This is a genomic window from Nocardia sp. NPDC059236, assembly GCF_042754085.1.
Lineage (GTDB): Bacteria > Actinomycetota > Actinomycetes > Mycobacteriales > Mycobacteriaceae > Nocardia.
The window spans coordinates 1-229,575 of the sequence record NZ_JBHZAF010000006.1 but is presented as its reverse complement, the minus strand read 5'-3'; the positions used below and the strand labels follow the sequence as shown (position 1 = coordinate 229,575).

Genomic DNA, 229,575 nt, shown 5'->3' with positions numbered 1-229,575 from the left:
CTCCGTGGCCCGGGCGGCCGGGGTCAGCCGGCCGGTCGTCTACGGCCTGTTCGAGGATTCGGACGCACTGCTGCGCGCCTCACTGGACCGCGAGGAGACCGCGGCACTCGCGGAGCTGGCGACCGCGGTGCCTCTGGCCTCCACCGGGGATCCGGGCCGCGCCGCCACCGAGAGCCTCGAACGCTTCCTCACCGCGGTGCAGGCCGCGCCGGATCGGTGGCGGGCGGTCTTCCAGCTCGTCGATTCGAGCACTCCGACCTTCCGGCGCCGGCTGGCGCGCGGGCGGCAGGCGTTCATCGCGGCGCTGGAAACCTTCGTGCGCGAGGCGGTTCCGGCCGAGCGGCGGGGGGCGGTGGATGTGGAGCTCACCGCGCGCACCTTGTTCGCGTTGTTCTGGGAGGCGGGGCGGCTGGTGCTGGCCGCGCCCGAAGCCTTTCCGCCACAGCGTATCCGCGATTTCGCGGCGAATCTGATCCCGGCGCTCCCCGCCTTCCAGCGGCCGGGCGACTGAGCGCGGCAACATCTGGGGGAATACCCGGATGGCCATTGATTAGGACATTCGGGACACTGGTGGCTGTGAATCCCCTATTGCCCGAACAGGTCCGCGCCGCCGGTGAGGTGCAGTGGTGACGGCGCTCGCCCGCGGGGAGAATCGGCCCGCGCCCGCCGACCGGATGACGGTCACCGTAACCTGTTCCGCCGCAGTCGATGTGTCGGCGCTGCTCCTGGGCGCGAACAGGCGGGTGCGGTCGGACGGGGACTTCATCTTCTTCAACCAACCGGTCGGCCCCGGCGTGGTCTACCGGCACGGCCGCGGCGCCGGGGACATGGTGGACGTCCAGACCTCCGCCCTGCCCGCCGACGTGGATCGGGTCGCCATCGCCGCGAGCCTCGACGGCAGCGGGCCCGCCACCTTCGCCGCCGCCGGGACGCTCACCGCCGCCATCGGATCCCCCGCGGGCACACTGACTTTCCCGATGAACGGCCTGACCAGCGAGGCAGCCGTCGTCTGCGTGGAGATCTACCGCCGCGGCGACGCCTGGAAGGTGCGCGCGGTCGGCCAGGGCTACGACAACGGCCTGGCCGGACTGGCCGAAGCCTTCGGCGTGACCATCGACGACGACCCCGAACCGCTGGTGCAGGCCCCACCCGCCCCGACGCTTCCGGCGCAGGCCCTCCCGCCGCAACCGGCCGCGCCACCTCGGCAGCAGCCGCAACCCGCGCAATACCTGCCGACACAACCCAATCCCGCCGCGCAGCCGATGCCGTTGCCGCCCACCCTGCCGGCCCAGCAATTCCAGCCGCCGGCCGCGCCGCAGCAGATGCCCATGGCCCCGCAGTCTTTCGCGCCGCCGCCCTATCCGCCCGCGGCCCCCGTCCCGAATCATTCCGCGCCACAAGGAGTTCCGTCCGTGCAGAGCGAGCTGTTCCATCCGAATCATGCCGAGGTCAGCGGTTACGGCATTCAGAAGCAGGGCGGCAAGATGATCCGGGTGGCCGTCGACGGGGAGACCCTGGCGCGGGCCGGATCGATGGTGGCCTATCAGGGCGAGCTGCACTTCAAGGCGCTCGGGTCGGGTGGGATCGGGCGGGCGATCCAGCAGCGGCTCACCGGGGAGGGCGTGCCGCTCATGCAGGTGTCGGGGCGCGGGGATCTGTTCCTGGCCAATGCCGCCTCCGATGTGCACATCGTGGACCTGGACGGCACCGACGGCCTGACCATCAATGGCGCGAATGTGCTGGCCTTCGACTCCACGCTGTCCTACAACATCCAAAGGGTCCACGGCGCGGCCGGTTACGCCAGCAATGCGGGCTTCTTCAACTGCGTCTTCACCGGTCGCGGCCGGATCGCCATCACCACCCACGGCTCCCCCGTGGTCCTGAATGTCGACCAGCCGACCTATGCCGATCCGCAGGCCGCGGTGGCCTGGTCGTCCAGCTTGCAGACCGGCATCAAGCGCAATGACTCCTTCGGTTTCAGCCGCCTGATCGGCCGCAGCACCGGCGAGGGCCTGACCCTGTCGTTCTCGGGCCGCGGCTTCGTCATCGTGCAGCCCTCGGAGCTGCCGCCGGGCGGTTTCATCGGTGGCACCGGCGGCGGTCAGGAGGCCGGGCAGTCGGGCGGCATGTTCGGCGGGCTGCTCGGCTGACCTCGCCGTTCGTGGATCAGAGTGTGGCTCAGCGCTTGACGGCCGTCACGAATTGCACTGCGCCGGAGGAATTCCGGCCGGTCACCTCGCAGCCCGCGGCGGTGAGGACGTCCGGCACGACGTGGTAGCCGAGGCTGCGCGCGCCTCCGATGCCGGCCACGCCGCGGAAGAGCGGGAAGTCGAGCACCGGCGGGTGGGCCAGCGCGGTCACCGCGATCCGCCCGCCCGGCCTGGCCACCCGGGCTATCTCCGCCAGCGCGCCCTCCGCGTCGGGAAAGAAGTGCAGCGCGAAGAAGCAGGCCACGGCGTCGAAGGCGCCGTCGGCAAAGGGCAGGTGGCCCGCATCGCCGCGCACGAAACCAACCGGTCCAACCGCATTGGTGCGCGCCGCCTCCGCCAGCATCGACTCCGAGGCATCGAGCCCGACGGCCAGGCCCGAATCCCCCGCCGCCCGGCCGAAAGCCCTGGTGAACAGCCCCGGCCCGCAACCGACATCGAGTACCAGCGCGCCCTCGGTGATCCCGAGCGAGTCCACCGCACGCTGCTTCTCCCGGCGCACACCGACCGCATTGCGTCCCATGGCGAGCCGGAAGAACTCGCGCCAGATGGGTTCGTAGATGCGGGAGATCAGCGGCACCCGCATGGCCGCCTGCCCGATGCCCTTGGCCGGAGGCGTCTGGGCCCCGAGCACATCGAGATAGCCGTGGACGACGGTAGATTCGGGGAGGAGCAGTTCCACGATGCGCTGCTGCGGCGACTGGGTCGCGATCATGCCGCGCAGCTTACGCAGGTATTCGGCGCAGCGAAAGGATTGTCTGGGACAGGAATCGGCTGTTAGGTTCGATCTGCACGTCTCGTTCCGATGGAGGGGTTTTGCGCACAGTCACCCGAACACTACTGATGCTGGTCACGTTGGTCTCCGCGCTGGCCCTGCTGCCCTCCCAGGCCATGGCTGCCCCCGCGCTCGACGAGGCCACCTCGCAGCAGCTGGACGAACTGCTCGCCGTGCGCAACTCGACCACGGGCACCCGGACCGACGCCATCGCCCAGCTCTCCAGCCGCTTCCTCGGCACCCCCTACGGCGCGAACATGCTCATCGGCTCCGCCACCCAGCCCGAGCAGCTGGTCATCGACTTCCGCCGCGTCGACTGCTTCACCTACCTCGACTACGTGGAGGCCCTGAGCCGCTCCACCACCCGCGCCGACTTCATCCAGAACCTGGTGGCCACCCGCTACGCCGACGGCCAGGTCGAATTCACCCGCCGCAAGCACTTCTTCACCGACTGGGCCGCCGTCGACCGCATCGCCGCCACCGACATCACCCCCACCCTCACCCCCGGCGCGGTCACCGTCACCAAACACCTCAACGCGAAAGCCGATGGCGGTAACTACCTTCCGGGCATCCCCGTGGTGGACCGCAACATCACCTACATCCCCAGCGGCTCCTTCGACAACGCCGTCATCACCGCCCTCCGCACCGGCGACTACCTCGGCGCCTACACCCCCGACGCCGGCCTCGACGTCTCCCACGTGGGCATCTTCATCAGCACCCCGAACGGCCCGATGTTCCGCAACGCCTCCTCCCTGACCGCCAACAACCAGGTGGTCGACACCCCCCTGACCCAATACCTCACCACGGTCCCGGGCCTGGTCGTACTGCGCCCGAACTAGTCCCGGTCGGTCTCGACCGCTACCTCGGCCAAGGTTTCCGCGCTGTACGGCATTCCCTGTCCGAGCGCCCAGTTCTCCGCGATCCGTCCGTTGTCGAGGCGAAAGATCTCGATCATCATCGGTTCCGGACCATCGACCGGGACCGGGATTCCTTCGATGGACGAGCGAACGGCCACGCGGTCGCCGTCGACCAGTACATCCTCGGCAACGACACGGATGTCGGGGAATTGGGCAACAAGACTGCGCCAGGCGCTCTTTCCCGCCTCGAAACCGGTGGTGCCGAGCGGATGACTGAAGCAGTCCGCCGTGTGCAGGTCAGCCGCTCGGTCGAACTGCCGGGTGTTGAAGCACTCCTGCATCTGCCGCACGACGGCACCGGCGTCCTGTGTGGTCATGATTCCACCCTCCCAGGGCAGTAGATCGGAACACGATGAGCGGCAACACATTCGAATAAACGGTGCGCCGCCCCGCTTATTCGCTCAGCATACGGGGCGGCGACCCGGTTATGCTAGAACCGATATGTCACGCCGACCGCCCCAACGCATTCCGTCCGATGCATCGGCCACTCGAGGTAGCGACCGCGAGCTACGTGCCGATGCGCGCCGCAATCGGGAACGCGTACTGCGGACCGCGCAGCAGCTGTTCGCGCAGGAAGGGCTCGGCATCTCGCTCGATGAAATCGCCCGGCAAGCGGGGGTGGGCCCCGGTACGGTCCATCGGCACTTTCCCACCAAAGAGGCGCTGTACCTGGCTGTCTCGATCGATCAGATCGAGCAACTGGTGGCCGAGGCGGCGGTGCTGGCGACATCGGACGACCCCGCAGCGCTATTCACGCTGTTGTCGCTGATGATGGCCAACGGCGTCGAGAATGCGACGGTCAAGAGCGCACTCGCCGCCGCCGAATTCGACCTGCGGATGGCCGCACCGGAGGTGGCGGCCGATCTCACCCGCCATGTCGGCGATCTGCTCGACCGGGCGCGCACCGCGGGCGCGGTGCGGCAGGACGTCACAGTCGACGAGGTGATGGCATTGGTCGCGGGCGCCTTCGCCGCGATCCAGCATGCCGGCGCTCAGTCCAGCTCGGCGCGCATCGCCGGGATCATCCTCGACGGGCTACGACCCCGATCCCGCTGAGCGCCTATGCCGCTCAGACCAGGTGCACCTCGACGCCCGCGTCGCGGATGGGGGTGAGGGCGGTGGGGTCGGCTTCGCGGTCTATGACCAGGACGTGGATGGCGTCGATGGGGCAGATGCGGGCGAGGGCGGTGCGGTTCAGTTTGTCGGCGGTGGCGACCGCGATGACGCGGTGGGCGCGGCGGACCATTTCGGCATTGATGCCCGCCTCGTCGAGGTGGCGGCATTGGGCGCCGCCCTCTGCGGAGATCGCGCCGACGCCGAGAATTACGGTGTCCAGGCGTAATTCGGCCAGAGCCAGGGCGGCCAGGGGGCCGTGGAGTTCGTAGGACTCGCGGCGGGCCAGGCCGCCGAGGCAGATGGTGCGCAGGTGGGGGCGCAGGACCAGTTCGGCGGCGATGTTGAGGGCGTTGGTGACGATGGTGAGTTCGTGGTCGGTGGAGGTGGGGAGGTCGGGGCGGGCGGCCAGGGCGCGGGCCACGGCCGTGGTGGTGGTGCCGCCGTTGAGGGCCACCATCTCGGCCGGATCGATCAGGGCCGCAGCGTGTTCGGCGACGCGCTGTTTGGGCTCGTCGGCGCTGCCGCGGTAGCGGGCGGGGAGGTCGTAGGCGACGGCGGTGGCGACGATGCCGCCGTGGGTACGGGTGGCCAGGCCCTGGTCGGCGAGGGCGGTGAAGTCGCGCCGGATGGTGGCGGGGGATGCGCCGAGGCGGGCGGCGGCTTCCTCGACCGAGAGGCGGCCGGCGTCGGCGAGCAGTTCCAGCAGGCGATTCCAGCGCCGGGAACGGTCTGCGGGAGCGGTCATTTGACGCTGCCGGCGGTGAGGCCGGCGACCAGGCGCTTCTCGATGAGCGCGAACAGAATCACGACGGGCACGATGCCGACGGTAGAGATGGCGAAGACATATTGCCAAGCCACGTCGTACTGCCCGACGAACTTGGTGAGCGCCACCGACAGCGGCTGATTCTCCGGCGTGCTGAGAATGACCAGGCTGGCGGCGAATTCGTTCCAGCACGAGACGAAGGCGAACACGGTGGCGGTGACGATGCCGGGCCACACCAGCGGCAGGCTCACCCGGGTCAGGATCTGCCAGCGGTTCAGCCCGTCCAGCTGGGCGGCCTCCTCCACCTCGACCGGCACCCCGGCGAAGAAGCTGTGCAGGATCCACACCGCGAACGACAGATTGAACGCGCCGTTCACCAGGATCATGGCGAGCCAGGTGTCGTTGATGCCGAGGGTGAAGAACTCGCGCAGCAGGCCGGTCACCAGCACGGTCGGTTGCAGCATCTGGGTGACCAGTACCAGACCCAGGAACAGCGTCTTGCCCGGAAACCGCCGCCGCGCGGTGTAATACGCGGCTGGAATGGCCACCACCAGCACCAGCAGCGTCCCGAACACCGAGATCACCAGGGTGCTCACCAGATTGAACGGCAGCGGCGTCTCCGGCGTGTGCCACATGGTGGCGTAGTTGTCCGGCCGCCACTGCCGCGGCAGGTAGGTCGGCGGGATCCGCAGGATCTCCGAACGCGGCTTGAGCGACCCGAGCACCATCACCAGATACGGCAGCAGGAACACCGCCGCCAGCACCGCGCCGGCGGCCGTGAGCCCCCACCGCCGCCGGGTCATCGCGCCTCCTCACCGGCGGGCCGGATCAGCTTCACGTAGATCGCGATGATCACCAGGATCAGCACGAAGTTCAGCACACTCATGGCGGCCGCCGTCGCGATCTGCTGATTCTGCCGAATCAGCTTGAAGGTCAACGTGGTCGTGGTGTCCGCCGAGAAGCCCGCGATGCTGCCGGTCAGAACCTGCAGGATCGGCAGCGAGTTGAACGAGTTGATGATGTTGATGACTGTCGCCACCGTCATGGCCGGACGCAGTTGCGGCAGTGTCAGATACAGGTACCGTTGCCAGGAGCTCGCCCCATCGGCCCGCCCCGCCTCGTCGATATCGGCCGGAATCGATTGCAGCCCCGCCAGAATCGTGTAGGTCGTGAACGGCACGGACACGAACACCGCCACCCCGATGGCCACCAGGAACGCCGGCCCCGGCTCCTTGGTGAATCCGAAACCCCGGTCCAGCACCCCGATATCGACCAGGAACCGGTTGGCGATCCCCACATCCGGATCCAGCATGTAGTCGAAGATGGTGGTCGTCATGACCACCGACGCCGCCCACGGCACCAGGATGGCCAGCCGCACCGCCGTCCGCCCCGGGAAATCCTTGTTCAGGAACTGCGCCAGCCCCGCCGAGAGCACCAGCGTGATCACCACGACCGCCACCACCCACACCAGGGTGTGCGCCAGGATCGCGGTCAGCTCGTCGATGGCGAACAGCCTGCGGAAATTGGCGAATCCGGCCGGGCCGCGGTCGGTCCCGTAGGCGCTCAGGTCGCGGGTCGAGGTCCAGATCATGTACCCGGCCGGGTAGGCCACCACCGCCGCGATCAGGACCAGCACAGGGCCGATCCACGGCAACGCACGCAGCGTGGCCGTGGATCGATGGGAGGCGACGCCCCTCAACTCGCCGCCTGCTGAATCTTCTGCAGCACCGAGGCCGGGTCGCTGCCCTGCGCGATCGTGCCCATCTGCTGCCGGATGGCGCCCTGTGCGGCACCCCATTTCGGGTTGTTGCTCGGGTAGAACTTGGCGACCGGCAGAGTGGCGGCGAACGCCTTCGTGACGGGATCGTCGGTGAGCGCGGCCGCACCGCTGGTGGTGATGGGGATGAAGTGCTCGCCGCTGACGAACTTGGCGTAGACGGCCGCGGAGTAGAAGTAGCTGAGGAACTTCTTGATGGCCGCGGCCTTGGTGCCGTCCTTCTTGAAGGCCATCAGGTGGTCGGCCACACCGAGGGTGGACGGGTCGCCGGTCTTGGTCGGCGAGGGCGCGGTGGCGTACTTCAGGCTCGGATTCTTGGCGGCGATCTGGCTGATGGTCGGCGGCAGCCCCTCGATCATGCCGATCTTGCCCTGGATGAACGCATTGATGACGTCGAGCCGGTTGGTGGCGCCCGGATTCGGTTCGGTCGCACCGGCGTCCGCGATGGCCTTCATGGCCCGCACGCCCTCGAGGTTCTGCGGGGTGTCGACGGTGACCTTGTCGCCGTCGGACCAGGTGCCGCCCGCGCCGAAGGTCCAGATGGAGGTCTCGCCCTGGGCTTCCTCGCTGCCCAGCGGCAGCCCGTACCCGGAGACGCCGCCGAGAGCCTGGATCTTCTTGGCGTCGTCGGTGAGCTCCGTCCACGTCCGGGGCGGTGCGCCGATGCCCGCCTTGGCGAACAGCTCGGTGTTGTAGAACAGCGTGCGGGTGGAGGCGAAAAGCGGTAGCGCCCACTGGGTTCCGTCGATGGACGCGTTCTTCGCGAAGCCCGGCTGGATGTCGGCGATCACCGCCGGGTCGGCGATATCGGTGGCCGGGTACAGCTGGCCGTCGGTGGCGTAGGTCGAATAGGCGTCGATGTTCAGGATGTCGGGTGTGGTGCCCTTGGACTGCAGTTTGGTGCGCACCACGTCATTGATCGAATCCCAGGACTCCATCGAGAGTTTGACCTTGACATCCGGATTGGCCTGCTGGAAATCCGCGATGATGGCGTCCCACTCGGCCTTGGTCCCGTCGCTGTAGGTCGGCGCGAGGAAGGTGAGCGTATTGGGGTCCGAGTCGTCGGATTTGCTCCCGCCGAAACCGCAGGAGGACACCGTCAGCACCAGGCCGGTCAGCAGCGCCACCGAGGAAAGTGCGCCGCGCAGTGGACGTTTCACGACAAGGGCTCCTCAATCTGCACACCCTGCGACTCGAATCGCGGATGATGAATGAAGCGAACGATTCGGTATGTCTGAATCTAACGCGAAGTCTGCTCGAATGTGATCGTTTGACCGGGAAAATTGACAGGAACGATCACCGGGTTGATCCTGGGTAGGTGCTGCCCGAGGCGAATCGAATCTCCATCCCCGCAAGCCATCTGGCCGCCGGATCCCATCTCGCCCGCGAGGTGGCCACCCAGCCCGACGACTGGGCCCGCGCCGCAGCCACCGCCGCCGCGCACCGCCACCTGCTGCCCGTCTCGGGCGAACGGGTGGCCGTACTCGGCTGCGGCACCTCGCTGTTCATGGCCCGCGCCTTCGCGGCACTGCGCGAATCCGCCGGGCAGGGGCTCACCGACGCCTGGCCGGCGGGCGATCCGCGGCTGCGCGATCTCGCGGGGATCGGCCGCGGCTACGACCGCTATCTGGTGATCTGCCGCTCCGGCACCACCACCGAGGTGCTGGACGCCATCTCCGCACTGCCCGAGGAGATTCCGCGCACGGTCATCAGCTCCAGCCCCGCCACGCCGGTGCTGGAGCTGGCCGACCCCATCCTCCTCGACGAGGTGGACGAGCGGTCGGTGGTCCAAACCCGGTTCGCCACAACCACGCTGGCGCTGCTGCGCTGGCATCTCGGCGAGGATCTGCGCCCGGTGATCGCGCAGGCCCGGGCCGTGCTGGCCGACCACGACCCCGATGCGCTGAACGTTATCCGCCATGCCGAGCAGATCACCTTCGTGGGAATGGATTTCGCCGCCGCACTCGCCGACGAGGCCGCGCTGAAACTGCGCGAATCCTGCCGCTCCTGGACCGAGTCCTACCTGTCCACCGAGTACCGCCACGGCCCCATCAGCATTGCCGGACCCGGCCGCGCGGTGTGGGCGCTGGGCCCGCAGCCGCCCGGGCTCACCGACGACATCCGCGCCACCGGAGCGCATGTCGAGCAGCGCGACATCGACCCCATGGCCGAGCTGGTGCGGGTGCACCGGCTGTGCCTGCTGCGGGCCGCCGACCTGGGTTTGGACCCCGATCAGCCGCGCAACCTGACGCGATCGGTCATCCTGAGCTGATGGGTGTGCCGTGATGGCTGACGCAGCAACGGATCTGGTGCTCGCCGTGGACGTCGGGGGCGGCACCACCAAGGCCGAGATCACCGATGCGGGCGGCGCCGTCCGCTGCGCGGCAACCGTCGGGACACCGCACGGCCAGGCCGCCTTCGACGCCATCGAACGGCTCGGCCGCGAGCTGCTGGCGGCCCTGCCGCCGGGCGACCAGCAGCGGGTGGCGCGGGCGGCGGTGGTCCTGCCCGGGCTGGTCGACTCCGACCGCGGCATCGCGGTGTTCAGTAGCAATCTCGGCTGGCGGAACGTGAAGGTGGGCAATCGTTTCGCCGACGGCTGGGGCCTGCCGGTGCTCATCGACCACGACGTGACCGTGGCGGGCTGGGCCGAATGGCGCTTCGGCGCGGGCCGCGGCCTCGACGATGTGTGCGTGCTGATCCTCGGCACCGGCATCAGCGGCACGCTGTCGGTGGGCGGCCGCCTGGTGCGCGCCTCCACCGGGCAGCTCGGCCTCGCGCAGGCAGGGGAATATGGGCACATCCCCGTGCGCTACCGCGACGGGCTACCCTGCCCGTGCGGCAATACCGGCTGCGTCGAGACCGTCGCGTCGGGACCGGCCATCGCCCGCGCCTACGCCGCGAACACCGGCCGCGAAATCACTGGCGCGGAAACCGTTTTCGCCGCCGCCGATACCGATCCGGCGGCCCGGGCGGTGATAGACGATGCCATCGACGCGCTGGCCGCGGGCCTGCTGGGTGTCGTGCACGCGAGCTGCCCCGAGCTGATCGTGCTCGGCGGCGGCCTGGCCCGTGCGGGCGCGGTCCTCACCGACGGCCTGCACGCCCGGCTCACAGCCCTGCTGCGGGTGGCGCCCGTTCCCCAGGTCACACAGGGCGAGTTCGGTATTCGGGCCGGTCTGATCGGCGCGGCCCATCTGGCGCGGACGGGTGCACTGCGATGAGCGGCCGGCGCGGACTCGAATTGCGCGGCCGGGTGGTGACCCGGGCGGGGGTGCTGGAGGACGGTGTCGTCTCGATCCGGGGCGAGCGGGTGGCCACGGTGCGACCGGCCACCGAATGGGCCACGACCCACCGCGAACTACCGCCCGAATACGCGGGCACGATCGTCCCCGGCCTGGTGGACATCCACACCCACGGCGGTTTCGGCCATCGTTTCGACACCGAGGATCCGGCCGAGGCGCGCGCGGCCGCGGCCTTCCATCACCGGCACGGCTCGACCAGCGTGCTGGCCAGCCTGGTGACCGCGGCGCCGGACACCATGGTGGCCCAGGCCTCCGCGCTGCGGACGCTGGCCGCCGACGGGGCCATCGCCGGCATCCACATCGAGGGCCCGTTCCTGTCCCGGACCCGCTGCGGGGCACACGATCTCGGCTGTCTCATCGATCCGGATCCCGCGCTGATCGACCGTCTGCTGCGGGCCGCCGAGGGCAGCCTGCGGGTCATGACCCTGGCCCCGGAGCGTGCCGGATTCGACACCGCCGCCAAACAATTGGCCGACAGCGGCGTGGTGGTCGCCGTCGGCCACAGCGATTCGACCTTCGCCCGCTTCCGGGCGGCGCTGAGCCCGGAGGGGTCCGCCACCCTGGTCACCCATCTCGCCAACGGCATGCCGCCGTTGCATCATCGGGCGGCCGGGCCGGTGGCGGCGGGCCTGGTCGCGGCGGCCCAGCGGCAAGCCTTCGTGGAGGTCATCGGGGACGGCGTGCACGTCGATTCCGGTTTCGGCGCACTGGTTTTCGCCACCGCCCCCGACCGCGTGGTGCTGGTCACCGACGCCATGCAGGCCGCGGGCATGCCGGACGGACAGTACCGGCTGGGACCGCGACCCGTCACCGTGACCGACGGTGTGGCCCGGGTGCCGGGCGGCTCGCTGGCGGGCGGCACCGCGACGCTGCTGCACTGCCTGCGCTGGGCGGTGCGCGAGTGCGGCGTCCCGCTGTACGACGCCGTCGCGGCCGTCACCTCCACCCCCGCCGACGCCACCGGGCTGGATCAGGTCGGCGACCTGCGGCCGGGCCTGTACGCCGACGCCGTGGTGATCGACGACGACCTGAACCTGCGGCGGGTGCTACGGCGGGGACGGTGGCTGGCGTGATCCTCACCGTCACCATGAATCCCGCCTACGACCTGACCTACCGGCTCGAACGCCTGGAACGCGGGCGCGCGCAGCGGGTGCTGTCGGTCGAGCAGCGCCTGGGCGGCAAGGGCATCAATGTCACCCGCATCCTGTGCCAGCTCGGCAGCTGCGTGCGGGCAACGGGATTCGCCGACCACACCTTCGCCGCAGCGGCCGCCGCCGAATTCCCCGCCGACTTCGTGCCCGCCCTGCCGTGGGTCCGGCGCACCCTGGTGGTCAGCGAATCCCGCGACGGCACCGCCACCGGCCTGTGGGAGCCGGGCGCGTACGTGCACGAGCCGCACGCCGTGGACCGGCTGCTGGATCGCGTCGCGTTCCTGCTGCCCGAGCTGCGCGGGCTGGTGATCTCCGGATCGCTGCCCGGCGGGGTCGACGACGCGGTGCCCGCCGAGCTGGTGCGCACGGCCGTCGCGGCGGGCGTGCCGGCCGTATGCGATGTCGACGGTCCGGCGCTGAAGCTCGCGGCCACCGTCCCCGGTGTCGTGCTCACCCCCAATCAGGATGAGCTGGAACGTCTCACCGGCGTGGTCGCCGAGACCCCGCGGGCCGTGGCGGCCGCCGCCGGTCCACTGCTGGCGGCCGGTGTCCGCGCCGTGGTCGCCACCCGCGGCCCGGCAGGCGTGGTCGCGGTGACGCCGTCCGGGGCCTGGTCCGCGACGCTGCCGGAACCGGTGGCGGGCAATCCGACCGGCGCGGGCGATGCCGCCGCGGCCGCGGTGATCCGCGCGCTGACCGCCCCGGGCGAGCCGGACTGGCCCGCCCTGCTCACCGATGCCGTCGCGACCTCCGCGGCGGCCGTGGTGATCCCGGTGGCGGGCGAGATCGACCTGACGCTCCGCGACCGCCTCGCCCCCGCCGTCCAGGTCACCGCTCTGATCCCGGAGTCCCACCCGTGACGCTGGTCCCGCTCCCCGAGCTGCTCGCCGCCGCCCGTCCCGGCGGGCTGGGCGCGTTCAATGTCATCACCCTGGAACACGCGCAGGCCATCGCCGCCGCCGCCGAGTCCGCGAATCGTCCTGCGGTGCTGCAGATTTCGGAGAACACCGTCCACTACCACCGGGGCCTGAAGCCGCTCGCGCATGCCTGTCTGCACCTGGCCGCCGACAGCACCGCCGCCCTCGCGGTCCATCTGGACCACGCCACCTCCCGCGAATTGATCACGCAGGCGGTGGAACTCGGCATCACCTCGGTCATGTACGACGGCTCCGCCCTCGACTACACCGCCAATGTCGAAGCCACCGTGGCCATCACCGCCTGGTGCCACGACCGGGGCGTGCACGTGGAGGCCGAGCTGGGCGCGATCGGCGGCAAGGACGGTGCCCACACCCCCGGTGTGCGCACCGATCCCGACGAGGCCGTCGCCTTCGTCTCGTCGACCGGGGTGGACGCCCTGGCCGTGGCGGTCGGCTCCGCCCACGCCATGCGCACCCGCGATGCCGTGCTGGACACCGAGTTGATCGCTGCCCTGGCCGCGAAACTGCCGGTCCCCCTGGTACTGCACGGATCGTCGGGCGTCTCCGACGCCGGCCTGGGCGCGGCCGTCCGGCACGGCATGGCGAAGATCAATATCGCAACCCGCCTGAATATCGCACTGGCCGAATCGGTCCGGTCGACCCTCGCGACACACCCGGATCTCTCCGACCCGCGCCGATATCTGGGCCCCGGCCGGACCGCGATTCAGCACGAGGTCGAGCACTACCTCCGCGTCCTGTCCCCCGGACGGGGGATGGCGGGTCCCGCGCGCGCGTGACGATCGGCTCGCGGAACTGTCCTACGCTGCCCGGGAATCGCCACTTCGGCAGTAGGAGGCCCCTTGTTCGGCAGACGCGGATTCCTGACGGGAGCAGCGGCATCGGTGACGGCGGCGGTGGCCGCCACGGCGACCGGACCGGCACCCCGGGCGCGGGCCGATGTGGACCCGGGCAAACCGAACATCCTCGTCGTCATCGTCGACGAGATGCGCGCACCCGCCTGGTTCCCCGATCAGCAGACCCTGGATCAGCTGCTGCCCAACCTGGCTCGCATCCGGCACGGCAGCGTCTCGTTCGAGCAGCACTACACCGCCGCCAACGACTGCACCGCCTCCCGCGGCGCGCTGGTCACCGGGCTCTACAGCCACCAGACCGGCTGCATGGTGGTCTCGGAATCCACTCTCTCCCCGCGCTTCCCGACCTGGGGCTCCATGCTGCGCAAGCAGGGCTACGAGACGACCTGGTGGGGCAAGTGGCATCTGGGCCACTACCCGGACCGCACGCCGGGCGCGCTGGACGCCTACGGGTTCGGCGGCGGCACCTATCCGTCGCCGAACGGCGCGCCGGGGCAGGGGTTGCAGGCCGATCCGAAGATCGTCGACGACTTCGTGGACTGGTTCGAGCACGATTCCGGCGGGTCGCCGTGGTGCACCACGGTGTCACTGGTGAATCCGCACGACATCCAGTACTGGCCGCGCTGGACCCGCCGGGACCAGGCCAACCTCGACCTGCCGCGCTGGATGGACCAGCTGCCCGGGAATTTCGAATCGCTGGAACAGCTTTCGGCCAAGCCGCGGCTGCAGATGGCACTGGTGCAGGCGTCGGTGGTGGCCTTCGGGCTCGCACCCTACGGCACGCCCGAGGCCACCCAGGCCTGGATCGATATGCGCAACCTGTACCTATGGCTGCAGCAGCAGGTCGACGGGCAGATCGGCCGGGTGCTCGACACGCTGTACTCGCGACCGGACGTCGCCGCCAATACGGTCATCGTGTTCACCTCCGATCACGGCGATTACGCCGGATCGCACGGGTTGCACGGCAAGGGCGGCGGCGCCTACGACGAGGCGATCCGGGTGCCGCTGTACGTGCACGACCCGCGCGGATACCTCAGCCCCACCGATTCCACCAGCGCCCGCACGCAACTCACCTCCAGCGTGGACCTCGCGCCCCTGCTGCTGACCATCGCCACCGGCGGCGCGGACTGGCGGGCCGGCGACCGCTACGAGCATCTGCGCGGCCGCCTGGACCTGGCCGCCCTGTGCCGCAATGCCTCCGCCGCCGGACGCCCGTGGATCGCGCACACCACCGACGAGTCCACCATCGAGGAGGCGGCGATCCTGTTCGACCACAACGCGCCCGGCCACGTGGCCATGGTGCGCACGGCCGACGCCAAGTTCGCCTCCTACTCGAAATGGCTGGACGGCCGCATCCAGATCGACACGTCGGCCGAGCAGGAGTTCGAGCTCTACGACTACTCCACCGAGAACGGCCGACTGGAGCTCGACAATCAGGCGGCGAGCGGAAATCCGCTGCGGGACACCATGGCACAGCTGCTGGCGCAGGCCATCGACACCGAGATCCAGCAGCCGCTGCCCGGGTACCTGAAGGACGCCCAGGAGCAGGGCATCGACGACTATGTGCAGTCCAACCGCAGCATCGCCGCGCGCGCCGAGCGCCTGGGCAACTTCCTGGAGGACTTCCTCACGCCGAAGTGACGAACTCGCGCAGGGTGATCGGCGGGTGGCCGGTGAACCGTTCGATGGATTCGGTCACGCGGAAGAGCTCGTGACCGGATCCGATGGCCGCGAACATGGTCCACAGGTGGGTCAGGTGCTCGACGGCCACCGGGTCGCGGTAGACGGTCATGGCCCACTCCGACCACTCCGCCGGATCGACGTTCCGGTAAGGGACGCCGAACAATTCGGCGGCCTCGCCGACGGTCATGATTTCGCCCGCCAGCCACAGCACCGGATCCACCGGGCCCTCGGTACGCAGCACGCCCGCACCGACCCCGGCCACATCCGCGCCCGCGATGAGCGGCAGCACGGTGTCGGGCGAGCCGAGCGGCAGCGCCAACTCCCCGCGGTCGCCGATGGCCACCCGCAGGTTCTCGTAGAACACCGCCGCGCGCAGGTGCACCGCGCCGATGCCGGCGGTGTCGAGCACCTGTTCGGCCACCCAGTGCCGCCGCATGTGCGGGGTGCCCGCCTGCGGATCGGAGCCGAGCTGTGAGGTCGCGACCACGCGCTGCAGCCCGGCCTGCCGCCCGACGGCCGCGAGAACCGCGGTGGCGTCGATCATTCCGGCGGTCACCGGATAGGTGAAATAAGCCCGGCGCACGCCCTGCAGGGCGGGTGTCACGGCGGTGATTTCGCGCAGATCGCCGACGACGACCTCCGCGCCGAGATCCTTCAGCTCGGCTGCCCGGCCGTCATCGCTGTGCACGAAAGCACGCACCGGCAGGCCCGCGCGCATCAGGGTTTCGGCGACCAGCCTGCCGGTACCGCCTTGGCTTCCACCGGCCGCGCCGGTGACGAGAATCGGTTCCATTGCTCTGCTCCTCACGCCGTCGCCGGCAACCGCAGTTCGAAGGCCCCGCGCGCGGCGAGGCCGGTCAGGAAGTCCACGGCGTCGAAAGCCTCACCGGGACTGGCGACTCCGCTCTTGGCGCCGCCGTCGGTGAGCCGCACCGCGGCTTCCACCGAAGCCAGCGCGGCCGCCGACCACAGGTCCCGGCCGGTCAGCGTCCCGGCCGCGGAACCGCCGGGCGCGAGAACCTGTGCGGCGATCATGAATTCGCTCGCGGCGCGGGCGGCCGCGTCCACCTGCTCACTGGCGAAGGCCTGCTCCTCCTCGAAGGTGCGCGAGGTCAGCTGTGCCTCCACCGCTCTGGTGCGGGTGTGCCGGGGCACCGTGACCGCTTCCGGGAACGGCACCGGCGCGGTCATGGGCCGCGGCCCGACCGGCGGCGGGAACGCGAAGATCGCCTGTCGCGGTTCCACGAATCCGTACCGCTGTTCGCCGTCCTCGTAGCCGATGCGATCGGTGTCGGCGAACAGCAGCCGCGCGGTCTCCACCGCGCCGTGGGTCATCATCCAGTTGGTGACGTTGTAGGCCACCGTGATCCGGTCGATGTCGGGGATCCCGCGTGCGACGGCACCGGCCAGTAGATCACCCAGTCCCCCATAGAAACTCACGCTCGGCAGCATGGTGATCCCGGCGCGCTGCGCGGGTTCGGTGAAGCTGTCGAACAGCCGCTTGACGTGGTGCACCTCCACCGCGTGATCGACATAGTGGCAACGGCCCTCGACGGCGGCGGTGGCTACCGGCAGTCCGGTGGTGGCGAAGGGCCCCGCGCAGTGGATGATCACGTCGGCGGCCTCGGCCAGCGCTCGCAATGCCCCCGGATCATCCAGCGCGGCGGGCATCACCCGCGAATAACCCAGGGCAGCAAGAGCATCCGGATCCCGCCCGGACACCACCACCTCTTTTCCCCGTGCGGTGAGATCGGCGGCGACCAGGCGACCGGTGTGACCGGTGGCTCCATAGATGGCGAATACGGTCATGAAAGATCAACTCTTTTGACTCGACGGACAATTCGAACGTCAGTTCACGTATATAGACCGCCGCGCCGACGAAAAGTCATCGCTCGTCGCCGGGGAATTTCGATTCCCGGATCTCCGGACCCCGGAGCCAGGTCATGCACGCAGGCACGGCCACCGCAGCTCGGAGTCGTCGACGGCCAGCGTGATGTCCGGAAAGCGTTGCAGCAGTGCGGTGAAGGCCACCCCGCCCTCGAAGCGGGCCAGGGGCGCGCCGACGCAGAGATCGTGTCCCCGCTGGAAGAACAACGCGCCCTCGACGAACTCGCCAGCGGCCCGACCCGCAACACCCTGGCCGGGCTGGTGACCGGCACGGTCGCCGGAGCCCTCGTCGGCGACCGCACACGATGCGGTAGTGCATTTTCCCGATGTGCCCGACACCCGTGTCTCGACTTTCCGGTGGTCTACCAGAAAGTCGAGACAGGCCGTGCTGTGCCGTGGCGGCCGCGGCCCCTGGGCCGCAGCGCCGAGCTGGGCGGAAGAAATTGACGCCCGCTGATGTCCGCTAGTTACTGCTGCCTGAAGAGGAACCGCTGGGCAGCCTCGGGAATCGCAATGGGGAGTCGGGGATTCCGGCGCCGTCGGTGCCCGCGCCGTCCTTGGCGTAACTGCTCTGTCCCGGTGGGGCGCTCAGGGTATTGAGGTAATTCCATCCGCTGTACCCGCCTCCGACCAGTCCGGCCAGGATCGTGCCCGCGAGTCCACCAGCACCGGCGAATACCCCGATAATCGGCAATCCGGTCACCAGGCAGCCCACCGCAAGAACCGCGCACGTCGCCACCGCAAGTACCGCACCGACGATGGCTCCGGCGGCCGCGCCTGCGAGCGGCCCCAGCGCCAACGCCATGCCGAACTGACCCAGACTGTCGTTGGCAGCGAGCTGATTCTCCAGCGGAGATGCGATCGGCTGCGCGCTCGCCAGATCGGGGGCGAGGTCCAGAGTTCGACCGCCCGCGGAGATGTTGTGCCGGATGTCGTATCGGATTCCGTTGAGGGCAAAGGCAAGTGGCACCTGGCCGACGACCTGCCCGGCATCGTCGGAAACGATGATGGATCCGCCATCGGCAGCCGGCGTGAAGGTGCCTGCGTCGATCGTGGTGATGACCTGCTCTTCGGACACCTCGCTTCGGTACCCGACGACGGCTGGTTTCGCCGGGTCGGCCAACGCTGGTTGCATGGCCGCTGTTGACGCCGACAGCAGCGATCCAGCCGTCACAGTGACGATGGCAGCCTTGCGGATCATCACTGTCCGGCCTCCTGCTGCTCCGGGGCAGGCTTTGCCAGCCCCGGTAGCTGAGACGCGTACTGGCTCTGCCCGGGAGCGGCCTGCATCGTGGTGTAGTAGTTCCACATGCCCTGGAGCAGTCCGGGAGCGCCGCCCAACGCCAAACCGACGACTCCGCCCGCCGCGCCCATCATCGTCATCAGCGGCGCCACCGTCAGCACGCAGCCGATGCTGAGAACCAGACACGATGCCCCGGCAACAGCGAGTCCGGCACCGACACCGACCACAGCGCCGACGATCGTCCCGACCAGTGTGCCGGCGGACAAACCGAAGCCGACCGAGTTGATCAGGTCGTTCATCGCCAGCTGGTTTTCCAAGGGCGAGGCGACCGGGCGCACCGCCGGCCCGCCAGTATTCGCCGGCAGCTGCGGAGTCAGCCGCAACGTGTGGCCATCGGCCGAGATCTGCGTGGCGATCGGGTAGCGCTGTCCGTCGAGAACGTAGGCCGTGGGCGTCGAATCAATCGTTGCCCCCGACGAGTTGTGCAGCGAGACGGTCTCGGTGTCCGCGTCCTGCACGAATTCCCCGTCCCCGACGGTCGCGACAACACTGTCGCCGGCGATCGCTCCCTGGTAATGCATCGAATCCGCGGGGGCAGCAGACTCCGGCGACGCGGTGGCGTTACCGCACGCGGCGACTCCGGCCGTTGCCATCACGGCGGCAATCACCACAGGGCTCATTCGCCTGTAGAGCTTCATCTTGATCCTCATCATTCCGATTTGATTAGGCGGTTGAGAAAATGGCGCGACTGCAGACAGAAGAAACTGGTGATGCGCAGTGCCTAATCGGCTGCACGTTCAGGGTCGCGCCGATGACCTAGATTACATAACGGTCGGCGGATTGGGGAGATTTCGGAAAGACCGGGAGAATCATTTTGCTTCGAAAATTAGACACAAACACGAATAAGTGCCGACTGGCACCCATCTGCCAGCCGACACCAATCGTTGAACACGTAATGATTATAAGAAGACCGATTTACCTCCTAGGATTGGTAGCGCCAGACCGCCAATCGAGCCGACGTTGAACAAGCTAATTCACGCTGTGCTCCGCCAGCGCGTCACACCATCGTGAATCGCGACGGGGCACGGTGAAGGGAATTGTGGTGGACCGTGTGCCCAGCGGCGGAACCAGCATGCGCGCCCCGAGCCGGCGCAGGAGTTGTCTAATGCAGTAGCTCGAAATTCGGGGCGGCCTCGTTTGATGCATGGTAGGGATTTCTGCCCCAGACTCCGGGGCCACAAGAACAGATCTGCAACAGCGGGAGCGCGAAAGTGCTTCGTGTCGTGCTGCCGGTGAATCGATTTCGAGTGCCGAGTTCAGTTACCGAGGTCGCTGTGTCAACCCTCACGGTTGCTCACCATGTACTTGGCTGGATCGCGAGGCTGTGTCACCGAGGTGCGCCAAGAGCACCCTGCGCACCGCGTGCCAGTCCGCGAGTCGTTCTTCGAGGGACATGCCGCGAAGAGCTTGGGCCCGAGAGCCTTCGAGGATCAGCCGGACGACCCTGAACAAGTCGTCGGGATCGCTGGACTCATCCGCTACGTACGGTCGAACAGTTTCAACCATTCGGTCGAATCGGTCGGCGAAATACGCGTGCGCGGGGTGAAAAGGATCCTGGGCTTCCGCCTCGAGCGCATCGAAGTTGTTCGACTCCTGCGCGCGCGAGCTGTAGTAGTCGACCCCGGCGTCGAGCAGTCCGAGCAGCCCCTTGCCGCCGGCTTGGTCGGACACAGCGGCCGAATCCGTCCTGTCGCGCTCATCGAGTACTGCGACCAGCAACGCCTGCATGTCGGGGAAGTAGTGCATCAGTCCGGGTGCGGACATGCCACAGCGGCGCGCGAGCTCGCGGATCGACAAGGCCCGAATCCCCTGTTCGGCGATGGTCTGACGGGCAACGGCCAGAATTTCCAGACGCCGAGCTTCCGGTGTCATACGTTTGGCCACAATTGCCCTCCTCGTTGCGATGCGGGCCTCGTCACCCTTATGCTCACGCTATCTTACACGTGTTAGATAGCGAAAGGGAGCAGCTTTGATCATTCCGAAGACATACGAACACCGGCCGGGTACTGGCCGGTTCGTGCTGGAGGACGGCATGACCGTGGCGGTGGATTCGTCCGAACTCCGCGATGTCGCCGAGGGATTCGCGAACGAGCTTCGGGCCGATACCGGTATCCGACTGCGCGTGACGGTGGATCCTTCGCCCTCAGCGGCGCTGCGTGTGCGGCTCGACGACCTTGGACTCGACGATCTGCCCCGGTCCCGGGGAGGCCGCGCCGACGGCGTGGTTTCGGCGGACGAAAGGCACGGGCTTCAAGTCGACGATGACGGCGTGGTGGTCTGGGGCCCCGGCCCAGAAGCTGTTTACCGGGGCTTGACGTCACTTCGCCAACTGGCCGCAGCAACATTGACCGAAGGGGCGGCCCGCATCCCGACGCTGTCGATCCGCGATGTGCCCGACTACTCGTGGAGGGGGCTGACCCTCGACGTGGCCCGGACATTCCATGATGTGGACACGGTGAAACGGGTCATCGACATGCTGGCGCTGTACAAGTTCAACGTGCTGCACCTGCATTTGACCGACGACCAAGGTTGGAGGTTCGACGTTCCCGGGTGGCCACAACTACTCACGGTCGGCGCCGCTGGAGCTGCCGAAGGCCGTCCAGGGGGCTTCTACACGCGCGCGGACATTGCCGAGCTGGTCGAATACGCCGCGGACCGCTTCGTGACCGTGGTGCCGGAGGTCGATATGCCGGGTCACAGCGCAGCCGCGATTCGTTCGTATCCCGAGTTGGGGTCGGCACCGGAAGGTCATAGCGGCGCGGTCTACCTCGACCCGGCGGCCGACCGAACGTGGTTGTTCGTCGAGGACGTGGTGGCGGTGCTGGCCGACCAGTTCAAGACCTCGGCCTTCATTCACATTGGTGGAGACGAAGCGTTCGGCATGCGGGCCGAGGCTCACATCGCGTTTCTCGAGCGGGCTGCAGCGATTGTCAGAGAGCAGGGAAAGGACGTCATCGGATGGCAGGAGATGGCTCGCACCGAAGTCTCCTCCAGAGAAACCGTGCAATATTGGATGAGCCTGACCGAAGTGGACGAGATGCTGGGGTCGCAACGGCTGGAAGAACTCATTCCCCCGGAATTCGTCGATGTGGTGCGAGAAAACTTGGAGCGCGGCCGGACCGATCTTCAGCGAGCACTCGCGTTGGGCGCGAATATCATTGCGTCACCGACGTCCCGTTTCTACCTGGACCGCCCGTTCGCGGATTCGGCCCTCGACCCGAGCCACGAACACGCTCGAAGCCGCCTCGGGATGTCCGCCTATACGCCGACCTCAATCGAGGATGGGGTGAATTGGGAAATCGAAGACGAGCTTCCCGGTGTCGATCTGGACGCCCAGCTGGTTGGGTTCGAGGGCGCCGCATGGTGCGAAACGGTCACTGGGCGTGAGGATTTGGAGCTCCTCCTCCTTCCGCGACTGGCCGGTGTGGGTGAACGATCCTGGCGCGCCCTCGCCAGAGCGGACTGGCCCGATTACCGACAGCGTCTCGCCACTCATTCGAGAGTGTGGAATGCCCGCGGATGGAACTGGTTCACGGCGTCATCGATACCCTGGCTCGACGCACCGGGTAATAGCTGAGAGGCGATATTCGCGACACTGACACGGCCCATAAACACAGCGCTCGGCACGCTCGCCGCATTATGGACTTCGTGTCGCAACCGCCGGTCACCAACGAGTGAGAAAAAGCTCGAATTCACCGATTCCACTCTCCGCGTGTGTCATAATTCACTCACTCAGCTCATCTGGTAGTTGAGTTCGTCGAGACGACATGAGCGCGGTCAATTTCGCCCTTCCGGCGCGACCATCCCATTCGCCGCTCCCGTTGCGTGATGTCACGCGTTTGTCGTCAGTTGAATTCCCGAAAGGGGTTGGTATGTCCACAACTCCCACTGTCGAGCCGGCCGACGGCGCCGATCCGCCGGAAGCACCCGGGGCGAGCAGCCGACCCGCCGGCTTGTCCCGAGCCCGAGTGTTCATCGCATTGGTACTGATCGTGTTGTTCAGCGAGATCGCGCCGATCCAGACGATGATGGCCGCAGCCGCCTTGGACAAGATCGCGGCCGCCTTCCCGGGCAGTGGCACGAATACCGCCTGGACCATCATCGTGTCCGGTCTCATCGGAGCCGCCGCCGCACCGCTGATCGGCAAGATCGGCGATAGCTGGGGCCGAAGGCAGACTTTCGTGACCTGCGGCGCGCTGTTCGCGGCGGGGTGTCTGGTCTGCGCGCTGGCCGGCGGCTGGGCAGTCTTCCTGTTCGGCCGCTGCCTGCAGTCTTTCGCGGTCGCGGGTGGGGTCGTTGCCTACGGGCTGGTCAGGGATCTGCTGCCGCGCACCGACACCGCACTCGGGTTCGGTGCGATCGCCGCCGGATCCGGGTTCGCCACGGCCGTCGCGCCGCTGGCCGTCTGGCTCAATGGCACGCACGGCTGGAGCGCGGCATTTTGGCTGTCGCTGGCGTTCACGCTGGTGATGATCCCGTTGGTCGTGGTGGCCGTCCCGGGTTCGAAACCCGTTGCGCGCCAGCGTCTCGGCCTCACCGGCACGGTCCTGGTCACGGTCGGTGCCGCACTGGTGATGGTCTATGTCGACCGGGGACAGGACTGGGGCTGGACCAGACCCGCGAGCCTGGCCTGGCTGGTCAGCGGGCTGGCAATGCTGGCCCTGTTCGTCCTCGCGCAGCCGCGGCTGAACGCGCCGCTGATCGATCCCCGCGTGTTGCGCCGGCCTCGCTTCGGCCTGCTGCTCGCGGTGGGACTGCTCGCATCGTGCACGATCGGTGTCCAGACCTACGCGATCACCTACATGGCCCGCACGCCCAGCCCGGCCGAGATCGAAAACGGAGTTGTCGCAGGCACGCTCGCGAAGGTCGCACAGGCCAGCGGAATGCTCCTACCGCCCGAAGCCGTCGAGGTGAGCCTCGTCCCAGGATTCAGTTACAGCAGTGGCTTCACCACGCACGAGTACGGCCTGCGTATCGCGCTTCTGCAGGGCATGATCACGATTGCCTTCGGCGTGATCGGCGCCCTCGTGGCGCGTCGGCTCGGCGCCCGGCTCCCGCTGTTGTCCGCCGCGGTGCTGTTCGCTGCGATCGCACTTGTCGAGGCTGCCGGATCGCATACCTGGGACATTCTCACCCTCACCAACGCAGCCTTCGGGTTGGCGCTCGGCTTCTTCTACACGGCCGCACCGGTTCTCGTCGCCGAGACGGTGCCGCGCGAGCAGACCGGTGCCGGCTTCGGCATGTTCACCCTGGTCCAGGGTGTGGGTACGGCGATCGGCGTCGCTATTGTCATCGCCTTCACAGCGGCACACCCGATGGCGGCCAGTGTGCGTGTCCCCGGAATGCCGCCCCTGCTCAGCCCGATTCCCGGGGTGTTCGCTGACCGCGGCTTCGAATTGGGATTCTGGTTCGCTACGGCGACCGCGCTCGCCGCGCTGGTCCTGTCGTTGCTTGTGCGCCCCGCCCGAGCCGCGCTCGGTGAACCGGGTGCGTGAGAACGCCACTCGCTGTTGCGTGGTGGGGCTGCTGCCGGAAGGAGCAGCCCCGCTCGGCACCGGCAGGAACTCCGATTCCGAAAACCAAGACCTCACACCGGAGAAGAGATGAATCACCCCTTGCCCGCCGATTCGCCCGATCTGGAAGCGCATCTGACCGCGCTGCTGGACAAGCTGACGACGCAACAGAAAGTGCGGCTCCTGAGCGGCGAATCGCCCTGGTCGCTGCCCGCCGAGCCCGCCATCGGGTTGCGGTCGATCGTCATGTCGGACGGCCCCTCCGGCGTCCGGGGCGGGTCGATGGATGACCGGGTCCCTTCGGCCAGCCTGCCCTCCGCGACCGCGGTCGCCTCGACCTGGGACCTGGACACCGTGGACCGCCTCGGTGCGCTGATCGCGGCCGAGGCCCGGGCGAAGAACATCGACGTCGTGCTGGGGCCGACGGTGAATCTGCACCGATCACCACGTGGCGGACGCCATTTCGAGGCATTCAGTGAGGATCCGTGGCTCTCGGGCCGAATCGGCGCAGCCTATGTCAAGGCGGTACAGACCCACGGCGTGGCCGCCACCGCCAAACACTATGTCGCCAACGACAGCGAAACCGAGCGGCTCACCGTGGACGCACGGGTCGACGAACGCACCCTGCGCGAGGTGTACCTGGCGCCCTTCGAGCGGATGGTCGGCGAGGGCGGCGCATGGCTGGTCATGTCCTCCTACAACCAGGTCAACGGCGCCACCATGAGCGCGAACCCTTTGCTACGCAAGCCACTCAAGGACGAATGGGGTTTCGACGGCGCGGTCGTCTCGGACTGGACCGCGGTCCGCGACACCGTCGAATCGGCCACCTCCGGCCAGGACCTGGTCATGCCCGGCCCCGACACCATGTGGGGCGACGCTCTGGTCGACGCCGTCCGAGCCGGAAAAATCGACCCGGCCACCATCGACGACAAGACACTGCGGCTACTGCGACTGGCCGCCCGGGTCGGAGCCCTGGATTCCGTTGCACCGGTGGCCACTCCACCCGCGCCGTGGCAACGCGACGACATCCGATCGCTGCTGCGACACGTCGCCGCCGACGCCATGGTGCTCGTGCACAACGACGGCCTCCTGCCGATCGCAGCCGACACCACACCTCGACTCGCCGTCATCGGCCACCACGCTCGCCGGGGCCGCAATCAGGGCGGCGGCTCGGCGTCTGTGTTCCCGGAGACGGTCGTCTCACCACTGGAAGGCCTGCGCCAGCGCTACGGCGCCGACTGCGTCACCTACACCCCCGGTCTGGTGCCCAGCGCTGAACTGGTCCCCTTCGAACGGGGTACGGTCACCGACCCGGTCACCGGCGAACCGGGCATCCGGGTGCGCTATCTGGACCCGCAAGGCGCACCGTTCGCCGAGGAGGTCTTCCCGTCCGGCCGATTCGGCTGGCTCGGAGACGAACAGCTCGCCCGGGCCGCGACTCTGGAGATCACCGCCCATTTCACCCCTGCCCGCACCGGCCACCACCGGCTCGGCTTCGCGGGCCTGGGCCACAACGTGTTCCGGATCGACGACCGCGTGCTGAGCACCGACCCGATCGTGGCGGACAGCGACGATGTCCTGCAAGCGATTCTGAATCCGCCGTCGCGGGCCTTCGATGTCGAACTCGAGGCCGGGCAGCCCGTCGAGATCACCCTCGAGTTCCGACCCGATCTGCCCGGCGGCTTCCCCATCGCCCGGCTCACACTCGGCACAGAAGACGTATTCGACACGCCCGCAGAAGAATTGGCACAGGCCGAGGCACTGGCCGCAGCCGCCGATATCGCGATCGTGGTCCTCGGCACCACCGAGACCATCGAATCCGAGGGCTTCGACCGGCCCACCCTGGCCCTGCCCCAGGGCCAGGACGAACTGGTACGCCGAGTACTCGCCGCCAACCCCCGCACGGTCGTAGTCGTCAACTCCGGTAGCCCGGTGCTGATGCCGTGGCTACATGACGTTCCCGCAACCCTGCTCACCTGGTTCCCGGGCCAGGAATTCGGCGCGGCGCTGGCCGACGTCCTCAGCGGCGCCGGCGAACCCGGCGGCCGCATCCCCACCACCTGGCCCGCCACCGAGACCGACGTGCCGGTCTGGCAGGTGGAGCCGGTCCACGGGCGACTCGAATACACCGAAGGCATCCACATCGGCTACCGAGAATGGCAGCGCCGCGCCGCCCACGGCGGTCCCGCACCCGCCATCCCGTTCGGGCACGGGCTGGGCTACACCACCTGGCAGATCATTGAGCCGGTCGTCGCGACTGCGGGCGACGGCTGGGTCACACTCACCGTCGACGTCACCAATACCGGATTGCGAAGCGGAAAACACGTTGTGCAGGCCTACCTTTCGCGTACCGCACCGTCGTCGATCGATCGCCCCGAATGCTGGCTCGCCGGCTACGCGCTGGTGCACGCAGAACCGGGCGCGACCGTGACCGCCCGGATCGGTATCGAGCCCCGCTCCCTCGAGCACTGGTCGGTCGACGAGCACACCTGGATCCGGGAACCCGGCGCGTTCAGCGTCCGAGTCGGCGCCAGCGTGGCCGACCTCGGGGCAGCAGTCGAAATCCCCGCACCGCGCGTCTGATCCGATCTCGAAGGCCAGCTAGGGACGGCCACCGCCATCCCGGCCGGTCTTCGTTCATCCGTCCCGAAGGAAACACATGACGAGAAGCGAACCCGCCACATCCATCCCTAACCTGGTCACGGGTATCGTCCCCACCCCTTACCTAGTTCGGCGCCTGACCGGTCCGGAAATGGCACTCACCCCCGACACCGCAGTCCTGGCCGACTCCGACTCTGCGATGCCGATCGCCAGACGCTTCGTCAGCGAGTACTTTTCGGACACCTCGGTCCGCCTGAACCTGATCCGCGACGCAACGGAGGCCCGCGGACCGGTGCTCGAATTCCGGCTGGATGCACCGCCCGACGATGCGGTACCGCGGGCAACCGGCATCGATCCCACCGGCGCGGACACCGATGAGCGCCACTCGATTCGGATCGAGGCACGCGGGGCGACGCTCACCGCACCCACCCCGGCCGGGCTCTACCGCGCATCGGCCAGCTTCCGCCAACTCGCTGCCGCACACCGCATTTCCGGCACGGGCATCACCCCCATGATGGTGCTCGACGGCCCACGCTATCGATGGCGCGGACTGTCACTGGACATGGCACGGCACTTCTTCACCGTCGGCGAACTGTCCAGGGTCATCGACCTGCTCGCCTACTACAAGCTCAACGTGCTGCACCTCCATCTAACCGACAACGAGGGCTGGCGACTGCAGGTCCCGGGCCGCCCGAAACTCACCGAGAATTCGGATGACTTCCTGTCGGTCGGCGAATACGCCGCGATCACCGACTACGCGAAGCAGCGATTCATCACCATCGTCCCCGAAATCGACATACCCGGTCACATCGGTGCGGCCGCCGCGGCGTATCCGGAGATCGGGACGACCATTCGGGGCGAGGCGAAGCTACCGGGACTGCCCGCGACCGCGTTCACCCACCTCGATCCCGACAATGAGGACGCGCGGCGTTTCGTCAGCGATGTCCTCGGCGTCGTCGCCGAGCTCACCCGAGGGCCTTTCGTTCACATCGGCGGCGACGAGACCGTGTTCATGCCTGCCGAAAAGTACCGCCGCTTCATCGATTTCGCCGCTACCCAGCTGGCCGAGCGAGGCAAACAGGTGATCGCCTGGCAGCAAACCGTACGGGCCGAGCCGGAACGGATCGCCATGTTCCAGTATTGGAACGACATGCTCGCCCCGGACGACTCCACCGCGATCCCCGACCCGATCCCGAGCGACCACCCACTCGCGGGTATGGCTGCGGCGCTGCAGGATTCGGCGGTTCTCGATGCCATTCACGCGGAATCGGCACGTGCTCGACAAGATCCATACCTTCTTGCGCGGGCCTCGGCACCGGTACTGCTGTCGCCTGCTTCGCACGCGTACCTCGATCGCGCCTACGCCGAACCGCCCCGCGATCCGGGCGCGTCACGTCCGCACCTGGGCCACCCGATCCACGCGGCGTCGACCATCCGTCGCAGCTGGGAATGGGACCCCGCGCGGATTCTCGGCGATCTCGAGGTCGAGATCGCAGGCGTCGAGGCGGCCATCTGGTGCGAGACCGTCGAGGGCTTCGCCGACCTCGGGCGGCTCGTGCTGCCACGCCTGGTCGGCACGGCCGATCGGGCCTGGTCGCTCTCGACCGACCACACGTGGGACGAGTACCGCGACGGCCTGGCCTCGCACGCGCGCTGGTGGCGACAGCGCGGATGGGAGTACTTCGACTCCTCGCTGGTCGAGTGGGCGTGAACGGCGCAGAGAGGTACGCAGCCGACCACTGGGCAGAATGAATTTCAGTTTTGCCTTCCTGTGAGGTCAGAGCGCTGCTAACGTGGAGCCCGTCACTAGAATTAATTTCAGTTCCGTTTCCGGAGGTCCCGTGACTGCCTCAGTCCTCGAAGCTTCACACCCCCAGAGCTCGCAGCTCCCGCCCTCGATGATCGAGAGGATGAGCCTGATCCTCGACACGTTTCCCTACCGCACCAGTCGCCTGACACTCGACGACGTCGCCCGAGCTACCCGGCTGCCCCGCTCCACCGCCCACCGGATCATCGAACAGATGATCAGAGTCCGGTGGCTCGATCGCACCAGCTTGGGCTACAGCCTGGGACCAAGGGCACTGCAGGTCGGCAGCAACGACGACTCCAACGCCCTCAGATCAGCAGCCGCGCCGTTGCTGCACGCATTGATGCTGCGCACGGGGATGACAGTGCACCTGGCAACCCTCGACAAAGGGCAGGTGTATTTCCTCGACAAGATGGGTGGCCACTTCGCCAAAAGCGTGCCGTCACGTGTCGGTGCAACAGCACCCGCGCACGCGACGGCGCTGGGGAAAGCAATGTTGGCCTGGCTCACGCCCGAAGACGTGGACCGACGCGTTGCCGGCGCGATGACCCGGTCGACCGCGAGCACCATCACCGATATCAACCTGCTTCACAAGCAACTCAGCGCCATACGCGACCGAAACGGCATCGCGTTCGCGCGCGGAGAATGCTTCGATGACATCGCCTGCACCGCTGTCGCTATCCGCACCCCCCTCGACAGCACGATCGGTGCAATCTCGTTGACCGGTAAAAGCGACGCGCAGCTCGCGCGAGTCGCGCCGCTGGTGCTCGACGCTGCCCGACAGGTGACCGCCGCGATTTTTCACCGATCTTGATTCGCGAACCTTCCGAACTGCAGCAGTAGTTCGAGCGAGGCAGAAACTCGACACCACCGCCCGTTTCCGCGCCACGCGGGACTTCGAGCGTTTGGTGCGACCCGGCGGTTAGGTCATCCGGCACCCGCCTGCGTGCCGGGCGGTCGAATCAACGACGTCTGCGCCACCGCCGAATACTCCGACGCATTCGGCCGTCCCGTCACACCTGGACGGCGATCGAGAGCTCGACGCCATCGAGCCCAATAGGCGCTGCGGGCCCGGTCGGCACGGAGGCCGACCAGGACCGGCCGCCCAGTCGCCAAATCTGTTCAGGACCCCGCCTCCCCTAGAAATGAGGCCTCACTGATGCCCAGCCAGTTCGGTCGGCGGTTGAACGCCCTATTCGACCAGTGGGCGCAGCAGCACCATGAGCGCTTGACCAATCATCGGTTGGTTGCTGAGCTCGACCGTCGTGGCTTCTCGGTATCCGAACCGTATCTGTCCCAAATCCGCCGCGGTCGCCGCTCTCATCCTTCATCCGCGCTGGCAGCCGCTCTGATCGACTTTTTCGGCGTCGACCCGGACTACTTCGGCGACGGCACCACGCACTGCGATGCAACGAACAACAACACCATCATTGCCGATATCCACGGCGATACGCTGCGGCAGCTATTGAGCACGGCCGCCGAGCTGTCGGCTGACTTCCTCGACTACTTGATCATGCTCGCCGTCCGGTTGCGCCGCGCCGAGAACCTCCCCATCGAGCCCTAGGCTATTTCCCGATAGTGGCCGCATTGGGCCGCGTACGCTGCATGCCGTGGCTGGCAGTGAGGCGGAGCCGGGTCTGCGTGAGCTGCGTTACGAGTATTGTAAAGCCTTCCGCAGCAAGAGCTTTCACTCTTCATGGACCCGGCTCGCAGTGCGCATCATGTCTGTTGCGGCCGAGGTAGTCGGGTCGGCAGGGCTCATCAGCACCGCTCGCTTGCCCTCGTCCGCGGCGCATATCGCGGTGGGTGGCCGACATCGCGTGGTCGATGAAGATTGCGCTGTGCAGGGGTCAGTCGAATGATGTTGGCCAGCGCCGTATCTCGGGTTGGCAGCAGGTGTTGGTGCCCAGATGGCGGGGTCATCGGGTTTTGACTGGAAGGATAGCGAGGGCGCCGAGTCCAGCGACAACTGCAACAACCGGGTACAGCGTGCCGTATCCGTGGGACGCTGTGACGATCGCTGCGGCCGCCATTGGTGCGAAGGTGCTCGGCAGGGTGGATGCGATATTGATGATGCCGAGATCCTTGGCGGCGCTGTCGGCGTCGGGCAGTACTTGGGTGACCAATGCTTGATCGACGGCGAGGAAGGTGCCGAATCCGATCGTCAGCACAACAGTGGATCCGATCAACCCGCCCACGGTCGGAGCCCATATCGGGAGCAGCGCCGAGGCCGCGATGATGATGCCGCCGGCGAGAACGATGGGTTTGCGTCGTCCGATTCTGTCCGAGAGCGGTCCTGCGATGCCGAGGGCCAGGAGAAATCCGGGCAAGCTGACCAGACTGATTATCGGGGTGAGATGCGTGGCTTCCGTGAGCGTCAGGCCTACGTAGTCCTGGGCGATATAGAGCTGGTAGGTCAGCACCATGTAGTAGCCGCCGCAGATCAGGAACCGGCCGAGAAATACCCAGAAGAAATCGGGATGGCGTCTGGGGTTGACCCAGAACATCTGCAGCACAGTGGCGACCGAAAGCAGGGGTCGGCTGCTGTTTCGATTGTCGGCGTCCGGGTTCGCTATCAGGAATCCGAGCGAGAAGACGAGGGTGATGGTGGCGACAACGGTGTATCCCAAGGGGATTCGGGTGGCGAAGCTTGCCCCGATCACCGGACCGAGGATCGCCGCGATCACTGTTCCCAGGCCGGCCAGGGTTGAATAGCGGCCGCGCCGATCCACCGGCACCCGGTCCGGCTGGATCGCGGTGAGGGGGCCACCGAAGGTGTTGAAGCCCAGGTAGGCGATGCTCGCGGTCATCAGCAGCATCGCGACCGACGTGGACGACCCGGCCGCGATCAGACCCAGGAATCCGAGCAGTGCACCGGCCAGCATCCACGGCGATCGTGCTCCGAACCGTGTCCGCGTGCGGTCGGACAAGACGCCCACGACCGGTTGCGTGAGAACCGAAACGGTAGCGACGACCGCGTTGACCAGTGCGAGCTGCTGCACTTTGTGATCGGGGTCCATCGACTGAACCTGCAGCGCAGCAAAGTATCCGACGGACCCGAAGCACAATTGCGGGCAGACATGCGCGAACGGCACGCTGAGGAACAGGCGCCGCAGGGAACGGTCGGCGATCGGGCGCCCCGCGGCCGAGGGAACCTGGGACGGCGGAGGGCTGGCGTCGGTCGAGGTGGCTGGGGCCATCGGATGTCCTTGGGGCGCTCGGCGATAGCGGGTGGGAGGTTGAGGCGATGCGGCCGCTACGCCATGAAGGCGGCGCCGCCGTCCACGCTGATGGTGGTTCCGGTGACGTAGCTCGCGTCCGGTCCGGCCAGGTAGACCACGGCCCGGCCGATGTCGTTCTCGGCATGGCCGAGGCGAGGGATCGACAGGTTGGCGAGGATGTTGTCGAGCTGTCCCGGGTGTTTTTCGAATTCGGCTGCAGCGGCGTCGGACAGGACGAACGGGCAGATGGCGTTCACGGTGATGCCGGATCGGCCCCACTCGCGCGCGGCGGCGCGAGTGATTCCCGCGATCGCGGATTTGGCCGCGATGTAGGTGACGAAGTTGGGAATTGCGGTCACTTCCGAGCCGGATCGGAGGTTGATGATTCTGCCTCCGTCGACAAGATGCGGATAGCAGGCGCGCATGAAGTACAGGGTGGCCATCGGGCCGGTACTCATCGCCAGTTCGATGTCCTTGTCGCTGGTTTCGGTCAGCGGCAGCAGTGCGGATGCCATGGCATTGTTGACGAGAATGTCGACGGTCCCGAACTTGGTGACAACCTCGTCGACGAAGGCGTTGACCTGGGAACTGTCGCGGATGTCGCAAATCTTGGCGAGTGCAGTGTCCTCGCCGAGCTCGGCGACGAGGTCGTCGGCCGGTTTGATATCGGGTATTGCCACGCGGGCTCCGGCATGTGCGAGGGCGAGCGCGATACCGCGACCCACTCCCCCGGCTGCACCGGTGACGATTGCGACTTTGTCTTTCAGTGTTTGCATACCTGTTCTCTCATTTCTCGTTGTCGCCGTGTATTTCCGGAGTTATGTGATGGGTCATGGGCGGATATTGCCGAGGACGAGGCCGCTGGTCGGCACGCCTGTGCCCGCAGTGACCAGGACGCTGGTGAGGTCGGGCGGCTGGTTCACCGCTGTTCCCCGGACCAGGCGCACCGCCTCCGCGATGCCGTTCATTCCATGCAGGTACGCCTCGCCCAGCTGACCGCCGTGAGTGTTCAAGGGCTGTGGGCCGCCGGGATCGAGGTGGCCGTCGGCGAGGAGATGGCGTGCTTCGCCGCGGGCGCAGAAGCCGAGCTCCTCGAGTTGCGGTAGCACCAGCGGCGTGAAGTGGTCGTAGAGGATGACCGCTCCCATGTCGCGCGGCCCGAGCCCGCTTTGATTCCACAGCTGCCGCCCGACCAGTCCCATCTCGGGAATGCCGGAGATCGAGGGCCGGTAGTAGGAGGTCATCATGAGCTGGTCGTCGCCGGCGCCTTGGGCCGCACCGAGCACGTAGGCCGGTGGATGCCGCAGGTCACGTGCTCGTTCCGCGGACACGACAACCACGGCCTGGGCGCCGTCGGTTTCCTGACAGCAATCCAGCAAGTGCAGAGGTTCGGCGATCCACCGGGAGTTCTGGTGTTCCTCGAGCGTGATCGGGCGACCGTGAAACCAGGCCTGCGGGTTCGTTGCCGCGTGCGCGCGATCGATGACCGCGACGCGACCGAAATCCTCACTCGTCGCGCCGTACTCGTGCATGTAGCGGCGAGCGAACATCGCCACCCACTGCGCCGGGGTGGACAGACCATAGGGGGTCATCCACGAGTAACTCGCCCGGTCGGCGCTGATGTCCACGGGTCTGTCGGCCTGGCCCAAACCGTAACGCTCGCCGGAACGTTCGTTGAATGCGCGCCAGCACACGACGACCTCGGCCAGCCCGGCGACGATCGCCGCGACCGCATGGGCGACGGTGCCGCAAGCCGCGCCACCGCCGTGCCCGACTCGGGAAAAGAACGACAGTTCGCCGATACCGACATTGCGTGCGACGTGATTCTCGGCCGAGGATTCGGCGGTGAACGTCACCATGCCGTCGACATCGCCCGGGGTCAGTCCCGCGTCGGCGATGGCGGCCGTGACCGCCTCGCAGGCCAGCTGCAGCTCACTGCGCCCGGATGCCTTGGAGAATTCGGTGGCCCCGATGCCGGCGATCGCCGCCGCACCGGTGATGGATGGGCTCATCGTTCACTGCTTCCGAGGAGTTCGCCGAGTTCCTGCAGGACGGCTTCGGGTCCGCCGAAAGTGGCGGCGAGTTGTTTGCCCCAGAGGAAGTGGCGGTGGACGGGGTAATCGGTGTCGACTCCGATGCCGCCGTGGACATGCTGGACGCGGTGCACGACATCGAGTCCGGCCTGCCCGCACCACCATGCGGCGACCAATGCCGCTCTGTCCGCTTGGTTTTCGTCGGAATCAGAGGTGAGGGCCTGCCACAGGGTCAGGCGCATGGCGTCGACGTCGGTCCAGCAGTCGGCCAGCTGGTGCTGCACGGATTGAAACGAGCCGATGTAGCGGCCGAACTGGCGGCGGTCACGGACATAGTCGGCGGCCAGGCGCAGCGCGCCGTCGGCAACGCCCACCTGCAGTGCGGCCACCGCCAGCCGCGACCAGCGCACAACCTCGGTCGACGCCTGCCTACCACCGACCCGCAGCGCCGGTGTCGACTCGAGCACCAGATCCTGCGCGCGGTCGAGATCGGTCGTCGGCGCGGGTTCCCAGGCCAGATCGTGGTTCGTCACCAGATACAGGCCCGGGCCGTCGTCGGCGACGGCGGAGACGAGCACGAAATCGACGCCCTCGGGTGTCGGGACCGCAGCCTTGATACCCGACAGTCGCCATGTGCCCGAGCCACTTCCGTTCGCGGTGGGGGTGGCTCGGCACGTCGGTGCGGCCGCAGTGGCGCTCCCGTATTCCTCGAGCGCGACCGTCAGTCGGACGGCGCCGTCGGCCACGCCGGTGAGTACGTCGCCGCAGGCGTGGCGGGCCAGCGCCGAGGCGGCGACGATGTGCGGCCAGACCGGGGCGGCCGAGACGGTCCGGCCCTGTTCTTCGAGAAGCACGCACGCAGCGTCCATGCCCAGTCCGGCGCCGCCGTGCTCGTCGGGGAGGGCCAGCCCGAGCAGTCCGGTACGGCCGAGTTCGGTCCACATGGTGTCGGAATCGCCGAGCGCCGAGAACACGCGGGCGGCCAGCGCTTGGACTTCGAGCAGTTCATCGGTGAGTCGGAAGTCCATCAGCGTTCCTCGATAGTGGCCGGTGCGAAGACCGGCAGGCTCAGCTCGGAGTCGGCGTCGAACCAGCCGAGGGTCAATGGCATACCGATTTCGAGGTCGGCGATGGCGACGTCGGTGAGATTGGTGATCAGCCGGGTTCCTTCTTCGAGCTCGACGAGCCCCACGATCAGCGGGTAGTCGAAGGCGGGATGGCGGGGATGGTGTGCCACGACCCAGGAGTAGAGGGTGGCCCGGCCGGTTGCCTGCGCGGCGTCCCAGTCGAAGGACTGACACCGCGGGCATTGGGGACCGGGTGGGTGCCGAAGTGTTCGACACGCCGCACAGCGTTGCACCAGGAGCTGATGCCGGCGTGCAGCTTCGAACCAGAACCGGTTGTCGAGGTTGATCGCCGGCCGCGGGCGGAGCTCGCGGATTTCTGCTGCAGTGGCGTCGGAGGATTCGTGGTTCATCGCGCACCTCGGGGCAGCCCCAGGGCGCCGGTGGCGACCATGTCGCGCAGGACATCGTTGACTCCGCCGCCGAAGGTGTTGACGATGCCCTGTCGGGACAGCTGCTCGACCTGTCCGTGCAACGCGGCCCGGGCCGCCTCGGAGCGGAGCCGTCCGGCGGCGCCGAGCACGAAGCTCATCGACCGCTGCAGGTCGATATGGGCTTCGGTGCCGTAAACCTTTGCGGCGGCGGCCTTCTCGGGGCTCAGGGTTCCGTCACCGACCTCGGCGGCGAGCCGGTGGTTCATCAGCCGCATCGCTTCCAGCCGCGCGTGTGTGCGCGCGAATTCGCGCCGCACCCAAGGTTGTTCGGCCGCGCCGGTGTCCTGGGCCCAGGCGAGCGTTTCCTCCCACAGCTGGATCATCCGGCCGCCGAGGGCGGCCAGCGCCATCCGTTCGTGGTTGAGCTGGGTGGTGATCAGCCGCCAGCCGCCGTTGACCTCACCCACCACGTCGGCCGCGAGGACACGGATGCCGGAGTAATAGGTGGCGGTCACTGTCATGCCGCCGACGGTGGTGATCGGGGTCCAGGAGTAGCCGGGGTCATCGCAGGGCACGATCAGGATCGAAATGCCCTGATGCTTGGGGGCTTCGGGGTCGGTGCGGCAGGCCAGCCACACGTAGTCGGCGGTGTTGCCGCCGGTGGTGAAGATCTTGGCTCCGTCGACGACGAACCCGTCACCGTCAGCGACCGCGCGAGTCCGCAGGGACGCGAGATCGGTTCCCGCCTCGGGTTCGGTGTAGCCGATCGCGAACACGATCTCGCCGCTGAGCATGCCCGGAAGGAACCTGGCCTTCTGTTCCTCGGTGCCGTACTGCATGAGTGCCGGGCCCACGGTATTGATGGTGACCAGGGGGAACGGCACTCCTGCCCGCTGAATTTCGTCGTAGAAGATGAACTGTTCCTCGGCGGTCAACCCGCGGCCTCCGTACTCCGGCGGCCACCCGACGCCGAGCCATCCGTCCCGGCCGAGCATGCGAGTCACCTCGCGGAATCGCGGCCCGCCGGCGCCGGCCTCGGCCACCTCTCGACGTTGCGCCGGGGGCAGGAGTCGGGCGAAGTACTCGCGCAGCTCTCTGCGTAGGGCCCTTTGCTGGGTTGTCTCTCGCAGATCCATGGGTCGTCATTCTGCTGTCGAGGCGAAAACGTGCAACCGGCCCTTCTGCTCACCGGGACAAGCCAATTGGGGCCGGCATTTGCGCGAACAGAGCCGTCGATGGGCGGTCGTGGACCATCAGCGAATACCAGCCAGGGCGGCGTCGTCGATGGTCGATCGACGGCGCCGCCCCAGGCGGTTTGTTGCGAGAATTTGCTGGCAGGGAACCTACCGTGGCGTGTGCGTGGCCAGGGATCTGGCGACGCGGGGGGCGTTGATCAGAACTCCCAGGAGTGGGTCGGTTTCGGTGTGCGGTGCCGAGGCCAGCCATGCGATCACTCGGCCGGACGCATCCGAGGGTGCCCCTGTGAAGCCGCTGGCCTTGATGTCGGCTGTGCCTCCTCGGGCGGCGCCCGATTCGGTGATGACGAATCCGGGCTCTATGTTGAATGCGCGGATCCCGTCGCCGCGGTGTTCGGCGTTGATGGCGCCGGCCAGGCGCCCGAAAGCTGCCTTCGCCGCCGAATAGCCCAGGCCCCAGCCTCCTTCGCCGGGCGGGGCCGGGGGATCGACGACGGCTGAGCCCGAACACAGGTTGACGATCGTGCCGCCGCCGGAGTCGATCATCGCCGGCAGGAGTGCCTGGGTCAGGCGGATCTGCTCGATGAGATTGGCTTCCAGCGATTCGCGCAGGTCATCGAGATCCAGTTCGAGGAACCGTGCGTGCGGCTTGTGCAGGATGGCGTTGTTGACCACCAGGTGCGGGGCTCCCCAGCGGTGCAGCAACTCCGCTGCCGCCGCGGTCACCGAGGCCGAATCTGCCAGGTCCATCCGCAGCGGTAACGCACGCGCTCCCAGTATCTCGATCTCAGCGCGGGTGGTGGCCAGACTGCCCGGCACCCCGAAGCTGATTTCCCCTTCCCGCGTAGTGCGGGCCGGCACGGTACCTTCGCCTTCCACCACGGTGCGCGCGGTGAATGCGACGTCGAATCCGGAGCCTGCCAGCACCAGCGCTGTGGCGCGGCCGATACCTCGGCTGGCGCCGGTCACGAGTGCTGTGGGACGAGACGAAGACATGTGTGAAGCTCCTCGAGACAGATGGTCCCTCGGCGCGGTGGACGGGCCTGCGGACCGCGGATATGACCAGGGAATCGGGGTGGAGACGTCGTTGGGCGGCAGCTGATCACCGGTTCTGCCGCGGCGCAGGTTCGGCGACGCCTATCCTGTCGGGCCTGGTGCTCGCATCGCCGCCACCGGCCGGGACTCGATGAACGCCACATGCAGGCTGCGTCGTGCGAGCAACCAGCCTGCATGGGTGCTGCGGTAGTGGTCGCGGTAGATGATGTGCCAGACCAGGTCGGCGTCGCGGTCGTGGCGTCGGGTGAGGTGATGTGCGGTGCACGAGACCCTCCCGATGGCCGTTGCCGCGGTGGGCCCGGGATCGAAGACGGCGCCCACGATCGCGTGGAATGTCACCGGCACGGCGGCCACGGCGGCCAGTGCTGCGGTCACCGCGTCAATCCCGGTGTGGGAGACGACCGGGTCGAGAGTGGCCGGCGGATTCGGCAGCTCCAGAACCCCGTCACCGGTGAAAAGTGCTGCGGCCCTAGGAAAATCGCGCTCGTCGACCGCTGCTGCGTAGCGGTGGACGAGGTCCTGTAGGGCGATTCGGTCGTGAATGGTCAGCCCGGTCATGACAGGCCCAGCCGTTGCGCGCAGGCCGACAGCTCGTCCATCGCCTGTTGCAGATCCGCTGTCGGGGTCGGGGCCAGCAAGAGCCGATCGGCGCCCTGTTCGGCAAGGCGGCCGGAGCGGTCGAGGTCGATACGGGAGACCAGGTGACCCAGCGACAGCTCCAGCTCCGCAGGGTCGCGGCCTGCTTGGGTCGCTTCTTCGTGCATCAGCTTGACCAGCGCGGCCAACTGGTCGCCAGTGACTCCCAGTGGTTGCAGCCCGGCACCGTATCGTCCCGCGCGGCGCGCCGCGGCCTTGGTGTGGCCGCCTACGTGAATCGGCACACCGCCGGCCCGGACGGGCTTCGGGTAGCACATCGCTGACTGGAAGCCGAAGAATTCACCCTTGTGGTCGACGCCGGTCTCGCCAGTATCGGCCCACAATTTGGCGAGCACTTCCAGTTGCTCGTCGGCCCGTCGCCCGCGGGCATCGAAGGGGGCTCCGCATGCCTCGATCTCTTCCTTCATCCATCCCATGCCGATGCCGACCCGCAGCCGCCCGTTCGACAACCGATCGAGGGTGGCCAGCCGCTTGGCCAGCACCACGGGATGGTGATTGGGCAGCACGAGTACGCCGGTCGCCAAGCCGAGCCGCGTGGTCTGCCCTGCCAGAAAAGCCAGAAGTTCGAGGGGATCGGGAATATCGCAGTCGTCGGGGAGTTCCATTTTCCCCGACGACGCATAGGGATAGACGCTGGCGTAGTGGCTCATCACGACGGCGTGCTCGATGGCGACCAGAGACTCGAAGCCACACGCTTCCACATGCCTGGCGAAGCCGGATATCCAAGCAGGATCGGCGCTGGTGCCCGCGGCAGCAGGGGCGATGATCGCGTATTTCATGGACGGCGATGCTACGGAGCTGTGCGGCACCGCAGGTGGGAGGTTTTCGGTGAGCGAGACATCGCCGGTAGGGCGATAGTCGACACCGGGCCGCCCGTGGCGCGATCATCACGCCAGTTCCTCGATACCGGTGAGCAGCTTCCGGCACGCTACTCGGGTGTCCTCCTCGGCCTGCTCTGTGGTGATGTGGTGGTTCAGCGCCGCATTGAGCACCCCGTACCAGGCCGCCTCGGTGATGCGCACCAGGCGGGCTTGGGCGTCGCTGGCGTGTTCGACCCCCAGCAGCTGGGTGATCAAGTCGCTGAAGCGGTTGGTCACCACACCGCCGGCCTGGGCGACGGCAGTGAGATTCGACTGCAGCATCGCGTGCGCGAGCAACGGTCGCGACAGTAGCTCGCGGCCGCCCTCGACGAGCAGATCGCTGACCGCTTGCACCCGGTCGACGCCGGGGCGAGTCAGTGGGGTTGTCTCGGCGAGATGCTTCACGCGGTCGGACAACAGTGCGTTGAACAGGTGCGTCTTGGACGGGAAATAGCGGTACAGCGTGGCAATCGCCACCCCGGCGTCCTTGGCGACATCGTGCATCTGAACCCGTTCCAAGCCCTTTTCGGCCCCGTGGTGCGCCGCGGCACGCAGGATCCGCTGACGACGCGACTCCTGTTCGGGTGAACTCGGCTGGGCCGGAAGCCGATCCTCGGCGATGCGTGGCACAGCGTCCCTCCGTGTGTGATGTCTGGCTGTCGTTGTCGTCTCCGCCAAAATTACCTGCCGCTGAGCCCGACGGACTGTGGCATCGTGCCCCCTACCTCTCACCTGCCCAGGTGGCGATTCCGGTCAGCGGAAGCGCAGAGAAAACCGCCGGCCGCCTTCCCCTTCGCAGGCCCCGCATCAGCGCCCGCGAAACCCGCCGAGTATTTCCTGCGGGAGGCGCGTGTCGAACCGGAAGCGGTCACCCTTCCGGCGGTACGGGAAGTCAGCGCTTGGCGGCGGCGCGTTCCCGCATGCGGTTGAGGGTCAGCCGCCAGAAGGTGGTGGCCAGGTCGACCGGAAGGCGGGGTGTGGCGGCGCGTTTGGTCATCTCCAGTCGGGCCTTGCGCATGATCTCGGCGGGCGCCTTGTCCGGGTGACCGGTGTCGAACGGCGGGTGCGGGTCGTATTCGATGTAGAGCTGGGTCATCTGCGCGACCTGCTCCCCCGCGATCCGGCCGACCAGCCACAGCCCGAGGTCGATTCCGGCGGAAACCCCGGCGGCGGTGACGATCTTGCCGCTGTGCACGATCCGGTCGTGCGGGCGCGACTCGGCCCCGAACGCGGCCAGCGCGGGCTGGGCGGCCCAGTGCGTGGTGGCGGGATGACCGCGCAGGATGTCGGCGGCGGCCAGGATCAGCGCGCCGGAACAGACCGAGGTGGTCCACTGCGTGTTCGGGTGCACGGCCCGCAGCCAGTCGATGAGCTCGCGGTTGGCCATGGCCTCGGTGGTCGCGGCCTCGGATCCGCCGACCAGCACCAGATCCGGTGCGGGGGTCTCGGCGAAGGTGTGGGTCGCGCCCAGCGCCAGCACCCCGCTGTCGGAGACGATCGGGCCGACTTCATTGGAGACGAACCGCAATTCGCTGTCCGGAATCATCCGCAGCACCTCGTACGGCCCGATCGCGTCCAGCACGGTCATGCCCGGGTAGAGCACGATGGCGATCTGGAATGTCATGGGACACTCCCCCTTTCAGAATGTGGTGAACCGGGCGCGGTACTCGCCCGGCGGTATGCCCAGCTGGCGGTGGAAGATTCGGTACAGGGTCTCGGGGCTCCCGAGCCCGACGGCGGCGGCGATCCGGTCCATGGGCTGGTCGGTGGTCTCCAGCAGGCGCCGGGCCGCGGCCACGCGGACCTGCTCGACATAGCGGGCGGGGGTGGTCCCGGTCTCGCCCGCGAAGACTCGGGAGAAATGCCGGATGCTCATGCCGACCCGCCCGGCCAACGCGGGCAGCGAGAGATCCGCCTCCGGATTCTCCTCCATCCAGACCTGCAGCGCCCGCAGCGAATTCCGCTTGGGCGGGTTGGCCGCGAGCGGCGCGCTGAACTGGCTCTGCCCGCCGGGGCGGTGCAGATACACCACCATCCAGCGCGCTACCTCGCGCGCCAGGTCCGGCCCGTGGTCCGCGGCCACGATGGCCAGCGCCAGGTCGATGCCCGCGGTCACCCCCGCCGAGGTCCACATCGGCCCGTCGCGCACGTAGATGCGGTCGGGTTCGGTGGTGATGGCCGGGAACTGCTCGGCCAGCAGCTCGCCACCCGCCCAGTGCGTGGTGGCGCGACGGCCGTCCAGCAGTCCGGCCCGGGCCAGCAGGAAGGTGCCCGAGCAGACCGAGCCCACCCGATCCGAGCCGGCGGCCAGCCGCCGGATGCCGGTCACCAGCTCGGCGTCCCCGGCCGCGGCCCACACGGTCAGCCCGCCCACCACGAGCAGCGTGTCCAGCGGTCCGTCCCAGGTGTCGAGACCGTGCGCCGCGGTCACCTCGATGCCACACGAGGAACGCACCGGACCGGCCTGCGCGGCGGCCAGTTCGACCCGGTAGCCCGGAGTCGCGCCGAGCGCGGCCGCCCCGGTGAACACGTCGGCGGGTCCGGCGAGATCGGTCAGCTGGAACCCGTCGAAGACCACGATCAGCACCACCCGCATGCCTTCAGCCTGCGGTCTCCGCCCGGATGGCGTCAATGACACGACTCTTGCAGATTCGGCCATCCGGCACCAGCCCGGAGGTTGCCACCCCGAACTGGCATGAGCTGAATCACCCCGGCCCGCTTGATATGAATGCGGGGTGGCCCGACACCTTTTCCTGTGCCCCCTGCGGTGGTCCGACATGGATGCCGACGGGCATGTGCACAATGCGGCGCACCTGCGCTACTTGGAGGAATCCCGTATCGACCTGTTCTGGACGCGGGGTTTCGGCGGCGCCAATGTGGTCGCGCAGATGGACATCGACTACCTGACGCCGCTGCGCTACCGCCAGGAACCGGTACGGGTGGAGACCTGGGTGACCAAGATCGGCACCTCGTCGTTCGCGCTGCAGCAGGAGATCCGGGACGAGGACGTGGTGTACTCCACGGCCGTGTGCACCATGGTCGCCTTCGACCAGGCCACCCAGAGGTCGCGCCTACTGCCCGAGGATCAGCGCCACCTGCTGAAGGACCTGGAAGCCTGATGCACACCTACGACATCCAGCTGCGCCGCACCGACATCGACGCGCAGCAGCACCTCAACAATGTGGTGTTCGCCCAGTACCTGGACGAGGCCCGCTCGGATCTGCTGGGCCGCTACGAGTCTCTCGCGGGTAGCCACGAATCTCTGCCGGGCAGCCACGAATCCGGCGGTGTCCCGTGGCGGGTGGTGGTCGCGGGCCAGCGCCTGTCCTATCGCATGCCGCTGCTCTTCCGTGCGGCGCCGGTCACCGTCACCTCGGTCGTGGAGCGCATCGGCACCACCTCGTTCACCCTGGCACACGAAGTCCGCGACGCCGAATACCTGTATCTCTCCGCCACTTCCACGCTGGTCGCCATCGACGACGGCGCGCCACGCCCGCTGACACGCGGGGAACGCGAATATCTGATGACCTTGGCGGCCCCGCACGCTTAGACTTGTTCGTATCGCCTGGTCAGCGTTGCAAGGGGTACATCATGGCCAAGATGACCATTGTCGAGTTGCTCGACGTTTTCAAGGGTATGACGCTGCTGGAGCTTTCGGAGTTCCTGAAGGCGTTCGAGGAAGAGTTCGGTGTCACCGCCGCGCCGCCCGTGGCCGTGCAGGCCGTGGCGGACGCGCCGCCGGCCGAGGCCGCGGACGAGCAGAGCGAATTCGATCTCGTCCTGGAATCCTTCGGGGACAAGAAGATTCAGGTCATCAAGGCCATGCGGGAGATCATTCCCGGCCTCGGCCTCAAGGAGGCCAAGGACCTGGTCGAGGCGGCCCCCAAGGCGGTCCTGGAGAAGGTCGACAAGGATGCCGCCGAGGCAGCCCGGATCAGACTCGAGGCCGCCGGGGCCCGCGCCGCCCTCCGCTGATCAGTGGGGCACAGCGCTGTTCAGTCCTGTGCGCGGCGGCGGGCGGCCGTTTCCAGGTACGCGCCGAGTTCGGATTGCCGCACCTTGTCGAGGGCTTGATCGAGGCTGTCGCGGATCGATCGGGTCCCGAGTTCGCGGAAATGGTTGATCATCGCGGTGGTTTCGGCGATCTCGGCGTCGGACTCGGGCAGCCAGCCCGGCCCGTGCTGGGCCACGATGTGGTCCTTGGCCGCCACCACCATCAGCCGCGAGATGTCCTCGAGCATGGGGATGACGGTGCCCAGGAACGACTTGGCGGGCTGATGCACCCGCCGATACGGGTGTGGCCCCGGCGGGACACCGGGGCCACACTCGCCGACGCGACTACCCTTGTGCGCCAATGGGTTCGAAGCCGGGCGGCAGGTAGCGTCGCCGCTCCTCCTGCATGCGCTCGACGTCTTCGGCGCTCAATGCGGCGAAGGCGGCCTCGCGGCGCTGGAACAACTCGGCGCGCTGTTCCTCGGTGAGCTCCCGCATGCGGGCCTCGCGCTGCTGGGCGAGCCGGGTGAATTCCTCCAGTGTCATGGGCTGATTCATGGCCACCATCTCCTCGATCAATCGCAGGAACTCCAGTGCCGACGGCTCGGCCATGCGGTCGAGGCCGTCGCACACACCGAGCAGGCGGGCGCGCAGGCGCAGGGCCTGTGCGATCCGGCGGTCGAGCACCTCGAGCTGCTGGCGGACCAGGTCCCGAGGGTCCTGATCCGGCGCGTCGGCGAGCACGCCCGCGATCTCCTCGAGCGTGAACCCGCAGTCCCGCAACGCGATCACGCGATGCAGCCGCCGCACGTCCGCCTCGCCGTAGCACCGGTGCCCGCCACCGGTGCGGGAGGACGCCGTCACCAGCCCGAGCCGGTCGTAGTGATGCAGCGTCCGCACGGTCACCCCGGTCTCCCGGGCCAGCTCGCCGACCCGCCAGGTCCGCTCACCCATCGCGCCTCCCTTTCGATGTGCTCCCGCCACGCTAAAACCTGACGTTACGTTGGTTTCAAGCGTGAGCCCGGTCACAAATTCCCGATCGCGACCTGATACTTTTCGGCTATGACAGTCGATTGGGTGTCGACAGGCGGCACGCCGGGGAGCGCGCGAACCAAACCACCGGCCCGGCTGAGAGCTCCGGTGGCACCCGCCGGCGGCCGGCCGAATAACGAAAACGCCCGCCGCCCCGAATGATTCGGGACGGCGGGCGTCAGCCCTGCGACCTTGCGCAGCCCGGGCTCAGCGGGTGCTGTGGGCGCCCAGCGCGGCGCTGAAGATCGCGGCGCGGGCGCGCGTGGACCGCAGATTGGCCCGCTCCTGAGCGGTCAGCGCCGAGCGGGAACGCTCTGCGAGGACCGAGAGCACGGTCAGCGGGTTACGAGAGAAGTTGATGAAAGCCATGACAGCCCTCCTTCCGGAGTTGCGCCGGCGTAATACCGATTGCACAAACCTCGCGGGTTGCGAGGCACAGATCGGCAATTATGGCCCACCACCGACCTTTTGGTCAAGTTCTGTTCACCTTCTGTTCACCTTAGGAGAACTGTGCCGGATACGAGCTCTATGGGATTGCCGCCCTTGACTCTTGGGGATGGCGAACGGGACGCGCTGCGTGAACTGGCGCGGTTCCCGTTACTGGATGCCATCTACGGGCGGCGCTCCCGGCGCTTTCCGCTGGGCGGGAGTATCCCGGCGGGCCCGCTGGCGTTCACCAGCAAGCACGCGCCGCGCGCGCTGAGCGAGCTGGAGCGGGCGGTGGTGCTCAATACCGTCGCGGGCTGGACCGGCTGGCATTTCGGGATCAGCCACCATCCCGGATACGCGCCCGCGTGGCCGAACTACAGCGGGTCGGCGACGGGACGCACCTTCGCCTCGGCGGCCGGATTCCACACCAGCGAGTTCTTCTTCACCGATGACTCCGGGACCTACTTCCTGCCGACCCGCGACGCCCCGCCGACGGCGACCTACGCCGAGGGCGACGGTGCGGCAGAGGCCCAGCTGAACGCGCTGCTGGCGCGGGTGATCCGGTTGTCGGACAAACGCATTCACATTCCGCGCGAGGAGCCGTACCTGGAGGGCCACAACACCTGGATCGCCAATCACCCCGGCTCGCTGCTGGTGATTCCGGTCGCGGATGTGGCCCAGCAGCTGCTGGCCAATATCGGGTTCTTCGTCCAGAACGGGTTCGCGCTGTACGACGACATCAACAAGCGGGAGATCCCGGGCGTCGAAAAGTACCGGGACCGTTTGCGTTTCACCGATCCGATTCCGCTCAGCTTCGTCGAGCAGTACTCGCTGACCGAGGCCACCGCGGAACTCATGGCGGCGGTGGTGAACGGCCACCTGCTGCTCGGTGCCATGGGTTTGGGCGGGTGGACCTTCGACGGCATCGACCGGCTCACCGTGCTGGGGGCGTCCGGCGACCCGGAAGTCCCCGGCCTCGGGTTCCGCTATGACGCCGATCCGGAGTGGCCGTTCCCCAATCCCACCGGGCTGCCCGGGGTGTTCGAGGCGTTCTGCCGTCCGCACCACGAGTCCATGGCCGCCGCGGTCGAGGCGCTGGCCGAGCGCAAGTTCGGGCCGGGCGGGCCGTACCACCCGGCGACGCCGGGGCCCTTCGCCGACACCCCGGGCGTCCGCGGCGCGGCCGCGCCATGGGACCGGCGCTTCCGCGAATTCGTCGCTCTCCAAGCGACTTACATCGACGAGACGTTCGGGAAGTTCCCGGGCACGGTGCCCACGGTCTGGATCATGAACTACCTCCAGGCCCAGCACATCGACCTGGATTTCTACGACACGCTGCTCACCGACACGGCCTACCTGTCCACCCACCGCGAGCATGACGGCGTCTGGCACGGCTCACGCTGAGGCGCGCTGACCTTCCGCATCGGCGCGCAGTCCTACCGCGTTCGCGAGCCGGCGGTGGGACTCCAGGCGCGCGGTGCGGTCGTAAGTGCTGGTGTGGACCAGGAATTCGTCGGCCCCGGTGCGGCGCACCAGGCGGTCGAGGTCGGCCAGGACCTCGGATTCGGTGCCGTGGATGTGGCCGCGCAGGGCTTCCTCGAACAGCTCGCGCTGGCGATCGGTCATGGGTTGGCGCTCGATGAGCTCGGGCGGGCTCAGGGGCGGGAATTCGCCGCGGGTGCGGGACCAGGCCGCCGACCAGGCCTCGGGCAGGAGCAGGCGGTGGGCCTGCTCGGTGGTGTCGGCGATGACGACCGAGCCGGAGAGGACGACATACGGTTCGTCGCCGCCGGGGCCCGGCCGGAAGCCGGTGCGGTACCGCTCGATCGCCTCGACCATGGCGTCCGCACCGGACACGGGCGCAATGACCAGCGGCAGGCCGAAGCGGGCGGCACGCTCGGCCCCGGAACCGGTGGCGAGCAGGAAGGCGGGCACCCGCAGGCCCTCCGCGGGCCAGGCGTGCACGCCCTGGCGACCACCCGCGAAATAGGCCAGCAGCTCGGACAATTGGGCATCGAAGTCCTCGGCGTCGCGCCGGTCGTGGCCGAGGGCGCGGCGCACACCGCCGGTGAAGCCGACCGAGCGGCCCAGGCCCATATCGATGCGGCCGGGATACAGCGATTCCAGGACACCGAACTGTTCGGCGACGATCAGCGGCTGATGATTGGGCAGCATGACGCCGCCGGTGCCGACGCGGATGCGGGAGGTGGCCGCAGCAATGGCGGCGGCCAGGACCGTCGGCGCGGACCCGGCCACGCCGGGCACGCTGTGGTGTTCGGAGACCCAGAAGCGGTGGTAGCCCCACTCCTCGGCGAGCCGGGCGAACTCGACGGTCTCGCGCAGCGCCTCCGGGCGCGGCTGGTCCTGGCGCACCCGGGAGCGGTCCAGGATGGAGAAGCGGATCGCCCGCAGTGCCGCAGTCATGGTCAGTGCCAACGCAGGCGGCGGGCATTGATTCCGAGCGCGCGATCCGGGTCACAGCGGCGGCGGTGGGAGGAAGCCGGTGGCGACGTAGTAGTCGAGGTAGCGCTTCAGGGTCACCCGGTCGGCGCCGGGACAGGCGGAGTCCGGATCGCTCGGGGCCCCGGTCACCTCGGCCGAATAGTTGACGGTGAGTGCGGCCGCCCGCGCCAGCAGGTCCTCAGCTCCGGGTTGTTCGGCCGCGGTCAGCAGCGCGTTCGCGAATTCCGCCGGGTCGACGAGGTCGATCCGATAGCCCCGGCCCAGGAGTTCGTCACGAATGGATTTGAGGGACAAGGTCCTTCCGGGCAGCAAGCCGACGGTGCCGGGCCCCGAGGGCTCGGCTGCCGCGGCCACAATGGCTGCGGCCGCCTGGTCGACGGGCAGCATGGCGACCTCGGCGTCCGGCAGCTCGGGTGCGAGGCCGAGGACCAGCATGGCGCGCAGCATGGTCCACCAGGCGTCGTCGGTGCCGGCGGCGCCGGTGCGGGAATCGCCGGTGATCAGGCCGGGACGGTAGACACGAGCGGGCAGACCACGGTCGGCGGCGGACCGGACGAGGTGTTCGGCAACCCATTTCGTAGCGACGTAGCCCGGCAGATCGTACGGCTGCCGGGCGTCCGCGACCGAGGCGGTCGAGATGTAGTGGACCGGCTTGCAGCGACCCGTGGTGGCCAGCCGGAGGACCTCGACCGTGCCGCCGACGTTGGCATCGCGCATGCGGGCATACGGCTCGAGGTGGTTGACGAGGGCGGCGTTGTGGTAGATCACGTCGATCCGCAGGGTCAGTTCGGTGAATTCCGCCGGGGTCAGGCCGAGCCAGGGTCGGGCGAGATCGCCGGGGACAGCGGCGATTCGATGGATATCGGCGGAGATGTCGAGGCCGAAGCGGGTGGCGTTCGCGCAGATCCGGTCGCGTGCGGCGAAAGCATCGCGGGCGCGTGTCAGGCAGTAGATGGTGGCGGAGGTTCGGTCGAGCAGCTCCCGCAACAGGAAGACGCCGAGGAATCCTGTTGCGCCGGTGAGCAGAATGGCGGCGGGCTCGCCAGGACGCGGCGCGGGGAGACCCGCGGCGGTGATCTCGGGAGCCAGGGAGATGTCGGCCGACGGGTCGGGTTCCTCGCCGGTCGGGGCCGAGTCCGACCCCAGCGCGGCGGCGAGTTCCCGCACCTGTGGATGGGCGAAGAGGTGAGTGAGCGGCACGGGAAGGCCGAGCCGGTCGGCCAGGGCGGCGCGAACCCGGATGGCGGACAGGGAGTTTCCACCCAGGGCGAAGAAGTCGTCCTCGCGGCCGACTCGATCGATGCCCAGTTCCGCACTGAGCACATCAGCAATGGCCAGTTCTTCGGGTGTCTCGGGCGCACGGTATTCCCGCACCGGGAGTTCGGGATCGGGCAGCGCGGCCCGGTCCAGTTTGCCCGTCGGTCCGAGGGGGAAGGCTTGAACCAAGGTCAGCTGGGCGGGAATCATGTAGCCGGGCAGCCGCTTTCGGGCCGTCGCGAGCACGTCGGAGAGGTCCGGGTCGGCCTCGCCGGTGCGCAGGTACCCCACCAGCCGGTCCCGGCGGATCGCCACAACGGCCTCGGCGACGGCAGGGTGCGCGCGCAGTGCGGCCTCCACCTCACCGGGTTCGATGCGCAGGCCGCGAAGCGCGAGCTGGAAGTCCGTGCGGCCCAGGTATTCCAGGCCACCGCGATGGGTACGCCGGACCAGGTCGCCGGTCCGGTACATGCGCTCCCCTGCGGTGGCGAAGGGATCGGCTACGAAGTGATCCGCCGTAGTGCCGGCCTGTCCGAGGTAACCGCGGGCGAGTTGAGCACCCGCGACGTACAGCTCACCGGGCGTGCCTACCGGCACGGGGTGCAGCCGGGAATCGAGGACGTAGGTGCGTGAATTCCAGTGCGGCGCACCGATGGACACCGGTGCGTCGCCCAAGTGGGTGACCTCGACGCCGGTCACGGAGATGGTGGCCTCGGTGGGCCCGTACAGGTTGTGCAGCCGGGCCGGTCCGGCGGCGGTGAAGCGCGCGATCAGCTCGGCGGGCAGGGCTTCACCACCGGCCCACACCACACGCAGTGCCGCGAAGGCCCCCGCGGGAGCATGGTCCAGCAGCGCGCGCAGCAGAGACGGCACGGCGAGGAAGGCCGACACCCGGTGACGGGCCATGAGATCGGCCAGATGCTCGGGATCGGTGCGGCCCGGACCCGACGGGATCACCAGGTGCGCGCCCACGGCGAGCGGGACCGTGGCACCGATCAGCGAGGCGTCGAAGGTGGCGGGCACCAACTGGAGATAGGTATCGCGTTCGGTCAGCTGGTATTCGGCAGTGAAGAACGCTGTGTAGCCGGTGAGGGCAGCATGCGAGACGCCGACGGCCTTGGGGCGGCCGGTGGACCCGGATGTGAAGATCACATAGGCGAGGTCCTGATCGCGCAGTGGCCGCAACCGGTCGGCGTCGGTCACCGGATCGGCGGAGAACTCGGACAGTTCAGCGGAATTCAGAAGATCGGCGGTCACCGTGCACACCGGCGCGGCCGCGGCCAGCATGGCCTCGGTCCGGTCGGCGGGCTGGCCCGGGTCGATCGGCATGAACGCGCCACCGGCCTGCACGATGGCATAGAGGCACACCACCAGATCGGGGCCGGGATCCAGCATCGCGCCGACCCTGGCGCCGGGACCGACGCCCAGCCCGATCAGCTTGCGTGCCAGGCGATTCGATCGCTCGGCGAGCTCACGGTAGGTCAGTGCCACGCCGTCTCCGGTCACCGCAATCGCGTCGGGTGTTCGGTGGGCCTGGTCCGTGAACGCGTCGAACATGAACCTGCGTGGCACTGCGTGATTCGGCCCAGCCATCGCGAAGGTGGCGAGTTCGGCAGCCTCGATGAGCGGCAGGTCCCCGACCGCCCGCTCCGGGTCGGCGGCGACCGCGGCGAGCAGCCCGGTCAGCCGCCGGCCGAGCCGGGCGATGGTCGGATCGTCGAACAGATCGACGGCATACCGCCACGAACAGTTCAGTCCCGCAGCGCCTTCGGCGTCGCGCTGGGGGACGACGGTCAGTTGCAGATCGACCGGCGAGAAGGTCTCACCGAGATCGGCCGCGGTGACCCTCAGACCGGGCAACCGCAGCACCTGAGCGCCGAATTCCTGGAAGGACAGAGCCACCTGGAACAGCGGGTGATGCGCCCGGCTGCGCGGCGGGTCCAGGTCGGCCACCAGCCGTTCGAAGGGCAGTTCGGCATGGGCGAGGGCGGCCAGGTCGGTGTCGCGCACCCGGTCGAGCAGGCGGGCGAAGCTCTCCGCCGGGTCGATGCGGGTGCGCAGGACCAGGGTGTTGACGAACATGCCGACCACATCGTCGAGTTCGGGTTCGCCGCGGCCCGCGACCGGCGCACCCACCGCCACATCCGTGGTCCCGGCCAGCCGGGCCAGCACGACCGCCAGCGCCGCATGCAGCAGCATGAACACCGAGACGCCGCGCGCACGGGCCAGTTCGTCCAGCTCCCGGTGCAGGGTGGCGTCCACCCGGAAGTGCTGGGCCGCACCGCGATGCGACGCCACCGGCGGGCGCGGGTGATCGGTGGGCAGGTCCAGCAGTGGGTGCAGGCCCGCCAGCGCCTCGCGCCAGTACCGCAGTCGAGTCGCCAGCAGTGAGCCGGGATCCGATGCCACGCCCAGCAATTCACGCTGCCAGATCGCGTAGTCCGCGTATTGCACGCGCAGTGGCGGCCAGTCGGGGGCCGTGCCGCGGGTGCGGGCGGTGTAGGCGGTCATGAGGTCGCGGGTCAGCGGGACCATGGAGAAGCCGTCCGCGGACAGGTGGTGGATCACGACGGCCAGCACATGCTCGTGGTCGGCGATCCGGAACAGCCGCACGCGCACCGGGACCTCGGCGGTGACGTCGAATCCCATGCCCGCCAACGCGATCAGCCGCGGATGTACCTCGGACTCAACGATGTCGACCGGCGCCAGATCCCACTGGACAGCGGTGGCGGGCCGGATGTCCTGATGGCCGGTGCCGTGGTGCTCGGGATAGCTCGTCCGCAGCGCCTCGTGCCGGTCGAGCAGATCACGCACGGCGAGTTCCAGAGCCGCCGTGTCGAGTTTGCCGGACAGGCGCAGTGCGAACGGGATGTTGTAGGTCGCCGATCCCGGGTCCAGACGTGCCAGGAACCACAGGCGCTGCTGGGCCGGCGACAGCGGCGCCCGGCTCGCGCGGTCCGACCGCACCGTCAGCGGTGGCCGGTCGCCGGCGTCGAGCCCGTCGACGGCCGCCGCCAGCTCGGCCACCGTCGAATGCTCGAAGATCAACTGCACGGGCACCCGGGTGCCCCGATCCGCACCCAGGCGTCCGGCCAATCGGATGGCGAGCAGGGAGTTTCCGCCGAGCTCGAAGAAGTCGTCGGCCGCGCCGATCCGGCCCACCCCGAGCAGTTCCGTGCAGGCGGCGGCCACGGCACGCTCGGTGGCGGTCGACGACGGCCGGTACGGGCGAGCGGCGACGGTGGGCTCGGGCAGGGCGGCCCGATCCAGCTTGCCGGACGGAGTCAGTGGAACAGCGTCGATCACGGTGAGAGCGGCGGGGACGGCGTGACGTGGAAGCTGTTGCCGCGCATACTCGGCCAGGCTCGCGGTATCCACGACCGCGTCCGATGCGGGCACCACGTACGACACCACACCATCGGCCCCGCTGCGCAGGCGGCGGACGAGAGTGATTGCGAAGGCCACGGATTCGTGTGCGGACAGGACGGCGTCGATCTCATCGAGCTCCACCCGGATGCCCCGGAGCTGCACCTGCGAATCGTTGCGGCCCAGGTATTGCAGCACCGGGACACCGGCACGGCCGCTGATCCACCGCACCACATCACCGGTCCGATAGAGGCGCTCCCCCTCGCCATTCGGGTGCGCCACGAAGCGGGTGGCGGTCAGCCCGGGACGCTCGTGATACCCGCGTGCCAGGCCCGGCCCGGCCAGGTACAGCTCACCGGCCACCGCCGTCGGCACCGGCCGGAGCCGGGCATCCAGGACGAGAGCGGTCACCCCGGCGATCGGTCCGCCGATATCGACGGTGTCCGCGGTGGTCAGCGCGGTGCTGATGGTCGCGGCGACCGTGGTTTCGGTCGGGCCGTAGAGATTGAAGAAGGACCGTCCAGGCGACCAGCGTGCGACCAGATCCGGCGGGCACTCCTCGCCGCCCGCGATCACCACCGCCAGGTCGGGCAGCCCGCTCGCCTCCAGTCCGGCCAGGGCGGCCGGGGTCAGGAAGGCGTGCGTCACCCGCTCGGCGCGCAGCAGGTCCGCGAGTTCGCCACCGCCGTAGCAGTCCGCGGGCGCGAGCACCATGGTCGCGCCGGCTCCGACGGCCAGCAGCAGTTCGAGCACGGCGGCGTCGAAGCTCGGGGAGGCGAAGTGCAGGGTGCGGGACTCGGCGGTGACGGCGAAGCGGCGGGACTGCTCGGCGCAGAGCCCGGCGAGGCCGGAATGCGTGACGGCCACGCCTTTCGGGACCCCGGTCGAGCCGGAGGTGTAGATGACATACGCGATGTCCCCGCCGTGCAGGCGGCGGGTGCGTTCGGTGAAGTGCAGGGATTCCGCCGAGGCGTCGGCCACGAGCGTGGCGCAGTCGGGCGCGTCGAGTTCGAGCCAGTCGAGGGCAGCGCCGAGCCGGTCGCGGAATGCGATCAGGGTGAGCCCGCAACGCGCGCCCGCGTCGGCGAGCATGTGCGCCACCCGATCCGGCGGATAGCCGGGGTCGACCGGCACGAAGGCCGCCCCCGATTTGGCCACCGCCCAGACCGCGACCACCGCCTCGGGCGAACGCGGCAGCGCCAGCACCACGCGGTCGCCCGGACCGAGCCCCCGAGCCACCAGCACCCGCGCCAGGCGGGTGGATCGCTCGTCGAGCTCGGCATAGGTCAGCGACTGCGCGCCCGCGCGCAGTGCGATCCCGGACGGATTACCCTCCGCCGCCGCGGCCAGCAGCTGGGGCAGCAGTCGGATCCGTGGGTGGCGGCGGCCATGCGTGTTTCTCGCCCGGCCCACCGCAGAAACATCGGCGCGCACCGGTTCCTACTCTCAGCCTCGATTCGCCTTCCCACACGAGCGAACTGAATACCGCGTTCCGGGCCGGTCGGCAACACTTACGGGTGTCGCGGGGCCGACATTCCGGGCACACCGCGGTCAGGCGGACAGTAGGCCGAGGTCACGGCGACCGGAACCGACCACCGGGGTGGGGTCGGTGGCGAGGACCCGGTGCAGCAGTTCGTGATAGACGTCGCGGAAGTCGACGGTCACCTTCAGGTCGCCATTGTCGAGGTCGGTGAGGCTGGGCTCGTCGCCGTGGAAGCCACCCGCCACCGACGCCCCGGCCAGGAAGACGGGTCCGGCGGTGCCGTGATCGGTGCCCTGCGAAGCATTGGCGGCCACCCGGCGGCCGAACTCGCTGTAGGCCATCAGCACCACATCGCGGCCACGCGGATGCGTGGCGAGGTCCTTCAGGAAGGCGGTGACCGCCTCGTCCAGGCGGCCCAGCAATTGTTCCTGGGTGTGCCGTTCGTCGGCGTGGGTGTCGAAGCCGCCCAGGCTGACCGAGTAGACGCGGGTGGGGACACCGGCCTTGACGCACTGGGAGACCAGGTCCAGCTGGGCGGTCAGGGGGTTCGCGGCCGTCTTCCCGGGCGACTTCAGCGACGAAAAGGTCTGCCGGACAGTCTGTTCGGCCTGGTAGCCGGTGCATACCCGGGCCCGCGCCGGGCTGTCGGAGGCGTCGGCGGCGGCCAGGCCGGACAGGGCCGCCGCGAGGTCGTCGGACAGCGGCGCGGACGCTGGATCCAACGCTGCCGCAGTGTGTTTCGCACCCATGGCGAGCTGGGGCAGGACGGGCCCGATATTGACCGCGCGGACCGGATCGTCACCGGTCGCATCCAGCCAGCGGCCGATCCATCCGGTCTGCACCGGCTCGCCGGGTGAGGCCGTCTGCCAGATGTCCATGGAACGGAAGTGGCTGTGGTCGGGTTCGGGATACCCGACCCCGCGCACAATGGCGAGGGTACGGTCGCGCCACAGGCCGGACAGGCCCTTCAAGGCCGGATTGAGGCCCAGTTGGTCATCCAGGTGCAGGACTTCCTCGGGGCGGTAGGACAGCTCGGGGCGGGCGTCGTGATAGGCGTTGTCCGCGTAGGGAATCACGGTGCTGATGCCGTCATTGCCGCCGTAGAGGGTGAGCACCACCAGGATTCCGGAGCCGGCGGCCAGCGGGGTGGTGACGGCGCGCTGCTGCAGCTCGTCCCAGGTGATCACGGAGGCGCCGGCCACGCCGAGCGCGCCCAGCACGCCGGTGCCGACCAGGAACTGTCTGCGACTGAATTGCGACATGGTGGTGTGGCTTTCAGCTGGTGAGGTATTCGGGTGTGTTGATGGCGAGCGCGGCCAGCCGGGGCGGCTGATCGACGGCGGTCGCGAGCACGGCGGCGCTGCGGTCGGACCAGGAGCCGACGCCGAGCAGGTAGGCGGTGGCGTCCAGGCGGTCGCCCCGGCCCGCCTGCGTGATCGGCGACAGGTCGGCCTGCTTCATCAGATCCAGTGCCGCCGTGAGCCGTATCTGCGCGGCGGCACTCGACATCCAGCCCTGCCCGCGCGGCCAGCCGCCGACGGTGGGCGGATAGAAGGGCAGCTGGCCGAGTCTGCGCAGCGTCCCGGCGAGGGCGCGGGCATCGGCGTCCGCGGTCAGCGGGATCCGGAAGGCCCGCACGGCGGCGATCAGCCATTCCACCGGCCCGTGGACGACGGTGTCGCGGGCAGTGGTGAATTCGGGATCGGCGCAAACGGCGGTCACCAGGGCGGACAGGTCCCGGGCGGGGCCGTAGGCGGCGGTGAGGCGGTTCAGGACGGCATCGGAGGGCGGATCGTCGGAGGCCAGCTGCTGCCACAGTCGCCCGGCGACGAAGCGCGGGGACTCCGGGCGGGCGAGCACGGCATCGCAGAACGACCGGGCGTCCAGCGCACCCGTCACGCCCAGCACGGTTTTCGCGCTCGGGTCGTGGCGCTTGGCGTCGAAAGCGGCTGCACCGCCGGTGATGGTCCAGCCCGTCAGCGCCCGAGCCCCCTCTCGGACATCGGTCTCGGTGTACCCGTTGCCGTGGCCGAGCGCGAAGAGCTCCATGAACTCGCGGGACAGGTTCTCGTTGGGCGCCTTCGCGGTATTGGCGACACCGTCCAACCAGCGCAGCATGGCCGGATCGGTGAGCATGGCGTAGGCGAGCGCGGCGAAGTCACCCGCGCCGCCGGCCCGCAGCGTCCGGTTCTGCGCGGCCATCTCGGCGGCATTGCGCACCTTGGTGGCCGAGGTGGCGAAGTGGTTGTGCCACAGCAGGGTCAGCTTCTCCCGGACCGGGACCCGGACGGCCGCCATGCGCCGCAGCCACCACCAGGTCAGCGTGTCCAGCTGACCGGTGATCTGCGCCTGGTACTGCTTGCGGGCCTCGGTCGTCGCGCCCTTGCCGAGCGGGGCGGGCGGAACCAGCTCCGGCACGGGGGTGGCCCGCGCGCCCGGATCGGCCTCGGGGTCGGCGGTCAGCGCGGCGCGCAGGTAGCCCGCCACATCCGGGACCGCGTCGATCTCGGACCCGGTCGCCCCGAACCCGGTCCGGCGCAGCACCCGCGCGGTACGCATCCACTCCGCAGACTTGCCCATGTCCCCGAGTATCGAACGCCCGGGCGCCCGCTCAGCGGGCCCGGCGCGGAGTTTCAGGCAATCTTCAGTCCCCGACCGGCCCGCGAACCGCGTGCAGCAGCGGCGCGCGCCCCCTGCCCGGCGGCAGATCGGCCAGCGGTTCGCCGAGGTACTCCTCGAACAATCCCGACAGCGACCGCAGCTCGACCGTATCGAAACCCGCTGAGCGCAGCAGGTTCTCGATCTCCTCGGGTTCGAAGAAACTCAGCCACGGCTCGTTCAGCGCCGCGATCCGCTCGGCCCGCGCCCGCACCTCCGCGCGCTCCTCGTCCGTATTCCCCCCGCTCAGATAGTCGAGCACGACATGCACCGGCTGCCCCTGACCCGCGATGAACCGCAGGGTCTCCTCGATGGCGGCCCGGGTCAGATACATGACCACACCGAGCCAGACGAACACCGCCGACCGCTCCCGATCGAACCCGGCGGCAGCCAATCCCCCTGCCAGCGTGCCGGTTTCGAAATCCACCGGAACGAACGTGAGCGACTCCGGAGTCTCGATCCCGGCCTGCGCGAGCATCTCACGCTTCCACTCCTGCGTGTCCGGATGGTCGACCTCGAACACCCGCAGACCGGGATACGGATTCCGATACCCGAACGTATCCAGCCCCGCCCCCAGAATCACCACCTGCGTGGTCCCGTCGGCCACCGCCGCGGCCACCACCTCCTCGGCGAACCGAGCCCGCGCCGCCAGGAAATACCGGCGCACCCGCTGCCGCGGATCGTTCCCGCCCGGCCGATCCAGGGTCGCGGTATCCAGATCCCCGATCCGATCCGCCGTCATCCCCAGAATTCGCGCCGCCAGCGGATCGGTGAACACCCGAGGCTCCCCCGAAAGCTGGTGATGGGCCCGCGCATACGCGGTAGCCAACGCCGTCCTACTCGCTCTACCCGTCTCCATGGGCTCAGCCTAGAACCGTCCCCGGCCGTCGGAACTATGACAAACAACTCGCCTAGTCTTCGGCTGTGGACGTATTGAGCCCGAAGGCGCTGTTGTTCGATGTGCAGGGGACCGCTACCGATTTCCATTCGACCATCCGGCGGGCGGCCGAGGCGGCGCTCGGGAGTGAGCGGCCGGGAGAGGGCTGGGGCGCGTTCGTGAACGAGTGGCGGGCCGCGTATTTCGCGGAGACGTCGCAGCGGCCGGAGCAGGGGCCCTGGGTGAGCGTGGCCTCGGTGTACCGGAAGACGCTGGACCCGCTGCTCGAGGCGAGGGGGATCTCGATCGGGGTGCCGGAGCGGGACGAACTGGCCCGGGCCTGGGCTCGGCTCGACCCGTGGCCGGATGCGGTGCCGGGACTGCGGCGGTTGCGGGGGCGGTTCACGCTGGCGACGCTGTCGAATGCGGATGTCAGTGCCGTGGTGGAGATCTCGCGGCACGGGGAACTGCCGTGGCATGCCGTGTTCGCGGCGGAGATGGCCGGGGTGTTCAAGCCGGATCCGCGGACCTACCGGCTCGCGGCGCGATATCTGGGGCTGGAACCCGCCGAGATCATGATGGTGGCCAGCCACAAATACGACATCCGGGCGGCCGGTGAGCTCGGATTCCGGACGGCGTTCATCACGCGTCCCCTGGAGTACGGCGATCCCGAGCGCGGCGATGCGGAGTTCTCGGATGAATTCGATATCAATGCTGTGGATTTCCTCGACCTGGCCGATCAGCTCGGCTGCTGAGGGCACCCCGGTCTCCTACAGTGGCAAGTGGGCGTCTCGATACGGGAGGATCGGCCTTGTCCACAACGCTTGTGAAGGGTCAGAACGGACCGCTCACCGCGCCGGAGGTGGTGGTTTCCGTCCGGGTCGCGGCGGCCGCCGCGCTGTCCGCGCTGCTGGTGACCGAGCATGGAAAGGTGCGCTCGGACGCGGATTTCGTGTTCTACAACCAGCCGGCCGGGCCCGGGGTGCGGCTGCGGAACGGGGAGGCGGGGCAGCCCGCCGAACTGTCGGTGGCGCTGACCCAGGTGCCCGCCGACATCACCCAGATCCGGGCGGTGATCACGCTCGACGAGGCGGGGTCCACCTTCGGCCGCATCGCGCCGCCGATCGCGCTGGTCTCCGATGAGCACGGGAACCCGCTGTACGAGTACAAGATCGAGGATCTGCAGAGCGAATCGATCGTGATCGCGGTGGAGCTGTACCGGCGCTACGGCAACTGGAAGGTGCGCGCGGTCGGCCAGGGCTATGCGGGCGGCTTCGCGGCGCTGGTCACCGACCACGGGGTCACCGTCGAGGAAGCGCCGCCCGCCGAGACCCGCACCGCTCCCCCGCCCCCGCCGCCGTCCCCTACGGCCTACCCGCCGCCGGTCGCGCCGACCTATGTCACGCCGAACTCGCCGTATCCCACTCAGCCGCCGCCGAACTCGCCATATAGCACTCAACCACCACCGACTTCACCGTATCCCGTTCAGCCCCAGCCGAATTCGGCGTATCAAGTCCCACCGCCCCCGAACCCCGCGCCGCCGACCGGTGACGGCGGACTCTCACGCGGGCGACCGGTGAATCTGTCCAAGGGCCAGCGCGTCACCCTGCGCAAGGACGGCGGTGTCGCGCTGACCCGGATTCGGATGGGGCTCGGCTGGGATCCCGCCCGGCAGGGCGGTCTGTTCGGGCGGCGACCGGTGAACATCGACCTGGACGCCTGGGTGGCCATGTTCGCCGACCGGCACCTGGTGGACGTGGCCTACTACGGGCAGCTGACGTCCAAGGACGGCTCCATCCGGCATTCGGGCGACAACCTGACCGGCGAGGGCGCCGCCGGGGACGACGAGGTGATCCTGGTCGACCTGAGCCGGGTGCCACGCCAGGTGAACACGCTGCTGTTTATCGTCACCTCGTATCAGGGCCACACCTTCGAGCAGGTCAGCAATGCCTACTGCCGACTGGTGGACGACACCACGCAGGCCGAGCTGGCCCGGTACGCGCTGGCGGGTGGCATGCCGTTCACGGCGATCGCCATGGCCAAGGTGTTCCGCGCGAACGGCGAGTGGGCCCTGCAGGCCATCGGAGAGGGCTTCCAGGCCAAGCATCCGGGCGAGGCCGTCCCGCAGCTGGGCCGGTTCATCACCGTCTCCTGAGAGCACAACGCCCGCCGGAAAAGGGCGCGCCCGGATTGGACGCGCCCCGCCGCGAACCGAACCGGGAGTCAGGCGCCGTAACGCAGCACTACGAAGTTGTCGCCCTGCACGGAGTCCTTGGTGGTCCCTGCCACCACGATCCCGCCATTCGCCTGCAGCGCCAAGGCATTCCCGTGATCGGCCGCAGTCCCAAGGTCGGTGCTCACCTTCCCGCCCGCGCCGAAGCCGCTGTCGAGTTTGCCGTCGGAGGTGTAGCGGGCCAGCGCGATATTGTCCCCTGTGCCGGTCCCACTGCTGGTGCCGACCGCGATGATCGTGCCGTCGTGGGCCAGCGCGACCGCGGCCGCCACATCGGACTTGCCGCCGAAGTCCGTGGTGGCCTTGCCATTGTCACCGAAACCGCTGTCCAGCTTGCCATCCGGCGTGTACCGCACCACCAGGAAGTTGTCGCCCTGCACCGGATCCTTGGTGCTGCCCACCACCACGATCTTGCCGTCGGCCTGCACCGCCACCGCATTGCCGTGATCCGCCGCGGTGCCAAGATCGGAGCTCACCTGACCGTTGACGCCGAACCCGGGATCCGGCTTGCCGTCGGAGGTGTATCGCGCGACGGCGATATTGTCGCCGGTGGTGGTGCCGCTGCTGGTCCCGGCGACCACGATCTTGCCATCCGATTCCACGACAACGGATTTCGCGATATCGGACCTACCACCGAAATCGGTCGATACCTTGCCGTCGGTGCCGAATCCGCTGTCCAGCTTGCCATCCGGCGTATACCGCAGCACCACGAAGTTGTCGCCCTGGACCTGGTCCCGCGTGCTGCCGGCCACCACGATCTTGCCGTCGGACTGCACCGCCACCGCATTGCCGTGGTCGGCCGCGGTGCCCAGGTCGGCGCTCACCTGGCCGTTGACGCCGAAACCGTTGTCCAGCTTGCCATCCGCGGAATAGCGGGCGATGGCTATATTGTCCCCGGTGGCAGTACCGTGGCTGGTGCCCACCGCGACGATCTTGCCGTCGGTCTGGAGCGCGACCGCGCTCGCCACGTCCGATTTGCCGCCGAAGTCGGTGACGACCTTGCCGCCGTTGCCGAAGGCGCTGTCCAGCTTGCCGTCCGCGGAGTACCGGACCACCGCGAAGTTGTCACCCTGGGCCGGATCCTGGGTGCTGCCGGCGACGACGATCTTGCCATCAGGCTGCACCACAACAGCATTCGCGTGATCGGCTTGCGACCCTAGATCCGTGGTGACCTTGCCGCCGTCACCGAACCCGGTGTCCAGCGTGCCCGCGGCCACCGAACTGCCCTGCGCGCCCGTGCAGGCGGTGATGACGAGCCCGACGATGGCCAGGAAGACCAGTAGCAGCAGGGATTTCGGTGTGACTCCGAACCGTCGTGACGTACGCAACATGTGAGCTACCTCGTTTCAGCAATGGAAGGGGGTAGAGCAGCACAGATTGGAACCACGAAAACTATGACAGTATGGCCGGAATCAGGATCCGGCCGGGCCCGGATGAACCTGTTCACCCTCGGCGCACCGGCGACTCGCCGCAAAACCCGGCCGGGCGAACCGGCCGGGTCCGGAACTCAGAGGAACTTGGTGACCTGTGCGGCCGCCTCGACCGGATGTCCGGCCTGGATCGGGTGACCGAGCGCCTGCACCTTCCAGATGCCGTCCTCGCGGTGCACTTTCGCCACCACCATGCCGGTGTGCGGGCCGCCCGAGCTCAGATTGGACCGGGTGAGCTCGGCGCTGTTGGTGCCGTCGATCAAGCGCCAGAAGGCATTGCGCACCCGCTCGAAGGTGTGCCCCGCGTAGGAGGTGATGACGAAGACGATGGCGGTGACGTGCGAGCCGACCCGGGTCAGGTCGACGGTGATGACCTCGTCGTCGCCCTTGCCCTCACCGGTGAGGTTGTCGCCGGAGTGCCGGATGGCGCCGTCCTTGGTCACCAGCTGGCCGTAGTACGCGGCGTCCACCAGATCGTGCCCGGCGTACACCAGGGCCGAGGCGTCCAGATCGATCTCGACCGGGCGCGAACCCCACTTGTGCTGCACATGGACGGGATCCCAGCCCAGCCCCATCTTGACGAAGCTCAGGTCGGCGCCCTGCCGCCGCAGCGCGACGGTGTCGCCGACCCCCAGCACCGGCGCGATGACGGGCGCGGCCGAGCGTGCCGGCTGCGGCGAGGCGCTGATCGACACGCCGTGATCGGCGAGCAGTGCCGCGAAGCCGCCGGGATGGCCGAAGCCGACCGCCCGGGCGTACCAGCCGTCGGCGCCGCGGTCCAGATCCACCGCCGCCACCGTCGACTCGTTGCCGAGGCCGTCGATCACGTACTCGTACAACGGGATTCCGCGTTCATCGGCAATGCCGATGTGCGGTGCGGGATAGTCGCCCAGGCGGCCGTCGCGGTCGTCCAGGGTGACCACGATGCGAATGTGCGCCACCCCCTGCGGCACCGACGCCAGGCTGACGGCGACGGCGTTCTGCCCGGGCACCAGCTGGATGCCGGGGCCCGCGGGTTGGTTGTAGAAGATCAGGTCGTTGTCGTCGCGGACGGCGCCCCGATCGGTGAGAAGCAGCGCGGCCAGATCGATACCCGCGCTGAAGTGCACCGTCACGGTGATATCCGCGACGCCCAGTTCACCGGTCTGCCCTTGGGTTAGAAGTGCGGCCACGCTCCCACTTTATGGGAACCATGGGTCAGCCGGACGAAACGAAGCGATATCGCTTTTACGCGCGCGAACCTTAGGACATGTCACAGTGTCAGGCCATACCCCGGTGAATCGTTTTATGCCACAACACGAATCGGTCGCATGATCAGTAACTTACGAGTACCCTACTCGACAGTAGCCTGCGGGGCTACCGTTCAGTAGGGGACACGCACGCACCACTGGACACCAGCAGACTGTCCGTCATCGGGGTCGGGCGCCGACGGGCATGAAAATGTAAGGGACTGTTTTGGTTCAGTCGGATGCACCGGTCGTTCGCCGCGCCACCGAAGCCGACATCGAGGACATGGTCCGGGTGCTCGCCCTGGCCTTCGAGTCAGACGATCCGATCGAGGACTACGTCTTCCCCGATCCCGTGGTCCGCCGGCGGCGCGCGCCCGGCATGCTTCGCGTTCTGATCAAACACCGCTACCTGCCCGCGGGCGCCGCGCTGGTGGCGGAGGTGGACGACCGGATCGTCGGCGTGTCGCTGTGGATTCCGGACGGTTACCGCAATCCGGCATGGCGGGAAGCCATTTCGGGCCCCCAGCTGCTGTGGGCCATGGGCGTCGGCGCGACCAAGCGCGGCATCGAGGTGGATGCCGCCATCGCCCGCACCGCGCCCGCCGAACCGCACAACTATCTGGTCTATCTGGGCGCGGAACCCCAGGCGCAGCGGGCGGGTGTGGGCCGCGCGCTACTGGCCCGGCTCACCGCCGAATCCGACGCGCACGGGCGCGCGCTGTGCGGAATCTGCAAGGACGAGAACGTCGCCTACTACGAGACGATCAATTTCGAGCAGGTCGGCCGGACCCGAATCGGGAGTAGTGGTCCGGAGATGAACTTCCTGCTGCGTCCGCCGACGCGCGTCAGCGCCGGCTGACGTCGGCAGCGGACGCCCGGATCGTGGATCACGACCCGGGCGGCTCCGCATTGCCTCGGGGGGGGGATCGCCAGGTTCGTTTCTGTTTTACCGAGGAGACGTAGTGTCTGACATTGCCATTGTCGGAATCGGGTGCCGCTACGCCGGTGGTATCGATTCACCGGAATCGTTCTGGGACTTCATCATCAACAAGGGCGACGGGGTCGTGGAGATCCCGTCCGATCGGTGGGACTACCGCCGCTTCTACGACCCGGACAAGCGCACGCCGGGGCGCATGTACACCAAGCGCGCCGCCTTCATGACCGGCGATCCGTGGGCCTTCGACCCCGAGTTCTTCGGCATCTCACCGCGCGAGGCCGCCGCCATGGACCCCCAGCAGCGGCTGGTGCTCGAGGTCGCCTGGGAGGCACTGGACGACGCGGGCATCGCCGGTCGCGTCTCGGGTGCGCCGATCGGCGTCTACGTCGGGGCCTTCACCCTCGACCAGATGGGCACGTCGCTGACCAATGCGACGCTGCCCTGGGTGGACATGCACACCCCGGCGGGCGCGTCGTACACCATGATCTCCAACCGGATCGCGTACGCGCTCAACATGATCGGCCCCGCCCTGACGGTGGACACCGCGTGCTCGTCGTCGCTGGTGGCCTTCCACCTGGCCTGCCAGGCGCTGGAGAACGGCGACTGCACCGTGGCACTGGCCGGCGGCGTCACCCTGATGCTGCAGCCCGAGACGTTCGTGTCCATGTGCAAGGGCGGCTTCCTGGCCGCCGACGGCCGCAGCAAGCCCTTCGACGCGAGCGCGGACGGCTATGGGCGCGGCGAGGGCTCGGGCATGGTGGTCCTGAAGCGGCTCGAAGACGCCGAGCGCGACGGGGACCGGATCTACGCGGTGGTCAAGGCGACCGGGTCCAATCAGGACGGGCGCACCACCGCCATCACCGTGCCCAATGCCGATCTGCAGGAGGCCCTGGCGAAGTCGGTGACCGAGCGGGCGGGCATCGCGCCGCACCAGGTCACCTACGTGGAGGCGCACGGGACCGGCACGCCGGTCGGCGATCCGCTCGAGCTGCGGGCCATCGGCCGCGCCTACGGACGGGTCGCGGAGCGCACCGGACCGCTGGGCGTGGGCTCGGTGAAGGCGCAGCTCGGGCACACCGAGGCGGCCTCGGGCATCGCCAGTGTCATCAAGTCGGCGCTGGCCATCACCCATCGCACGATCGCCCCGCAGGGCTGGCTCGACGAGCCCAACTCCGACATCCCCTTCGGGGAGCTCGGCCTGGCGCTGCAACTGGAGGCACAGCCGGTCGCGCCGGAGACGCGAATGACCATCGCGGTCAACGGCTTCGGATACGGCGGCACCAACGCGCACGCCATCCTCCAGGAGTACATCCCGGCGGAGACGCCCGCCCATGAGCCCGGACACCATGGCGTACTGCCGATTTCGGCCCGCAACGACACGGCCGCTCGCGCCCTCGCACGCGGCTTCGCCGAGCTCATCGCGGCGGGCGCCGACCCCGCCCGGCTGGCCGAGGCGGCGTGGACGCGCCGCCACCATCACCCGGTGCGCGCCGGCCTGACCTTCGGTGACGACGCCGAGCTGGTGCGGGCCCTGGTGGACTTCGCCAACGGCGAGGGCCGCACCGCCAAGGTGATCACCCGCAAGGTGCCCGAGCCGGTTCTCGTCTTCACCGGCATGGGACCGCAGTGGTGGGCCATGGGCCGCCAACTGCTCACCGCCGGTGGCACTTTCGCCGCCGCGGCCGAGCGGATCGACGCCGTGTTCCGGGAGATCTCGGGCTGGTCCATCGTCGAGGAACTGTTGCGGCCCGAGGAGGAATCGCGGGTCACCTCGACGGCGGTCGCCCAGCCCGCCAACTTCCTGATCCAGGTGGCGCTGGTCGCGCTGCTCGACGAGCTCGGCATCCGGCCCGCCGCCGTGGTCGGCCACAGTGTCGGCGAGGTGTCGGCCGCCTACGTCACCGGGATGCTCTCGCTGCGGGACGCACTGCTGGTCAGCTATCACCGGGCGCGGTTGCAGGCCACCACGGCCGGTTCGGGCGGCATGCTCGCCATCGGCCTGCCGCAGGCCGCGGCCCTGGAGCTGATCGAGGGCGATGAGCTGGTCAGCATCGCGGCGGTCAACAGCCCGAGCGCGGTGACCCTGGCCGGCAATGAGCAGCGGCTCGACGAGATCGCCGAATCCCTCACCGAACAGGGCATTTTCGCGCGCCGACTACAGGTCGAGGTGCCCTACCACAGCTATCTGATGGATCCCATCCTCGACGAGCTGCGCACGGCGCTGGCCGATCTGACGCTCGCCGATCCGCGAATTCCCCTGTGGTCCACCGTGACCGGGACCCGTGTCGGCGCGGGCGACTGGGATGCCGAGTACTGGTGCGCCAATGTGCGGCAGCCGGTGCGCTTCGCCGACGCCGTCACCGAGCTGGTCGGCGCGGGCAGCCGGGTGTTCCTGGAGGTCGGCCCGCATCCGGTGCTGGGAGCCAACATTCGCGAGATCCTCATCGGGGCGGGCGAGACCGGCACCACCGTCGCCACCCTCAATCGCAAGCAGGCCGACGACGAGAGCGTCCGGCAGACCGTCGCGGGCCTCTACACCGCGGGCGTGCTCGATATCGACGCCCTCTTCGGCTCGGTCGTCACCCCGCACGTGGAGCTGCCGCGCTATCCGTGGCAGCGCACCCGGCTGCGCGTCGAACTGCTGGGCGTGCAACAGCTCAAGTACGGCACCCCCGGCGGCTACCGCATGCTCGGCGATCCGACGCTCGAGGACCCGACCACGGCCTGGCGCATCCAGCTCAGCGTGGGCGATCTGCCGTGGCTGGCCGACCATGTGGTGGGCGGCTCCCGGATCCTGCCCGGCGCGGCCTATCTGGACGCGGCGCTGAGCGCGGCAGCGCTGCGCACCGAGTCCACCCGGGTGGCCGTCGAGGATGTCCGCTTCCTCGCGCCGCTGGTGGTGGACGAGGGCATGGCGCCGGTGGTGGAGCTGCACGTGGAGGAATCCACGCGGCGGTTCACGATTCGCTCCCGCGAGCCCGCGAGCATCAACTGGACCATCAATGCCACCGGCCGGCTGGTCGAGGGCGTGTACGAGCCGAGCAAGGCCGACCTGCCGGCGCTCGAGGAGATGCTCGCCATCGACCCGGACGCCTACTACACCGCCTTCGCCGCACGCGGCCTGGACTACGGCCCGGCCTTCCGCCGTGCCACCGAGCTGCGGGTGTCCGGCAATACCGTGGTCGCCACCCTGGACGGCGCCATCGCCCGCGACAGCGGCCACCTCGCCCACCCGGCCGTCGTCGACGCTGCCGTGCAGTGCTTCGGCGCGGTCCTCGCCGCCGCGCCGAATGCCGAACGGGGCGCGCTGGTTCCGGTCGCGGTGGAGGGGGCGCGGGTGTTCGCGCCCATCCCCGACCAGGTGACCGTGGTGGCGCGGCTGCACAGCGGTGACAATCTGACCTGCGACTACGACTTGCTCGACGCCGAGCGGAACGTGGTCATGCGGATCATCGGGCTGCGGCTGGGGGCCATCAACCCGGATCGCGGTGCGCTGCAACGGCTCACGGACTACTTCTACGAAGACCGCTGGGACATGCGGGAACCGGTGGACACCAGCGCGCTGCCGTCCCCCGAAACGGCGTACACCCTGGCCATCGACCTCGCCACCGAGGCCGGTCCGCGCGCCGGTTTCATCGCGGGCACGACGGCACACGGTGAGGTGCTCGCGGTCGGCGATCCGACCAGCGAGGACCTGGAAGCCGTGGTGCGCGAACGGCTTCAGCAGATCGTGGCGCTGAGCGGCGTCGAGCGCACGCACGTCGTCCTGGTGGCGGGTTCGGAATACACCGACCTGGACGCGCTCTGGACGCTGCGCCGGATCGCGGTGACGATCGAGGGCTTCCTCGAGGACTGGCTGCAGCAGCGCGGCGACGAAATCCCCATGACCGGCGACGGTTCCATTCACGTCTCCCTGGTCACCGAGCGCGCCTTCGCGCACCCGGACGAGGATGCCGCGCCCGACCCGGCCCACGCCGCCCTCGCCGGCGCCCGCCGGGTGCTGCTCAACGAGCAGTCCCGGCTGCGCTGGCGGCTGATCGACGTGGATCCCGAGGTGGCCGAGGCGGACCTGGCCGCCGAGCTCGCCATTGCGGGCGCGTTCACCTACGACCACTCCGACGAGGTGGTGCTGCGCAACGGCCTGCGCTGGGTGACCGTGGTCGCGGCCACCCTGCCCGACCGGCTCGAAGCCCTGGACCGAGCCGAACCGCTCACCGATCCGGAGGCGAATTTCCGTCTGGAGCTGCCGAAGTCACGGGTGCTGTCCCGGCTGGCGTGGCGGCGCTGCGACCGGCGCGCCCCGGGGCCGACCGAGGTCGAGGTGCGGATCCTGGCCATCGGCCTGGGCTACAAGGACCCGCTCAAGGTCATCGGCGTGCTCGGCGAGCGCGAGATGGCGGGCACCTTCTACGGCACCGAACCCGGCATGGAGGCCGACGCCGTCGTCGTCCGCGTCGGTGCGGACGTCGACAATGTGACCATCGGCGATCGGGTGTTCCTGACCTCCAAGGCCATGATCTCCCGCTTCCACACCACCGACGCGGACCTGATCACCCGGGTCGCCGGCAGCACCGAGGTCGGCCAGTGCACGAGCACCGTGGCCTTCGCCACCGCCGAGCACTCGCTGCTGGAGCTGGCGCGGGTGCGGGCCGGCGACGTGGTGCTGGTGCACGGCGCGGCGGGCGGCGTCGGCTCGGCGGCGGTGCAGATCGCGAAACTGCACGGGGCCACCGTGATCGGCACCGCGGGCAGTGACGAGCGCCGGGCCTACGTCCTGGCTCAGGGCGCGGACCACGCGCTGGACTCCCGCTCGCTCAACTTCGCCGACGACGTCCTCGGCCTCACCGACGGCCGGGGCGTGGATGTGGTGATCAGCACCGCGCCCGGGGAGATCCTGCGCCGGAACTTCAAGGCGGTGGCCGAGTTCGGGCGCATCGTGGAGATCGGCAAGGCCGACATCTACACCGGCGGCGTGCTCGACCTGGGGTACTTCGACAAGAACCTCTCCTACCACTCCTTCGACCTGGACCGCATGCTCGCGTTCAAGCGCAAGCCCACCGGAGAACTCGTGCAGGGCGTGCACGAGAAGCTGGCCGCCGGGATCTACCGGTATCTGCCCTACGAGCTGTACGACACCGCCGACGTGGCCAAGGCCTTCGAGGACGTGGCCCGGTCGGCGCACTTCGGCCGCATCGCGGTGAGCCTGGAATCCGAAGCGCCGCAGGTGCGCCCGATGATTCCGGCGGTCACCGTGGATCCGGCGGCGCAGTACCTGATCACCGGCGGCTTCGGGGCCTTCGGCCTGGCCATGGGCCGCTGGCTGGTCGGGCTGGGCGCCCGGCGGCTCACCCTGCTCGGGCGCGGCGGCCCGCGGACCGAGGCCGCCCGGACCCAGCTCGCACTCTGGCAGGAACAGGGCGTCGAGGTGGTCGAGGAGCGGGTGGACGTCACCGACGCCTACGCCATGACCGCGGTGATCGCGCGGGCGAACACCGCCGAGCACCCGCTGCGCGGCGTGTTCCACACCGCGGGCAGCCTCGACGACAAGCGCGTACCCGATATGAGCCGGGACAGCCTCGCCACCGTGTACCGGCCCAAGGCCGAGGGCGTGATCGCGCTGCGGCGCGGCATCGAGGCCGCCGGGGCCGAGCTCGACATGTTCGTGCTGTTCTCCTCCGGCAGCGCCATTTTCGGCAGCATCGGCCAATACGCCTACACCGCGGCCAATCTCGCGCTCGATGCCACCGCGGACGTGGTGGCGCGGCAGGGCGGCACCGCGCTGTCGGTCGGCTGGGGCCACATGTCCGGCGGCGGGATGGCCGAGGACGAGTACGTGTCCCGCTACCTGCGCACCGCCGGATTCGATCCGATCAGTATGGAGGAGGGCGCCGAATATCTGGAGAAGGCACTGGAACTCGGCATCCACCACCATGCGTCCATCATTCCCATCGACTGGTCCCGGGTGGCCGCCACGGTGTCCTGGTACGCCATGACCGGGCGCACCGCCGAGCGCGTCGCCACCGCGGTCGAGGACAATTCGGCCGCGTCGCATCTGGTGGCGGCGCTGCGCGAGCTCGACGAGCAGAAGCGCGCCGATGTGGTGGCGCACATGCTGGCCGAACAGCTGGCGGTGGTCATGGGCGTCGACGCCGACTCCATCGATCTGACCGTGCCGGTGCCGGAACTGGGCCTGGACTCGCTGATGGCGGTGGAATTCGGTGCGCTGGTGAGCAAGACGCTCGGCGTGGACCTGATGTCCATGAAGGTCGGCCGGTCCTTCACCCTCCAGCAGGCCGGCGCTCGCGCGGCCGAACTCCTGGTCGGCGGCGACGCGGCGGCGACCGGCCAGGCGGTGCCGGCATGACCGAGTCCGCACGCGATCTGGCCCGGAAACTCCTGGCGGGCAACGGGATCAAGGAGACGACGGCCACCGGAACCGCGGCACCGCACCCGGTATCCACCGGGATCGCACCGCCGGGCCGGACCGCGGCCGCGCGCACCCCGCGCGGTCCCGGCCGTCAGTTCGCCGATCACCCCGACGTCGCCGCGGCCGTGGTGAAGCGGGCCGCCATCGGCGCGCTCTACGGGCAGTCGGGGATGCCGAACCCGGTGTTCCTGCCGCGAACCAGCCCGAACGACACCGTGATCCGGGCCCTGGACACCGACCTGGTGAACTTCAGCGCCTACAACTACCTGGGGCTGTCCAGCCACCCCCGGGTGGTGCGGGCCGCCAAGGACGCGCTCGACCAGTACGGCGCGTCCGCGTCGGCCAGCCGGATCGTCTCCGGCGAGATCCCGCTCTACGGCGAACTCGAACAGCGGCTGGCCGGGATCTACGACGTGGGCGACGCCATGGTGACCACCAGCGGCTATCTCACCAATGCCGGGGTCATCGGCTTCCTGCTGCGCGAGGGCGATGTGGCCTTCTGCGACAGCCTGATTCACGGCAGCGTGGTGTCGGGCACGCAGTGGGCGGGTTGCCGCCGGATCAACTTCCGGCACAATGACCCGGACTCGCTGCGGTCGGTGCTGAAGATGTCACGCTCCGGATTCGACCGGGCGCTGGTGGTCATCGAGGGCCACTACTCCATGGACGGCACCGTCGGCCGCGTCGCCGAACTGGCCGCCGTCGCACGGGAATTCGACTGTGCGGTCATGGTGGACGAGGCCCATTCGCTCGGCGTCCTCGGACCCACCGGGCACGGCATCCGCGAGCACTACGGCATGGCCGGCGCGGACGTGGACATCTGGATGGGCACGCTGTCCAAGGCGCTGGGCAGCGTCGGCGGGTTCATCGCCGCCGACGCCGATCTCATCGGGGCGATGAAGTCGAGCGCGCCCGGCGTGGCCATGCTGACCGGCGGACCCGTGCCCTCGGGCATCGCCGCGGCCCTGGCCGGGCTGGAGGTGCTGGAGGCCGAGCCGGAGCGGGTCACCCGGCTGTGGGAGAACGCGCGCCTGTTCGATGCCGCGCTGCGGGAGCGGGAGCTGAATCTCGGTGACTCCCAGGGCACCCCGATCCTGCCGGTGATCGTGCCGGGCGAGATCCGGGCCGGATTCGTCTCGGCCCATCTGCTCCAGCACGGCGTGTACGCCGGGGCCATTTCGGCCCCGGCGGTCCCGGTGGGCAAGGAGCGGCTCCGCTTCTTCATCACCTCGGAACACACGCGGCAGCAACTGCTCTCGACGGCGGACCTGCTCGCCGAGGCGATTGCCATGTCCGGTCAGCTGCCCGCCGACATGACGGGCTGATGCACCCCCGCGCGCTGTGGGCGGAGTGCGAACGCCGCCCACAGCAGCAGGCCCAGCATGGTTGCGACGACGCCGATCTCGCACACCAGCGCCCAGCCGCCGGCCTCGTAGGCCACCCCGGCGGTCACCGAACCGGCCACACCGCCCAGGAAGTAGGTGACCATGTACGCGGTCGTCAGGCGGCTGCGCGCGGCCGGATCGAGGGTGTAGATGGCGCTCTGATTGGTCAGATGCGCGCCCTGGATGCCGAAGTCGAAGATCACCAGCGCGGCGATCAGCGCGACCACGCTGTGCCCGCCCCAGGCCATCAGCGCCCAGCTCGCCAACAGCACCAGCCAGGTCAGCGTGGTGACGCGGCGCAGGTGCCCGCGATCGGCCATCCGCCCGACCACCGGCGCGCCCAGCGCCCCGACCACACCCGCCAGACCGAACAGGCCGATGGTGAATTCGCCGTAGTGGTAATCACTTCCGTGCGACCCGGACAGCAGGAACGCGATGGCCGTCCACACCGCCGAGAAGCAGGCCATGAGGATGAAGCCCAGCATCATGCGCTGTCGCAGCACCGCGTGCCGGCGGATCAGACCCAGGATCGACGCCAGCACCTGCGGGTAGCTCTCGCCCGTGGCCGCCCGCGGCGTGGCGGGCGCGAGCACGTAGACGCTCACCGCCATCACCACCTGCAGTCCGGCCGCCACCAGCAGCACCGCCCGCCAGCCACCCAGCTGCGCCACCGCCCCGGACAGCACCCGCGACAACAGGATTCCCAGCAGCAGTCCGCTCATCACCGTGCCGACCACCTGCCCGCGCCGGGCCGGATCGGCCAGCGCCGAGGCCCACGGCACCACCACCTGCGCGGCCGAGGCCGCGACACCGGTGGCCACCACCCCCGCGAACAGCACCGCGAAATTGGGCGCGAAGGCCGAAACCAGCAGGGCCGCAACCGAGGCCAGCAGCAGCACCGGGACCATGCGGTGGCGGCGCAGGAAGTCCCCCAGCGGCACCAGCAGGGCCAGGCCGCACAGATAGCCGATCTGCGCGGCGCTGACCAGCAGGGCCGCGGTCGCGGTGGAGATGCTCAGATCCCCGGCGACCTGGTGCAGCAGGGGTTGCAGATAGTAGTTGCCGGCCGCGGAGGAGCCCGCGGTCACCGCGAACACCAGCACTGTCGTCCGGGTCAGCGCCACGCCGGGCGCTGTCGCGGTGTCGGGCGCGGGCCGGGCGGGGGCCACGGTCATCGAATCAGTCACCTGTCCATGTTGGATGCGGCGATCGATCAACAAAAGCGATGGTTTTCGATACTGCCATCTCTGAGGTAGATGGCATCGGTAGGCTCGGAGCATGGAGTTGCGTCAGATCGAATGCTTCCTGGCCTGCTGCGACCATCGGTCCTTCACCGCCGCGGCCCGCGCTCTCAACCTGGTCCAATCGGCGGTCTCCACCAGCGTCGGCAAGCTAGAACACGAACTCGGGGTGCGCCTGTTCGACCGCACGCCGCGCACGCTGGAGCTCACCGAGGCGGGCCGGGCCATGGTCGCTCCCGCCCGGACGCTGCTGCGCGCCCGGCGCGACATCGTGGACGCCATCGACGCCGCCCGCGGCGAGATCCGCGGCGAGGTGGTCGTCGGCAATCTCATGAACATCCACAATTTCGACCTGGCGGGCATCATCGCCCAACTGCACCAGCGGTTTCCGGCGGTGACCCTGCAGATGCGGCAGAGCATCTCCGGCGTCGCGGGCAATGTGGCCGGGCTGCGCGACAATTCGCTCGAGCTGGCGCTGCTGGCCGGCATGAGCAGCGAATTTCCTGGCATCACCACGCATCTCATCGCCGAGGAGACCCTCGTGCTCTGCACCGGGCCGGACCATCCGCTGGCGGGGCGTCCGTTCCGGGCCGCCGACCTGGACGGCGTGCGCTACATCGACTTCCCGCCGGGCTGGGGCATCCGAACCATCGCCGACGAGCTTTTTCCGGGCCGCGTTCCCGTGATCGAGGTGGCCGACCAGGCCTTCGCACTGGAATTGGCCGCCAAGGACTTCGGGATGGTCCTCATCCCGAAGTCCGTCGCGTTGCTCTCCCCCGGCGTGCCCCACTCCGAATTCGCACCCCGGCCGCTGCCCTGGAAACTGTGCGTCGGCCATGCCGTCCAGCGCACGCCGTCCAATGCGGCTCGCACCGTGATCGAGGCCCTCACGGCGAACAACGGGCTCAGGAGCCGGTGATCGCGGGCGGGCCGGTGACGGTCAGCGGCGGGACCGGGCCGGTATGGGGCTCGATCTCCACCAGGGACAGCTGACCGGTGCAGCCCTGGCTCAGGCGGGAGGTGCCCCGATCGTCGGTCAGCGCGTTCGGGTTTCCGTGGCGGCAGCAGGCCGGGTCGGCCGGGTCGGGGTCGTACCAGGCGCCGGTCGACAGCTGTGCGACTCCGGGACGTACCGCGTCGCTGATATCCAGTCCGGCCAGACAGCTGCCGCGGTCATTGAAGATCCGGACGATGTCACCCGCGGCGAGGCCGCGGACGGCCGCGTCGGCGGGATGCAGCCGGACCGGTTCGCGGCCGGAGATTTTCGTGGACTGGCTGTGCGCACCGACATCCAGCTGACTGTGCAGCTTGGTGCGGGGCTGGTTGGCCACCAGCTGCAGCGGGAACCGCGCCGCCAGCGGGCTGCCCAGCCACTCGTCGGGCTCGAGCCAGACCGGATGTCCCGGGCAATCGTCGTAGCCGAAGCCCGCGATGGTCTCGGAGAAGATCTCGATCCGGCCGCTCGGGGTCCGGAGCGGGTGCGCCGACGGGTCGGCCCGGAAGTCCGCGAACGCGATGTGCTCCTCGGCCTCGATCGGCAGGTCTATCGACTCCCCGGCCCAGAACGAGTCGTAGTCCGGCACCTCGTGACCGCGGTCATGCAGCCGCTCGCGCCATTCGTCGTAGAGGTGGCGCAGCCACTCCCGCGTTGTCCGCCCCTCGGTGAATTCCTTTCCGAAGCCCAATCTTTCGGCCAGCTCGCCGAACATCCAGTAGTCGTCACGGGCCTCGCCGTGCGGGCGGGTCAGGGCCGGCATCGGGAACAGGAAGCGGTCGCCCTCGCCGGAGCCGTAGTCGTCGCGTTCGATCGTCATGGTCGACGGGAGCACGATGTCGGCGTGCCGGGCGGTGGCCGTCCAGAACGGATCGTGCACCACCACGGTGTCCGGACGGCCGAACGCGGTGCGCAGCCGGGCCAGGTTCTGGTGGTGATGGAAAGGATTGCCGCCGGCCCAGTAGACCAGCCGGATAGTCGGATACGTCCGGTGCTCGCCGTTGTATTCGTAAGGCGTGCCGGGGTTCAGCAGCATGTCCGCGATGCGCGCGACCGGAATGAAGTCATCGACGCCGTTGACGCCCTGGGGCAGGCGCGGCGGCGACGTGAGCCGCACGGCCAGACCGACATTCGCGGCCGACCCGTAGCCGTGGCCGAATCCGCCGCCGGGCAAACCGATCTGGCCGAGCATGGCGGCGAGGACCACGCCGAGCCACAGCGGTTGCTCGCCGTATCGGGCGCGTTGCAGCGACCAGCTCACTGTGACCAGCGTGCGCGTGCCCGCCATCTCCCGGGCCAGCGTCCGAATCCGTTCCGCGGCAATACCGGTGATCGGCTCGGCCCACTCCGGATCCTTGACGACGCCGTCGACCGCACCGCGCAGATAGCCGGCGAAGCGCTCGTAGCCGACGGTGTAGCGGTCCAGGAAAGCGTTGTCCGCCAAGCCTTCCGCGTCCAGCACCTGGGCGAGGGCGAGCATCAGGGCGGTATCGCTGCCGGGCCGGGCCGCGATCCATTCGGCGTCCGCTTCGGCCGGAATATCGTCGCGCAGCGGCGAGACGGTGACGAACCGGCAGCCGTTCTCCCGCGCCGCCTCGATCCAACCGCGACCGTTGTGCCGCGAGACTCCGCCCGGCGCCACGGCGGTGTTCTTCGGTGAGAGTCCCCCGAACGAGACCACCAGCCTCGAATGCTCCGCCAGCACCGATTTCGTCGTTGCGCGCGACATGATCGTGCCCATATCCGCGAGGATGTGCGGCAGCAACACCGTCGACGCGCCCAGGCTGTAGCTGTTGCGGTGCGAGACATACCCGCCGAGGCAGTTCAGGAAGCGGTGAACCTGGCTCTGCGCGTGGTGGAATCGGCCGGCACTGGCCCAGCCGTAGGAACCTCCGTACACCGCCGTCGGTCCGAATTCGCGGTACACCCTGGACAATTCACCGGCCAGCAGATCCAGCGCGGTGTCCCAGGACACCGGCACGAACTCGTCGGCGCCGCGCGCCGCGGGTCCTGGACCGTTCTCGAGCCAGCCCTTTCGCACGTACGGCTGCGAGATGCGTGCCGGATGATGTTGGGCCGAGGCCACATTCTCGATCAGCGGGGTGGGTTCCGGATCACCTCGCCAGGGTCGCACCGCGGTGAGCCGGTCCCCGTCGCTGCGCGCCTCGAAAACGCCCCAGTGGGTGAGATGCGTGGCCATCCGACCAACATACGCCCGGCAGACCCGGCCGGCTCGTTCGGCGACACCCTGGTCCGGCTCGGGAACAACCGCACTGCCCATGTCGAAAGCACTGTGCGGTAACGGATTACGCGGCCGATGAGCTGTACCGCGACCACCGGCGGGCGGTCCACGCGGATCCGGCGGCCCAGCCGGGTTGCGCAATCGATAACTCAGAGTACGCTCATTTTTGAGTCCACTCAGTTTTCTGATCCGGGTTGGAGGTGTCCGATGGTCGCGCAGGCCAAGCCGGTGCACGTCGGCCGACGCCAGCGCAAGATGCACGACAAGCAGTCACGCATCTTCGAGGCCGCCGCCGCCCTGTTCGCTGAGCACGGATTCGATAGAGTTACCACTCAGCAAATCTCAGATCGGGCGGATATCGCCGCCGGGACACTGTTCCGCTACGCCGCCACCAAAGGTGAGTTGTTGCTGATGGTCTACAACGAGGAATTACGTACCGCGCTGGCGGACGGCGCCGCGGCGGCCCGCACACAAACCGATGCGGTCGAGGCGGTGACGGCTCTGCTGCGCCCGCTCCTGCGCGCGGCCGAGCAGCGGCCCGAGAACACCATCGTCTATCAGCGCGAGCTGCTGTTCGGCTCACCCACCGACACCTACCGCTCCGAGGGCCTGGCCCTGGTGGCCGGGCTGGAGTCCATGATCACCGAGCGGCTCATCGCCGACGCGCGCCGCGACGGAATCGGCACGCCGGCCGGCGACGAAAACGCCTCGGCGCGTTGGGAAGAGCAGGCCAGGCTGGCGGGTCGCAGCATCTTCGCGGTCCTGCACCTGGCGCTGGTGCAACCGTCCACCGGGGCGCATCCCGGCCACGACGCCATGGCGGATCTGCGGGCGCAGATCGCACAGATAATCGCTGGATCCTTCACATCCCTAGGGAGGCAATGACAATGAGCATCGACATCCGCAAGGTCACCGTGCTCGGCACCGGAGTTCTCGGTTCCCAGATCGCGTTCCAGACCGCGTTCCGCGGATTCGACGTCACCGCGTACGACATCACCGACGAGGTGCTGGCCGCGGCGCGCGGCCGCTTCGACAAGCTGGCCGCCACCTACCGCGAGCAGGTGCCGGGCGCGGGCGACGGCAAGGCCGAGACGACCGCGGCGGGCATCGCGCTGAGTTCCGATCTGGCCGCGGCGGTCGCCGACGCCGACCTGGTGATCGAGGCGGTTCCCGAGGTGCTCGCCATCAAGCAGGACACCTACGAGAAGCTGGGCAAGCTCGCGCCCGAGCGCACCATCTTCGCCACCAACTCCTCCACGCTGCTGCCCAGCGCTATGAAGGACTTCACCGGCCGCCCGGACCGGTTCCTGGCGCTGCACTTCGCGAATCAGGTGTGGCACTTCAACACCGCCGAGATCATGGGCACCCCCGACACCGATCCGGCCGTCTTCCAGGCCGTCGTGGACTTCGCCACCGCCATCGGCATGGTGCCCATCGAGCTGCACAAGGAGAAGGCCGGCTATGTCCTGAACTCGCTGCTGGTGCCGCTGCTGGACGCGGCCATGAACCTGGCCGAGGGCGGCTACGCCGAGCCCGAGGCGGTGGACAACACCTGGCGCATCGGCACCGGCGCGCCCGCGGGACCCTTCCAGATCCTCGACATCATCGGCCTGACCACGCCCTACAACATCATGGCCCACGGCGACGAGGACGCCCAGCGAATCGCCAAGTGGCTCAAGGAGAACTACATCGACCAGGGCAAGCTCGGCATCGCCACCGGGGAAGGCTTCTACAAGTACACGGCGTGATTCGAGACGGGAGTTCTCATGTTCTACAGCAGTGGCAATTACGAAGCCTTCGCGCGGCCGCGCAAGCCGGCGGGCGTCGAGGACAAGACGGCCTGGTTCGTGGGGTCGGGTCTGGCCTCGCTCTCCGGGGCGGCCTTCCTCATCCGTGATGGCCAGATGCCCGGTAGCAAGATCACCATTCTGGAAGAGCTGAAGTTGCCGGGCGGCGCGCTCGACGGCATCCGGGAACCGGAGAAGGGCTTCGTCATTCGCGGTGGCCGCGAGATGGAGAACCACTTCGAATGCCTCTGGGACCTCTTCCGGAGCATCCCGTCCATGGAGGTCGAGGACGCGAGCGTGCTCGACGAGTTCTACTGGCTCAACAAGGACGACCCGAACTTCTCCCTCGAGCGCGCCACCGTCAACCGCGGTCAGAGCGCCCAGACCAAGAACCTCTTCACGCTGAACAACAGGGCGCAGCAGGACATCACCAAGATCTTCCTCGCCACCCGTGAGGAGATGGAGGGCAAGCGCATCGACGAGGTGTTCTCGAAGGACTTTCTCGAGAGCAACTTCTGGATGTACTGGCGCACCATGTTCGCCTTCGAGGAGTGGCACAGCGCGCTCGAGATGAAGCTGTACCTACACCGGTTCATCCACCACATCGGCGGGCTGCCGGACTTCTCGGCCCTGAAGTTCACCAAGTACAACCAGTACGAGTCGCTGGTGCTGCCGCTCCGCCGCTGGCTATCGGACCAGGGCGTCACCTTCAAATTCGACACCACGGTCACCGACGTCGACTTCGACCTCACCGCGGATCGCAAGCAGGCCACCAGGATTCACTGGATCTCGGAGGGCGTCGAGGGCGGGGTCGACCTGGGGCCGGACGATCTGCTGCTGATGACCATCGGCTCGCTCACCGAGAACTCCGACGAGGGCGACCACCACACGCCCGCCAAGGTCGACGAGGGCCCGGCCCCCGCGTGGGATCTGTGGCGCCGGATCGCCGCCAGGGACAAGGCCTTCGGCCATCCGGACGTGTTCGGTTCGCACATTCCCGAGACCAAGTGGGAGTCGGCCACCGTCACCACGCTGGATCAGCGCATCCCCGAATACATTCAGAACATCTGCAAGCGGGATCCCTTCAGCGGCAAGGTCGTCACCGGCGGCATCGTCACCGTGAAGGACTCCAACTGGCTGATGAGCTGGACGGTCAACCGGCAGCCGCACTTCAAGCAGCAGCCCAAGGACCAGATCGTGGTCTGGGTGTACTCGCTGTTCGTCGACAAGCCCGGCGACTACGTGAAGAAGACCATGCAGGAGTGCACCGGCGAGGAGATCACCCAGGAATGGCTGTACCACCTGGGCGTTCCCGAAGCGGACATCCCCGGGCTGGCCGCGAGCGGCGCCAGATGCGTGCCGGTCATGATGCCCTACGTGACCGCCTTCTTCATGCCCCGCAAGGCGGGTGACCGCCCGGACGTGGTCCCGGAGGGTTCGGTCAACTTCGCCTTCATCGGTCAGTTCGCCGAGACCAGCCGCGACTGCATCTTCACCACCGAGTACTCGGTGCGCACCGGCATGGAGGCGGCGTACCAGCTGCTCGATATCGAACGCGGCGTCCCGGAGGTCTTCAACTCCACCTACGACGTCCGCACCCTGCTGGCCGCCATGAGCCGCCTCCGCGACGGCGATCCCATCGACCTCCCGGGCCCGGACCTGCTCTGGCGCGGGCTGGCGAAGCGCCTCGGCAACAACGAGATCGGCGAACTGCTCACCCAGTACGGTCTCATCGAGAAGTAGGCGGTACGGACTCCGTCCGACGTGCCACCACGGCCCGGTTCCCTGGGGACCGGGCCGTGGTCGTCAGTCCGGGCAGTCGTGCCACTCGCGCGCGGCCGCGAGCAGGCGAGCGCGCACCCGGTCCACGTGCGGGCGGACGGGACCGCCCACCCGGCGGGCCAGGAAGACGGTGTTGATCGGCGCATCCTGCGGGTCCCAGAGCTTTTCGATGGTGCCCGAGGCCAATTCCCGGGTGCACAGGTAGCTCGGGAGCACCGAGACGCCCGCGCCCGCCACCACCGCGGCGAGGACGGCGCGCAGGTCCGGGATCACCAGACCGGGGTCGGCTTCCAGCCGGGTGTCGAAGACGTGCCGCCAGTAGCGGCGGACGATCGGCAGATCCGGGGCGTAGGTCACCAGGGGCACTCCGCCGAAGTCATTGGCGCGCAGGCGGTCCAGATCCGCGCGGGCGGCCACCTCGGGCGCGGCCACCAGTACGAACTCCTCATCGGCGAGCGTCTCCGCGAGCACGGTCCGGCCCCGCGGGCGAATGGTCGAGACGACCAGGTCGAGTTTTCCGAGTCGCAGATCCGCGAGCAGGTCGTCGGCCAGGCCGGTGCTCACCGCGAGCCGGACACCGTCCGCGACCAGCGGTGCGAGTCCGGGCAGGACCAGGGTGGCCAGCAATTCGGCGGGGCCGCCGAGCAGGACCGGCGGTTCCACGGCTGCGACGCCTGCATCGGAGCCGTCGCCGATCACCGACTCCAGGGCGTCCAGCGGCGCGGCCACCCGCGCGGCCAGATCGTGCGCGGCCGCGGTCGGGGCGACACCGCGCGGCAGCCGCTCGAACAGCGGCCGTCCAACCTGGCGTTCCAGCGCCTGCAGCTGGGTGGTCACCGTCGGCTGCGAGAGGCCGACCTGACCCGCGGCGGCGGTGATCGACCCGGCCCGGTAGACGGCCAGGAAGGTCCGCAGCTGCGTCAGGTCCATGGAGCCATCGGCCTGCCTATGTCGCACCCGGCGAGTCTATTGGCCCGGTGATGCGCGGCCGCTGCGGGCGCGGGTTCAACAGCTCTGCGATGGTCAATTTATTGAATACCTTCGACCTGGACATCCTGAAGAGCCGCACGCTACTGTTCGAAGTCAGTAGACAATGATTTGACTATATGAAACGAGGGAATCATGCACCCCTTCCGCAAGGCCGTCGAGGCCCGTGACGAGGCGGCCATGGCGGCCCTGCTCGCCGACAATGTGGTGTTCACCAGCCCGGTCGCCTTCAAGCCCTACCCGGGCAAGGCCATCACCGCGGCCATCCTGCGCGGTGTCATGCGGGTGTTCGAGGACTTCCGCTACATCAAGGAGATCGGCGCGGCGGACAGCAGCGATCACGCGCTGGTCTTCGAGACCACGGTCGCGGGCAAGCGCATCACCGGATGCGACTTCCTGCACTTCGACGCCGACGGCCGGATCGACGAGTTCATGGTGATGGTGCGTCCGCTCTCCGGCGCGCAGGCGCTCGCCGAGGCGATGGCCGCGCAGTTCGAGCAGATCCAGGCCGAGGCCGTCGCGCAAATCGAACAGGAGGCAGCAGCGGCCGAACGCCAAGCGGCGGGCTCGTGAACGAGTTCGGCCCGACCCCCGTGCCGGCCGATTTCCTGGGATGATCCACGAAAAGTCACCGAAAGGCCGATCCGCCATGACCGATGGCAGGTACACGCGATACGTCGCCCTGGGCGACAGTCAGACCGAGGGCGTGGGCGACGGCGACGACCTGACCGGCCTGCGCGGGTGGGCGGACCGGCTGGCCGAGCGTCTCGCCCTCACCAATCCCGAACTGCGCTACGCCAATCTGGCGGTGCGCGGCAAGCTGGCCCACCAGATTCGCGACGACCAGCTGGACGCGGCGCTGGCGCTGCGCCCGGATCTGGCCACCGTGCTGGCCGGCATGAACGATCTGCTGCGCCCGAACTTCGACCCGGACGAGATCGCCGGGCACGTCGAGGCCATGTTCGCCGCACTCACCGCCACCGGCGCGGTGGTGGCGACGCTGACCTTTCCCGATGTGGCCGAGACGATTCCGCTGGCCCGGCCGATTCGCGGCCGGATCGCGGCGATCAACGACCGGCTGCGGGCGGCGGCCCACCGGCACGGGGTACTGGTGGCCGAGACCGGCCATCATGCCGTGGTGACCGATCCCCGCCTGTGGGACGCGGACCGGCTGCACGCCAGCCCGCTCGGGCACCAGCGCATCGCCGACGCCATGGCCGAGGCCCTGCGGCTGCCCGGCGCGAACGACGCCTGGACCCGTCCGCTGCTCCCGGATCTGCCCGAGCACGGGGCGCTGCGCTCGATCGCGGCCGAATTCCAGTGGGCGGCAACCGCGCTGGGGCCGTGGGTGATGCGCCGCCTGCGCGGCATCTCCTCCGGTGACCGGCGGGCGCCCAAGCGCCCGGTGCCGCTCCCGGTGCGCCTCTAGACGTTGACCCCATAATCCCGTGCGATACCGGCCAATCCGGAGGCGTAGCCCTGCCCGATGGCCCGGAACTTCCACTCGGTGCCGTGCCGGTACAGCTCGCCGAACACCATGGCGGTCTCGGTCGAGGCGTCCTCGGTGAGGTCGAAGCGGGTCAGCTCCGACCCGGTGACGGCGTCCATGACCCGTATGTAGGCATTGCGCACCTGACCGAAGGCCTGGCGCCGGGTCTCGGCCTCGTAGATCGATACGGGGAAGAAGATATTGGTGATGCTCGGCGGCATGGCCGCCAGATCCACGGTGATCACCTCGTCGTCGCCCTCGCCCTCACCGGTGAGGTTGTCGCCGGTGTGCTCGATGGTGCCCTCCGGGGACCGCAGGTTGTTGTAGAACACGAAATGACTGTCGGAGACGACACGCTGATTCGGCCCGCAGGCGAGCGCACTGGCATCGAGATCGAAATCGGCTCCGGTGGTGCTGCGTACGTCCCACCCCAGGGCGACGGCCACCTTCGTCAGATTCGGCGCCTGCTTCGACAGCGAGACATTGCCGCCTTTGGCCAGACTGACACTCATCGCATTACCTTCCCTCCGCGAGCGGTACCTCCACGCCCAATCGTCCTCGCGCAGCGAGACCGCGGCCACCTCGCTGTGCGAGAACGAGGTTGCCGACTCCGCGTCCAGCTGTTCGGCGATCACGGCGATCCGGCGTTGCAGGGCGAGTAGTTCGATCAGGTCCCGATTCCCCGGCGCCACTGCGCCTTCCGTGGACTCCATCGCGCCCACCGCCTCGGCGTGCGCGTCCAGCACCGCCGCCCGCAGCCGCGCGGCCAATCCCGCCCACCGCGCCGGCGGCTCGGGACCCGCCCGCCCCAGCCCCGCCCGCGACTCCCCCTTACCGAGCGTCACGCCTCGAATGTACCTGCACGGCATCGCGTGGTCAGCGCCACGGACGCGCGCGGCCCGTGCTCAATTGTTCGCGGCCACAATGGCTTCACAGCTACGGGCGGCCGCGCGGCAGGTGGCGGCGGTGCGGGGATCCAACAGCGGATTCTCCAGCTGGTTGCGCCAGTGGCGGATGGCCTGCAGGGCGACGCCACGGCACTGGGCCGGGCTCGCGTCGGGAGCGAGCCCGAGACGACGGTGCGCCGCAATGCCTTCCCCGCCCAGGACCCGGGCGGCACGGGCGCGGTCGGGCTCGCTGAGCCGATTCGAGCGAATGGTCGACAGCAACCGCAGTTCGGTGAACGTGTGGGTGTCGGCGAGGCAGCGCGATACCCGGTCTGCCAGCTCCGCCGTCCCGGCCGTCCGATAGCGCGCCAGTATGTGCGCGAGCCGCGCCAGCGCGGAATGCGCGCGCAACTGTTCGTTGCGTTGGCCGAATCGGATCTCGAGGGTGCGGCGCAGCTCGCCGAGACCGCTGCGGCGGATCAGTTCCGCCGACAGGGCGGGGGCATCCGGGCAGCCCGAACGGATCAACGCGACCGACAGCCGAATACCGAACAGGCCGAACGCCTCGGCCAGGCGACGACGCTCGGCAGCAGGCACGGGCAGCGGAGTCTCGGGCGCGGCGAAACGAGCGACCGAGACCAGGGCGGCCTCCAGCCCGTGCTGCGGTATCGACGCCAGGGCACGCAGAGCCTGGAACTCGTGCTGGCGCAGGGTCTGTCCGCGCAGGGCGAGCAGACCGGAGACCGGCAGGAAGCTCTGGTGCAGGCCACGCAGCTCCGGCGCCTCGGCCAGGGTCGCGCTGAGCCGGTGGGCGTCGGCCAGCGAATCGCCGTGGCCGCCGGCGATCTCATCGGCGCGCGACAGGACGCCGAGCACGCCGAGCGGCCCGGCGCCCAGGGTCATCCGATGGTGAATGGATTGCAGCAGTTGCACATCCGCGTCCCGCAGATCGCGCATGAGGTACAGCACAGCATCGGCCTCGCACGGCTCCTCCTCGGGCGCCAGCAGGGCGAGCGTGCGTTCGGACACATCTCGTGAGTTCGAGGAGGTGCCGGGGGTGTCGATGAGCGTGTAGTCATCGAGCAGGGCGGACGGCCAGCTCACGGTCAGGCGTTCGACGGCGTCGGCGGCCACGCCCAGGTCCATGGTGAGGCGACCGTCGGTGCGCAGCACCGGTATCCGCCGGTGCTGCCCGCGGGTGACCAGATCGATGCGAGGCGCGGCCGACTGCTGGAACCAGGTGACCACCCGGGTGCACTCGGTCGCGTCGGTCGGGGCGATCTCGTCGCCGATCAGGGCATTGAGCAGGGTTGACTTGCCGGACTTCAGGGTGCCCGTCAACGCCACCCGCAAGGGTTCGTCCAGCCGCTGTTCACAGGCGGCCAGTTCGCCCGCCCATTTCGACCTCGGATCGACCTGCCCGCGAGCCGCGCGGATCAGCTGCCGCGCCTCGGTGATTTCCCGCCCGGCCATCAGGCGCCGCCCGGCGTGAGGGCCAGATTCCCGGCCCGGACCCGCAGTTCGCGCAGCCGCTCGGAGGTGGCCCCCAGCTGCCGGATCCGTTCGGCACGCTGACCGTCGTGCAGGGTGGCGGCCTCCTGGGCCGCCATCAAGGCTTCGTTGGCCGACAGCAGCAATTCATCGGCCAGGGCGGTGAAGTGGTCGCGCAGGATGCGCTGTACTTCGCGCAGCCGCTGCTTGGATTCGTCGTTGACGTGGAAGACGACCTCGTCCATCAGCTTGGCGACCGCCACCTTGGCCTCCGCCTTCCGGCGCGCCTGCAGTGACTTGTGGTCCTCGCGGAAAGTGTTGGCACCCAACAGCACGCCCGCGCCGATGGACCACGGGTTGACCAGTGCCAGGCCGAGCAGGCTGGTGGCCAGGCCGACCATCAGCACCCCGCCGTAGGAGCCGCGCACGCTGGTGATGGTGCGCTGGACGAAGCCGGCTCTGCCGCTCTCCAATGCCTCCAGCGAACCCCACTGGTCGGCGCGGATGCCCGCTTCGGCGCCGGGCAGGGACGGCAGCTGGGTGCGGCCCTCCTCGGCGAATCTCTCGGCCACCTTTGCGGCGAGATCGGCCGAAAGTTTGTGCGCCAGCAGGAAATTCTCGTTGACCTGTTCGGCGATCCGGTCGTCGAGCCGCGTCGCGAAGGCATCCCAGTGCCGGGCCGGATCGGACTTCGCAATCTCCTCGTCGGTCTCACGAATCAAGGCACGCAAGCGGTTTCGCAGGTCGTGGTCGACCGCGACGGTGAGTTCGGTGATGCCGTCGCCGAGCGTGTACTGCCAGTTGGCGGTGCGCTTGCGCAGCGTCTCGGCGGCAGCGCGGGCGACCCGGATGCGGTCCACCAGTTCCGCGCCGCGGGCGGGATCCTGCAGGGCCTCGATCTCGGTGTTCAGGGTCAGCGCAACGTGATCGGAGACGACCCGGACATCATTGGCGAACGAGTCGCGGACCACCGCGTCGGCCTGGGCGACGACATGGGTCCGGAGGAAGTCGGCCAGTTGCGGTATCCCGGATTCGACCTCGAGCGTCGGATCGGCCAGCCGGCTCGACATCATGTGCAGCTTCGCGGAGACGGGCAGAATCGGCAGGCCGAGGCCGGCATCGGTGAGGTGTTTGCGGTTCGCCTGCTGGATGTCCGCCCACCGCACATAGCTGTCGATCTTGTTGATTACGCAGGCGACCATTGGGCACAGCTGGTGAATCTGTTGCAGCAGGCGGATTTCCGGCGCGGTGTACTCCTGGCTGGCGTCGGAGACGAACAGGACCGCGTCCACCGTGGGCAGCAACTCGAGCAGGGCGGCGGCCTGCCGGGAATCGGTTCCGGTCACGCCGGGGGTGTCGATCAGGACGACGCCGTCGGCGAGCAGTGACGCGGGCACGGTGACCTCGTCCGGATCGCCCGCGCCACCGGACCGGCGGGTCCGGGTTTCACCGAATTCGATGACGATCGGCCGGTGTGTGACGCGCCCCGGCCGCGCGGTGCCGGTCGGGCAGACGTCGGCCGCGACGAGCGCATTGACCACCGAGCTGATGCCCTTCTTCGGCTCCCCCGTCACGAGGATGCGCAGGCGGGCATCGGTGATCCGCTGCCGCGCCGACATCAGGCGATTCGACAGGTCGGACCGGCCGAGACCGTCGGTCATCGACCGCAGCTCGTCCAGCAGCGCTGTCATGGGGTCGGTCGCCGCGGTGGTCTTCGCCGCGAAGACCGTGCTGATCGCGGTCACTGCCTGCTCCTTCGATGCGATGGGGGAGATTGCCGGGTGGTCCGCCGCGCCGGGTGCGGGCGCGGCGGACCGGTCACGGTGTTTCAGTGGTGCATGTCGCCGGTGGTCGTCGGGTGCGAGGTGTCGACGGCACTGTGCGACAACGAGGTTCCGGGGTCCGAGGTCAACCCCGTCGACAGCCCGCCCCCGGATGCCGACAACCCGCTGTGATCGACCGCCCCCGAATCCGTCGCGGTGAGGTCGACCGGATGCGGCGTCGTCGTGACCGCTGTGTGGTCGGGCACCGTGGTGACGGCGGCGGGCGCGGGGGTGGCGGGCGCGGCGGTCGGTACGACGGAAGTCGTTGCCACATGCGAGGAGTCCGCCGTCACCGGCGTGGGCGCGGGGGCGGGAGTGGACCCGCCGCCGGCCAGCAGCGCATCGGCGTTGGTGCCGGCGTGCGCTTCCGCACCTCCGGTGGCGCTCCCGCCCAGATCGGCACCGGGCGCGGTCGCCCCGGTGGTGGGGTGCGTGCCCGCATCGGTGCCGGCTCCGACCCCCGCGGTGGCACCGGCTCCGACCCCCGCGGTGGCACCGGCTCCGACCCCCGCGGTGGCACCGGTCCCGAGATCCGCGCCGGGCGCGGTCGCACTCGTATGGATGCCCGCGCCGCCCGGCGCGCTCGTGGACGAGCCGCCACCGGTGCTCGGGGGCGTCGCCGTTCCAGCGCCATTGGCAGACACGCCGACCTGTCCGGTCCCGCCGCCCGACGTGGTCAGCGCAGGCGCGCCGCCGGGCGTAGCCGGGATCGTCGAATGGGCAGGGATACCAGCCGCATCCGCGCCCGGGGTTGCCGTCTGCCCGAGCGAAGAGCTCCCGAGGGCGCCGAGATCGGCGGCCGGCGCGGTGGCCACCGGATGCACCGAGCCACTGGTCAGCGCAAAGGAATTCGCAACTGCACCCGGCGTCGGCACCGCGGCCGCCTTCGACAGCGTGTCCGAAATGGGCTGTGCCGCGGCATTGGACGGCACGGCCGTGGACACCGGCGTCACCGCCACCGGCGCCACCGCATTCGCCACCGCCGCACCCGACACGGCAGCAGTGGCGCCCATACCAGCCGAAATCCCCTGCCCTGCATGAAGACCGCTCACACCGGAGGAGTTGAACCCACCGACGCCGCCACCCATCCCGGACGCCCCGAGCGAGCCACCCGACGACAACGACGACGACAGCGAGGACGACAACCCCGCTCCGTGCGATCCACCCACCTCACCGGAAACACCGCCGCCACTCGCCCCCGACGCCCCGACCGACAGTCCGCTCCGCTCCTGCAAACCACCGCCCGCGTTCCCCTCACCCCCGCCAACCCCATTCCCCGCGAACCGCTCCCCCGCCGCTCCCGCACCCCGCTGCCCCTGATCCGGATGATGCGCCCCGTCCCCGACATGCGCCCCAACCCCCACGGACGCACCCGTCCCGACCCCACCGGCCACATGCCCACCGACATCCCCGTGCCCGCTCACACCACGGTGCCCATCCGAACCCCCGTGCGCCCCAGCCTGTCCCGCCCCACCAGGCCCACCGTGCTGCCCATGATCACCGGAACCCCCATGTCCATCCGAGCCACCACGCAGGCCCGGCCCACCCTGCTCACCCGGTCCACCATGCTCACCCGGTCCACCATGCTCACCGGGACCACCGTGCTCACCAGGGCGGCCATGATCGTGGGAGCGATCGGGCTCACCTGGTCGGCCGTCGCCTTGGTGGTCGGGGCCGCCGGGGTTCGGGTGGCCGCCCCAGTTGCCGGGCTGGCCGTGGCCGGGGTGGTCACCGAAGCCGTTGTGGTCGCCGGATCGGTCGTGGTCGTGGGATCCGAGGTCGCCACGAATGTTTGCGGGGTTGCCGAAGGCCGGGCGGCCGAAGTCACCGCGCTCACCGAAATCACGGTGGTCGCCGAAATCACCACGCTCACCGAAATCAGCACGTGCGTCGAAGTTGCTGTGCTCGCCGAATTCGCCGCGGGTGTGAAGACCCTCGTGGACGTCGAAGTGCTCACGCTGGTCGAACCGCTCACTGGTGTCCATACGCTCGTGATCGCTCAACGTCGCACGGGTATCGAAACGCTCCCGGTCGTCGAAACGCTCCCGGTCGTCGAAACGCTCCCGGTCGTCGAAGCGGGCATGGTCGCCGAATACCGGTCGGGCGCTGTGGTTTTCGCCCCAGCGAGAACTCTCACGCGCACCGATTCCATCGCGCTCACCGAAGCCCTCGCGCTCACCGAAGCCCTCGCGCCCCTGGAAGTGCTCACGCTCGCCGAAGGTCTGGTTTTCGCTGAAGCTCTCACGTTCCGCGAAGGCGGTCTGCCCCTGGAAGGCGTGGTGCTGGTGATCGGCGAGGCCTGTGTTCGCAATTCCGACATCGCTGCCGTACCGGCCGATGTCGGAACTCGAGTTCTGCGTGACCGATACCGACTGGTCGACGGATTGCACGTCGAAGCCCGGACCGATGCCCTCGGAATGGTCGAGTGAGATGTTCACCTCGCTCGACACCGATGATTCACCGATGTTTCCGAATTCCACGGCGGGCGATTCATGGAATACGTTACCGTCGATTCCCATGCCTATCGGTCCGATCTGGGCCGAACCGTATGATTCCGCGTCGACAGCCATTGCCTTTTCCTCTCGATACCGTGGCGGCGTTCCTCAGTTGAAGAGGAGGCTATGACCCTGATCTGGGAGAACGCTCGGAGCGGGCTGTGGATTCGAGACACGTGGCCCTGAGCATCCGGACAGCGCACGCACAGCCGGCACACAGCGGGTTACCAGTTCGGGTCCCTACTGTTTTCGCACGAGCGAATATCCCCGACGACGGAATGGAGCCGCAGCATGGCAGAGGCGCTGGGCATAGTCATCGGATCCGACGCATTCGTGCGCGCCGCGAACAGTAACCGGCGGAGCGCCCGAATTCCCGGTGTAATTCGTTTCGAATCCGCCGACCGCCCGGTACTCGGCACGCTGGCCGGCACCTACGCACATTCCGACTCGAACTGCGAATTCCGGGATTTCACCACCCGGGTGGGTGATCCGATTCCCGTGGTCGCGGGCGACGGCACCGCCCGGACCGGGGCCCAACTGGTCGCCACCGCGATCGCCCTGCTGCTCGAGCCGGGATGCACCGCCGTCGTCGCGCACCCGGTGACGTGGACCGAGCAGGCCGTGCGCGAGCTCCGAGAGTCATTGGCGCAGAAGCATACTCACGCAACACTCGCCAGCGAGGCCGAGGCCGCCGTCGCCGCGCTGCGGGCGTCCGGCGAGATGGATCCGGAAGCCACACTCCTGCTGTGCAATGTCGGCAAGTCGGGTATGGACGTGGCCGTGTTGACGGCGATCGGTGACAGCGTCCGAGTCGATCAGGCCGTCCACTGCCACGAATTCGGTGGTGACCTGGTGGATTCCCTGTTCGTGACACATGTGCTGGACCAGGTGGCCGCCGCACACCCCGGATTCGATCCCGCCGATCGCCGCAATTGGCCCGCGCTGCGCGAGCTGCGCACCGGGGTCACGCGCGCCAAACATCAGCTGTCGAGCAACGTCTCCGCCACCATCGAGGTGAATCTGCCCGGCATCCGCGACAATCTGCGCATCGTGCGATCCGAGTTGGAGTCCGTGATCGCCGATCCGGTATGGCAGGCGGTGCAGCGCATCACGCAATCACTCGACAGCGCGCTCCGAACCGGCCACGCCGTCGACTGCATCGTCCTCACCGGTGGCAGCTCGGCGATTCCGCTCCTCACCGAGAACCTTTCCGCTGCAACCGAAGTCCCGATCATCACCACCACCGATCCGGCACACACGGTGATCCGCGGCGCCACCCTGCTCGCCGCCCGCACGCTGCGTACCCGTCCCCGTCCCGACTCTGCGGCACGCGTCCTGCCGCCGGGCATATCGGCCGCTGCCGCCGCACCAGCACCCGAGCGCGCACCCGTGCCACAGCCGAGATCCGCTGCACCCCAGCCGAAGCCGATGGTGGCGAAACGACTCCCGACGTCGCCACCGCCCCGACCCGGAGACGCCGGCGACGACCGATCACAGTCGGGACGCCGCACGTCCAGGCCCGCCCTGTGGGCGGCTGCCGTCGCCGCCGCGGTGCTGGCGGTCCTCGGTGGTGTGGTCGTCGCTTTCGACCACACGCCCGCCACCGGTCCGCACACCTCGGCCACCTCCCAGGCGCCGGGCCACCCGACCTCGGCCGGCGGTCACCACTGAGCCGCCTTCCATCGGCGCCCCGCCTACCGCATCAGGTCTGTCCAGAACTCGCAGCGGTGGTCGGCGTAGAAGGCATCGGAGAACTGGTTGCCGCCGGGGCGGAAGGAGAGGAATGACGGTGCGGCCGTGGTGTATTGCGGGATGGCGGGCAATCCTTGCGGATCCGCGGTGCCCGCGGTGATGAAGCGGGTCCAGTAGCGGCGCATTTCGTCCTGCAGGCGCTGCTGGTCGGGGGTCATGGCGACGTGCAGGACCGGGCCGGCCTGCACGAGGTCGAAGAGGGAGGGGAGTTCCGCGGCGTGGTAGGCGCCCATCGGGAAGGTGCTGGGCGGGGCCAGGGCGGTCCGGTCGTCGAACTCGTAGACGTAGGTGGGGTTCTGGCGGCCGAAGTCGCCGACCTGGTCGGCCAGCCGGCAGACGAACTTGTCGGTCCAGGCCCGGGTGAGCGCCAGCGCGGGCTGCGCGTAGTCGCCGAGGGGGTACTCCGCCATGATCCGATCGACCTGCGCCCGGTCCATGCCGCCCAACCGGGTGGTGAGCAGGGTGGGATAGTCCGCGGCGGTCATCCTGGCGCCGAGCGGGATGCCGTAATCCATCCACACCCACAGCGCCATCTCGTCATGGTTGGAGCCGATGAAGGTCGGAACATGGTTCATCCCACCGGCTTTGAGGACCGCAATGGGATCGCGCGGGAGAAAGTCGTTGCCGTACACCACATTCGCCGACTCCGGCGCGTGATCGACGAGCACGTCCGCCGGAAGACTGCGCAGACAGGCCGCGTCCGCTCCCGGGCATCCGGCTCCGGCCGCCCAGGCATCACCCTCGGCCTCGGCGGCGGGGAGGGCTTGCCCGGCGCACAGGCCGCTCTGCATCATGGCCGCCTGGAACAGCCCGGCCGAGGAGGGTGTGGCCAGCTGCGTGCAGATCGAAACCCCGCCCGCCGATTCACCATCCACCGTCACCCGGTCCGGGTCGCCGCCGAACGCCGCGATATTGCGCTGCACCCAGCGCAGCGCGGCCTGCTGATCCATCAGCCCGTAGTCCCCCGAGCCGTCACCCTCGTCCAATGCGGAGGCGGCCAGGAAGCCGAACGTCCCGAGTCGGTAGTTGATGGTGACCACGATGCTGTCGCCATCGGGCTGCGACACCAGCGGCGCTGCGCCGTACATGCTTCCGGTGCCCGTCTGCAGGCCGCCGCCGTGAATCCACACCATGACCGGCAGGCCGCGGCCGTCGGCGGGCAGGGTGGGCGGCGTCCAGACGTTCAGGTAGAGGCAGTCCTCATCGGTCGAGCGCAGCCCGCCCGCGCCCGTGGCCTGCGCGCATTTCGGCCCGGCGTCGCGGGCCTCGCGCACGCCCGGCCACGGCGGCACCGGTGCGGGCGGCCGCCAGCGCAGCCCGCCCACCGGCGGTGCGGCGTAAGGGATTCCATTGAAGAGCCGGTAGTCCGGGGCGAGCACGCCGTGCAGGCTGCCGCTGTCGATGGCGACGGTGTCGGGGGCAGCCGGCAGGGCCCGCGCCACCGGTCCGTTCACCGCGAAGACCGTCACCAGCAGGGCGACCACCGAGAGCACCGCCCCGGCTCCCCATCCCATCCACTTCCGGTCGCGCACGATCACCCGAGCCTCCTGGGCCAGCAGCGTTATCGCGTAATCGTTCGATACTAATCGGCTGTCCGGTACGGAGGCCCGGAGTCTCGAGATCCGCGCAAAACCCCTGCATACGAGTGGGTCACCGCGCGGCGGCCGTCTCACGGCGAGACGGCCGTTGACAGTCGGTTCAGGGCCGGAAACCGTGGGCCCATGACCCGGACCTCACCCGACGCCCTCGATCTGTTCGACCCCGCGCACCTCGACGATCCCTATCCGCTGTACCGGCGACTGCGCGAGGAATCGCCGGTGTACCGCATCCCGGGCACCGACTTCTACCTGGTGACCTCATGGGATCTGGTGACCGAGGCGGTGAATCGGCCCGCCGAGTTCTCCTCGCACCTCACCGGCGCGCTGCTGCGGCAGGAAGGTCGGCCGCCCGCCACCTTCGACATGGACGGCGGCGGCCAGGCCATCCACGTGCTGGCCACCGAGGACGATCCCAGCCACCAGGCACAGCGGAAACTGGTCCAGCCCTTGCTGGCCAAGCGGATTCGCGGGCTCGGACCCACCGCCGCCGAGCTGGTGGACCGGTTGTGGGCCGAGCAGCTGCACGACGATCGCATCGACTGGGCGACCGGTATGGCCGACCGGCTGCCGCTGGCGCTGGTCGCCGACATCGTCGGGCTTCCGGATTCGGATGTGCCGCAACTGCTCACGTGGGCCTACGACAGCACCGAGATGCTGGGCGGGGTCGTCGAGGCCGAACGCTTCGGACAGCTGGTCACCGCCGCCACCGAGCTGGCCGCCCACCTGCACACCAGGTTCGCCGCCGCCCGACAGGATCCGGGCGACGACCTGCTCGGCGTACTGGCCCGCGCCTGCACGGCCGGCGACATCACCGACGCGGTGGCGGTGCTCATCCTGGTCCAACTCGTCGGCGCGGGCGGCGAATCCACGGCCGGGCTGATCGCCAACGCCGCGCGAATGCTCGCCACCCGCCCCGAACTCCAGGACGAGCTGCGCCGCGAACCCGCGCTGCTGCCCGCGTTCCTCGACGAGGCGCTGCGGCTGGAATCACCCTTCCGCGGCCATCATCGGCACGTCACCACCGATACCGCGCTGGGCGACACCGAGATTCCCGCGGGCAGCCACGTGCTGCTGCTGTGGGGTGCGGCCAATCGGGATCCGGCCCGCTTCGAACATCCCGACGCCATCGACCTGGACCGCCGCAGCGGGGCCAACAATCTCGCCTTCGGGCGCGGCATCCACTTCTGCATCGGCTCGGCGCTGGCCAAACTGGAGGCCACCGCGGCCCTGACCGCGCTGCTGGACCGCACCACCGGATTCACCCTCGTCGAAGACGCCCCGCCGCAGTGGTTTCCGAGCATCTTCGTGCGCCGCCACCGCAACCTGCCGCTGCGCATCCGCTGATCCGCCCGGATTCTTCCGCGCGTCCGCCGCGTGCCGGAGGCTCGGTCACGGCATGATCGTCGTCGATCGGGGGGATTCACCGTCGTGACCACAGGAAAAGGGGTTCTGTTCGTGAAGACCGTGTACCTCCGCCGCATCGCCCTGGCCACGCTCGCCTGCGCCGCCTCCGGCGCCTTCGCCGCCCCCGCGTCCGCCGACGCGGCCCCGCAGCAGATCACGCTCGACTACTCCAAGGGCCGCTGCGCCCAGACCACCCTGCTGGCCCACTCGTTCACGCCCACCACGCTGGAGATCACCACCTCCAACAATTTCACCGACGACGCCAAGATCGACATGAACGGGCAGCGCACCCCGCTGCCCGACACCTACGGCGCCCAGACCACCCGGATCGACCTGGGCACCCCGATGCCCGGGGTCATCCCCTTCGAGGTCTCCGGCTCGGAGTGGCCGGGCAGCGCCGGCACCGGCTGCAAGGGCTGGATCATCATCGCCTGACACGCCCGCGAGAACGACCGAGCCCCGGAGGTCTTCCTCCGGGGCTCGATCGTTTCGGCTCACTTGCCGTGGGCGCGCAACTGGTACAGACCCTCGGTCTCGGCCACCACCACGCCATTGGCGTCGGTCACCACGGCCTCGAGAGTGAAGTCGGCCTTGCCCTTGGCCTCGGCCTCCGCGGTGATGCGCGCGATCTCCTCCTCCGACAGCGTGGCCTCGGCGCGCACATCGGTGGCGGCGGGCTTCCGGAAGAAGATGTGCAGATCCTTCACCAGGGGGAAGTACTTGGCGGTGTCGAAGCTGGCGATGGCGAGCGCGCCGCCCAGGATCTCCGCGACGGTGAACAGCACGCCGGCGTACATGACGCCGAAGTGATTGCCGTTGCCCTCGACCGGCACCGTGGTGGCGGCGAAACCGGGGCGCACCTCGTCGGCCCGCACCCCCATCTTGTGCGCGATCGGAATCGTGAACTCCAGACCACTGTTCACGACCTCGTTCAGCGGCGGGGCATCGTTCCCCATGCGGACCTCCTCGTCCCGGAAATAGGGCAACTTACTGACGTATTGCCAACAACGTGAATCATTATGGGTGAGAGGGTTGCGGCGCAACTCTTTCAGCCCCCGGGTGAAACCCGCCACATTCGGGCAAATCATCCCATGTCACCCCTAGTATGCAAGTTGTGTCCAAGACCTTCTCCGCCGCCGAGCGGGCCTACCGCGAAATCAAGGAACGGATCCTGAGCGGCGACCTGCCGGGCGGGGAGCTGGTCAGCGAGAACGAGATGGCCGGGGAGCTGGGCACCTCCCGCACCCCGGTCCGCGAGGCCTTCCTCCGGCTCGAGACCGAGGGCTGGATGCGGCTCTACCCCAAGCGCGGTGCGCTGGTGGTGCCGGTGCCCTCGCGCGAGGCCGAGCATGTGATCCATGCCCGCTACATCGTGGAAACCGGCGCGGTGGACGCGCTCACCCGTATCGCCCGCGCGGGGCTGATCCCCCGGCTGCGCGAATCCCTGGACCGCCAGGGCGAACTCGCCGACGCGGGCGACCTCGACGAATTCGCCATCGTGGACGCCGATTTCCATCGCGAGTACGTGGTGGCCGCCGACAATCCGCTGCTCATCGGCTTCTACGACTCGCTGCGCGAGCGCCAGCGCCGGATGAACAGCGTTGCGCTGCACCGAGGCGAGACCCATCCGCACCGGATCATCGAGCAGCACACCCGGCTCGCCGACCTGATCGAAGCTGCCGACGCCGCCGGTTTCGCCGAAGCACTCGCCGAGCACCTCACCGACGTGCACGGCGTGACCCTGAGAGGACTGTGATGGCGACGCTGACAGCCGTCGGCACCCGCACCACCGGTATCGGCACCCATCCCAGGGCGTGGCTCGGCGTGGCCGCGGCGATCTTCGCGATCGCCTGGGGCGGTAATGAATTCACGCCGCTGCTGGTCATGTACAAGCGGGACGGGCTGCCCGTCACCACCGTGGATCTGCTGCTGTTCGAATACGTGCTGGGCATCGTCCCCGCGCTGCTCATCGGCGGCCCGCTCTCCGACCGCTACGGCCGTCGGCCGCTGATGCGGCCCGCGCCCTTCATCGCGGCCACCGGCTCGACCCTGCTGGCCTTCGGATCCGCTTCCGTCCCCATGCTTTCCGCCGGACGCGTGCTGTGCGGCATCGCGCTGGGCCTGGCCATGGCGGTGGGCAGCAGCTGGCTCAAGGAACTCTCGCAGCCGCCGTTCACGGCCGAGACCGCCTCGGGCACCGGGGCGCGGCGCTCGGCCATGAGCCTCACCGGCGGCTTCGGCGTGGGCGCGGGCGTGGCCGGGGTGCTGGCCCAGTGGGCGCCGTGGCCGGACACCCTCGCCTACCTGATCAATGTGACGCTGTGCGTGCTGGCGGCGGCGCTGCTGTTCCGCGCCCCGGAAACCACTGCCCCGCAGGCGAATCCGGGTCGGCTGCTGGACGATCTGAAGGTCCCCGCCGCCGCGCACCACCGCTTCCGCACCGTGGCGCTGCCGGTGTGCCTGTGGCTGTTCACCTCGTCGGCGGCGGCCTACGCCATCATGCCGACGCTCATGATGCCCAAGGTGCACGGCGCGCCCATCGCCTTCTCGGCCCTCATCACGGTCATCACGCTGGGCTGCGGGTTCGGCATCCAGTCCGTCGCCCGCCGCATCGACCGGCCGGGCTCGCTGCGCCTGCCGGTCCTGGCGCTGAGCCTGGTGATCACCGGAATGGTGCTGGCCGCAGCGGCTTCCGCGACCCTCACCATGTGGCTGACCGTGCTGACCGCCATCGCGCTGGGCATGGGTTTCGGCAGCGGCCTGGTCGCGGGCCTGCTCGAGATCGAGCGCATGGCCCGGCCCGACGATCTCGCCGGACTGACCGCGGTGTTCTACGCGGTCAGCTACCTCGGCTTCGGCGTCCCGGCCGTCATGGCGGTCTGCCACGACAGCACGGGCATCGGCTACCCGGCCATGTTCGGCGTCCTCGCGGCCGGGTGCGCTCTCTGCCTGGGCATCGTGAGCCGCGCCCGCGCAGCCTGACCCGAGCTGCAGAAAACTCCGGAAAACAGTGGCGGCGGCCCGAATTCGGCCGCCGCCACTGTCGTATCGCCTCCGCGTCACAGCGAGCGGGAGATGATCTCCTTCATGATCTCGCTGGTGCCGCCGTAGATGCGGTTCACACGCGAACCCGTGTACATGTTCGCGATCGGGTACTCCATCATGTAGCCGTAGCCGCCGAACAGCTGCAGGCACTTGTCGACCACCTTGTCGGCGGTCTCGGCGGCGAACAGCTTGGCCATGGACGCGGTCGACGGATCGTTCTTGCCGTCGATGTACTGCTGAATCGCGTAGTCCACCAGCGTCTTGATGGCCAGCGCCTCGGTCTTGACCTCGGCCAGGGTGAAGGCGTTGTGCTGGAACTTCCCGATCGGGCGGCCGAACGCCTCGCGCTCCTTGGAGTAGCGCAGCGCCTCCAGCACCGCCGCCTCGGCCAAGGCCGAGCACAGGCTGGCGATGATCAGGCGCTCGCGGGCCAGCTGCTCCATCAGCTGATAGAAGCCCAGACCCTCCTGCGCGCCGAGCAGATTGGCGACCGGAACGCGCATGTCGGAGAAGAACAGCTCGCGGGTGTCCTGGGCGTGCTGGCCCATCTTCTCCAGCACCCGGCCGCGCTCGAAGCCCGGCAGATCCTTGGTCTCGGCCACGATCAGCGAGACGCCGGCCGCACCCTGGGACGGGTCGGTCTTGGCCACGATCACCAGCAGATCGCAGTGAGTTCCATTGGAGATGAACGTCTTCGAGCCGTTGATGATGTAGTGGTCGCCCTCGCGGATGGCGGTGGTGCGCACCGACTGCAGGTCCGAACCGGTGCCCGGCTCGGTCATGGCGATGGCCAGCACCAGCTCACCGCTGATGATGCCCGGCAGCCACTTCCGGCGCTGCTCCTCGTTGCCGTAGTGATAGACGTAGTGCGACACGATCGGCGAGTGCACCGAGAAACCGAAGCCATTGTCGTGCGCGTAGACCAGCTCCTCCTGGACCACGGCCTGCAGGCCGAAATCGCCGCCCGCGCCGCCGAATTCCTCGGGCAGGTCCAGCCCGAGCAGACCGGCGTCACCGGCCTTGTTCCAGAACTCGCGATCGACCATGTGCTGCTTGGTCCAGCGCTCGCGGTTGGGCGCGGACTCCTTGCGGAAGAACTCCGCCGCGTGCTTGCGCAGCTCGCGGTGCTGGTCCGTCTCCCAGGTGGGACGGTAGTCGGGGAACAGTACGGACATCGGTGTCACTCTCCGTTGTTGCATCGGATGCCGTTGAGCGGCAGGTCGTCCCGAGCGGCGATGGCTTCGAGCTCGGCAATGGTCTTGTCGGCGAACGCCGCCCCCAGCGCGGTGGACACCGCGCGTTCCGCGCCGAGCATGTCGGCCACCGGTCGATCCCCGGTCAGGGGCCGCATCGCTGGTTCCGCCATGCAGCGAACGATACAGTTGTATCGTAAACGGGTCAATGATAACGCCGGCTCAGCGCCTGACCGGGAACCGCTACTACTCGACGTAAAATCGGCGGACGCAATCGACGAGTTGAGGGGCGATGCTGAATCCACGAGCCACCAATGACGACCTGACCGCCAAGGCCCGTATCCGCAATGCCGCCATGGACCTGTTCGCCCAGTACGGCGACTCCCGGGTCTCGCTGCGCGCGGTGGCCGCCGAGGCCGGCGTCACTCTCGGGCTCGTCCAGCACCATTTCAAGACCAAGGACGGCCTGCGCGACGCGGTCGACAAGCTGGTCGTCGACTACTTCGCCCAGACCGTCGCTTCGATTCCCCCCACCGGCACGCACGCCGAAGTCGCGTCGGCCCGCGACGAAGCGGTCCGCCGGATGCTGCACGACAACCCGGCCGTCGTGAACTACATCCGCCGCTCGCTGCTGGAACCCTCGGAAACCCGCATCCACCTGCTGGACGCGCTCGTGGACCTGACCCGCAGCGAGGTCACCGGCTTGCGGGAGGCCGGCCTGGCCTCCACCGACAAGCCCGAATCCGCCCAGATTGTCGCCGTCCTGATCCGCCAATTCGGCGAACTCCTGCTGGCCCCGATGCTCGACGCCGTCTGGGAACGCGTCTCCCCCGACAACCCCACCCGCCCGCGCCTGTCGATCACCGTCAGGGACTGAGCACCCGGAGCCGGACCGGGCTCAGCGCAGGTGAGTCTCGAAGAAGGCGAAGATGCGATTCCAGGCGTCCTCGGTGGCCTCTTCGTTGTAGCCGAGGCCCGCGACCCGGATGACCGGTTCGGCGGGGGTGAGGTTGGCGAAGGCGTGGGTGACGCCGGGGTAGGTCTTCACATCGTGGTCGATGCCGTAGTCGGTCAGGACGCGTTCGAGTTTCGGGCCGCGGCCGGGATTGGCGGGGTCGAGGGCGCCGTAGCTGGCGACGATGGGGCAGGAACCGCGCAGGATGTCCTCGTAGTTGCCGCGGCCGGAGGGATAGAACGGCGCCGCGGCGTCGAAACCCTTGGTGGCGGCCAGGAGTGCGAACCCGCCGCCCAGGCAGAAGCCGACCACGGCCACCCGGCCGGTGCAGTTCGGATCGGCGATGAGATGGGCGCGGGCGCTGAGGATGTCGTGGACGGTGGTGCCGTTCCCATTGGACAGCAGTTCCCGGATCACGCTCGGCACGCACCGAACCCGGCCGCGCGCGAAAAGATTCGGGACGATGGCGAGATACCCGTTGCCGGACAGGCGGCCGGCGATGGTCCGCATGTCGTCGTTGACACCCACCATGTCGTGCACCACCACGACACCGGGCCAGGGCCCGGGTCCGGCCGGAGTGGCGATATAGGCGTCGATGGTGCCGTCAGGTGTGGTCAGTTGGATCGTGCTCACCGGTGAGCCCCCTCCGTCGGAGATCGAACTAACCGGGGCATCGTAGCGCGTCTGGGACAATGCGCCGCTTCCCCGCCGCGTATCGCGACGGGGGCGGCCGAGTTCCGGTGCGTGCGATCAGCTTTCGACGGGCAGACCCGCCTCGGTCCAATCCTCAATACCGTCGCGGTACTTGCGGACATTGGTGTAGCCCAGCCGCTCCAGCCGTGTGGCCACGTTCTGGCTGTTGGGGCAGGCGGCGTTGGAGCAATAGGTGACGATGGCCGCGTCGCGATCCGGAAGCAGGTGCGGCGCGCGGCTTTCCACCTCGGCCTCGACCAGCGCGAGCGCGCCGGGGAGGTGGGCCTTGGCGTAGTACTCGCCGCCGAGGGCGTCGAGCACGATGACCGAACCGGCCTCGATCTCCTGCACGAGTTCGTCGCGTGTGATGAGTGCGGTCATGGGAGTTCCTTTCCGAAAATTATGTGCGTGCGCACGCTACTACTTACGTGCGCGCGCACGCAACTGGTTATGATGGGCCGGTGTCCGCCTCCCGATCCCATCCGGCCGTCCACGCCTGGGCCGCCCTGCTGCAGGTCCACGCGAAACTCGTGCCCGAGCTCGACGCGGCCCTGCGCCGCGCCACCGGACTGCCACTGAGCTGGTACGACGTGCTGCTGGAACTCGATGGGCCACACCGGCTCCGAATGAGCGACCTGGGTGAGCGGGTGGTGCTGAGCCGCACCCGGGTCAGCCGCCTGGTGACCGAGATGGAGTCGCACGGTTTGGTTCGGCGTGAATCCAATCCGGACGACGGCCGCTCGGCGTTCGTGAGCATTACCGATGCGGGCCGCCACCGCTTCCGTGAGGCCGCGCCGCACTATCTGACCGGCATCGAGCAGCGCTTCGGGGGCAGACTGGACCCGGCCGAACTCGAGACCGTGGCAACGGCATTGCGCAAGGTGCTCGGCCCGGTCGAGGTGGCCACACCGGATTCGAACAGAGGAGACATCTAGTGCGTTTCGGCATCTTCATCCCGCAGGGCTGGCGGCTCGACCTGGTCGGCATCGATCCCGCCGCACAGTGGGGAGTGATGCGGGACCTGGCGCAGCGCGCGGATTCGGGGGACGTCTGGGAGTCACTGTGGGTGTACGACCACTTCCACACCGTGCCGGTCCCCACCGAGGAGGCCACCCACGAGGCGTGGTCGCTCATGTCCGCGCTGGCGGCCAGCACCACGCGCATCCGGCTGGGCCAGATGTGCACCGCCATGAGCTACCGGGACCCCGCCTACCTGGCCAAGGTCGCCGCCACCGTGGATCTCATCTCGGGCGGCCGGGTGGAAATGGGCATCGGCGGCGGCTGGTACGAGCACGAATGGCGCGCCTACGGTTACGGATTCCCCTCCGCCGGTGTGCGATTGGGCCGCCTGGACGAGGGCGTGCAGATCTTCAAGCAGGCGTGGACCACCGGCAAGGCCACTCTCGACGGCAAGCACTACCAGGTCGACGGCGCGATTGTGCGCCCGCTTCCCCTGCAGGAGGGCGGAATTCCGATCTGGATCGCGGGCGGCGGCGAGAAGGTGACGCTCCGCATCGCGGCGAAGTACGCCCAGTACACCAATTTCGCGGGCGATCCGGAGACCTTCACCCAGAAGTCGGACCTGCTGCGCGCCCACTGTGCCGCGGTCGGAACGGAATTCGACGCCATCACCCGGAGCTCCAACTTCAATACCCTGGTCGGCGCGACCGAGGCCGAGGTGCAGGACCGCCTGTCCCAGCTGGAGGCCCGCCTGACCCCCTTCGTCGGAGCCGAGGGCGCGGCCCAGCACGTGAAGGATATGTTCCGTGACTCCCCCGCCGTCGGCACCCCCGAGCAGATCGTCGAACGGCTCTCGCGCGTCAAGGATCTCGGGCTGGGCTACTCCATCCACTACTTCCCGGAGACCGCCTACGACACCTCCGGCCTGGAGCTCTTCGAGCGCGAGGTCGTTCCCGCACTGCGCTGAACCCGAAAACCGCCCGCTGACACCGATGTCCGGGTCAGCGGGCGGCATGCGGTGCATCGCCGGATCGGACCGATGGGTCGACACCCGATGCGCGGTTCGGGTCGGTCAGGGGGAAGCACCTGACACGGTGTCGCACGGCCGATCCGGCGAGCCGCCGGGTGGTCAGCGGGGCAGCGTCACCGGATCGGTGCAGCTGGCGGGGGCGTCGACCAGCGAGCAGGTCTTGGGCTCGCGGGTCGGGCGGTAGTCGGCGGGGACGCCGCCCGCGCGGGTGATCTCGGTGTAGGCCGGGACCGCGTCGGTGGGGCGGCGGGTGAGGGTGGGGTCGGTCAGGACGTCCACCGTGTAGAGGCCGAATCGCGGTGTGTAGGAACCCCATTCGTAGTTGTCGGTGAGGCTCCAGTAGTTGTAGCCGATCACGTTCATGCCGTCGGCCTTGGCGCGCTGTACCCAGTAGACGGTGTCGCGCAGGTCGTCCGCCCGGGTGTACCCGTCGTCGCGCGGCCTGCCGTTCTCCGTGGGCATGCCGTTCTCGACGATATAGAGCGGCTTACCCGGGAAGGCGTGCGAATAGTGTTCCAGCGCATAGTAGATGCCGTCGGCCTGCAGCGGGTTGTGCCAGAGCTGGCTGATGTTCGCCGAACGCAGAGCGTCCGGGGACAGGCCGTAGTAGTAGTCGATTCCGATGTAGTCCAGCTTGGCGGCGATCTTGCCGATGAGCGGGCCGTTCACCGCGTCCTCCGCCGACGGGAGGTAGGCGACATTGCTGGTGACCAGCGCGTCCGGCTGGACCTGGTGGATGTAGTCGTAGATGGCGTTGTGCGCCTGCGCGATCCGGTCCTGCATTATCGGCACCGCGGTCACCGGCAGCGAGCCCATCCGGACCTCGTTGATCATGTACATGGCCGGCTCGTTGAACGTGACCCAGAGCGGATTGCCCGCCGCGTAGCGGTCCACGATGGTGCGCGCGTTGGCCAGCCAGTCGTCGACCATCCCCGGCCGATTCCAGCCGCCCCGATCCGCCTCCCAGCCCGGGTACACCCAGTGGTCGAGGGTCAGCATGGGCCGCATGCCCGCCGCCTCGATGGCCCCGATCACCCTGTCGTAGAAGCGAAGTCCGTCCTCGTCCCACACGCCCGGCCGGGGCTGCACCCGCGCCCATTCGATGCCGATCCGGTACACCTTCACGCCCAGCTGCCTCGCCAGCTGGATATCGGACTCGTAGCGGTCGGCGAAGTCGATCGAATCCCCGTACGGGTCATCGGTTTTCCCGGAGGCGGCGTAGCGGGACCAATTGCTGTCCGGCGCATGCCCTTCGGACTGGAATCCCGAGGCCGCCACGCCCCACAGGAAGTCCGGGCCGAGCGGCGCGATCCTGGCGGGCGGTTCCGGCCGGGCGAAGGCCGGGGCCGCACTCACGGTGAGGGCGGCGGAGGCAGCCAGGACGACCAGGGCGAGGTTGCGGCGGCGGAATCGCATGGGCAAAACCGTACAGCGCTCGGTTTTGGTGGACAAGCAACTCTCAGAGTCCGCTTAAACTCGACCGATGGCGAAACGAGGCCCCTACGGGAAAGGCATCGAACGGCGGGAGCAGATCCTGGAGGCCGCGCTGCACACCATTGCCGAGCGCGGATTCCTGGCCACCTCGGTGGCCGAGCTGGCCGAGGCGGTCGGCCTGAGCCAGAGCGGGCTGCTGCACTACTTCGGCTCCAAGGAGGAGCTGTTCGTCGCGGTCCTGCGCAAACGCGACGAGATCGACGTGGCCGCCATGGGCGACCCCACGCCCGAGGCGCTCATCCAGCTCATTCGCCGTAATACCCAGGTGCCCGGCCTCATCGAGCTGTTCACCCACATGCAGGCGGCCGCCGCCGATCCGAACCATCCCGCCCACGAGTACATGCGCCTGCACTACGAACTCGGCACCGCCGGCTTCGCCGAGCTCATCCGCGGCATGCAGCGGGCGGGCGGCATCCCCGAGTCCGTCGACGCCGAGGTGATGGCCACCGCGTTCATGGCCCTGGCCGACGGCCTGCAATCGCGCTGGCTCATCGACCCGTCCATCGACATGGAGTTCTATCTCCGGCAGTGCTGGACCCGGTTCACCGGCATGACGTTCAGCGGCGACTGACCGATCCACGCCGCCTCAATGACTGCCCGCCAGCGTCAGCGCGCCGATCAGCGCCGACGTCGCCACCGAGACGCCGGTGACCGACCACCCGTTGCCGGTCACCCGCGCGGTCACCAGTGCCGCCACCACCAATGACAGCGAGGGCAGGGTCGCCACCGCGTACAGCGTGCGTGCCGGCACCGCGGACAGCGACAGGCAGCCGATCAGAACCCGGTGCGGCACCATCCATTTCGCGCAGCGCGGTCCGTGTGCTCGCCGGTGGGGCGGCCGGGCGGCGCGCCACCGATCCCGCTCCGCGATCCGCGTGGCCAGCCTGACCACCACCTCGGGGAGGTCGAGCCCCAGCGCCGCCGCGCGTTCCGCGGCGGACCGCAGGGCCGCCGTGCCGTCCACCAGCGGATCGCTGAGCAACTCGTCCAGCCGCATCCCCTCGAGGGCCTGCTCGCGCGTCAACAGACGTCCGGGCAGCCAGGTCAGCACCCAGTTCCCGCCACCCGGATCGGGGATGTGGTACGCGATCTCAGGGGTGACGTCGCTGGTGATGGACCGATCGGTCACCTGCAGGGTCATATCGTCCTCGCTGTCTCGAATTCCGGTGCGATGCCGAAAGTCTGCGAGTCCGGCTCGGTGTCGTCCATCGAACTGCCCACTGGCCCTTGCTCTTTGCCGCGAACAACGGACATGTCGCAGGCGCGGCCGCGAATCATCGGATCGCTGGCCACCGGCATGGCCACGAACTAAGCTTTCGTGACACGCCCTGGGCATCGGGGTCGGCGCAGGGGGCCCGGCATGACGCGCGCGTATCCGATCGGCGAACCGATCGGCGACATGATCCGCAGGCTGCGCAAGGAACGGGGCCTCACCCAGAAAACCCTGGCCGACAAGGCCAAATGCTCACGCAGCCTGATCCAGCAGATCGAACAGGGCACCCGCGTCCCGCAGCTGTCCCTGCGCGAGAGACTGAGCGCCGTCCTCGGTGTCGCCCTGCCCGCCACCGGACGGATGGGCTCCGTGGCCGGGACCGCCGACCAGGTACCCGACACCCTGCGCATGCGATTCAACGTGCTGCTGGGCCAGGATCCCGCGGTGGCCGAACACGCCCTGCGCATCGCCCAGCGTCTCGTCGAGGCCGCTGCCGCCGGTCCGGAGGTGACCGCCCTCCAGGCCATTGCCCGCCGGCAGCTGGAACGCGCGGAAAGCATTCTGGCGCAGGTGCCTTCGCGTATCGCACGGGTACCGGAATGGAACACCGTCACCGACTGGTGCACGGTGCTCGAGCAGGCGACCAGATCGGTTCGGATGGTGCATGTCGCCGGATTCGCGGCGATCGGCGGGGAGGCGGGCGACGAATACCACACCGCGATGCTCCGGCTCGCGGCCCGGACCGGGGCGGCCACCCTCGATATGCGCCGGATCTATGTCATCGACTCGATCGCGGACCTGTGGCCCTACGACGATCGCCTGTGGCGGCTGGCCCGCGCCGGAATCACGAACCTGGTGGTCAAGCGCGAGCACGCGCCCAATGCCCAGGGCCTGCTGGTGGTGGACGAGAAATTCACCGTCTCCGGTGAATACGACAACTTCCGCGAGGGCCGCCTGGCGACCCGGTTCTCGGCTCTGCAGCCCGACATCAACTTTCAGCTGGATCGTTTCGACCGGCTCGAAGCGCTGCACCGGCGCGGCCGAGCCATCGGCATCAATGCACTGATCGCGACCCCGCCGCTGTCACAGTTCGCTCATCTCGACACCGGCGATTGCCGCACCCTGTTCCGCACCGCCATCGAAAAGGCTTGGGACGACATCCCTTCCATCTGACCCCGGGGTCGCGCTGTACCCCAGGATCGCGGTGGCCGCGGCCGCACCGTACGCACGACTCGCGACATCCGGACGCACGGACGGGAAGTTCGAGCGATGTATCACGGTGACGTTGTTGGCCAGCGTCACCGTGCCGTCCACGCGGGTCACCACGCAGTTGCCACCCGACTTGGCCGTCAGATCGACCACCACCGCGCCGTTCGGCAAGGCCGCCAGACCCGACCGGTCCAGCAGCACCGGCGCGGCCGCCCCGCGCCGTCCGGCCGCGCACACCACCAGATTCGGACGGACGGAACGGATGTAGTCCGCGACCCGGTCCGGATCGGGATCGAGGAGAAAACGATTCGCGCCCCGGGCCGACGCGGCGGCGCGCTGCTCGGCTCGGCGACCGATGGCGGCCGGCGACGCATCACCACAGCGAACCGCGGCGTCGATGGCGGCGAGCCCGGCCTGCCCACAGCCGATGATCAGCGCGCGCACTACACAATCCGGATCCTGCTCGCGTAGGCGCTCACGCCCCTCGCGGTAGGCCACCTCACCGGCGATCCGGCTCATGGCGGTCAGCGGATCGAGGTGAGCCGTTTCGAGATCCGGTGGCATGTGCTCGAAGCCCACCGACTCCACCCCGTATTGACTCAGCCGGTGAATGGACCGGCGGCGTTTCACCGGATCCTGGAATCCGAGTAGAAGTTGCCCGGTCCGGGTCGGCATCGTATCCAGATCGTAGGCAGGCGGTTTCACCCAGGCGACCAGGTCGGCGACGGCGAAGACACACTCGGGTCCCGGCACCACCGAGGCGCCGGCGGCCCGATAGTCGGCGTCGTCGAACCGGGCCCACCGCCCGGCATCCTGCTCCACCACCACCTTCAGCCCGCTGCGGACCAGCGCCGTCACATCATCCGGCGTGGAGGCGACACGCAATTCGTGGGCGGCGGTTTCGCGCAGCACGCCGACGGTGGAGACACGGGGGGACCGAGCCGGAATCCGTCGTTCCAGCAAGGCGCCGGAATACGTCATGCCGGCGTCGATCCGCTGGAGCAGCCGCTCGATGCGGTCGAACAACTCGACGACCAGGTCCGGACCCACCTCACCGGTGGCGCGCCGGGGCGTTGTCACATTGAGCCGCACGCCCATTCGATGCGATCCGGTGCGGTCCAGCGCCACGCAGTCGATACCGGCCGCCATCAGCAGCAGGTCCTCCAGGTCCGCGCTGGATCGCACCGCCGCCGCCGACATCACCCCGGCATCGAATTCGATCGTGAGGAACATGCCGTCCCGGCTGCCCAGCGGCCGCAGTAGTTCGGTGCCGAATCCGGCATTGATCCCGGCCACCAGCCGACGCGCGGAATCCATCCGCTCCCGCAGCAGCACGCGGTTCCGGATCAGGTAGCCGTCCGAGGTGCCCTCGATCGTGGCACGGGCCAGATGCGTGGTCTCACGCTGGAAGGCGACACGCAGTCGCTCGCGTACCCGGGCCAGCCACTGCTGGTCTCCCGAACAGGCCGCACCCAGCTTGCACGGCCCGAAGGCATTGAACGCCTTGGAATTACCGGTGATGCTGAGGACCCGGTCATACAGGCGGACCGGACCATCGGCCGTCGGGACGACGATCGACGCAATCGGGATGTGCCCCTCGACCAGTAGGTCGAACGACATATCGCAGATCACCGGCACATCGGCGGCGACGAGTACCCGGCCGATCTCGACCAGCTGCTCGACGGTGTAGTCGGCGACCACCGGGTTGCCGGGCAGGGTCAGCAAGACGCCGCACAGATCTCCCTGCGCCGCATGGTGTTTCAGGGTTCGCTCGAGCGATACCGGGTCGATCCGGAAGTCGTTACCTGCGGTCACACTGCTGGTCGCCATCCGCATGCCGAACTTGGCGATGTGCCCGGCCACGCTCTTGTAGTAGCCCTCCGGGCAGACCAGGACGCCACCGGGCCGAGCCAGCGTGGCGATCGCCTCCTCCAGCAGGACGGTGCTCGAGTAGGGGCTGACGATCACCTCGCCGGGATCGATATCGACTCCCGGCATTCCGTCGATCGGTTGCGATATCCGCGCGAACAGCCGCTCGGCGGCCAACCGGCGCAGGACCGCCGGCTGCTTCTTGGCGTAGGGCGACCCGTCCCGGCCGCCGGTGAGATTTCCGCCGCCCGCCGCGCCATGACCGGCCATCACCTCGGCCCATGCGGAATTCAGGGCCGCCGTGGCGTTACGGTCCATGGGCAGCCCGGTTTCACCGTGATACGCGTCGATGATCCCGCGATAGATCCGGCCGTTCGTCCCGGCGAATCGGCTCTCGCTGTCGAGGTAGTTCCGCGCGAGATGCTTGCGCTGGTCGGAACGGTCCGCCACGTCGACCGGGTCCAGCGGCGGCGACACCGCGAACCCTCGGCTCATCTGGGCGCGCCTTCAGATCCGGGCTGCTCGTCGCTCCACGCCTGACGCAGGGCCGCACGGAAACGGTCGCGGCAGTCCTCCTGGTCCAGGTGCTCGAACCGAATGAGTCCCGTCCGTTCCACGAGATCGTTGACGACGAGCGCCATTCCGTCCGCCCTGAGATCGCGGAGGTGCTTGAACTTGCGGTGGGCGGTCTGGACATCGTGCCAGAGTGACGAGAACCGGCTGGAGTCACGCTCGCGGCGGCGGAAGTCATAGTCGCCCGCCAGCACGTAACTGTCGTCGACGATGAGCATGCCCTGTGCGTTGGGAGCGAACTCCCGGTTCACCAGGGTGGTTTCCACGTTCGCCTTGACCTGTTGCCAGAGCTTGTCCTCATAGGGCGTCACGTTCACAACGTCGTCGAGCACATAGACACGCTGCACCGAAACACCGGCTCGGGCCTTGGCGAGGATCGCCCGGTGGTATTCGACGCCGACGTCGCCGCCGATCGCGCCCAGTTCGGCGGTGTGGATCGCGCAGATCCGCTGCTGGGCGCGATCCAGCACCGTCAGCCAGTCCAGGACCGTATTCCATTCCGGCACAACGACACTGCCCGAGGGAATCTGCACCAACACCTCCTCGGCCCGGACCAGCTGGCGCTCGGCGATCTCCCGGAGCGGCACGAGCTGCTCACCCATGTCGTCGAGGTTGGACAGACTCTGAGCGAGCGCGAGGACGCGGGCGGCCAGGTCGGGCTTCTCGGTCGAGAGGATCTCGAAGCGGATGCGCAGGTCGCTGATGACACGCTCGGCCTCGGTCTCGTCGTCGAGGCCGGGCAGGCGTTCGCCCAGGGCCGCACTCAGCTTTTCGCGCTGGGGGCGGGGTGGAACGCGTCTGCCGTTCTCGATCTGTTGAATCAGACTGCGCGAGCAGCCGACCCGATCGGCCAGCGCCTCCTGGGTGAGATTGCGTTGCCGGCGGAGTCGCTTGACTGCCGCGCCGATCTGCTCGCCGTCCGAGGCCGAGCCAGACATGCTCGTCTCCCATCATGATCCGCATTGCTCAGACGTGTCACGCGAAGCCCATCCTAAGCACGATGTGTCATCTTCGCCATCGCAGATCTAGCACGAGTCTGCCGATTCTTTTACAGGTCAGGCTAAACGGGCGAAACGACCATGGCGGATATCAGCTGGGCCGCAGATCTGTGATTGGAATACGGCAACACTCAGCGCGGCAGCACCCAAACCGCTTGATATCTACGATATCCGGGATACTTGTACGCCGATACGCTTATTTCTAAGCAACCGTTGCTTTTTCAGTATCTGCCTTGAGCAATTCTTCTGGCTATGTGCCATCGAAGCACTCCAGTATCCTTGGTGCTACAACCACTCTTCGAGGAGGTTCCCGACCTCATGGCCCTCGAATTCACGCCCTGGACCGTCCGCAGCGACAAGACGCCCGAGATGGCCGTTCGCACAACACCTTCCACCGACAGCTGGGTGCTCACCTGGCTCCCGGACCGATTGCTCACCCAGGAAGCGGCCTGCCGCGGCCTGGTACTCGACGAGATCCTGAGCGATCCGAGTCCGGACGATCCCGATCAGGCGCTGTCGGTGGCCGAGCTGCTGGCCGCCGAGCTGGACCTCACCCTGCGCGAAGTCGTTGTGCTGCTGTGGGTTCGGTCCGCACAGCGAGACCTGCACACCGAATTCACACCGGCGCCGCCGCACCCGGCCGCCCCGGTCCACAGCTGATCAGCGAATCCGCTGACCGGCACCACCTTTCGAGATCCCGGGGAGGAGATCTCCATGACCACCGATTCCACCCTCCGATGTTCGCGCTGCGGCTGGACCAATGCGCACGATGCCGGCGCCTGCCGGGGCTGCAGGCGGCCGCTCGGGCAGGTCGCGGCGGTGCCGCTGCCGACAGCCGGGTATCGGAGGTCCAGTTTGATCGGCACCATCACCTCGCCGCCGCGACCGATGGAAATGCCTGCGCTGCAACCCTTGTGGTTCGTGGGTACCGCGGTGGCGCTGGTCGGCGAGGGAATGCTCCCGCTTTCGCGGGCGGCGATGGCGGTGACGGCGGGAGGGGTGGCCGTCACCGCCCTGCTCGTTCATCTGGCGGCCCGGCCCCGGATCGGCCCGCTGGCCCGGCTGGCCGGGCGCTGCGCGCCGGTACGCCGGTACCTCGGGATGCGGGTCGGTATCACCGATGATGCGGGGGCCCACTGGGTTCTGCATTTCCTGCCGCTGTTCGGCACCGACCTGCATCTGGGGGATCCCGCGTTCGCGGACGGCCACGAGAACCGGTTCGGGGAGTTCCGGGCGCTGACCGTCACCAATATCCGCACCGGCAACCGGCATTTCAGCCGCTGGGCGACCGGCTCGATCGCCGCCGCGACCAGCGTGGTGCTGGTCGGGCTGATGCTCGGGACCGCTCCCGCCTGATCAGGCGCCCGCCCGGGCCGCCGCCGGTAGCGGCGGCACCACCGCGGGGTCGGAAAGGACTGCGCGGCGGGCGAAGCCGAGGGCGCCGGTGAGAATCCCGTTCTCGCCGAGGGCCGTCGGGGTGACCCGCAGGGCCAGGGCGGGCGCGAGGGCCCGGCGACCGGCGAGGCGGGACTCGATGGCCGGGATCAGCCAGCGGAACCAGTCGCTCAGCAGGCCGCCCAGGACCACTTCGTCGGCGTCGAGGAGTGCTGTGATGGACAGGATCGCGGTACTGAGGGCCCGGGCCGCGGCGTCGAGCGCGGCCAGCGCGCGGGTATCGGCCCGGCTCAGCAGGGCCAACAGTTCGGCCTGGGCGGCCTGCGAACCCTTGTGACGCAGCAGTTCCCCGAGTCCGGCGGCCTCGAACACCGCCTCCGGGCCCGCGAAGCAGACCAGGCAGCCGCGGGCGCCGCAGACGCAGGCGGGGCCGTCCATGGCGACCGGGATGTGCCCGGGTTCACCGGCAATGCCGTGGCTGCCGGTGTGGATGCGGCCGTCGAGGACGACGCCGCCGCCGATCCCGGTGCCGGCCTCGATCAGAACCACGCCGCGCGAATCGTGCTGCAGAGCATGGAATTCGGCCAGCGCGGCCGCATTCGCGTCATTGACCACGTCGATCGCGACGACAGGCGCGGGCAGCCGGGCGGCCACCAGAGCACCCAGGCGCACAGGTTCCAGCCAACCGAAATCCGGTGCCAGCACGACGGTTTGCGCCGCGTCGTCGCGCACGGGTCCGGCCATGGCGATCACGACCCGGGCGAGCACCGGCGCGGTGTGCGGGCCCGAATCCGTTTCGGCGGCGGCGAATCCGGGTAAGGACGTCTCGATGCGGGCGGCGACGGCGGCGACGGCGTCCGCCATGGCCTCGGGCGTTCCGGGGGCCAGGTCGTGCGGCACGACCTCGCGGTGCACGACGCCGCCCGCGAGATCGGAGACGGCGACACCGAGATGCTCGGAGGAGATCTGGATCGCGGCCACCGCGGCGCGGCGCGGTTCGAGGCGGAGCGGCCGGCCGGGCCGGCCGCGGGTGCCGGAGCGGAGGACGTCGTCCTCGCGGAGCAGGCCGCGGTCGGTGAGATCGGCGACGAGGGCGGTGACGGAACCGTGGGCGAGTCCGGTGGCGGCGGCCACCTCGGTGCGGGGGCAGGGACCGTGGTCGGCGAGGTGACGCAGGACCAGGCCCAGATTGCGGCGGCGGATGGCGGCGGCGTCGGTGGGCGGGGGTGCGGGATCCACGGGGTTGAGACTAGGGTGTCGGTTAATTATTTCAAGTATTGACGTAAATATGGATCAGGGGTTGGCATGGCCGCGGAACAGATCGGACGACGGACCCTCCTGCTCGGGGGATGGGTATTGGCCTTGACCGCGGCCTGCTCGAGCGGGAAATCCGGATCGGACCGGACACGCGTGACCGACACCGTCACCACCACCTCCGGGCCCGTCCGTGGCGAGCGCCGCGACACCGGCGTCGCCTTCCTCGGCATCCCCTTCGCCCAGCCGCCGATCGGCGATCTGCGCTTCGCCGCGCCCAAGAGCCCGGTTCCCTGGGTGGAGACCCGCGACTGCACGAAGTACGGTCCCACCGCGCAGATCAAACAGCTGTCGGAGGTGACCGCCATCCCGGAACCCTCCATCCCTGGCGACGGCATCCTCACCGTGAACGTCTTCACCCCGAACCCGGACCGGACCGCGAAACTGCCGGTGCTGGTGTGGATTCACGGCGGCGGCTTCGTGGCGGGCAGCCCCGCCAGCCCGTGGTACGACGGCGCGGCCTTCAATCGCGACGGCGTGGTACTGGTGTCGGCCGGCTATCGGCTCGGCATCGAGGGCTTCCTGCATCTGGACGACGCTCCCGACAATCGCGGGGTCCTGGACTGGATCGCGGCGCTCACCTGGGTCCGCGACAATATCGGCGCGTTCGGCGGCGACCCGGCCCGGGTGACCATCGCGGGCCAGTCGGCCGGCGGCGGCGCGGTGTGGGCGCTGATGAACACCCCGTCCGCGAAAGGCCTGTTCCGCGCGGGCATTTCGGAGTCCGGCGCGGTCACGCAACCCAATGATCGCGCCACCGCGCTGGCCATGTCCGAGCTGTTCACCAAGCGCACCGGCATGCCCGCCACCGCCGCCGCGCTGCGCGACGTCAGCAAGGTGCAGTTGCAGGACATGGAGGACAGGCTGCGCGCACCCGGTCCGGACAGCACCGCCGCCACCCTGCTCGGCCTGGCCCCCTGGGCGGACGGCACGCTGATCCCCGCGACCAGCGCCGAGGTCCTGAAATCCGGTGCGGACCAGGATATTCCGCTCATGATCGGCTTCACCGCGCAGGAGTTCAACGGCGCCTCGCTCAGCGGCGAACAGCCGCCGGTCACCGACGCCACGCTGCCGGCGGCGCTGGGCGCGCTCGGTTTCGGCGCCGCCACCACCGCCGCGTTCGGCCTCGCCTACCCGGGGATGAACGCGAATCAGCTTGCGGGACAGGCGCAGAGCGACGCCGTCATCCGCATGCCGTCCTACCGGGTGGCGGAGATGCGGGCCGGGCGCAACCAGCCGACCTGGCTCTACGAGTTCACGTGGGCCTCGAATGCGCCCAAGTACCAGGGCATGTCGTTCCACTGCCTCGACGTGCCGTTCGCCTTCGACCTACTGGGGGTGCCGGGCGTGACCGCGGTGGCGGGCGCCAATCCGCCGCAATCGCTGGCCGATGCCGTGCACCGGGCGTGGGTGTCGTTCGTCAGCAACGCGGACCCGGGTGGCGGCTGGCCCCGCTACACTCTCGACCGGCGCGAGACCATGATCTGGTCCGATGCTCCGCACGTCCAGTCCGATCCATTCGCCGCACAGCGTCCGATCTGGCTGCGCTGATCCCGGAGGCTACCGTGTAGCGAAAGCCGGAAGCCGTACGCGTCGAGTCGGATAGGTGGTAGGCATGCAGGTGAACCGTTGGATCGCACCCGTCGCGGTGGGCGTGACGCTGGGGCTGTCCGCCGCACCCGCCGCCCACGCCGATCCCGGCGACACGCAAGCCGCGCTCGGCGGCGGGTCCGGTCTGGTCCTGGGCCGCGCCACCAAATGCAGCCTGACCACCATCGGCTACGACGCCGCCGGGCGACTGGTCGGCTTCACCGCCGGGCACTGCGCCGAGGCGGGGACTCCGGTGCGCGGTGAGCAGTTCCCCGATGCCGGCGTGGTCGGCGTGGTCCGGGACGCCGACGAGCAACTCGACTATGCCGTCATCGAATTCGATCCGTCCGTGGTCACCCCGCTGCGCGCCGTCAACGGCAGCACCATCACCGCCGTCGCCCCCGCACCACCGGCGCTGAGCATCGTCTGCCAGAACGGCCGCACCAGTGGCCACGCCTGCGGCGTCGTCTTGGCCACCAGCCCCGTGGGCTTCCTCGAACAGGCCTGCTCCAGCTACGGCGACTCCGGCGGCCCCGTCACCAGCGGCGACCAACTGGTCGGCATGGTCTCCGCTCCCTTGATCAGCGACACCCGCGTCATCCACTTCAGCTGCACCAACGCCGACAACCCGGTCCACACACCGGTCATCGCCGTAGCCTTCGACACCGTCCGCGCCGCCGTCGACGCCGGCAAGGGCGTCGGCAGCGGCTTCCAGCCGATCTGACCTCCGGCCTACCCGGCGAGCACGTCGAGCGCCCGGTCGATGTCCGCCTCGGTGTTGTAGAAGTGGCAGGCCAGCCGCAGTCGCCCGGCCCGCAGGGCGCCGACGATACGCGCCTCGCGCACCCGCTCCAGGGTCTGCTCCGGCACCTCGATCGACACGATCGCCGAATTGCCCTCGGGCAGGCCGAGTCCCTTGCGCAGCCGATCTGCCAGCGCCACATCGTGCCGGTGAATGGCGTCGATACCGACCCCTTCGATCAGCTCCAGGCTCCGCCGCTGCCCGATCCATGCGGGCCACACCGGCCCGACATCGAACCGGCGCGCGTCCTCCGCCAGCCGCAACGGGCCGTCGTAGACGGTCTCCCAAGGGTTGTACCCGGCGTACCAGCCGGCGGCGACGGGCCTCAGATCATCCAGTGCCGCAGGCGTTCCCGCAAGGAACGCGGTGCCCTTCGGACCGAGCAGCCACTTGTAGCCGACACTCACGACCCAATCGGCCCCGGTATCGCGCACCGGCAGCCAGCCGACGGCCTGGCTCACGTCGAAGAGCACCCGCGTGCCGTGGGCACGGGCGGCGGCCACGGTCGCCGCCACATCCAGCACCGCACCGTCGGCGGACTGCACCAGGGCGGCGGCCACCACATCGTCGCCGGGCCGGATCGCGTCCGGCAGGTCCGCCAGCGGCACGACCCGCACGTTCACGTCGGTTCGGACCAGGAAAGGCCAGAGCACCGAATTGAATTCGTGCTCGGGCACCAGCACGTTCGCGCCCGGCCGGAGGCTCTGCGCCACCAGCCCGACCAGTTGCGAGACCTGCGCGCCGGCCGCCACCTGGGCCGCCTCGAACCCGGTGAGCCGTCCGAACGCGGCCCGGCACGCGTCGACGTGCGCGTCCACGCCGGGGATGTCGAACTCGCCGCGCATGCGCTGTTCCTCGGCCGCGATCACCTCCGCCACAACCGATTTCGGCAGCAGGCCGTAGCTGGCCGCATTCAGGTAGGTCGTCGCGGGCGCGAACTCCTCGCGCACCATGGCCGGGAACGAAGGCGGAGTGGTGGTCATTCCACCATCCTGCGACCCCGCCGGCGGTGCGCGAAAGGGCCAGCGGCCGGATCACTGGCTTGATCGTGAATCCGGCGGCGCGGGAAAAGGGTCAGGCGGAACGGGATTCGGCGGGGGTCGGGGTGGACTGGCGGGTGCTGCGGCGGAAGCGCAGGACGCCGTCCTCCAGCGGGGCCTTGCGGAGCATGGCGCGGTCGCGGAAGTAGTTGTTGATGACCTGCCATGGGCCGCGGGTGCCCTGGCGGGGCATGACGCCGTCGCCGCGCTGGATGTAGCCGGAGGTCAGGGCGCCGCCCATGAGGGACGCCTCGGAGCGGTCGCCCTCCTCGGGGATGGCGACGACCTCGGTGAATCCGTTGTCGCGCATGTGGTTCAGCAGGCGGCAGAAGTACTCGGCGGCCAGATCGGCCTTGAGGGTCCAGGAGGCGTTGGTGTAGCCGAGGATCATCATCATGTTCGGGACGGTGCCGAGCAGTGCGCCCTTGTAGGCCACCAGATCCCGGGTGGCGAGCGCCTCGCCGTCCACCTCCAGCTCCGCGCCGCCGAGCATCTGCACGGTGAGACCCGTTGCGCTGACGATGATGTCGGCCTCGAGCTCCTCGCCCGAGGACAGCCGGATGCCCTTATCGGTGAAGGTCTCGATGGTGTCGGTGACGATGGACGCCTCGCCCTTGCGCAGCACCCGGAACAGATCGCCGTTGGGCACCACGCACAGGCGCTGGTCCCACGGGTTGTAGCTCGGGGTGAAGTGCTTCATGTCGATATCGGGCCCGACCTGTGCGCGCACCGCGGCAAGCATGAGCTTGGCCGACAGCTTGGGGTTGGTGCGCGAGAGCTGGTAGCTGGCCCGCTGCAGCGCGATATTGCGGGCCCGGCCCGCCCTGTAGGCAATGGCGGCAGGCACTCTCGCGAACTTGAAGCCGACCGCGACCGGGTCGTCGGCGGGCAGCGCGGCGATGTAGGTGGGCGAGCGCTGCAGCATGGTGACGTGCGCGGCGTCATTGCTCATGGCCGGGATGAGCGTGATGGCGGTCGCGCCGCTGCCGATCACGACCACGCGCTTACCGCGGTAGTCGAGGTCCTCGGGCCAGTGCTGCGGGTGCACGATCTGCCCGCCGAAGTTCTCCTCGCCGGGGAACTGCGGCCGGTAGCCCTTGTCGTAGTCGTAGTAGCCGGTGCAGCCGACCAGGAAGTTGCTGGTGTAGGTCTCGGTCTTGCCGGTGCGCTGGTCGAGCACCTCGACGGTCCACCCGCCCTCGTCGCTGGACCAGGCGGTCTTGGTGACCTTGCGACCGAAGCGAATGTGGTCGGTGACGCCGTATTCGGCGGCGGTGTCCTCGATGTACTGGCGGATGTGCGGTCCGTCGGCGAGCACCTTGGTGCCGTGCCAGGGCCGGAAGCCGTAGCCGAAGGTGTACATGTCCGAGTCGGAGCGGATGCCGGGGTACTTGAACAGGTCCCAGGTGCCGCCGATGGCGGTCCGGCGCTCCAGGATCAGGTAGCTGCGCCCGGTCTGCTCGCGGGTCAGATGGCAGGCCATGCCGATTCCGGACAGACCCGCTCCGATGATCAGTACGTCGACATGCCGCGTCATTGAGGTTCTCGCTTCTCGTCGCGCCCGGACATCGGCGTCCGGACGCACCGAGTATTACATGTTATTTACGGTAACGTCTACTGTCGCGAGCGGGCGGGAACCGAAGCCCCCCGGTCCACGCCCGCCACCCGGGTCAGGCCGCGCGGACCTGACCCGGGCGATCCGGTTCCGATCGGTAGCGGGTGGTCGCGCCGTCGATACCCAGCGCCTTCCACACCTGCTTGGACACCGGATTCATCAGCCCGATCTTCTTGGCCAGCGACCGCACGTCACCGAAGAAGCCCGCGAAGGCCTCCTTGGAGTCGGGCAGCCCGAAGAAGACGTCCTTACGGACCGAGCGCGGAATCCCGAATTCCCGGAAGAACGCGCGCGGCGGGACGAGGATGGCCCGCCCGCCGATCCACAGGACGATCGGGAAGGCCAGCGACAGCACGAATCTGTCGATCGGGTTCGCCTGCGGCACATGATGTTCCAGGAACTCGTGGGCGAAGGAGATGTGCCGGGCCTCCTCGGCGATGTGGATCGCCATGACACCGCGCATGATCGGATGAATGTCCTCGCCCGCACGCAGAATCGCCTTCTGAATGTGGTCGATCGGCTCCTCACCGGAGAGCACCGCCATGAAGAACAGGTTCGGGAAGACCGAGGCGAGCGGCGGCACCAGATAGGTGAGCTGCTTGAGGATCGGATTCATGCCCGGCACGTCGATCCCGATGCGGTTCACCACCTCCTGGAACATCAGGGTGTGGTTGCACTCCTCGATGACCTCGTGGGTGCAGTACCGGAACTCCGGTGAGCCATTGGGCAGTTTGAAGGTGTGCTGCACCATGCCGCCGATGAGCAGCGTCTCGAACTGCAGCCCCACCTTGGCGATATTGGCCTGGCGCCACAGCCCGATGGCGATCTTGCGCGCCTCGGACTGCGCCTGGTACCACGGATGCCGGGCGAACATGTCGCCCGAAACCGGCAGGATCCACCGCTTGTCGTCGGTCTTCACAACGAAATCGGGGTGATCCCAGTCGATATCGGTGAACGGATCGAAATTCTTGTCGACCGAGCCCTGCGAGAGCAGCATGAGCTTCTCGGCATACTGCCGGGCGAGTGCGACCGCGGGGTCGCCGGCCGTCATGGATGCTGACGACATTGTCAGAGCCTCTCGGGAAGTGATCTATGTATCTGTTTCCCATAGTTACGCCTATATTGGCCGGTCGTCAACAGGAATCCACCCGCGCTGCCCGCCGTCTCGGGGCCCTAGGTGCGCGAGCACATAGGGTGGGTCCATGCTCGACACCCTGATCCTCGGCCTGCTGGCACTGCGCCCGCTGTCGGGCTACGACCTGGGCAAATGGATGAACGGGCCCGGCCGGTTCGTCGGCTACCGGGTGACCCTGCCGCAGGTGTATCGCACGCTGGGCAAGCTGGTCGAGCGTGGGTTGGTCGAGTTCGAGGTCGAGGCCCGAGAGGGCAAGCCGGATGCCAAGGTCTACCGGCTCACCGGCAGCGGCCGGCAGACCCTGCTGGACTGGGCCCACTCCCCCTACGAGCCCGCGCCCCGGCCCATGGATCCCGACTTCATGATGCGATTCCTGCTGGCCGGAGCACTCGGCCGCGAGATCGCCATCGAGGTCCTGCGCACCGAACTGGACCACCGCCGCGAGCAGGTGCGCACGCCCACCCGCATCGATGAGCTGACCAGTGCGCTCGCACCCATCGACGCCATCGATCCCGGCTGGGCCGGGCAGGTCATGCGAGCCGCCCACGACCAGGGTCGCGCCTCGACCGCCGCCTATATCGGCTGGCTCGAAGTCACCCTCGCCGACTTCGAAAATCGCCCCGGCGAATAGCCGCGGCCGGCAGACTCACCTCGAGGGCTCACCTGCGGTGGAGCACCGCCTCCGCGCCGAACTCGCGGTACACGTTCGAATGCGGCATCGGTGCGGCTACTTTCGGTTGTCGTTCGGCACGCAGCGGACGGCCGGATGGCGGTCGGGGTCGAGCGCGTGCAGCACCAGGTCGACCGTGCGGGGATCGGTGGAGCCGGCCATATGGCCGGTGTGGTCCTCGGAGCAACCGTCCTGGACCAGGATGTTGGTGACGCCGGGTGCGTCGATGAACGCCGTGGCGTACGGCGTGACGATCTCGTCGTACGCGGTCGCGGTCATGACATAGCGGACGCCGGGTGCGACCGGCGGACCGCTGTCCAGCCCGGCCAAGTACGCCGAACCGGCCAGCATGTCGAACATTGCCGGTGACAGGAACGGAAGCCCCTGCGGCACAGTGGAACCGGCGGGCAGAGCCGGCAGCCGAATGCCCGCGATGCTCGTGCCGTGCTGGGGTCCGCTCACCGCGACGACGGTCCGGACCGGGTTCACGGCGCGGCCGGCGAATTGCAGACTGACGGCTCTGGCGATCAACGCGCCCTGTGACTTGCCGACCAGATCAAGGGAATTCGCCTGATTCACCGCGACAATCCGGTCCACGGCGGCGGTGAAGTAGTCCACCGACGTCGGCAGCGACTCGTCGGAGTCGTAGTCGAGACCGTACACGCAGCGGCCGTCGTCGAGCAGCGCCTGCCGCACCGGTCCGAGGCTGGTGTCCACGTCGGCATGCGTGCCGTGGATCAACAGCACCGGCGGGTCGACGCGGGAGGCCGCGGGACACGCCTCGAGGGTGTCGAGCGGCGTGCTGCCCACGGGTTCCGCGGTGGCCGCGCCCGCGCTGGAACCCATGATCGCGAGCGTGCCGAGGATGCCGGCGAGAGTGCGCACAAAGCCCTCCTGGATAGAGTTGCACGCATATATCTATCAGCAGACAACCCATGCTGTCATCCAGGAATTCAACTTCTTAATATGTGCGCAAACACTTATTAATAGTTCCTGGCCCGGCGGGTGATGACCACCTCGGCGCCCTTCGCGCGGCCCGGATCGAAATGGAGTTGCTCGCCGGTGCCCGGTTTCTGGGATCCTGGGCTGGTGAACGCAGGGGAGATCACCGTCGAGTTCGCGCCCGAGCTGCGCGTGTTCGTCGGTCAGCGCGACGGCTCGCCGGTCCGGGTGGACGGCACCTCGACGCTGGGGCATGTGGTGGAGTCATCTGGCGTGCCGCTCACCGAGGTGGGCGCCCTGCTGGTGAACGGGGAACCGGTTGCGGCCGGTCATATTCCACGCGGCGGCGAGAGCGTCACGGTGGCGGCGGTGGCGCGTCCGCAGACCAGCCCCGAACCGCTGCGCTTCCTGCTCGACATCCACCTGGGCACCCTGGCCCGGCGGCTGCGCCTGCTGGGGATCGATGCGGCATACGAGAATCCGGATATCGGCGACGCCGCGCTGGCGGCGCGCTCCGCGGCCGAGCGCCGGGTGTTACTCTCCCGCGATCGCGGCCTGCTGCGCCGTCGCGAAATTTATTCCGGCGCTTACGTTTACAGCCACCAACCGGCGGAGCAGCTGGACGACGTGCTGTCCCGCTTCGCCCCGCGCCTGGCCCCGTGGACCCGCTGCACCTCCTGCAACGGCACGCTGCGCCCCGCCGACCGCGAGACCGTCCGCGACCACCTGCCCGACAACACGGGCCAGACCTACGACTCCTTCGCCCAGTGCGTCGACTGCGGCCAGACCTACTGGAAGGGCGCCCACCACGCCCGGCTGGACGCCATCGTGGCGGACGCACTCGCCAAATTCGCGTGACCGGAAACACTGCCCGCGTACCCGTCGCCGATCACCGGCGGGGTGATCGGGCGGGGTCGGCGGTCCAGGGATCCGCGGTCAGCGGGCGCGGGCGGCTGCGGCGGCTGCGTCGAGGCGGGCGCCCAGGGCCTTGACCTGGTCACGCAGCGTCTCGATGTCCTCGATCGGGACGCCGACCAGGTCCACCACGGTGCGGATCATCTCTTGTGCGCCGTGCTGGAGGTCGCGGCTGGCGTCGGTGGCGTGCAGCACCACCGCCCGGCCGTCGGTGGCGCTGCGGACACTCTCGACCAGGCCGCGCGACTGCAGTCGCTGGACCAGGGGCGAGAGCGTGCCGTAGTCGAGATGCACCTGTTCACCGAGGTCCTTCATGGTGATGCCGGGCCGTTCCCACAGCGCCAGCAGCACCAGGTACTGCGGGTAGGTCAGGTTCATGTCGTCCAGGAACGGCCGGTAGGCGGCGGTCATGGATCGCGACGTGGAGTACAGCGCGAAGCACAGCTGGGCATTGAGCGACAGCAGTGCGTAGTCGATCTCCTCGTCCGCTCCGGCCCGTTGCCCGTCGGGTGCGGAAGGCGGATGTTCGTGCATTACTGCACTGTACTGCGGACCGTGGCGAGCACGGCGTCGGTGGCCGCGCGATCGCCGACCGTGATGCGGATACCGGTGGGATAGGTCTTGACGTGGATGTCCGCGCCCGCCAATGCGGTTGCCACCCGATCGGCCTCGGCGCCGGACAGGGTGAGGTAGGAGAAGTTGGCATAGCTGTCGGGAACGCACAGGCCGAGCTCGCGCAACCCGGCGGTGAGATGAGCGCGATGCTCGCCCAGCACTGTCACCCGGGCCGCGATCTCGTCCTCCGCCTCGTAGCAGGCCCGCACCGCCACCTCGGCCAGCGCGGTCATGCCGAACGGCAGCTGCCAGCGGGCGATGCGCTCGATGAGCTCCGGTGCACCGAGCGCGTAGCCGACCCGCAGGGCCGCGAGGCCGTAGGCCTTCGAAAAGGTGCGCAGCACGAGCAGATTCGGGTGCCGGTCCAGCAGGGCGAAGACATCGATGCGGTCCGCCTCGGCGACGAAATCCACGTAGGCCTCGTCCAGGACGACGGTGACCGCCGCCGGGATCTCATGCAGGAAATCCTCGAATTCCCCTGCCGGCACCAGGGTTCCGGTCGGATTGTGCGGGCTGCAGACCACCAGCAGCCGGGTCCGTTCGGTCACCGCGGCGGCCAGCGCCGCCAGGTCCTGGCGGCCCGCGCCGGTGAGCGGCACCGTGACGGGGCGCCCGCCCGCCATGCTGGTCAGGATGGGGAACCCGTCGAAGGTGGGCGTCGCCATGACGACTTCGGCCGCGCCGGAACCGAATTCCTGGACGATGTGCATGATCACGCCGGTCGCGCCCGCGCCCACCACGATGCGATCGGGGTCGCAGCCGAGCCGGGCGGCGATCAGCCGCGGCAGCCGCTGCGGCAGGAATTCCGGATAGCGATTGGCCGAGGCCAGGGCGGCGCTCAGCGCCTGCTGGACCGAGGGCGGCGGTCCGTAGGGAATCTCGTTGAGCTGCAGCCGATGTCCGGCCATGATCAGCGGACTCATCGCGGCCGGCCCCTCAGCGCCCGCCCCAGCGGACGGCGGCGGCCCCGGCGAAATCACCCGCGTGCGCGAAGCCCGCGAACATCACCAGCGCCCCGGCCGGCACCCGGCCCTCGTCGACCGCCCGGTCGAAGGTGACGGGAATGCCCGCGCCGAACAGGTTTCCGCAGTCGTCGAAGGTGTCCGGGTGCCGTTCGGGCGGCAGCTGGAGGGCATCGCGCCAGTTGCGCAGGAAGGCGCGGTTGGGCTGATTGGTGACCAGTAGATCCAGCTCCTGCGCGGACACCCCGATGCGACCGCACACCGCGTTCGCCACCTCGGGCACCAGCCGGTTGCCGCGCTGCAGCACCTTGGCGATCTTGGATTCGGTGAAACCCACGTGCATCTGGCCGGATCCGGCCTCCCAGTAGCGGCGCGGCGGGTCGGCGATGACGGTCATCTGCCCGGCGAACTCCGGCAGGTGCCGGGTCTCGATATCCAGGATCGGCGAAACACCGGACTTCACCAGCAGTCCCGCGCCCGCGCCGTCGCCCGGAATCGCGGCCTGCGCCTTGCCGCGCACCTGCTCCTGGGTGAAGACCTGGCCCGCGACATTCTGGATGGTCACCACCAGGGCGGAGCGGGCGTCGGAGGAGAGCAGGATCTGGCGGGCCAGTTTCATGCCGTAGACGAAGGCCGCGCAGCCGCCGTTGTGCAGGTCGATCAGCCACTCCGGCGCGATGCCCAGGCGGGCGGCCACGTCGCCACCGCTGCCCACGATGCCGATGTCCGGCAGCTGGGTGTGCACGATGAGAACATCGATGTCGCGCAACGCATCCCGGCCCTGCCGGGCCAGGATCGGGGCCACGGCGCGCTCGGCCATGTCGGCCGGCGTCTCACCGGGCGCGACGTGGTGGCGGAACTTGGGGGCCTTGAACATGATGTTGGAGGTGACCTCGTCCGGATCCGCGTACTGCGCGAAATAGTCTGCGGGGACGATGTTCTCGGGCAGGTATCCGGCGACGTCGAGCAAGCTGACAGCGCTCATGGTCAGGCCATCCATTCCGGCTTGATCGGCTGCCCGGCGGCATGCCGGTGTTCGCAGATCGCTTTGAGATTGCGCAGTTCCAGCAGGTGCCCGGCGGCGAAGAGGTGCCAGAAGTCGCCCACCCAGACCGGGCGGCCCTCCGGCTCGGTCTCGGGATAGCCGTTGTCCTCGTAGAACGGGTGGTGGCAATTGGTCCAGGTGACAACGGATCCCGGCTTGTTCAGCACGAGTTGCGCGTCCACGACCCGCATCAGATAGATCATCCACAGGTGGTCGGCCTGGTCCCAGGCGCAGTGGTAGTCCACGGTGCGGGCGTCGGGGTTGGCGACGGTACGGGTGTAGATGCGGGTGTGCGAGCCGATCCGGTCATCCGACACCCAGATCTCGGGATCGGCGGTGCGCTCGAAACCCCGCATGCTGTAGGTCCATTCGCACAGGCTGCGAGTGTCGGCCAGGTACCCGTACACCTCGTCCGGCGGGGCGGCGATGAATTCGGTGACGGTGCAGTAGTCCCCGTAGATCTCGTCGTGCGGGTACACGGCGCGGGTCATGTCGAGAACCAGCGGCATGCCCTCCTTGAGGGCCATGGTCTCGATGCGGTACACGCCCGGGATATCCAGCTCCGGGACTTCGATCGGCGCGTCGGTGGCGGTCTCGGTCATGCGAGCGACTCCTTCAGGAAGGGGGCGAACGGTGGGATTTCGTCTGGGTCACACTGCAGTTCGATGAACGCGGGCCCCGGCGTGGCCCGCGCCTTGTCCAGTGCGTTCTCGAAGTCGGACAGCGTGCGCGCGGTCCAGGCGGGCAGCTCGGGAAACATGGCCGCGACACCGGCCCCGATCTCCGCCGCGCGGAACCGGTTGAAGCTGTACTCGCCGGAGTAGAAGACCTGCTCCCGCGTCACGCACATGGCGTGCGCGTTGTTGTTGAACACCACGAAGGTCACCGGCACCTGGTACTCGACAGCCGTGTGCACCTCGTGGCCGTGCATGAAATACGCGCCGTCCCCGGCGATCACCACGGCCCGCCGACCCCGCCCCAGCGCACACCCGATCCCCGCCCCGAACGAGTACCCCATCCCGCCCATGCCGAGCGCGATGAGGAACCGCCCGTCCTCGGGGACCCGCAGGTAGTGCACGACCGCGGCGCCGGTGTTCCCGGCATCCGCGACCACATCGGTGCCGGGCTCCAGCGCCGCCTCGATGGCCACGACGGCCGGGCGATATCGCACACCCGGCCCGGACGTGGGCGGGACGGTCAGCTCGTGCGGTGGGTCGGGATTCGATTGCACACCAATCGATTCCGAGGCTGCCGCCGTGTCACCGGGCAGCGCCGGGAGATCGGGCAGGACGGCTGATTCCGCCAAGGAGGCACGCAGTTCCCCAAGGGAAGCACCCAGCGGCCCCCGCGCCTCGGCATGAACCGGTACGAAAGGCTGTTCCGCTCCCAGGTACACCACGCGCGGACAGGCGGCCAGCGCCGCATCCAATCCGGCCCGTGCGGTCATCGACAGCGGCGCCCCCACCAGCAGGCACAGCTCCGCCGCCGCGACGAGCCCGGCGGCATGGGGGTGCCCCATGACCCCGACGACCCCGGCGAAGCGGTCATCCCGATTCGAGAAGGCATCCTTGGCATCCGGGGTGACCAGCACCGCCGCATCCAGCACCCGCACCACCTCCGCCAGCTCGGCCCGTGCATCGGCCGCCGCGACCTCGGGTCCGGCGATGACGACCACCCGGCTTCCGGCCGGCACATCGGCAAGCAGCGTCGCGATGTCCGCCGGCGTTTCTTCCGAATTCGCAATCGGTTCATCCCTGCCCACGAGAGTGAGCTCGTATCGCAGGCCGGCCGCCAGGGTGGAGCCGCTCGAGATCAGGGTGGCTTGAATGTCCTTGGGGAGCAGCAGGACTGCTGGGCCGCCGGACAGCGCGGAGGCGATGGCACGGTCCAGTTCGGCGGAGATGTCCTGGGGCCGAGTGATTTTGACGCAGTGGCGGGAAACTGCGGTGAAGATGCGCTCGGCGTCGAGGCGGCCGGGGTGACCGCTGGCATCCTGGAAGGCGCCCCGGCCCTCGAGCGTGGTCGGGGGCTGGCCGACCAGGGCCAGGACCGGGACCCGGGAGTCGAAGGATTCGGCGAGGGCGGCGAGGAGATTCATGGCGCCGCCGCCGGAGGTGGCCGCCACCACGCCGAGGCGGGTGGTGGCGCGGGCGTAGCCGTCCGCCATGGTGGCCGCGCCGAATTCGTGTTTGGCGATGATGCCGGTGAGGCCGGGGTGCCGGTGGAGGGCGTCGTAGAGGTCCTCGATATTGGCGCCGCCCACGCCGAAGACGTGGTCGGTGTGTGCCGCGATCCGCTCGGCGATGAGGTCGGCCACGGTTCGGAATTCGGGTTTTCTCTCGAACACGATCCCCCGTTTCACATTGCCTTGTCCGCGATACATCGCACACAAGGTATCCATCCGAAGCGAACTCGATCAACGTGTCCCAAATCACATCCGAGCCGGAAGTTGCTGTTGCGCAGCGTGATTAGCCACGCAAGGACCCCGCCGGGGATGCCTCGGCGGGGTCCCGGTCCGGACGCAGGGGGAGAACCGGACCGCATCTGGATGGCTACCGGCGTGGGGCCGGTCTAACCAGTCAACGATCGACGGCCTGCCGGGGTTCAGTGCGAATACCCGATCGGCGTGTCGGCTTCCCGAAGGCCGCGCCGGCCAGGCGGAGGCAACGCCGGTCGCCATTGAGAGTGAGCCCGAGGCGGTTGGGAACGTAGGCGAAGGAGAGCCCGGTTTCCGGATCGGCGAAACCGAGCGAACCGCCCATACCGGGCGTGCCGTAGGCGCGGTGACCGGACGAACCGAACGGGAAGGTCGGACACGACTTCCGGAATCCGAGATGGAATCGGGTCGTGGTCTTCAGCACGGCATCGGGTGCGGGCACCGGTCCCGGGCCGGCGATACGGGCCCGCACATCGTCCGCGATCGGCAGCTCACCGGACAGCCCGGCCGCATAGATCCGGGCCAGGCCGCGCGCCGAGCCGACGCCATTGGTGCCCGGCAGCTCCACCGACATGATCTCGGGTCGCACGAAGTCCTCGGGCATGCCCAGGTCCGGAACCGTCAGCGCCCGGAACAGCGGGCCCCGGCGCAGCAGCGCCGGAACCGCCTGATTCCAGGGCAGATTCCGCTCGTGGCGCAGGTCCAGCCCGGAGGTGCGGACCAGCCGGGCGATTCGCTCACCCCCGAGATCCGCATCCAGCCCGATCGTGAAATCGACGCCCAGCGGCCCGGAGATCTCCTCGGCGATGAACCGCCGGATGCTGCGCCCGGCCGGATCGGCGCGGCGCACCAGCTCATTGATGTACAGCCCGATACTGACCGGGTGATAGCCCTGCCGTGTGCCCGGCGTCCACCCCGGCCGCTGCGCCGCCAGCACGCCGGCGACGCGATCCAGATCGAACAGATCGGCCAGGGTCATCCGGGTATCGCGCAGAATGTGGAGGCCCACCTGGTGATCGATCAGCTGCCGGACGGTGACCTCGGCCTTGCCACGCGCCGCGAATTCGGGCCAGTACCGCGCCACCGGCTCGTCATAGTCCAGCTGCCCGCGCGACACCAGCATGGCAAGCGTCAGCGCCGCAACACCTTTGGTCGACGAGAACACCGGGGCTATGGTGCCCCGCTCCCACGGCAGCCGCCGGACCGCATCGCGCCAGCCGCCCCAGAGGTCCACCACGGGCGTGTCCCCATCGAACACCGCCACGGCCGCGCCGATCTCCCCGTGCTGGAAGTTGCGTCGGAAGGCGTCCGCAACCCGCCCGTACCCGTCGGCCACATACCCGTGAATAGTCATGTCCCTCATCGGACGCGAGACTACGACACGCCCAATGCCACGCCGCACGCCACGGGTGCGGGCAGTGACTCGCGCCTCTCGCACCCCTTCCAGCCAATTGCAGAGCGTTCACCAATCGCGCGATCAGGGCGTCACCGCCTCACATGGCGGCTCCCAGCAATTGCGCCGTATGCTCGGGCATCGGCACGAACGTGGCACCCAGCCACTACTCCCGCTTTTGAAGGGGCCTGGATGCCACGCACCACCCGGATAACCATCATGCTGCTGTTCGCGGCGTGGGTGGTCGATTACATCGATCGGACCGTGATCAATTTCGCGTTGCCCTCGATCGGCGACGACCTGGGTCTCGACCACACGCAACAGGGTCTGCTGGTGTCGGTGTTCTTCATCGCCTATGCGCTCATCCAGGTTCCCGGAGGTTTGCTGGCGGATCGGTTCGGGGCCTTGAAGGTCGGCATCGCAGGTCTGACGGCCTGGTCGGTCTTCACCGGATTGACCGCGGTCGCCTGGTCTTTCGCGGTCCTGCTGGGCATCCGGTTCCTGTTCGGCTTGGTGCAGGGTGTTTTTCCGGCGGCCGCCATCAAGGCGCTGGCGGAACGCAGTCTGCCCGAGCAGCGGACGACCGCGGCGGGGTGGACGAACTCCTCGAATGCGGCCGGCCTGCTGCTGGCGGCGGTGATCGCGGGGGTCATGCTGCCCACGGTCGGGTGGCGGGTGATGTTCGGGGTCATCTCCGTGCTGGGGGTGGCGGTCATTCTGGCGTGGCGTCGATGGATGCCGGAACCGCTGGTGCAGGACGAGATTCCGGTCACGAACACCGGCACGAGGGCCGAACGCCGCGCCGTGCTGCTCTCGCCCGCACTGATCGGCTTCGCGGTCATCTTCTTCGGCTACGACGTGCTGGTGTGGGGCGTCACCGCCTGGACGCCGACCTTCCTGCACGAGCAACGCGGAATCTCCATGGGCGGCATCGCCATCGCCGCGGTGCCGACCACGCTGGCCGCGGCGGCCGGGGTGGTGCTGGGTGCCCGGCTCTCCGATCGGATCGGCGGGCGGCCGCGGGTGATCGTGGTGCCGGCCATGGCCTTCACCGCCGCCATGCTGTTCGCCCTGCCGCGCGCCGAGTCCTTCCCGCTGTTCGTCCTGCTGGGCACGACGATGAGCCTGGTGGCCGGAATGGCCTACATGCCCGCGTTCTCGGTGCCGCTGCGGTCGCTGCCGAGCGCCTACATCGGCGCGGCCACCGGGGTGATCATCTTCGGCGGGCAGCTGGCGGGTGTGGTGAGCCCGCTCGCCTTCGGTGTCATCACCGATCACGTCTCGTACACAACGGCTTTCGAAGCCATGGCCCTCGGACCGCTGCTGGCGTTGCTGGCGGCGGCTGTGGTCCCGCAAACCGCCGACGCGTTCCGGGCGACGCTGGCCCGCCGCGCCTCGGCGACCGTCCCGACGAAGGAGAGTCTCACATGACCGAGCACTGGCAGCAGGTCTACCGCCATCTGCACGCCCACCCGGAGCTGTCGGGCCAGGAGCACGCCACCGCCCGCCTGGTGGCCGATGAGCTGCGCGCCCTGCCCGGCTGGGAGGTGACCGAGAACGTCGGTGGCACCGGCGTTGTCGGCGTGCTGCAGAGTGGTCCCGGGCCGGTGGTGTGGCTGCGCGCGGATATGGACGCGCTGCCGGTGCAGGAGGAGACCGGGCTCGACTACGCCTCCACGATCCCCGGCGTCATGCACGCGTGCGGTCACGACGTGCACGTCACGGCACTGCTCGGCACCTGCGCGGAACTGTCGGCGAATCCATTGCCCGGCACGGTGGTGGCGCTGTTCCAGCCCGCCGAGGAGACCGGTGCGGGCGCGCAGGGCATGATCAATGACGGTCTGCTGGAACGCTTTCCGCATCCGCGCATCGTGCTCGGCCAGCATGTGAGCCCGCTGCCCGCGGGCATCATCCTGAGCCGGCCCGGCACCCTGATGGCCGCCTCCGACTCGGTCCGGATCACCTTCGTCGGCAAGGGCGGCCACGCTTCTCAGCCGCACACCGCCATCGACCCGCTGCTCATGGCGGCCTCCCTGGTGGTGCGGCTGCAATCGCTCACCGCCCGCCAGACCGCCACCGCCGCCAGCCCGGTCCTCACCGCCGGCGCCCTGCACGCGGGCACCCGCCCCAACATCATCGCGGACACCTCCGAGGTCCTGCTCAGCCTGCGCACCTTCACCGACAGTTCGCGCAACCACATGGTCGAGGGCATCCAGCGCATGGCCGAGGCCGAGGCGGCCGCCGCCGGCGCACCCCAGGAGCCGAAAGTCGAATTCTACGATCACTTCCCGGTCACCGAGAACACCCTCGGCGACACCGACCGGGTCCTGGCCACCCTCACCGCCGCCGGCCTCCCCGTCATGCCCATGGACCACCCCATCACCGGCAGCGAGGATTTCGGCGCCTTCGGCACCGCGGCCCACGCCCCCTCCGTCTTCTGGCACATCGGCGGCATAGACCCCGCCCGCTTCACCGAGGAGGACCAGGCCTACATGCTCACCGAGGGCGCCCTCCCACCCCACTTCCCCTCCAACCACTCCCCCCGCTTCGCCCCCGACCCCGCCCAAGCCCTCCCCGCCGCCATCACCACCATGCTCACTGCCACCCGAGCCGAACTCACCCGCGCCTGAAAGCCGACGACAGGGCGGGTTCGGCAGGTTCAGGCCATTATCGGACCCATCAGAAAGGCCGACCGCACGTCGTCGCCCGGACGCGAATACCGAAGGGCGTCTCCGGATTCCGTGGCATGGTGTGCTTCGGGCCCCGCGGGGGATTCGGCGGACGGTGATCCGAAGACGAAGCCGCGCAGGGCCAGGAAGCGGAGCGCGCCGATGGCCGCGGTGAGGGCGATGACGGAGGCCGCGCGGGCGAGGGGGCTCAGGCCGGGCGCATAGGAGTCGAGGGCGGCCAGGGCGGCCGTGCTGATCAGGAGGCCGATCACGGCCAGTCCGCCGCCTTCCCATTGGGCGGTGAACCAGGTGACGCGGCCGGCGGCGCGGAAGGTGAGGTGGCGGTGGAGTTCGTTGGCGATCACGGTGCTGAGGATCGAGCCGGCGATATTGGCGATCAGGGGACCGGCGCTGTTCAGGGTCAGGAACAGCAGGAGGTAGGTGATATTGCTGGCGCCGCCGACCACGGCGAAGCGGATCAGCTGGGCGAAGACGTGATCGCCGCGCAGGCAGCGCAGTCCGACATCGGCGGTGGTGTTCATGTGATCACTGTCGCCAGCGCGACTGACATCGACCTGACGTCGACCTGACGCGCGGCTTGCGTCGGGCACTCACTGGTCGAAGGCGATGTGGAGGTCGTCCGATTCGGGCAGGGTCTGGCAGGCGAGGGTCAGGCCCTGGGCCAGTTCGTCTTCGATCAGGGATTCGTTCATCAGCATGCGGGTGCGACCCTGCTTGACGCTGCAGACGCAGGTGGCGCAGGCCGATTCGCGGCACACGTAGGGGGCGTCGATGCCGTGGCTCAGCAGGACATCGAGGAGTTTCTCGGATCTCGGCCACGGCAGGGTGTGGGTTTCGCCGTCGATGTCGACCCGGACGGTCGCGACATCCGCGGCGGCCGTGCCCGGGGCGGTCGCCACGACCTGCGTGGGTTCGGACGCCACGGGGGTGTGGTGTTCGAACGGGTTGTCGGTGAGCGAGCGGTAGTTCTCCTGGTGGATGGCCCGGCCGGGAATGCGGAGCTGACCGAGGCCCTGCTCCACCGAGGACGCGAAACCCGCCGGGCCACACACGTAGACGTCATGACGCCGGTAGGGACGCGCCCACAACGCGAAGACACGCGCGGACGGCAGCCCCCGCTCGGATTCGAGCCAGTGGGTCACTGTCAGCCGTCGCGGGTAACCGCGGGCCAGCTGCTGCAGCCGGTTCGCGAAGATGATCGATTCCCGGTCGCGGTTTGCATAGAACAGCGCGATATTGCCGCGCCCGATGGCGAGCGCCGATTTGAGGATGGAGAACACGGGCGTGATGCCGCTGCCCGCCGCGCAGAGCAGCAGATCGCGGTCCCACGCGCGCGGCACGAAATTGCCCGCCGGTTCGAGGACGGTGAGGATGTCGCCCGCGGAGACGTTGTCGCACAGCCAGTTCGAGCCGTAACCGCCCGGCGTGCGCTTGACCGTCACGGTGGGCCGGTCGTCGCAGTGCGGGCTGCTGGACAGGGAGTAGCAGCGGGCTACCGAGCCGGTGCGCTCGCTGGGAACGCGCAGGGTGAGGTATTGCCCCGGCGCGTAGGCGAAGCGGCGGGTCAGGTCGGTGGGGATATCGAAGATCAGCGAGACCGCGTCGGCGGTCTCGCTGATGACTTCGCGCACCTTCAACAGGTGGGCGCGTGCGTTCAACGGGGTCCTCCCCTGCCGAACGCCAGCTCCCCCAGGGACTGGATGCGCTCCATCGAAAGCGGTTGCGTCATACGGCGATTGACGCCGGGCGCGATACGCAGCATGAAGTAGCCCAGCCAGGCCTCGGCGCGCACCGGAACCACCGCCAGGTCGTACCGGACGGCGCGCACCACGGCCCGTGCCACCAGATCCGGGCTCAACGGCGAGAAGGGCAGCCGCTCGGCCAGTTCCTGAATCTGCGCGGTGAGCTGCTGCCCGCGCTCCAGCAGCCGCGGATCGACGCCCACCGCGATTGCGTGCCGGGCGATATCGGTATTGATCACGCCGGGGCAGATCGCGCTCACCCCAACGCCTTTGGGCGCGAGCTCCAGCCGCAGGCACTCGGTGAGCATCTTCACCCCGGCCTTGGACACCGAGTACGCCGACATGACCGGCGTCGGCGTGAACGCGGCCGCCGAAGCGATGTTCACGATGTGCCCGCGCCTGCCCTCGTCGATCATGAGCCGCCCGAAGGCCCGGCAACCGAACACGACACCGAGCAGGTTCACGCTGAGCTGGTGCTCCCAATCCTCGGGCTCGAGGTCCAGAAACGCCCCGCTGACCAGGATTCCGGCATTGTTGACCAGCACATCCGGCACCCCGTGATCGGCGTGCACGTCCCGGGCGAAGGTGGCCCAGGCGTGCGGGTCGGTGACGTCGAGCTGCATGGCGACCGCCCGCTGACCCTGCGACCGGATAACGGCCACCGTCGACAGCGCCGCGTCCTTGTCGATGTCCGACACGATCACCCGGGATCCCATGCGCGCGAACCGCAGCGCCGTGGCCCGCCCGATCCCGCTGCCCGCACCGGTGACGACCACCAGCTTCGGATCGACACTGCTGAGTTTCACGAGACCTCCTCGGAGAGCACGACCGCCTCCGACGCCGCCGGAGCGCCCACCGTGTAGCGGTACACGTCGAGATCGAAATGGCGGTTCTGCCAATACATCTCGCCGTGCGTGGACGGAGCAATGCCGCTGCCGATGCCCCCGAATCCGGCCCCGACCACGATGACCTCGTGCTCCGGGCGGGCATCGACCGGCGCACCCTTGTCGCCGGCTCTCATGTCGCCTCCTCAGCCGATGCGGTCCAGCAGTTCGCCGTCCGTGCCGAACAGCTCCCGCCGCCACCGTTCGAGCAGCGCGTCGGTGTCGATGTCGTCCGGGTGGAACCCCGGCCGCATATAGGGCCGCATCTCCTTCAGCAGCCCCTTCACGATCGGCCCGCGGTACAGCCGAATCGACTGCCGCACCACCTGCAACGGCCGCCAGCTGCGCGGATCACCGAGAATCGAGGCGAGCACGCCGAGCGAGACCACCGGAATGGTGAAGACATACATCCCCGCCATCACGCCGATACGCACCATTTCGGTCCCGCCGGCGCTCCGGAACACATCGAAGGCCACCGACTTGTGCTCGAGTTCCTCGAAAGCGTGCCAGTTCAACAGATTCCAGACCTCCGGATCACCGGGTATGTCCTGGATCTCCTGGGTGCCCAGCACCCGCTTGGCGAGCGTCGCCGTGTAGTGCTCGGCCGCAGCGGTCATCGCCAGATGCACCTGCCGCGGCACCGCGTTCTCGATCGCGACCACACCCTTCTCCCGTAGCGCGCCGGGTGCGAAGGTGAACAGGCGGACGATGGGGAAGCCGTTCTCGATGAGCTGCTCGTTCAACCGCCGATGCTGCTGCCCGTGCACCGCCTCCTGACCGATGAATCCGGCCACCCGCTTCTTGAGCACGGGATCGGTGATCTCACCGGAGAATTTGCGCACCGAGCGGATGAAGGATTCCTCGCCCGGCGGGAAGGCCGCCGAGAGCACCGCAATCAGGTGGGTGAGGGGAATGTCGCCCTGGACGAACTGATGCGCCATCGGTTCGGGCTCGCCGAACCGGAATCGCATGCGCCGCACCTTCGGATACGGCATGAGGGACGTGCTGTCCTGCCGACCGATCGCCATTGGCCGGTCCTTTCTTGCAATGGGGTTGTGACTACTTCACGTGGTCGACGAGCTGACCGTCCGCCCCGAAAAGCGCCTGCTGCCACCGGGACAGCAGTGCGGCGGTGTCGATGTCGTCGGGGTGGAAGCCGGGCCGCAGGTACCTGCCCAGCTCCGGCATGAGCCCGCGGAAGATGGGGCCGGTGAACAACCGGTATGCCTCGCGCGCCACGCGGATCGGCTGCCGCCGCGCGGCCGGGTCACGCCCGACGGCCAGCGCCAGGCTCAGATAGGTCAGCGGCAGCGTCAGCGAGTACATGGCGAGCATGACCCCGATACGGGTGCGCTCGGTGCCGCCGACCGCGCGGAACACGTCGAAGGCCACCGACTTGTGCTCGAGTTCTTCCAGCGCATGCCAATTCAGCAGATTCCACACTTCCGGATCGCCGGGAATGGCCTGGATCTCGTCGCTGGACAGCACCCGCTGCGCCAGCACGGCGGTGTAGTGCTCGGCCGCCGCGGTCATGGCCAGGTGCACCTCGGGCGACACCCGCTCCTCGATCCAGAGCATGCGCTCCTTGGCCCGCTCGGAGTCCAGCCAGGCGATGGGATAGCCCAGCTCGACCAGCTTTTCATTGAGTTTGCGGTGCTCCTGGCCGTGCATGGCCTCCTGCCCGACGAAACCGGTCACCCGCTTCTTGAGCATCGGATCGGTGACCCGGTCGGCCACCCGGCGCACCGAACGGATGAAGGACTCCTCCCCCGCCGGGAAGCCGCCGGACATACCGGCCACGAAATGGCTGTAGACCATGTCGTTTTCGACGAAGTACTTGTCGCTGGAAGCGCGCTGATCGAATCGGAACCTGATGCGGCGGGCCTTGGGATAGGCCTGCGCCGGAGAGGCATTCGCCATCTGGACCATCCTTGATGCAACACGAAGTACCTAGTACTGCGTGTTCGATACCATGCTCAGTGTAGGATTGTCCCAGACAGCACACAAGAGGTGTGCCGTAACGGATCGAATTACAATCTGCCGCATGGCCTCCCACCCGCGTCACCGCCCGGGCGAGAGGAAGGGCGATGCGCGCTACGACCGCTGGCACTCGCACCGCACCTCGGTCCGGGCCGAACTCATCGAGGCCACCATCCGCGCCATAGACGCCCACGGCCCCGATCTGTCCATCGACGATGTGGTGAAAACCGCTGGTATACCGCGTCCCAAGCTGTATCGCTTCTTCGGCGACAAGGTGGAACTGCTGGCCGCGGTGAGCGGGAGCGTCCAGCAGCTCATCGTCGAGCGGGTCACCCCGCACCTGAACCCCGCCGGACCGGTCCGCGACGGTCTGCGCACCGCCCTGACCGCCTACATCGATCTGGTGGCCGAGCGCCCCAACCTGTTTCGCTTCATTGTCAGCTCACATGTGGTCGCGGCCTTCGGCGCGACCCGCCTGATCGAGGACGGCCGCCCACTGTCCGATACAGTCGCGGACTTCTTCTCCGGCGTGCTGCGCCTGCGCGGCGCGAACGGCGACCATACCCAGTTCGCGGTGGACGCCATGCTCGGCGCGATCGGCCTGGGTGTGCTGCGCTGGCTCAACGAACCGGCCATCACCGCAAAGGAACTCGCCGAGGAACTGACCGCCTTCGCCTGGGGTGCGCTCGCGGCCACCGCCGCCGCCCGCGGCCTCACCCTCGATCCGGACGCGCCGCTGCTGCCGCTGCCCCAGCTCAGCGAATGAAGCGCTCCACCATCCGCCGCTCGCTGGCGGCATCGGCCAGCGGCCAGGTCAGCAGCGACAGCACCATGCGCACAATCCATTGCGCCGCTTCGTCATCCGGCGCGATCCCGGTGAGCAGGGTGGCGATCCGCCCCAGCTCCGGCGAGCTCGCGAAGGCCCCGTCGCTGCCGCCCGCCCGGGTGCCCGCGAATCCCTTGGCCAGCACCGGATCCGAGCGCACCGCCGCCACCGACGCCAGGATCGCCTCCACGATCCGGCGCGGGCCCTCGTAGCGCCGCACCGCCGCGGCCACCCGCTCCGCCACCGCGATCGCCGATTTGGCCATCACCGCGTCGAACAGTGCGGCCTTGCCGGGAAAGTGCCGATACAGCGTGGCCCGCGAGCAGCCGACCGCGCTCGCCACCTCGTCCATCCCCACATGGTCGAACCCGCGCGCCTGGAACAGTTCCGACGCGACCCCGACGATCCGGTCCGCGGCGACCGACCGCCGGACGCCACCCGCCAGCCAGTCCACGCGCTGCTCGGTCACCATGCCCACTCCTCATCGATGAAGATCAGGTCTCATCCTGAGATGTGAGTCACGATTCGTCCAGAGTCAATGCGGCCACCGCAGCCGGGCCGCTGGATATCCGTTGGATAGCTGAATCTCCGCGAATGCACCAAATTCACCTTGGGCACCCACCTGCAACAGACCTATCTAAAATTGCTGGAAGTTCACCCGTTCTGTGTGAGGCTGGCGAAAGACGTGGCAGTCGGAAATCCCAACAGTGAGGTGGCACATGACAGCAGCACCCGTTGATCGCACCGATTTCGACAATGCCGAGCGTGGATTCATCGCGCGACTCTCGCCCGCCGTGATTCCGGGGAAGAGCGGCGGCGTGGCCTACGACGCGGACTCCTTCGACTTCCTGAAGGCCGACGGCGCGGCCACCGTCCCGCCGAGCCTGTGGCGGCAGTCCCAGCTCACCGCGATGCACGGCCTCTACGAGGTGTGCGAGGGCGTGTATCAGGTTCGCGGCCTGGATATTTCGAACATGACGCTGATCGAATCGGACAACGGCGTCATCGTGATCGACCCGCTCGTGAGCGCGGAGACCGCCGCCGCGGCGCTGGCGCTGTACCGCGCGAACCGCTGCTCGGCGGCGTGGACGCGACCGTCGCCAAGGTGAAGGAGTTCGTGGACCAGGGCGACCTGCGCTTCGCGGCCGAACTCGGCAGCCACGCGGTCTTCGCCGATCCGTCCCACGCCGAGGCCAAGGAGACCCTGGCGGCGGTGTTCGAGCAGCTCGGCCTCGGTTCCGAGAACGCGACCTGGCGCAACTGTTTCCTCACCGGCGCACAGGAACTCCGCCGGGGCGTCGCCCCCACGGCGATCGCCGCCAGCCAGGCGGTAGCCCTCGCCATGAGCATCACCCAACTGTTCGACACGCTGTCGCTGAACATCGTCGGATCGCAGGCGTGGGACGAGAAGTTCAGCATCGCTTGGCATTTCACCGACAGCGGCGAGGAATACCGAATGGAGCTGAGCCATGGCGCGCTCATCCACCATCCGGCCACCCGCAAGCGGGATGCCGATCTCGACATCACCCTCACCAAACTCGGCCTGCTGCAGCTGATGGCGACAGGGAAGTTCGACGGCCTGCAGACCAAGGGCGATACCGGGGTGTGGAAGCGGCTCACCGGCCTGCTCGACAAGGCCGATCCCAATTTCACGATCGTCGTGCCCTGACGCTCGGAAAACCGCCGGACCGCCTCGACACCCGCCGAGGCGGTCCGGATCCGACTCGGCCACCACCGAATTCACCATCGAGGATGAGGGAGTAAGAGCATGAACTCGCCGGTGCAGACCACGCCCGGATCCAGCCGCGCGATGTCCATCGAGGCCATGGGGGTGACCGGAATCGTCTTCGCGCTGCTCGCCTTCATCGCGGTGGAGATGCTGCGCGGCCTTCCGGGCTGGAGTGCCGATCACGCGACCGTGGAGCAGTGGTTCGGAATGGCCGGGCATCGGAATCAGCTCACGGCCGTCGTCCTGATCATGGTGGTGGCCTCGATCGCCCTGCTGTGGTTCATCGGCACGATCCGCCGCCGCATCGGCCGCGCCGAGGATCAGCTCTTCGCCACCGTATTCCTCGGTAGCGGACTGATTCTCATCACCGTCCTGCTGACCGCGGTCGCCGCCTTCGCGGTGCCGGCGACACTGGCGCAGCAGGTCAGCGCGAAGGCCGCCGCGGACGCGTACCCGGTCGGTCACGGCCTGGGCATGATCCTGATGACCATCGTCGCGCCGCGCATCGCGGCGGTGTTCATGCTCTCCCTGGCGAACCTGGCGCGGATCACCGGCGCATTCCCGAAGTGGCTGACGATCCTGTCCACGGTGGCAGCGCTTTTCATGCTGGTCGCGGTGACGGTCTCGATCCACATCGCCTGGATCCTGCCGACCTGGTGCCTGGTGGTCAGCGTGGTGATCATGTGGCGGCGGAAGCGATTGGCCGCGCCGTGACCGAGCGTCAGGGTGCGGTCATCAAGGGCTGGTTCGGTTTCCGGGTCTTCGCCGGCGCGGTCCGGACGACGTGGCCTCTGATTCCCCGGCCGCTGCGCTACGACCGGCGCGTCTACCGCAAGATCCGCGCCGCCGGAAAGGGACTCAGTTAGCAGCCATTTCGCGTTGCACGGTGGTCGTGATCTCGGACGCGGTCAGGATCATGGCCACCAGGAAGTCGATGAGCTGGGCACGGTCGATGTCCAGCTCCTCGCGCAGCCATTCGATGAGGATCTCCAGGCCGCCGTGGGCCACCGTACGGGCGGCGAGCTCGGCGTGCACTCCGGTGACGGCGGCGTCGCCCAGCAGTTCGCGCCCTTGATCGAGCATGACCTGGGCGACCACGTCGATGAGTTCGGTACGGCGGCGGCGCAATTCGTCGGTGGTCTGCATGTCGATGGCCAGCCGGCGGCGGGCGGGATGATCGGCGATGGCGGTGACACCGGCCTCGATCACGGCCCGCAGGCGGATCCGGGTGTCGGCGGGCGCGGCGGCGATGACGCCCATCACCGCGGCGACGACCTCGGCCAGCTGCTCGTCGACCAGTTCGTACAGCAGCCGGTCGGTGTGGCTGTAGGTCTCGTAGAAGTAGCGATCGTTGAGCCCGGCGCGGGCACACAGCGCGCGCACCTTCAAGCCGCCGATGCCCTCCTCCGCGATCACCTCCAGCGCGACTTCGCGCAACCGCTCGCGCCGCTGGTTCCGGCGCTCATCAGCGCTGAGACCGGCGTATCGGCCACGGGGTATGTCCACGGTTCCGCCCTGTCTGTTGCCATGCCGCAAGGTTTGGTGAAGACTATCACCAAAGTTCTGGTGACGTCCTTCACCAGAATCTGAACGCACCCAGGAGGCACGCAATGACGCGTTCCGAATTGCCCGATCCGGTGATCTTCCGGGAGTTCCCGTTCAATATCGGGGTCAAGATCCTCGCCCCCGGAGATATCCGCCCGACCCCCGAGCAGCAGGCCGCCTACCGCAAGTTCACCAAGATGGGCGACCCGCTGGCCGACGCCGTGGTCGAGATGTTCCGGCGACCGGGCAGGGCCGGGCCATGTTCGAGACGGCCCTGGAGCGCGGCATCGACGCGGTGCCGGACGCGCCCGCCGAGCTGAAAGCCTTTTTCGCGCACATCGATTCGGTGCCGTTCTGGCTCGACCAGGACAAGATGGACCGGGCCGCGCGGGTCAGTGGCCGGGTCGGGCCGTGGGCGACCAACCTGGCCCTGTCGATGTTCTCGCTCAATGGCGGCTACCTCGCCTCGCGGGCGGGCAAGGTACTGGTCGGCACCGGCGGGCTGTCGGCCGAGACCATGGCGCCCCGCCGGGTCGTCGAGACCGCGACCTGGTGGATCGACGTGACCGCGCCGGGCGGACTGCAGCGGTACGCGCCAGGATTCAAGAACACCGTGCGGGTGCGCATCATGCACGCGCAGGTGCGGGCGGGCATGAACCGGCGGCCGGATTGGGATTACGAGCAGTGGGATCAGCCGCTCAACCAGTCCCTGACCGCGGGCACGCTGATGTTGTTCTCGCTGGCCACGATTGCCGGGTGCAATGCCGTCGGGCTGCGGTTCTCGAAGAAGGAGAAGGCGGCCGTCTATCACCTGTGGCGGTATGTCGGCCACGTGATCGGGCTCGATCCCGAGATCCTGCCGGCCGACGAGACCGACACCTGGCGGCTGCTGTGGCTGCAGGCCGACTACGAATTCCTGCCCGACGAGGACTCGCGGCGGCTGTCCAAGGCATTGGTGTCCGCGCTCGGCCCGGTCTACGGATTCGACGGGCCCGGCCTGCGATCCCGCGCGCTGCGCTGGGCCTTCACCATGTATGCGGTCTCCTACAGCCGAATCCTGCTGGGCAAGACCAACTCCGACTTCCTGGAAATGCCCTGCAGCCGCGTCTTCCTGGCGGCGGTGCTGGCCACGGCGGCCGTCAACGGCGTGCTGGAGGTGCCGCGCCGGATCATTCCGGGCGCAACCCGGCTGAGCGAGCGGCTGGGCCGCCGCGCCACCGAGCGCATGATGCGGCGGGCCGCCCTCGTGAACAATCCGGACCGCAGCTACGCCCGCCACGATCGGCTGGCCGAAACCCGCGCGGCCTGAACTTCTTACCAGCGGTAACCTACGCCGGGTAACCCCTTGATGAAGGAATCTGGTCAATGAGCCTGCCGCCCATCCTGTCCGAGCGCCTGCGCCTGCCCGCGGTCGCCTCCCCCATGTTCATCGTGTCCGGGCCCGAGCTGGTGATCGCCCAGTCCAAGGCGGGCATCGTGGGTTCGTTCCCGTCGCTGAACGCGCGGCCGCAGTCGCTCTTCAAGGAGTGGCTGGTGCGGATCAACGAGGAGCTCGCCAAGCACGACGCCGACAATCCGGAGCAGCCGTCGGCGCCGTACGCGGTGAACCTGATCGTGCACAAGAGCAATGACCGGCTGGAGGAGGACCTGGCCACGGTCGTCGAGCACCGGGTGCCGATTGTCATCACCTCGCTGGGCGCGCGGCCCGATGTCAATGAGGCCGTGCACTCCTACGGCGGCATCGTGCTGCACGACATCATCAACAATGTGTTCGCGCACAAGGCCGTCGAACGCGGCGCGGACGGCCTGATCGCGGTGGCGGCGGGCGCGGGCGGGCACGCCGGGCCCCAGTCCCCCTTCGCGCTGACCCAGGAGATCCGGTCCTGGTTCGACGGCCCGCTGCTGCTGTCGGGGTCCATCGCACACGGCCGCTCCATCCTGGCCGCGCAGGCCGCGGGCGCGGACCTGGCCTACATCGGCTCGGCCTTCATCGCCACCGACGAGGCCAATGCGGTGCCCGGTTACAAGCAGATGATCGTCGACTCCGGCGCGGGCGACATCGTCTACTCCAACCTCTTCACCGGCGTCCACGGCAACTACCTGCGGGGCAGCATCACCGCCGCCGGCATGGACCCCGACAACCTGGGCCAGTCCGACCCGTCCGCCATGGATTTCGGCACCGGCGAATCGGACACGCCCGGCGCCAAGCCGTGGAAGGACATCTGGGGCTCCGGCCAGGGCATCGGCGCCGTCGACGCCATCCGCCCGGCCGCCGATGTCGTCGAACGCCTCATCCGCGAATACGACCAGGCCAAGGCTCGCCTGCTGGCGCTCTGACCGAACCCGCTCCACCGCCACGAAAGGGCGGGCGCACCCGCGCCCGCCCTTTCGCCATTGCAGCTCAACGACTTTCCCGGGTGGCCTCCGCGTGCCTCTTCGAACCCTCGTTGAAGCCGACCAGCGGGAGCCGCAGGGCGGCCGGGGCGGTGGGCGGGACGACCGGGTTGCGGGGCGGAATCGGGGGTATACGGCGGTAGGCCGCACCGACCTCCGGGCGGGGGTCGGGCTCACCCTTGTTGGGCCACAACGAGAGTGCGCGTTCGGCCTGGGCGGTGATGGTGAGCGACGGGTTGACGCCGAGGTTGGCCGAGATGGTGGAGCCGTCGATGACGTGCAGGCCCGGGTGACCGTAGAGCCGGTGGTAGGCATCGACGACGCCGGTGGCGGGCGAGTCGCCGATGGCGCAGCCGCCCAGGAAATGTCCGGTCATGGGGATCTTCAGAATGCTGGAGCTGGCGCCGATGGGGATGCCGTCGATGGCGTCCGCCACCCGACGGGCGACCTCGTGCCCGGCGGGGACCCAGGTCGGATTGGGCTGGCCCTCCCCCTGTTTGGTGGTCATGCGGCGGCCGAACAGCCCACGCTTGGTGTAGGTGGTGATGGAGTTGTCCACCGACTGCATGACCAGCAGACCGATGGTGCGCTCGGACCAGTGTCGCGAATTGTGCACCCGGACCGCGTCGCGAGGCCGACGGCCGGCCGCTCGCAACCAGAGCCGCCAGCGCGGGGTATCGCCCTGATCATCGACCATCAGAGTGCTCATCACGCCGAAGGCATTGCTGCCCTTTCCATAGCGCACCGGCTCGACATGGGTGTCGTGGTCGGGGTGGATAGAGGACGTGATCGCCACGCCCCTGGTGTAGTCCGCGTGCTCGTCACGGCTGCGCACACCGAGTAATTCCTCGGAATTGGTGCGTGACAGATAGCCGAGCCGGTCGGAGATCCCGGTGAGCGAGCCTTTGTCCCGCAGCCGGTGCAGCAACCGCTGGGTCCCGAGCGAGGCGGCGGCGAAGATCACGTGCTCGGCCGTGAATTCGCGACGCTGCCTGCGGACCACGCGCCCGGTACGGACCGTCTCCACCGCGTAGCCGCCGCCGCTCAGCGGTCGCACATCGGTGACCGTGGTGAGCGGATGCACTGCGGCACCGGCCTTTTCGGCCAGGTACAGGTAGTTCTTGACCAGCGTGTTCTTGGCATTGTGCCGGCAGCCCGTCATGCATTCACCGCAGTGGGTGCAGGTGCGCCGGTCCGGCCCGGCGCCGCCGAAGAACGGGTCCGGCACGTCCTCGCCGGGGCGGCGGCCGGGTCCGCCGAAGAAGACGCCGACCGGGGTGGGCCGGTAGGTGTCGCCGATTCCCATCCCCTCGGCCACATCTCGCAGCACGCGATCCGCCGGGGTGGTCGCCGGATTGGCCGTCACGCCCAGCATGCGTCTGGCCTGGTCGTAGTGCGGGGCGAGCTCGTCCTTCCAGTCCGTGATGTGACCCCACTGCCGGTCCGCGTAGAACTTGTCCGGCGGCTCGTAGAGGGTGTTGGCATAGACCAGCGAGCCGCCGCCGACACCCGCACCCGCCATCACGAAGGTGTCGTTCAGCAGCGCCAGCCGCTGAATTCCGAAGCAGCCCAGGGCCGGGGCCCACAGGTACTGCCGCAGCCGCCACGAGGTCTTCGCGAACTCGTGGTCCTCGAAGCGGCGGCCGGCCTCCAGCACACCGACGCGGTACCCCTTCTCGGTCAGCCGCAGGGCGCTGACGCTGCCGCCGAAACCGGAACCGATGACGAGGACGTCGTAGTCGAATCGCATTGCTACTCCTGGGATTCTGCGTGGGCGACCGGGGTGAGCCGGTAGTCGGCGGGGTGCAGGCGGCGGGTCGCGCGGCGGTATCTGCGCTGGCGCCGGTTCCGATCACGGCCACCCGCTTCCCACGCAGGTCCACGTCGTGATCCCACTCCGCCGAGTGGAAGGCGGCGCCGGTGAAGGTCTCGATGCCGGGCAGGTCCGGCACCGCCGGGCGGGAGAGCTGGCCGACCGCCGAGACCACGATGCCGGCGCGCAGCTCGTCGCCGTCGGCCAGCCGCACCGTCCACGTGCCGGTCGCATCGTCGAATTCGGCCGCGGTGACCTCGGATCCGAAGCGGATCCGGCCGAGCAGCCCGTACTTCTCGGCCAGCCCGCGCAGGTACCGCTGGATCTCCGCCTGCGGCGCGCATCGCTTGGACCAGGGCTGGTGGTCATGCGTCCCTCTCCTCACCTCGATGTGCTCGGGTCCGACGCTACGACCTGCGCATATCCCGTCATGAAAGAGCGACGGCCACAAAATCAACACTTTCGGCCATAATCGGTCCACCGTGCCCGCCGACGTGCAGCGCTTCCTGGTCGAACGGGACATCGTCGCCATGCACCGGGTGATGAGCGATCTGCTGGGCGCGCGCGTCGACTACACCCGCGCCGAATTCGGCTATCCGGGAACCGATGCCGGGCAGCGACTGGAATCGCTGTTCGGCGTGCGACCGCGATTCGACTGCCCGCACACCGTTTTCGGCATCGACCCCGGCCTGCTGGCCCGCACGCTGCGCCGCCATCTCGAGGCGGCCGGCACCTCCTACCGCGCGCTGCTCGACGAGGTGCGCCGTACCCTGGCCGAGGAGATGCTGACCGCGACGCCACTGTCGTTGGACGACATCGCCATTCGGCTCGGGTACTCCGGTGATCCGGCCGCCGGTCAGGACGAGCGGGGACCGAGGCCACCCCGTTCATCCACGCGTTCAAACGCTGGACCGGCACCACACCGGCCGCGCATCGGCGCGCGTACCTCCGCGACTGAGCGGAAACAGCGCGACCGGGCTGGAATCAGGCCGATTCCAACGCTGTCCGAAATCCTCCGGGCATCCCATAGTGCAGACCTGCTGTACTGCGCTTTTTCGACCTGGAGGCCCCTGGTGAACAGTCCCAATCCCGCGCCGGAGACATCCGCCGCCCGGCCGTCGTGGCCCGACACGCTCGGACGTCTGGGTGCCGACTGGTGGTCGGTGGTCGTGTCGGGCGTGGTGACCGTGCTCGCCGTGTTCGACGTGCTGCCGAAGATTCCGTGGTGACGCCGTGAGTAACACCACCGTGAATCTCGGAAAGAACGCCGAAACTGCCCCCGGGGCAACCGACTTCGACGAGCCCTCGGGTCCGCTCACCGTTGCCCGCCTGCTCGGCTACGTCCCGGGCATTCTGCTGCTCATCGCGGTCGGCGTGCTCGGCAAGTACGCGCAGATCTGGTGGAACGCCGCCGCCAAGCATCAGCACTGGACCGTCCCCGATATCGAATACGTGCTGTGGGCCATCCTGATCGGCCTGCTCATCACCAATACCGTTGGCCTGCACCCGATCTTCCGGCCCGGAGTCGGCACCTACGAGTTCTGGCTCAAAGTCGGCATCGTGGCGCTCGGCTCGCGCTTCGTACTCGGCGATGTGGCGAAGCTGGGCGGTACCAGTTTCATTCAGATCCTGGTCGACATGACCGTGTCGGGCGCGATCATCCTGGCGGTGGCACGCTGGCTGGGCCTGTCCGGCAAGCTCGGATCGCTGCTGGCCATCGGCACCGCCATCTGCGGGGTGTCGGCCATCATCGCGGGCAAGGGCGCGATCCGGGCCCGCAATTCCGATGTCGGCTATGCCATCGCGGCCATTCTCGCGCTGGGCGCGGTCGCGCTGTTCGCGCTGCCGCCGCTCGGGCACGCCATCGGGCTCAGCGATCACGAGTTCGGGCTGTGGGCGGGCCTGGCCGTGGACAATACCGCCGAGACCACCGCCACCGGCTATCTGTTCTCCGATGAGGCGGGCAAGATCGCGGTGTTGGTGAAGTCCACCCGCAATGCCCTCATCGGGTTCGTGGTGCTGGGCTTCGCGGCCTACTGGGCCGCGCGCGGCGAGGCCGAGGCCATCGCGCCCGGGCTGCGGGCGAAGGCGGTGTTCGTGTGGTCCAAGTTCCCGAAGTTCGTGCTGGGCTTCCTGGCCGTGTCCGCGGTGGCGACCTTCCACTGGCTGAGCAAGCAGCAGGTCACCAATCTGGCCAATGTGTCCCGCTGGGCCTTCCTGCTCACCTTCGCGGGCGTCGGGCTCAATACCAATATCCGCGAGCTGGCCCGCACGGGTTGGCGGCCGCTGGTGGTCGCCGTGGTCGGCCTGGTGACCGTCGCGGTGGTCTCACTCGGGCTGGTGCTGTTCACCTCGCGCGTCCTGCATTGGGGTGTCGCGGGCTGAGATTCGCGAGAAAAGGCCGGGATCCGTCGGTGGATCCCGGCCTTTTCTCGATGATTACGCCCCGCGGAGCAGCACCGGAGCGTCGGCCTCCTCGGTGAAACGCTCGGAGAGGAACCGCATGGCCGGTCCCGCGAAGGCCATTGCGCCGCCGATGTGTTCACGTCCCCGCATGGTGTGCATGGTGACGTCCGCGCCCAGCGCCTCCCACTCCTCCGCGAGGCGCACGGCCTGCGGATACGGGATGACCTGCTCGCTGGTGCCGCCGGCCACCAGAACCGGTGTGGCGGGCGCGATTCCGCCCAGCCGGTTCTCCAGCAGCCGGGCCTTGACCTCGGGCACGTCGAACGGGGGCCGGTGGCAGAAGGTCGACACCTTCGTGGGCACGATCAGACCCGCACCGATCCCGAGCACGGCCGCGGCGGCGACATGGGTGTGGCGGAACAGCGCGGCCAGGGCGCGGCCCTGCGGCTTGAGGTGCTGCAGCACCTTCAGTTCCGGATAGGCGGCCTCGATGCCGAGCACACCGTAGAAGAGCAGGAAGGCGTAGGGCGTGCCGTCCAGGAACTTCACCATGTCGACCATGTCGGCCGGCGCCGAGCCGACCACGCCGCCGGCGAGCGGCAGGTCAGGGGCATAGTCGGGCTGCAACTGCAGCGCCCAGCCCGCGGCATTGCCGCCCTCGGAGTAGCCGTAGATGCCCAGCGGGCCATCGGGATCCAGGTCCGCCTCGGGCAGCCGGCGCGCGGCGCGCATGCTGTCCAGGACAGCCGGGCCCAGGGCGCGGCCCATGACGTACGGGTGCAGACCCGGAGTGCCCAGGCCCGGATAGTCGGTGATGGCGAGCGCCCAGCCGCGGCGCAGGCCGGCGCGGAGAAAGACCGATTCGTACTCCAGCCCGAACCGCAGCTGCCAGGACGCGGCGGCGACCGTGTTCGCCAGGCCCTGCGTGCCGACGGCGTACCCGACCAGCGGGCGCGAGCCGGGTCCGCGCCACGGCGTGTTCGGCACCAGCACGGTGCCGCTGACCTGTGTCGGAGCTCCGGTGGCGGTGGTCGATGTGTACTTGATGCGCCAGGCGTGAGCAGGCAGCGGAACCCCGGGCAGCATCCGTGCGGTCATCGGTTCGGCGGCCAGCAGCCTGCCGGGTTCGAACGCACCGGGATATCCGGCACCGACCGCCGCCTCGTCGAGGCGGTTGGTGTTCGCAGTCATCGTTGCCTGCCCTTCTTGCACACACTCGCGTTATGCAGTTGTCGTACAACCGGACCTGAGGGGTGGCGTCAGCTGTCCCGGACAGTTCGGTTGAACGGAACCATACCCACTATGAGAGATAGCGACACCTCTTGTCACAACAACTCCCATTCGGTGGGACGGCGCATAGGAGTCAACGACCCCGTGACCTCGAAATACTCCCGGCCCCAGCCGTGTTGGCGCAGTTGTGACTATTCCCCGCATCCTGTTGATTTCGGGCAGCACTCGCGAGGGCTCGACGAACACCGCCGCGCTGCGCTCGATCGCCGCCGACGCCGGGTCCGACTTCGAGGCCGTTCGGTACCAGGGCCTGCTCGACCTGCCCGCTTTCATCCCCGGTGACGAGCCCGAGCCGCCCGTGGTCGAGGCCCTGCACCGGCAGCTCGCCGAGGTCGACGCGGTGCTGTTCTGCACCCCGGAATACGCGGGGATGATCCCCGGCAGCCTGAAGAACCTGCTCGAGTGGACGGTCGGCAATGCCGATCTCAGCGACAAGCCGGTCGCCTACGTGAACGTCGCCTACGAGGGCCGCGGTGAGGCCGCCGTGGCCACCCTGCGCACCGTGCTCGGCTACGTCGGAGCCGAGTTGATCGAGGCAGCCTGTGGCCGCATCACCGTGCTCCAGAGCGGTATCGGACCGGATGGCCTGGTTGCCGATGCGGATGCCCGCGCCCGCCTGAATGCCGCCGCCCGCACCCTGGCCGCGTGTGCTGCCCACCCCGCCGAGCAGCTCACCTCGGTACAACTCGATAACTGACGCATCCCCTCGACCCGAAGCGCCGAGTGGCACACCTTCGAGGCCTCCCGGAGGTGTGCCACTCGCCGAGGAAACCCGGTCAGTCGGTCTCGTCCGGGAACGCCTGCTGGCGCTGGCCGCCGCGGAGGGTGCCCTCCAGGTAGGCCGCTTTGCAGGCGCGGCGGGCGATCTTGCCGCTGGAGGTGCGCGGAATCGAGCCCGCGGGAACCAGCAGCAGGTCCCGCACGGTGACGCCGTGGCGCTTGGCGATGGCCGCCCGCACGGACGCGGTGATCGGCTCCGGGTCGAGCTTGGCCGCGCCGGTACCGCGTTCGGCCACGATGACCAGTTGCTCGGAGGCCGGCGCGGCGGTGTCGACCGCGACCACCTCGGCCGGTAGCTGATCCCCCGCGACCGAGAAGGCCGCCACGAAACCCGGGCGCAGGGCGGTGCTGGACTCCTGGGCGGAGTACTCCAGATCCTGCGGATAGTGGTTGCGGCCGTCCACGATCACCAGGTCCTTGACGCGGCCGGTGATGAAGAGCTCGCCGTCGTAGTACGCGCCGAAGTCGCCGGTGCGCATCCAGTTCCCGTCCGCCGCCGCACCTTCCGCGTGGCTCGCGGGCTGCCGGGAGGTGAGCCTGTTGTGGAACGTGGCAAGGCTCTCCTCCGGACGGCCCCAGTAGCCGCGACCGATGTTCGCACCGTGCAACCAGATCTCGCCGACCTCGCCCTCGGCCTTCTCCGCGCCGGTGTCCGGGTCCACGATGGCCGCCCACTGGGACTTCGCCACGTAGCCGCAGGACACCTGGGCCACAGCGTTTTCCGCGTACTCGTCGACCTCGACCATCTGCCCGGCATTGAGCCGGGTGCGGTCCACCCAGACCGTGCGGGCCTCGTCCTCGCGCTTGGTTGCGGAGACGAACAGCGTGGCCTCGGCCATGCCGTAGCAGGGTTTGATGGCGGTCTTGGGCAGGCCGTACGGGGCGAAGGCGTCGTTGAACTTCTGCATCGAGGTCACCGACACCGGCTCGCTGCCATTGATCAGTCCGATGACATTGGACAGGTCCAATTCCTCACCGGCCTTGGGCAATCCGCGGACCGCGGCGTGCTCGAAGGCGAAATTCGGTGCGGCGGCGAAGATCTCGGCGCCGTCCTCCTGGGCGGCCAGCTCCTTGATCCAGCGGTAGGGCCGGCGTACGAAGGCGCTGGGCGACATGATGGTGATGTACTTGCCGCCGATGGTGGGCAGGATGACCGTCAGCAGCCCCATGTCGTGGAACAGCGGCAGCCAGGTGACGCCGCGGGCCTTCTCGGTGATGCCGATGGCATCGATCATCTGCAGCAGGTTGGTGCCGACCGCCCGGTGCGTGATCTCCACGCCGGCCGGAGTACGGGTGGAGCCGGAGGTGTATTGCAGGTAGGCCACATCGTCCATCTGCAGGTGCGGCCGTACCCAGCTCTCCCCCACGCCGTCCGGGATCGCCTCGACCGCCACGATGCGCGGACGCTGCGGCGCGGGTAGGTGTTTGAAGATCTCGCGCACCCCGGAGGCTGCCGCACCGACCGTCAGGACGGCTGCGGGCATGCAGTTCTCGAGCACGGCGTACAGCCGGTCGGTGTGCCCCTGCTCGTCCGGATCGAACAGCGGTACCGCGATATTGCCCGCGTACACCGCCGCGTACATGGCCACGATGTAGTCGAGTCCCTGCGGCGCCAGGATGGCGACCCGGTCGCCCGGCTGCGTGACCTGCTGTAGTCGGGCGGCTACGGCGCGCAGCCGGATGCCGAAGCGATTCCACGTGATGTCGTGGTACTCGCCGTCGCGTTCACGTGAATAGTCGATATAGCGGTAGGCGAGCTCGTCCCCGTTGGCCGCGGCGTGCTTGTCGAGCAGGTCGACCATGGTCTGGTTGTCAGGGATCTTGATGTTGCCGTGCTCGTCCAGATAGTCATCGATGGTCTCGCCGATCATTCCCTATCCTTTTTCAACTCACAGTCGTCAGAACTGTGCAGTGACACCGAACAAAGATCGACACGAAAGCCCGAATGTAGCTGGGGGCTGGGGAACTCTAGCAGGTGCCGGAATCCCGCGTCACCGTCTACGGCCGATGGAGGTACCGCGTACGGCCGGGGCGATCAGTAGCGGCCGAAAGCTATGGCCACGTTGTGCCCGCCGAAGCCGAAGGAGTTGTTCAGGGCGTAGTCGTAGCGACCCGGCCGGGCCTGGCCTTTCACCACATCCAGGTCGATCTCGGGGTCCTGATTCTCCAAATTCAGTGTGGCGGGGATGATTCCGTCCCGCACGCTGAGGACGGTGATGATCGACTCCAGCGCGCCGACCGCGCCGATGGAATGCCCGAGGGCGGATTTCGGCGCGTACACCGCAGCGTGATTGCCGACAGCTTGCTTGATGGCGTTCGCCTCCGCGGTATCGCCGATCGGCGTGGCGGTGGCGTGCGCATTGATATGCGTGACATCGGATTTGGACAGACCCGCGTACTCCATGGCGCGGGACATGGCACGCGCCGCGCCGGTGCCCTCGGGGTCGGGGGCGACCAGGTGGAAGCCGTCGGAGGTGACGCCCGCGCCCATGATGCGGGCGTGGATGGTGGCACCGCGGGCCTTGGCATGCTCCTCGGTCTCGATGACCATGAGCGCGCCCGCCTCACCGAAAACGAAACCGTCGCGGTCCATATCGAACGGCCGTGAGGCGCCCTTGGGGTCGTGGTTGCGGGTGCTCAAGGCGCGCATCATGGAGAACCCGGCGATGGGCAGCGCCTGAATGGAGCCCTCCACGCCGCCGGTGACCACCATGTCGGCGTCGCCCATGACGACCATGCGCCAGGCATTGCAGATTGCCTCCGAACCGGACGAACAAGCCGAAACGGGAGTGCACACACCGGCCCTCGCGCCCAGCTCGACACCGACGCAGGCGGCCGCGCCATTGGGCATCACGGCCTGCACGGTGTTCGGGACCACCTTGCGGTAGCCGCCGTTGACCAGCTTGTCGCGAGCGGACATGAGCATCTCCGCGCCGCCGATCCCGGTGCCGATGGAGACGCCGAGGCGATCCTGGTCCACCTCGGGGCTGCCGGCATTGGCCCACACCTCGCGACCCAGCACCAACGCCATCTGCTCGACGTAGGACAGGCGCCGGGCCTCGGCATTGGTGACCAGGCCGGCGGGCGAGACCTTGAGGTGACCACCGATGCGGACCGGTAAGCCGAAATCGTCGAGGAAGCTGTCCTCGAGGACGTCGATCCCGCTCTCCCCGTTGAGTAGTCCCTTCCACGTCGAGTCGACGTCGCCCGCGATCGAGGTGGTCGCCGCGAGCGCGGTGACCACGACACTGGGGTACTGCCGGCGATGGGGCGTCTGCATGTTCACTCTCCGTAGCAATGCTTCGGCGAACCAGCGTGCGATCCGCATGGCTGTCAAGGACTGGTTTGGAACTAGCGAGCAAGCCCGGCCGTGAACGCATCGGCGGGGTATGAAGCCAATATTCGGCGAACTGAGCTAGATTATCCGAGGCGGAGCCGATCAGTCTCATTAAGCGACACGCGGGCATCCCTTTCAACTTCACGGATCCCCTCGCCGCGACGGCGATCGCCGGATCTCCAGCATTTCTCTCCTAACATCATTCCCCCAGCGCCGAGCCATTTCGAGGGAGGGCACAGGATCGTGGCCAGGAGTCTCACGCAGTTGGAGCTGCTCATCGAGCTGGAACCGATTGCCGAGCAGAACGTGAACCGTCACCTATCGATGGCCAAGGACTGGAACCCGCACGACTACGTGCCGTGGGATCTCGGTCGCAACTTCGCAGCTATGGCAGGTGTGGACTGGGAACCCGAGCAGTCGAAGCTCAGCGAGGTTGCCAAGGCGGCCATGGTGACCAATCTTCTCACCGAGGACAATCTGCCCAGCTATCACCGGGAAATCGCCGAGAACTTCTCCCAGGACGGGGCTTGGGGTACCTGGGTGGGCCGCTGGACGGCCGAGGAGAACCGGCACGGCATCGTGATGCGCGACTATCTGGTGGTCACCCGGGGGGTGGATCCGGTGGCGCTGGAACAGGCACGAATGATTCACATGACCGACGGGTACAACCCCGCGCATCTGATCAGGAAGTACTCGGATACCGAGTTCATTCAGGCCGATGCCGGATTTATGCATTCCGTCGCTTATGTGACATTCCAGGAATTGGCGACCCGGGTGTCCCACCGCAATACCGGCAGAGTGTGCGACGACCCCATCGCGGACCGCATGCTGCAGCGGATCGCCGCGGACGAGAACCTGCACATGCTCTTCTATCGCAACATGTGCGCCGCGGCCCTGGACCTCTCGCCCGACCAGGCCATGGATGCCATCACCAATGTCGTGGTGAGCTTCCAGATGCCCGGCCTGGGCATGCCCAACTTCCGCCGCAACGGCGTGCTGATGGCCAAGCACGGCATCTACGATCTGCGCCAGCACCTCGACGAGGTGCTGATCCCCAACCTCAAGAAGTGGAACATCTTCGAGCGCACCGACTTCGGCCCTGCCGGCGACCGGCGCCGCAACGAGCTCGGCGAATTCCTCGACAAGCTCCGCAAGGACGTGGTCCGCTTCGAGGAGCAGCGCGACCGCTCGCTCGCCCGCGAAGCCCAGCGCTCCGGCAAACCCCCGGTCCTCGTGGGCTGAATCATCCGGTGGCACACGGCGGAGCGGGCCGGGCCCGCCCCGCCGTGTGCCGCGTCCACATTCAGGGTCGACCCTGCCGCATTCAAGGACGACCCAGCGCCGGGAGGAGCGACCGGGCCAGGATGGCGGCGACGAGGTAGACCGCGGCGGCGATCGCCAGCGGGATGGCGAGCGAATCGGGGGCGATCGGAATCAGCGCGCCCAGGACCGCGACACCGAGCGCCGAACCCAGCTGCCGGGCGGCATTGAACGCGGCGGCGGCCAACCCCGCGTGCGCCGGGCCCGCAGCCGAAACGGTGACATTGGTGGCCGCGGGCATGGTGTAGGCCATACCGAAACCGATGAGCAGCAAGGGGATCGCGACCACCGGATAGGGCGTCCGGGCACTGATGCAGGCAAGGCCGATCAGCCCCGTCGCGCCGATGGTCAGGCCGGTGACGATGACCACCCGGGGGCCGCGGCGCGCGGCGTGCCGGCCGCCCAGGGCGGAGGCCAGGATGCCGACGGCCATCTCGGGCAGCAGTGCCGCACCGGCCAGCGCGGGCGAATAGCCCAGGTGCCGTTGCAGGTACAGGCCGACCACGAAGAGCTCGCCGTAGAAGCCGAAGTTCTGCGCCAGGCCGATCATCGCACCGCCGGTGAAACCACGTTCGCGACGAAGCCCCCTGGGCAGCAGCCCTTTACCCGAGCGTGCCGCCACAGATCCCAGCAGCAGACCTGCCGACGCCGCCACAACCGTGACCGTGAGCAGCTCCGGACGCATGGGACGGGCACCGCCGAGAATCACGAAGGCAGTGACTCCCGCCATGGCGACGACGGCCGCGACGTGCCCCGACACCGGAATCGGCTGCGCCACACCGGGTACAGACGGTGCTGCCCGATGGATCAGCACCGCCGTCACCGCGCACACCGGCACGTTGACGGCGAAAATCGCAGGCCAGCCCAAGGTTTCGGAAAGCACGCCGCCCAGCACCGGCCCGCAACTGGCCGCCGTCGACCCGATCGCACCCCAGATCCCGGTGGCCCTCGCCCGCTCCGCCGCATCCGGATACGTGAACCGGATCAATGCCAGCGAGGCCGGAATCAGCAGCGCCGCACCGATTCCCTGCATCACCCGGGCCGCTACCAGCAGCCCGACCTCCGGCGCCACCGCACACCCCACCGAGGCCACCGCGAAGAACCCCAGCCCCGCCTGGAACGACCGCCGAGCCCCGAACCGATCCGCCAGCCCGCCACCCAGCATGAGCAGCGCCGCGACGGTGACGGTATACCCGTCGACCACCCACTCCAGCCCCGTCACCGTCGTATGCAGCCCGACCGCCATCCGATCCAACGCGATGTTCACGATCGTGGCATCGAGAATGACAACGAAATACCCGGCGGAAATCGCCGCCAGCGCCGGCCCACCACTCCCGGTCCGCGCCTCTTCCAGTGTTCGGGTCATGCCCTCCACTCTGGCCCCCAACAACTTCGGCCCGGACCGAACCATCCCGGCGTCGATCGACCCGGAGATGGCGTGCCTGCCGGTGTTCGTGCGGGAGGTGCGCGGCCCGGTCTTTCAGGCGCCGCGTGGAACGACCTTTGCGGGGGCTGCGGTGGCGGTTCCGGCGGGGTCGGAGCTGATGGCGGTCTTGTCGATGCCGGCTGTACGGTCGAGTGCTGCCCAGCCGGCGGGGGTGAATGCCATTGCGCGGGGGGTGGTTCCGGGGGCGCACCAGTTTTTGTCGAGCATGCGGCGCAGCATCAGTGCGCCGAGGCCGCCGGCCAGGTGGTAGCGGCGTTCGGACCAGTCGAGGCAGGCCTTGACCGGTGGGCGGCGGCCGAAATGCCGGAGATCGGTTGGGGTGATGGCCAATTCGTCGAGGAGGGGGTGGGTGTGGTCGGTGGCGGTCCAGTGGCCGCCGATCACGTTCAGCAGGGCGGCGTGGTGCAGGGCGTCGAAGATCGCTACCCCGACGGCTCCGGCGAGATGGTCGTAGCAGGTGCGGGCGAGCTTCAGGTCGCGGTTGGCGCGAGCGCCACGTAGCGAACGGACCGGTTGGACCGGCGAGATCAGGGCCATGGCTTCCAGGACCTGGACCACCTCGGGGAGTGCGATGCGGTAGTAGCGGTGGCGGCCCGCCTTCTCGACGGCCAGCCAGCCCTGATCGACCAGCTTGCCCAGGTGCTCGCTGGCGGTCGCGGCCGTGACGCCCGCCGCCCGGGCCAGTTCGCCGGCCGGCTGGGCGCGGCCGTCGGCCAGGACGGTGAGCATGCGGGCCCGGGCCGGGTCGGCCAGGAGGCGGGCGGCTCCGGAGATGTCCACATCGCCGTCTCTGATCGGTTCCATTGGTCCAGTGTCCCGCCGCCATCCTTCGGCCCGCGCCGAACGGTCCGCGGGTCCGGTCAGAACAGGGTCATGGGGTCGGTGGGGAGGGGGTCCGGCAGGGGTTCCAGGTCGGGGAGGTGGGCACGGACCTCGGCGTGGAAGCGGCGGGCGAGGGTGCGGGCCGAGGCATTGTCGGGCGTGTGGATGAACACGGTCGGGGAGCGGCCTTCGCGCAGCCAGGCGACGGTGGTGTCGATCCAGGGCTGCCAGCCGGCGACGGTGGTGGCGATGTCGTCGCGGCCGTGATAGCGCACGATGGGGTATTCGGTGAGGGCGCGGGTGCGGCGCGGGTTGTTGGGCTTCTTGGAGCGGGCCTCGTACTCGGCCGGGCTGACGGGCGGGCCGTCGAACAGGACAGTGGTGTCGAACGGAATCCACTCCGCACCCGCGGCCGTCAGTACCTGTTCGAGTTGGGCGGTGGCGCGCGGGTTTTCGAAGAAGGCGGGATGGCGCACCTCGACGGCGCAGCGGTAGTGCGACGGCAGGCCGTCGAGCAGCTCGGCGAGAGCGGGCAGATTGGTGAAGGAGGCGGGCAGCTGCACCCACAGCGAGTGCAGGCGGCGGCCCAGCGGTTCGATGGCGTCCAGGAACGCCGCCATCTCGTCGTCGATGCCGGTGAGGCGGCGGTCGTGGGTGATGGTGCGGGGCAGTTTGATCACGAAGCGGAAGTCGGGATCGGTTTGGCGGGCCCAGGATTGGACGGTGCGCCGCTGCGGGACCGCGTAGAAGGTGGTGTTGCCCTCCACCGCATTGCACCAGGAGGAGTACGTGCGCAGGCGTTCTGCAGGGGGGAGCGGCTTCTCCTGCCAGTCCGGGTGTGTCCACATTGCGCAACCGACGTAGAGCCGCATACCTGCCACGTTAGGTCAACGACTTCCGCGTCGTCAGGGCACCGGCTGGTTGGGCCGCAGCCAGCCGAAGGTAAGCTGCACGGCCCGCTTCCAGTTGTCGTACTCCTCGGCGCGCAGGTCGGCGTCCATGCGCGGCAGCCACTGCGCCGCGACGCGCCAATTGTGGCGCAGGCCCTCGAGATCCGGCCAGTAACCGACCGCCAGGCCCGCCGCGTAGGCCGCGCCCAGCGACACCGTCTCCGCCACGATCGGACGCATGACCGGTATGTCGAGCACGTCGGCGATGATCTGCATGAGCAGGTTGTCCGAGGTCATCCCGCCTGCCACCCGCAGCGCCCCGGCCTGCAGTCCCGAGTCGGCATTCATGGCCTCCACCACGTCGCGCGTCTGCCAGGCCGTGGCCTCGAGCACGGCACGGGCGATGTGCCCCTTGGTGATGTACGAGGTGAGCCCGATGAGCAGCCCGCGCGCGTCACTGCGCCAGTGCGGCGCGTACAGCCCCGAGAAGGCGGGCACCAGATAGCAGCCGCCATTGTCTTCGACTGTGCCCGCGAGGGTTTCGATCTCCGGCGCACTGGCGATGAGCCCGATATTGTCCCGCAGCCACTGCACCAGCGAGCCGGTCACCGCGATCGGCCCCTCCAGCGCGTACACCGGTTCCGGCCCCACCTGGTACCCGATGGTGGTGAGCAGTCCGTGCTCGGACCGCACCAGCTCCCGCCCGGTGTTCATGAGCAGGAATCCGCCGGTGCCGTAGGTGCATTCGGTCTCGCCGGGCGCGAAACAGGTCTGCCCGAACAGCGCCGCGTGCTGATCGCCCAGCGCCGCCGCGATCCGCACCCCCGGCAGCACGCGCCGCGCCGTGCCGAATTCACCGGTCGAGGGCTGGATCCGGGGCAGCATCGCCTTGGGAATATCGAAGAACCGCAACAGTTCTCGATCCCACTCCAGGGTGGACAGGTTCATCAGCAGCGTCCGACCGGCATTGGAGACATCGGTGACGTGCACCCCGTGATCGGCTCCCCCGGTGAGGTTCCAGATGAGCCAGGTCTCCATGGTCCCGAACAGCACGTCGCCGCGCTCGGCCCGCTCCCGCAGTCCCGGCGTGCGATCCAGCAGCCATCGCAGCCGCGGCGCGGCGAAGTAGGTGGCCAGCGGCAGGCCGCACAGCTCCCGAATCCGTTCCGGCCCGGGCGATTTCCGCAGCCGCTCGACGAGCTCCTCGGTGCGCACGTCCTGCCACACGATGGCCCGCCCGATCGGCGTCCCGGTGTGCCGGTCCCATACCACCGTGGTCTCGCGCTGATTGGCGATCCCGACCGCGGCCACCTGCTCCAGGGTGATCCCCGAATCCCGCAGTGCCGCGGGCACGATGCGCTCCACATTGCGCCAGATCTCGAGCGCGTCCTGCTCCATCCACCCCGGCCGCGGATAGTGCTGCCGGTGCTCGCGCTGCGCCACCCCGGTCAGCCGCGCCCGCTGATCGAAGAGGATGGCCCGGGTGGAGGTGGTGCCCTGGTCGATGGCGAGCACATAGCGTTGCGTCATCCGAGCCTGCTCCTGTCCGGAAAAGTCATTGCGCGCCACCGAGATCCCGGGACACCGCGGCGGCCGCGTCGCGCACCTGGGCGATGGGCGCGGACCGGAACCGCAGCTGCCCGTCGCAGAGCCGGTCGACCGGCCCGGTGATGCCGATGGCACCCACCACCAAACCACCCCGGGAGCGAATCGGCGCGGCGACGCTCGCCTCACCGGAACGGTATTCGCCGATATCCCCGGCCCAGCCGGTGCGCCGCACCTCGGAGATGGCCCGCCGCAGCGCCGCCGGATCGGTGAGGGTGCGGTGCGTGATCGCGGGCAGCCGGCCGTCGCGCGCCGCGTCGGCGAGCTCCCCGTCGTAGGCCAGCAGCACCTTGCCCAGCGCCGTTGCGTGCGACGGCAATTCCTCTCCGACCGCCAGTTCCTGCTCGGTATTGTCGGGCCGGAAGACGTGGTGGATCACCACCACTCCCCCGCCCACCGGCGCGGCGATCCGCACCGATTCCCCGCTGCGCGCGGCCAGCGCGTCGGCGCGGTTGATGGCACGGGAACGCAGCTCATTGGCGTCCAGGTGCCCGGACCCGAGATCCTGCAGTGCCGGACTCAGCAGATACTTGCCCGTCACGGGATCCTGATCGACGAATCCCACCCCTTGCAGCGTCCGCAGAATGCCGTGCGCGGTCGGCTTGGCCAGCCCCAGCGCCGCGGCGATCTCCCCCACTCCCATGCGCCCGGACCCGCGCGCGAGTAGCCGCAGCATGGCCGCGGCGCGCTCGATCGACTGAATCGGACCCGGCATGCCCGTAACCTATCAGCTAACCGTTCGGCATTGTCGAACGCACCCCCTGCCGTAGGCACGTTCCACTTCGTAACGTTGAGCCCGGGCCCGGCTGCTACCGGTCTCACCAGGGCAAACGGACTCAATGACGAGCTTCCCGGAAGGACCGTGATGACGCAGTACGTCGGAGCCATCGATCAAGGCACGACCTCCACGCGATTCATGGTGTTCGACCACGGCGGCAATGTGGTTGCCCGCCATCAACTCGAACACGAGCAGATTCTCCCGCAGGCCGGCTGGGTGGAGCACAACCCGGACGAGATCTGGGAGCGCACCCGCACCGTCATCAAGAGCGCTCTGGCCGGAGCCGGTCTCACCGCGAGCGACCTGGCCGCCGTCGGCGTCACCAATCAGCGTGAGACCACCATCGTGTGGAACCGCCACACCGGACGCCCCTACTACAACGCCATCGTCTGGCAGGACACCCGCACCGACCGCATCGTGGCCGAGGTGGAGAAGGCCGGCCACGGCGATCTCATTCGCGAACGCGCCGGACTACCGCCCGCGCCGTACTTCTCCGGCGGCAAGCTGCAGTGGATCCTCGACAATGTCCCCGGCGTGCGGGCGGACGCGGAGAACGGCGACGCCCTCTTCGGCACCTCCGACAGCTGGATCATCTGGAACCTCACCGGCGGCGTCCGCGGCGGCGTGCACGTCACCGACCCGACCAATGCGTCGCGCACCATGCTCATGGACCTCGAAACCCTGGACTGGGACGACGAATTGCTCGCCGTGTTCGGGGTGCCGCGCGCCATGCTGCCGCGCATCGCGCCCTCGTCGAATCCCGAGGGCTTCGGCACCACCTACCCCGACGGCCCGTTCAAGGGCGCGGTGCGGATCGCGGGCGTGCTCGGCGACCAGCAGGCCGCCACCGTCGGCCAGGTCTGCTTCCGGCCGGGCGAGGCCAAGAACACCTACGGCACAGGGAATTTCCTGATGCTGAACACCGGCACCGAGATCGTGCACTCCGAGCACGGCCTGCTGACCACGGTCGCCTATCAGTTCGGCGACGACAAGCCGGTGTACGCGCTGGAGGGCTCGATCGCCGTCACCGGCTCGGCCGTGCAGTGGCTGCGCGACCAGCTGGGCATCATCTCGGGCGCGGAAAGGGTTGAGGCCCTTGCCCGTCAGGTGCCCGACAATGGCGGCGTCTACTTCGTGCCCGCCTTCTCCGGGCTGTTCGCACCCTACTGGCGCCCGGATGCCCGCGGCGTGATCGTGGGCCTGTCCCGCTTCAGCAACAACGCCCACATCGCCAGGGCCACACTGGAATCCATCTGCTACCAGACCCGCGACGTGGTCGAGGCCATGCAGCAGGATTCCGGGGTGCGGCTCGACACCCTGCGCGTCGACGGCGGCGTCACCACCAATGAACTCGCCATGCAGATCCAGGCCGACTTCCTCGGCGTGCCGGTCTCCCGGCCGGTGGTCGCCGAGACCACCGCGCTCGGCGCCGCCTACGCCACCGGTCTCGCGGTCGGATTCTGGCGTAGCACAGACGAACTCGTCGCCAACTGGCACGAGGACAAGAGCTGGCAGCCCACCATGACCGAGGAGCAGCGGCAGCGCGGCTATGCGCGCTGGGTCAAGGCCGTCTCGCGCACCCTCGACTGGGTCGACCTCGACGACGAGGACTGACCGGTGGCCCACAAGCTTCGAAACACCGATAACAAGGAGTATTTCGTGTCCGCACAACTGGATCCCGCCTACCGCGCCCGGGCGATTGATTCGCTCGGCGACACCGAAATCGACGTTCTCGTGATCGGTGGTGGAGTGACCGGGGCGGGCGCCGCCCTCGACGCCGCCTCTCGCGGCCTGTCCGTCACCCTGGTCGAGGCGCGCGACTTCGCCGCCGGTACTTCCAGCCGGTCCTCCAAGCTCATCCACGGCGGCCTGCGCTACCTGGAACAGTACGACTTCGCGCTGGTCCGTGAGGCTTTGAAGGAGCGCGGCCTGCTGCTGAACAAGCTGGCCCCGCACCTGGTGCACCCGGTGTCGTTCCTGTTCCCGCTGCAGAAGCACTACGAGCGCTTCTACATCGGCGCCGGCATCGCCCTCTACGACACCATGGGCGGCGCGCGCTCGGTGCCCATGCACCGGCACCTGAGCCGTTCCGGCGCACTGGAATTGGCGCCGGCGCTCCGGGAAGACGCCATGACCGGCGCCATCCGCTACTACGACGCGCAGGTCGACGACGCCCGGTACACCATGATGATCGCCCGCACCGCGGCCCAGCACGGCGCGACCGTGCTGACCCGCACCCGGGTCACCGGGCTGCTGCGCGATGGCGAGCAGGTCGTGGGCGCGAAGGTCGTGGATCTGGAAACCGGTCTGGAGCACAGCATCCGGGCCAAGACCGTGATCTCGGCGACCGGGGTGTGGACCGACGACATGATCAAGATGACCGGCGTGGACTTCCCGTTCCACGTGCGCATGTCCAAGGGCGTGCACATCATGGTCCCGCGCGAGAAGCTGGACCTGAACACCGGCATCGCCATGAAGACCGAGAAGTCCGTGCTGTTCGTCATCCCGTGGGCCGAGCACTGGATCATCGGCACCACCGACACCGACTGGTCGCTGGACAAGAACCACCCGACCGCGACCGCCGCGGATGTGCAGTACATCCTCGACCACGTCAATTCCCTACTGCGCGAACCGCTCACCCGCGCCGACATCGTCGGCACCTACGCGGGCCTGCGGCCGCTCATGACCGGCGCGTCGAAGGAGACCTCCAAGCTGTCGCGCGAGCACGCGGTGGCCGAACCGGCCCCGGGCCTGTTCGTCATCGCGGGCGGCAAGTACACCACCTACCGGGTGATGGCCGCCGATGTGGTGGACGCCGCCGCCGAGCGCCTCGGCAACGATGTCACGCCGTCGGTGACCGCGAACCTGCCCATCCTGGGCGCGGTCGGCTACCAGGACATGGTCGACACCATCGCCGATGTGGCGGCGCGGGCCGGGCTGCCGGTCGAGACCGTGGCGCATCTGCTGGGCCGCTACGGCTCGCTGACCGCGGAGATCTTCGACCTCATCGCCGCGGTTCCCGAACTGGGCCAACCGATTCCGGGCGCTGAGGACTACCTGGCCGCCGAGGCCGTCTACGCCGCCACCCACGAGGGCGCGCTGCACATGGACGACCTGCTCACCCGCCGCACCCGCATCTCCATCGAGGTGCCCGACCGCGGCCTGCGGGCGGCGCCGGAGATCGCCCGCCTCATCGCCCCGCACCTGGGCTGGGACGACGAGCGCACCAATGCCGAGATCAACCGCTACTTCGACCGCGTGCACGCCGAATTGGCGGCCAACGAGGAGAAGGACGACGAGTCGGCCAACGCGGCCCGCATGATCGCCGTCGGCTGACGATCACCCCGTGCGCACCGGCGCCGCGCGAGTAATTCCCGTGCGGCGCCGGAACCGTATTCAATTTCCCGAAAATCGCCGTGCCGGAATCATTTTCCACCAGGAATAACGCCGACCGGGCCTACACCCGGGTTCCGGTACTCGGGCCCCGGGTCGGCGGCGCGCTCGCGGCGCCTTGTCGCCCAGGTGTACCTGTAGCCCCGCGGTTGCGCCGAGTCACAGCCCGATGGTGGGCATCTCCCCGAGGGTCGCACCGAGACTCAGGAAATGCTCCGGTGCAACCTCGACGAAAATCGCCCGGCCGGTGGCGATCACAGTGTCGCCATCGGTCAGCGTGGTGTCGATGAAGAGCTTGCGGCCCTCGCGTCCGGCGAGCACCGCGGTGACCACGAAATCGCGGTGCAGGCGGGCGGGGGCACAGAAGGTGACGTCGAGCTTGACGGTGACGGCGGGCTGGCGCAGCGGGACCAGGATCGCGCCGCAGGCGTCGTCCAGGGCCGCGGCGATGATGCCGCCGTGCGCCACGCCGGGCGCGCCCTGATGCCGCTCGTCCAGTGTGAAGGTGCCGCGCACGGTGTCGCCCCGACGCCCGAAGGCGATCTGCGGGGACGCCGGATTGGCGGGGCCACAGCCGAAGCAGCCGGGGTGATGCGGCGGGAAGGGCCCATCGGCGACGAGGTCGCCCAGGGGCAGCGGTGCGGCGTCGCGATCAAGGTCCATAACCAGAAGTTAACGCTTATTCAAAACTGGCATGCAACCGCCCCCAAGCGGGCAGGCCGATCGATAGCAGTGGTCGGGCGCGCCCGGCGACGCCGAGAGCTTCGCCGTGACCATGTTCGATGTGGACGCGCCGACGGACAGCGGGCTGCGGCACTGGCTGGTGTGGGACGTCCCGGCGCAGGCCACCGAGCTGATCGCCGCGCCGGATCGGTTCCGGCGCGGCGCTTTTCGTGTGCGAGAGTGCTCAGTGCTTGGTCGGGGACGCCTTACCGCCCGACGCCTTCGTGCTGTGCTTGCCGTGGCCATTTCCGCCGGCGTGCTTGGCATCCGGCTTGTCGGACTTGGCCTTGCCGCCCTTGCCGACGGTCATGACCGATTCCTCGGTGATCTCGGCGTCGGTCTTCTTCCCACCGGTGTGGTGGATCGCCTCGATCTGCAGACCGCTGCCGTCGGCATCGATGCGCACCGTGTCGCCGGGCGCCAGCGCGCCCTCGAGCAGCTTCTTCGACAGCGCGTTGTCCAGCTGCTTCTGCACGGTCCGGCGCAGTGGCCGGGCGCCGAACTCGGGCTGATATCCGTTCTCCGCCAGCCAGTCCATGGCCCGGTCCGAGACATCCAGGCCGATGTCCTGAGCGTGCAGCCGCCGCTTGGTGCCGTCGAGCACCAGGCCGACGATATTGCGCAGCTGCGACCTGTCGAGCCGGTGGAAGATGATCTGCTCGTCGAGCCGGTTGAGGAACTCGGGCCGGAACTGCCTGCGCAGCCGCTCCTCCAGCTGCGGCGTGATCGAGTCCAGGTCGCCGTCCTTCGCGGACAGGATCAGATCGGAGCCGATATTGCTGGTGAGAATCACGATGGTGTTCTTGAAATCCACCGTGCGGCCCTTGGAGTCGGTGACCCGGCCGTCGTCGAGCAGCTGCAGCAGCACATTGAACACGTCCGGATGCGCCTTCTCGACCTCGTCGAACAGGATCACCGAGTACGGCTGCCGGCGCACCTTGTCGGTGAGCTGGGCGGCATCGTCGTAGCCCACGTATCCGGGCGGCGCGCCCACCAGCCGCGAGACGGTGTGCTTCTCCTGGAACTCGCTCATATCGAAGCGGATGAGCCGGTCCTCGTCACCGAAGACGGCCTCCGCCAGGGCTTTCGCGAGTTCGGTCTTGCCGACGCCGGTGGGGCCCAGGAACAGGAACGAGCCGATGGGCCGGTTGGGGTCCTTGAGCCCGGCGCGGGCGCGGCGCACCGCCTCGGCCACCGCGACGATGGCCTCGTCCTGGCCGACCACCCGCCGGTGCAGATCCTGTTCCAGCTTCAGCAGTTTCGCGCGTTCCTCGGTGGTGAGGTCGGCGACCGGGATGCCGGTCTGCCGCGACACCACCTCGGCGATATCGGTGATCTCGACCGTCGGGATCTCGGTGCGGTCCACCTCGTCGGCGGTCTTCTTCTCCAGCTTCGAGATCTCGGCCTTGATCTTGTTGGCCCGCTCGTAGTCCTCGCCGGCGACCGCCGCGTCCTTCTCCCGATTCAGGTGCGCCAGTTTGTCTTCCAGCTCACGCACCTTGGGATCCGGTGTGCGCGTACGCAATCGAACCCGCGCACCTGCCTGGTCCACCAGGTCGATGGCCTTGTCCGGCATGAAGCGGTCGGTGATGTAGCGGTCGGACAGTTCGGCCGCGGCGATCAGCGCCTCGTCCAGGTAGCGCACCTGGTGGTGCTCCTCGTACACATCGGAGAGCCCGCGCAGGATCTCGATGGTGTCGGTCACCGACGGCTCGGACACCATGACCGGCTGGAAGCGGCGCTCCAGGGCCGCGTCCTTCTCGATGTACTTGCGGTACTCGTCGATGGTGGTGGCGCCGATGGCGTGCAGTTCGCCGCGGGCCAGGGCGGGCTTGAGCATATTGCCCGCGTCTATGGAGCCCTCGCCACCGGCGCCCGCGCCCACGATGGTGTGCAGCTCGTCGATGAAGACCACCAGTTCGTCGGAGTGCGCGCGCACCTCGTCGAGCACCTTGGTGAGCCGCTCCTCGAATTCGCCGCGATACTTGCTGCCCGCCACCATCGAGCTCACGTCCAGTGCGATGACGCGGCGATCGGTCAGGGTGGCGGGCACGTCGCCATTGACGATGCGCTGTGCCAGACCCTCCACGATCGCGGTCTTGCCGACGCCCGGATCACCGATGAGGACCGGATTGTTCTTGCGCCGCCGCGACAGGATCTCCACCGTCTGCTCGATCTCCTCGGCGCGGCCGACCACCGGATCGACCTGGCCGGCCCGGGCCTCCGCGGTGAGGTCGCGGCCGTACTCGTCGAGGGTCGGGGTGTCGGACGGCTCCTTGGCGGTCTGGGCGGCGGGCATCTTCGCGCCCGAGAGGGCCTGGGCGGCGGGGCTGTCGTGCACGCCCGCGATGCCGAGCAGAATGTGCTCGGGCCCGATGTAGCTGCTGCCCGCTTCGGCGGCGCTGCGCTGCGAATTGCGCAGGGCCAGCTTGGCGCCAGGGCTCAGGGCCAGGGCGTGGTCTTGGCCGTGCGCGCCGACGCCACTGCCCGCGGCGGTCCGCATCTGCTTGCGCAGTTGTTCGGGGTCCCTGCCGATTTCGGCGATGATGCTCTGGGACGGCTCGATGGCGGCGGCCGCGTAGAGCAGGTGCTCGGGGGTGATCTCGGCGCTGCCCCAGTCGTGGGCGGCCTGCCGGGCGGAGTCCACGACCTGTTTGGCGCTCTCGCTCAGCAAACGGCTCAGGTCGATGCGCTGCACCGGCGGCTGGCGGGACATTCCGGATCCGAAGAATCGGTTGAAGATATCGTCGAAGGAGTCGAAGGAACCCATCGAACTGGGCCAACCCTGGGTCATGGTCACCTCGTGGCTTCGGGTGACGCTCGGAAGGACTCGGGTTCGCAACGAGCCTGCCGACGCGTCAGCTAACGGATGGCGAACTCGGGGTCCACAGTAGTAGCCTCGGCGCGGACGGCAAATGGCCGTAACGACTTTGTTTCAGATCGGTTCGGCCCTCGCCCCGTCGTCGGAGTACCGACCGAACGGAGTCCTGATGCCTGCGATCCACGACGAACTCGATGCCCGCGCGGCTGCGGTGGCCGGACAGGTGGTGCGCCGGCGGCGGCATCTGCACGAGCATCCGGAACTCTCCAATCGCGAGGTGAACACCGCGGCGCTGATCAGCGATCACCTGAAAGCATTGAGCCTGGACGAGGTTCGCACCGGCATCGCCGGGCACGGGGTGGTCGGTGTGCTGCGCGGCGGGCAGGCGGGCGACCGGGTGGTGGCGCTGCGCGGGGACATCGACGCACTGCCGGTGCCGGACCTGTGCGGGGTGCCGTTCGCCTCCCACGTGGTCGATCAGCAGTACCCCGGCGGGCCGTTCCCGGTGTCACACGCCTGCGGGCACGACTGCCACACCGCCATGCTCATGGGCGCGGCCACTGTCCTGGCCGGCGTCCGCGAAAAGCTGCCGGGCACCGTACTTTTCGTGTTCCAGCCTGCCGAGGAGGGCCCGCCGGTGAACGAAAAGGGCGGTGCGCGTGCGATGCTCGCCGAGGGCGCGCTCGACGATCCCGCGCCGACCATGGCGTTCGGATTCCACGTCACCCCATATCCCAAGGGCTACATCGGATATCGGGTCGGGAACCAGTTCGGGGCCTCCTGCCTGGCCAGGATCACCCTCACCGGCCAGCAGGTACACGGGTCCACGCCGTGGATGGGCATCGACCCGATGCCGGCGGCCGGAGCGATCCTGACGGGCATCGGGCAGCTCTACCGGCAGGTCAGCGCGTTCGACCCGGTCACGGTGAGCATCGGGCACGTCGAGGACGTCGGGCGGTTCAATATCATCGGCCAGACCGTGACGCTGTGGGGCACCATCCGGTGTGCGGTGGAGCACGACATGGGCGAGGTGCAGACACGGCTGCGGACGCTCGCCACGAACACCGCGGCCGCCTACAACTGTTCGGCCGCAGTGGATTTCCTGCAGGATGTGCCCGCCGTGCACAACGAGCAGGCGTGGATGGATGCCGGGCTGCCCACCTTCCACCGGGTGGCCGGGGACGACCGGGTGGTGCCGACGGGGGCCACGCTCGGATACGACGACGTCTCGGAGTTCGTCAACAGGTATGGCGGGCTGTACGTGACGCTGGGTGTGCAGGACACGCAGCTCGACGCCGCGGGTCTGCCGACGCCGGTGCCCGGCGGGCGCGGACTCTTCATGAACCACAACCCGCACTTCTACGCCGACGACGACACCCTCGTCACCGGCGTGCGGCTGCACGCACAGGTGGCCTACGACCATCTGAGCGGCGCGCTGATACCCGAATAGATTGTGCCGCAGTCGATTTGCACGCCGCGATCACCCTCGCGGCGGAGACCGTCAGCGCCCGGCGACGACCGGCATGAACGGCGCGTAGTCGCGGACGTGGCCCTCGGTCCAATCCCAGAGGGACTTCGGGTCCACGGACACGCCGCGCTGCAGAATCAGCCGCCAGCCATCGTCCTGCTTCTCCCAGATATCGCCGTCGCGGTCCACATACATGCCGATGCTCTCGGGCTCGATGCCGGTCTCTCCCAGGCCCCTGGGGAAATCCACTGGCTTCGTCACACCAACCACCCCTTAACTTCAAGGTTGCTTCCAGTCAGAAGTATTCTCCCCGCCCACTCTTGCGATCCACTTCCGGCCGGGTTGTGTGACGTATTCGCACCGTTAGCATTGGAAACTGAATTACGTACCACACGGTCTTCTTTATGGCCGCGACCCGCCCATAACTATCCGACAACCATTCGGCTACCTTTTGGCATCTCCAGGTTTTTGAGGGATAGTGCTCTTCTTGCGGCGAATCACCAGTTCGCTTCCGGTCGCAGGAGGACACCGATGGCAGGCGCGGAGCTGAGAGTGCTCGGCCCCCTGCAGCTGTCCGTCGACGGTCGCGACACCCCCCTGGGCACCCCCATGCAGCGCGCCGTGCTGGGCCGCCTCATCGTCGCGCACGGCCAGGTCGTGAGCACCGAAAGGCTGATCGACGACCTGTGGGCCGGGCATCCGCCACCCAAGGCCACCGCGGTACTGCAGGTGCACATCCACAATCTGCGACGGCTGTTCGAACCCCAGCGCCCGCGGCGTGCGCCCTCCCGCTTCATCGTGTCCGAGTCGTCCGGGTATGCCCTGAAGATCCCTGAGAACGCCGTGGACGCATGGCATTTCGAGCAGCAGCTGCGGACCTATCAGGAACTGGTCAGCAACCCCGAGATTCACACCGATCCCACCGAGCGCAATGCCCTGCTGGAGGCCGCTCTCTCGCTCTGGCACGGTCCCGCGCTGGAGGCCTTCGCCGAGGCCGACTGGGCCGGCGCCGAGGCCGACCGGCTCACCGACCTCTACCTCACCGCCGTCGAACTCAATGCCCGCACCGAATTGGAACTGGGCCGCTCCGGCGAAGTGGTCCGCGAACTCCGCCAGCTCTTCGAGGACAATCCCGGCCGCGAGGAAATCGTTCGCCTGCTCGCCCTCGCGCAATACCAGCTCGGTCAGCAGCTCGAGGCGCTCACCACCATCCGGCGCTCCCGCGAATTCCTCGGCGGCCTATTCGGCGTGGATCCCTCCCCCGCGTTGCGCCAACTCGAAATAGCGATTCTCAATCACTCCGCCGGCCTCGCCCAGACCCCGCCCCTGCCCGCTCACGACCGCCGCCCCACCGGCCCCGCCGCACCCCCTGCCACCACCACGGTTACGGCCGCTCCCGCGCCGGTCTCCAGCCCGGGCATCGAGACCGCGAAAACCAGCGCCGCCCCCGGGGCTGCCGACGGGTTCCATTGCGCTACCGGCTATCTCACCGAGTTGTCGGAGCTGCTGAACGCCGCCGAGGCGGCGCGGGCCGGGCAGTTGCGGGTCGCCTGGGTTGCCGGGGAGGCGGGAATCGGCAAGACCGTGCTGGCGGAGGCCACCCTCGCCACGCTGTCGACCGCGGGCTGGACCGCGGTGACGGGAACCTGCCCGGAGATCGACGGCGCGCCCACTGCCTGGGCCTGGACGGAGATCAGCACCGCCCTCGACATGAGCGAGCCGAACCGGGCTGCGGCTGGGCAGCTTTCGGAGAGCGCGGTCGGCGCACCGGGCACTCCGGCCGCGGCACCGCCGGATACCGTCTCCTCCCAGCCGATTTCACCCGGCGCACCGCAGCCGAGCGCGATCGACGCGGGGACGCCGGCCGAGGACGCGTTCACGCTGGCGCGGGTCATCGCGGAAAAATGCAGGCGCGCTGCCGGTTCCGCGCCGGTGGCGCTGCTGCTGGAGGACGTGCAGCGGGCCGATCCGGAGACCTTGCAGGTATTGCGGCAGGTGGTGAGCTGGCTGCGGGACGAGCCAGTATTCGTGCTGGTCACGATGCGGCGATCGGAGGCGGCGCAAGGGCCCCACAATACGGTCGCGGCGCTGGCGCAGCATACGGGCGCCTGGCTGGAACTCAATGGACTGGACGCGGAGGGGACGCGGCGAGCCGCGGCGGCTGCCGGGCTGACGGGGATCGAGGCCGAGGCGCTGGAACAGCTGCACCGGCGGACGGGCGGGAATCCGCTGTTCGTCCGGGAGGTGGCGAAAGCGGCTGCCGCACAGGGCAGTTTGGACGAGGTGCCGGATTCGATCCGGGAGCTGATCGAGGATCGGGTGGCGCAGCTGCCCGACGGGGTCGCCGAGGTGCTGCGGCAGCTGTCCATTTGGGGTGAGAGCGTCGATCTGGCGATCCTCAGTGCGGCGGCGGGGCTGGCCGAGGACACCGTGATCGACCTGGTCGCGGCGGCCGAGGCGGCCGGACTGGTGGGCTCCGGGAGCGGCGGGAGTATCCGGTTCGAGCACGGGCTGATTTGCGATGCCGTGTATCTGGGCATACCGCCGCTGCGACGGGGCCGGATGCACTGGGCCGCACTGGAGCTGCTGGAACAGCGTGCCGACGCCTATCCGGCGGTGGCACGGGACCCGGATGTGCTGGCCCGGCACGCCCTCGCCGGCGCGACCGCCGAAACCGCCTCGCGCGCCATCGAATACGTGGAGCGGGCGGCCGAACGGCGCACCAGCCGCGGGATGCGCAGTGCCGGTGTGCGGCTGCTGCGGTCGGCGGTGGACCTGCACCGGCTGGCGCGCCACGACGCCGACCACGCGCCCGCCGGCGACCGCATCGCACTGCTGCGTACCCGCTGCGCGCTGGTCACGGCGCTGGCCTACGACAATCGGCATCGGGAGGCCCGCGTGGAACGCGACCGGGCCCTCACCTTCGCCGAGCAGCTGGGCGATCCGGACCTGGTGGTCCGGGCGCTGACCTGCTGGCGCGCCCCGATCATCTGGGCGATTCGCAACTGGCGCAGGCCCGATCAGCACATGCGGCGGGCGCTGGCGCGCGCCCTGACCCGGTACGGCATCGGCGCGTCCACCCTGGCCCTGCTGGTGAGCGAGGTCCCCGGGCCCCCGGCGCTGACCCATGAAGACCCGAATACCGGTGCGGCACAGGCCGATTCGAACGGCGTGACAGATTCCGATCTGGTGCGCCTGCTGGTCGCGGCGACCTTCGAGACGGGACTGGTGGAGTCGGCCGCCGGGCGACGGCTGGCCCGGCTGGCCCTCGAGACGGCGCGGCGCACCGGCGATCCCGAATTACTGTGTGCCGCCATCAATGCGGTGACCTATCTCGCATTCGAGTACGACGCGGAGTTCTCGGCACTGGTCGACGAACTGGAGGGGCTGGCGACCACCGCCGGACTGGCCGAGTACCGGGCGCTGGCACATTATCTGGGATATCGGGCCGCGGTGGCCCGGGCGGATCTGCGGGAGGCGGGGCGGCGGGCGACGGCCGCGGTGGAGTTCGCCGACGAGGGCCAGTTGCAGCCGCTACTGGATATGGTCAGCTGTTTCGCCGGGACCATGGAACTGCTGCGCGGGAACATCGACGCGGCCGATGAGCTGTACCAGCGGTTCACCACCCGCACCCGGCTTTCCGGCGTCGCCAATCACGCCGAGGCGGAGTTGTTCTGCGCGCTCTCGACCGGATGGGCGCGGGGTGAACTGGGGACCCTGACGGATCGGCTCGCGAACGCCTATGCGGCCCTGCCCGCGGCCGCCGCCCCGGCCTACACGCTCGCGCTGCTGCAGAGCGGACAGCGCGAGCGCGCACGCGGCGTGTACGAGGACTCGGATCCGATTGCGGCGGGCTTCTATCCGGTCCTCATGTCGGCATTGCGGGCGGTCGCCGCCATCGAGCTCGGCGACACTCCAGCAATTCAGCGGCTCTACGAATATCTGGCGCCGCACAGCGGCACCCTGATCGGCCTCGAAACCGGGATGACCGAGTTCGGCCCGATGGACTCGATCCTGGCGGCGCTGGCCGCCGCCCAGGGCGACGCCGAGACGGCCGCCGCGCATCGCGACCGCGCCGAACGCCTACTGGAAAGGATTCGAGCCGAACTTCCCGAGTGCGGCGCCGCACTACTGCGCGCGGCCTGACGCACGAGAAATCCGGATCGAGCCATTGGCCTGAAATGTCCTCCCCGCGCTTAGAGCCGATGCCCACAGGCTTCGGCTCCCAGCGAATTCCCAGCGCCTTGATTTGCGCTGGTTAATTCTTGGCGCGCTGGTAAGCGTCGACGATCTCGGCCGGGATACGGCCGCGCGAGGAAACCTGGTGCCCCTGAGCGCGCGCCCATTCGCGGATCGCGGTGCTCTCCTCGCGGTCCACCGCCGGACGGGTGCGGCCGCCCGCGGCCACCTTGCCGGTCCGCTTGGAACGACCGACCTTGCGGGCCTTATCGGTCCACGGTTCCAGGGCCTCCCGCAGCTTGCCGGCGTTCTTGTTCGACAGGTCGATCTCGAAGTCGTTGCCGTCGATCGAGAAAAAGACGGTCTCGTCGGCCTTCGATTCGCCGTCGTAGTCGTCAACCAGAGTTACGGTGACTTTCTTCGCCATGGACTGCCCTTCCACGTGTGAGGTGCCGCTATTCGCCGAAATGTTAATGCCGCGCGATGCAGGATTCAAACCAGGCGCGAATCGAATTAGAGGCGACCAGACTATTCTGCTATTACCGCAGAGACCGTCCGGTCTTCAGCACACCCGGAATGCGGCCAACCGCCACCCGGAACGACCGTGGACAATGCGGGCGGCGAGCGCGAAACGCCGCCCGCCGCGGTCGTAACCCGCGCAAACTTCCGCCTGCCCCGGCCCGGCCATGATCACATCCACCCTGGTGAGGGTGGCGGTGCCGAGCTCCCGCCCGGGTAGCCGTCCGGCCCCCGCCAGCGTGCGCACCGCGGCCACCACCGCGGGCTCGGCCAGCGGGTCCAGTTGCCTCGCCGGACGGCGGCCGTCCAGCACCTCGAGCGCCAGCCGCAGCGCCGCACCGGCGAATTGCCTTGCCGCAGTGTTGCATTCATCACCACCCCGGGCTTTCACAGCATGCGAAGAACGCAGAAGCCGTTGCAGGCCGACCGATCCGGGCGCAGCAGACATCGATCGGCGATCCACTCGATTCCGGCATCCGGGCGATCTGCCCGCTGCGGCGGCCGGCCACTGATCGGGCTGCGGCACCCGGCGGCCCACCTCCGGTGCGTGGCGGCCTGCCCTTGGAACCTGGCGGACCGGCTCCGGATTGCCACGACACTGTTCCAGCGGCGGCTCGAATCGTGGTGCGGGCAGCAGGAATCCGCCCGGCGCTGTCCTCGGGTCCACCGCTGCCCGCGAGTCCACCGCTGCCCGCGACTCGACCACCGCTCTCGTCTCCACTCCTCCCACGGCGCGAAAGCATGGCAGCCCAGCCGAACGCAGACGGCCGAAATCAGAGTTCGCACCCCTCGGGCTACTTCAGCAGCGCGAGCCGCCCCAGCAGGTCGGTGGGCAGGTAGAGCAACCGGCTGGTGGTCCACAGCTGCCCGGACTGCGGGTCGTACTGATCGGGCATGGCGACACCGGCCGGGGCGAAGGCCCGGAAACCGTGCGCGGCGGTCGTCCTGGTGGCCCGCCACTGATGGTCCGCGAAGGCCACCACCGCGGCCGCGTCGCCCGCGACCGCGGCGCCTCGGAGTGCGGCGACCTGCGCGGCCACCCCGTCGGTGGACAGATAGACCAGGGTCCCGTCGGCATTGCGCATCGGATCGATGGACACCACATCGGTCATTCCGTACCGCGAGGAGAGCACCTGGGCGATTTCGGTCTGCGCGTACACCGGGATGTCCCGATCGCCGCGCGCGGCCACCACGGCCGCGGCCAGGGCCTCGTTGACCGGTCCGGGATCGCCGACGGTGCGCGCCGGATCCGCGCCCGCCGGAATGCGATTGCCGAAGCTGTAGGCCACGATCAGCGTGGCCGAGTCGGCGGGCGCGGCAGGGATCGTCCAGAGGTCCTGCGGCGCTTGCTCGCTCGCCGGCCCGGCCGGGGACAGCGCGGCGGCCGCCTGGGCGCCGAGGCCGCCGGCCGCCGCGAGCAGCGCCGCGGAGACCGCCGCGACCGCCACCCGCACCGACCGCAACGGACCGCCGAACCGCGTGGATGTCATGGCGGCCATGCTAGCCAGCAGGCCCGAGAGCGAGCCGCAGGCACTGCGGCGAGAGCGAACCGGAGGCACTGTGGCGGAAGCGAATTCAGTGGACCGGTTCGAGTACCTCGGCCGCCGCGACCGGCCGCAGCGTCTTGCCGAGGTCGGTGCGCAGGACCATGGCGGTGTCCAGCAGGTAGTTCTGCCGCACCTGCCACGGATGCCGATCGCCCTGGCGCGGGAAGTCGCCGATCGAGCGCTGGACGTACCCGGAGGCCAGATCCAGCAGTGGCCGCTCCTGCAGGGTGCGCTGCGCCTGCGGGACCACCGCGCGGTAGCCGTTGCGGTCCATGTATCCCAGCACCTTGCAGACCAGTCGCGAGGTGAGATCGGCGCGCAGCGTCCAGGAGGCGTTGGTGTAGCCGATGCACACCGCGAAGTTGGGCACGCCGGTCAGCATGGTGCCCTGCCAGACGAACTGCTCGGACAGCTCCACCGGTGCGCCGTCGACCACCAGGTCGACGCCGCCGAAGGCGAGCAGCTGCAGGCCGGTGGCGGTGACCACCACATCGGCCTCGAGCACCTTGCCCGACTTCAGCCGGATGCCCTCGGGCACAAAGGTTTCGATGTGATCGGTGACCACCTCGGCCTTGCCCTTGCGCATGGCCTTGAAGAAGTCGGCGTTGGGCACCGCGCACAGGCGCTGATCCCACGGGTTGTATTCGGGCGTGAAATGCTCGGCGACGAGCTTCTCGTCCTTCAGGATTCGGGCGGTGAGCCCGGTGAGCAGCTTGCGGGCGGCCGCGGGCCGACGCCGGCAGTACTGGTAGAAGCCGATGTTGAACAGGATGTTCTTGGTGCGGATGAGCCGGTGCGCCAGGTTCGGCGGGAGCAGTTCGCGCATCCGGTCGGCCACCTTGTCGCGGCCGGGGACGACGGAGATCCAGGTGGGGCTGCGCTGCAGCATGGTCACCAGTTCGGCCTGCTCGGCCATGGCCGGGACCAGGGTGACCGCGGTCGCGCCGCTGCCGATGACCACCACGCGCTTGCCGGTGTAGTCGAAGTCCTCGGGCCAGAACTGGGGGTGCACCACGGTGCCGGCGAAGTCGGCGATGCCGGGGAACTCGGGCTGGTGGCCGTGGTCGTAGTTGTAGTAGCCGGCGCAGGAGTAGAGGAAGTTGCAGGTGAGCGTGCCGCGCTCGACGCCCTCGGAGATACGCCGCTCGAGCGTGAGCGTCCACCGCGACTCGCCGCTGTCCCATTCGGCGCCAACGACTTTGGTGCCGTACCGGATGTGCTTGTCGATGCCGTTCTCGGCGGCCGTGTCGGTGATGTAGCGCAGGATGGCCGGCCCGTCGGCGATCGACTTGGCGTCACGCCAGGGCTTGAACGGGTAGCCGAGAGTGAACATGTCGCTGTCGGAGCGGATGCCCGGGTAGCGGAACAGGTCCCAGGTGCCACCGAGCGCATCGCGCGCCTCGAGGATGGCGTAGCTGCGGCCGGGCTGCTCGGCCTGCAGGCGATACGCCGCGCCGATGCCGGAGAGCCCGGCTCCGACGATGACGACGTCGAGGTGTTCGGCGAGAGGTTGCGCGGCGTTCATGACTTCCAGTCTGTTGCGCCCGCCATCCGGTTTCTTGACTCTGCACGACAAGTATTTGATCCTTGACGACATGTCGGTGATCAGATCCGCCGGACTGCGGGGTTTCCGCGCGACCGTGGCCGAGCTCGGCGGGGACGCCGAGGAGCTGGCCGCCGCCTGCGGACTGCCCCTCGCCGCCCTGGACACCGACGATCTACTGGTCCCCGACCATGCGGTCGGGGCGGTGCTGGAGCTGGCGGCCCATCGGCTCGACTGCCCGGATCTGGGGCTCCGGATGGCGTCGCGGCAGGACCTGGACATGCTCGGCCCGCTGGCGCTGGCCATCCGGAATGCCACCACCCTGGCCGCGGTGCTCGACTGCACCTCGCGGTACCTGTTCGTGCACGCCCGCTCGCTCAGTCTGACCATGGCACCCGACCCGTACGGCGATCGCGGCGTCATCGCCCTGCGCTACGGCGCCACCGCACCCGGCCTGCCCACCCCCGTCCAGGGCACCGATCTCGGATTGGCCTTCGTACACAGGACGATTCAGCGCCTGGCCGAGGACCGCTACGGGCTGCGCTCGGTGGAGGTCCCCTACCGGCCCGCCGCCCCGATCCAGGCGTACGAGGAATTCTTCGGTGCGCCAGTGCGAATCGAGCGTCCGGCCGCACTGCTGCGGATACCGGCCGCGCTCGGCAATCGGCAACTCTCCGGCGGCGACGAGAACCTGCACCGGATGGCGATGGCCTTCCTGGCCCAGCAGGCCGGCGGCGCGGCCACGGCGATCGCGCCGCGCGTGCGGACCACCCTGCAGAAGCTGCTGGGCACCACCGCCCCCGAAATCGATGCCGTGGCACGGCTGCTCACCATCCATCCGCGCACCCTGCAGCGACGGCTGGCCGCCGAGGACACCAGCTTCGCGGCGATTCTCGACGGGGTCCGGCGCACCGAGGCGCGACGCTACCTGACCACGACGGATATGCCGATGAGCCAGGTGGCCTCGCTCATCGGTTTGTCCGAACAGTCGGTATTCACACGTTGCTGCCAGCGCTGGTGGGGTGCAACGCCGACCGCGGTGCGCAAGGGCAAAGCGGGCTGACCACACCGGATGTCAACCGGATGCCACCGAGTTTCGATGGGCCCATTGGCAAATCACGCACGGCGAGTCGCTCACGACACGCACTCGATTTGCGAGTCGCCGCGTGTCGATCATGGTCAATCGGCGCTCCCGCCCCCAGGATGTCCTGATGATCGCCGAATGCCCTTCCTGCGCTTGGCCCTCTCCCACGGCCGTCTCCTTCCACCGCGGGGTGCAGTACCTGCGCTGCGTGTGCGGCCAGTGGCTGATCAGCGTGCACGGGAAGGTGGTCGGCGCGGCCGGGGGCACCACGTTCAGCGGGAACAATCCCCTGGCGGAGATCGCCGGGATCCGGGATTAGCTCGCCGGCACGAAGATTCGCGCCGACTCGATGCGCAGCCCGCGGTCGGCGAAGTCCAGTTCGGCGATACCGCGGCCCTCACGGGTCTCCACCGACACTGTCACCGAGTGCCCGGCGGCAATGGCCTTGCTCCAGCGCAGACCCTTCACCCGGGTGGTGAAGTCCTCCAGCGACATCGCGCCGTCCACACCCCACTCCAGGCGCGGGACCGGAGCCAGAACCGCACGGGCACTGGACGAATCACGGGCGGCCACGGCATCCAGCAGCTGCCCGGCGGCCCGCTTGCCCGCCGCGCCGACACCGCGCAGGCCGGACATGAAGCCCATCGCCCCGCCGATGCCCTGATTGCCGAGCAGCTGCGGGCCCAGCTTGGCCCCCGCCAGCAGGCCCTGCGTGCCCGATCCCAGCAGCTGGCCGATCATGCCCGCCAGCTCCCAATGTGCGCGCAGGGCACGGATTTTCAGCGCGCCGTCCACCTCGGCCAGGTCGTAGCGGAGATGCATGGGCACGTGCAGGGTGACCCCGGTGGACATGGTGGTGGCGATGGTGAGATCGCGGAAGACCGTCATGCCACACACCACGTCACCGGTCACGTCGAAGACGATGCCGTTGGGCGCGATGAAGGTGTCGTAGAAGCGTTCGATGGCGGCGCGCCCGATGTGCGGGCGTGAGCCGACCGGGTCCTCGACGCTGCCGTTGTCGGCGAAAAGGCCCACCCAGGCGGCCTTGTCGTGCGCGCCGACCGCCCGCGGTGACGCTTCGACGGTCGCCAATAGTTCGGCGGCGGTGGGATTCGCGGGCACAGTGTCCTCCAGATCTCGGCAAGCGCGCGCGATGATACCGAACGCCCCGGCCCCGGACTAGATGGTCGCCAGGCGCGGGAGCAGGCGTTCGGCGAATTCGGTCGTGAAGGCGATGGGATCGCCATCGGGCATGAAGTCCAGCTCGGTGATGCCCAGGGCGGCGAGCTGCTCGACCTCCCGCAGCACCTGGTCCGGATTGCCGAGGGCATCGGACACATAGACCGCGGTCTTGCGGATGGCGTCGTAGTCGCGGCCCTCGGCCTCGCAGTGCGCGCGCAGCACGGCCAGCTTGGCGGCGACCTCCTCGGGGCTGCTCGCGAAGAGATTGCAGGCGTCCGCGTAGCGGGCCACCAGCAGCAGCGTCTTGCGCTCACCGCCGCCACCGATCCGGATGAGCGGGCGCGGCCGGCTCAAAGGCGCTGGCACGCACAGCGTCTCGGCCAGCTGGTAGTGCTCGCCCTTGTACGGCCCATTGTCGGGGCCCCACATCTGCAGGCAGATCTGCAGTGTCTCCTCGAGCCGTTCGAACCGCTCGGCCATCGGGACGACCGGTACGCCGAGCCCGCGCTGTTCCCGCTCGTACCAGGACGCGCCGATGCCCAGTTCGGCCCGTCCGCCCGAGAGCACGTCGAGGGTGGTGACGATCTTGGCGAGCAGGCCGGGATACCGGTACATCACCCCGGTCACCAGCAGTCCCAGCCGCATGCGCTCGGTCAGCGCCGCCAGGTAGCCGAGGGTGGTGTAGCCCTCCAGCATGGGTTCCTCGGCGGTGCCGCGAAGCTCCATCTGGAAGTAGTGGTCCATGACCGTGAACTGCGCGAATCCGGCCTGTTCGGCAATGCGCGCGGTATGCGCCAGCGTCGACGCGATCCGGTCGGTCGCGGCGGGGTGCGAGTAGTTCCAGTAGTGCAGGCCCAGCTCCATGGCGAACTCCTCCGTTGGGGACGACATGCCTTGTTTCGTGCGTGATGCCATGCGTTCGTGCGCAATACAGTCTGCCCCACGATCACGCCGGGAAGGTCGGCGGCGGGATCGGTACCGTCGGAGGCGTGCCTGCTCTCCGGAGGGTCATCGCAGGGATCGTCGCCGTGACGGCGCTGATCGTCGCTCTCGCGTTCGCGGGGCTGCCGGTGTTCGTGCACCCGCAGGTGGATCCGCTGCGCCGGGCCGACGCCATCGTGGTGCTCGGCGGGACGGCCTACGCGCGTTACGACGTCGGGTTGCGGCTCGCCGAGGAGGGCTATGCACCCGAGCTGCTGATCTCACGATCCACCGGCCAGAACGACCCGGTGATGGACCGCTACTGCGACGGCGGGTTCGACTTCACGGTCTCCTGCTTCGTGCCGAATCCGTGGACCACCCAGGGCGAGGCCGAGGAAATCCGCCGGCGGGCCCAGGCCGGGCACTGGCAGCACATCATCGTGGTGACCTATACACCGCACGTCTCGCGCGCGCGGTACATCGTGGGGAAGTGTTTTTCCGGCCAGATCACCATGGTCGCCAGCCCCAGCGATTCGGGGCTGTTGTTCTGGTCGTGGATGTACGTGCGGCAGTCGGCGGGTTATGTGCGCGCGTTTCTGCAGCGCGGATGCTGAGCCGAAAGATGCACCACGGCCGCGCAATTGAACGGTTACGATGAGGTCCGGGCAAAGGGAAGCGCGTCCGTCGCGGGGGTGGATGCGGGTGCGGGAGGATTTCCGGTGCGTATCGACGACCTTCGTGCCGTGCGGGACAGCGAGCTGACGGCCGACCTGTGCATTATCGGGTCCGGACCGGCGGGTCTGACCCTGGCTGCCGAACTCGCGGGAAGTTCGCTACGGGTGCTGGTGCTGGAGAGCGGCGGGCGCGAACTCGCCCCCGGCACCGATGCGCTCAATGACATCGAGAATATCGGCGCCGCGCGGGCCCAGCCGTATCGCAATGCCCGCAATCGCATTCTGGGCGGCAGTTCGCACACCTGGAGCGGACGCTGCGCACCGCTGGACGAACTGGATTTCGCGGCCCGCGCCTGGGTCCCGTTCTCCGGCTGGCCGATCGGATTCGCCGAGGTCCAACCGTATCTGGATCGGGCGGCGGGCCATCTGGGACTGGGGTACGGGGCCGGGTTCACCGGCGACCGGTTCTGGGAACTGGCCGACCGGATACCGGCCCATCCGGAGGTGGACCGGCGCTGGCTGCGGCCCTACTTCTGGCAGATCAGCAAGGACCCGGCGGATCCGTTCGACTCCAAGCGATTCGGCGTCCACGCCGGGGAAATCTCCGCGGCCAATGTTCGAATTCTGCTGAATGCCACCGTTTCCCATATCGATACCGATCCGGACGGCACCCGGGCCGAGGCATTACGGGTGGTGGATTCCGACGGAAATGCCCGTATTGTGCGTGCGACGCGAATTGTGCTGGCCGCCGGAGGAATCGAAAACGCGCGCCTGCTGCTCGCGTCGAATCGCATTGTGCCGGAAGGTATCGGTAATCGTCACGACGTGGTGGGCCGGTATCTGCTGGATCATCGTTGCGGTGTGGTGGGCGCGCTGGACCCGCACACCTCGGCCGCCGCGCGTGACCGGTTCGGTAAATACGTGGTGAAAACCCGCGGCGGTAAGCACACCTTCCTGCACGGGCTGGCGCTGTCGCCGGAAATCCAGGCCGGCGAGGGACTCCTCAACTGCGCCCTGTGGATTCAGGAGGTGCCCGCCGAGGACGACCCCTGGGAGTCGGTGAAGAACCTGTTGCGCGGGCATATGAACCTGCACGACGCCCGCACCGTCGCCAGCCATCCCGGCCTGCTGCTCTCCGGGGCCAAACGCCGGCTCATCGACCACACCGGCCTGCCGCGCAAGCTCGAACATGTGGAACTGCGCTGCATGGTGGAGCAGACCCCGGATCCACGCAGCCGGATCACATTGAGCGACACCGTGGATCGCCTCGGCATGCCGCATCCGCGCATCGACTGGCAGGTCAGCGCCCAGGAGGACGCCACCGTCCGCCGCGCCGCCGCCCTGGTCGCCGGCGAGTTCGCCCGCCTCGGCTATCGCCCGCCCGCCCTGGACGAATGGGTCCGCGAGGCCAGTGATCTCCCGGTCCGGCTGACCGACTGGGCGCACCCCACCGGCGCGACCCGCATGTCGGCGGACCCGCGCACCGGCGTCGTGGACGGCGACTGCCGCGTGCACGGCATGAGCAACCTCTATATCGCCGGCAGCTCGGTCTTCCCCACCAACGGCCACGCCAACCCCACCCTGACCATCGTCGCGCTGGCCGTGCGGCTGGCCGACAAGCTGCGCGGCGCCGCCTGACGGGTGCACCGAAAGGCCCGCCGAGCTCGAAAGCTGCGGCGGGCCAGGGTTTTCGGCGCGCGACTACTGCTTGGGCAGCGGGAGGTCGATGCCGCCGACGTCGGTGACCTTCCAGTCGCTCCTGGGGTCGACACTCACCGTGTAGTAGATGGTGGTGAGGACACCGTCCGGGTTCTGCGCATTGGTGGAGTTGACGTTCAGATAGACGTTCACCTTGTAGGCGCCGTTGTCGCGATTGGTGACCTGCGAGCTGAGCAGGGTCGGGCTCGAGGTCCACTTCAGCGGAACCAGGATCTCCTGCAGCTTCGAGGAGGTGGCATCGAACTTGCTCGCCAGCGCCGGGGTGGTGTTGGACTTGAGGCGAGCGGTCCAGGCATTGAAGTCGGAGAAGTTGAGGTTGGCCGCGCCCATGGCGTAGTCGGAGGCCACCTGCTCGGCGTGCTTGTCGTTCGCGGCCTGGGCGTCGCGGTCCTTCAGGTCGCCGCGCGCGGACTGCCACAGCACGGTGACCGTCACCAGCGCGCCGACGAGCAGCACCGCGGCGACCGCGGTCACCAGGGTCGAGACCTTCAGCTGCACCGTCTTGCCTGGGGCGGGCGCGGGATCCGGGTCGACCGGCTGCTTCGATTCGGTGTCCTGAGACATGGTCTCCTCCTTGCTGGTACTGCTACTTCACGCCGACCTGCACGCGCACGGCACCGTCACCGGTGGACGCGAGCGCCTGCGAGATCAAGCTGCTGATATTGAGCTGAGGCCCGGCGGTGCGCGCCGCGTCGGCGAGCGGCTGCAATTGGGGCGCGAGGGTCTTCAATTCGGGTCCGGCCTGCTGCAGCCACTCGGTCAGCTTGGCCAGGAAGGGCGCCAATCCGTTGCCGGAGACATATGCCTGCGGCCCGGGGGCACGGTCGACCAGTCTACCGACGGCATTGATGAGCTCCTCGAGCGACTGCTCGAACAGCACGAACGCCGGTGCCGCGGCCGCCGTCGCCTCGCCCATGCCATCGATATTCGAGGCCGCCGTCTGGAAGCTGTTGAGTAGCTGAGCAATCTTGGGTTCGCGGCTCATAATCGCGGCGGCCAGTAGATCACCGGCGCGGGCCAGGTTCGGCATTGCCGAATCCGTGTCGTGGAAGGCCGCTCCCAGCGTGCTCGCCAGCGAGGCCGCGACCTTCGGGTCGAGCTGGTTCATGACCTTGTTGACCAGTCGCGACACCTCGGGAATGGACAGCGGCGACTTCACCGCGGCGGCATCCAGGCGCTGGCCGTCCCTCAGGTACGGCCCGCCCGCGGTACGGGGCCGGAATTCCACGAACGGCTCGCCCAGCGCGGACAGCTGCTCGATGGTGACGTCACTGTCGGTGGGCAGCCTGCGGTCCCCGTCGATGCGGAAGCCCACCTCGACGCCGCGCGCGGTGGAGTCCACCGACGTGATCCTGCCGACCCGCATACCGGTGAGCAGGATGGGCGAACCCACGCTCAGCCCACCGGAATTCGCCATCACCATGGACCCGTCGGTGTGGTGCGCGAACGGATCCGCCCGCACCACGCCGAAGGTCAGATAGCTCGCGCCCACCACGGTGACGGCCGCGATGCCGCCCAGCGACGCCAGCGAACCCCACTTCATCGCACCGCTCCGATCATGCGCAGCCCGGCCAGAATGTTGGTGACCTGATCGTCTCGGGAGACCGAATCCGCCTGGATGCCGGTGATGTTCACTTTGGGCCCGTTCTCGACGAACGGAATCAGCTTGTCCCGCAGCAGCGAGGTCAGCAGCGACAGGTTCGAGGGCACCGACAGGTCCAGCGGCCGTCCCGAAAGCACCAGCGGTGCAAAGGATTGCGTCACCGGATCCAGCGCGGTGGCCAGCGGGGCCAGCCACACCAGCGACTGCCCGAGCTGGCCGAGCACGGCGAAGATCTGCGTGACGCCCTTGATCGAGCCGGTGATCCCGGTCATGGCGTCCACCGACTCCTGGCTGAGCTCGTGGTCCAGGAAGTCCGCGCGATCGTGCAGCACCTGGGCGTTCACACCCAGACCGTCGAGCAGCTTGTCGACCTGGTCCAGATTGGCCGCCAGATCCACCGCGTTCCCGGCCGCGTTCTGCGCGATCCGCTTGGTCTCCCCGGGATCGCGGGGCAGCACCGCATTGAAGTGGTTGATGATGTCCTGCAACTGATTCACGGCCCCACCCTGGGTGAAGGCGGCCAGCGCGGCCATGGTGTCCTCGAGCTGCACCGGCGGGCGAGTGTGGTCCTGGGTGATGGTGCCGCCGTCCTTCAGCAGCGACCCGAACCCGTCCGGCGGCGTGGTCAGCGCCAGATGGATGTCACCCAGCACCGTGTTCTGCCGCAGCTCGGCCACCGTCGTGACCGGCAGCTGCACCTTGGACGAGATGTCAGCGTCCACCACGACATAGCCGCCGCGCCCGCCCGCGTGCGCCGAATCCACCACGCGCACACCGCCGACCGAACCGACCTGCGCGCCATTCGCGATGACCTTGGCCTTCGCGGGCAGATTCAGCACATTGCCGAACTCGATGTGAATCCGGTAGGTGGGCCCCGAAATCGTGGTGCCCGGCACCGGCACCGAGGACGGGTCGAAGGCACAGCCCCCCGCCCCGGCGAACAACCCGGCAGCCAGCACAGCGGCTCCGGCACGCCTGGCCGCACGTCCCCGCGGACGCATGTCGGAGCCTGCCCCCTGCGCAGGCTTCGACCACACCGAGCCGCCCTCTCCCGCACCGGAACCGGGCCGGGTGGCGACGACGATCTCCCAGCGTCCGAACCTCATCGCACACCTGCCATTCCGAGCACCAACGGGACCAGCGGGACGTTCACCATGCCGTTGGCGGCGTCGGTGCAACTGCCCGGGGTGACGGCATTGACGGCGGCGCAGACCTGTTCGGCCTGCGGGGCCGGCAGGGCCGCGCGCGGGGAGCCGTAGGTGATGCCGTTGCCCATGACGTGCTGGGCCGCATTGGTCAGCACCGGGAGTTTCAGCATGACCTCGGAGAGCGAGCCGACATTGGCGCGCAGCAGCCGGACCAGCGGCAGGGTGTCGTCGAGACCGCGCATGATCGGGTCGCCCGCGATGGTGACCAGATCATTGAGCATGGGCAGCACCGCACCGAGCCGGTCGATGAGTTGCGCACCGGGACCGAGCAATTCGGTGCTGGCATTGTTCAGGGCGAGGGCCAGCCGCAACAGCATGGAGCGCAGGTCGCCCCAGTGCTGCTCGACCTTCGCACCGACCGCGGCGAAGGCGTCGAAGATGCCCGCCAGGTGCCCGATGTCGGCATCCGGCTGGGCCAGCGCCGAACCCAGCTTCTCGACGATCTCATTGATCTGCGGGCCCGCGCCCTGGGTGGCCGAGTCCAGCGCGGACAGGCCGTGCGCCAGCGCATCCGGGGCCTGCGCCTGCTGCAGCTGCGCGGACAAGTCGGCCAGCGCCGTCAGGGTCTCGGTAATGCTCTTGGGCGTCAAGGTTTTGGTGATGCACTGCGACGAATCCCAGTGCGCCAGATCCTTGCCACTGTTGAGCACCGCGAGATTGCGATCGGCCACAATGGAATCAGAGACCGTGGTGGCGGCGGCGTCCGCGTACACGGGGTACTTCGCGTCGACGGAGAACTTCACCTTGACCTTGGTGCCGCCCGAATCGATGGAATCGACGGTGCCGACCGGGATTCCGCGCATGGTCACCTTGTTGCCCGCGTACAGACCGACCGCGTCGGGCATGACAGCGCAGTAGGAGACTGTCTTCTTCATCGGGTCGAACCACAGGAGGTACCCGACCACCGCCAGCAGTACCACCAGCACCGCACCGGCGACCGACATGAACGCCTGCGATCCGAGCATCCGCTTGAACATCAGCAGTCCTTCCCCGGCACCGGAATGCACACCTGCGGCTGTGCCGCGGGCTGCTGCGGCTGCGCCACCGGCTGCTCCGACAGCGCGACGGTCTGCTGCGACTGGTCGATCTGCACGCCGCCGTCCGGAATCACCAGGTCCGACAGCTTCTTCTGCAGGTCCTGCGCGGCGGTCAGGGTCGGGGTGAACTTCTGGCCGAGCTGTTCGAGCTGGGTGATGGCGTCGGTCAGCTTGGGCTTCAGATCCGACCAGGTGGGTTCCGCACCGCCGAGCCGGCCGAGCACATCGCTGAGCAGCCGGATGGCCTCGGCCATCTCGGCATGCTTGTCGTCGAGCACGGTGACCAGCAGGTTGGCATTGTCCATGAGCCGGCCCAGATCGGATTTCGCGCCGTCGTACATGCGCACGTACTCGTCGGCCACGGCCACCGCATTGGACACCTGTCTGCGCTGTTTGTCCAGCGCGTCCACATAGGTGTCGACCGTGGCCAGCGTGGTGCGCAGGGTGTCGGGCGAGCCGTCGATCGAATTGCCCAGTGCCGCAAGGTTCTTGTTCAGCGTCGAGCCGTCGATCTTGGAGAGCGGGGCGGCCGCGTCCTGGAAGGTCTCGATCAGGCTGTAGGGCAGGCGCACCCGGTCCGCCGGAATGGCCGCCGACCCCAGCGGCTTGCTCCCGGCCGGGAACACCGCCACATAGTGGCCGCCGACAATGGTCAGCATGCGAATGTCGAGGGAGGTCTGATCGCCCAGGAACACATCGGATTTCACCGTGAAGCGCATGACGACCTTGTCCGGCTTCAATTCCAGCGACTTCACCTCGCCGACCGAGATGCCGGCGATGCGCACATCGTCGCCCGCCTTCACCGACTGCGCCTCGGACAGTTCCGCGGTGTAGGTGTGCTTGCCGAACGGGATCACATACAGCGCACCGGCCGCGGTCAGGCCCAGCACCACCAGCACCGCGCCGATGATGCCCTTATGCAGGTGCCGCTTCTGCTTGGTGGCGTCGTCGACCACCCGATCGTCACGTTTCAAACCGAGCCCGCTCGAGAAGCGGGGCAATGTCATCCGTTGCATATCGCCACCTGCTGTCCCGACACGAGCACCCTGACCACCGCCGGCACATCGGCGGTTCCCTTGCTGCACACCGGCTTCCAGCCGCTCGGGCTGGTCGGCAGGGCCGCGTCGGCCGCGCCGAGCACCGCGGGCAGGCGGCCGAAGGCGTCCACCGCCTCCCTGGCGTCGGGGAAGATCTTGCGGATCAGCGCGTCCACATCGGACCCGCTGTCGATCCCCAGCGAGCGCAGCAGATTGTCGATGGGCCGCAGCATCGAGGGCGCGGTGACCGCGAATTGCGCCAGGCCGCCGATGTTCTGCTGCAAAGCCTCGAAGATGTCGGAGAGCTGTTTCAGCAGCGGCACCAGGTAGTGCACGCGCCCGCCCAGCCGGTCCGACAGATCCGACATGTTGTGGATCAGCGTCGAGATCACCTGCTGCCGGTTGTCCACGTACGACGCCAGTTTCCCGATCGCGTCCATGGCCGGGCCGATCCCGCTGCCGTCACCCTCGATCAGGGCCACCATGCTGGCGCTGAACTGGTTGATGGCCTCCGGGGAAATGGTCTGCAGCACCGGCTTCAGGCCGTTGAACAGCTGCGTCACATCGAATGACGGGACGGTGTGGTCCTCGCCGATGCGCGCGCCCACCGGAATCCGGTTGCCCGGCTGCGGCTGCTGCTGCAGATCGATGTACCGCTGCCCGGTCAGATTCTGGTAGCGGATGGCCAGCTTGGAGTTGTCGTAGACGGGCGCATCGGTCTTGACCGACAACTGCACCCGCGCCTTCGCACCCTCGAGACCGATCTGCTTCACCTTGCCGACCTGCACGCCGAACATGCGCACGTCGTCACCGACCTTCAAACCGTTGGCGTCGGTGAAGATGGCATCGTGGGTCTCGGTCTTCCCCGACACCGGGCGCTGAATCGCGGTGAGCACCAACATGAGCACCGCCACGATGACGCCCGCGAACAAGGCCAGCCGCCAGGCTGCGGCTTTCACATGCCCACCCGTCGCCCCACCGCCACCCCTGATGGAATCGCTGCGCGATGCACGCCTCATTTGGCCCCTCCCAGCAGCGGCACCGCGATGGCCGGCACACCCTTCAGGTCGACCTCCACATTCAGCACCGGCCCCTGCCCGGTGTCCGGCATGGCCGCGCGCAAACGCTCCAGCAGCAGGCGCAATTCGGCCGCGGACTGCTGCGGCTGCGGCACCATCTGCGCGAGTGCGGTCAGCACCGGGACCAGCATGTCGGTGGTGCCGGAAAGCTGATTCCCGGCCTGGGTGAAGGTGGTCGCCAGCGCCGGCAGCAGCTGACCGGTGACCGTCGCGACGCCCTTGTCGTAGGCGGCGCGGTCGGTCTGCAGCCGCTGCATGCTGCGGATCAGATCCACCACCTGCACGGTCGCGCCCGCGAACCGGCCGCCGCCGTCGAAGGCCGGGCCGAGGTTGCCGAACAGCTCCGACATCGGCATCTTCTGGTTGTCGGTAATGGTGCGCTGCGCGGTGATGAGCGCCTGCGCCAGCGGCATGAGCGCCTGGGTATCGGCCGCGGCCTGTGCGATCACCGACGCCATCTGCGGGGTCAGCACCGAACCGCCCACCTGCGAGGCGCTGCGCAGCAGCGAGCCCATGGTGGCGTCGTAGACCGCGGCGGCGTGGCTGCCGGTGAAGTCCAGCACCGTGCCCGAGCGCAGCGGGGAACCGCCCGCGCCCCTGCGCAATTCGATCTCGCTGATGCCGAAGAGGTTGGCCGGCGCGTAGTCCACCTGCAGGCTGTCGTCCAGCCCGAACAGCTCGGCATCGTCGAGCCGCAGCGAAATCTGCTGTGTCCCGTGCCGATCCGGCGCGATCTCGGTGACCTTGCCGATCACCACGCCATTGGCCCGCACGTCGGTGCCGACCAGCACGCCGTCACCGATCTGCTCGGTGTGCAGTGAAATCGGCAGTCCGGTCTCGGTTTTCTGTGACCGGTACAGCGCCCAGCCCGCCACCACGGCCACCACCAGCGCCAGCGCGACGGTGCCGACCGTCATCGCCCGCTTGCGATCGACGGCCACACCCGGCATTCCGTAATTCGGCATCCCCTACCCCGTGAACGTAATGGCCGAGTTGAAGCCCCACAGGGACAGCGACAGCACCATGTCCATGGCCACGATGGCCACCGAACTCGCGCGCACCGCCTTACCCGAGGCGATACCCACGCCCTCCGGCCCGCCGGTCGCGAAAAAGCCGAAGTAGCAGTGGATCAGGATGACCACCACCGCGAACACGGCCACCTTGACCACCGCGGCGATCACGTCGAACCCGGACACGAACTGAAAGAAGTAATGGTCGTACACACCGGCCGAGGCCCCGTGCACCAGCGTGATCAGCCCGCGGCAGGCCGCGTAGGACAGGATCAGCGCGATCAGGAAGGTCGGCACGATGGCGACCGCGCCCGCGAGCACGCGGGTGGTCACCACGAAGGGAACCGAACGCAGACCGAGGGATTCGATGGCGTCGATCTCCTCGGAGATGCGCATCGACCCGATCTCGGCGGTCATGCGGCAGCCCGCCTGCGCGGCGAACCCGATGGCGGCCACGATCGGCGCCAGCTCACGGGTGGTGGCGTAGGCCGACACCAGGCCGGACACCGGGCCCATGCCCAGCATGTCCAGCGTGGTGAACGACTCCACCGCCACCGACGCGCCCATGACCAGGCCGAGCACGATCATCATCGGCACGGTCCCGCCGCCCACGATGACCGAGCCACGGCCCCAGGTCATATCCGAGATGGCCCGCATGGTCTCGCTGCGATAGCGCTTCAGCGTCAACGGAATCGACGACAGCACCTGCCAGACGAAGGCCAGCGTGAAGCCCAGGTTCTCCACCCGGCGCAGGATCAGGCCACGGCGGCGATAGGCGCGCGCGGCCCAGCCCAGCCCCTTGGGCACATAGGTTGCCGACATCAGGCCAGCCTCGTGGGCAGGAAGAGATCGGTGATCTGGGTGGCGACCAGATTGACGGTCACGATCGACACCACCGACAGCACCACCGCGGCATTCACGGCGTCGGCGACACCCCGCGGGCCGCCCTTCGCCTCGAGCCCGCGCTGGCAGGCGATGATCACCACGAGGAAGCCGAAGATCACAGCCTTCAACAGCGACACCCACACATCGGCGGTGGTGGTGAAGGATCCGAAGGTGGACCAGTACGAGCCCGGCGTCACGCCCTGCCCGCCGATGGCGACGCCGTAGCCGGCGAGCACGCCCACGAAGATGATGAGCACGTTCAGCAGCGGCGCGACGAAGACCATGGCCACCAGGCGCGGGATCACCAGCCGGTGAATCGGGCTGATGCCCATGGTGTTCAGCGCGTCGATCTCCTCGCGAATGGTGCGCGCGCCCAGATCCGCCGCCAGTGCCGCGGCGCCCGCGCCACCCAGCAGGAAGCCGGTGGCCAGCGGCGCGCCCTGTTTGATGACGCCCAGGCCGCCGGTCGCGCCCAGCAGTGAATCCGCGCCCAGGGTGTGAATCAGATTGCCCACCTGGACCGAAACGATGACGCCGAACGGCATCGCGATGAGCACGGCCGGAATCGCGGTCACGGTAATGAGCCGCCAGGCCTGGAGAATGGCTTCTTTCCATTGGAATTGGCGGCGCGCGATATCGGTGACGGTGCCGACCACCGCTTCCTCGGCAATTCCGACCGCGCGACCGAAGGTGCGCAGCGACGCCACCGAGGTGCTGGAGAAGTTGTCACGCACGATGCGCACGGCGGACCGACCAGGGACGGCCCGGGTCATCGCAGGACTGCTTCTTCGAGACGCCGGAACCGACGTGTGGTGGCGAGCTTCAAATTTCTTCTCCGTGATCGGCAACACTGCCTGCCATCAAAGCTAATGGTTACGCGGAGTTACATCAAATCGGTTCGAGGTGTGATCGGAACCTCTAAGTTACCTACCGGTACATCCGGAGTCAGTCCCGGTCAGCGGGACGAATAGCCATGTGACCTGCAGTTCTAGAACGTGTTATCAGAGCAGATCGGCTATAACTATGACGCTGAGCACGCCCCGGGCGAACCCCCGGCGAGGCGGTTTCGGGGCCCTCAGCCATACCTGAAGCCGAATAGAGTGATCTCGCAGCAACCCCAATTTCCCATCGAACCCACGCGAAATGCGGACAGTGCGTGTTCACTGTCGCTGTGGACAACACGGTGTCGGCGGTCCTGCACACGATCGAAGCCGGCGACTGGGCGGAATTCGCGAAACTGGTGCACCCCTATGTGCATTGGACCGAGGACGGCGTCACCACCCGCGGACGAACCCGCGTCATGGCGCTGCTGTCCCGGCACGATGCCACCAATCCCGCGACGTCCTACGAACTGCGCGACGGCCAGATCTATCGCTGGAACTCCTGATTACGGACTGACCGCCAGAAAAACGAAGGCCGAGAACAACACCAGGTGCACGCAGCCCTGGAGCAGGGTCGCGCGTCCGGGCACCACTGTGAGCGCGCCGACCACCACGGTCAATGCCAGTAGCACCATCTGGGTCGCGCCCAGGCCGAGCATGAGCGGGCCCTCGATCCAGACCGAGGCGAGCGCGATGGCCGGAATGGTCAGGCCGATACTGGCCATGGCCGAACCCAGCGCCAGATTCAGCGAGATCTGCACCCGGTCGCGGCGCGCAGTACGCACGGCCGCAATGGTTTCGGGCAACAGCACCAGCATCGCGATCACCACACCGACCGCGGACTGCGGCAGCCCGGCCGCGGCGATACCGGATTCGATATTCGGTGTGTCCACCTTCGCCAGCCCGACCACGCCGATCAGGGCAACCAGCAGCAAACCCAGACTCAGCAACGCCTGCCCGCGGGTGGGCGGCTCCTCGTGCTCATCGTCGACCGCCGCGATCCCCTCGACGGGCAGGAAGTCGCCGGGATGCCGGACCGTCTGCACCATGACGAAGACGCCGTAGAGAACCAGCGAGGCCACGGCGGCGAAGGCCAGCTGCGAGGTCGAGAACACCGGGCCGGGTTCGCTGGTGGTGAAGGTCGGCAGCACGAGACTCAGGGTCGCTAGCGTCGCGACCGTGGCCAGCGCCGCGCCGGTGCCCTCGGCATTGAAGACCGCAACCCGCCGCCGCAGCGCGCCCACCAGCAGCGAGAGGCCGAAAATGCCGTTGCACGTGATCATTACGGCGGCGAAGACGGTGTCGCGGGCCAGCGCGGCGGACTTCCCCGGACTGGACACCATGAGCGTGACGATCAGTCCGACCTCGATGATGGTCACCGCCACCGCCAGGATCAGTGATCCGAACGGCTCGCCCACCCGGTGCGCGACCGTCTCCGCGTGGTGCACCGCGGCCAGCACCGCGCCGATCAGCACGGCTCCCACCAGTACCGCCGGGACCGGGGTCAGCTGCCGGCCCCAGGCCACCACCAGCACCGCGGCGCCCAGCACCGGGAGGATGGCCGACCAGTACCGCCTGCAGAAACCCACCATGACCCCATCGTTGCAGCAAACCGTCCGCACACCCCGTAAATGGGAGTCATGCCTCCCCCGAACGCATTACCGCATGAGTGCGTCCCGGTGAATTAGGCTGCCCACGTGGACGACACCGGAGCCGCCGACGCAGCGCTACCGCACCCGCACGAGCCGCACGACGAGGGCCTCGCCGCCCGCCTCAACTGGTTGCGGGCCGGCGTGCTGGGCGCCAATGACGGCATCGTCTCCACCGCCGGCCTGGTGGTCGGTGTCGCCGCCGCGTCCACCGACTCCAGTGCCATCCTCACCGCCGGCGTCGCGGGTCTGGCCGCCGGCGCCATCTCCATGGCGGTCGGCGAATACGTCTCGGTCAGCACCCAGCGCGACTCCGAGCGCGCCCTGCTGTCGAAGGAGAAGCGGGAGCTGGCCGAGGAGCCGGAATACGAACTGGCCGAGCTGACCCAGATCTACCGGGCCAAGGGACTGTCCGCCGCGACCGCCCGCCAGGTGGCCCAGGAACTCACCGCACACGACGCCTTCGCCGCCCACGCCGAGGCCGAATTGGGTTTGGACCCACACGAACTCACCAATCCGTGGCAGGCCGCGCTGTCGTCGGCCGTCTCCTTCACCATCGGCGCCATCCTGCCGATCCTGGCCATCCTGCTGCCCCCGACCCAGTGGCGCATCCCCGTCTGTTTCGCCGCCGTGCTGGTGGCGCTGGCCCTGACCGGGTCGGTGAGCGCCCGGCTCGGTGGCAGCAATCCACGCCGCGCCGTGCTCCGGGTGGTCATCGGCGGTGCGCTGGCCATGGCCGTCACCTACGGAATCGGCCAGCTGGCAGGGATTTCCGGACTCTAGCCGGAGGGCCGGCCCGAATCCCCCGGCGGCGCGAGCGGATTCGCCGGCCCGCCGTCCGGGCCCACCGGCGCCGGGATATTCACCGGATGCGGTGCGACGGGCGCCGGAATCACCACTGGCGGAGCCGGATCCGAGGCCGGTCCCGGAACGGACGGAACCTGTTCGACGGGAGCGACATTGGGCGGATGCGGAGCGGGCGCGACATGGTCGTGACGCGGCCGGGGGACATTCACGATCGAGGTGTCGGCAATCGGGCGATCACCGGACGAGGTGAGCCAGATGCCCGCCCCGACAGCCATCGCCATGAGGACGGCGGCCAGGATCACGCGGCCCAGCCGCCGGGGGTCGATATCGCCGTGGTCGCGCCCGATCTCGTCTGCCGTGCCGAGCATGGCTGTCCTCCTTCGGATTCCGGGCGGCGACAACTAGGGAGCGGGCGGGGGCGGGGGCGGGGGCGGCACCAGGAACGGGAGGATCGGGGCCAGAATGTCCGGCAGTGCGGGGGCCGGTGGTGGAGGCGGCGCCACCGGGGCGGGTGCGGGCGGCTCGGGAGCCACCTGGACCGGCGCGGGCGGAGGGACGTATTGCTCGGTGTGCGGGGCGGGGGCAGGGGCAGGGGCAGGGGCGGGCGCCGGGGCGGGCGTGGGATTCTGCGCTGCGGCCGGGGCGGGCGGTGGCGGTGGTGGTGACGGAGCGGCGGAGGTGGCGGGCGGGGGCGCCTGGGGCTGTGCCTTGACGGACACCGGGGCGGTGGACGTGGAAGCCGGTGGGGTGTCCGGTGTTTCGGCGCCACCGGGTCTCTCGAGCGCGGCCCACATGGTGCCGCCGATGAGGGCGACGATCACGCTGAACGAGAGGACCAGGAGGCCGCCGAGCACGTTGGCGGGCATCGTCCCCACCGCGGTCAGACCGGGGGTCCCGTCATTCGCTGCGACGGCGGGCTCCTCCCCCGCCGCACCGGGTCTCTCGCGTACCGCGCCCACCGCCATCGGGGAACTCCTTCGGCTCGAAGCACACGCTCGTAGATCCGAAATGCTTCTCCTTCAAGGCACGGTACACAGATTTGCTGATTATCTGAACCTGCTCCAAGGTAAGGAAATAGTTCCAGGTAGATATCTATCCAAACCGATTGCCAGTAAGTTGCGCTCAATCCAGGGTGAGCACCACCTTGCCGAACGGGTCACCGGTCTCGAAGTATTCGAACGCCTCGACCGCCCGCTCGAACGGATACACCCGATCGATCACCGGCCGCATGCCATGCTCGGCCATGGTGCGGTTCATGAACTCCAGATCCGCCCGGCTGCCCACCGCGATGCGGCGCAGGCCGGCATACTTGCCGCCCAGCGGATCGGCGGGTTGCTGCCCCGGCTCGGCCGGGAAGGCTCCGATCAGCACGACCTCGCCGTTGTAGGCCGTGGCCGCAAGGGATTTCGCCAGCGTCCGCTTGCCCACCGCCTCCACCACGCGCTCTACGCCCAGGCCGTCGGTGAGCTCCAGCACCACCCGCTCCCAGTCCGGGGTCACGGTTCGGTCCACCACCTCGTCCGCGCCCAGCTTGCGCAGGCGCTCGCCCTTCTCCGGCGACGAGGTGAGGGAGATGACCTGCGCGCCCAGCATTTTCGCGTGCTGCACCGCGAAGAGGCCGACCGGACCCGAGCCCACAGTGAGCACGGTGTCGCCCGGGCCGACCGGCACCGGCTTGGTCACCGCGGCCCAGGCCACCAGACCCGCGCAGGTGAGGGCGGCGGCTTCCGCGTCGGTGAGATACGGCGGCACCTGCACCACCGAATCCTCTTCCAGCAGCACGTAGGTCGCGAGCCAGCCGTCGTGGGTCGCGCCGTACTGCTCACCGCTCAGCGCCCGGGTCTGCGGGCCGTCGTTCCAGCCGACGAAGTAGGTGCCCATCACCCGGTCGCCCAGCGCCGCGCGGGTCACGCCCGCACCCAGGCCGATCACCTCACCGACGCCGTCCACCAGCGGCACCACGCCCGGCCGGGCCGGCACCGGGTAGGTGCCCTCCATCAGCATGATGTCGCGCCGGTTCAGGGAGGCGGCGCGCACCCGCACCAGCACCTGGTGCGGTCCGGGGATCGGCGGCGCCTGCACCGCCGTGCTCAATCCGGCCATGCCGCGCAGCGGATCCAGGTGGTAGGCAACACCATTCGGGTTCTGATCATGTCCATCGCTCATGGCTCCGAGTCTGTGCCGCGCCGGCCGCCACCGCGATTCCCTGCAGGGAATGATCAAGGCGCGGCTCTCCGTCCGTGTGACGATTCCCTGGAGGGAATCGCGACGCGACGCAGCCTCGAACACAGTGGAGGTATGACGACCATGGCCCCGGCCACGACCACACCGTTCGCACAGCAGCTCCGCGGCTGGCGGACACGGCGGCGGTTGAGTCAGCTCGATCTGGCCATCGCCGCCGAGACCAGCCAGCGGTATCTGAGCTTCCTGGAGCAGGGGCGCTCACAGCCGGGACGGATCATGGTGGTCCGCCTGGCCGAGGTGCTGGGACTGTCCCTGCGGGAGCGCAACGCAATGCTGCTGGCGGCGGGCTATGCGCCGATCTTTCCCGAATCCTCGCTGGACGCACCGGAACTCGACGCGGTCCGGCATGCGCTCGACACCATCCTGCAGGGGCATCTGCCGTATCCGGCCGTGGTGACCCGGCCGTTCGGTGTGCTGGTGGCGGCCAATCCCGGATTCGAGCTGCTGACCGAGGGCTGTGCGCCGGAACTGCTGGAGCCCCCGATCAATGTGCTGCGGCTGGCCCTGCATCCGGACGGGCTGGGCCGGCGGGTGGAGAACCTGCCGGAGTGGGGGCGGCACGTCACCGACAGCCTCCGCAATCGCGCGGGCCGCAGCCCCGATCCCGCGCTGGACGCGCTCATCGCCGAACTCGACGGCTATCTGCCGCCGGTGGAGCCGGGCCCGGGACATCTGGGTTTCGCGGTGCCGCTGCGGCTGCGGTCCGAGGCGGGCGAGCTGCGGCTCATCACCACTGTCACCTCGTTCGCGACGGCCACCGACATCACCCTGTCCGAGCTGCACCTCGAGGCGTTCCTGCCCGCCGACCAGGCCACCTCCGACCATCTGCGCGCCCGCTTCGCCCACGCGTAGACGCCGATCGGAGCTCGATTCCGGCCGAATGCTTGTCGCCGAATACTCGTAGACGTATATTCGTAGACGAGTAAGGGGGTGCCGGATGGCCCGCAGGCGCAAGGTCGCCAATCTGATGGGGCTGGCGGTGCTGTCCGCCGTCGTCGTCAAACCCATGCATCGATACGAGATCGCCGCGCAGTTGCGGGCATGGGGCAAGGACAACGACATGAGCGTCAAGTGGGGCTCGCTCTACACGGTCGTGGACAACCTCGCCAAGCACGGCTTCCTCGAGATCGCGGGCAGCGAACGCGACGGCGCCCGGCCGGAACGGACCATCTACCGGATCACCGACGCCGGGCGCGCCGAACTCACCGACTGGACCAGGGAACTCATCGCCGACCCCGAGCCGGAGAAGCGCCGCTTCGTGGCCGGGCTGTCCGTCGCCTCGGTGCTGCCGCCCGACGAGGTCGTCGACCTGCTCACCCAGCGAATCACCAAGCTGGACCGGACCATTGCCGAAAGCCGCACCCAACTGGCCGCCCTGGACGGCACGGTGCCGCGGCTGTTCCTGATCGAAGAGGACTACGAGCTGGCCATGCTGGCAGCGGAGTCCGAATGGGCACGCGCACTGCGCGATTCGCTCGCCGACGGCAGCTTCCCGGACGTGGAGGGCTGGCGGGCCTGGCATCGCGACGGCGTCATGCCCGCCGACATCGCAGAGCCGGCGGAAGGGGGAGCCGACACACCGCAGTCCCAGCACGACTGATCCACATGGACCGGGCCCCGGCGAGGGTGCTGCAACACCACCGCCGAAGCCCGGGAACACACCGTCTCGAACCGCGTCCGTGCAGGCGAACCCGGCACCGAGTTTGGCAACTACAGGATAACTGGGTTCTCCACGCGCGGGACGGTTCGGGGTTTTCGACACCCTGCGAACACTTCTCGGGAGAGAAACATGTCCATTCGTTCCGCACTCGTCATCGGTGGCGGCATCTCCGGCCCCGTCACCGCCACCGCGCTCCACAGGTCCGGTATCGACGTCACCGTCTTCGAGGCCTATCCGGGTCCCGCCTACGGCATCGGCTCCAACCTGGCGCTCGCGCCCAACGGCGTGGCCGCGCTCGACATCGTCGGGGCCGGCGACGCGGTGCGCGCCCACGCGGTGCCCATCAGCCGATCCTCGATGTCGGTCAACGGCAAGCGATTCGAGCTGCCCGGCATGACCGATATCGAGCCGCTGCGGGTGATCGACCGCGCCGACCTGCACCAGGTACTGCACGACAGTGCGGTCGCCGCCGGGGTGCGCTTCGAGTACGACAAGCGGCTCATCGAGGTGGAGGAGCACGCGGGCGGGGTGACCGCCATCTTCGCCGACGGCAGTAGCGCGACCGCGGATGTCCTCATCGGCGCGGACGGAATCCGCTCCACCGTGCGCACCCTGGTCGATCCGAAGGCCCCCGGGCCGACGTACCTGCGCATGCTCAGCTTCGGCGCGTACACCGACTGCCCGATCGACCTGGAGCCGGGCATGATGACCTTCGCCTTCGGCCGGCGCGCCTACTACCTGTACTGGGCCATGCCCGACGGGCGGGTCTCGTGGGGCGCGAATCTGCCCAGCGAGCAGTACTACTCGCTGACCGAGGCCCGGGCCGTCCCCGCCGAGCAGTGGCTGCGCACGCTGCGCGAAACCTACGCCGGGGAGGATCCGGGCGAGCAGCTGGCCCGCAGCACCACCCCGGCGCAGCTGGCCGTGATCGGCGCGCTGCACATCATGCCGCCGGTGCCGCACTGGTACCGGGGCCGGCTGGTACTCACCGGCGACGCCATCCACGCGCCCAGCAACACCTCCGGGCAGGGGGCCTCGCTGGCCATCGAGAGCGGGATCGAGCTGGCCCGGTGCCTGCGCGATATCGACGATCCGGCACGGGCTTTCGCCACCTACGAGGCGCTGCGGCGGCCGCGGGTGGAGGGGGTCGCGGCCCGCGTCGCCCGGATGAACCAGACCAAGGCCGCCGGGCCCGTCGCCCGCAAGGCCATGCAGCTGATGATGCCGCTGCTGTTCAAGCGGATGGATCCGGAGAAGATGCTTGGCGGTGAGCAGCGCTTCCGGATCGACTGGGACGCGACCGTGCGGCCCGCCACCGTGTCCGCCTGACCGTCGAGCGGCCCGACCGTCGAAAGCCGATGCCCCGCTGCGGATTCCGCGGCGGGGCAGCGGACGCCACGGTCAGCGCACCGGCAGGACGTCCGGGCGGTCGGCCTCGTCGAGCAGCTTGGTGGCGATATTGTCGATGGCCTGATCCAGCAGGACCCGATCGGCGGCATCGGACGAAGTCGATGGAGTCCGCGTAGGCGTGAATGATGGGTGCGGACTGCTGTTTCGGCAGATCCCGCAGCACCGCCGGATTCTGCGCCGCCTGCGGCGGGACCCGCGCCTCGATCAGCGCCGCCTCCAGATTCGGGCGCAGCTTGTTCGTGTACAGGGTGCCGAACACGGTGGCGCCGAACGCGCTGCCGATGGTGCGGAAGAAGGTGACGCCGGAGGTGGCGGTCCCCAGATCCGAATACGAACGCTGTTCTGCACGGCGATGGTCAGCACCTGCCGAGAGCTACGGTTCCGAAGATGACGTTTCTGCGGGCCCGGCTCAGCGGACGAGGCGGGGCAGGCTTCTCGGCGGTGGCGCCGGCACCGGTCATCGGCCCAGTATGTGGCGCTCACCAGCCACTCTGCGGCAACGACACGGCACCTCGGCCATTCCAGCAGAGCGACCGATCAGTTCGTGTGCGGCACCGGTCAGTTCGCGCGCACCGCGTACCCGCCGAGCGCGGGTTCGAGGGTGTCGAAGGCCGCGGCCACCTGCTCGCCCAGCACCGCGGCGATGGCGTCGTTCGACTCCCCCGCGACCGTCCGCCGCAGCACCTCCTCGAACAGGGTGCGATGCACGCCGCCCAGCAGCGCGGCCGCGAGCCGGGCAGTGAAATCATCTGCGGCGCAACCTGTTTCCCGCGCCAGCACCTCGGCCAGCCGCCGCTCCCGGTCCTCGTGGAACTCCCGCAGCCGCGCCACCAGCGCGGGGCTGCCGGTGATCAGGGCGGCGAAGTCCGGCCCGGAGAATCCGGCGAGCACGGCATCCTTGTCCGCGACCGCGGCCAGATACACCCGCCGCAGCGCGGCCAGCGCCGACTCACCGGCCCGCCGCTCGCGCACCGTGACCGCCGGACCCGCGACGAAGGCGTCGTGAATATCCAGCACCAGGTCTTCCTTGCGCGGGAAGTAGTTGGTCACGGTCATCTTGGCCACCTCGGCCGCCTCGGCGATCTCGGCGATGGTGACATTGCCGTAGCCGCGGTCCAGGAACAGCCGGGTGGCGGTGTTCGAGATGTTCTGTCTGGTCTGCAGCTTCTTGCGTTCGCGCAGGCCCAGCGGCGCGGCGGTGGGCGTGGATGCCATGAAACCATTATCATCACCATTTTATGACTGTCACAAGTTTGCCCCGGCCCGCAAGGGCTACCGCCGGAACTTACTCTGAAGTAAGGTCGAACAAACGACTCGAATTGTGAGGTCAGCAGCCATGGCATGGAAGCCCAGCGAAATCCAGGACCAGACCGGACGCACCTTCGTGATCACCGGCGCCAACGGCGGGCTCGGCGAGCAGACCACCAAGGTGCTCGCGGGCAAGGGCGCCACCGTCATCATGGCCTGCCGCAATGCCGCCAAGGCCCAGGAGGTGGCCGACCGCATCGAGGGCGACGTCCGGGTGGCGAGCCTCGACCTGGCCAGCCTCGACTCGGTGCGGCAGTTCGCCGACGGCACAGGCGAATTCGACGTGCTCATCAATAACGCGGGCCTGATGAACATCCCGTTCTCCCGCACCAAGGACGGCTTCGAAACCCAGTGGGGCGTCAACCATCTCGGCCACTTCGCCCTGACCGGGCTGCTGCTGGACCGGATCCGCGACCGGGTGGTCACCCTGGCCTCCATCGCCCACAAGCAGACGCCCAAGCTGTGGATCGACGACCTCAACTACGAGCACCGCCGCTACCAGCGCAATCTCGCCTACGCGCAGGCCAAGCTGTCGAACCTGATGTTCGCCCGCGAACTGCAGCGGCGGCTGACCGAGGCCGGCTCGGCCAAGCGCTCCTACGCGGTGCACCCGGGCGTCTCGGCGACCGACCTGTTCGCCCACACCGAAACCGTCCTCGACAAGATCTCGAAGCCGTTCATCCGGATCGTGGGCCAGTCCCCGTACCACGCGGCCTACTCCTCGCTGTTCGCCGCGACCGAGACCGACGCCGACCCGACCGTCTACTGGGGTCCCACCCGCTTGTTCGGCAGCCAGGGCCCGGTCGAGCCCTCGCCGTCCAGCAAGATCTCGCAGGATCCGGAACTGCTGCGCCGGCTCTGGACCGAGTCCGAGCGTCTGACCGGGGTCACCTACAAGCTCTGAGCCTCGTGCCCGGGGCCCGTCGCATCATCCGGTGCGGCGGGCTCTGCTGTTACCCACCTCCTACTACGCACTGCGTAGTCCCCAGGTACCGTGGAGTGCGTGTCCGCTCCCCATCGCCGCCCGGCCCTGATCGTGTTCGTGGTTGTGGCGTTCGCGGCATGCCTGGGGCTGGGCTACTGGCAGTGGACCCGTTTCGAGTCCGGCGGCGGCACCTATCAGAATCTCGGCTACGCGCTGCAATGGCCGTTGTTCGCCGGATTCGTGGTGTGGGCCTACGTCCGATTCGTGCGCCTGGAGCAGGAAGCCGAGCAGGACGACGCTCCGGTGTCCGAACCGGCCGCCGCGTCCACGCCGACCGGCGCCCCCGCCGACCGGCCGCGCCGGCCGAAACCCACGGCGCCGCGCGAAATCCCGGCGGGCCTGCTGCCGGAGCGCCCGAAAGCCGCCCGGGACGAGGATCCCGAGCTCGCCGAATACAACAGGTACCTGGCCGATCTGCACGCCCGCGACATGGACGACAAGGTCCGTGACGCCGGTCTGCACCACACCGAGAGGAGCGCCGGTTGAGCACCCGCGACAACTCCGCACCATCCCCCGTCGCCGGTGACACCACGCTGGCACCCCGCCCACTCGGCGCCGCCGCGCCCGCGAAGATCCGCGGCGCGCTGACCCGCTACCGCGCCCTGGCCTACATCACCGGTGTCTGGCTGCTGGTGCTGTGCGGTGAGATGGTCTACAAGTACCTCATCCTCGACGACAGCAGCACCGCCCCGCACTGGCTGTTCTACATCGGCCAGGTGCACGGCATCTTCTACATGATCTACCTGGTCTTCACCATCGACCTCGGCATCAAGGCCCGCTGGAAGCCCGCCACCACGGCCCTGACCTGCATCGCGGGCACGATTCCGTTCCTGTCCTTCGTCTTCGAGCACTACCGCACCCGCGAGGTCAAGGCTCTCACCGCCTCTCCGGGACTCTAGCGGGAGGCTCGGGAGCCGTTGACTGTCGCGCACCCGTGCCGGCGGTCGGGTGCCGAAACTATCTTGGGCGTACCCGGGGAGTTACCCCGAACGGCACGAGATCACTTGCCGCCCTCTCGATCGAACTACACGCGAACGGCCGAAAGGGGTTCGGGGACCAGGTCCCCGAACCCTTTTCGCGTCTATGGGAATTCAGTTGCCGGCGAGGGCCGCCAGCGCCGGGAGGAGCTGACGCAGGGCGCGGCCGCGGTGCGAGGCGGCATCCTTCTCGGCCGGGGTTAGCTGGGCGGAGGAGACGTCGCCGCCGTCCGGGAAGAACAGCGGGTCGTAGCCGAAACCGCCGTCGCCCACCGGCTTCCGGCCGATCACACCCGGCCATTCGCCGCGCACGACCTCCTCGACGCCGTCGGCGACCAGGGCGCAGGCGGAGACGAAGCGGGCGCCGCGGCGCTCGTCGGGGACGTCGCCGAGCTGGGCCAGCAGCAGGGTGTTGTTGGCCCCGTCATTGCCGTGGGTACCGGACCAGCGCGCCGACAGCACGCCGGGCATGCCGTTGAGCGCATCCACCTCGAGACCGGAATCGTCTGCGACGCAAGGCAATCCGGTGGCGGCGAAACCGTCGCGGGCCTTGGCGACGGCATTGCCCTCGAAGGTGGCGGCGGTCTCGGGGGCCTCGTCGTAGGGCGGCACGTCGTTCAGCCCGACGATCTCGATGCCCGCGATACCGGCCTCATCCAGGATGCGGCGCAGCTCGTTCAGCTTCTTGGCATTGCGGCTGGCGACCAGGACGCGGCGGGTCATCGCTTCTTGGACTCCCCGGGCTCCGGCAATACGCCGGGGTACGGCAGCGCGAGGGCGGCCTTCTGCACCACGAACAGCTGCTCACAGCCCGCCAGCGCGGAGTCGAGCAGCTTGTCGAGGGTGGAGCGCGGGAAGGTGGCGCCCTCGCCGGTGCCCTGGATCTCCACCAGGGTGCCGGTGTCGGTGGCGACCACGTTCATGTCGACCTCGGCGCGCGAATCCTCCTCGTACGGCAGGTCGAGGCGCACCCGGCCGTCGACCACGCCGACGCTCACCGCGGCGATGGCGCAGGAGATCGGTTGCGGGTCGGTCAGTTTCCCGGCCGCGCCCAGGTAGGTGATGGCGTCCGAGAGCGCGACATACGCGCCGGTGATGGCGGCGGTGCGGGTGCCGCCGTCGGCCTGCAGCACATCACAGTCCACCGCGATGGTGTTCTCGCCGATGGTCGACAAGTCGATGCAGGCGCGCAGCGAACGGCCGATCAGCCGCGAGATCTCCTGGGTGCGCCCACCGACCTTGCCCTTCACCGACTCTCGTCCCGAGCGGGTGTGCGTCGCGGCGGGCAGCATGGCGTATTCGGCCGTCAGCCAGCCCAATCCGGACTCGCGCCGCCACGGCGGCACCCCGTCGGTGACGCTCGCGGTGCACATCACCCGCGTCTGCCCGAACTCCACCAGCACGGACCCCGCCGGGTGCGTGGTGAAACCGCGGGTGATCCGTACGTCGCGGAGTTCGTCATCCGCCCTGCCATCGGCTCGTTTCGACACGGCCCTCAGCGTAGTGGCCCACGATCCGCTGTCGCCCGCGCCCCGCTGAATAGCGTCGGCGCGTGCCGAAGATCAGATGTCGAAGACCTCGCCCGGGGAGACCGCGTGCACGGGACCGCTGAAAACCGCCTTGGCTTCGGCGATGACGTCCTCGCGGGAGGTCCACGGGGGAATGTGGGTGAGGAGAAGTTCGCCGACACCGGCCTGGGCGGCGATCAGGCCCGCCTCGTGGCCGGAGAGATGGATGCCCGGCGGGCGGTTGGCCGGGTCGTGGGTCCAGGAGGCCTCGGCGAGCAGAACGTCTGCGCCGCTGGCCAACTCGAAGACCTCGTCACACAGGGCGGTGTCGCCGGTGTAGACGAAGGTACGGCCGGCGGCGGTGGAGATGCGCAGGCCGTAGGACTCCGGCGGGTGGTACATGCGGCGGGCCTCGACGGTGTGGCCGTGGCCGAAGGGCGCCGGAACATCCGCCTGCCAGACCCGCATGTCGATCACGTCGGACCAGTCGTCGGTCTCGCCGCCGATCTCCGCCGAGGCGTTGCCGATTCGCAGCGCGGTGTCGGTGGGGCCGTAGACGACGGCCTTGCCCGTGGGCGGATTGGGGTGGTAGCGGCGCCACACCAGCAGGCCCGGCAAATCCAGGCAGTGGTCGGCGTGCAGGTGGGTCAGGAAGATGTCGACCTCACCCGGATCCAGGTGGCGCTGCAGCGCGCCGAGTACCCCGGGACCGAAATCGATGACGGTCGGTGTCATATCCGGGCCGGTCAGCAGGTAACCCGACGCCGGGGAATCCGGGCCGGACACGCTGCCCGAGCACCCGAGGACGGTGAGGCGCATTCCCCCATGCTGCCACGCTGCATTCTCACTCAAGGAGGGATCCCCCAAATCGCCGACCGCGTCCAGCGTCACCCCTGCGACGCGAGACGGCCGGCGTCAGCCCCACGACGATGACGACGTTCATTCCCAGAGAGTACCCATCCGGCAACCACTCCACCTATCGCCCCGAAAAGATGTCCTTGCCAAGAGATTTCCGGGTTGCCGGGCAGAACGCCCCACAGGATCGAACCGTAGAGCACCGCCACCGCCACTCCGACCGCGATCTGCAACACATTTCGCGCGAACCAGCCCCAGCAGATCAGATATGTGAGCCAGCCGAACACCAGCACCGAGGCACCGACCGACACACTGTGCGGCGGCGCCGTGAACCACTGGCCCACCCCGGCGATCACCCAGATGATGGCCGTCGCCGTCAGCCCCCGCCCGATCCCGGTCAGCAGGGTGAGCAGCCCGAGCACGATCACCGGCAGCGTGTTCCCGAACAGATGCCCCCAATTGGCATGCAGCACAGGCGCGAACAGAATGCCGGCCAGCCCGTCCTCGCTGCGCGGCTTCACCCCCGCCTGATCCAGCTCGTTGTCCGTGAGGCTGTTGACCCCCTCCACGAGATACAGCAACGCCGTGAATCCCAGGGTCAGCGCAATGGCGCGCTGCCACAGCAACTTCAGAGCACCATTCCCGTCCGACCCACCCGCCGGCTTCGCCAGCTGCCCCCGCAACCGCGCGATCCGATCCGGATCGAACGACGCGCCCATCCCGCTCCCGCCGCTCATAGCAAGACCTCCTAGCCGCCCTGCCCCGAGCCTACCGCCGCACCGAGTCGGACCGCCTCGGGGAAATCCCCGAGGCGCCGCGGCCGAGTCAGGCCCAGAGCTGGCCGTCGAGCTTCTCCTCGGCCTCTTCGAGGGTGCCGTCGTAGGCGCCGGTGGAGAGGTATTTCCAGCCGCCGTCGGCGACGATGAAGGCGATGTCGGCGCGCTTGCCCGCCTGCTGTGCCTTCTTGGCGACGCCGAGGGCGGCGTGCAGGATGGCGCCGGTGGAGATGCCCGCGAAAATGCCCTCTTCGAGGATCAATTCGCGGGTTCGGCGGACGGCGTCATAGGGGCCGACCGAGAAGCGGGAGGTCAGGACGGACTCGTCGTAGAGCTCGGGGACGAAGCCCTCGTCGAGATTGCGCAGGCCGTAGACCAGTTCGCCGTAGCGCGGCTCGGCGGCGACGATGTCGATGCCGGGGACCTTTTCACGCAGGAAGCGGCCGGTGCCCATGAGCGTGCCGGTGGTGCCCAGACCCGCCACGAAGTGTGTGATCTCGGGCAGGTCGGCGAGGATCTCGGGGCCGGTGGTCTCGTAGTGCGCCAGCGAGTTGGCCGGATTGCCGTACTGGTAGAGCATCACCCAGTCCGGATTCTCCGCGGCGATCTGCTTGGCCAGCGCCACAGCCTGATTGGAGCCGCCCTCGGCCGGGGAGTCGATGATCGCGGCGCCGAACATGGTGAGCAGCTGCCGCCGCTCCACCGAGGTGTTCTCCGGCATCACGCACACCAGGCGATAGCCCTTGAGCTTGGCTGCCATCGCCAGCGAGATACCGGTATTGCCGCTGGTGGGTTCGAGAATCGTGCAGCCGGGCGTGAGCCGCCCGTCGGCCTCGGCCTGCTCGATCATGCGCAGCGCCGGGCGGTCCTTGATGGATCCGGTCGGATTACGGTCCTCGAGCTTGGCCCACAACCGCACGTGGTCGTCACCGTCCCACTGCGGGGACAGGTTCTTCAACCCCACCAGCGGGGTGTTGCCCAGTGTCGCGATCAGCGACTCGTAGCGCGCCACGATTAGCGCGCGCCGCCGGCGACCGCCGGGAGGATGGTGACGGTGCCGTTCTCGGGCACCTCGGCCTCGAGCCCGCCGCTGAAGCGCACATCCTCGTCGTCGACGTAGATGTTGACGTAGCGGTTGAGCTTGCCGTCCTTGAGCAGCTTCGCCTCCAGGCCCGGGTAGTTGGCCTCCAGGTCGGCGATGAGGGCGGCCAGGGTCGCGCCCTGGGCCTGAACCCGCTTCTCGCCCTTGGTGATCGGGCGCATGATGGTCGGGATGGACACGGTGACCGGCATGAGGGGGACTCCTTGTGTTGTTCCGGCGGGCGGGGTGCGGTGAAAGTCGTTCAGGCGTCGGCGGATTCAGTGCTCGACGCGGCGCTGTCGGGTCGCTCCGTGGTTACGCAAGCTGCCTCCTCCGCGCCCGTCGACAGCGCCGGGTAAGCGGCGACGATCTCGACGGGTTCCTCGGTGACCTCGCCCTCGAGGATCCGATAGCTGCGCAGGTCGTGCCGCTCCGGATCGCGGGTGGAGATCAGCACGTAGTGGGCATTGGGCTCGGACGCGAAGGCGATGTCGGTGCGGCTCGGGTACGCCTCGGTGGCGGTGTGCGAGTGGTAGATGACCACCGGCTCCTCGTCGGCGGCATCCATCTCCCGCCACAGCCGCAGCTGCTCACCCGAGTCGAACTCGTAGAAGGTGGGCGAGCGCGCGGCATTGATCATGGGGATGAACCGCTCGGGCCGATCGGAGCCCTCGGGACCGGCGATGACACCGCACGCCTCGTCGGGGTGGTCGGCGCGCGCGTGCGCGACCATCGCCTCCACGAGGTCGGCCCTGATCACCAGCACAGTCGCATCCTTCCGCTCGACGCCCCGGCCGAACGGCCGAAACGCTGTCGTCAACAGGTGAGACTAGGCGGCTATTCCCGATGAACCCGGTCACACCCCGGTGCCCCGCACCCGTCACGGCTGCGCCCCGAACAGGTCACGGTAGGCGGGAATGCCTGCCACCGAGGTCGCCGACAGGATCGCGTCCACGATCGCGCGCTCCACACAGACCGCCGCGGCCGTGCACAGCTGGTCCAGGATCAGCAGGTCAGCGGGGAAGGCCGGGGGCATCGGAAGCGCCGGCGGCTGCTCGGCGGCGCCGGTGGACAGCGCGAACAGGGTGTCGCCGTCCAGCGGCGAATGCGCGGGCCGGACGGCCCGGGCCAGCCCGTCGTGCGCGGTCGCGGCCAGCCGCTTGCAGGCCGCGGGATCCAGCGCCGCGTCGGTCGCGACCACGCCGATGGTGGTGTTGAGCACGGTTCCCTTCACCGCGAGGGCATTCGCGGCCGCCAGCTGTTCGGCGGTGGCCGGGCGCAATCCGAAATGCTCGGGGCCGTCGGTGCCCGTGCCCCACGGCAATCCGGTGCGCGGGTCGAAGACCGAGCCGACCGGATTGGCCACGATCACCGCGCCGACGGTGATGCCCGCCGCCGGGCCGTCGGTGAAACGCACACTGGCCGTGCCGATCCCGCCCTTGAGCGACCCCGCCCGCGCGCCCACGCCCGCACCGACCGACCCGCGCTCGAACACCGGGTCCGCGGCCTCCGCCGCCAGGAAACCGAAATCGGCGTCGGGCCGAATGTTCCACGCCCCCACCGGAAGATCGAAGATGACCGCCGCGGGCACGATCGGCACCACGCGGGACCGGTCGGCGGGATCCATCGGGATCCCCTCCCGATGCTCCTCCAGCCAGCGCATGACGCCGTCGGCCGCGGCCAGCCCGTAGGCGCTGCCGCCGGTGAGCAGGATCGCATTCACCTGCCGCACAGTGTTTCCCGGGTCCAGCAGGTCGGTCTCGCGGGTGCCCGGACCGCCGCCTCGCACGTCCACCGCGGCCACGGCCCCGTCCGGCACCCGCACCACCGTGCAGCCGGTGGCCGCGCCCGACCCGAGGGTGGCGTTCGCGTCCAGCACGTGGTACTGGCCGACCAGGACGCCGTCGACGTCGGTGATCGAATTACGTGGTCCCGCAACACTGTTCACGGCAGTTCCTCCTCGGCCACGTCCGCTGCCCTAGGGCGCGAGCGCCTGGATCAGTGAGTCCTGCATCCAGGTGAGCCAGTGGTAGACCTCGAGGCTCGGCCCGCGCGGATCGTCGTCCGGGAAATGGTCGGGCGTGTCGGTGGTGATGTCCAGGGCCGTGCCGAGGGCCAGCCGCACGTCGTTGAGCGCGGTGAGCCAGGCGTGCGCCTGTTCCTGGCTGATGATGATCTTGCCGCCCTGCGGCGGCAGCGTTTCCAGGATGACCAGCCCGGCGGCCACCTTCGATTCGATGATCTCCGGCTCGTGCAGGCTGCGCAGGGCGCTGTTGAGGCCGGCGCGCTCGGCGTCGGGGGAACCGGGTTCGGGGCGATGGAAGTCCGGCAGCAGCCGGGCCAGCCGCGGATCATCGGGCGGTTCGGTGTTGCCCGTCTGTAGCCCGGTCAGCTCCGCGAGGTCGTCCTCGGGTGCCGAACGGGCCCGATCGGTGAGCAGTCCGGTGACGGCCCCGACCAGCGAACGCAATACCTCCGCCTCGTGGGCGTCCATTTCCGAACGCAGTTTCAGCCCGCCCAGGGAGGTCTTTCTGCTCCACTTCCGCACGGGGTTACCGTAGTCGTCCTGTTCACTCGTCACGTTGCATGGTGGCCCACAGCCCGGCCGCGTGCAGCCGTTGGACGTCGTGCTCCATCTTGTCGCGCGAGCCGGCTGACACCACGGCCTTGCCCTCGTTGTGGACCTTCAGCATCAGCTCGGTTGCCTTGCCTTTGCTGTAGCCGAAGAGCTTCTGGAAGATGTAGGTCACATAGTGCATGAGGTTGACCGGATCGTCCCATACGACGGTGACCCACGGCCGGTCCTCGGCCTCCAGAATCTCGGAGTATTCAATGGCCTCCGGTGTCGCCTGTGCCGCCGACATAGTCACGTTGACGCCCGCCGGACCGGCGGCGACCCGGACAACGTCCTGATTACACAGACCCATAACAACCAGGGTACGACCTGAGAACTCAGAAACAACAGCCCACGCGACACGCCGTCCCGACGTGGACGCGAGATCGATGCCCGGGCGTGGCGCATGGTCGGTGGGACGGCCGTCGATGTGCTTAGAGTGTTCTCGTGATGATCGCGGACGGACTGACCAGTACGGCCTTGCTGACCGACCAGTACGAGCTCACCATGCTGTCGGCAGCGCTGGCCGACGGTTCGGCCCAGCGGCAGTGCACCTTCGAAGTATTCGCTCGTAGGTTGCCGAACGGCCGGCGCTACGGCGTGGTCGCGGGGACCGGGCGGTTGCTGACGGCCCTGAGCGAATTCCGTTTCGGCGAACCCGAACTCGCGGTCGCCGAGCGCTTCCTGGACAACCGCACCCTGGAGTGGCTGCGCGACTACCGCTTCCGCGGCGACATCGACGGCTACCGCGAGGGCGAGCTCTACTTCCCCGGCTCCCCGATCGTCACCGTGCGCGGCACCTTCGCCGAATGCGTGCTGCTGGAAACCCTCATCCTGTCCATTTACAACCACGACAGCGCCATCGCCGCCGCGGCCGCCCGCATGGTGAGCGCCGCCGGCGGCCGCCGCATGATCGAAATGGGTTCGCGCCGAACACACGAACTCGCCGCCCCCGCCAGCGCCCGCGCCGCCTACCTGGCCGGTTTCGACGCCACCTCCAATCTGGAGGCGGCCCGCAGCTTCGGTGTCCCCAGCGGCGGCACCAGCGCACACGCCTTCACCCTGCTGCACAGCGGCGCGGACGGCGCGCACGAGGCGGCCGCCTTCCGCAGCCAGGTCGAGGCGCTGGGCGTGGGCACCACGCTGCTCGTCGACACCTTCGACATCACCCGCGGGGTGGCCGCCGCCATCGAGGTGGCCGGACCCGAATTGGGCGGTGTACGCATCGATTCCGGTGATCTGGGTGTGCTGGCCCGGCAGGTGCGCGAGCAGCTCGACGCGCTGGGCGCGGTGCGCACCCGCATCGTGGTGTCCGGTGACCTGGACGAATACGCCATCGCCGCGCTGCGCGCCGAGCCGGTGGACGTCTACGGCGTCGGCACCTCACTGGTCACCGGCTCCGGCGCGCCGACCGCGGGCATGGTCTACAAGCTGGTCGAGGTGGAGGGCATCCCGGTGGCGAAGCGCAGCTCCCACAAGGAGTCTCGCGGCGGCACCAAGCGCGCGGTCCGGCTGGCGCGGCGCACCGGCACCATCGTCGAGGAAATCGTCTACCCCGCCGCCGCGGCCCGACCCGACCCGGACGGCTTCGACATCCGCGACGTCCAGGTCCCGCTGGTCCGGGATGGCGAGGTGCTGACCGGCCAGCCCACCCTGGCGCAGAGCCGGGAACTGGTGGCCAAGAGCCTGATCAGCCTTCCCTGGGAGGGCCTGAAACTGTCGGCGGGCGAACCCGCGATTCCGACGACGTTTCTGAGCTGACCCGCCACCACAGCCCCGCCGCCATCACCGCGGCAGGCGCGGCGAACAGGGCCGTGCGCACCAGCGCGCCCAGCAGGTCGTCGGCCTCGAACGCGATCTCGTGCCATGCCAGATTCGCCACCACACTGGCGATCTCGAACGCCACGAAGAACCGCAGGGCCATCAGTGCTGCACTTTTCATCATTTCCCCCGTTACATCTTTCGCCTCGGCCACGATGGAGCGACCGATGCTGCCGTGGACCGGCCGGGCGCCGGGCTGCACAATGCAATACGAGCGGCGCGCCGTCGTGGTTCAGCCGCCGATTCCCGGGAGGTCCGCTCATGAGCCGAGCCCTGATCGTCGTCGACGTCCAGAACGATTTCTGTGAAGGCGGATCGCTGGCCGTCGCGGGCGGCGCGGCCGTGGCCGAGCGCATCACCGAATACCTGGGCGTCTCCGACTACACCGCGATCGTGGCGACCCGCGACTTCCACATCGACCCGGGCACGCACTTCTCCGAGCAGCCCGATTACGTCGACACCTGGCCCCCGCACTGCCGCGTCGGCACCCCCGGCGCCGACTTCCATCCCAGCCTGAACACCGGGCCCATCCAGGAGATCTTCTCCAAAGGCGCGTACACCGCGGCCTATTCGGGCTTCGAGGGCACCGCCACCGACGGCTCGACCACCCTCGCCGACTGGCTGCGCGCCCACGCCATCGACGCCGTCGACGTCTGCGGCATCGCCACCGACCACTGCGTCCGCGCCACCGCCCTGGACGCCCGCGCCGCAGGCTTCGACACCCGGGTCCTCCTCGGCCTCACCGCCGCCGTCTCCCCCGCGACCCTGGCCACCGCCCTGGACGAACTCCGTGCCTCCGGCGTCGAACTGGCCGGAACACTCGAGAACTGACCCACTACCCGGGTGGGTGAGAAGTCCTACCTCTGATCGGCGGAAATCGGTCCTGCTGGGCGGCCCGTAGAGGTTTGCGCGAGGGTTGTCGGGGCGGCGCAGTAATCTGGCCGCCGTGCCTGAACTGCCTCCCGTCCCGAAGCTGTTGGCCACCGCTGTGCAGGCGTTGGGGGGTAAGGAGCGCAAGGGGCAGCAGACGATGTCGGCGGCTGTCGCGCACGCTATCGACACCGGCGAGCACCTGGCGGTGCAGGCGGGGACGGGTACCGGGAAGTCGCTGGCGTATCTGGTGCCGAGTCTGCGGCACGCGGTGCGGACCGGGCGGACCGTGGTGGTGTCGACCGCGACCATCGCGTTGCAGCGGCAGCTGGTGGACCGGGATCTGCCGCGGCTGGCCGATGCGCTCGCGACGCCGCTGGGGCGGGTGCCGCAGTTCGCGATTCTCAAGGGGCGCAACAACTATCTGTGCCTGAACAAGATCAACAGCGCGATTCCGGAGGAGCCGGAGGCCGAACTCTTCGACGCCTTCGCCATTTCCAAGCTGGGCCGCGAGGTGCAGCGGCTGAACGAGTGGGTCTCCGACACCGAGACCGGCGACCGCGACGAGCTCGCCCCCGGCGTCAGCGATCGGGCCTGGCGGCAGGTGAGCGTGAGTTCCCGGGAATGCCTGGGCAAGTCGCGCTGCCCGTTCGGGCAGGACTGCTTCGCCGAGAAGGCGCGCGCCGAATCCGGGCAGGCCGATGTGGTGGTCACCAACCACGCACTGCTGGCCATCGACGCCATCAGCGGCATCCAGGTACTGCCCGAACACGATGTGGTGGTCGTCGACGAGGCGCACGAGCTGGTGGACCGGGTGACCGGCGTGGCCACCGCCGAACTGTCCACCTCGGCCATCAGCGCCGCGGCCAAGCGGTGCTCGAAACTCATCGACGAGCAGGAGGTGGACCGGCTCGAGGGTGCGGCCGAGGCCTGGCACGAGCTGCTCGACGACCTGCAGCCCGGACGCTGGGACCGGATGCCGGACGGCGCGGCCCCCGTGCTCGCGCTCATCCGCGACGCGGCCTGGAACGTGCGCACCGCCCTGGCACCGCAGGGCGGAAGTTCCGCCACCGGCGACCCGGAATCCGCGGCGGCCCGCAATCAGGCGCTGGCGGCCGTCGAGGAGGTGCACGACGCGGCGGTGCGGGTGCTGACCACCTTCGAGGAGTCCGATCCCGCCGCGCACCGCGATGTCATCTGGCTGGCGTCGGAGGATGTGCGCGGCATCGCGCGCCGCACGCTGCACATGGCCCCGCTGTCGGTGGGCGGGCTGCTGCGCAGCCGCCTGTTCGGTACGGCCACCGTGGTTCTCACCTCGGCGACGCTGCAGATCGGCGGCTCGTTCGACAATCTGGCGGTGACCTGGGGGCTGCCGCCGCAGTCCTCGGCGACCGTGGACCCGGCGCTGGCCACCGGCACCGAGGCCCCGTCGGACGAGAAGACGCTGCGCTGGAATTCGGTCGACGTGGGCTCGCCCTTCGACCACGCCAAGTCCGGAATCCTTTATGTGGCAAAGCATTTGCCCGCGCCGGGACGGGACGGGCTGCCGCAGTCGTATCTGGACGAGATCGAACGCCTCATCCGCGCGGCGGGCGGGCGCACCCTGGGGCTGTTCTCGTCCATGCGAGCGGCCAAGGCGGCCACCGAAATTCTGCGGGAGCGTCTCGACACCCCCATCCTGTGCCAGGGTGACGACGCCACCGGTGCCCTGGTCCGGAAATTCGCCGAGGACCCGGAAATCTCCCTCTTCGGGACACTTTCACTGTGGCAGGGCGTGGACGTTCCCGGCCCGTCGCTGAGTCTGGTGATCCTGGACCGGATTCCGTTCCCGCGCCCGGACGACCCGCTGCTGGTGGCGCGTCAGCGCGCGGTGGAATCGCGCGGTGGCAATGGATTCCTGTCGGTCGCGGCCAATCATGCGGCACTGCTGCTGGCGCAGGGAACGGGCCGTTTGCTGCGCAGTGTGGACGATCGCGGCGTTATCGCAATTCTGGATTCGAGACTGGCGACGGCGCGCTATGGCGGTTATCTCCGAGCATCATTACCACCATATTGGGAAACATCCGATCCCCAGGTTGTGACAAAAGCTCTCGAAAGACTGACAAATAGTGTCGCGCAAATGAAATGAGCTTGTGAGAACAGTCACAGGGGTGGTTCCTACTTCCGATCAGAAGTAAATTAGCTTTCGGTACTCCGGTGAACCCCCCAATTCCCACATCGGATGTGTCCGTCGTCCCCGCGCCAAGCCCTGCACGCGGCGCGGGGACACCGAAACTTTCTTCCCGGCCTACTTCACCGCGAGGGTGATGAGCGCGGCCACCACGCCCAGCGCGATCGCCCCGGCACCCCAGACCAGACCCTGGCGCTGCCACGGGCGGCCGGAGTCCAGCGACAGCCGGCCCGGCCCCGCGAAGGCGAAGGCGGCGGCCGCCACGGCGTACACCGCCGGCAGCTCCCACATCGCGAATCCGCCACTCCAGGTGACGTGCACGGCATTGATCATGGTGCCCAGCGCGATGGCGCCGGCCAGCGGCGTCAGCAGGCCCAGCATCAGCAGCAGCCCGCCGGTGAGCTCGCTCAGGCCGGCCAGGGTGGCGAAGAACTTGCCCGGGTCGTAGCCCATGCCCTTGAAACCCTGCGCGGTCGCGTCCAGGCCGTAGCCGTTGAACCAGCCGAACAGCTTCTGGGTGCCGTGCACGGCCAGTCCGCCGCCGAAGCCCAGCCGGGCGACCAGCAGGCCGATGTCGGTGCCGCCGAGGCCGTTCGAGGCGGTGGCTCGGGCGGTGGCGTTCACGGTTGCGGTCATGTCGGGGTCCTCGTTCTCTCGGGTTTGTACGGCTCGGCAGCGATCCTATCCGGACCGTGGTCCGTTTTGCAGCCTACAGCAGGTCCCCAACGAGACCGGGCGCGAGGCTGTTCCGCCTCGCGCCCGGGAACGGGATGTCAGGGCCGACCCCTGAGAGTCGGCTCTACTTGGCCAGGTACCAGAAGTAGTAGAGGAACACGGCCATCAGCACCCACATGACCGGATGCACCTCGCGCGCACGCTTCTTGGCCACCATGACGATCGGGTAGAACAGCAGGCCCATCGCGATGCCGTTCGCGATCGAGTAGGTCAGCGGCATCATGATCACCGTGATGAACGCCGGGACCGCGTATTCCAGCCTGTTCCACTCGATTTCGCCCAGCGCCCGGGACATGAGCACGCCGACCACGATGAGCGCGGGCGCGGTCACGGCCGACACGTCGGCGAAGGTGGCGAAGATCGGGAAGAAGAACAGGGCGATCAGGAACCAGCCGGCCGTGGTGACCGCCGTGAGGCCGGTGCGGCCACCCGCCGAAACACCCGCGGTGGATTCGACATACGCCGTGGTCGAGGAGGTGCCGATGATCGCGCCCGCGGCGGTGCCGACCGAGTCGGCGGCCAGCGCCTGGCCCGCGCGGTCCAGCTTGCCGTCCTTGGTGAGCAGCCCGGCCTGGTTGGCGACACCGATCAAGGTGCCGGAGGCGTCGAAGAAGTCGACGAAGAGCATGGTCAGCACGACGACCACCATTTTCCCGGTGAAGGCGTCGGGCAGATGGACGATGGCCTGGCCGAAGGTCTGATCCAGCCCGTGCGGCATGGCGGCGACCGAATTCGGCAGCTGCACCAGGCCGGTGACGATGCCGAGCACTGTGGTGCAGAGGATGCCGTAGAGCACCGCGCCGTGCCAGCCGAGCGTCAGGAAGACGACGGTCACGACCAGGCCGAAGAGCGCCAGCAGGGTGGTGCCGTGGTGGAAGTTGCCCAGGTGCACGAGCGTGGCCGGGTCGGAGGTGACGATGCCCGCGCTCTTGAGACCCAGGAACGCCACGAACAGGCCGATGCCCGCGCCGACCGCGAGCTTCATCTGCATGGGGATGGCTTCGATGATCTTCTCGCGCACCTTGGTGACGGCGAGGACGAAGAACACGACACCGGAGATGAGGGTGCCCGAAAGTGCTTGCTGCCACGGGATTCCCATGTGCAGGACGACCGTGTAGGCGAAGAAGGCGTTGAGGCCCATGCCCGGCGCGAGCGCGACCGGATACTTGGCCCACAGGCCCATGACCAGGGTGCCGAAGATGGCGGCGACAGCGGTCGCGGTGAAGACAGCCTGGAACGGCATGCCCTTGTCGCCGAGGTCGCCGTGGTCGCCCAGGATCCGCGGGTTGACGGCGAGCACATACGACATAGCGAGGAACGTGATGGTTCCCGCCATGACCTCGCGCTTGAAGGTGGATCCGTGTTCGCTGATGCCGAAGTACGCGTCGACGCGCCCCTTGGTACGCGTGAGGACGTCGGTGGTCATGTGGGGTGTCTCCAGTCGGCGGGAGGGTAGAAGGCTGCCGTGCGCACCGTACTGGTCCGGATGGCACGATCTGTCACTGACCCCGCGAATTGTGGGCAATCCCACCTGCCTGAGTGTTGTTTTTCCGGTGCCGTCAGCGCAATTCATCGGCTATTTAAATAACTACCGGCCGGTAATCTAAGAGCCTTGACCCGTATTGCCTGGAACGTTACAAATACGTATTCCGCCGGAGGTGTTCAGGGGAACCGGCCAGGCAGAAGTAGTACGCCAGTGGTAACCGATGTCATCGACGCGGTCGCGGACTTCGCGATCGACCGCCAAGCGATCTGGGATGTCCTGGTCGACCCGCAGACCTACCCCCGGCTATTTCCTGGAATCGGCGCATGCGAACAACTCGACACCGTCGATACGCATCCCACGCTGAATATGCGCGTCGGCGGCAATGGCATCGAAATCCGGGTGCTGCGAGTGCAACTGCACCTCACCCGCACCGGCGAGAGCTTCGAGCTGCACTGCCCCGAACAGGGCAGCTTCGCGACCGTGCGCCTGCATGGCGACACCCAGCACACCCAGATCTACGTCACCTACTTCAAGGCCGGGCTGGTGCATCCGCTGCCCGCGCAGCTGCCGAACTCGGCGGTGGTGGCCTGGACGCTGGCCGGGCTCCGGCGGGTCGGCGACCTGGTCCAGGGCACGCCGTCCTCGCTCATCGTCAATGGCGAGGATTCGCGGATGCGGCTGCAGGCCGGGGTGGTCAAGCGGATGGTTGCCTCCGGTGTGGTGCGCACCTACCGGCCGGACGTGGGTCTGCGGCAGATCGGCGGACTGGCCAAGTGGGGCTTCAGCCTGGCCGGTGGCTACGCCGCGGGGGCCGCCCACTCGCCCCAACGGCCGGCCGTCATCGACGACCGGTATTCCAGCACCTTCGACCAATTGCACGCGCGCAGTAGCGCTCTGGCGGGAGCCTTCGCCGCGCTGGGGTTCGGGCCCGGCACCGCGATCGGGCTGCTGTGCCGCAATCACACCGGCATGGTCGAGTGCATGGTGGCGGCAGGCAAATCGGGGGCGGACGCGGTGCTGCTCAATACCGGGCTGCCCGCCCGGCAGGTCGAAGAGATCGTGGAGCGGCATCGGCTGTCGGCGCTGTTCGCGGACAGCGAGTTCGAGCATCTGGTGCGGTATCTGCCCACCGAGCTGCCGCGCTTCACCAGCGACGACGCCGCACCGGATCCCGGGCGCACCACCATCGAGGAACTCATCGCCATGCGCCAGGAGCCGCCGCGCAAGCCGCCGCGGCCGGGCCGCCTGGTGGTGCTCACCTCGGGGACCAGCGGAACCCCGAAGGGCGCGCGGCGGCCGCATCCCAAGGGTTTCGGGACGGTGGCGGCGCTGCTGTCGCGAATTCCGTTCGGCACCAACGAGACCATGTTCATTCCGGCCCCGCTGTTCCACACCTGGGGGCTGGGGGCCCTGCAGATCTCCACGGCCGTCCGGGCGACAGTGCTGCTGGGTGACCGCTTCGACGCCGAGGACTGCCTGCGCCGCATCGCCGAGCACAAGGTGACGGCGTTGATCGTGGTGCCGATCATGGTGAACCGGATCCTGGACCTGCCCACGGATGTTCGCGCCCGCTACGACCTGTCCAGCCTGCGCATCGTGGCCAGTTGCGGGGCGCCGCTGGCCGGTGCGACGGTGCTGGCGTTCCTCGACGCCTTCGGCGAGATCCTCTACAACGTGTACGGCTCCACCGAGGTGTCGTGGGCCTCCATCGCCGATCCGGCGGATCTGCGCGTGTCCCCCACCACCGCGGGGCGGCCGCCGCTGGGCACGAAACTCGCGGTGCTGGGCCCGGATCGGCGTCCGGTGCCGGTGGGGGCGACCGGGCGCATCTTCGTCGGCAATCACATGCTGTTCGACGGCTACACCGACGCCACCCCGCCCGACGAGGCCGACGGCATGCTCGACACCGGCGATATCGGCTATCTGGACGCCTCCGGCAAGCTGTTCGTGGCCGGCCGCGACGACGAGATGATCATCTCCGGCGGCGAGAACGTCTTCCCGCGCGCCGTCGAGGAGGCCCTCTCCCATCTGCCGCAGGTGAGCGAGGTCGCCGTGGTGGGCGTCCCGGATCACGAATTCGGCCAGCGCCTGGCCGCTTTCGTGGTCAAACGCCCCGGCTCCGGCCTCGACTCCGACATGGTCCGCAACTACATCCGCCACCGCGTCAGCCGCTTCTCCGTCCCCCGCGACGTCACGTTCCTGGATGCGTTGCCCCGCAACCCCACCGGGAAGATTCTCAAACGGACGCTGATCGCGCCCACCTGATCGTCAGGGGCTGGGCGTGGCGATCAGGCCGAGTTCGGCGGCCGTGGCGAGGAGCGGGTGGTGCGGCAGGATGCGGATCGTGTATCCGACCGCGCCGGACAGCGGGACCGGCGTCTGGATGGTGAAAATGTCGGCGCCGGAATCGGTTCCGGCGTGGCGCATGGGGAAGGTATGCACGTCGGTCAGGTCGTCGGTGGGTGAGACCCGGCCGAGCACCGCCTGCACACTGACGTCGGCGGGGGTGAGGCCGCCGAGGTCGATGCGGGCGCGCAGGTCCAGGTCCGCGCCGATCACCGGGGTGTCGGGCAGGCCGGAGCTGTCCACCTGCAGGACTTTGACCGTGGGCCAGGCGGATTCGACACGGCGGCGGTACACCGACAGGTCCTGTGCGCCCTTGAAGTCGTTGGCGGACACCGCTTCATAGGCCGCGGCGGCGGGCGCGTAATAGTCGACGGCGTAGTCGCGGACCATGCGGGAGGCCAGCACCTTCGGGCCCAGCGTCCGCAGGGTGTGGCGGACCATTTCCATCCAGCGGGCCGGCAGGTCGTCGTGGTCGCGGTCGTAGAAGCGCGGCAGCACAGCGCGTTCCATCAGGTCGTAGAGGGCCGAGGCCTCGAGGTCGTCGCGGCGGTGCTCGTCGCGGACGCCGTCGGCGGTGGGGATGGACCAGCCGTTCTCGCCGTCGTACATCTCGTCCCACCAGCCGTCGCGGACGGACAGGTTGAGGCCGCCGTTGAGGGCCGACTTCATGCCGGAGGTGCCGCAGGCCTCGAGCGGGCGCAGCGGGTTGTTGAGCCAGACGTCGCAGCCCCAGTACAGGTAGCGGGCCATGGACATGTCGTAGTCGGGCAGGAAGACGATGCGGTGGCGCACGGCCGGATCGTCGGCGAAGCGGACCACCTGCTGGATGAGCGCCTTGCCGCCCTCGTCGGCCGGATGCGATTTGCCGGCGACCACCAGCTGCACCGGATGCTCCGGATCGAGCAGCATGGCGCGCAGGCGTTCCGGGTCACGCAGCATCAGGGTGAGGCGCTTGTAGGTGGGGACGCGCCGGGCGAAGCCGACGGTCAGCACGCCCGGGTCGAAAACCTCGTCGATCCAGCCGAGTTCGGCGCTGGCGGCGCCGCGTTCGAGCCACGAGTTGCGCAGCCGGCGGCGCACCTCGTCGACCAGGATGCCGCGCAGGGCATTCCGGGTGGACCACAGTTCACGCAGGTCCACATCGCACAGCCGCTCCCAGCCGCGGGCCTCCTCGACCAGTTCGGCGCCGATGAGTTCGCGGGCCTTGTCGATCCATTCGCGCGCGGCCCAGGTGGGGGCGTGCACGCCATTGGTGACCGAGCCGATCGGGACTTCGCTCGTGTCGAAGCCCGGCCACAGCGGCGCGAACATGGCGCGGCTGACCTCGCCGTGCAGCTTCGACACGCCGTTGGCGCGCTGGGCCAGGCGCAGGCCGAGGTGGGCCATGTTGAACACCGACGGATCGGCCTTGCGCCCCATGGCCAGGATGCGGTCCACGGAAACGCCCGGCAGCACCGGTGATTCCCGTTCACCGTGCGCGCCGCCGAAGTACCGGCGCACCAGGGAGCCGGCGAAGCGGTCGATGCCCGCGGGGACCGGGGTGTGGGTGGTGAAGACGGTGCCGGCGCGGACCGCGGTCAGCGCGGAGTCGAAATCCATTCCGGCGGCCATGAATTCGCGGATGCGCTCGATGCCGAGGAATCCGGCGTGGCCCTCGTTCATGTGGAAGACGTCGGGATCGGGCAGGCCGTTGGCGCGGGTGTAGGCGCGCACCGCCCGGACGCCGCCGATGCCGGCCAGGATCTCCTGCTTGATGCGGTGGTCCTGATCGCCGCCGTAGAGCCGGTCGGTGACGGCCCGCAGTTCCGGGTCGTTGTCGGCGATATCGGAGTCCAGGAGCAGCAGGGGAATCCGGCCCACCTGGGCGATCCACACCCGGGCCCGCAGCACCCGCCCCTCGGGCATGGCCACGTGCACGAGCACCGGCGCACCGCCCTCTGTGAGCAGCCGCAGCGGCAGCCCCATCGGGTCGAGGGCCGGATAGTGCTCGGCCTGCCAGCCGTCGGCGGTCAGCGACTGCCGGAAATAGCCCGAGCGGTACAGCAATCCGACGCCGATGAGCGGCAGGCCCAGATCCGAGGCGGCCTTGAGGTGGTCGCCAGCCAGAATCCCGAGCCCGCCCGAATAGTTGGGCAGCACCTCGGTGACGCCGAACTCCATGGAGAAGTACGCGATCCCCCGCGGCCCGCGCTGCTGCTTCTGGAACCAGCGAGGGCGGTCCAGATAGTCCTGGAGATCGGCCGCCGCGGCATCGACCCGCCGCACGTAGGCCTCGTCCCCGGCCAGCTCGTCGAGCCGGGCCGCGGGCACCTCCCCCAACATCCGAACGGGATCGTGCCCGACCTCGGTCCACAGCCGGGGATCCAGCTCCGCGAAAACATCCTGGGTCGGCCCATGCCACGACCAGCGCAAATTGGTCGCCAGCTCGGTCAATGCGGACAACCGCTCCGGCAGATGGGCACGAACGGTGAATCGACGCAATGCCTTCACCCCTGTAGACCCTACCTGGGGATCCGTCTGCCCAGCTCACTACCGGTGCCCCGGCGCGAGCATCCGCTAAGCAACCGATAACGTGTTTCGGCATGAGCGAGCAGCAGATCGAGGCGGTCGAAGGACAGCCCACCCAGGAGCATCACGAGGGCGGGTTCCGGCCGATCCGAGAACTGGGCCGCGACAACACCAAGGGTGGAGCGCACTACGGGGAGTTCATCGACGAGGTGCGCGGGCTGATGGACCGGGTGCGGCTGGCCGACCCGTCCGACGCGCTGGCGCTGGATGTGATCGCCACCCTGAAGGAGCTCAACGACAAGCTCGACGCGGCGGTCGTCGACGAATGGGACGCGCCGGCGTGGCATCGCAACGACCTGCCCGCGCGCGGCAACATCACGCTGCCGCCGTTCGAGGTCGACGCCGCGGGCGAGGACGGGGTGCGCGCCCGCATCACCTTCCGCACCTTCCACCTGGGCGGCAACGGCGCGGCCCACGGCGGCCACATCGCCCTCGGTTTCGACGACCTGCTCGGCATGACGGCGGCCCTGTACACCAGGCAGGCCACCCGCACCGCCTTCCTGCACGTCGACTACCGGTCCATCACGCCGCTGAACACCGAACTGGTGCTGCGCGGCTGGGTGGAGCGGCAGGAGGGCCGCAAGGTGTTCGTCCGCGCCACCCTGCACGACGGCGACCGGCTGTGTGCCGAGGCCCACGGCCTGTTCGTGCTCCTCAAGCCGGGCCAGCAGTAGCCACTCCGGTAAGTTCGAGGGCGTGACCGGCCGCATCGCCATCGATGACACCGCCCCCGTGATTCCCGGCGGTCGGCCGACCAAGGCCGTGGTCGGCGAGGTCGTCCCGGTGCGAGCGGTGGTCTGGCGGGAGGGCCACGAGGCGGTCGCCGCCACGCTGGCGGTGCAGGCCCCGGGTTCGGCACGCACGCAGCGCATTCGCATGAGCCCGGAGTACGAGCCGGACGTGTTCAACGCGGTGTTCACCCCGACCATGCCCGGGCGCTGGACCTTCCGGATCGAGGGCTGGAGCGATCCCCTCGCCACCTGGCGATCCGGGGTCGAGGCCAAGCTCGCCGTCGGGCAGAGCGCCGTCGATCTGGCCAATGATCTGGAGACCGGGGCCCGGCTGCTGGAGCGGGCGGCGCTCGCGGTCCCGAAGCGGCAGTGGGAGATCCTGCGCGCCGCGGCCGCCGCATTGCGCAGCGACGCGCAACTGCCCGCCCGGGTCGCCGCCGCCTTCGGCGCCGAGGTCGGCGAGATCCTGCGGGCAACACCGTTGCGGGAGTTCGTGACTCACGGGCCGTTGCACACCGTGCAGGTGGAGCGGCAGCGGGCGCTGGTCGGGGCGTGGTACGAATTCTTCCCGCGGTCGACCGGCGGCTGGGACGCCGAGGGCCGCCCAGTGCACGGCACCCTCGCCACCGCCACCAAGGATCTGCCCCGTATTGCCGCCATGGGCTTCGACGTGGTGTACCTGCCGCCGATCCACCCCATCGGCACGGTGAATCGCAAGGGGCCCAACAACTCCCTGACCGCGGGACCCGCGGATGTCGGCTCGCCGTGGGCCATCGGCTCGGCGGAGGGCGGGCACGACGCCATCCACCCGCTGCTGGGCACCGAGGCCGACTTCGTCGACTTCGTCGCGGCCGCACGGGAATTGGGTATGGAGGTGGCGCTGGACCTGGCGCTGCAGTGCGCGCCCGACCATCCGTGGGTGGCGGCGCATCCGGAGTGGTTCACCACGCTGCCCGACGGCACCATCGCGTACGCGGAGAATCCGCCGAAGAAGTATCAGGACATCTATCCACTCAATTTCGACGACGAGCCCGACGGGCTCTACGCCGAGGTGCTGCGGGTGGTACGGCATTGGATCGGCCTGGGCGTCACCGTGTTCCGGGTCGACAATCCGCACACCAAACCGGCGGACTTCTGGGAATGGCTGATCGCCGAGGTGCACCGGAAGAATCCGGAGACCATCTTCCTGTCGGAGGCATTCACCCGCCCCGCGCGCATGTACGGTCTGGCGCGGCGCGGATTCAGCCAGTCCTACACGTATTTCACCTGGCGCACCCACAAACACGACCTCGAGGAATTCGGCCGGGAATTGGCCGCCAAGGCCGATGAGGCCAGGGCCAACCTGTTCGTGAACACCCCCGACATCCTGCACGAGAGCCTGCAGTACGGCGGGCCCGGCATGTTCGCGATTCGTGCGGTGCTGGCCGCGACGCTCGGGGCCACCTGGGGCGTGTACTCGGGCTTCGAGCTGTACGAGCACCAGGCGGTGCAGCAGGGCAGCGAGGAGTACCTGGACTCCGAGAAATACCAGCTGCGGCCACGCCGTTTCGCCGAGGCGGCCGCGCGCGGGGAATCCTTGGAGCCGTGGCTGACCCGGCTCAACGAGATCCGGCGCGCGCATCCCGCGCTGCAGCAGGTGCGCTGCATCCACTTCCATTACGTGGACAACGATGCGCTGCTGGCGTTCTCGAAGTTCGACCCCACCACCGGCGACGCCGTGCTCGTGGTGGTGAACCTGAACCCGTTCGGCGCCGAGCAGGGCATGGTCTCGCTCGACCTGCCCGCCATCGGCCGCGAATGGCACGACCGGCCGACGGTGTACGACGAGGTCACCGGCGAGGAATACCACTGGGGCCAGACCAATTACGTGCGCCTGGACCCGGCCCGGGTGGCGGCCCACATTCTCGCGCTGCCGCCGGTGCCGGCCGCCGCGCGCACCGAGCTCGCCCATCGCCGATCGTTCCGATGAATCGGCGCGACCTTCTGCTGCTGGCGGCGGGCACGCACCCCGATCCGCACACGGTGCTGGGGGCGCATCCGCATCCCGACGGGACCGTCATCCGGGTGCTGCGGCCGCACGCGGAGACGGTCGCGGCCCGGATCGGCGGCGTGGATCATCCACTGGCACACCGCGAGCACGGCGTGTTCGAGGCCGTGGTGCCGTTCCCGCAGCTGTGGGACTACCGCCTGGTCACCTCCTATCCGGGCGGGCGCACGGTGGTGGACGCGGACGGGTACCGCTTCCTGCCCGCCCTCGGCGACGTCGATCTGCACCTGCTCGGCGAGGGCCGGCACGAGCGGCTCTGGGAGGTGCTGGGCGCGCACCCGAAGCGCTACCCCACCCTCGACGGCGAGGTGTCCGGCACGGCCTTCGCGGTGTGGGCCCCCAATGCGCGGGGCGTGGCGGTGATCGGGGATTTCGACGGGTGGAGCGGAAACACCGCCCCCATGCGGAAACTCGGCGATTCCGGGGTGTGGGAGCTGTTCCTGCCCGGCATCGAGGCCGGGGCGCTGTACAAGTACCGCGTGCACGGGGCGGACGGACGCACCGTCGACCACGCCGATCCGATGGCCTACGCCACCGAGGTCCCGCCCGCGACCGCGTCGGTCGTCACCGCGAGCGAATTCACCTGGGGCGATACCGAATGGCTGCGGGCGCGGGCCCGCACCGATCCGCTGCGCGCGCCGGTCAGCGTCTACGAGGTGCATCTGGGTTCGTGGCGGCCGGGGCTCGGGTATCGCGAGATCGCCGAGCAGCTGGCGGAATACGTGCTCGCCCAGGGCTTCACGCATGTCGAGCTGCTACCGGTGGCCGAGCATCCCTTCGGCGGCTCCTGGGGTTACCAGGTCACCTCCTACTACGCGCCGACCGCCCGCTTCGGCTCCCCCGACGACTTCCGGTTCCTGGTGGATCACCTGCACCGCAGCGGAATCGGCGTCATCCTCGACTGGGTGCCCGCGCACTTCCCGCGGGACGAGTGGGCGCTGGCCAGATTCGACGGCACCGCCCTCTACGAGCACGCCGATCCGCGCCGCGGCGAGCAACTCGACTGGGGCACCTACGTTTTCAACTTCGGCCGCCACGAGGTCCGCAACTTCCTGGTCGCCAACGCGCTGTACTGGATCGAGGAGTTCCACATCGACGGCCTGCGCGTGGACGCCGTGGCCTCGATGCTCTACCTGGACTACTCCCGCCCCGACTGGGAGCCGAACATCCACGGCGGCCGCGAGAATCTGGAGGCCGTCGCCTTCCTGCAGGAAATGAACGCGACCGTGCACAAGCACCATCCGGGCGTACTGACGGTGGCCGAGGAGTCCACCACCTGGCCGGGGGTCACCCGCGCCACCGAGGTCGGCGGCCTGGGCTTCACCATGAAATGGAACATGGGCTGGATGCACGACACGCTCGGGTATCTCGCCCACGATCCGGTGTACCGGACCTGGCACCACAACGAGGTCACCTTCTCGCTGACGTATGCGTGGAGCGAGAACTACGTGCTGCCGATCAGCCACGACGAGGTGGTCTACGGCAAGGGGACCCTGTGGACCCGCATGCCCGGTGACGATTTCACCAGGGCGAGCGGGGTCCGCGCGCTGCTGGCCTACATGTGGGCGCATCCGGGAAAGCAGCTGTTGTTCATGGGCCAGGAATTCGGCCAGTTCCGGGAGTGGGACCACGATCGCGGACTGGATTGGCACGAGCTGGAGAACCCTCTGCACCAGGGCATTCAGCGGCTGGTCGGGGACCTCAACCGGCGGTATGCCGCCAATCCCGCACTGTGGAGCCAGGATACGTCGCCGGGCGGCTACTCCTGGATCGACGCCGACGACCGCGACAACAATGTGCTGTCGTTCCTGCGCTACGGCACCGACGGATCCATTCTCGCCTGCGTCTACAACTTCTCGGGCCGTCAGCTCGGCGGCTATCGCATCGGATTGCCCGGGCCCGAACCGGATTCGTGGTACGAGGTGCTGAACACCGATGCCGTCGCCTATGGCGGCAGCGGCGCGGGCAATGCCGACACAATCGCCTCCGAGCCCGTGCCCTGGCACGGCCGCCCGGTGTCGGCCGCCCTGACCCTCGCGCCGAACAGCGCCCTCTGGTTGTCGAAGACGCCATCGGACGGCACCGGGTAGGACGACCGGTTCCCCACCGGACGGGAGCGGGGAACCACGCGCGGGAGAGCTCCCCGATCACTCCGGCCAGCCGGGCGAGCGGCCCAGCACTGCCAGGATCCGGTCCAGCCCGGACGCCTCCGGCGCGGTCACCTCGGGCGCGAACGACGCGCCGGGCCGCTCCCGGTGCGGTCCTCCCGGCACCGCCTCGGCCACCGGCAGTCCCGCGCTCAGCAGGTCCGCGTCGAATTCCACGGTCTGGCCGAGTGCCCGCGCCACATCCCAGGCGTGCACGATGTAGTCGATGAAGTGAAAGCTGATGGCCAGCGGCGCGGGAATCACGATGCCGTCGCGGACCTCCGGCAGCGGGAACTGCCGTTCCAGAACGCCCGGCTCGGCGAAGGTGGCCAGCACGTGCTCGGCCGCCGCCCGGTACTCACCGATCGGATCGCCGCCGAGCGGCTGCGGCTTCCACAGCGCGAGATCACTCTCGCCGCGGGCGGCGGCCGCGAAGCCGTAGTGCTGAACGATCATGTGCTCCAGCAGGTCTCGCAGCGTCCAGCCCACGCAGGGCGTGGGTGCGTCCAGATCGGCGGGGGTGAGTCCCGCCACCACCTCGATGCTGGCGCGCACCGCGCGGGCGTCCAGCCCGAGCAGTTCGGTTCCCGAGGCCAGCAATTCTTCATACGTGCTTATCATACGCGCCAGCTTACTAATTTCCGCGCGGCTGCGACAGTGATAATCCGGCGAATTCCACACCAACGGGTCCGCTGCGGGAGCAGTCTGGACAGACAGCCGTTTCGAGCCGGGAGGGTCCCGTGGACGAGCGCACCAAGATCACGCTGGACGAATCCGAGATCCCGAGGCGTTGGTACAACGTCATCCCGGACCTGCCCGCGCCACCGCCGCCCCCACTGCACCCCGGCACCGGACAGCCGGTCGGGCCCGAGGATCTGGCCCCGCTGTTCCCGATGGAGCTCATCCGGCAGGAGGTGAGCGGCGACCGCTACCTCGACATTCCGGACGAGGTCATCGACGTCTACCGGCTCTGGCGGCCGACGCCACTGTTCCGGGCGCGACGGCTGGAGAAGGCGCTCGGCACCCCGGCCCGGATCTATTACAAGTACGAGGGCGTCTCCCCCGCCGGCTCACACAAGCCGAATACCGCTGTGCCGCAGGCGTTCTACAACGCCGCCGAGGGCACCCGGCGACTGACCACCGAGACGGGCGCGGGCCAGTGGGGCAGCGCGCTCGCCTTCGCCTGTGCGCAGTACGGCATCGACTGCGAGGTGTGGATGGTGCGCGCCTCCTACGACCAGAAACCGCACCGGCGCACGCTCATGCAGACCTGGGGCGCGACCGTGCACGCCAGCCCCTCGCCGATCACCGCCGCGGGCGCGAAAATCCTGGCCGACCATCCGGATTCACCCGGCAGCCTGGGCATCGCCATCAGCGAGGCGGTGGAGGTGGCCGCGGCCGACCCGACAACCCGCTACGCGCTGGGCAGTGTGCTCAATCATGTTCTGCTGCACCAGACCGTCATCGGGGAGGAGGCGCTGAAACAGTTCGCCGCGGCGGGTGAACGCCTGCCCGATCTGATCATCGGCTGCACCGGAGGCGGCTCCAACTTCGCAGGACTGTTCCTGCCCTTCCTGCGCGAAAAGCTCGCGGGCCGAACCGATCCGGTGATCCGGGCCGTCGAGCCCGCAGCGTGCCCGTCGTTCACGCGCGGCATCTACGCCTACGACTTCGGCGACACCGCCGGCTTCACCCCATTGATGAAGATGCACACCCTGGGCCACGACTTCATCCCCGATCCGGTGCATGCGGGCGGGCTGCGATACCACGGCATGTCGCCGCTGCTGTCGCACATGTACGAGCTCGGATTGTTCGAGGCGGTGGCGAAGCAGCAGCGCGAATGCTTCGCCGCGGCGGTCACTTTCGCGAAGGCCGAGGGCATCCTCCCCGCACCCGAGCCCTCTCACGCCCTGGCGGCCGTCATCGAAGAGGCCAAGCGGTGCACCGAATCCGGTGAAGAGAAGGTCCTGCTGACCGCCCTGTGCGGCCACGGCCACTTCGATATGACCGCCTACGAGCGCTATCTCGCAGGCGAAATCCCGGACTTCGAACTCCCCCAGCCCCGTATCGACGCCGCCCTCGCCGGCCTCCCCACCGTCTGAACAAGATCAGGGAGCCCTCTCTGCGGGATTTCGTCCGAACCCCCGCGGTGAGAGCTCCCTGATCTCCAGTCGTCAGTACAGGGCGGCGGCGAGCTTGCGGCGGGCGGCGACCACGATGGGCTCGGCGGGGTCGAAGAGTTCGAAGAGCTCGAGCAGGTGGGTGCGGGCCTTGGTGCGGTCGTCGCCGGCGGTGCGCTTGACCTGGGCAACGAGGCGGTCGAAGGCGGCCTCCGGCTGCTGGTTGAACATTTCCAGATCGGCCGCGGCGATGGCGGCGTCCAGATCGGCCGGGTCGGCGTCGGACTTGGCGACGGCGGCGGGGTCGAGATCCTGTACGCGGGAAAGGAATTGGACCTGACGCAGGGCGGCCTTGGCCTCGGCGTTGTTCGGCTCGGCGGCCAGGATGGCCTCGTACGCTGCGATCGCGTTGTCGAATTCGCCGCGCTCCAAGGCCGCTTCGGCGGCGACGAAGCGGGGATCCTCGGGAGCCTCGGGCTCGGCCGCGGCGGCCTCCGCGCCGACGCCGGGGAGCTTGCCGCGCACGGCGTCCACCACGGCGGCGATCCACTGGGTCACCTGCTCCTCCGGCTGATTGCCGGTGAAGTCGGCGAGCGGCTGGCCCGCGGCCACGGCGACCACGGTCGGAATGCCCTGCACGCCGAAGGCCTGCGCGATGCGCATGTTGGACTCGGCCTCGACGGTGGCCAGATCCCAGTCACCACCACCCTGGCCGACCAGCTGCTCCAGCAGCTTCACCAGCTCGATGCTCCCGGGGCTGCGCTGCGAGTACAGCGCCACCACCACCGGCACCTGAGTGGAGCGCCGTAGCACTCGATCCTCGAAATTGGCCTCGGTGACGGCATGGTCACCCGGGACATCTCCCGCGGCGGCGGCCGGCTGCTTGAGAGCGGACAGGTCCACCGCGCCCGACATGGCGGCGGCTGCGGCGGCGGAGGGACGGCGTGCAGGTCGAGTCACGACATCCAGTTTGTCACGACCGTGCGGCGGCGGGTGCCGCGGCTTGGCTCAGTTCACCCAGCTGACCGGAGTTGATCGCCCACCGCTCGAAGAACACGGACGTGAACGGGACCACCGACGACAGCAGCGCCAGACCCGTGGTCTTGCCCGGCCATTCGAACTCGCGCGAGGCCAGCAGGCAGTTGATGGCGTAGGCCAGGAACACGATGCCGTGCAGCATGCCGAACACCATTACCGGCCACTTGATCGGCTGATCGGCGATCCCCAGCGCATCCGCGCGCTTCAGGGCCGAGCCGATGAACAGCAGCACCCACGAGGGCACCTCGAGCAGGCCGAAGAAACGCACGCGCTTAGCGACCGTGGACAGGTCGAACAGATCACCCATGGCAACCATTCTGCCCGATGCCTACGACGCCCTGTAGTGGACCTGGTCACATCTGGGACGGGCGCGCTGGATTCCTGGTATGAGAAACGGAACAGCCCCGGCTCACGAGCCGGGGCTGTTCCTCATGAGCAGTTGTCCCTACTGCACGCGGACGATGAGGGCGTCGCCCTGGCCGCCGCCACCGCAGAGCGCGGCCGCGCCGACACCGCCGCCGCGGCGCTGCAGCTCGAGCGCCAGGTGCAGGACGATACGGGCGCCGGACATGCCGAGCGGGTGGCCGATGGAGATGGCGCCGCCATTGACATTGACCTTCTCCGGGTCGATGCCGAGCTTGCGGGCCGACGCGATGCCGACCGCCGCGAACGCCTCGTTGATCTCGACCAGATCCAGATCGGCGGGCGAAATGCCTTCCTTGGCACAGGCTTTGGCGATGGCGTTGGCGGGCTGGTCCTGCAGGGTGGAGTCGGGGCCGGCCACGACACCGGCCGCGCCGATCTCGGCGATCCAGCTCAGGCCCAGCTCCTCGGCCTTGGCCTTGGACATGACGACCACCGCGGCCGCGCCGTCGGAGATCTGGGAGGCGGAACCGGCGGTGATGGTGCCGTCCTTGCCGAAGGCCGGGCGCAGCTTGCCCAGCGACTCGGCCGTGGTGTCGGCGCGGATGCCCTCGTCCTCGGCGAACTGGATCGGGTCGCCCTTGCGCTGCGGGATCGAGACCGGGGTGACCTCGTCGGTGAAGAGGCCGTTCTTCCAGGCGGCCGCGGCCTTCTGGTGGGAGGCGGCGGCGAAGGCGTCCTGCTCCTCGCGGCTGATGGCGTCGGCGTCGTTGCGGTGCTCGGTGAGCGCGCCCATGGCCTGATCGGTGAAGATGTCGTGCAGGCCGTCGTAGGCCATGCTGTCGCGCAGGTTGACGTCGCCGTACTTGTAGCCCTCGCGGCTCTTCTCCAGCAGGTGCGGGGCGTTGGTCATGGACTCCTGGCCGCCGGCCACCACGATCTCGTATTCGCCGGCCCGAATCAGCTGGTCCGCCAGCGCAATTGCATTGATACCGGACAGGCACACCTTGTTGACGGTGAGCGCCGGGACATCCATCGGAATACCCGCGGCGACCGCGGCCTGCCGGGCCGGGATCTGGCCCGCACCCGCGGTTAGCACCTGGCCCATGATCACGTAGTCGACCTGCTCGGGCGCCACCCCGCCCTTCTTCAGCGCCGCCTTGATGGCGAACCCGCCCAGGTCGGAGCCGCTGAAGCCCTTCAGCGATCCGAGCAGCCGGCCCACCGGGGTGCGCGCGCCGGAGACGATGACGGAGGTGGTGGTCACGATGAGCCTCGCTTACGTCGTTTGGTGACTGCTCCGCCAACCATCGGAGCCGTACTCAAAGGTAACGTGCGGCGCTCCGGCATCCTTCCGAGGGGCGCGCTACCGTCACTGGTGTGAGCAACACAGAGAACACCGGTTTCATCCCGTCGGAATACGTCACCGCCGTCGATCACGTCGGAATCGCTGTGCCAGATCTCGATTCGGCGGTGGCCTGGTACCGGGACAATCTCGGCATGGTGGAGACGCATCGCGAGATCAACGAGGCGCAGGGCGTGCACGAGGCCATGCTGTCCGTGCCCGGCACTCCGGCCGGCTCGGTCGCTCTGCAGTTGCTGGCTCCGCTCAACGAGGAGTCGACGATCGCGAAGTTCATCGACCGAAACGGGCCTGGCCTGCAGCAGCTCGCGTATCGTGTCACCGATGTCGAGGCTGTTTCCGCGCAACTTCGGGAACGGGGCCTGCGTTTGCTGTACGCAGAGCCGCGCGGCGGCACCGCTGGTTCCCGCATCAATTTCATCCACCCCAAGGATGCTGGCGGTGTGCTGGTGGAACTCGTCGAACCGGCCGCGAAAACTACCCACTAGTACCGTGTTCCGCCCTCCTAAAGAGGGCGTAACAACATTCGCGGTCGGGTCACCATCGGGTGTCGTCAGGCTGTAGTTTGTGGGTCATGTCGTCCACTGAGCCCGATCGTAATCGCTTCGTCGCGCTGCCCTTTACCGTTGTGCGGAAGGGCTATGACCGTGACGAGGTGCGTAACTACTTCGACCGTTTCGATGCCGAGCTGAGGGTCACCGCCACCGACCGCGATGCCGCTGCAGCCCAGGCCCGCAACCTGGCGGCCCAGCTCGAGGATGCCCGGGACGAGATCGACGAGCTCCGTAAGGAGGTCGACCGGCTCTCGGTGCCGCCGACCACCGCCGAAGGCATGTCCGATCGCATCTCCCGCATGCTGCGTCTGGCCTCGGATGAGGCCTCCGAGGTCCGCGCCCAGGCGCAGGCCGAGGCCGCCGAGATGATCTCGATTGCCGAGCAGCAGGCCACCGAAATGCGTGGGAAGTACGAATCGCTCCTCTCCGAGACCAAGGAGAAGCGCGAAGCGCTCGAAATCGAGTTCGAGCAGACTCTCGCGAACGCCCGCTCCGAGTCCGCCAAGATCGTCGAAGCCGCCAATGCCGAGGCCGACCGCCTCACCAAGGAGTCCGAGGCCAAGCGCAAGGCCACGCAGCAGGACTTCGAGGTCACCATGGCGGAGCGGCGCACCAAGCTGACCCGCGCCATGGAGGAGCTGGAGGCCACCTCGCGCGCCGAGGCCGCCCAGCGCATCAAGGACGCCACCGACGAGGCCAACCGCCTCATCACCTCGGCGACCAACACCGCGGATCGAAAGATCGCGCACGCCAAGGAACTTGCCGAGGAGATGCGTGTGCTCCGCGGCCGCGTCCTGGCCCAGCTGCTCGGTATCCGCGGCCAGCTCGACTCGGTCCCGGCCATGCTCGCCGCCGTCAACCGCGAGAGCGAACTGCTCGACGGCGCGCCGGAACAGCGCTCCATCCAGAAGGGCGGCCGCAAGGCCATCGCCGACGCTCGCGAAGACGACGAGATCGTCGACGAGCGCGAGAACGCTGACGTCTCCAGCTAATTCACCGACCGGGCGACAACCCGCATCCGTTCGAAGGCCGCTTCCCCTCCGGGGGAAGCGGCCTTCCTTATGCAAACCCGTTGGAGCCGTTGACGAGCGAGCCTTGGCGCACGACCACGGAGGTGACGTCCGCCGAAGCGGGAACTGTCCCGCTCATCGATACCGAGACCGCCCCGAACGCACTCGGCGCCAGCACGATTCGTTTGTGCCTCCCGGGGCTCAGGACCAGCGGCGGGTGATGGTGCGGGTGTTGCGGCCGTTCCAGCAGCCGGTGTGCCAGTGGCGGCGATCGTCTTCGCCGCCGTGGACTGCCCAGGCGACGATGTGCGGTGTGCCCGGTGGGATGACGTGGTCGCAGCCGGGGCAGCGGTAGGGCTTGGTGGCGCGGGTGCCGGGGACCGTGCGGACGACGAAGGTCTCGTCGGTCCCGGGACCGTGCTCGGTGCGGCCGAAGACGTCGCCCAGGGGGCGCGGGTCCGAGTGGGATCGCGCCGAGTCCTTGGGGCGGGGTTTCCGGCGTGGCATGGTATCGAGGTTAGAACAGCCGGAACTCGCTGGAGTCGGTGCCGCGCAGGGCATCGTAATCCAGTGTGAGGCAGCGGATGCCGCGGTCGGCGGCAAGGGTCTTGGCCTGCGGCTTGATCTGCTGGGCGGCGAAGACGCCCGCGACGGGAGCCAGCAGCGGGTCGCGGTTGAGGAGTTCGAGGTAGCGGGTGAGCTGTTCGACGCCGTCGATCTCACCGCGGCGTTTGATCTCCACTGCCACCGTCGCGCCGTCGGCGTCACGGCACAGGATGTCGACCGGGCCGATGGCGGTCATGTACTCGCGGCGGATCAAGGTGTAACCGGGACCGAGGGTTTCGATGTGCTCGGCGAGCAACTCCTGCAGGTGCGCCTCGACGCCGTCCTTCACCAGCCCGGGATCGACGCCCAGCTCGTGCTTGGAATCCAGCTCGATGTCCTCAACGGTGATGCGCAGTTCCTCGCCGGCCTTGTTGGACACCACCCACAGTTGGGTTGTCTCGGAATCGGTTTCCCGTTCCTCCAGCCAGCACGGCGGACTCATCCAGTTGAGCGGCTTGTAGGAGCCGCCATCGGAATGGACCAGCACCGAACCGTCGGCCTTCATCATGAGCAGACGACGGGCCATGGGCAGATGGGCGGTCAGACGGCCAACGTAATCGACCTGGCAACGAGCAATCACAAGGCGCACCGGTCGAGTCTAGTGACCGGGCATCAGCCCAGCAGCATCAGGCAGGCAAAAACGGAACCGCCCGCCAGCAACAGGTATTCCGGCACATTCAACGGCCGCACCGCCCCGCCCTGCCGGCGGATCGTCAACCGCCCGATGCCCAGACCCAGGCACAGCGCCAGGAAGTGACCCACATTGGTGAAGGTGTGCCAGAGCACCACCCCGCCCAGCGCGAACGCCAGCCAGGTACTCGCCCACACCCACCGGCGATGCGGCGGCAGCACCGCCACCAGCGCACCCACGACGGCCATCGCGCCATAGCTGACACCGACGTCCTCGGCCATCGCGATACTGCCCGGCACCAGCTGCGACTGCACCGCCACCCACAGGCCCACCGCCACCAGCACGGTCGCGCCCACATGGCCGACGAAGAAGGTGTGCACCAGCTTCACGGTCCCGAATCGGCGCTCCGCCAAGGCGAGCAGGCAGGCCAGCATCGGCACGATCAGGAACACCGTCGCCGCGCCCTCACCCACCAGGAAGGCGCTCGAGAACAGCGTGCCGAGGCGGCCCTCGGTCAGATTGTTCAGGTTCGTGCTGGCATGCAACACGATTCGCGACTCCCGCGGCGCGCTGACCATGGTCAGGGCCACGGCGCCCAGCAGCAGCAGACCCACATAGCTGTAGGTGGCGGGCAGCCACAGAGCAGCCCACCGGAACCGGCGGGCCTGGTCGGCCGGCCGCTGTGGCGCGAGCTGGTGAATCATGCTGTCGATCATTGTCTTCCCGGCCCCATCAGAACTGATTGTCCGCTGGGAGCCTCCTGTGTATCCATACCCTATCCATATGTACCCGGGATACGCGTAGGTACCCCGGATACGCAGAAGGCCCCCAGCATGAGCTGGGGGCCTTCGCGAAGGATGTTCCGGCGGTGTCCTACTCTCCCACACCCTGTCGAGTGCAGTACCATCGGCGCAGG

209 protein-coding genes and 4 pseudogenes (1 of these 213 only partly in view) are annotated in these 229,575 nt (G+C 68.7%); 88 read left to right on the top strand and 125 right to left on the bottom strand.

What is annotated here, in order from left to right:
* Both ACFXIV_RS18150 and ACFXIV_RS18145 read left to right on the top strand, forming a co-directional pair.
* Positions 1-511, top strand: partial view of a TetR/AcrR family transcriptional regulator gene (locus ACFXIV_RS18150; protein WP_379403051.1) — the 3' portion only. Its footprint begins 86 nt before the window's first position; 511 of the gene's 597 nt are visible here — the last part of the coding sequence; its start codon lies off the left edge, out of view; its stop codon occupies positions 509-511.
* Positions 512-674: 163 nt separating this feature from the next.
* On the top strand, positions 675-2,150 hold the full coding sequence (locus ACFXIV_RS18145) for an AIM24 family protein (RefSeq protein ID WP_379403085.1): 1,476 nt from the start codon (positions 675-677) through the stop codon (positions 2,148-2,150).
* Positions 2,151-2,178: 28 nt separating this feature from the next.
* On the opposite strand, the gene ACFXIV_RS18140 is transcribed toward ACFXIV_RS18145, so the two are convergent.
* Positions 2,179-2,922: a class I SAM-dependent methyltransferase gene (locus ACFXIV_RS18140; protein WP_379403050.1), complete on the bottom strand. Its 744-nt coding sequence runs from the start codon at positions 2,920-2,922 to the stop codon at positions 2,179-2,181.
* A gap of 101 nt (positions 2,923-3,023) precedes the next feature.
* On the opposite strand from ACFXIV_RS18140, the gene ACFXIV_RS18135 reads away from it, so the two are divergent.
* The gene (locus ACFXIV_RS18135; protein WP_379421294.1) at positions 3,024-3,821 is read left to right on the top strand and encodes a DUF1460 domain-containing protein; all 798 of its coding nucleotides are present in this window, start codon (positions 3,024-3,026) and stop codon (positions 3,819-3,821) included.
* On the opposite strand, the gene ACFXIV_RS18130 is transcribed toward ACFXIV_RS18135, so the two are convergent.
* A complete protein-coding gene (locus tag ACFXIV_RS18130) occupies positions 3,818-4,216 on the bottom strand; it encodes an ester cyclase (RefSeq protein ID WP_379403048.1) in 399 nt (132 codons plus the stop codon). The genes ACFXIV_RS18135 and ACFXIV_RS18130 overlap by 4 nt on opposite strands.
* A 124-nt stretch (positions 4,217-4,340) precedes the next feature.
* Between ACFXIV_RS18130 and ACFXIV_RS18125 the strand changes: the two genes are divergently transcribed.
* On the top strand, positions 4,341-4,955 hold the full coding sequence (locus tag ACFXIV_RS18125; RefSeq protein ID WP_379403047.1) for a TetR/AcrR family transcriptional regulator: 615 nt from the start codon (positions 4,341-4,343) through the stop codon (positions 4,953-4,955).
* Between the two features lie 13 nt (positions 4,956-4,968).
* Here the strand turns inward: ACFXIV_RS18125 and ACFXIV_RS18120 are convergent, their stop codons facing one another.
* From ACFXIV_RS18120 to ACFXIV_RS18105, 4 genes are read right to left on the bottom strand one after another with little or no spacing between them, the layout of a single operon-like run.
* Positions 4,969-5,760 (bottom strand): DeoR/GlpR family DNA-binding transcription regulator, encoded by a 792-nt coding sequence (locus ACFXIV_RS18120; RefSeq protein ID WP_379403046.1) that lies wholly within the window; start codon positions 5,758-5,760, stop codon positions 4,969-4,971.
* Positions 5,757-6,581 (bottom strand): carbohydrate ABC transporter permease, encoded by an 825-nt coding sequence (locus ACFXIV_RS18115; protein ID WP_379403045.1) that lies wholly within the window; start codon positions 6,579-6,581, stop codon positions 5,757-5,759. Before ACFXIV_RS18115 ends, ACFXIV_RS18120 begins: the two co-directional genes overlap by 4 nt.
* Positions 6,578-7,414, bottom strand: coding sequence for a carbohydrate ABC transporter permease (locus tag ACFXIV_RS18110; protein WP_379403044.1), 837 nt, complete (start codon positions 7,412-7,414; stop codon positions 6,578-6,580). Before ACFXIV_RS18110 ends, ACFXIV_RS18115 begins: the two co-directional genes overlap by 4 nt.
* Before the next feature lie 59 nt (positions 7,415-7,473).
* A complete protein-coding gene (locus tag ACFXIV_RS18105) occupies positions 7,474-8,715 on the bottom strand; it encodes an extracellular solute-binding protein (RefSeq protein WP_379403043.1) in 1,242 nt (413 codons plus the stop codon).
* Positions 8,716-8,873: 158 nt separating this feature from the next.
* On the opposite strand from ACFXIV_RS18105, the gene ACFXIV_RS18100 reads away from it, so the two are divergent.
* The 6 genes from ACFXIV_RS18100 to ACFXIV_RS18075 all read left to right on the top strand — a co-directional run bounded on the left by ACFXIV_RS18100 (position 8,874) and on the right by ACFXIV_RS18075 (position 15,441).
* Positions 8,874-9,827 (top strand): SIS domain-containing protein, encoded by a 954-nt coding sequence (locus tag ACFXIV_RS18100; protein WP_379403042.1) that lies wholly within the window; start codon positions 8,874-8,876, stop codon positions 9,825-9,827.
* A gap of 13 nt (positions 9,828-9,840) precedes the next feature.
* A complete protein-coding gene (locus tag ACFXIV_RS18095) occupies positions 9,841-10,779 on the top strand; it encodes an ROK family protein (protein ID WP_379403041.1) in 939 nt (312 codons plus the stop codon).
* Positions 10,776-11,933, top strand: coding sequence for an N-acetylglucosamine-6-phosphate deacetylase (locus tag ACFXIV_RS18090; RefSeq protein ID WP_379403040.1), 1,158 nt, complete (start codon positions 10,776-10,778; stop codon positions 11,931-11,933). The genes ACFXIV_RS18095 and ACFXIV_RS18090 overlap by 4 nt, the downstream gene beginning before the upstream one ends.
* The gene (locus ACFXIV_RS18085; RefSeq protein ID WP_379403039.1) at positions 11,921-12,871 is read left to right on the top strand and encodes a hexose kinase; all 951 of its coding nucleotides are present in this window, start codon (positions 11,921-11,923) and stop codon (positions 12,869-12,871) included. Before ACFXIV_RS18090 ends, ACFXIV_RS18085 begins: the two co-directional genes overlap by 13 nt.
* Positions 12,868-13,725, top strand: a complete 858-nt coding sequence (locus ACFXIV_RS18080) for a class II fructose-bisphosphate aldolase (protein WP_379403038.1) — start codon at positions 12,868-12,870, stop codon at positions 13,723-13,725. The genes ACFXIV_RS18085 and ACFXIV_RS18080 overlap by 4 nt, the downstream gene beginning before the upstream one ends.
* Before the next feature lie 63 nt (positions 13,726-13,788).
* On the top strand, positions 13,789-15,441 hold the full coding sequence (locus tag ACFXIV_RS18075; protein WP_379403037.1) for a sulfatase-like hydrolase/transferase: 1,653 nt from the start codon (positions 13,789-13,791) through the stop codon (positions 15,439-15,441).
* On the opposite strand, the gene ACFXIV_RS18070 is transcribed toward ACFXIV_RS18075, so the two are convergent.
* The 6 genes from ACFXIV_RS18070 to ACFXIV_RS18045 form a co-directional block, all read right to left on the bottom strand.
* The gene (locus ACFXIV_RS18070; protein WP_379403036.1) at positions 15,428-16,276 is read right to left on the bottom strand and encodes an NAD(P)H-binding protein; all 849 of its coding nucleotides are present in this window, start codon (positions 16,274-16,276) and stop codon (positions 15,428-15,430) included. The genes ACFXIV_RS18075 and ACFXIV_RS18070 overlap by 14 nt on opposite strands.
* Before the next feature lie 11 nt (positions 16,277-16,287).
* Positions 16,288-17,292, bottom strand: a complete 1,005-nt coding sequence (locus tag ACFXIV_RS18065) for a saccharopine dehydrogenase NADP-binding domain-containing protein (protein WP_379403035.1) — start codon at positions 17,290-17,292, stop codon at positions 16,288-16,290.
* 132 nt (positions 17,293-17,424) lie between these two features.
* Positions 17,425-17,709: a hypothetical protein gene (locus ACFXIV_RS18060; RefSeq protein WP_379403034.1), complete on the bottom strand. Its 285-nt coding sequence runs from the start codon at positions 17,707-17,709 to the stop codon at positions 17,425-17,427.
* A gap of 124 nt (positions 17,710-17,833) precedes the next feature.
* Complete coding sequence (locus tag ACFXIV_RS18055; protein WP_379403033.1) at positions 17,834-18,571, bottom strand: hypothetical protein; 738 nt, start codon at positions 18,569-18,571, stop codon at positions 17,834-17,836.
* Positions 18,571-19,323, bottom strand: a complete 753-nt coding sequence (locus ACFXIV_RS18050; RefSeq protein ID WP_379421293.1) for a hypothetical protein — start codon at positions 19,321-19,323, stop codon at positions 18,571-18,573. Before ACFXIV_RS18050 ends, ACFXIV_RS18055 begins: the two co-directional genes overlap by 1 nt.
* Before the next feature lie 634 nt (positions 19,324-19,957).
* Positions 19,958-20,557: a TetR/AcrR family transcriptional regulator gene (locus ACFXIV_RS18045; protein ID WP_379403031.1), complete on the bottom strand. Its 600-nt coding sequence runs from the start codon at positions 20,555-20,557 to the stop codon at positions 19,958-19,960.
* Positions 20,558-20,642: 85 nt separating this feature from the next.
* Between ACFXIV_RS18045 and ACFXIV_RS18040 the strand changes: the two genes are divergently transcribed.
* The 6 genes from ACFXIV_RS18040 to ACFXIV_RS18015 all read left to right on the top strand — a co-directional run bounded on the left by ACFXIV_RS18040 (position 20,643) and on the right by ACFXIV_RS18015 (position 30,158).
* The gene (locus tag ACFXIV_RS18040; protein ID WP_379403030.1) at positions 20,643-22,250 is read left to right on the top strand and encodes a family 20 glycosylhydrolase; all 1,608 of its coding nucleotides are present in this window, start codon (positions 20,643-20,645) and stop codon (positions 22,248-22,250) included.
* Between the two features lie 295 nt (positions 22,251-22,545).
* On the top strand, positions 22,546-24,168 hold the full coding sequence (locus tag ACFXIV_RS18035) for an MFS transporter (protein WP_379403029.1): 1,623 nt from the start codon (positions 22,546-22,548) through the stop codon (positions 24,166-24,168).
* A 108-nt stretch (positions 24,169-24,276) separates the two neighbouring features.
* Positions 24,277-26,769 carry a glycoside hydrolase family 3 protein gene (locus ACFXIV_RS18030; RefSeq protein ID WP_379421292.1) on the top strand — a complete coding sequence of 831 codons (2,493 nt, stop codon included), beginning with the start codon at positions 24,277-24,279 and terminating at the stop codon, positions 26,767-26,769.
* 76 nt (positions 26,770-26,845) lie between these two features.
* Positions 26,846-28,498 (top strand): family 20 glycosylhydrolase, encoded by a 1,653-nt coding sequence (locus ACFXIV_RS18025; RefSeq protein ID WP_379400501.1) that lies wholly within the window; start codon positions 26,846-26,848, stop codon positions 28,496-28,498.
* Between the two features lie 199 nt (positions 28,499-28,697).
* Positions 28,698-29,408: an IclR family transcriptional regulator gene (locus tag ACFXIV_RS18020; protein WP_379400502.1), complete on the top strand. Its 711-nt coding sequence runs from the start codon at positions 28,698-28,700 to the stop codon at positions 29,406-29,408.
* A 345-nt stretch (positions 29,409-29,753) separates the two neighbouring features.
* Positions 29,754-30,158, top strand: coding sequence for a helix-turn-helix domain-containing protein (locus ACFXIV_RS18015; RefSeq protein WP_379400503.1), 405 nt, complete (start codon positions 29,754-29,756; stop codon positions 30,156-30,158).
* Between the two features lie 355 nt (positions 30,159-30,513).
* Here the strand turns inward: ACFXIV_RS18015 and ACFXIV_RS18010 are convergent, their stop codons facing one another.
* The 12 genes from ACFXIV_RS18010 to ACFXIV_RS17955 all read right to left on the bottom strand — a co-directional run bounded on the left by ACFXIV_RS18010 (position 30,514) and on the right by ACFXIV_RS17955 (position 41,711).
* Positions 30,514-31,794, bottom strand: coding sequence for an MFS transporter (locus tag ACFXIV_RS18010; protein ID WP_379400504.1), 1,281 nt, complete (start codon positions 31,792-31,794; stop codon positions 30,514-30,516).
* A 56-nt stretch (positions 31,795-31,850) separates the two neighbouring features.
* Positions 31,851-32,591: an SDR family NAD(P)-dependent oxidoreductase gene (locus tag ACFXIV_RS18005; RefSeq protein ID WP_379400505.1), complete on the bottom strand. Its 741-nt coding sequence runs from the start codon at positions 32,589-32,591 to the stop codon at positions 31,851-31,853.
* Between the two features lie 54 nt (positions 32,592-32,645).
* Positions 32,646-33,827, bottom strand: a complete 1,182-nt coding sequence (locus ACFXIV_RS18000; protein WP_379400506.1) for a lipid-transfer protein — start codon at positions 33,825-33,827, stop codon at positions 32,646-32,648.
* A complete protein-coding gene (locus tag ACFXIV_RS17995; RefSeq protein WP_379400507.1) occupies positions 33,824-34,876 on the bottom strand; it encodes an acyl-CoA dehydrogenase family protein in 1,053 nt (350 codons plus the stop codon). The genes ACFXIV_RS18000 and ACFXIV_RS17995 overlap by 4 nt, the downstream gene beginning before the upstream one ends.
* Positions 34,876-35,325, bottom strand: a complete 450-nt coding sequence (locus ACFXIV_RS17990; RefSeq protein WP_379400508.1) for a Zn-ribbon domain-containing OB-fold protein — start codon at positions 35,323-35,325, stop codon at positions 34,876-34,878. The genes ACFXIV_RS17995 and ACFXIV_RS17990 overlap by 1 nt, the downstream gene beginning before the upstream one ends.
* Complete coding sequence (locus tag ACFXIV_RS17985) at positions 35,322-36,482, bottom strand: acyl-CoA dehydrogenase family protein (protein WP_379400509.1); 1,161 nt, start codon at positions 36,480-36,482, stop codon at positions 35,322-35,324. Before ACFXIV_RS17985 ends, ACFXIV_RS17990 begins: the two co-directional genes overlap by 4 nt.
* 207 nt (positions 36,483-36,689) lie before the next feature.
* Positions 36,690-37,511, bottom strand: coding sequence for an SDR family oxidoreductase (locus tag ACFXIV_RS17980; RefSeq protein ID WP_379421291.1), 822 nt, complete (start codon positions 37,509-37,511; stop codon positions 36,690-36,692).
* Between the two features lie 168 nt (positions 37,512-37,679).
* Entirely contained in the window at positions 37,680-38,156 is a 477-nt protein-coding gene (locus ACFXIV_RS17975; RefSeq protein ID WP_379400511.1) for a nuclear transport factor 2 family protein, read from the bottom strand.
* Entirely contained in the window at positions 38,153-39,034 is an 882-nt protein-coding gene (locus tag ACFXIV_RS17970; protein WP_379400512.1) for an LLM class F420-dependent oxidoreductase, read from the bottom strand. The genes ACFXIV_RS17975 and ACFXIV_RS17970 overlap by 4 nt, the downstream gene beginning before the upstream one ends.
* 108 nt (positions 39,035-39,142) lie before the next feature.
* Positions 39,143-39,745, bottom strand: a complete 603-nt coding sequence (locus tag ACFXIV_RS17965) for a TetR family transcriptional regulator (RefSeq protein ID WP_379400513.1) — start codon at positions 39,743-39,745, stop codon at positions 39,143-39,145.
* A gap of 262 nt (positions 39,746-40,007) precedes the next feature.
* The gene (locus ACFXIV_RS17960; protein WP_379400514.1) at positions 40,008-40,739 is read right to left on the bottom strand and encodes a DJ-1/PfpI family protein; all 732 of its coding nucleotides are present in this window, start codon (positions 40,737-40,739) and stop codon (positions 40,008-40,010) included.
* A 15-nt stretch (positions 40,740-40,754) separates the two neighbouring features.
* Positions 40,755-41,711, bottom strand: coding sequence for a GlxA family transcriptional regulator (locus tag ACFXIV_RS17955; protein WP_379400515.1), 957 nt, complete (start codon positions 41,709-41,711; stop codon positions 40,755-40,757).
* 181 nt (positions 41,712-41,892) lie between these two features.
* On the opposite strand from ACFXIV_RS17955, the gene ACFXIV_RS17950 reads away from it, so the two are divergent.
* From ACFXIV_RS17950 to rplL, 3 genes are read left to right on the top strand one after another with little or no spacing between them, the layout of a single operon-like run.
* Complete coding sequence (locus ACFXIV_RS17950) at positions 41,893-42,234, top strand: acyl-CoA thioesterase (RefSeq protein ID WP_379421290.1); 342 nt, start codon at positions 41,893-41,895, stop codon at positions 42,232-42,234.
* Positions 42,234-42,665: an acyl-CoA thioesterase gene (locus ACFXIV_RS17945; RefSeq protein WP_379400517.1), complete on the top strand. Its 432-nt coding sequence runs from the start codon at positions 42,234-42,236 to the stop codon at positions 42,663-42,665. The genes ACFXIV_RS17950 and ACFXIV_RS17945 overlap by 1 nt, the downstream gene beginning before the upstream one ends.
* Positions 42,666-42,706: 41 nt before the next feature.
* Positions 42,707-43,090: a 50S ribosomal protein L7/L12 gene (gene rplL / locus ACFXIV_RS17940; RefSeq protein ID WP_357001394.1), complete on the top strand. Its 384-nt coding sequence runs from the start codon at positions 42,707-42,709 to the stop codon at positions 43,088-43,090.
* A gap of 20 nt (positions 43,091-43,110) precedes the next feature.
* Here rplL and ACFXIV_RS17935 read toward each other — a convergent pair whose 3' ends face one another.
* The 3 genes from ACFXIV_RS17935 to ACFXIV_RS17925 all read right to left on the bottom strand — a co-directional run bounded on the left by ACFXIV_RS17935 (position 43,111) and on the right by ACFXIV_RS17925 (position 44,509).
* A complete protein-coding gene (locus tag ACFXIV_RS17935; protein ID WP_379400518.1) occupies positions 43,111-43,398 on the bottom strand; it encodes a hypothetical protein in 288 nt (95 codons plus the stop codon).
* Between the two features lie 55 nt (positions 43,399-43,453).
* Complete coding sequence (locus tag ACFXIV_RS17930) at positions 43,454-44,062, bottom strand: MerR family transcriptional regulator (RefSeq protein ID WP_379400519.1); 609 nt, start codon at positions 44,060-44,062, stop codon at positions 43,454-43,456.
* Between the two features lie 285 nt (positions 44,063-44,347).
* Complete coding sequence (locus ACFXIV_RS17925) at positions 44,348-44,509, bottom strand: hypothetical protein (protein ID WP_354841596.1); 162 nt, start codon at positions 44,507-44,509, stop codon at positions 44,348-44,350.
* Positions 44,510-44,668: 159 nt separating this feature from the next.
* Here ACFXIV_RS17925 and ACFXIV_RS17920 point away from each other — a divergent pair, with 159 nt between their 5' ends.
* Complete coding sequence (locus tag ACFXIV_RS17920) at positions 44,669-45,973, top strand: hypothetical protein (protein WP_379400520.1); 1,305 nt, start codon at positions 44,669-44,671, stop codon at positions 45,971-45,973.
* Here ACFXIV_RS17920 and ACFXIV_RS17915 read toward each other — a convergent pair.
* The 5 genes from ACFXIV_RS17915 to ACFXIV_RS17895 all read right to left on the bottom strand — a co-directional run bounded on the left by ACFXIV_RS17915 (position 45,965) and on the right by ACFXIV_RS17895 (position 56,655).
* Positions 45,965-46,993 (bottom strand): LLM class flavin-dependent oxidoreductase, encoded by a 1,029-nt coding sequence (locus ACFXIV_RS17915; RefSeq protein WP_379400521.1) that lies wholly within the window; start codon positions 46,991-46,993, stop codon positions 45,965-45,967. The two genes, ACFXIV_RS17920 and ACFXIV_RS17915, sit on opposite strands and share 9 nt — an antisense overlap.
* A gap of 51 nt (positions 46,994-47,044) precedes the next feature.
* Positions 47,045-53,089 (bottom strand): amino acid adenylation domain-containing protein, encoded by a 6,045-nt coding sequence (locus ACFXIV_RS17910; protein WP_379400522.1) that lies wholly within the window; start codon positions 53,087-53,089, stop codon positions 47,045-47,047.
* Between the two features lie 117 nt (positions 53,090-53,206).
* A complete protein-coding gene (locus ACFXIV_RS17905) occupies positions 53,207-54,400 on the bottom strand; it encodes a DUF1501 domain-containing protein (RefSeq protein ID WP_379400523.1) in 1,194 nt (397 codons plus the stop codon).
* A 13-nt stretch (positions 54,401-54,413) separates the two neighbouring features.
* Positions 54,414-55,718, bottom strand: a complete 1,305-nt coding sequence (locus tag ACFXIV_RS17900; RefSeq protein ID WP_379400524.1) for a DUF1800 domain-containing protein — start codon at positions 55,716-55,718, stop codon at positions 54,414-54,416.
* A gap of 64 nt (positions 55,719-55,782) precedes the next feature.
* Entirely contained in the window at positions 55,783-56,655 is an 873-nt protein-coding gene (locus tag ACFXIV_RS17895) for a class I SAM-dependent methyltransferase (protein ID WP_379400525.1), read from the bottom strand.
* Between the two features lie 65 nt (positions 56,656-56,720).
* Here ACFXIV_RS17895 and ACFXIV_RS17890 point away from each other — a divergent pair, with 65 nt between their 5' ends.
* Both ACFXIV_RS17890 and ACFXIV_RS17885 read left to right on the top strand, forming a co-directional pair.
* Positions 56,721-57,428, top strand: a complete 708-nt coding sequence (locus ACFXIV_RS17890; RefSeq protein WP_379400526.1) for a haloacid dehalogenase type II — start codon at positions 56,721-56,723, stop codon at positions 57,426-57,428.
* 56 nt (positions 57,429-57,484) lie between these two features.
* A complete protein-coding gene (locus tag ACFXIV_RS17885; protein WP_379400527.1) occupies positions 57,485-58,828 on the top strand; it encodes a TerD family protein in 1,344 nt (447 codons plus the stop codon).
* 68 nt (positions 58,829-58,896) lie between these two features.
* Here ACFXIV_RS17885 and ACFXIV_RS17880 read toward each other — a convergent pair whose 3' ends face one another.
* Positions 58,897-60,237 carry a hypothetical protein gene (locus ACFXIV_RS17880; RefSeq protein WP_379400528.1) on the bottom strand — a complete coding sequence of 447 codons (1,341 nt, stop codon included), beginning with the start codon at positions 60,235-60,237 and terminating at the stop codon, positions 58,897-58,899.
* A 176-nt stretch (positions 60,238-60,413) separates the two neighbouring features.
* On the bottom strand, positions 60,414-61,508 hold the full coding sequence (locus tag ACFXIV_RS17875) for a TerD family protein (RefSeq protein WP_379400529.1): 1,095 nt from the start codon (positions 61,506-61,508) through the stop codon (positions 60,414-60,416).
* 283 nt (positions 61,509-61,791) lie between these two features.
* On the opposite strand from ACFXIV_RS17875, the gene ACFXIV_RS17870 reads away from it, so the two are divergent.
* From ACFXIV_RS17870 to ACFXIV_RS17860, 3 genes are all read left to right on the top strand, one after another.
* On the top strand, positions 61,792-62,424 hold the full coding sequence (locus tag ACFXIV_RS17870; RefSeq protein ID WP_379400530.1) for a GNAT family N-acetyltransferase: 633 nt from the start codon (positions 61,792-61,794) through the stop codon (positions 62,422-62,424).
* Positions 62,425-62,527: 103 nt separating this feature from the next.
* Positions 62,528-68,866 carry an SDR family NAD(P)-dependent oxidoreductase gene (locus tag ACFXIV_RS17865; protein WP_379400531.1) on the top strand — a complete coding sequence of 2,113 codons (6,339 nt, stop codon included), beginning with the start codon at positions 62,528-62,530 and terminating at the stop codon, positions 68,864-68,866.
* Entirely contained in the window at positions 68,863-70,254 is a 1,392-nt protein-coding gene (locus tag ACFXIV_RS17860) for an aminotransferase class I/II-fold pyridoxal phosphate-dependent enzyme (RefSeq protein ID WP_379400532.1), read from the top strand. The genes ACFXIV_RS17865 and ACFXIV_RS17860 overlap by 4 nt, the downstream gene beginning before the upstream one ends.
* On the opposite strand, the gene ACFXIV_RS17855 is transcribed toward ACFXIV_RS17860, so the two are convergent.
* Positions 70,227-71,489, bottom strand: coding sequence for an MFS transporter (locus tag ACFXIV_RS17855; RefSeq protein ID WP_379400659.1), 1,263 nt, complete (start codon positions 71,487-71,489; stop codon positions 70,227-70,229). The genes ACFXIV_RS17860 and ACFXIV_RS17855 overlap by 28 nt on opposite strands.
* A 103-nt stretch (positions 71,490-71,592) precedes the next feature.
* Between ACFXIV_RS17855 and ACFXIV_RS17850 the strand changes: the two genes are divergently transcribed.
* Positions 71,593-72,474 carry a LysR family transcriptional regulator gene (locus ACFXIV_RS17850; RefSeq protein WP_379400533.1) on the top strand — a complete coding sequence of 294 codons (882 nt, stop codon included), beginning with the start codon at positions 71,593-71,595 and terminating at the stop codon, positions 72,472-72,474.
* On the opposite strand, the gene ACFXIV_RS17845 is transcribed toward ACFXIV_RS17850, so the two are convergent.
* Positions 72,461-74,749: a molybdopterin guanine dinucleotide-containing S/N-oxide reductase gene (locus ACFXIV_RS17845; protein ID WP_379400534.1), complete on the bottom strand. Its 2,289-nt coding sequence runs from the start codon at positions 74,747-74,749 to the stop codon at positions 72,461-72,463. The genes ACFXIV_RS17850 and ACFXIV_RS17845 overlap by 14 nt on opposite strands.
* Before the next feature lie 249 nt (positions 74,750-74,998).
* Between ACFXIV_RS17845 and ACFXIV_RS17840 the strand changes: the two genes are divergently transcribed.
* The 3 genes from ACFXIV_RS17840 to ACFXIV_RS17830 are packed head-to-tail and all read left to right on the top strand — an operon-like array spanning position 74,999 to position 78,321.
* Entirely contained in the window at positions 74,999-75,676 is a 678-nt protein-coding gene (locus ACFXIV_RS17840) for a TetR/AcrR family transcriptional regulator (protein WP_379400535.1), read from the top strand.
* Between the two features lie 2 nt (positions 75,677-75,678).
* Entirely contained in the window at positions 75,679-76,539 is an 861-nt protein-coding gene (locus ACFXIV_RS17835) for a 3-hydroxyacyl-CoA dehydrogenase (protein ID WP_379400536.1), read from the top strand.
* Between the two features lie 18 nt (positions 76,540-76,557).
* Complete coding sequence (locus tag ACFXIV_RS17830; protein ID WP_379400537.1) at positions 76,558-78,321, top strand: oleate hydratase; 1,764 nt, start codon at positions 76,558-76,560, stop codon at positions 78,319-78,321.
* Positions 78,322-78,384: 63 nt separating this feature from the next.
* On the opposite strand, the gene ACFXIV_RS17825 is transcribed toward ACFXIV_RS17830, so the two are convergent.
* The gene (locus ACFXIV_RS17825; protein ID WP_379400538.1) at positions 78,385-79,317 is read right to left on the bottom strand and encodes a LysR family transcriptional regulator; all 933 of its coding nucleotides are present in this window, start codon (positions 79,315-79,317) and stop codon (positions 78,385-78,387) included.
* A 165-nt stretch (positions 79,318-79,482) separates the two neighbouring features.
* Here ACFXIV_RS17825 and ACFXIV_RS17820 point away from each other — a divergent pair, with 165 nt between their 5' ends.
* On the top strand, positions 79,483-79,920 hold the full coding sequence (locus ACFXIV_RS17820) for a nuclear transport factor 2 family protein (RefSeq protein ID WP_379400539.1): 438 nt from the start codon (positions 79,483-79,485) through the stop codon (positions 79,918-79,920).
* Between the two features lie 76 nt (positions 79,921-79,996).
* Positions 79,997-80,776: an SGNH/GDSL hydrolase family protein gene (locus tag ACFXIV_RS17815; RefSeq protein WP_379400540.1), complete on the top strand. Its 780-nt coding sequence runs from the start codon at positions 79,997-79,999 to the stop codon at positions 80,774-80,776.
* On the opposite strand, the gene ACFXIV_RS17810 is transcribed toward ACFXIV_RS17815, so the two are convergent.
* The 4 genes from ACFXIV_RS17810 to ACFXIV_RS17795 form a co-directional block, all read right to left on the bottom strand.
* A complete protein-coding gene (locus tag ACFXIV_RS17810) occupies positions 80,773-81,348 on the bottom strand; it encodes a TerD family protein (RefSeq protein WP_379400660.1) in 576 nt (191 codons plus the stop codon). The genes ACFXIV_RS17815 and ACFXIV_RS17810 overlap by 4 nt on opposite strands.
* Positions 81,349-81,741: 393 nt before the next feature.
* Positions 81,742-83,196 carry a dynamin family protein gene (locus ACFXIV_RS17805; RefSeq protein ID WP_379400541.1) on the bottom strand — a complete coding sequence of 485 codons (1,455 nt, stop codon included), beginning with the start codon at positions 83,194-83,196 and terminating at the stop codon, positions 81,742-81,744.
* Complete coding sequence (locus tag ACFXIV_RS17800; protein ID WP_379400543.1) at positions 83,196-84,959, bottom strand: dynamin family protein; 1,764 nt, start codon at positions 84,957-84,959, stop codon at positions 83,196-83,198. Before ACFXIV_RS17800 ends, ACFXIV_RS17805 begins: the two co-directional genes overlap by 1 nt.
* 83 nt (positions 84,960-85,042) lie before the next feature.
* Positions 85,043-86,050 carry a hypothetical protein gene (locus ACFXIV_RS17795; protein ID WP_379400544.1) on the bottom strand — a complete coding sequence of 336 codons (1,008 nt, stop codon included), beginning with the start codon at positions 86,048-86,050 and terminating at the stop codon, positions 85,043-85,045.
* Between the two features lie 141 nt (positions 86,051-86,191).
* On the opposite strand from ACFXIV_RS17795, the gene ACFXIV_RS17790 reads away from it, so the two are divergent.
* The gene (locus tag ACFXIV_RS17790) at positions 86,192-87,466 is read left to right on the top strand and encodes a hypothetical protein (protein WP_379400545.1); all 1,275 of its coding nucleotides are present in this window, start codon (positions 86,192-86,194) and stop codon (positions 87,464-87,466) included.
* Between the two features lie 357 nt (positions 87,467-87,823).
* Positions 87,824-89,203 carry an Hsp70 family protein gene (locus tag ACFXIV_RS17785; RefSeq protein WP_379400546.1) on the top strand — a complete coding sequence of 460 codons (1,380 nt, stop codon included), beginning with the start codon at positions 87,824-87,826 and terminating at the stop codon, positions 89,201-89,203.
* A gap of 23 nt (positions 89,204-89,226) precedes the next feature.
* On the opposite strand, the gene ACFXIV_RS17780 is transcribed toward ACFXIV_RS17785, so the two are convergent.
* Positions 89,227-90,822: a carboxylesterase/lipase family protein gene (locus ACFXIV_RS17780; RefSeq protein WP_379400547.1), complete on the bottom strand. Its 1,596-nt coding sequence runs from the start codon at positions 90,820-90,822 to the stop codon at positions 89,227-89,229.
* 183 nt (positions 90,823-91,005) lie between these two features.
* On the opposite strand from ACFXIV_RS17780, the gene ACFXIV_RS17775 reads away from it, so the two are divergent.
* Positions 91,006-92,226 carry a cytochrome P450 gene (locus ACFXIV_RS17775; protein ID WP_379400548.1) on the top strand — a complete coding sequence of 407 codons (1,221 nt, stop codon included), beginning with the start codon at positions 91,006-91,008 and terminating at the stop codon, positions 92,224-92,226.
* Between the two features lie 84 nt (positions 92,227-92,310).
* Positions 92,311-92,721, top strand: a complete 411-nt coding sequence (locus ACFXIV_RS17770) for a hypothetical protein (RefSeq protein ID WP_379400549.1) — start codon at positions 92,311-92,313, stop codon at positions 92,719-92,721.
* A gap of 59 nt (positions 92,722-92,780) precedes the next feature.
* Here the strand turns inward: ACFXIV_RS17770 and ACFXIV_RS17765 are convergent, their stop codons facing one another.
* Complete coding sequence (locus ACFXIV_RS17765; RefSeq protein ID WP_379400550.1) at positions 92,781-93,242, bottom strand: PaaI family thioesterase; 462 nt, start codon at positions 93,240-93,242, stop codon at positions 92,781-92,783.
* A 149-nt stretch (positions 93,243-93,391) separates the two neighbouring features.
* On the opposite strand from ACFXIV_RS17765, the gene ACFXIV_RS17760 reads away from it, so the two are divergent.
* Both ACFXIV_RS17760 and ACFXIV_RS17755 read left to right on the top strand, forming a co-directional pair.
* Positions 93,392-94,042 (top strand): GntR family transcriptional regulator, encoded by a 651-nt coding sequence (locus ACFXIV_RS17760; RefSeq protein ID WP_379387790.1) that lies wholly within the window; start codon positions 93,392-93,394, stop codon positions 94,040-94,042.
* Positions 94,042-95,268 carry an MFS transporter gene (locus ACFXIV_RS17755; protein WP_379400551.1) on the top strand — a complete coding sequence of 409 codons (1,227 nt, stop codon included), beginning with the start codon at positions 94,042-94,044 and terminating at the stop codon, positions 95,266-95,268. Before ACFXIV_RS17760 ends, ACFXIV_RS17755 begins: the two co-directional genes overlap by 1 nt.
* 77 nt (positions 95,269-95,345) lie before the next feature.
* On the opposite strand, the gene ACFXIV_RS17750 is transcribed toward ACFXIV_RS17755, so the two are convergent.
* Positions 95,346-96,506, bottom strand: a complete 1,161-nt coding sequence (locus ACFXIV_RS17750) for an acyl-CoA dehydrogenase family protein (RefSeq protein ID WP_379400552.1) — start codon at positions 96,504-96,506, stop codon at positions 95,346-95,348.
* 5 nt (positions 96,507-96,511) lie between these two features.
* On the bottom strand, positions 96,512-96,697 hold the full coding sequence (locus ACFXIV_RS17745) for a hypothetical protein (RefSeq protein WP_379400553.1): 186 nt from the start codon (positions 96,695-96,697) through the stop codon (positions 96,512-96,514).
* A 119-nt stretch (positions 96,698-96,816) separates the two neighbouring features.
* On the opposite strand from ACFXIV_RS17745, the gene ACFXIV_RS17740 reads away from it, so the two are divergent.
* Positions 96,817-97,401 carry a TetR/AcrR family transcriptional regulator gene (locus tag ACFXIV_RS17740; RefSeq protein ID WP_379400554.1) on the top strand — a complete coding sequence of 195 codons (585 nt, stop codon included), beginning with the start codon at positions 96,817-96,819 and terminating at the stop codon, positions 97,399-97,401.
* Positions 97,402-97,422: 21 nt separating this feature from the next.
* Here the strand turns inward: ACFXIV_RS17740 and ACFXIV_RS17735 are convergent, their stop codons facing one another.
* Together ACFXIV_RS17735 and ACFXIV_RS17730 are read right to left on the bottom strand one after the other, a co-directional pair.
* Positions 97,423-98,112, bottom strand: a complete 690-nt coding sequence (locus ACFXIV_RS17735) for a dienelactone hydrolase family protein (RefSeq protein WP_379400555.1) — start codon at positions 98,110-98,112, stop codon at positions 97,423-97,425.
* Positions 98,113-98,229: 117 nt separating this feature from the next.
* The gene (locus tag ACFXIV_RS17730) at positions 98,230-98,553 is read right to left on the bottom strand and encodes a rhodanese-like domain-containing protein (protein WP_379400556.1); all 324 of its coding nucleotides are present in this window, start codon (positions 98,551-98,553) and stop codon (positions 98,230-98,232) included.
* 80 nt (positions 98,554-98,633) lie between these two features.
* On the opposite strand from ACFXIV_RS17730, the gene ACFXIV_RS17725 reads away from it, so the two are divergent.
* Positions 98,634-99,107, top strand: coding sequence for a MarR family winged helix-turn-helix transcriptional regulator (locus ACFXIV_RS17725; protein WP_379400557.1), 474 nt, complete (start codon positions 98,634-98,636; stop codon positions 99,105-99,107).
* Positions 99,107-100,099 (top strand): LLM class F420-dependent oxidoreductase, encoded by a 993-nt coding sequence (locus tag ACFXIV_RS17720; protein ID WP_379400558.1) that lies wholly within the window; start codon positions 99,107-99,109, stop codon positions 100,097-100,099. Before ACFXIV_RS17725 ends, ACFXIV_RS17720 begins: the two co-directional genes overlap by 1 nt.
* Before the next feature lie 162 nt (positions 100,100-100,261).
* Here the strand turns inward: ACFXIV_RS17720 and ACFXIV_RS17715 are convergent, their stop codons facing one another.
* Positions 100,262-101,578: a family 1 glycosylhydrolase gene (locus tag ACFXIV_RS17715; RefSeq protein WP_379400559.1), complete on the bottom strand. Its 1,317-nt coding sequence runs from the start codon at positions 101,576-101,578 to the stop codon at positions 100,262-100,264.
* A gap of 67 nt (positions 101,579-101,645) precedes the next feature.
* Between ACFXIV_RS17715 and ACFXIV_RS17710 the strand changes: the two genes are divergently transcribed.
* Positions 101,646-102,227 carry a TetR/AcrR family transcriptional regulator gene (locus ACFXIV_RS17710; RefSeq protein WP_379400560.1) on the top strand — a complete coding sequence of 194 codons (582 nt, stop codon included), beginning with the start codon at positions 101,646-101,648 and terminating at the stop codon, positions 102,225-102,227.
* 15 nt (positions 102,228-102,242) lie between these two features.
* On the opposite strand, the gene ACFXIV_RS17705 is transcribed toward ACFXIV_RS17710, so the two are convergent.
* Both ACFXIV_RS17705 and ACFXIV_RS17700 read right to left on the bottom strand, forming a co-directional pair.
* Positions 102,243-102,797 (bottom strand): hypothetical protein, encoded by a 555-nt coding sequence (locus tag ACFXIV_RS17705; RefSeq protein ID WP_379400561.1) that lies wholly within the window; start codon positions 102,795-102,797, stop codon positions 102,243-102,245.
* On the bottom strand, positions 102,794-102,961 hold the full coding sequence (locus tag ACFXIV_RS17700; RefSeq protein WP_379400562.1) for a hypothetical protein: 168 nt from the start codon (positions 102,959-102,961) through the stop codon (positions 102,794-102,796). The genes ACFXIV_RS17705 and ACFXIV_RS17700 overlap by 4 nt, the downstream gene beginning before the upstream one ends.
* A gap of 55 nt (positions 102,962-103,016) precedes the next feature.
* Between ACFXIV_RS17700 and ACFXIV_RS17695 the strand changes: the two genes are divergently transcribed.
* Positions 103,017-104,042 carry a multiprotein-bridging factor 1 family protein gene (locus tag ACFXIV_RS17695; RefSeq protein ID WP_379400563.1) on the top strand — a complete coding sequence of 342 codons (1,026 nt, stop codon included), beginning with the start codon at positions 103,017-103,019 and terminating at the stop codon, positions 104,040-104,042.
* Here the strand turns inward: ACFXIV_RS17695 and ACFXIV_RS17690 are convergent.
* Positions 103,953-106,442, bottom strand: coding sequence for an aminotransferase class I/II-fold pyridoxal phosphate-dependent enzyme (locus ACFXIV_RS17690; protein WP_379400564.1), 2,490 nt, complete (start codon positions 106,440-106,442; stop codon positions 103,953-103,955). The two genes, ACFXIV_RS17695 and ACFXIV_RS17690, sit on opposite strands and share 90 nt — an antisense overlap.
* A complete protein-coding gene (locus ACFXIV_RS17685; RefSeq protein ID WP_379400565.1) occupies positions 106,439-107,458 on the bottom strand; it encodes a helix-turn-helix domain-containing protein in 1,020 nt (339 codons plus the stop codon). The genes ACFXIV_RS17690 and ACFXIV_RS17685 overlap by 4 nt, the downstream gene beginning before the upstream one ends.
* Positions 107,459-107,800: 342 nt before the next feature.
* Between ACFXIV_RS17685 and ACFXIV_RS17680 the strand changes: the two genes are divergently transcribed.
* Together ACFXIV_RS17680 and ACFXIV_RS17675 are read left to right on the top strand one after the other, a co-directional pair.
* The gene (locus ACFXIV_RS17680; protein WP_379400566.1) at positions 107,801-108,178 is read left to right on the top strand and encodes a hypothetical protein; all 378 of its coding nucleotides are present in this window, start codon (positions 107,801-107,803) and stop codon (positions 108,176-108,178) included.
* 54 nt (positions 108,179-108,232) lie between these two features.
* On the top strand, positions 108,233-108,874 hold the full coding sequence (locus ACFXIV_RS17675) for a hypothetical protein (RefSeq protein ID WP_379400567.1): 642 nt from the start codon (positions 108,233-108,235) through the stop codon (positions 108,872-108,874).
* Here the strand turns inward: ACFXIV_RS17675 and ACFXIV_RS17670 are convergent, their stop codons facing one another.
* Positions 108,875-110,152: an ROK family transcriptional regulator gene (locus ACFXIV_RS17670; protein ID WP_379400568.1), complete on the bottom strand. Its 1,278-nt coding sequence runs from the start codon at positions 110,150-110,152 to the stop codon at positions 108,875-108,877.
* A gap of 171 nt (positions 110,153-110,323) precedes the next feature.
* Here ACFXIV_RS17670 and ACFXIV_RS17665 point away from each other — a divergent pair, with 171 nt between their 5' ends.
* A complete protein-coding gene (locus ACFXIV_RS17665) occupies positions 110,324-111,778 on the top strand; it encodes a carboxylesterase/lipase family protein (RefSeq protein WP_379421289.1) in 1,455 nt (484 codons plus the stop codon).
* A gap of 64 nt (positions 111,779-111,842) precedes the next feature.
* Complete coding sequence (locus ACFXIV_RS17660) at positions 111,843-112,541, top strand: hypothetical protein (protein ID WP_379400570.1); 699 nt, start codon at positions 111,843-111,845, stop codon at positions 112,539-112,541.
* A gap of 8 nt (positions 112,542-112,549) precedes the next feature.
* Here the strand turns inward: ACFXIV_RS17660 and ACFXIV_RS17655 are convergent, their stop codons facing one another.
* The 3 genes from ACFXIV_RS17655 to ACFXIV_RS17645 form a co-directional block, all read right to left on the bottom strand.
* Positions 112,550-113,602, bottom strand: a complete 1,053-nt coding sequence (locus tag ACFXIV_RS17655; RefSeq protein ID WP_379400571.1) for an aminotransferase class V-fold PLP-dependent enzyme — start codon at positions 113,600-113,602, stop codon at positions 112,550-112,552.
* Between the two features lie 91 nt (positions 113,603-113,693).
* A complete protein-coding gene (locus ACFXIV_RS17650) occupies positions 113,694-115,196 on the bottom strand; it encodes a flavin-containing monooxygenase (protein WP_379400572.1) in 1,503 nt (500 codons plus the stop codon).
* Between the two features lie 133 nt (positions 115,197-115,329).
* Positions 115,330-116,340, bottom strand: a complete 1,011-nt coding sequence (locus ACFXIV_RS17645; protein WP_379400573.1) for a diiron oxygenase — start codon at positions 116,338-116,340, stop codon at positions 115,330-115,332.
* A gap of 136 nt (positions 116,341-116,476) precedes the next feature.
* On the opposite strand from ACFXIV_RS17645, the gene ACFXIV_RS17640 reads away from it, so the two are divergent.
* Complete coding sequence (locus tag ACFXIV_RS17640; protein ID WP_379400574.1) at positions 116,477-117,040, top strand: helix-turn-helix transcriptional regulator; 564 nt, start codon at positions 116,477-116,479, stop codon at positions 117,038-117,040.
* Between the two features lie 96 nt (positions 117,041-117,136).
* Here the strand turns inward: ACFXIV_RS17640 and ACFXIV_RS17635 are convergent, their stop codons facing one another.
* Positions 117,137-117,964, bottom strand: coding sequence for an esterase/lipase family protein (locus ACFXIV_RS17635; protein ID WP_379400575.1), 828 nt, complete (start codon positions 117,962-117,964; stop codon positions 117,137-117,139).
* A 204-nt stretch (positions 117,965-118,168) separates the two neighbouring features.
* On the opposite strand from ACFXIV_RS17635, the gene ACFXIV_RS17630 reads away from it, so the two are divergent.
* A complete protein-coding gene (locus ACFXIV_RS17630; protein WP_379400576.1) occupies positions 118,169-118,879 on the top strand; it encodes a Mut7-C RNAse domain-containing protein in 711 nt (236 codons plus the stop codon).
* A 78-nt stretch (positions 118,880-118,957) separates the two neighbouring features.
* Here the strand turns inward: ACFXIV_RS17630 and ACFXIV_RS17625 are convergent, their stop codons facing one another.
* The 6 genes from ACFXIV_RS17625 to ACFXIV_RS17600 form a co-directional block, all read right to left on the bottom strand.
* A complete protein-coding gene (locus ACFXIV_RS17625) occupies positions 118,958-119,347 on the bottom strand; it encodes a MarR family winged helix-turn-helix transcriptional regulator (protein ID WP_379400661.1) in 390 nt (129 codons plus the stop codon).
* Positions 119,348-119,469: 122 nt separating this feature from the next.
* Positions 119,470-120,474 (bottom strand): pyridoxal phosphate-dependent aminotransferase, encoded by a 1,005-nt coding sequence (locus ACFXIV_RS17620; protein ID WP_379400577.1) that lies wholly within the window; start codon positions 120,472-120,474, stop codon positions 119,470-119,472.
* A 13-nt stretch (positions 120,475-120,487) separates the two neighbouring features.
* The gene (locus tag ACFXIV_RS17615) at positions 120,488-121,498 is read right to left on the bottom strand and encodes a 3-oxoacyl-ACP synthase III family protein (protein WP_379400578.1); all 1,011 of its coding nucleotides are present in this window, start codon (positions 121,496-121,498) and stop codon (positions 120,488-120,490) included.
* Between the two features lie 2 nt (positions 121,499-121,500).
* Complete coding sequence (locus ACFXIV_RS17610) at positions 121,501-122,160, bottom strand: SRPBCC family protein (RefSeq protein ID WP_379400579.1); 660 nt, start codon at positions 122,158-122,160, stop codon at positions 121,501-121,503.
* Complete coding sequence (locus tag ACFXIV_RS17605) at positions 122,157-123,941, bottom strand: thiamine pyrophosphate-binding protein (RefSeq protein ID WP_379400580.1); 1,785 nt, start codon at positions 123,939-123,941, stop codon at positions 122,157-122,159. The genes ACFXIV_RS17610 and ACFXIV_RS17605 overlap by 4 nt, the downstream gene beginning before the upstream one ends.
* 196 nt (positions 123,942-124,137) lie before the next feature.
* Positions 124,138-125,358 carry a serine hydrolase domain-containing protein gene (locus ACFXIV_RS17600; RefSeq protein ID WP_379400581.1) on the bottom strand — a complete coding sequence of 407 codons (1,221 nt, stop codon included), beginning with the start codon at positions 125,356-125,358 and terminating at the stop codon, positions 124,138-124,140.
* 222 nt (positions 125,359-125,580) lie between these two features.
* On the opposite strand from ACFXIV_RS17600, the gene ACFXIV_RS17595 reads away from it, so the two are divergent.
* Together ACFXIV_RS17595 and ACFXIV_RS17590 are read left to right on the top strand one after the other, a co-directional pair.
* Complete coding sequence (locus tag ACFXIV_RS17595; protein ID WP_379400582.1) at positions 125,581-126,819, top strand: MFS transporter; 1,239 nt, start codon at positions 125,581-125,583, stop codon at positions 126,817-126,819.
* Positions 126,816-128,018 carry an amidohydrolase gene (locus tag ACFXIV_RS17590; protein WP_379400583.1) on the top strand — a complete coding sequence of 401 codons (1,203 nt, stop codon included), beginning with the start codon at positions 126,816-126,818 and terminating at the stop codon, positions 128,016-128,018. The genes ACFXIV_RS17595 and ACFXIV_RS17590 overlap by 4 nt, the downstream gene beginning before the upstream one ends.
* A gap of 29 nt (positions 128,019-128,047) precedes the next feature.
* On the opposite strand, the gene ACFXIV_RS17585 is transcribed toward ACFXIV_RS17590, so the two are convergent.
* From ACFXIV_RS17585 to ACFXIV_RS17560, 6 genes are all read right to left on the bottom strand, one after another.
* A complete protein-coding gene (locus ACFXIV_RS17585; protein WP_379400584.1) occupies positions 128,048-128,599 on the bottom strand; it encodes a GtrA family protein in 552 nt (183 codons plus the stop codon).
* Between the two features lie 69 nt (positions 128,600-128,668).
* A complete protein-coding gene (locus ACFXIV_RS17580; RefSeq protein WP_379400585.1) occupies positions 128,669-129,736 on the bottom strand; it encodes a 2Fe-2S iron-sulfur cluster-binding protein in 1,068 nt (355 codons plus the stop codon).
* A complete protein-coding gene (locus ACFXIV_RS17575; RefSeq protein WP_379400586.1) occupies positions 129,733-130,626 on the bottom strand; it encodes an SDR family NAD(P)-dependent oxidoreductase in 894 nt (297 codons plus the stop codon). The genes ACFXIV_RS17580 and ACFXIV_RS17575 overlap by 4 nt, the downstream gene beginning before the upstream one ends.
* Positions 130,623-130,841: a hypothetical protein gene (locus ACFXIV_RS17570; protein WP_379400587.1), complete on the bottom strand. Its 219-nt coding sequence runs from the start codon at positions 130,839-130,841 to the stop codon at positions 130,623-130,625. Before ACFXIV_RS17570 ends, ACFXIV_RS17575 begins: the two co-directional genes overlap by 4 nt.
* Before the next feature lie 9 nt (positions 130,842-130,850).
* Complete coding sequence (locus ACFXIV_RS17565; RefSeq protein ID WP_379400588.1) at positions 130,851-131,732, bottom strand: metal-dependent hydrolase; 882 nt, start codon at positions 131,730-131,732, stop codon at positions 130,851-130,853.
* Positions 131,733-131,763: 31 nt separating this feature from the next.
* Positions 131,764-132,624, bottom strand: coding sequence for a metal-dependent hydrolase (locus tag ACFXIV_RS17560; protein WP_379400589.1), 861 nt, complete (start codon positions 132,622-132,624; stop codon positions 131,764-131,766).
* 124 nt (positions 132,625-132,748) lie between these two features.
* Here ACFXIV_RS17560 and ACFXIV_RS17555 point away from each other — a divergent pair, with 124 nt between their 5' ends.
* On the top strand, positions 132,749-133,450 hold the full coding sequence (locus tag ACFXIV_RS17555) for a TetR/AcrR family transcriptional regulator (RefSeq protein ID WP_379400590.1): 702 nt from the start codon (positions 132,749-132,751) through the stop codon (positions 133,448-133,450).
* Here ACFXIV_RS17555 and ACFXIV_RS17550 read toward each other — a convergent pair.
* Entirely contained in the window at positions 133,440-133,982 is a 543-nt protein-coding gene (locus ACFXIV_RS17550; RefSeq protein ID WP_354841428.1) for a helix-turn-helix domain-containing protein, read from the bottom strand. The two genes, ACFXIV_RS17555 and ACFXIV_RS17550, sit on opposite strands and share 11 nt — an antisense overlap.
* Positions 133,983-134,229: 247 nt before the next feature.
* Between ACFXIV_RS17550 and ACFXIV_RS17545 the strand changes: the two are divergent.
* From ACFXIV_RS17545 to ACFXIV_RS17530, 4 genes and pseudogenes are all read left to right on the top strand, one after another.
* Positions 134,230-134,583: pseudogene (locus tag ACFXIV_RS17545) on the top strand (alkyl/aryl-sulfatase); the annotation flags it as partial.
* An 11-nt stretch (positions 134,584-134,594) separates the two neighbouring features.
* Complete coding sequence (locus tag ACFXIV_RS17540; RefSeq protein WP_379400591.1) at positions 134,595-135,179, top strand: alkyl sulfatase C-terminal domain-containing protein; 585 nt, start codon at positions 134,595-134,597, stop codon at positions 135,177-135,179.
* A gap of 99 nt (positions 135,180-135,278) precedes the next feature.
* The gene (locus ACFXIV_RS17535; RefSeq protein WP_379400592.1) at positions 135,279-135,953 is read left to right on the top strand and encodes a hypothetical protein; all 675 of its coding nucleotides are present in this window, start codon (positions 135,279-135,281) and stop codon (positions 135,951-135,953) included.
* Positions 135,950-136,105: a hypothetical protein gene (locus tag ACFXIV_RS17530; protein WP_379400593.1), complete on the top strand. Its 156-nt coding sequence runs from the start codon at positions 135,950-135,952 to the stop codon at positions 136,103-136,105. Before ACFXIV_RS17535 ends, ACFXIV_RS17530 begins: the two co-directional genes overlap by 4 nt.
* On the opposite strand, the gene ACFXIV_RS17525 is transcribed toward ACFXIV_RS17530, so the two are convergent.
* Positions 136,098-136,745, bottom strand: coding sequence for a TetR/AcrR family transcriptional regulator (locus ACFXIV_RS17525; protein ID WP_379400594.1), 648 nt, complete (start codon positions 136,743-136,745; stop codon positions 136,098-136,100). The genes ACFXIV_RS17530 and ACFXIV_RS17525 overlap by 8 nt on opposite strands.
* Positions 136,746-136,849: 104 nt before the next feature.
* On the opposite strand from ACFXIV_RS17525, the pseudogene ACFXIV_RS17520 reads away from it, so the two are divergent.
* Both ACFXIV_RS17520 and ACFXIV_RS17515 read left to right on the top strand, forming a co-directional pair.
* Positions 136,850-138,093, top strand: a pseudogene (locus ACFXIV_RS17520) (oxygenase MpaB family protein).
* A gap of 56 nt (positions 138,094-138,149) precedes the next feature.
* The gene (locus tag ACFXIV_RS17515) at positions 138,150-139,121 is read left to right on the top strand and encodes an NAD(P)H-dependent flavin oxidoreductase (RefSeq protein WP_379400595.1); all 972 of its coding nucleotides are present in this window, start codon (positions 138,150-138,152) and stop codon (positions 139,119-139,121) included.
* 64 nt (positions 139,122-139,185) lie between these two features.
* Here the strand turns inward: ACFXIV_RS17515 and ACFXIV_RS17510 are convergent, their stop codons facing one another.
* Positions 139,186-140,928, bottom strand: coding sequence for a GMC oxidoreductase (locus ACFXIV_RS17510; RefSeq protein WP_379400596.1), 1,743 nt, complete (start codon positions 140,926-140,928; stop codon positions 139,186-139,188).
* Between the two features lie 82 nt (positions 140,929-141,010).
* Positions 141,011-141,514, bottom strand: a pseudogene (locus ACFXIV_RS17505) (NAD(P)-binding domain-containing protein); the annotation flags it as partial.
* On the opposite strand from ACFXIV_RS17505, the gene ACFXIV_RS17500 reads away from it, so the two are divergent.
* Positions 141,474-142,220 (top strand): AraC family transcriptional regulator ligand-binding domain-containing protein, encoded by a 747-nt coding sequence (locus ACFXIV_RS17500; protein WP_379400597.1) that lies wholly within the window; start codon positions 141,474-141,476, stop codon positions 142,218-142,220. The pseudogene ACFXIV_RS17505 and the gene ACFXIV_RS17500 sit on opposite strands and share 41 nt — an antisense overlap.
* A gap of 19 nt (positions 142,221-142,239) precedes the next feature.
* Positions 142,240-143,376 (top strand): YeiH family protein, encoded by a 1,137-nt coding sequence (locus ACFXIV_RS17495; protein ID WP_379400662.1) that lies wholly within the window; start codon positions 142,240-142,242, stop codon positions 143,374-143,376.
* A 54-nt stretch (positions 143,377-143,430) separates the two neighbouring features.
* On the opposite strand, the gene ACFXIV_RS17490 is transcribed toward ACFXIV_RS17495, so the two are convergent.
* Positions 143,431-144,588, bottom strand: coding sequence for a lipase family protein (locus ACFXIV_RS17490; RefSeq protein ID WP_379400598.1), 1,158 nt, complete (start codon positions 144,586-144,588; stop codon positions 143,431-143,433).
* Between the two features lie 226 nt (positions 144,589-144,814).
* On the opposite strand from ACFXIV_RS17490, the gene ACFXIV_RS17485 reads away from it, so the two are divergent.
* The gene (locus tag ACFXIV_RS17485) at positions 144,815-145,384 is read left to right on the top strand and encodes an NADPH-dependent FMN reductase (protein WP_379400599.1); all 570 of its coding nucleotides are present in this window, start codon (positions 144,815-144,817) and stop codon (positions 145,382-145,384) included.
* A 79-nt stretch (positions 145,385-145,463) separates the two neighbouring features.
* On the opposite strand, the gene fadD32 is transcribed toward ACFXIV_RS17485, so the two are convergent.
* A complete protein-coding gene (gene fadD32, locus ACFXIV_RS17480; RefSeq protein ID WP_379400600.1) occupies positions 145,464-147,338 on the bottom strand; it encodes a long-chain-fatty-acid--AMP ligase FadD32 in 1,875 nt (624 codons plus the stop codon).
* A 164-nt stretch (positions 147,339-147,502) separates the two neighbouring features.
* Complete coding sequence (locus tag ACFXIV_RS17475; protein ID WP_379400601.1) at positions 147,503-148,747, bottom strand: KasA/KasB family beta-ketoacyl-ACP synthase; 1,245 nt, start codon at positions 148,745-148,747, stop codon at positions 147,503-147,505.
* A gap of 300 nt (positions 148,748-149,047) precedes the next feature.
* Here ACFXIV_RS17475 and ACFXIV_RS17470 point away from each other — a divergent pair, with 300 nt between their 5' ends.
* Positions 149,048-150,046 (top strand): acyl-ACP desaturase, encoded by a 999-nt coding sequence (locus ACFXIV_RS17470; RefSeq protein WP_379400602.1) that lies wholly within the window; start codon positions 149,048-149,050, stop codon positions 150,044-150,046.
* 82 nt (positions 150,047-150,128) lie between these two features.
* Here the strand turns inward: ACFXIV_RS17470 and ACFXIV_RS17465 are convergent, their stop codons facing one another.
* The 5 genes from ACFXIV_RS17465 to ACFXIV_RS17445 all read right to left on the bottom strand — a co-directional run bounded on the left by ACFXIV_RS17465 (position 150,129) and on the right by ACFXIV_RS17445 (position 155,603).
* On the bottom strand, positions 150,129-151,490 hold the full coding sequence (locus ACFXIV_RS17465) for an MFS transporter (RefSeq protein WP_379400604.1): 1,362 nt from the start codon (positions 151,488-151,490) through the stop codon (positions 150,129-150,131).
* 114 nt (positions 151,491-151,604) lie between these two features.
* On the bottom strand, positions 151,605-152,375 hold the full coding sequence (locus ACFXIV_RS17460) for an ArsR/SmtB family transcription factor (protein ID WP_379400605.1): 771 nt from the start codon (positions 152,373-152,375) through the stop codon (positions 151,605-151,607).
* 56 nt (positions 152,376-152,431) lie between these two features.
* Entirely contained in the window at positions 152,432-153,265 is an 834-nt protein-coding gene (locus ACFXIV_RS17455; RefSeq protein ID WP_379387839.1) for a DUF72 domain-containing protein, read from the bottom strand.
* 33 nt (positions 153,266-153,298) lie between these two features.
* On the bottom strand, positions 153,299-154,813 hold the full coding sequence (gene glpK, locus ACFXIV_RS17450; protein ID WP_379400606.1) for a glycerol kinase GlpK: 1,515 nt from the start codon (positions 154,811-154,813) through the stop codon (positions 153,299-153,301).
* Between the two features lie 25 nt (positions 154,814-154,838).
* Positions 154,839-155,603 (bottom strand): IclR family transcriptional regulator, encoded by a 765-nt coding sequence (locus ACFXIV_RS17445; protein WP_379400607.1) that lies wholly within the window; start codon positions 155,601-155,603, stop codon positions 154,839-154,841.
* 150 nt (positions 155,604-155,753) lie between these two features.
* Between ACFXIV_RS17445 and glpK (ACFXIV_RS17440) the strand changes: the two genes are divergently transcribed.
* Both glpK (ACFXIV_RS17440) and glpD read left to right on the top strand, forming a co-directional pair.
* Complete coding sequence (glpK, locus tag ACFXIV_RS17440) at positions 155,754-157,280, top strand: glycerol kinase GlpK (RefSeq protein WP_379400608.1); 1,527 nt, start codon at positions 155,754-155,756, stop codon at positions 157,278-157,280.
* 45 nt (positions 157,281-157,325) lie between these two features.
* A complete protein-coding gene (gene glpD / locus ACFXIV_RS17435; protein WP_379400609.1) occupies positions 157,326-159,002 on the top strand; it encodes a glycerol-3-phosphate dehydrogenase in 1,677 nt (558 codons plus the stop codon).
* A gap of 216 nt (positions 159,003-159,218) precedes the next feature.
* On the opposite strand, the gene ACFXIV_RS17430 is transcribed toward glpD, so the two are convergent.
* Entirely contained in the window at positions 159,219-159,722 is a 504-nt protein-coding gene (locus ACFXIV_RS17430) for a PaaI family thioesterase (RefSeq protein ID WP_364621800.1), read from the bottom strand.
* A 79-nt stretch (positions 159,723-159,801) separates the two neighbouring features.
* On the opposite strand from ACFXIV_RS17430, the pseudogene ACFXIV_RS17425 reads away from it, so the two are divergent.
* A pseudogene (locus tag ACFXIV_RS17425) lies at positions 159,802-159,906 on the top strand (YbhB/YbcL family Raf kinase inhibitor-like protein); the annotation flags it as partial.
* Positions 159,907-159,966: 60 nt separating this feature from the next.
* Here the strand turns inward: ACFXIV_RS17425 and ACFXIV_RS17420 are convergent.
* The gene (locus ACFXIV_RS17420) at positions 159,967-162,576 is read right to left on the bottom strand and encodes an ATP-dependent Clp protease ATP-binding subunit (RefSeq protein ID WP_379400610.1); all 2,610 of its coding nucleotides are present in this window, start codon (positions 162,574-162,576) and stop codon (positions 159,967-159,969) included.
* Positions 162,577-162,772: 196 nt separating this feature from the next.
* On the opposite strand from ACFXIV_RS17420, the gene ACFXIV_RS17415 reads away from it, so the two are divergent.
* Positions 162,773-164,053 carry an amidohydrolase gene (locus ACFXIV_RS17415; protein WP_379400611.1) on the top strand — a complete coding sequence of 427 codons (1,281 nt, stop codon included), beginning with the start codon at positions 162,773-162,775 and terminating at the stop codon, positions 164,051-164,053.
* 51 nt (positions 164,054-164,104) lie between these two features.
* On the opposite strand, the gene ACFXIV_RS17410 is transcribed toward ACFXIV_RS17415, so the two are convergent.
* Positions 164,105-164,332 carry a hypothetical protein gene (locus tag ACFXIV_RS17410; RefSeq protein WP_379400612.1) on the bottom strand — a complete coding sequence of 76 codons (228 nt, stop codon included), beginning with the start codon at positions 164,330-164,332 and terminating at the stop codon, positions 164,105-164,107.
* Positions 164,333-164,602: 270 nt separating this feature from the next.
* Between ACFXIV_RS17410 and ACFXIV_RS17405 the strand changes: the two genes are divergently transcribed.
* Complete coding sequence (locus ACFXIV_RS17405; protein ID WP_379400613.1) at positions 164,603-168,217, top strand: BTAD domain-containing putative transcriptional regulator; 3,615 nt, start codon at positions 164,603-164,605, stop codon at positions 168,215-168,217.
* A 112-nt stretch (positions 168,218-168,329) separates the two neighbouring features.
* Here the strand turns inward: ACFXIV_RS17405 and ACFXIV_RS17400 are convergent, their stop codons facing one another.
* The 4 genes from ACFXIV_RS17400 to ACFXIV_RS17385 all read right to left on the bottom strand — a co-directional run bounded on the left by ACFXIV_RS17400 (position 168,330) and on the right by ACFXIV_RS17385 (position 171,841).
* Positions 168,330-168,677, bottom strand: coding sequence for an Lsr2 family protein (locus ACFXIV_RS17400; RefSeq protein ID WP_040860441.1), 348 nt, complete (start codon positions 168,675-168,677; stop codon positions 168,330-168,332).
* 135 nt (positions 168,678-168,812) lie between these two features.
* Positions 168,813-169,217: an Rv3235 family protein gene (locus ACFXIV_RS17395; RefSeq protein WP_379400614.1), complete on the bottom strand. Its 405-nt coding sequence runs from the start codon at positions 169,215-169,217 to the stop codon at positions 168,813-168,815.
* 346 nt (positions 169,218-169,563) lie between these two features.
* The gene (locus ACFXIV_RS17390; RefSeq protein WP_379400615.1) at positions 169,564-170,259 is read right to left on the bottom strand and encodes a hypothetical protein; all 696 of its coding nucleotides are present in this window, start codon (positions 170,257-170,259) and stop codon (positions 169,564-169,566) included.
* An 85-nt stretch (positions 170,260-170,344) separates the two neighbouring features.
* Positions 170,345-171,841 (bottom strand): flavin-containing monooxygenase, encoded by a 1,497-nt coding sequence (locus tag ACFXIV_RS17385; RefSeq protein WP_379400616.1) that lies wholly within the window; start codon positions 171,839-171,841, stop codon positions 170,345-170,347.
* Positions 171,842-171,911: 70 nt separating this feature from the next.
* Here ACFXIV_RS17385 and ACFXIV_RS17380 point away from each other — a divergent pair, with 70 nt between their 5' ends.
* Complete coding sequence (locus tag ACFXIV_RS17380; RefSeq protein WP_379400617.1) at positions 171,912-172,922, top strand: AraC family transcriptional regulator; 1,011 nt, start codon at positions 171,912-171,914, stop codon at positions 172,920-172,922.
* A 112-nt stretch (positions 172,923-173,034) separates the two neighbouring features.
* Positions 173,035-173,262 carry a hypothetical protein gene (locus ACFXIV_RS17375; protein WP_379387908.1) on the top strand — a complete coding sequence of 76 codons (228 nt, stop codon included), beginning with the start codon at positions 173,035-173,037 and terminating at the stop codon, positions 173,260-173,262.
* Here the strand turns inward: ACFXIV_RS17375 and ACFXIV_RS17370 are convergent.
* Positions 173,259-174,065 (bottom strand): nuclear transport factor 2 family protein, encoded by an 807-nt coding sequence (locus tag ACFXIV_RS17370; RefSeq protein ID WP_379400618.1) that lies wholly within the window; start codon positions 174,063-174,065, stop codon positions 173,259-173,261. The genes ACFXIV_RS17375 and ACFXIV_RS17370 overlap by 4 nt on opposite strands.
* Positions 174,066-174,122: 57 nt before the next feature.
* Complete coding sequence (locus ACFXIV_RS17365) at positions 174,123-174,989, bottom strand: LLM class F420-dependent oxidoreductase (protein WP_379400663.1); 867 nt, start codon at positions 174,987-174,989, stop codon at positions 174,123-174,125.
* 125 nt (positions 174,990-175,114) lie between these two features.
* Here ACFXIV_RS17365 and ACFXIV_RS17360 point away from each other — a divergent pair, with 125 nt between their 5' ends.
* Complete coding sequence (locus tag ACFXIV_RS17360) at positions 175,115-175,660, top strand: YdcF family protein (protein ID WP_379400619.1); 546 nt, start codon at positions 175,115-175,117, stop codon at positions 175,658-175,660.
* Between the two features lie 105 nt (positions 175,661-175,765).
* Positions 175,766-177,358, top strand: a complete 1,593-nt coding sequence (locus tag ACFXIV_RS17355; protein ID WP_379400620.1) for a GMC oxidoreductase — start codon at positions 175,766-175,768, stop codon at positions 177,356-177,358.
* Positions 177,359-177,421: 63 nt separating this feature from the next.
* Here the strand turns inward: ACFXIV_RS17355 and ACFXIV_RS17350 are convergent, their stop codons facing one another.
* From ACFXIV_RS17350 to ACFXIV_RS17310, 9 genes are read right to left on the bottom strand one after another with little or no spacing between them, the layout of a single operon-like run.
* Entirely contained in the window at positions 177,422-178,003 is a 582-nt protein-coding gene (locus tag ACFXIV_RS17350; protein ID WP_379400621.1) for a hypothetical protein, read from the bottom strand.
* Positions 178,004-178,025: 22 nt separating this feature from the next.
* Complete coding sequence (locus tag ACFXIV_RS17345; RefSeq protein ID WP_379400622.1) at positions 178,026-178,982, bottom strand: MlaD family protein; 957 nt, start codon at positions 178,980-178,982, stop codon at positions 178,026-178,028.
* Positions 178,979-180,148, bottom strand: a complete 1,170-nt coding sequence (locus tag ACFXIV_RS17340; RefSeq protein ID WP_379400623.1) for an MlaD family protein — start codon at positions 180,146-180,148, stop codon at positions 178,979-178,981. Before ACFXIV_RS17340 ends, ACFXIV_RS17345 begins: the two co-directional genes overlap by 4 nt.
* Entirely contained in the window at positions 180,145-181,227 is a 1,083-nt protein-coding gene (locus tag ACFXIV_RS17335) for an MlaD family protein (protein ID WP_379400624.1), read from the bottom strand. Before ACFXIV_RS17335 ends, ACFXIV_RS17340 begins: the two co-directional genes overlap by 4 nt.
* Positions 181,227-182,303, bottom strand: coding sequence for an MlaD family protein (locus ACFXIV_RS17330; protein ID WP_379400625.1), 1,077 nt, complete (start codon positions 182,301-182,303; stop codon positions 181,227-181,229). The genes ACFXIV_RS17335 and ACFXIV_RS17330 overlap by 1 nt, the downstream gene beginning before the upstream one ends.
* Positions 182,291-183,343: an MlaD family protein gene (locus ACFXIV_RS17325; protein WP_379421288.1), complete on the bottom strand. Its 1,053-nt coding sequence runs from the start codon at positions 183,341-183,343 to the stop codon at positions 182,291-182,293. Before ACFXIV_RS17325 ends, ACFXIV_RS17330 begins: the two co-directional genes overlap by 13 nt.
* The gene (locus ACFXIV_RS17320) at positions 183,340-184,368 is read right to left on the bottom strand and encodes a mammalian cell entry protein (protein WP_379400627.1); all 1,029 of its coding nucleotides are present in this window, start codon (positions 184,366-184,368) and stop codon (positions 183,340-183,342) included. Before ACFXIV_RS17320 ends, ACFXIV_RS17325 begins: the two co-directional genes overlap by 4 nt.
* Positions 184,369-184,371: 3 nt before the next feature.
* Positions 184,372-185,235, bottom strand: coding sequence for an ABC transporter permease (locus ACFXIV_RS17315; RefSeq protein ID WP_379387864.1), 864 nt, complete (start codon positions 185,233-185,235; stop codon positions 184,372-184,374).
* A complete protein-coding gene (locus tag ACFXIV_RS17310; protein WP_379400628.1) occupies positions 185,235-186,071 on the bottom strand; it encodes an ABC transporter permease in 837 nt (278 codons plus the stop codon). The genes ACFXIV_RS17315 and ACFXIV_RS17310 overlap by 1 nt, the downstream gene beginning before the upstream one ends.
* A gap of 383 nt (positions 186,072-186,454) precedes the next feature.
* Between ACFXIV_RS17310 and ACFXIV_RS17305 the strand changes: the two genes are divergently transcribed.
* Positions 186,455-186,685, top strand: coding sequence for a nuclear transport factor 2 family protein (locus ACFXIV_RS17305; RefSeq protein WP_354850256.1), 231 nt, complete (start codon positions 186,455-186,457; stop codon positions 186,683-186,685).
* Here ACFXIV_RS17305 and ACFXIV_RS17300 read toward each other — a convergent pair whose 3' ends face one another.
* On the bottom strand, positions 186,686-187,771 hold the full coding sequence (locus ACFXIV_RS17300) for a calcium:proton antiporter (RefSeq protein WP_379400629.1): 1,086 nt from the start codon (positions 187,769-187,771) through the stop codon (positions 186,686-186,688). It abuts the gene before it with no gap.
* 105 nt (positions 187,772-187,876) lie between these two features.
* Between ACFXIV_RS17300 and ACFXIV_RS17295 the strand changes: the two genes are divergently transcribed.
* Positions 187,877-188,611, top strand: coding sequence for a VIT family protein (locus tag ACFXIV_RS17295; protein ID WP_379400630.1), 735 nt, complete (start codon positions 187,877-187,879; stop codon positions 188,609-188,611).
* On the opposite strand, the gene ACFXIV_RS17290 is transcribed toward ACFXIV_RS17295, so the two are convergent.
* The 3 genes from ACFXIV_RS17290 to ACFXIV_RS17280 all read right to left on the bottom strand — a co-directional run bounded on the left by ACFXIV_RS17290 (position 188,608) and on the right by ACFXIV_RS17280 (position 190,801).
* A complete protein-coding gene (locus ACFXIV_RS17290) occupies positions 188,608-189,003 on the bottom strand; it encodes a hypothetical protein (RefSeq protein ID WP_379400631.1) in 396 nt (131 codons plus the stop codon). The two genes, ACFXIV_RS17295 and ACFXIV_RS17290, sit on opposite strands and share 4 nt — an antisense overlap.
* A 33-nt stretch (positions 189,004-189,036) precedes the next feature.
* Complete coding sequence (locus ACFXIV_RS17285; RefSeq protein WP_379400632.1) at positions 189,037-189,600, bottom strand: hypothetical protein; 564 nt, start codon at positions 189,598-189,600, stop codon at positions 189,037-189,039.
* A gap of 157 nt (positions 189,601-189,757) precedes the next feature.
* On the bottom strand, positions 189,758-190,801 hold the full coding sequence (locus tag ACFXIV_RS17280; protein ID WP_379400633.1) for an NAD(P)-dependent alcohol dehydrogenase: 1,044 nt from the start codon (positions 190,799-190,801) through the stop codon (positions 189,758-189,760).
* A gap of 132 nt (positions 190,802-190,933) precedes the next feature.
* Between ACFXIV_RS17280 and ACFXIV_RS17275 the strand changes: the two genes are divergently transcribed.
* The 3 genes from ACFXIV_RS17275 (at position 190,934) to ACFXIV_RS17265 (ending at position 193,868) form a co-directional block, all read left to right on the top strand.
* Positions 190,934-191,731: a helix-turn-helix domain-containing protein gene (locus ACFXIV_RS17275; RefSeq protein WP_379400634.1), complete on the top strand. Its 798-nt coding sequence runs from the start codon at positions 190,934-190,936 to the stop codon at positions 191,729-191,731.
* Between the two features lie 85 nt (positions 191,732-191,816).
* Complete coding sequence (locus tag ACFXIV_RS17270; protein WP_379400635.1) at positions 191,817-192,479, top strand: PadR family transcriptional regulator; 663 nt, start codon at positions 191,817-191,819, stop codon at positions 192,477-192,479.
* Positions 192,480-192,668: 189 nt separating this feature from the next.
* Positions 192,669-193,868 (top strand): FAD-dependent oxidoreductase, encoded by a 1,200-nt coding sequence (locus ACFXIV_RS17265; protein WP_379400636.1) that lies wholly within the window; start codon positions 192,669-192,671, stop codon positions 193,866-193,868.
* Positions 193,869-194,507: 639 nt separating this feature from the next.
* Here the strand turns inward: ACFXIV_RS17265 and ACFXIV_RS17260 are convergent.
* Positions 194,508-195,164, bottom strand: a complete 657-nt coding sequence (locus ACFXIV_RS17260) for a TetR/AcrR family transcriptional regulator (protein WP_379400637.1) — start codon at positions 195,162-195,164, stop codon at positions 194,508-194,510.
* Positions 195,165-195,285: 121 nt separating this feature from the next.
* On the opposite strand from ACFXIV_RS17260, the gene ACFXIV_RS17255 reads away from it, so the two are divergent.
* The 3 genes from ACFXIV_RS17255 (at position 195,286) to ACFXIV_RS17245 (ending at position 197,141) form a co-directional block, all read left to right on the top strand.
* Complete coding sequence (locus tag ACFXIV_RS17255) at positions 195,286-196,161, top strand: oxidoreductase (protein WP_379400638.1); 876 nt, start codon at positions 195,286-195,288, stop codon at positions 196,159-196,161.
* Positions 196,162-196,251: 90 nt separating this feature from the next.
* On the top strand, positions 196,252-196,728 hold the full coding sequence (locus ACFXIV_RS17250) for a transcriptional regulator (RefSeq protein ID WP_379400639.1): 477 nt from the start codon (positions 196,252-196,254) through the stop codon (positions 196,726-196,728).
* A gap of 47 nt (positions 196,729-196,775) precedes the next feature.
* On the top strand, positions 196,776-197,141 hold the full coding sequence (locus tag ACFXIV_RS17245; protein WP_379400664.1) for a DUF3817 domain-containing protein: 366 nt from the start codon (positions 196,776-196,778) through the stop codon (positions 197,139-197,141).
* Positions 197,142-197,333: 192 nt separating this feature from the next.
* Here ACFXIV_RS17245 and ACFXIV_RS17240 read toward each other — a convergent pair whose 3' ends face one another.
* From ACFXIV_RS17240 to clpS, 10 genes are all read right to left on the bottom strand, one after another.
* Positions 197,334-197,942 (bottom strand): non-canonical purine NTP pyrophosphatase, encoded by a 609-nt coding sequence (locus ACFXIV_RS17240; RefSeq protein WP_379387877.1) that lies wholly within the window; start codon positions 197,940-197,942, stop codon positions 197,334-197,336.
* On the bottom strand, positions 197,939-198,709 hold the full coding sequence (gene rph, locus ACFXIV_RS17235; RefSeq protein WP_354850219.1) for a ribonuclease PH: 771 nt from the start codon (positions 198,707-198,709) through the stop codon (positions 197,939-197,941). The genes ACFXIV_RS17240 and rph overlap by 4 nt, the downstream gene beginning before the upstream one ends.
* A gap of 72 nt (positions 198,710-198,781) precedes the next feature.
* Entirely contained in the window at positions 198,782-199,546 is a 765-nt protein-coding gene (locus ACFXIV_RS17230) for a cyclic nucleotide-degrading phosphodiesterase (RefSeq protein ID WP_379400665.1), read from the bottom strand.
* A 68-nt stretch (positions 199,547-199,614) separates the two neighbouring features.
* On the bottom strand, positions 199,615-200,319 hold the full coding sequence (locus ACFXIV_RS17225; RefSeq protein ID WP_379400641.1) for a rhomboid family intramembrane serine protease: 705 nt from the start codon (positions 200,317-200,319) through the stop codon (positions 199,615-199,617).
* An 88-nt stretch (positions 200,320-200,407) separates the two neighbouring features.
* Positions 200,408-201,370, bottom strand: coding sequence for a PLP-dependent cysteine synthase family protein (locus tag ACFXIV_RS17220; protein ID WP_379400642.1), 963 nt, complete (start codon positions 201,368-201,370; stop codon positions 200,408-200,410).
* A 2-nt stretch (positions 201,371-201,372) separates the two neighbouring features.
* Positions 201,373-201,651, bottom strand: a complete 279-nt coding sequence (locus ACFXIV_RS17215; RefSeq protein WP_354850207.1) for a MoaD/ThiS family protein — start codon at positions 201,649-201,651, stop codon at positions 201,373-201,375.
* Between the two features lie 50 nt (positions 201,652-201,701).
* Positions 201,702-202,205, bottom strand: a complete 504-nt coding sequence (locus ACFXIV_RS17210) for a Mov34/MPN/PAD-1 family protein (RefSeq protein ID WP_379400666.1) — start codon at positions 202,203-202,205, stop codon at positions 201,702-201,704.
* A 114-nt stretch (positions 202,206-202,319) separates the two neighbouring features.
* Positions 202,320-203,387 carry a P1 family peptidase gene (locus ACFXIV_RS17205; RefSeq protein ID WP_379400644.1) on the bottom strand — a complete coding sequence of 356 codons (1,068 nt, stop codon included), beginning with the start codon at positions 203,385-203,387 and terminating at the stop codon, positions 202,320-202,322.
* A 30-nt stretch (positions 203,388-203,417) separates the two neighbouring features.
* Complete coding sequence (locus ACFXIV_RS17200; protein WP_379387911.1) at positions 203,418-203,987, bottom strand: DUF2017 domain-containing protein; 570 nt, start codon at positions 203,985-203,987, stop codon at positions 203,418-203,420.
* Between the two features lie 22 nt (positions 203,988-204,009).
* Positions 204,010-204,366 carry an ATP-dependent Clp protease adapter ClpS gene (gene clpS / locus ACFXIV_RS17195; protein WP_379400645.1) on the bottom strand — a complete coding sequence of 119 codons (357 nt, stop codon included), beginning with the start codon at positions 204,364-204,366 and terminating at the stop codon, positions 204,010-204,012.
* A gap of 137 nt (positions 204,367-204,503) precedes the next feature.
* Between clpS and ACFXIV_RS17190 the strand changes: the two genes are divergently transcribed.
* The gene (locus tag ACFXIV_RS17190) at positions 204,504-205,814 is read left to right on the top strand and encodes a nicotinate phosphoribosyltransferase (protein WP_379400667.1); all 1,311 of its coding nucleotides are present in this window, start codon (positions 204,504-204,506) and stop codon (positions 205,812-205,814) included.
* Here the strand turns inward: ACFXIV_RS17190 and ACFXIV_RS17185 are convergent.
* Entirely contained in the window at positions 205,744-206,076 is a 333-nt protein-coding gene (locus ACFXIV_RS17185; protein WP_379400646.1) for a hypothetical protein, read from the bottom strand. The genes ACFXIV_RS17190 and ACFXIV_RS17185 overlap by 71 nt on opposite strands.
* A 59-nt stretch (positions 206,077-206,135) precedes the next feature.
* Here ACFXIV_RS17185 and ACFXIV_RS17180 point away from each other — a divergent pair, with 59 nt between their 5' ends.
* Both ACFXIV_RS17180 and ACFXIV_RS17175 read left to right on the top strand, forming a co-directional pair.
* On the top strand, positions 206,136-206,705 hold the full coding sequence (locus ACFXIV_RS17180) for an isochorismatase family protein (protein ID WP_379400648.1): 570 nt from the start codon (positions 206,136-206,138) through the stop codon (positions 206,703-206,705).
* Positions 206,706-206,820: 115 nt separating this feature from the next.
* Positions 206,821-208,872, top strand: a complete 2,052-nt coding sequence (locus ACFXIV_RS17175) for an ATP-dependent DNA helicase (protein WP_379400649.1) — start codon at positions 206,821-206,823, stop codon at positions 208,870-208,872.
* A gap of 159 nt (positions 208,873-209,031) precedes the next feature.
* Here ACFXIV_RS17175 and ACFXIV_RS17170 read toward each other — a convergent pair whose 3' ends face one another.
* Both ACFXIV_RS17170 and ACFXIV_RS17165 read right to left on the bottom strand, forming a co-directional pair.
* Complete coding sequence (locus ACFXIV_RS17170; protein ID WP_379400650.1) at positions 209,032-209,550, bottom strand: DoxX family protein; 519 nt, start codon at positions 209,548-209,550, stop codon at positions 209,032-209,034.
* Between the two features lie 163 nt (positions 209,551-209,713).
* Entirely contained in the window at positions 209,714-211,075 is a 1,362-nt protein-coding gene (locus tag ACFXIV_RS17165; RefSeq protein WP_379400651.1) for an NCS2 family permease, read from the bottom strand.
* Between the two features lie 270 nt (positions 211,076-211,345).
* Here ACFXIV_RS17165 and ACFXIV_RS17160 point away from each other — a divergent pair, with 270 nt between their 5' ends.
* Positions 211,346-213,400: an AMP-binding protein gene (locus ACFXIV_RS17160; protein WP_379400652.1), complete on the top strand. Its 2,055-nt coding sequence runs from the start codon at positions 211,346-211,348 to the stop codon at positions 213,398-213,400.
* A 3-nt stretch (positions 213,401-213,403) separates the two neighbouring features.
* Here ACFXIV_RS17160 and glgP read toward each other — a convergent pair whose 3' ends face one another.
* Complete coding sequence (gene glgP / locus ACFXIV_RS17155; RefSeq protein ID WP_379400653.1) at positions 213,404-215,971, bottom strand: alpha-glucan family phosphorylase; 2,568 nt, start codon at positions 215,969-215,971, stop codon at positions 213,404-213,406.
* A 92-nt stretch (positions 215,972-216,063) separates the two neighbouring features.
* On the opposite strand from glgP, the gene ACFXIV_RS17150 reads away from it, so the two are divergent.
* The 3 genes from ACFXIV_RS17150 to glgB are packed head-to-tail and all read left to right on the top strand — an operon-like array spanning position 216,064 to position 220,917.
* Complete coding sequence (locus tag ACFXIV_RS17150; RefSeq protein WP_379400654.1) at positions 216,064-216,723, top strand: PaaI family thioesterase; 660 nt, start codon at positions 216,064-216,066, stop codon at positions 216,721-216,723.
* Between the two features lie 22 nt (positions 216,724-216,745).
* Positions 216,746-218,749 carry a maltotransferase domain-containing protein gene (locus ACFXIV_RS17145; protein WP_379400655.1) on the top strand — a complete coding sequence of 668 codons (2,004 nt, stop codon included), beginning with the start codon at positions 216,746-216,748 and terminating at the stop codon, positions 218,747-218,749.
* A complete protein-coding gene (gene glgB / locus ACFXIV_RS17140; RefSeq protein ID WP_379400656.1) occupies positions 218,746-220,917 on the top strand; it encodes a 1,4-alpha-glucan branching protein GlgB in 2,172 nt (723 codons plus the stop codon). The genes ACFXIV_RS17145 and glgB overlap by 4 nt, the downstream gene beginning before the upstream one ends.
* Positions 220,918-220,974: 57 nt before the next feature.
* Here glgB and ACFXIV_RS17135 read toward each other — a convergent pair whose 3' ends face one another.
* Entirely contained in the window at positions 220,975-221,595 is a 621-nt protein-coding gene (locus ACFXIV_RS17135; protein ID WP_379400657.1) for a TIGR03086 family metal-binding protein, read from the bottom strand.
* A gap of 119 nt (positions 221,596-221,714) precedes the next feature.
* On the opposite strand from ACFXIV_RS17135, the gene ACFXIV_RS17130 reads away from it, so the two are divergent.
* Positions 221,715-223,076, top strand: coding sequence for a TrpB-like pyridoxal phosphate-dependent enzyme (locus ACFXIV_RS17130; protein ID WP_379400658.1), 1,362 nt, complete (start codon positions 221,715-221,717; stop codon positions 223,074-223,076).
* A gap of 72 nt (positions 223,077-223,148) precedes the next feature.
* Here the strand turns inward: ACFXIV_RS17130 and ACFXIV_RS17125 are convergent, their stop codons facing one another.
* From ACFXIV_RS17125 to ACFXIV_RS17115, 3 genes are all read right to left on the bottom strand, one after another.
* Positions 223,149-224,009 carry a tetratricopeptide repeat protein gene (locus ACFXIV_RS17125; RefSeq protein WP_379400668.1) on the bottom strand — a complete coding sequence of 287 codons (861 nt, stop codon included), beginning with the start codon at positions 224,007-224,009 and terminating at the stop codon, positions 223,149-223,151.
* Between the two features lie 58 nt (positions 224,010-224,067).
* The gene (locus tag ACFXIV_RS17120) at positions 224,068-224,439 is read right to left on the bottom strand and encodes a DUF3817 domain-containing protein (RefSeq protein WP_354850166.1); all 372 of its coding nucleotides are present in this window, start codon (positions 224,437-224,439) and stop codon (positions 224,068-224,070) included.
* A 138-nt stretch (positions 224,440-224,577) separates the two neighbouring features.
* Positions 224,578-225,762 carry an acetyl-CoA C-acetyltransferase gene (locus ACFXIV_RS17115; protein WP_379421287.1) on the bottom strand — a complete coding sequence of 395 codons (1,185 nt, stop codon included), beginning with the start codon at positions 225,760-225,762 and terminating at the stop codon, positions 224,578-224,580.
* A gap of 113 nt (positions 225,763-225,875) precedes the next feature.
* On the opposite strand from ACFXIV_RS17115, the gene mce reads away from it, so the two are divergent.
* Positions 225,876-226,346: a methylmalonyl-CoA epimerase gene (gene mce, locus ACFXIV_RS17110; protein WP_354850160.1), complete on the top strand. Its 471-nt coding sequence runs from the start codon at positions 225,876-225,878 to the stop codon at positions 226,344-226,346.
* An 86-nt stretch (positions 226,347-226,432) separates the two neighbouring features.
* Complete coding sequence (locus ACFXIV_RS17105; protein WP_379387898.1) at positions 226,433-227,404, top strand: hypothetical protein; 972 nt, start codon at positions 226,433-226,435, stop codon at positions 227,402-227,404.
* 219 nt (positions 227,405-227,623) lie between these two features.
* On the opposite strand, the gene ACFXIV_RS17100 is transcribed toward ACFXIV_RS17105, so the two are convergent.
* The 3 genes from ACFXIV_RS17100 to ACFXIV_RS17090 are packed head-to-tail and all read right to left on the bottom strand — an operon-like array spanning position 227,624 to position 229,363.
* Positions 227,624-227,929 (bottom strand): ATP/GTP-binding protein, encoded by a 306-nt coding sequence (locus ACFXIV_RS17100; RefSeq protein WP_354850154.1) that lies wholly within the window; start codon positions 227,927-227,929, stop codon positions 227,624-227,626.
* A 10-nt stretch (positions 227,930-227,939) separates the two neighbouring features.
* Entirely contained in the window at positions 227,940-228,617 is a 678-nt protein-coding gene (nucS, locus tag ACFXIV_RS17095) for an endonuclease NucS (protein ID WP_354850151.1), read from the bottom strand.
* Positions 228,618-228,640: 23 nt separating this feature from the next.
* A complete protein-coding gene (locus ACFXIV_RS17090) occupies positions 228,641-229,363 on the bottom strand; it encodes a rhomboid-like protein (RefSeq protein WP_379405775.1) in 723 nt (240 codons plus the stop codon).
* Between the last annotated feature and the right edge of the window lie 212 nt (positions 229,364-229,575).

Coding starts and splice junctions, on each gene's coding strand:
- ACFXIV_RS18145 (WP_379403085.1), top strand. CDS start 675: ATGACGGTCACCGTAACCTGTTCCGCCGCAGTCGATGTGTCGGCGCTG.
- ACFXIV_RS18140 (WP_379403050.1), bottom strand. CDS start 2,922: ATGATCGCGACCCAGTCGCCGCAGCAGCGCATCGTGGAACTGCTCCTC.
- ACFXIV_RS18130 (WP_379403048.1), bottom strand. CDS start 4,216: ATGACCACACAGGACGCCGGTGCCGTCGTGCGGCAGATGCAGGAGTGC.
- ACFXIV_RS18125 (WP_379403047.1), top strand. CDS start 4,341: ATGTCACGCCGACCGCCCCAACGCATTCCGTCCGATGCATCGGCCACT.
- ACFXIV_RS18120 (WP_379403046.1), bottom strand. CDS start 5,760: ATGACCGCTCCCGCAGACCGTTCCCGGCGCTGGAATCGCCTGCTGGAA.
- ACFXIV_RS18115 (WP_379403045.1), bottom strand. CDS start 6,581: ATGACCCGGCGGCGGTGGGGGCTCACGGCCGCCGGCGCGGTGCTGGCG.
- ACFXIV_RS18095 (WP_379403041.1), top strand. CDS start 9,841: ATGGCTGACGCAGCAACGGATCTGGTGCTCGCCGTGGACGTCGGGGGC.
- ACFXIV_RS18090 (WP_379403040.1), top strand. CDS start 10,776: ATGAGCGGCCGGCGCGGACTCGAATTGCGCGGCCGGGTGGTGACCCGG.
- ACFXIV_RS18070 (WP_379403036.1), bottom strand. CDS start 16,276: ATGGAACCGATTCTCGTCACCGGCGCGGCCGGTGGAAGCCAAGGCGGT.
- ACFXIV_RS18065 (WP_379403035.1), bottom strand. CDS start 17,292: ATGACCGTATTCGCCATCTATGGAGCCACCGGTCACACCGGTCGCCTG.
- ACFXIV_RS18055 (WP_379403033.1), bottom strand. CDS start 18,571: ATGATCCGCAAGGCTGCCATCGTCACTGTGACGGCTGGATCGCTGCTG.
- ACFXIV_RS18050 (WP_379421293.1), bottom strand. CDS start 19,323: ATGAGGATCAAGATGAAGCTCTACAGGCGAATGAGCCCTGTGGTGATT.
- ACFXIV_RS18035 (WP_379403029.1), top strand. CDS start 22,546: ATGTCCACAACTCCCACTGTCGAGCCGGCCGACGGCGCCGATCCGCCG.
- ACFXIV_RS18030 (WP_379421292.1), top strand. CDS start 24,277: ATGAATCACCCCTTGCCCGCCGATTCGCCCGATCTGGAAGCGCATCTG.
- ACFXIV_RS18025 (WP_379400501.1), top strand. CDS start 26,846: ATGACGAGAAGCGAACCCGCCACATCCATCCCTAACCTGGTCACGGGT.
- ACFXIV_RS18020 (WP_379400502.1), top strand. CDS start 28,698: ATGAGCCTGATCCTCGACACGTTTCCCTACCGCACCAGTCGCCTGACA.
- ACFXIV_RS18015 (WP_379400503.1), top strand. CDS start 29,754: ATGCCCAGCCAGTTCGGTCGGCGGTTGAACGCCCTATTCGACCAGTGG.
- ACFXIV_RS18010 (WP_379400504.1), bottom strand. CDS start 31,794: ATGGCCCCAGCCACCTCGACCGACGCCAGCCCTCCGCCGTCCCAGGTT.
- ACFXIV_RS18005 (WP_379400505.1), bottom strand. CDS start 32,591: ATGCAAACACTGAAAGACAAAGTCGCAATCGTCACCGGTGCAGCCGGG.
- ACFXIV_RS18000 (WP_379400506.1), bottom strand. CDS start 33,827: ATGAGCCCATCCATCACCGGTGCGGCGGCGATCGCCGGCATCGGGGCC.
- ACFXIV_RS17995 (WP_379400507.1), bottom strand. CDS start 34,876: ATGGACTTCCGACTCACCGATGAACTGCTCGAAGTCCAAGCGCTGGCC.
- ACFXIV_RS17990 (WP_379400508.1), bottom strand. CDS start 35,325: ATGAACCACGAATCCTCCGACGCCACTGCAGCAGAAATCCGCGAGCTC.
- ACFXIV_RS17985 (WP_379400509.1), bottom strand. CDS start 36,482: ATGGATCTGCGAGAGACAACCCAGCAAAGGGCCCTACGCAGAGAGCTG.
- ACFXIV_RS17975 (WP_379400511.1), bottom strand. CDS start 38,156: ATGACCGGGCTGACCATTCACGACCGAATCGCCCTACAGGACCTCGTC.
- ACFXIV_RS17970 (WP_379400512.1), bottom strand. CDS start 39,034: ATGAAATACGCGATCATCGCCCCTGCTGCCGCGGGCACCAGCGCCGAT.
- ACFXIV_RS17960 (WP_379400514.1), bottom strand. CDS start 40,739: ATGACATTCCAGATCGCCATCGTGCTCTACCCGGGCATGACCGTGCTG.
- ACFXIV_RS17955 (WP_379400515.1), bottom strand. CDS start 41,711: ATGCGGGTGGTGCTGATCGTGGTCTTCGACGGGTTCCAGCTGACCGAT.
- ACFXIV_RS17950 (WP_379421290.1), top strand. CDS start 41,893: ATGGATGCCGACGGGCATGTGCACAATGCGGCGCACCTGCGCTACTTG.
- ACFXIV_RS17945 (WP_379400517.1), top strand. CDS start 42,234: ATGCACACCTACGACATCCAGCTGCGCCGCACCGACATCGACGCGCAG.
- rplL (WP_357001394.1), top strand. CDS start 42,707: ATGGCCAAGATGACCATTGTCGAGTTGCTCGACGTTTTCAAGGGTATG.
- ACFXIV_RS17930 (WP_379400519.1), bottom strand. CDS start 44,062: ATGGGTGAGCGGACCTGGCGGGTCGGCGAGCTGGCCCGGGAGACCGGG.
- ACFXIV_RS17925 (WP_354841596.1), bottom strand. CDS start 44,509: ATGGCTTTCATCAACTTCTCTCGTAACCCGCTGACCGTGCTCTCGGTC.
- ACFXIV_RS17920 (WP_379400520.1), top strand. CDS start 44,669: ATGGGATTGCCGCCCTTGACTCTTGGGGATGGCGAACGGGACGCGCTG.
- ACFXIV_RS17915 (WP_379400521.1), bottom strand. CDS start 46,993: ATGACTGCGGCACTGCGGGCGATCCGCTTCTCCATCCTGGACCGCTCC.
- ACFXIV_RS17905 (WP_379400523.1), bottom strand. CDS start 54,400: ATGTCGCAATTCAGTCGCAGACAGTTCCTGGTCGGCACCGGCGTGCTG.
- ACFXIV_RS17900 (WP_379400524.1), bottom strand. CDS start 55,718: ATGGGCAAGTCTGCGGAGTGGATGCGTACCGCGCGGGTGCTGCGCCGG.
- ACFXIV_RS17895 (WP_379400525.1), bottom strand. CDS start 56,655: ATGGAGACGGGTAGAGCGAGTAGGACGGCGTTGGCTACCGCGTATGCG.
- ACFXIV_RS17880 (WP_379400528.1), bottom strand. CDS start 60,237: ATGTTGCGTACGTCACGACGGTTCGGAGTCACACCGAAATCCCTGCTG.
- ACFXIV_RS17860 (WP_379400532.1), top strand. CDS start 68,863: ATGACCGAGTCCGCACGCGATCTGGCCCGGAAACTCCTGGCGGGCAAC.
- ACFXIV_RS17855 (WP_379400659.1), bottom strand. CDS start 71,489: ATGACCGTGGCCCCCGCCCGGCCCGCGCCCGACACCGCGACAGCGCCC.
- ACFXIV_RS17850 (WP_379400533.1), top strand. CDS start 71,593: ATGGAGTTGCGTCAGATCGAATGCTTCCTGGCCTGCTGCGACCATCGG.
- ACFXIV_RS17845 (WP_379400534.1), bottom strand. CDS start 74,749: ATGGCCACGCATCTCACCCACTGGGGCGTTTTCGAGGCGCGCAGCGAC.
- ACFXIV_RS17840 (WP_379400535.1), top strand. CDS start 74,999: ATGGTCGCGCAGGCCAAGCCGGTGCACGTCGGCCGACGCCAGCGCAAG.
- ACFXIV_RS17835 (WP_379400536.1), top strand. CDS start 75,679: ATGAGCATCGACATCCGCAAGGTCACCGTGCTCGGCACCGGAGTTCTC.
- ACFXIV_RS17830 (WP_379400537.1), top strand. CDS start 76,558: ATGTTCTACAGCAGTGGCAATTACGAAGCCTTCGCGCGGCCGCGCAAG.
- ACFXIV_RS17820 (WP_379400539.1), top strand. CDS start 79,483: ATGCACCCCTTCCGCAAGGCCGTCGAGGCCCGTGACGAGGCGGCCATG.
- ACFXIV_RS17815 (WP_379400540.1), top strand. CDS start 79,997: ATGACCGATGGCAGGTACACGCGATACGTCGCCCTGGGCGACAGTCAG.
- ACFXIV_RS17810 (WP_379400660.1), bottom strand. CDS start 81,348: ATGAGTGTCAGTCTGGCCAAAGGCGGCAATGTCTCGCTGTCGAAGCAG.
- ACFXIV_RS17805 (WP_379400541.1), bottom strand. CDS start 83,196: ATGGCCGGGCGGGAAATCACCGAGGCGCGGCAGCTGATCCGCGCGGCT.
- ACFXIV_RS17795 (WP_379400544.1), bottom strand. CDS start 86,050: ATGGGCGCCACTGCTGCCGTGTCGGGTGCGGCGGTGGCGAATGCGGTG.
- ACFXIV_RS17785 (WP_379400546.1), top strand. CDS start 87,824: ATGGCAGAGGCGCTGGGCATAGTCATCGGATCCGACGCATTCGTGCGC.
- ACFXIV_RS17775 (WP_379400548.1), top strand. CDS start 91,006: ATGACCCGGACCTCACCCGACGCCCTCGATCTGTTCGACCCCGCGCAC.
- ACFXIV_RS17765 (WP_379400550.1), bottom strand. CDS start 93,242: ATGGGGAACGATGCCCCGCCGCTGAACGAGGTCGTGAACAGTGGTCTG.
- ACFXIV_RS17760 (WP_379387790.1), top strand. CDS start 93,392: ATGCAAGTTGTGTCCAAGACCTTCTCCGCCGCCGAGCGGGCCTACCGC.
- ACFXIV_RS17755 (WP_379400551.1), top strand. CDS start 94,042: ATGGCGACGCTGACAGCCGTCGGCACCCGCACCACCGGTATCGGCACC.
- ACFXIV_RS17750 (WP_379400552.1), bottom strand. CDS start 96,506: ATGTCCGTACTGTTCCCCGACTACCGTCCCACCTGGGAGACGGACCAG.
- ACFXIV_RS17745 (WP_379400553.1), bottom strand. CDS start 96,697: ATGGCGGAACCAGCGATGCGGCCCCTGACCGGGGATCGACCGGTGGCC.
- ACFXIV_RS17740 (WP_379400554.1), top strand. CDS start 96,817: ATGCTGAATCCACGAGCCACCAATGACGACCTGACCGCCAAGGCCCGT.
- ACFXIV_RS17730 (WP_379400556.1), bottom strand. CDS start 98,553: ATGACCGCACTCATCACACGCGACGAACTCGTGCAGGAGATCGAGGCC.
- ACFXIV_RS17715 (WP_379400559.1), bottom strand. CDS start 101,578: ATGCGATTCCGCCGCCGCAACCTCGCCCTGGTCGTCCTGGCTGCCTCC.
- ACFXIV_RS17710 (WP_379400560.1), top strand. CDS start 101,646: ATGGCGAAACGAGGCCCCTACGGGAAAGGCATCGAACGGCGGGAGCAG.
- ACFXIV_RS17705 (WP_379400561.1), bottom strand. CDS start 102,797: ATGACCCTGCAGGTGACCGATCGGTCCATCACCAGCGACGTCACCCCT.
- ACFXIV_RS17695 (WP_379400563.1), top strand. CDS start 103,017: ATGACGCGCGCGTATCCGATCGGCGAACCGATCGGCGACATGATCCGC.
- ACFXIV_RS17690 (WP_379400564.1), bottom strand. CDS start 106,442: ATGAGCCGAGGGTTCGCGGTGTCGCCGCCGCTGGACCCGGTCGACGTG.
- ACFXIV_RS17685 (WP_379400565.1), bottom strand. CDS start 107,458: ATGTCTGGCTCGGCCTCGGACGGCGAGCAGATCGGCGCGGCAGTCAAG.
- ACFXIV_RS17675 (WP_379400567.1), top strand. CDS start 108,233: ATGACCACCGATTCCACCCTCCGATGTTCGCGCTGCGGCTGGACCAAT.
- ACFXIV_RS17660 (WP_379400570.1), top strand. CDS start 111,843: ATGCAGGTGAACCGTTGGATCGCACCCGTCGCGGTGGGCGTGACGCTG.
- ACFXIV_RS17655 (WP_379400571.1), bottom strand. CDS start 113,602: ATGACCACCACTCCGCCTTCGTTCCCGGCCATGGTGCGCGAGGAGTTC.
- ACFXIV_RS17650 (WP_379400572.1), bottom strand. CDS start 115,196: ATGACGCGGCATGTCGACGTACTGATCATCGGAGCGGGTCTGTCCGGA.
- ACFXIV_RS17645 (WP_379400573.1), bottom strand. CDS start 116,340: ATGTCGTCAGCATCCATGACGGCCGGCGACCCCGCGGTCGCACTCGCC.
- ACFXIV_RS17640 (WP_379400574.1), top strand. CDS start 116,477: ATGCTCGACACCCTGATCCTCGGCCTGCTGGCACTGCGCCCGCTGTCG.
- ACFXIV_RS17625 (WP_379400661.1), bottom strand. CDS start 119,347: ATGACCGCCGCCTACCGGCCGTTCCTGGACGACATGAACCTGACCTAC.
- ACFXIV_RS17620 (WP_379400577.1), bottom strand. CDS start 120,474: ATGAGTCCGCTGATCATGGCCGGACATCGGCTGCAGCTCAACGAGATT.
- ACFXIV_RS17615 (WP_379400578.1), bottom strand. CDS start 121,498: ATGAGCGCTGTCAGCTTGCTCGACGTCGCCGGATACCTGCCCGAGAAC.
- ACFXIV_RS17610 (WP_379400579.1), bottom strand. CDS start 122,160: ATGACCGAGACCGCCACCGACGCGCCGATCGAAGTCCCGGAGCTGGAT.
- ACFXIV_RS17605 (WP_379400580.1), bottom strand. CDS start 123,941: ATGTATCGCGGACAAGGCAATGTGAAACGGGGGATCGTGTTCGAGAGA.
- ACFXIV_RS17600 (WP_379400581.1), bottom strand. CDS start 125,358: ATGAGGGACATGACTATTCACGGGTATGTGGCCGACGGGTACGGGCGG.
- ACFXIV_RS17595 (WP_379400582.1), top strand. CDS start 125,581: ATGCCACGCACCACCCGGATAACCATCATGCTGCTGTTCGCGGCGTGG.
- ACFXIV_RS17590 (WP_379400583.1), top strand. CDS start 126,816: ATGACCGAGCACTGGCAGCAGGTCTACCGCCATCTGCACGCCCACCCG.
- ACFXIV_RS17585 (WP_379400584.1), bottom strand. CDS start 128,599: ATGAACACCACCGCCGATGTCGGACTGCGCTGCCTGCGCGGCGATCAC.
- ACFXIV_RS17570 (WP_379400587.1), bottom strand. CDS start 130,841: ATGAGAGCCGGCGACAAGGGTGCGCCGGTCGATGCCCGCCCGGAGCAC.
- ACFXIV_RS17565 (WP_379400588.1), bottom strand. CDS start 131,732: ATGGCGATCGGTCGGCAGGACAGCACGTCCCTCATGCCGTATCCGAAG.
- ACFXIV_RS17560 (WP_379400589.1), bottom strand. CDS start 132,624: ATGGCGAATGCCTCTCCGGCGCAGGCCTATCCCAAGGCCCGCCGCATC.
- ACFXIV_RS17555 (WP_379400590.1), top strand. CDS start 132,749: ATGGCCTCCCACCCGCGTCACCGCCCGGGCGAGAGGAAGGGCGATGCG.
- ACFXIV_RS17550 (WP_354841428.1), bottom strand. CDS start 133,982: ATGGTGACCGAGCAGCGCGTGGACTGGCTGGCGGGTGGCGTCCGGCGG.
- ACFXIV_RS17535 (WP_379400592.1), top strand. CDS start 135,279: ATGAACTCGCCGGTGCAGACCACGCCCGGATCCAGCCGCGCGATGTCC.
- ACFXIV_RS17515 (WP_379400595.1), top strand. CDS start 138,150: ATGAGCCTGCCGCCCATCCTGTCCGAGCGCCTGCGCCTGCCCGCGGTC.
- ACFXIV_RS17510 (WP_379400596.1), bottom strand. CDS start 140,928: ATGCGATTCGACTACGACGTCCTCGTCATCGGTTCCGGTTTCGGCGGC.
- ACFXIV_RS17490 (WP_379400598.1), bottom strand. CDS start 144,588: ATGACTGCGAACACCAACCGCCTCGACGAGGCGGCGGTCGGTGCCGGA.
- fadD32 (WP_379400600.1), bottom strand. CDS start 147,338: ATGATCGGCGAGACCATCGATGACTATCTGGACGAGCACGGCAACATC.
- ACFXIV_RS17475 (WP_379400601.1), bottom strand. CDS start 148,747: ATGCAGACGCCCCATCGCCGGCAGTACCCCAGTGTCGTGGTCACCGCG.
- ACFXIV_RS17465 (WP_379400604.1), bottom strand. CDS start 151,490: ATGACCCGAACACTGGAAGAGGCGCGGACCGGGAGTGGTGGGCCGGCG.
- ACFXIV_RS17460 (WP_379400605.1), bottom strand. CDS start 152,375: ATGGAACCGATCAGAGACGGCGATGTGGACATCTCCGGAGCCGCCCGC.
- ACFXIV_RS17455 (WP_379387839.1), bottom strand. CDS start 153,265: ATGCGGCTCTACGTCGGTTGCGCAATGTGGACACACCCGGACTGGCAG.
- glpK (WP_379400606.1), bottom strand. CDS start 154,813: ATGACGCAACGCTATGTGCTCGCCATCGACCAGGGCACCACCTCCACC.
- ACFXIV_RS17445 (WP_379400607.1), bottom strand. CDS start 155,603: ATGCCGGGTCCGATTCAGTCGATCGAGCGCGCCGCGGCCATGCTGCGG.
- glpK (WP_379400608.1), top strand. CDS start 155,754: ATGACGCAGTACGTCGGAGCCATCGATCAAGGCACGACCTCCACGCGA.
- ACFXIV_RS17430 (WP_364621800.1), bottom strand. CDS start 159,722: ATGGACCTTGATCGCGACGCCGCACCGCTGCCCCTGGGCGACCTCGTC.
- ACFXIV_RS17420 (WP_379400610.1), bottom strand. CDS start 162,576: ATGACCCAGGGTTGGCCCAGTTCGATGGGTTCCTTCGACTCCTTCGAC.
- ACFXIV_RS17415 (WP_379400611.1), top strand. CDS start 162,773: ATGCCTGCGATCCACGACGAACTCGATGCCCGCGCGGCTGCGGTGGCC.
- ACFXIV_RS17405 (WP_379400613.1), top strand. CDS start 164,603: ATGGCAGGCGCGGAGCTGAGAGTGCTCGGCCCCCTGCAGCTGTCCGTC.
- ACFXIV_RS17400 (WP_040860441.1), bottom strand. CDS start 168,677: ATGGCGAAGAAAGTCACCGTAACTCTGGTTGACGACTACGACGGCGAA.
- ACFXIV_RS17395 (WP_379400614.1), bottom strand. CDS start 169,217: ATGTCTGCTGCGCCCGGATCGGTCGGCCTGCAACGGCTTCTGCGTTCT.
- ACFXIV_RS17390 (WP_379400615.1), bottom strand. CDS start 170,259: ATGACATCCACGCGGTTCGGCGGTCCGTTGCGGTCGGTGCGGGTGGCG.
- ACFXIV_RS17385 (WP_379400616.1), bottom strand. CDS start 171,841: ATGAACGCCGCGCAACCTCTCGCCGAACACCTCGACGTCGTCATCGTC.
- ACFXIV_RS17380 (WP_379400617.1), top strand. CDS start 171,912: ATGTCGGTGATCAGATCCGCCGGACTGCGGGGTTTCCGCGCGACCGTG.
- ACFXIV_RS17375 (WP_379387908.1), top strand. CDS start 173,035: ATGGTCAATCGGCGCTCCCGCCCCCAGGATGTCCTGATGATCGCCGAA.
- ACFXIV_RS17365 (WP_379400663.1), bottom strand. CDS start 174,989: ATGGAGCTGGGCCTGCACTACTGGAACTACTCGCACCCCGCCGCGACC.
- ACFXIV_RS17350 (WP_379400621.1), bottom strand. CDS start 178,003: ATGTCTCAGGACACCGAATCGAAGCAGCCGGTCGACCCGGATCCCGCG.
- ACFXIV_RS17345 (WP_379400622.1), bottom strand. CDS start 178,982: ATGAAGTGGGGTTCGCTGGCGTCGCTGGGCGGCATCGCGGCCGTCACC.
- ACFXIV_RS17340 (WP_379400623.1), bottom strand. CDS start 180,148: ATGAGGTTCGGACGCTGGGAGATCGTCGTCGCCACCCGGCCCGGTTCC.
- ACFXIV_RS17335 (WP_379400624.1), bottom strand. CDS start 181,227: ATGTTCAAGCGGATGCTCGGATCGCAGGCGTTCATGTCGGTCGCCGGT.
- ACFXIV_RS17330 (WP_379400625.1), bottom strand. CDS start 182,303: ATGCAACGGATGACATTGCCCCGCTTCTCGAGCGGGCTCGGTTTGAAA.
- ACFXIV_RS17325 (WP_379421288.1), bottom strand. CDS start 183,343: ATGAGGCGTGCATCGCGCAGCGATTCCATCAGGGGTGGCGGTGGGGCG.
- ACFXIV_RS17320 (WP_379400627.1), bottom strand. CDS start 184,368: ATGCCGAATTACGGAATGCCGGGTGTGGCCGTCGATCGCAAGCGGGCG.
- ACFXIV_RS17315 (WP_379387864.1), bottom strand. CDS start 185,235: ATGTCGGCAACCTATGTGCCCAAGGGGCTGGGCTGGGCCGCGCGCGCC.
- ACFXIV_RS17310 (WP_379400628.1), bottom strand. CDS start 186,071: ATGACCCGGGCCGTCCCTGGTCGGTCCGCCGTGCGCATCGTGCGTGAC.
- ACFXIV_RS17300 (WP_379400629.1), bottom strand. CDS start 187,771: ATGGTGGGTTTCTGCAGGCGGTACTGGTCGGCCATCCTCCCGGTGCTG.
- ACFXIV_RS17290 (WP_379400631.1), bottom strand. CDS start 189,003: ATGCTCGGCACGGCAGACGAGATCGGGCGCGACCACGGCGATATCGAC.
- ACFXIV_RS17285 (WP_379400632.1), bottom strand. CDS start 189,600: ATGGCGGTGGGCGCGGTACGCGAGAGACCCGGTGCGGCGGGGGAGGAG.
- ACFXIV_RS17280 (WP_379400633.1), bottom strand. CDS start 190,801: ATGAGCGATGGACATGATCAGAACCCGAATGGTGTTGCCTACCACCTG.
- ACFXIV_RS17275 (WP_379400634.1), top strand. CDS start 190,934: ATGACGACCATGGCCCCGGCCACGACCACACCGTTCGCACAGCAGCTC.
- ACFXIV_RS17270 (WP_379400635.1), top strand. CDS start 191,817: ATGGCCCGCAGGCGCAAGGTCGCCAATCTGATGGGGCTGGCGGTGCTG.
- ACFXIV_RS17265 (WP_379400636.1), top strand. CDS start 192,669: ATGTCCATTCGTTCCGCACTCGTCATCGGTGGCGGCATCTCCGGCCCC.
- ACFXIV_RS17260 (WP_379400637.1), bottom strand. CDS start 195,164: ATGGCATCCACGCCCACCGCCGCGCCGCTGGGCCTGCGCGAACGCAAG.
- ACFXIV_RS17255 (WP_379400638.1), top strand. CDS start 195,286: ATGGCATGGAAGCCCAGCGAAATCCAGGACCAGACCGGACGCACCTTC.
- ACFXIV_RS17240 (WP_379387877.1), bottom strand. CDS start 197,942: ATGACCCGCCGCGTCCTGGTCGCCAGCCGCAATGCCAAGAAGCTGAAC.
- ACFXIV_RS17230 (WP_379400665.1), bottom strand. CDS start 199,546: ATGCGCCTCACCGTCCTCGGGTGCTCGGGCAGCGTGTCCGGCCCGGAT.
- ACFXIV_RS17225 (WP_379400641.1), bottom strand. CDS start 200,319: ATGAGCGGCGGGAGCGGGATGGGCGCGTCGTTCGATCCGGATCGGATC.
- ACFXIV_RS17215 (WP_354850207.1), bottom strand. CDS start 201,651: ATGCCGGTCACCGTGTCCATCCCGACCATCATGCGCCCGATCACCAAG.
- clpS (WP_379400645.1), bottom strand. CDS start 204,366: ATGGGTCTGTGTAATCAGGACGTTGTCCGGGTCGCCGCCGGTCCGGCG.
- ACFXIV_RS17190 (WP_379400667.1), top strand. CDS start 204,504: ATGATCGCGGACGGACTGACCAGTACGGCCTTGCTGACCGACCAGTAC.
- ACFXIV_RS17180 (WP_379400648.1), top strand. CDS start 206,136: ATGAGCCGAGCCCTGATCGTCGTCGACGTCCAGAACGATTTCTGTGAA.
- ACFXIV_RS17170 (WP_379400650.1), bottom strand. CDS start 209,550: ATGACCGCAACCGTGAACGCCACCGCCCGAGCCACCGCCTCGAACGGC.
- ACFXIV_RS17165 (WP_379400651.1), bottom strand. CDS start 211,075: ATGACCACCGACGTCCTCACGCGTACCAAGGGGCGCGTCGACGCGTAC.
- ACFXIV_RS17150 (WP_379400654.1), top strand. CDS start 216,064: ATGAGCGAGCAGCAGATCGAGGCGGTCGAAGGACAGCCCACCCAGGAG.
- glgB (WP_379400656.1), top strand. CDS start 218,746: ATGAATCGGCGCGACCTTCTGCTGCTGGCGGCGGGCACGCACCCCGAT.
- ACFXIV_RS17135 (WP_379400657.1), bottom strand. CDS start 221,595: ATGATAAGCACGTATGAAGAATTGCTGGCCTCGGGAACCGAACTGCTC.
- ACFXIV_RS17125 (WP_379400668.1), bottom strand. CDS start 224,009: ATGTCGGGCGCGGTGGACCTGTCCGCTCTCAAGCAGCCGGCCGCCGCC.
- ACFXIV_RS17120 (WP_354850166.1), bottom strand. CDS start 224,439: ATGGGTGATCTGTTCGACCTGTCCACGGTCGCTAAGCGCGTGCGTTTC.
- ACFXIV_RS17105 (WP_379387898.1), top strand. CDS start 226,433: ATGTCGTCCACTGAGCCCGATCGTAATCGCTTCGTCGCGCTGCCCTTT.
- ACFXIV_RS17100 (WP_354850154.1), bottom strand. CDS start 227,929: ATGCCACGCCGGAAACCCCGCCCCAAGGACTCGGCGCGATCCCACTCG.
- ACFXIV_RS17090 (WP_379405775.1), bottom strand. CDS start 229,363: ATGATTCACCAGCTCGCGCCACAGCGGCCGGCCGACCAGGCCCGCCGG.